Genomic DNA, 228,083 nt, shown 5'->3' with positions numbered 1-228,083 from the left:
ACCATCACCGGTACGATGGCGAGACCGTCGAGGCCGTCGGTCAGATTGACCGCATTGCCCGCGCCGACCATGACGAAGGCGGCGAACGGAATGAAGAAGATGCCGAGATTGAGGACGAACTGCTTCAGGAAGGGGAAGGTCAGCGACGAGGAGAAAGGCTCCTGCCCCGCGCGCATGATGAACCACGCCGCGATCGCCGCGATCAGGAATTCGATGCCGAGCCGCGCCTTGCCGGAAAAGCCCTTGTCCGACTGCTTGGTGACCTTGAGATAATCGTCATAAAAGCCGATGGCGCCGAAGCCGACAGAAACCAGCAGCACCACCCAGACATAGACGCTGGCGAGATTGGCCCACAGGAAGGACGAGCCGAGAATGCCCGAGAGGATCATCAGGCCGCCCATCGTCGGCGTACCGGCCTTCTTGAAATGGGTTTGCGGCCCGTCGGCGCGGATCGGCTGTCCCCGCCCCTGCCGGATGCGCAGCGAGTTGATGATCATCGGACCGAACAGAAAGACCAGCAACGCCGAGGTGATCAACGCTCCACCGGTGCGGAACGTGATGTAGCGGAACACGTTGAACAGCGTCACGTGTTCGGAAAAGTAGGTCAGAAGCGTCAGCATGCGGATGCGGTCCCCTCGAAAAACAGCCTATTCGGCCGGCCCCAAAGGCTCGGCAGGCGGGTATTTGGCCATCAGCGCCCTAACGATTTTGGAGAACCCAATCCCCTTCGACGACTTGACCATGACGACATCGCCGGGACGGACCGCCTTTACCACCAGCGGCTGCAGTTCCTCGACGCTCTGCCTGTATTCGGTCTGAATTTCAACCGGCAAAGCGGAGGCGAGCACAGACATTTCCGGCCCGCCGATGAAAAGCGTATTGACGCCGGCACCTGAAATCGGCTCGGCGAGATCCTGGTGGAGCTTCGCCGCATGGTCTCCCAGTTCCAGCATATCGCCCAGAACCGCGATCCTGCGCCCACGCGCTCCCGGCTGCGCGGCATGGAGGAGCTCGAGTGCCGCCCGCATCGAGGCGGGATTGGCGTTGTAGCTCTCGTCGATCAGTGTGATGGCGCCATCGGGATGGTGCAACCTGTGGCGCGCGCCACGCCCCGCTTCCGGCCGCAGCGTGGCAAGCGCCATCGCCACCTTTGCCATATCGGCGCCCACAAGGTGCGCGGAGCCCAGAACCGCCAGCGCGTTCTGCACGATATGGCGTCCGGGCGCACCGATCTTGACGACCACTTCCTGGCCGGCCAGCCACGCTGTCATGCATGAGCAATCGGGCAGAAGCTTCGTCTCGCCCGCGCGGTAATCGGCGGCGGCATTCTCGCCGAAGGTGCGGATATGCTCGACACCCGCTTGCCGCGCCAGTTGCTCCAGAAGCTCGAAATGCGGATCGTCCCGGTTGATGAGCGCATAGCCGCCCGGCACGACCCCTTCGAATATCTCCGCCTTGGCCGTGGCGATCTCTTCCAGATCCTTGAAATAGCCGAGATGCGCGGGCGCGACCAGGGTGATGATGGCCACATGCGGGCGCACCATCTTGACCAGCGGACGGATTTCGTCCGCATGGTTCATGCCGATCTCGAATACGCCGTAATCGGTATCCGCCGGCATGCGCGCCAATGTCAGCGGCACGCCCCAGTGATTGTTGAAGGAGGCGGCGGAGGCATGCACCCTGCCCACCGCTGAAAGCACATGGCGCAGGGCCTCCTTGGTCGTCGTCTTGCCGACTGAACCGGTCACGGCGATGATCTGCGCCTCGCTGCGCGCCCGTGCCGCGATGCCGAGCCGCACAAGCCCCTCCAGTACGTCATCGACCACGATCATCGGCACCTTGAGCTTGCCGAGCGCGGGAAGCTTCGCCTCCGCCACCACGATCAGGCCGGCGCCGGCCGCCATGGCGGCGGTCGCGAAATCATGGCCGTCGAACTGCTCGCCCCTGATGGCGAAGAATGCCTCGCCCGGCTTGAGCGTGCGCGTATCGATGGAAATCCCGGTGATACCTTCCGGCAGCGTGCCGATGGGTCTGCCGCCCATCGCCTCCACCATATCGGACGACGTCCACAGCCAGCTCATTTCAGCCGATCCTTCAGCGCCTGGGCGACTTCGGCGTGATCGGAGAAGGGATGTGTCACATCGCCGACGGTCTGGCCCTCCTCATGTCCCTTGCCGGCGACGATAAGCGTATCGCCGGCTTTCATCATGTCGACCGCCGTGCGGATCGCCTGACGCCGGTCGCCGATCTCGATCGCACCGGGCGCTGCCGCCATGATCTCGGCGCGGATCGCCGCCGGCACTTCCGAGCGCGGATTGTCGTCGGTGACGATGACCACATCGGCAAGCCGCGTCGCGATCTCGCCCATCATCGGCCGCTTGCCCGTATCGCGGTCGCCTCCGCAGCCGAAGACGACGATGACCCGCCCCGTGGTGAACGGGCGCACCGAGGTCAGCACATTTTCCAGCGCATCCGGCTTATGTGCGTAGTCGACATAGGCCGGCGCCCCGTCCTCCGTCGCCCCGACAAGATCGAGACGGCCCGGCGCACCTCGCAACCGTTCGAGCGCGCGCATGGCCGCCGCCGCCGGAACGCCGGTCACCATGGCGAGCCCGGCCGAAACCAGCGCATTGGCCACCTGGAAATCGCCGGCGAGCGGCAGTGCGACCTCATAGATGTCGTCGCCGATCTTGACTTCCGCATGCTGGCGGAAACGTTCGTGCTCGACCCGCTTCAAGGCAATGAACGTGCCCTTGCGGCCGACGGTCAGAACCTCCCTGCCGGCCGCCTTCGCCACCTCGATCGCCCGTGGGGAAAACTCGTCGTCGGCAAAGATGATGGCGGGGGCGCCCTCGGGCAGGAGCGTATCGAACAGCCGCATCTTGGCCGCGAGATAATCATCGACCGTCGGATGATAATCCATATGGTCCCGGCCGAGATTGGTGAAGGCGCCGGCGGCGAGCTTCACACCGTCGAGACGCCGCTGGTCGAGACCGTGCGAGGATGCTTCCATCGCCGCATGGGTTACGCCCTCATCGGCAAGCTCGCGCAGCACCCGGTGCAGTTCCACCGGATCCGGCGTCGTCAGCGACCCATAATCGCTGCGCGTCGGCGAGAACACGCCCGTCGTACCGATATTGGCCGCGGGAAACCCCGCATCGGCCCAGATCTGCCGCGTGAAGGAGGCAACGGATGTCTTGCCGCTGGTACCGGTGACGGCGACCATGATCTCGGGCTGCTTTTCGTAAAAGGCGGCGGCGGCGAGCGCCAGCGTGCGGCGCGGATCCTCGACGCGGATGACCGGCACATCAGGCGTACCGATCTCGGCATCGCGGGCCGCGATGATGGCGACGGCCCCCTTGGAAACGGCATCGGCGGCAAATGCGCTGCCGTCGGTCTTCACGCCTTTCAGCGCCGCGAAGAGATAGCCATGCTTCGCCTTGCGCGAATCGGAGGTGAGTCCGGTGATGTCCAATTCTCCGGCAGCTGGATCGGCAAGACTGGCAAGATCGGCGATATCCTTCAACTTCATATAGAGTCCAGACGTTGTTTCACTTCAGGCTATCCGCGCCGGCACGGCTGAATTCATCTCGCCGACATCGAATCAGTCATTACTCTCGTATGAAACCAGCATGGGGGCCGTTTCTTGACCGAAATCTGGCTTAACCCCCAAAAATGATGCGGAACGACGGATAATATTGGCCACCATGGGCGCAGCGTTGAGACCCGCCGTGGCGCTGGCCTTGCCTTCCTCCGGCTTTGGCTCATCGATGATCGTAAGAACGATATAGGTCGGATCGTCCATCGGAAAAGCCGCCAGGAAGGCGTTGAACCGCACATCCTTGGAATAGCGGCCGTTGACGACCTTCTCCGCCGTGCCCGTCTTGCCGCCGACGCGGTAGCCCGGAACCGTGGCGCGCTTGCCCGAACCGCCCGGAGCGGTTGCGTTCAGACGGTAGAGATAGCGCATGTCCGCCGATACCTGGGGATGGATCACCTGCTTGGCGACCTCTGCCGCCTGCTCCTCGGTGCGCGGCAGGAAGGTCGGCTGGATGAGCTTGCCGCCATTCATCAACGCCGCGGCCCCTACCGCCGTCTGAAGCGGCGTGGTCATCATGCCGTGACCGAAGGCGATGGTCATGGAATGAACCTTCTTCCAGACACGCGGCTCCACCGGACGCGCCACCTCGGGCAGTTCGGTCTGCATGCGGTCGAGAAGACCTATTTTCTTCAGGAACGCGCGGTGGCCCTCTATTCCCACCGCATCGGCTTCGCGGCCGGAGCCGATATTGGAAGAATAGATGAAGACTTCTGGCAAGGTCAGCACGCGCCCCTTGCCATGGAAGTCACGGATGGTCTGGCGCCCGATGACCAGCGGACGCGACGCGTCGAGCTTCGACTGCAAGGTGAACTTGCCTGAATCGAGCGCCATGGCGGTGGTGAAGCTCTTGATCGTCGACCCCATCTCGTAGGTGCCCGCCGACATGCGGTTCAGGCGGTCCTTGTCGAGTGCGTGAACGGGATTGTTCGGGTCGAAATCGGGCACCGACGCCATCGCCATGACCTCGCCGGTCTTGACGTTGAGCACCACCGCACCCGCCGCGATGGCGCGATAGCGCTGCATGGCCTGGACGAGCTCATCCCGCACGACATGCTGCACGCGCAGGTCGATCGAAAGCCTGACCGGCTCCAGCCCCTGCTGGAAGGCAAGACCCGTCGACTGCAGATCGGTGAGCCCCTGCGAGTCGAGATATTTCTCCATTCCCGCAATGCCCTGATTGTCGATATTGACGAGGCCGAGAATGTGCGATGCGGTCGGGCCGCCGGGATAGAAGCGAGACTTTTCGGTGCGGAAGCCGACGCCGGGAATTCCGAGCGCCATGATCTGGCTCTGCTGGCGCGGCGTCAGCCCGCGCTTCATCCAGACGAAACCGGCGCCGCTCTTCAGCTTGCGATAGGTCTGCTCCCAGTCGAGATCCGGCAGGACCGTCGACAGGAGCTCGATCGTCTCGTCGGGGTCGATTATCCGCCTCGGCTCCGCGAAAAGTGATGCCGTCTTGATATCGGTCGCCAGCACTTCGCCATTGCGGTCGAGAATATCCGGCCGCGAGGCGAGATTCTGCACCGCCGGTCCCCGCGAGCCCGCATCCTCGTCGCTCTGCATGCCGTAATAGACGAGCCGCCCGCCGATGACGGCATAGATGCCCATGAAGCATGTCATCGCCATAATCACGCGATTGCGCGCGCGGCTTCCGCTCTTCTTGCGGGCGCCTTCGAAAGCGATATCGTTCTTGGCCGACGCGTTCGCGGCCGGCTCGACACTCGCGGCGCTGTCCCTGAATTTTCCGCGTCGGATCCAGTTTGCGCTCATTCTATCGTCCCTGCCCTACGCTGCCGGTCTTGATCTGGTCGGTCTTCTTGATGCTTGCCAGGAGTTCGTCGCTCGAGGAGATGATGTTCTCGATATCGTCGGCGGGCCGTTCCGGAATCTCGTCGATGCTGACGATCTGGTTGGCATCGATCGGCTTCAGATCGAGCTCGGACTGATAGATATCCACCAGCTTCTGCAGGCGGTTCGGCTGGGTGAGCAGGCTCCAGTCGGCCTTCAAAAGCGTGATCGTGTCCTTCTCGAAGTCGATCTTGCGCTGTAGCTTGGCGATCTCGGCCATCCGCTTTCCCGCGTCGTATTTGATCTTGTAGGTCACGGTCGCCGCCGCCAGCATGACGGTGATCAATATGATGTCGAAGGTACGCAGCACTGGCTAATCCCTCAAAGTGTATGTATCGGGCAGCTTCGGCAGCCCGAAAATGGTGAGATCGGCGGCAAGCGGCGGATTGCTTGTCCGGATAGCGGCGCGCAGCTTGGCCGAGCGCGCACGCGGATTGCGCTCCTCCTCTTCGCGGCTGGGGCCGACGACGCCCTTGCCGACAGGCGTGAAACTGGGTTGGCGCGCCTCTACCTCTGGCAGATGGCGCGAGCCGCCGCTGCCGCCCTGCCGGTCGGCGAAGAAACGCTTGACGATGCGGTCCTCCAGCGAATGGAAGGTGACCACTACCAGCCGGCCACCGGGTTTCAGCACGCGCTCGGCCGCAAACAGTGCCCGCGCCAATTCGCCCAGCTCGTCATTGACGAAGATGCGTAAGCCCTGGAAAACCCGTGTCGCCGGATGGATGCGGTCCTTCGGATGCCGCCCGACCAGCGCCTCGATCGCATTGGCGAGATCGCGGGTGCGCGTGAAGGGCTCGCTCGCCCGGCGCTTCTCGATCATCCGGGCGATGCGGCCCGCATGGCGCTCCTCGCCCAGGAAATTGAAGATGCGGGCGAGATCGCCCATCTTCAGCCGGTTGACCACATCGGCGGCGCTCACCCCCTCGCCCGACATGCGCATGTCGAGCGGTCCGTCCTTCTGGAAGGAGAAGCCGCGCTCGGCCTCGTCGACCTGCATGGAGGAAACGCCGATGTCGAGAACGATGCCGTCGGGCGTGCCCGGCATCAGCGTGTCGAGTTCGGAAAACCGCCCCTGAACGAGCGTGAGACGGCCTGGAAATTCCTGCTCCATGGCTCGGCCCGCCGCGATCGCGGTAGGATCGCGATCAATCGCCGTAACGGAAGCGCCGGCGTCGAGGATGCGCCTGGTATAGCCGCCCGCGCCGAACGTCCCGTCTATGATGTGCTTCCCTGCTTCAGGCTGTAGCGCCTCGATGACCTCGTCGAGAAGAACCGGAATGTGGCGGGCCGGTCCGCCATCGGCATGAGAACCATCTCCGCCGAGGCCCGCCATCATTCCGTCCCCCTTTGGGGCGGTGCGCCCGCCCCGTTTGCTGCCTGCTGCCCGGCCTGCCGCCGCTCGGCCAGCCTCTGCCGCACACGTGTGCGATGTTCCTCGAAATGCTCCGGCTGCCACATCTGGAAATGCGTATTCGCACCCGCAAACGTCACATCCGACGAAATGCCCGTATGCTCCCGGATGAAATCCGTCACCGTGATCCGTCCGTCCTGGTCGAGCTTCAGAAAAGCGCCGTCCGCATTCAGGTAGAAAGACATGTCGTCCGCCGTTTCCGCGAATGGGTCCTCGCTCTCCAGCCGACCGTCGTACCGGGTCAGGAAATCCGGCCCGCCGACGTCGAAGGCCGGCAGGTGCAGCGAGCGCAGCGCGTAAAGCTCCGTATGCCCGGCCTTCTGGATCAGCGAACGGAAATACGCGGGAACGGAGACCCGTCCTTTCGCATCGATCCTGTTCGTCACATGTCCCAGGAACCGGTCCACTACTCGCTACCGCCGTTTCCGCCACAAAGGGCCATTGCATTCTATCTCCCGCCACGCGCATCGAGGCCGCGTCAGACAGCACGCAAACGAACGGCATCCGGGCGGAGAGCCCAGCCTGACGACCCCGCAGGACCGCCCCTGACAATGTCGGGGAACACGGTATCGAACAAACGTTACTGACGTTACGAATGGATATCATGGGACATTATGGGCGTCAACGGGAGCAGGCTACACAAGACGGGAAGAAGGCCGATTCCGGGCGCATTTTCCCTTTCTCCAGATTTATCGAATATTAAGCTTAAGGAACCGTTAGCCGGTTATCGCCGCTGGCCACTCCAGTTCCGTGGAGCCCCCATTAACGCTCGACTCATCACGACCGCGTGCATGCCCTTGCCCCGCCCTTGACGAAGCATCCCGGCGCTCCTATTAAATGCAAATAATTTGCAATTGCATTTCAGGATTCGAACTGCATGCATCGTCCAGAACGCGCATTGCCGGAACGCGTCTCGATCGAGCGCCGTCCCGAGATGACACTCAACGGCTGGCGCCGCGAACGCGGCGAGGCGTCGCTTTCAGACGTCCACAGATCGATCGCTGTCAGCACGACCGGTCCGAGCTGGCGCAAGGCGCTTGCCTTCTTCGGCCCGGGCTATCTTGTCGCCGTCGGCTACATGGATCCCGGCAACTGGGCGACCTCGCTCGCCGGCGGTTCCCGCTTCGGCTATGCGCTCCTGGTCGTCGCCCTCCTGTCCAACATCATGGCGGTGATCCTGCAATCGCTCTGCGCCCGTCTCGGCATCGCCACCGGCCGCGACCTGGCGCAGGCCTGCCGCGACGCCTATCCCCGCGCGCTGGCGTGGCCGCTCTGGTTCCTGGCCGAGATCGCCATCTGCGCCACCGATCTTGCCGAGGTGATCGGCACGGCGATCGGCCTCAACCTGCTTTTCGGCGTTCCGCTTGAGATCGGCGTAGTCATCACCGCGCTCGACGTGTTCCTGATCCTCTATCTGCAGAACAAGGGCTTCCGCTGGGTCGAAGCACTGGTCATCACCCTCCTCGGCGTCATCGCGCTGTGTTTCCTCATCCAGATCATTATGGCCAAACCCGAGTGGGCCGCCCTCATCCGCGGCTTTGCGCCGACGACCGAGATCGTCACCAACCCGGATATGCTCTATCTCGCGCTCGGCATCATCGGCGCCACCGTCATGCCGCACAATCTCTACCTTCATTCGGGCATCGTGCAGACACGCGACTATGGCGAAACCCTGGAGGAGAAGCGCTCCGCCATCCGCTACGCGACGCTCGATTCCACCATCGCGCTCACCTTCGCCCTTGCCGTCAATGCCTCAATCCTGATCCTGGCCGCCGCCAGCTTCCACACCACCGGCCACACCAATGTCGAAGAGCTGAATGATGCCCATAACCTGCTCAGCCCGTTGCTCGGCTCGGCGATAGCGCCAAGCCTCTTCGCCATCGCGCTTCTGTGCTGCGGGCTGAACTCCACCGTGACCGCGACCATGGCCGGCCAGATCGTCATGGAAGGCTTTCTCGACATCCGGCTTGCACCATGGCTGAGACGGCTCATCACCCGCGTCGTCGCCATCGTGCCGGCCGCCGCCGTCACCATCGCCTATGGCGAGAGCGGCACGGCGAAACTCCTGATCCTGTCGCAGGTGGTCCTGAGCCTGCAACTGCCCTTCGCCGTCATCCCGCTGGTGATCTTCACCGCCAATCGCGCCAAGATGGGCAAGCTCGCAGCACCCCGCTGGCTCACTATACTCGCCGCCATCACCGCCGCGATCATCGTGGCGCTCAACTTCAAGCTGATCGCCGATTTCCTGATGGGGAATTAAAACAAGGGCTTGCGACGGTTTCCGGACTCAAAATAGGAACCGCTTCAGCTCCCGGCATTGACCGCCCGCCAGCGCCCGGGCGTCATGCCAAAGGCCTGCTTGAACTGTCGCGTCATATGGCTCTGGTCGGCAAAGCCGCTTGAAAATGCCGCATCGGCAAGCGACGCGCCTTCGCGCATCGACCGCTTGGCCTGATCGAGCCGGCGCATCGTCAGATAGCGATAGGGGCTGGTTCCCAATTGCTGACGGAAATGGCGCGCCAGCGAATAGCGGTCGAGCCCCGTGATCTCCTCCAATTGCCCCGATGCGACGGTCCGGCCGAAATTCTCGTTGAGAAAATGGCGCGCCCGCTCCACCGCCTTGACGCTGATAGCGGATTTTGACCGCTTCGCGGCTGACGGATCGCGCGCCAGGAGCGCGTCGGCGATCGCAACGACGATCTGGTCCATCTCCAGCCCTTCCAGCCCGTTGTCGAGCGCCTCGAACGCCGGGCGCAAGGCGGCGAGCAGCCGAAGATCGTCGGCAACCACGTCGCGCACGAAAGGCAGGCTTCCCGCCCGCTCCCCCAGCGCATCGCGGATCATGAAAGGTTCGATATAAAGCATCCGGTAGCGGAAACCCGTTTCGACACCGGAACGCCCGTTATGCACCTCGTCGGGATGGATGACGATCACCTTTCCCGCCGTGCTGTCCACCTTCGTCCCGCGATAATCGAAGGACTGCACGCCGGAGAGCGTATAGCCGATGGCATAGGTGTCGTGCCGGTGCGGATCATAGGCATGGCCTTCGAAGAAGGCTTCCAGCCGCTCCAGCCCCTCTTCCGGCGGCGCGAGCCGGATCCAGTCATGTGGCGATGGCGTGCACGATCGTTCAAGACCGCCCAGCGCTTCTGCGTCAATGATTGCACCCATGACTTCCGACATCACACACTTCGAAACCAAAATCGCCATCGTGGTCCGCGACGATCTCGCGACCTGGCAAAAACTCAACATCGCCAGCTTTCTCGCCGGCGGCATCGCCGGATCATATCCCGAACTGATCGGCGAGCGCTATGCCGATGCGTCGGGAAGGAGCTACGGCCCGCTCATCCGCCAGCCGATCCTGATCTTCGCCGCGACCAGCGACGACCTGCGAAAGGTCCTGGACCGCGCCACCAACCGCGGATTGCAGCCTTCGATCTACACGCGAGAGCTGTTCTCGACAGGCAACGACAGGGATAACCGCGCCGCGGTCGCCGCCGTTCCCACCGAATATCTCGATCTCGTAGGCATCGGGCTCCATGCCGACCGCAAGCTGGCCGACAAGATCGTCAAGGGCCTGTCGTTGCACCCATGAGGAAGGAAATCGTCATGCAGGACGCCGGTCGGCTCGCCGCCGAATTCGAAGCAATCGACAAATACTGGTCGCCGCGTGTCGTCGCGATGGCCAACGGTCAATACGTCAAGATCGCCAAGGTCATGGGCGATTTCGTCTGGCACAGCCATGCCGAAGAGGATGAATTCTTCCTCGTCTATCGCGGCACCTTCATCCTGCGCTATCGCGACGGCAGCCGGACGATCCTCGAACCAGGCGATTTTCATGTGGTCCCGCGCGGCGTCGAGCATTTCCCCTCGGCGCCGGAAGAGGCCTGGATCATCTTCGTCGAGCCGGCGCAGACCAGGCATACGGGCGATGCGGAAACGGAACGGACGAGATCGATCGAGGAACAGACGGCACATCTGCGGCGCGAGCCATCAGCACCAGAAGATGAAATGTCAGTTGGCCTGTAAGCCGGGTTCTGTATGGCCGGGCCTGCGCCCGACGCGGCAGCCATTCATCTGGGACGGATGTCGCCAACCGCCTCTTGCAACCTACCCGGACGGCTGATCCGGAAACAGATCGCCGGACTTTCGTCCGGCACGCCGTCCCTATTCGGTCTTGCTCCCGGTGGGGTTTACCGTGCCGTCGCCGTTGCCGGAGACGCGGTGGGCTCTTACCCCACCCTTTCACCCTTACCCCGTCATCCCTTGCGCCCGGTCCTGTGGCATGATCCCCAAAAGACGCGGCGCAACGGAAGACGGGGCGGTTTGCTTTCTGTGGCACTTTCCCTGGGGTCGCCCCCGCCGGGCATTACCCGGCACCGTGTTTCCATGGAGCCCGGACTTTCCTCACCTGCCGTCTTTCGACATATAACAGGCGCGGCTGCCCGGCCAACTGACACCTCGTGTATAAAGGTGCTTCGCACCCAAAACGCAACAAAAAAGCCGGATTTTCATCCGGCTTTTCTGAAATATCGCGATATTTCTCGCTTAGAACGAGCGCATATAGACCTTGACCCGGCTGCAATAGGCCGCGGAGATCGGGTTCATGCGGGTGGCGCCATGGCCGGCATTGTATTTCAGAATCGTGCCGCAGGTCGAACCGCCGCCGAGCTTGCGCGCCATGGCGAGATATTTCATGCCGTACTGCACATTGGTCGCGGGATCATAGAGACCCTTCGCCGAACCGGTGTAGCCGAGGCCCCGCGCCGTCGACAGCTTGAGCTGCATCAGGCCGATCTCGCCCGCCGCGCCCCGTGCATCGGCACGATAGCCGCTTTCGTGGCGGACCACCGCATGGGCCAGCGACGTCGGCACGCCATAGGTGGCGGCATAGCGGTTGATGATGCTGGCGTAAGGCGAGCCGCCCGCCCGCGAAGTCGTCACCTTGGCGGTAACCGCCTTCTTGGAAACCTTTTTCCTGGAAACGGTCTTGACCGTCTTCTTCTTGGTGGTCGCCTTCACGACCTTCTTCTTGGTCGTCGCCGCCTTCACCGCCTTTTTCTTGGCTGGCGTCGCCTTGCGAACCGTATGGCGCTTCTTCGCGACGGCTTTCGTCTCGGCCTTGGCAGCTTCCGCGGCTTTCTCCGCCGCAGCCTCTTTCTTAGCCTTTATGATTGCGGCAATGCTCGTTTTCTCCACTGCCGGAGCGCTGTAGGCCACATTCGAGCCAAGCAAACCCATTGCGCCGACGAGGGCGCACACAACACCAAATTTTTTACTCATACCCTAACCGTTTGATTCTGTTTCTTATAGGAGGCCGCCCCTTTAATGAGAAAACGCCGGCCCGGTCTTTGCCCCTATGCGAGACGGCGATCACAGCACCGCCTCAGGAAACATGAGCGTTGATCTGACGGCGAAATGCAGCCGAAGATTGGTCCAACAAATAACTTTATATTAACGATTGCAACAAAATACCCCGACTTCATAGAATCGCGACATAAAAAGTCATTATTTATTAATGATTTAGCTTACAGAAGCGGGAATCGTCGAAAGCAGGCGATGCAGTGTCTCGATCGTCGAAACATCGGCTACACCATCAACTTTTTGGGAGCGAAAATGTCGTTGAAAGCCTTTTATGGCCGCTTCCGTCTCCGTCCCGAACACACCGTCGATCGGCACCTGATAGCCGTAGATCGCCAGCATCGACTGCAGGGCTTCGACCGGCTGACCGCGATCGCCGAGGGAAAGAAAGCGCCCTCCCCGGATCGGCGCCGGCTCCACCCAATGGCCGATGCCGGCGCGGTAAAGCCGCTCCCACGGAAACTTTTCGCCCGGGTCGATCTTGCGCGACGGCGCGATATCCGAATGTGCCAGAACCCGCTCCGGGCGGATGGAGTGGCGCGCGCATATATCCCGGCAGAGGCCGATGACGGCCTCGATCTGCGCATCCGAATAATCCGGAAAGCCGCCTAGCGGCCCCTGGTTGATGATCTCAATGCCGATCGAGCAGGAATTGATGTCGGTCTCGCCCCGCCAGAAACTTTTCCCCGCGTGCCAGGCGCGCTCGCTCTCGGCAACCATCTGCACGATGCCGCCATTCTCATGCACCACGTAATGCGCCGAAACCTCGCTCTCCGGGCTTTCGAGCAGCCTTTCAGCCGCTTCACCGTTTTCCATGCCGGTATAATGCAGGATCAGGGTGGAAACCCCCTTGCCGTCCCTGCGTGGGCCGAAATTGGGTGAAGGGCGGACAGTCGCCCCCATATGGTCGGGAACGAAAACGCCGTCTTCGATCTCGCTCATGCGGCCTTCAATTCTCTCTCGATTTTTTCCCAGGCGACGTTGATCGCTGCGATACGGTCGTTGGCGATCGTCAGGAACTCGTTCGGCACGCCGCGCGCGGCCAGCCTGTCGGGGTGATTCTCGGTGGCAAGCTGGCGGTAGCGCCTGCGCGCCTCTTCGAAACTCGCTCCGCGCCTGAGCCCGAGAACGACATAAGGATCGGCATCGCCGAGATTGACATGCCGCGCGGCGATGGTCTGGAAATGCGCTTCATCGAAGCCGAATATTTCGCCGACCCGCGTCAGGAACGCCAGTTCCTTCTCGTGCACATAGTCGTCCGCCTTGGCGATATGGAACAGGCCGTCGAGTATATCTTCGAGGCATTTGCAGTTCGGATGTCCCGATCCGCAAAGCGAGGCCATCTGTGCCGCATAGCTTTCATATCCCGCTGTATCCTGCTTCGCCAGATTGTAGAGGCGGGCGACATGCGCACGTTCCGATTCCGGAATGGAGAATATCTGCTGGAACGCCCTGATCTCGTGATCGGTGACAACTCCGTCCGCCTTCGCCATCTTGGCCGAAAGCGCGATCATCGCGATGGAGAAGGAAACCCGCCGGCGGGTCTCGGGGTCCCCTTCAAATGTCGTGCGCACGGCCTCGACGACGCTCGTCAGAGCGGTCGATGCCACATTGGCCACGAAATCACCGACACGAACCCAGATCGACATGCTGGCCTTCTAACCCCAAACACAGGAAATGGCGAGAGGCCGAAGCAATCGCCGGAAAGCAAATCATAGAATAAAACAGGAAAAACGAGAAACCACTTTCCGCCCCGATCGAGGAAAAGAGCATGCATGAAACGAAACGGCCGGTTTGGATGCCGGCCGTGACGTTTCCAGTAATCCGGCGTGACTTGCGTCAGCCCGGCAATATTACTGTACGCCGAGCGCCTTCTGCGCTGCGGCAGCCGCCGCATTGCCGGCCTGCTGGATCAGAGCATCGCTCTGGCCAGCGGCTTTCGCTGCTGCTTCCGCTGCGGTACGGGCCTCGTTGACCGCTGCCGTCTTCTGCGCAGGCGACATCGAGCTCGCCATCTGTTCCAGGCTCTTGGTCACCTCGGCGGCGATCGATTCCGGCGTATTCGCTCCCGTCGCGGAAACCGCCGCCGTTGTCGCGCTCTGATCGGCCGCGTTGGTGACGGCCTGCTCGCTCTCGCTGCAACCAGCAAGAACAGTCATTGAAAGTGCTGCAATGGTGAAAATGAACTTCTTCATGAGATAACCCTTTCTGGGATAGGAACCGCATTGCAGCACAATCATTCATACAAAGGTTAAGAAAAATATGTTGTCATTACTTCTAATTTTTTGCGTTTTATAAGAATATCTGGAAGAAACGTCGCGAAATACGGATCGCTTTCAAAATGAACATATATGAACTTTTATAACGATCTGAAATATTACTGTTAAAGACAGAAACGGCCCGGCAAAGCCGGACCGTTTCCTCAGGGCCGGTTTGTAGAAACCGGCCGGTGCCGCATCTCCTGCGGGTGTTCTACTGATTAGGCGTCGTCGTGCCCGTATCCGGCGTCGTCCCAGGCTGGGCGGGAGCCGGTTCGGTAGCGGGCGGCGCCATGTTCTGTTCTGTATCGGGCTGCGTCGCCGGTGCCTGGTCAGGCGTAGCGCCGGTCGTCGTCTCGTCAGTATCGCTGCAAGCCGCCAGCCCCAGAACCGAAAGAGCGGCAATCGATGCGATCAGAAACTTTTTCATAGTCTTCTCCTTCATCATCAGATAACCCCGCCTGATGGGCGAAGCTACCATCCCAGCAAAAACGGGCGGCCTGATGAAAGGTTCTCTCAACTTCTCTTTCATGCCGTTACACACCTGCAACTGACCCCGACATTGACGAACCTGCTTCCGGCGGATACCCGAGTGATTCCGTTGAACGACTGGGAAAGCACAAGGAGCGGCCATGAACGGCAAATGGGATTTCTGGATCGATCGTGGCGGCACCTTCACCGATGTCATCGGACGCGATCCGGAGGGAAATCTCCATCCGCGCAAGCTGCTTTCCGAAAATCCCGAAGCCTATAAGGATGCCGCCATTCAGGGCATCCGCGATCTCCTCGGCGTCAAGGTGGGCGACCCTATCCCCGCCGGACTCATCGGTGAGGTGAAGATGGGCACGACCGTTGCCACAAATGCCCTTCTGGAGCGCAACGGCGACCGCACGCTTCTCGTCATCACCAAGGGTTTCCGCGATGCGCTGCGCATTGCCTATCAGGCGCGCCCCGACATCTTCGCCAAGGAGATCATCCTGCCGGAGCAGCTCTACGAGCGGGTGGTCGAGGTGGACGAACGCGTCCGCGCCGATGGCACCATCGAAGCCGCCCCTGACGAGGCGGCGGTGCGTGCCGCGCTGGAAGACGCGAAGAAGGACGGCATTGATGCCGTCGCCATCGTCTTCATGCATTCCTGGAACTATCCCGCCCATGAGAAAAGCATAGCGAGTATCGCCCGTGAGCTCGGTTTCGGCCAGGTTTCGGTCAGTCACGAGGTCTCGCCGCTAGCCAAGCTCGTCGGCCGCGGCGATACCACCGTGGTGGACGCCTATCTCTCACCGATCCTGCGGCGATATGTGGAGCGCGTGGCGGGAGAAATGGGAATTGCAGAGGGGGGTGAATCCCAATCTCCCCGCCTCTCCTTCATGATGTCGTCAGGCGGTCTCACCGCCGCCGATCTCTTCCAGGGCAAGGACGCCATTCTTTCCGGCCCCGCCGGCGGCGTGGTCGGCATGGTGGAGACCGCGAAGCTCGCCGGCTTCGACAAGGTGATTGGCTTCGACATGGGCGGCACTTCCACCGATGTCGCCCATTTCGACGGCGAATATGAGCGCGCCTTCGATACAGAAGTGGCCGGCGTTCGCATCCGCGCGCCGATGATGCGCATTCACACCGTCGCAGCAGGCGGCGGCTCGATTCTGCACTATGCGGCGGGGCGGTTCCAGGCGGGCCCCGATTCCGCCGGCGCCAATCCCGGTCCCGCCTGCTACCGGCGCGGCGGCCCCCTCGCCGTCACCGACGCCAACGTCATGCTCGGCAAGCTGCAGCCGGATTTTTTCCCCTCGATCTTCGGCCCCGGCCAGGACCAGCCGCTGGATACCAGAACGGTGAAGGACAAATTCGCCGCCCTTGCCCAGGAAATCGGCGGGCGCAGCCCGGAAGAGGTAGCGGAGGGCTTCGTCACCATCGCCGTCGAGAACATGGCCAACGCCATCAAGAAGATCTCGGTACAGCGCGGCTATGACGTGACGCGTTATCTCCTCAACTGCTTCGGCGGCGCAGGCGGCCAGCACGCCTGCCTTGTCGCCGATGCGCTCGGCATGAAAGCCGTGCTGATCCACCCCTTCTCCGGCCTGCTCTCGGCCTATGGCATCGGCCTGTCCTCGATCTTCGCCTCCCGCCAGCAGGCGCTGGTCAAACCCTTTGCCAAACAGACGCTCCCCGATATCGACGGGCTGATCGGACGCCTGTCTGAAACCGTGACGTCGGAAATTGCGACCCAGGGTGTGCCGGAAGGCGAAATCCGCCTGCGCCCGGTCCTGCATCTGCGCTATGACGGCACCGACACTGCTCTTTCCGTCGATTTCAGCGGTAATGATCTGGCGGCGGCCCGCGCCGCTTTCGAAAAGGCACACAAGGCGCAGTTCGGCTTCATCTATGACGACAAGGGTATCGTGGTGGAAGCCGTCGGCGTCGAGGGGCAGGACGCACGCTCGCGGGCCCATGAAGAGCTGGCGCAGGCGGTCGAAGACCATCGCCCGGCAGCCCATGAAACGCGGAAACTCTATTCCGGCGGCGCCTGGCATGATGCGGCGGTGCATCCCCGCGAGGGGCTTACCCCCGGCAATCGCATCAACGGTCCCGCCCTCATCATCGAAAGCCACCAGACCATCGTGGTCGAGCCCGGCTGGCAGGCGGAAATCACCGCGCTCGGCCATGTGCTGATGCGGCGTGTGGAGAAGAAGGCGCGCGCCGCCGCATTCGGCACCGAGGCCGATCCGGTCATGCTGGAGGTCTTCAACAATCTCTTCATGTCGATCGCCGAGCAGATGGGCGTGACGCTGCAGAACACCGCCTATTCCGTCAACATCAAGGAGCGTCTTGATTTCTCCTGCGCGGTCTTCGACCGCACCGGCGCATTGGTCGCCAACGCGCCGCACATGCCAGTGCATCTGGGCTCCATGGACCGCTCCGTCGAGACGATCATTCGCCTGAACGAGGGTGACATCCATCCAGGCGACGTCTTCGCCCTTAACGCGCCCTATAATGGCGGCACCCACCTGCCCGATATCACCGTGGTAACGCCTGTTTTTGACGAAAAGGGCGAAAATATCCTCTTCTGGGCCGCCTCGCGCGGGCACCATGCCGATGTCGGCGGCACCGCACCCGGCTCGATGACGCCGCTGGCAACCACCGTCGACGAGGAAGGCGTGCTGATCGACAATTTCCGCCTGGTCGAGCGCGGCCGCTTCCGGGAAAAGGAGCTGATCGCGCTTCTGACCGATCACCCCTATCCCGTGCGCAACGTCCACCAGAACGTCGCCGACCTGAAAGCCCAGATCGCCGCCAATGAGAAGGGCGTCGCGGAACTGAAGAAGATGGTGGCGCAGTTCGGCCTCGATGTGGTCGAGGCCTATATGGGCCATGTGCAGGACAATGCGGCGGAAAGCGTGCGCCGTGTCCTCGACCGCCTGCCGGAGAGTGCCAGCTGCGATTATGTCACCGATACCGGACAGACCATCCGCGTGCGTATAGGCGTCGATCGCAAGGCAAGGCGCGCCACAGTCGATTTCACCGGCACCTCGCCGGTGGAGAAGAACAACTTCAACGCGCCTGAGCCGGTGACGCGGGCAGCCGTCCTCTATGCGTTCCGCGTCATGGTCGAGGGCTCGATCCCGATGAATGCCGGCTGTCTTCGCCCGATCGACATCATCATTCCCGATGGTTCGATGCTGAAGCCCGCCTATCCCGCAGCAGTGGTGGCGGGCAATGTCGAGACGTCCCAGCATGTCACTAACGCCATCTTCCAGGCGCTGGGCGCCCTCGCCAATGCGCAAGGCACGATGAACAACCTGACCTTCGGCAATGAGCGCTACCAATATTACGAGACCATCTGCGCCGGCTCGCCCGCCGGCCATATGAATGATGGTCACGGCTTTGCCGGAACATCCGGCGTCCACACCCATATGACCAATTCTCGCCTCACCGACCCGGAAATCCTGGAGATGCGCTTCCCCGTCCTGCTCGAGGATTTCCATATCCGCGAAGGCTCCGGCGGCAATGGCCGCTTCAATGGCGGCGACGGCACGAGCCGCACCCTGCGCTTCCTGGAGCGCATGGACTGCGCCATCCTCTCGTCACACCGTCACCGCCCGCCGGAAGGACTGGAGGGCGGCGGGGCGGGCGAAAAGGGCCGCACCGAAGTCCGCCGCAAGGACGGTTCTGTCGAGACCCTAAGGGCATGCGATCAGACGATCATAGAAGCCGGCGAGGCCGTCATCGTGACAACGCCGACGCCGGGCGGCTATGGCAGGGCTTAGTATGTTGCCCCTCCCCTTGAAATCATTGAAAATGGAGTGATTTTCTGGGATAATGTCGCCAGTGCGTACGAACGCCCGTCGAGGAGTTCGAAACGTATCGCGCATAAGCTCCTCACGGGCATCCGGTTACGCATAACCGTAGCCTGAAGGAGATTTTCTCATGGCAACCACCAACGATATGGGCCGTATCGGGCTGATGCAGCACCGTAGCTGGGAAGATATGGCCATGATGGCTCTCGGGGCCATCATCTTCCTGTCGCCGTTCTTTTATCCGATGAGCGGCAACATAGCCATCGTCCTCAGCGCCATCATCACGGGCGCCGTCGTCATGACGGTCGGCATCATGGAGATGGTTTCGCTGCGCCGCTGGGAGGAGATGCTGGCATTCCTCGGCGGCGTGTGGATGGTCATTGCGCCCTACGCCTTGAACTATATGGGTCCGCTGCGGGTCTGGCATATCGCACTCGGCATTATCGTAGCACTCCTCGCCGCCTTCCAGATGTGGCAGGACCGTGACCGCCGGTTTGACGAATAGCCAGAACGCCAGCCGATCGAAATCCGCCACCGGAGCGCAAGCCCCGGTGGCTTTGCTTTTCCCGGAAAACCTTCCTGTCGGACGGAAGATGGGAACCATCGTCACGGGGCTGTTACATGCCGGTGATACGCGGGGGGCACGCCTTCCCAGAAAAGGATTCGCGCGCCATGCCCGCAATCAGGATCAAACAGACCAGCTCCGGCAACGAAAAGGTGAAACGCGCCATGCAGCGCAATTCACCCTTCTCGAAAGCGGGCATGTCCGAACGGCTCTTCGCCCATTTGTTCAAGGGGCTGGTCTATCCGCAAATATGGGAAGACCCGGAAGTCGACATGGAGGCCTTGCAGATCGGCCCCGGTCACCGCATCGTCACCATCGCATCGGGCGGCTGCAACGCGCTCTCTTATCTCACCGCCGATCCGGCGAGCGTCGAGGCGGTCGATTTGAACCCGGCGCATGTGGCGTTCAACCGGCTGAAACTCGCCGCCCTCGCCCATCTGCCCAGTTACGATGCTTTCTACCGCTTCTACGGCACCGCCGACGACAAGGCCAATCTCAAGGCCTATGAACGCTTCATCCGCCCACATCTCGACCCGCAAAGCCGCGCCTATTGGGAAAAGCGGATGCTCTCCGGCCGCCGCCGCATCTCCATCTTCTGGCGCGATCTCTATCGTCATGGCCTGCTCGGCGTGTTCATCGGCATGGGCCACCGCGTCGCTCGCCTCTATGGCATCGACCCGCGCGATATCCTGAAAGCCCGCACCATCGAGGAGCAGCGCACATTCTTCGATACCGCCCTCGCGCCCCTCTTCGACAAGCGCATGATCCGCTGGGCGACGGCGCGCAAATCCTCTCTCTTCGGCCTCGGCATCCCGCCGCAGCAATATGATGCGCTGGCGACCGCTGGCAATGGCGACATGGCCGCCGTCCTGCGCGGCCGGCTGGAAAAGCTCGCCTGCGGCTTTCCGCTCAACGAGAATTATTTCGCCTGGCAGGCTTTCGGCCGCGGCTATAGCGCAGATGCCGAAACTGGCCCGCTGCCGCCCTATCTCTCGCGCGTCAATTTCGAGAAAGTACGGGCGCGGGTCAGCCGCATGAGCGTCGTCAACGCCTCCTATACGGAATTCCTCGCCGCCAAGCCCGACGCCTCGGTCGACCGCTTCATTCTGCTCGACGCGCAGGACTGGATGAACGATACGCAGTTGAACGACGCCTGGCGCGAGATCACACGCACCGCCGCGCCCGGCGCGCGCGTCATCTTCCGCACCGCCGCCGAGCCGAGCCTGCTGCCCGGCCGCGTCGATCCCGCCATTCTCGACCGCTGGGAGTATCGCGAGGAGCAATCCCGCGCGCTGCATGCCCAAGACCGCTCCTCGATCTATGGCGGTTTCCATCTCTACTGCCTGAAAGACGCCTGACATGTTCGGCAAGGCGCAAAAGATCGACCATGGCAGCCTGATGGACCGGGTCTATCGCCATCAGCGCCATTTCTACGATGCAACGCGCAAATATTACCTGCTGGGCCGCGACCAGATGATCGCCAGCCTACGCGTCCCGCCCGGTGGCAGCGTGCTGGAGATCGGCTGCGGCACCGGGCGCAATCTCATCAAGACGATGAATCAGTTTCCAAGCGCGGAGCTCTACGGCATTGATATCTCGCGTGAAATGCTCGCCACGGCGCAAAAGGCGGCGGAACGCGCGGGCATCGCCAACCGGCTCCATCTCGCCTATGCCGATGCCGCCCGATTCGACCCAGAGGCGCTGTTCGGCCGGCAGGATTTCGACCGCATCTTCATCTCCTATGCCGTGTCGATGATCCCGCAATGGCAGGCCGTCATGCGCGAGGCTGTCGCCCATCTCGCCCCCGGCGGCGAACTGCATGTGGTCGATTTCGGCGATCAGAACGGTCTGCCGCGCTGGTTTCGCGCCACCCTCTACCAATGGCTGGAATGGTTCCACGTCACCCCGCGCAACGACCTCTTCACGGCAGCGGAGGCAATCGCCGCTGATGCGGGCGCAAAAGCTGACGCGCGCGTGCTCTATCGCGGTTTTGCCTGTATTTCCGTAATCAGGCGCAGCTGAACCCCTGTTTTCAACCTGAAATCGGTCATCCCCTAGTGACGAGCGCCAGCGGATCGCGTAACGCTTTATAAACCCTGTTTCGACTATGGCCTTAGTCATGAAGCGCACCGCCACCGTTCTCATGTCCCTGTTGCTGTCGGCTTGTACGTCAGTCGATTACAATTTCACCGAAGCGACGCGGACCATCCGGACGGAACGCAAGATGACGTTCTCCTACCCGGCCGTCCGCGCACCCAAATTCGATGACCGCAAGCCGCACGACTGGAACGGCAAGACGCCCTGGCATTATCCCGTCCATGGCACCGATGTCTCCAAATATCAGGGGACGGTGGACTGGAAGACCGCGCGCGACAGCGGCATCTCCTTCGTCTTCATCAAGGCGACGGAGGGCGGCGACCGGGTGGACGAGCGCTTTGCCGAGCATTGGGCCGGGGCGCGGACCGTGGGCATGCCGCGGGGCGCCTATCACTTCTATTATTTCTGCCGCCCGGCGATCGAGCAGGCGCAATGGTTCATCCGCAATGTGCCGCGCGAACCAGACGCGTTGCCGCCGGTCCTCGACATGGAATGGAACCCGCTTTCGCCCACCTGCAAGAAACGGCCGGACCCCGCCGTCGTCCGGCGCGAGATGAAGATATTCCTCGATGCGGTCGAACGCCATTATGGCAAGCGACCGATCATCTACACGACCATCGACTTCTTCGACGACAACGATCTGCGGCGCATGAAGGACAATCATCATTTCTGGCTGCGTTCAGTGGCGGGGCACCCGAACGAGAAATATGGCGAGCATCCCTGGACATTCTGGCAATATACCGGGACCGGCAGCGTGCCCGGCATCAAGGGCGATGCCGATATCAATGTCTTCGCCGGTAGTCCGGATGAATGGCGTGCCTGGGTCGAAGGCGGCAAAGGAACCCGGATGCTTGCCTCGCAATGATCCATTGGGTGATCCGCACCATGGGTTCGACGCATTTATTTTGATTTCGAGCCATTGCCGAGTGCCGCAGTCCAAGAATAGTCTCAATTGCGCGCTTCGTGCTCTGCCGAAAGCCAATCGCTCCCGAGAGAATTTGATAAATGAAGAAGACCGCCCTTCTGTTGGCAACATCGCTATTTGCCTCCACCGCGCTCGCAGCAGCGCAGCAGCCGTCCCCTGCCCCCGTCGGTGAAACCGCAGCGCCGAAACCGGCTTGCGGCGGTGACATGGAGGCTTGGTTCGACGGCGTCGTCAGGGAGGCTCGCGCTGCCGGCGTCACCGACAAGGGCATCAGCGAACTCTACAAGGCCTCTATCGATGATAAGGTCCTCGCACGCGACCGCGCACAGGGTGTCTTCAATCTGACCTTTGCCGATTTTTCCAAGCGGCTCATTTCCGAGGCTCGTCTGAAAAAAGGCCGTGAAAATCTGGTGAAATATGCCACCATTTTCAAAAAAGCCGAGGAAACTTACGGCGTTCCCGGTCCGGTCATCGCTGCTTTCTGGGGTCTTGAAACCGACTATGGCGCGATCCAGGGCGATTTCGACACGCTGAACGCCCTCATGACGCTCTCCTTCGATTGCCGCCGGCCGGAACTCTTCCGCCCGCAATTGATCGCGCTCCTGAAGCTCTTCGACCAGGGCGTCGTCGACGCCCGCACCACGGGCGCATGGGCCGGCGAGATCGGCCAGATGCAGGTGCTTCCGCTCGATTATCTCGAACGCGGCACGGACGGCGATGGCGACGGGCGCGTCGATCTCAAGAACAGCGTGCCCGATGCGGTGATGACGGCGGCGCGCATGCTGCAGGATCTCGGCTGGCAGAAGGGCCAGCCCTGGCTGGAGGAGGTGCGGCTGACGCGTGACCTTCCCTGGGAAGAGGCAAGCCGCACCAACCGCATGCCCCATTCCAGATGGGCCGCATGGGGCGTCGAGGGGCTGGACGGTCCGCTCGGCCCCGACGATGGCGATGCCTCGCTGCTCCTGCCGATGGGGCGCAAGGGACCGGCCTTCCTCTCCTATCGCAATTTCGATGTCTTCGTGGAATGGAACAAGTCCATCGTCTATGCGACGACCGCCGCCTATTTCGCCACCCGCCTTGCCGGCGCGCCGGCTTTTGAGATGGGCAATCCGGAGCTTGGCCTCACCACCGACCAGATGAAGGCATTGCAGACGAAGCTCGCCGCCCGCGGCTACGACATGGGCAAGATCGACGGCGTCTTCGGCCTCCTTACGCGCGACGCCGTGCGCAGCGAACAGCTCCGCCTCGGCATGCCGGCCGACGCTTGGCCGACGGTGGAGCTGTTGAATAAGCTGTGACTAAGCCACTCGCTTCTCCCCTCCGAAGAACGCGCCGATGATGTCAGCGACATTCCCCGGTGCGACGGGCGGGCTGAACAGGAAGCCCTGCAGCTCTCCGCAGCGCTCCGCCCGAAGCCTTTCAAGCTGAGCGGCGGTTTCCACCCCTTCCGCCGTCGTGTCGATGCCAAGGCTCGCGCCGAGCCCGATGATCGCACGCACGATCGCCAGCGATTCCCGGCTGTTGTCGATCTCGCGCACGAAAGAGCGGTCGATCTTCAACCGGTTGAACGGAAACTGCTTGAGATAATGCAGGCTCGAAAAGCCGGTGCCGAAATCATCGAGCGCGATGCGCACGCCGCGCTCGCGAAGCTGCCTGAGCAGCGCGAGATTGGCCGCGCTGTCATCGAGGAGCACGGATTCCGTGATCTCGATCTCCAGCCTGTCGGCAGCGAGCCCACTTGAACTCAACGCCTCCTCAATCGCCTCCAAAAGTCCGCCGCTGCGGAACTGGACGGGAGAGACGTTGACGGCGACCATCAGCGGATCAGGCCAGGAAACCGCCTGGGCGCAGGCCTCCCGCAGCATCCAGCATCCAAGCCGGTCCACCTGGCCGGTTTCCTCGGCAAGCGGGATGAATTCCGAGGGCGGCACCATGCCGCGGCTGGGGTGACGCCAGCGCATCAGCGCCTCGAAACCGCACAATTTGCCGGTTTGGACCGAAAGTATCGGCTGAAAATGCGCCTCGAACTGACTGGCGATGTCAGCATTGCGCAAATCCATCTCCAGCAGGCGGCGCTCGCTAACCTGCGCGTCCATCTCCGGCTCGAAAAAGCGGACCACGCCCTTGCTCGAACCCTTGGCCCGGTAGAGCGCAAGATCGGCGCATCGTAGGAGATCGTCGGCCTCGGTCGCGTCGATAGGGGCAACCGCGCCGCCGATGCTGGCGCCGATGCGGACCGGGCGGCTGTCCACACTGGTGATCGACGACAGCTCCTGGCCGATGCGCCGGGCAAGCACCTCGATCTGCTCGCGCGCCTCGAGGCCGGGCGCCAGGATGGCGAACTCGTCGCCGCCGAGCCGGGCGACGATATCGGCTTCGCGCACGCGTTTTTTCAGCCGCTTCGTCACCTCGATCAGCAGCGCATCGCCGGCGGCGTGTCCCAGCGTATCGTTGACCGCCTTGAAATCGTCGAGGTCTATCAGCAGCACGCCGAAAGCACGCCCGCCATCGGCAAGATTACAGGCCGCCCGTTCGATCTCGCGGGTAAAAACCGTCCGGTTGGCCGCGCCCGTTAAGGGATCGTGATGGGCGAGATAGGTGACATGGGCCTCGGCGCGCCGCCGCTCGGTGATATCCATAATGGTGGAAAGCGTGGCCGGCTGGCCATCGACCAGCACTTCGCTGGCATATTCGATGACGTCGAGGATCCGGCCGTCGGCAGTTCGATGGCGCAGGCTTGTTTCGGTTGAAGCCGCGTCTTTCTCATGCGGGTCCTCGGCAGGCCCGTCAGCTCGGATATCCGATACGCCGAGCTTGAGAAAAGCCTCGCGACCGTAGCCGTAAAGGCGCAGAGCCGCTTCATTGACGTTAAGGAAACCCTCCTCGCCCTGCGCACGCACATACATCGGCGCCGGATTGTCATCGAAGAGCGAGCGGAACAGCGTCACGCGGGATTTGAGATCCCGGATATCGGTCAGGGTCACGGCGAGGATGCCGTCGGCGGAATCGACACCGACCTGCAAGGCAAGCGGGTTTGCGTCGAGCTGATAGGCAAGCTCGAACGGCTCGATCGGCTCGCCGCGCGCCGCCCGCAGCAATCGTCTGGGCATGGTAGCGATCCCCATGCGCGCCAGCGCCTCGGAAAAAAGCGTGAACTGCAGCCGGTCCGGCTGCGAGCCGAGAAAGCGGGCTGCCGCATTGTTGACGCTCAGAATATGGAAATCACGCGGCAACCCATCCGCGCCCATGACAGGATTGAGCCCGAGAATGCCCTGCTGCGAGGCATTGATGAGCAGCTTTGGAAGATTGAGCTGCGCCTTGCGCGGGCGCATCAGCAAGAGGAAATACTCTCCCGTCCAGCGGCACGAAAGCGGGAAGGCGATGATCTCCAGGGTCGAAACCTTGTTTTCGATCAGCCAGCGGCAGAGCGTGAGGCTCGGCTCGGCGGTCAGCCGCGAGCGGTCGATGGCCGAATCGATGGCATGCCTGAAGCCAAAAGGCACGGCGCCAAGATCGGGCGCCTGCTCCTGGCCGAAGCGGAGGATCGAGCGAACCGCCTTGCCGGCGCGCAGCATTCTGGCGGCTTTGCCCGGCTTGCAATGAACCACCGCGATCTCGTCGGCGAAACGCCCCATATTGCCGAGCGTGAAATCCTCGTAGGAAGGCAGCGGCATATTGATGCGCGCTGCCTGCCAGCAATGCAGCATATAGCGTACATCGTCGAATTCGGTCGGGATATCGATCGCCTCTTCCGGCACGGTTTCAGGCGCACGCGGCGACGCGGTTTCGTTCCTGAATGCATGCATGACGGTTCCTCGTCCGGATATCCTGCTCGAAAGCAATGTCTTTGAAAGTCATGGGGAAGGATCATGGAACATGCCGACGGGCCCGGCTCGACGGAGCGGCATCATGCCTCGCGGGACATCAAGGTCCTCGCGCCGTTTCTGGATCGACTTTAAGCGGCCTATCCTTACGAAGAACTTAAACAGGCCGTCACGGAAGCGTCATATGACGCAAAGCCGTTATCCCGCCATTGTTTCCAGCGAAGCGAAGCTGTCGGGCTCCTCACCCTCGTCGAAGGGCGTCTCCACCTCGACGAACGTATCGGGATAAAACCCATTGAAGCGGGTGCGCAGCGCCATGGAATAGGCGCCGATATGGCCGATTTCGATCCAGTCGCCGGTATCCACCGTCTCCGGCAGCCAGAACGGCCGCGACAATATATCGACGGAATCGCATGTCGCGCCGCAGACGCGGAACGGCACGATCGACTTGGAATTGCCGTTGCGGTTCTTGATCGCCGGATCGGGGATGAAGCGGGCGGGCAGCGTGATCTTGCCCGTCCAGGAATCCGACAGCGACGCCCAGATGCCATCATTGATGTAGAGCCGCCTGCCCTTTCGCAACAATACGCGCACGATCAGCGAAAAGGCGCGCGCCACGATCACACGCCCCGGCTCCGCCACCAAAGGCAGGTCGGCAAAACCCCATTCCGCAATGTCGCCGCGCAGCCGCGACATCAATTGCCCGAGCGACGGCATCTCGACATGCTTGCGGCGCGGATCATGGCCATATTCGGCGGGAAAGCCGCCGCCGATATCGAGCCCCGCCAAGGGAACGCCGGCACGGTTGCGCACCCAGTCCGCCGAACGCAGCGCCCGCTCATAGGTATCAGGATCCTCGATCTGGCTGCCGACGTGAAAGCAGATGCCCACCTTGTAGCCGGTCCGGTGCAGCCGCTGCAGAAGTTCCACCGCATGGGCGGGAGCAGCGCCGAATTTTTTCGAGAGTTCGTAAGCCGCATGGCCTTTTGTCTGGATACGGACATAGATGGTGATTTGGCCCGGATCGATATCGAGCGCGCGGACGATGCGCGTCACCTTGGTGATCTCGTCCTCATGGTCGATCGCCAGCACGCGAATGCCATAGGTCTCGAGCGCCAGGCGAATGTCGGACTGCGCCTTGACCGGGTGCATGTAGAGCATCCGCGCATTGGGCGCGGTCTCGCGCACGGCTGCGAATTCCGCCGGCGAAGCGACATCGAACAGATCGATCCCGTTGTCGGCAAGGGTCTTGAGCACCATCGGCTCGCCATTGGTCTTCACCGCATAGGCGGTTTCGCCCGGAAACATGTCCATGAACCGGCGGGCGTCCTCCACCAACACCCGCGGATGGAAGCAGTAGACCGGATGATCCGGACGCGTCGAAAGGGCGACGTCCCGTGCGGTATCGAATCGTTGCATCGGACCTCCAAGCCGGTCTGGCGGCGGGAGCCTAACAAGGCTTGGCGACAGAAAAAAGCCATTACGGCGACTTGGGCCCAATTGAGGTTTAAAGCGAATCGTCCGATGCTCTGAAAATGGCAAAAATCTGATTTCCGCTCGCGCGGACGCTATGCTTCACGAAAAGTGAACGGGCGAGGTAAACGTTTTTTTTCAATCGTTTAGACCGATAGAGGGAAATATTTTCCTCATAAATGTCGCGATGCAGCACGAATTCCGCTTTTTTTGTGACCCGATTGAGCATAGATTCCCGGCCGTTAACCCAGCGCCATTTGGATGATCATCCGATTGTTGTATGAGCTATGGCGCTCGAAGGAGGCAGACCGATGGGACTTACACGTTCGCTTAATGTCCTGATGATCTGTGCAGCGTTCGCATTTGTCGGTGCGATGGTAATGGGCCTTCTTCCATAAGAAGGATCAGAAACTGCAGATAGGGGTCCTCAATCCCAGGGGAAGAACAAAAGGAAAAAGCCCGGCACAGCGTCCGGGCTTTTTCAATGCGGTCATTACGCGGCCGCTCCCGCCAGATCCGGGCTCACAGCCTTGGTCGGTTCGTTCTCCACCCCCTGCTTGTGCGGGCGGATGCCGATCAGATGGCAGATGGCGAAGGCAAGATCGGCGCGGTTCATCGTATAGAAATGGAAATCCTGCACGCCGCGCTCGACAAGGTCGAGCACCTGTTCAGCGGCCACCGCGGCGGCAACCAGCATATGCGTCTGCGGGTCGTTTTCCAGGCCATCGAAGCGCTCCGCCAGCCAGGCCGGGATATGCGTGCCCGCGCGTGAGCAGAAATTGGTCACCTGCTTGAAATTGTGGATGGGCAGCACGCCCGGCAGGATGGGGATATAGATGCCGGCCCGGCGCACGCGCTCGACATAGCGCTCATAAAGGTCGTTGTCGAAGAAGAACTGGGTGATCGCCCGCGTCGCGCCATTGTCGACCTTGCGCTTCAGCATGTCGATATCGGTGGCGAAATCCGGGCTTTCCGGGTGCTTTTCGGGATAGGCGGAGACGGAAATGTCGAAATCGGCGAAGGCCTTCAGGCCCGCAACCAGCTCGGCGGCGTTGAAATAACCGCCCGGCGTCGGCCGGTACTGATCGCCCACCCCGCCGGCCGGATCGCCGCGCAGCGCCACGAACCGCTTGATCCCCAGCGCCGAGAACTCGCGGATCACCGTGTCGACCTCTTCCTTCGTCGCATCGACGCAGGTCAGATGCGCGGCCGGCGTGACATCGGTCTCCTTCAGGATACGCGCCACCGTGCGGGCCGTGCGCTCGCGCGTCGAACCGCCCGCGCCATAGGTCACCGACACGAATTCGGGCTTCAGCGGCGCCAGCCGCGTCACCGTCTCCCAGAGCCGCTTTTCCATCTCCTCCGTCTTCGGCGGAAAGAATTCGAAGGAGACCCGCGTCGTCTGTCCGATATCAGGACGGCGGGAAAGACCGAAAACGCTCATCAAACACTCTCCGTCAAGTCTTGGGAGGAAGGGTCGGCAATGATCAGGCGCGGATCCTGTGCGAGCCATAATTTCACGGTCAGCCCGGCATCCCCGCCTTTCGATTCCAGCTTCTGGGTTTCATCGACGGCAAGGCCGGCTTCGGTCAGCCAGGCGCGCATCTGCTCGTCGCTGAAGCCGAGGCGCAGATGCGCGTGCTCCTCGCGCAGGAACTCCAGCGTATGCGGCGCAAAATCGACGATCAAGAGCCGCCCGCCGGGCCGCAGCGCCCGCGCCGCCTCGCGGATCGCCGCCTGCGGGTCCTCAAGGAAATGCAGCACCTGATGGATGGTGACGAGATCGAAGCTCTCCCGTTCCACCGGCAGGGCATAAACATCGCCCTGCCGCACTTGAGCATTGGTGATGCCGGCGCGGTCGAGATTGGCGCGGGCCACCGTCAGCATATCGCGATTGATATCGATGCCGACGCCGCGCACATAAAGCAGCGAGAACAGTTCGAGGAGGCGCCCCGTGCCGGTACCGACATCCAGCATCGACTGGAACGGCGTCTTGCCGACGATGCGCTTCAGCGCTGCTTCCACCGCGCTTTCGGAGACGTGCAGCAGGCGGATGCGGTCCCAACTGCGGGCATTGGTGCTGAAATAGGCCGTCGCCTTCTGCTGGCGCTGCGATTTGACCGCCGCCAGCCGTTCCAGGTCGCGCTCCAGAAGCGGATCGGCGTCATCCAGCCGGGCGATCAGCGCACGGGCGATCTCGCCGCTCGACCCCTCGTCGGAAAGCCGGAAATAAGCCCAGGACCCTTCCTGATAACGGTTGATGAGCCCCGCCTCGTAAAGCAGCTTGAGATGACGCGAAACGCGCGGCTGCGACTGGCCGAGAATGGAGGTGAGATCCGAAACCGTCAGATCGCCGCGCGACAGGAGCGCCAGAATGCGCAGCCGGCTGGATTCCGCCGCCGCTTTCAGCGTATCAACCATCGGGTCCAGATGAAGACTGCTGTTGTTCATAGCATGATCCCGTCTGAGGCAATGCCTCGAAAGATATAAAGATATGTTTATGTGAAAATGGGAAAGCATGCAAGCACAAACCGCCATGGGCGGGACCGAAGTGGAAAGGGAACGATGAAATGAGCGCCGGCACTGCACGTCAACGCGCTATCGGCAAGGCTTTGACGGCGCTCCTGCCGGCCGTGCCCTATTCGGATTCGGAGCCGATCCGCGCCGCAGCTCAAGCCCCGCATATGAAGACGCTGCCGCCATCCGTCGCCGTCTGGTTGGCGACGGTCGCACACATACGCCATGTCCATACCGATTACGACGCGCTGCGTGATGAAGGCTACGACAAGGATTCCGCCCGCTTCTTCGTGCTCGACGCGGTCAATGCCAAGCTGACGGAATGGCGGGCGACGAGATTGCTGGAGGCGGATGAGGAGGAAGGCGTGTAAAGTATCGCTCTGACCTTGAGCGAGGCGGAGTTGAATGATGGATAGAATTTTCATCATGGGGAACGGCGGAAGTGGCAAGACATGGCTGGCTCAAGAGCTAGCCCGCAGGCTACAATTCCCAGCGTACCACCTCGATGATTTTCACTGGCTGCCGAATTTTGTAGGGGAGCGTCCACGCGACGAGCGTGACCAATTGGTTGCCCGGGCTGCGAATGGCAACTCTTGGATCATGGAAGGCATCTACGGCTCAATCATTCAGCAAATGCTTCCGCGTGTGACAACCCTGATTTGGCTCGATATCTCCGACGAGGAGTGCATTTCTAATCTCCTGCAACGAGGCCAAACGAATGGCGGAACTGAAGAACAGTTCGAGGAGCTTCTGGAATACACGCGAGGCTACCGTCTTCGGAAAAACCATCTGAATTCATTCGATGCTCATAAGCGGTTTTTCGAGGCGTATCCGTCGCATAAGCTAAAGCTGTGCGGTCGACTGGACGTTGCGGCATTTCTGACATCAGTCGCGTTGCAAAATACAAAATAGGATCAACAGTCACTCACCCCCGATAAATCCACTGCTCCAAATCCACTGCTCGGGTATCTTGGCTTCCACCTTCTCGCCAGCCTTCACCGTGCCCGGCTTCTCGACCCAGGCGACAAGCCCGCGCAAACGTTTGGAGACGCGGACAAAATCCAGCGCCGTCCCCGCCACATCGGCGACGCCCGCATTCTCGGCGAGCGCGGTGCCGGCGATCTTGCAGGGCGCGTTCTGGCCATCCACCCGCAGCGTCACGCCGCCCTCGAAGAACAGGAGCGTGCGTGGCGGCAGCATGGAAAAGAGCGGAATGCCCTCGATATTCATATTGGCGCCGATCCACTCCGGCTTGACTTCGGCAATGCCGAGACCACCGGCGATAGCGGCCAGCTCATCGGGAGCGACGAGCGAAAGCTGGCGCTCGTTGCGCATCTCGGTGCCGCGCGGATACCATGGCTCGCGCCCGCCGGATTTGCGCGTCAGCCCCGCGTGGTAATCGCCGCGGATGCCCTCGAACGACAGTTCCAGCTCATCCGCCGCCCGCGTGCCGAAATGCCCATGCAGCGCATCGAACAGCCCGGCAACTCTGCCGCTGATCCGGCGGCCCGGCACGATTTCGGGCATTTTCCCGACATTGTCTTCAAGCTGCGATAAAAGATCGGTCACGGCACGCCCCCTGCTTCATTCCGCTGATATAAGCCAATCCGCCGGCGCGGACTATTGCGAATCGCTGATCAACCGCTGACAAATTCTGATGGGTTAGCCCTTCTGCGCCACCAGGAAGAAACGCGGGAAACGCAGGAGCGCCTTGCCGTCGCGCGCCAGCGGGTAATGCTCCGCAATGCGCGCGGTATAGATGGCGAGATACGCCTTCTGCTCCTCCTCGCTGAGCGGGTCGAGGAAGGGTCTGAGCCCGGTTCCCTTCACCCATTCGACGATTGCCTCGGCCCCGGCCAGCGGGTGATTGTAGATCGTGTGCCAGATATCGATGCTCCCCGCCACAGGCGACAACGCATCATAATAGGCGGAAACCGGCGGCAGCGGATCGCGTGCCTTGGCCCCGATACGCGTCGCCCAGTGGGGATCCCGCGCAACCTCCGTCATCATCCGGTGCGTCGGCTCGGCAAGATTGTCGGGCATCTGCACGGCCAGCACAGCGCCCGGCTTCAAGGCATCGAACAGCCGCTTGAGTTGCGCGACATGATCCGGCAGCCACTGGAAGACGGCATTCGAGAACAACAGATCGACATCGCCGTCCGGCGTCCACTCGGCCACATTGCCCAGTTCGAAGCGAAGCTTGGGTAGGCGCGCCCTCGCCTTCTCGATCATGTCGGGTGAGGTATCGAAACCCGATATCTCCGCCTCCGGCCAGCGCGCCGCCAGAAGCTCAGTCGAATTGCCCGGCCCGCAGCCGATATCGACTATTCTTTGCGGCGCGGCCAGCGGCACCTGCGCGACCAGATCGCGCGCCGGTCTGCTGCGCTCGTCCTCGAATTTCAGATATTGCGTCGCCGACCAGTCTTTCATATCCCGTCCCTACAACGTCCTTGATGATCTATCGATAAACTTCACGGCGGTTACCGATGCGCACCACGTAAACCGTGATTGCTTGATCGTCCATCCTGACGATCACACGATAGTCACCTACCCTATAATGCCAAAAGCCGGAGAGCGGACCTGCAAGCGCGTCGCCGATCGAGCGCGGGTTCTCGGAAGGTGCAACGTGTTGCTGAAGAAATTTCAAAATCCGTTGGCGATCAATGCTTGAGAGGCGACCGAGTTCCTTTTCGGCCTTGGCATCAAACCTGATCGTCCACACCAGTCACATCCTTGTCGATCTCCTCATATTTCTTCACCACGTCCTCAAGCGGGATCGTGGGCCCGTCTTCCTTGACGCGCTGCTCGGCGAGATAGAGATCTTCAAGGTCGTCGATATGTTCCAGAATAGCTTCGCGAGCGTAATAACTCTTCGTCCGGCCCGTCTTTCGGGCCAGTTCATCCAGACGCTTTTCGATTTCAGGTGGCAGCCGCAAAGCAAGCATGAAAAAGCTCCTTTGCTATACATGTATAGCAAAGGAGCCAATTTAACAATGATCGTAATGGATCAGCGCGTCAGCCGCTTGTACGTCACACGCTTCGGGTTGACGCTATCCGGCCCGAGGCGGCGGATCTTGTCGGCCTCGTATTCCTCGAAATTGCCCTCGAACCATTCCACATGGCTGTCGCCCTCGAAGGCGAGGATATGCGTGGCCAGACGGTCGAGGAACATGCGGTCGTGGCTGATGATGACGGCGCAGCCGGCGAAATTCTCAAGCGCATCTTCCAGCGCCGAAAGCGTTTCCGTGTCGAGATCGTTGGTCGGCTCGTCGAGCAGGATGACATTGCCGCCCGCTTTCAGCATCTTGGCGAGATGCACGCGGTTGCGCTGGCCGCCCGAGAGGTTGCCCACCTTCTGCTGCTGGTCGCCGCCCTTGAAGTTGAAGGCGCCGCAATAGGCGCGGCTGTTCATCTCATGCTTGCCAAGCTTGATGATGTCGTTGCCGCCGGAGATTTCCTCCCAGACCGTCTTGTTCGGGTCGAGATGGTCGCGGCTCTGGTCGACATAGCCGAGATGCACCGTCTCGCCGATGCGGATCGCGCCCGAATCCGGCTTCTCCTGGCCGGTAATCATCTTGAAAAGGGTCGACTTGCCGGCGCCGTTCGGCCCGATGACACCAACGATGCCGCCGGGCGGCAGCTTGAATTCGAGATCTTCGATCAGCACGCGATCGCCGAAGGCCTTGGTCAGTCCCTCAGCCTCGATCACCACCTGGCCGAGCCGCTCGCCCGCCGGGATGATGATCTGCGCCTCGCCCGGGCGGCGATCGTTCGCCGCCTTGACCAGTTCGTCATAGGCCTTGATGCGCGCCTTCGACTTCGCCTGCCGCGCCTTGGGGCTGGAGGCGATCCACTCGCGCTCGCGCTCCAGCGCCTTCTGGCGGGAGGCTTCCTCGCGCCCCTCCTGCTTCATGCGCTTGGCCTTGGCCTCCAGATAGGCCGAATAATTGCCCTCATAGGGAATGCCGCGGCCACGGTCGAGCTCGAGAATCCAGCCCGTCACATTGTCGAGGAAGTAGCGGTCGTGAGTGATGATCAGCACCGCCCCCGGATATTCCCGCAGATGCTTTTCGAGCCACGCCGTGGTTTCGGCATCGAGATGGTTGGTCGGCTCGTCGAGGAGAAGCAGGTCCGGCTGCGAAAGCAAGAGCTTGCACAGCGCCACGCGGCGCTTTTCGCCACCCGACAGCTTGGTGACGTCGGCATCGCCCGGAGGGCAGCGCAGCGCTTCCATCGCCATTTCGACTTGGCTGTCCAGATCCCAAAGGTTCTGTGCGTCGATGATGTCCTGGAGCTTGGCACCCTCCTCCGCCGTCTCGTCGGAATAGTTCATCATTAGTTCGTTATAGCGGTCGATGATCGCCTTCTTCTTGGCGACGCCCTCCATGACGTTGCCCAGCACGTCCTTTGAAGGATCGAGCTCCGGTTCCTGCGGCAGGTATCCGCAGGTCGCGCCATCGGCGAGCCAGGCTTCGCCGGTATATTCCTTGTCGATCCCCGCCATGATGCGCAGCACCGTCGACTTGCCGGCGCCGTTCGGGCCGAGAATGCCGATCTTGGCATCGGGATAGAAGGACAGGTGCAGGTTCTCGAGAATCTTCTTGTTGCCGTAAGCCTTGTTGAGGCCGGCCATGTGATAGATGAATTGGCGTGCCATTGCGCGCGTCGTCTCCACTCTTGGGGATTAGAGCATGATCCCGAAAGTTGCAGGCTTTCGGATGAGATCATGTGGCTGAATAAAGATTGCGCCGTATGTAGGCGAATTGGAACGCCGGGGCAATGATCGAGAAACGCCTGTCCCGAAAAGTGCGAAAACCGGGCGCGGATATTTCCGTCACCCGGTTTCCCCTCTGGTTCCGCTTGCGGAAGCACCTCTCTTCCATGGGCGGCATGTAAAGTGTTGAAGACAGTTTTCCCTCGGGTCAGCCCCCGAGCAACCCCGTCAAACCGGTCATGTCGTCGTTGAAAAGAACACCCGATAAAGCCCGCCAGCCCTGGAAATGTCGTCTTTCAACCAATTCCGACCGGCACTTTTGCGCAGCTTTTCGAAATTATCAAGGGGATTTCAAACAGTCTTGCAAAAATAAATTGCACAGATCAAAATTTAGGCAGGTAAGATCATTCCTGCATATGACAAAGTCATGACAGAACGCCAATTGACTATTGCATCGCCACGCAGTCAAGATCGCCGGCGTTCACTCGGGGGTAGCGGATTGCCTTTCCAGACAGCGGAAATTCTGGCCTCGCCTTCCGGCGCCATGCTTTGCCTGCGCCAGGCGCGGGCGCACGGCGTGCCGCGGGGCGTGGTGCAGATCAATCACGGGCTCGCCGAGCACGCCGCGCGCTATGCCCGCTTCGCGGAAAACCTCGCCCAGGCGGGCTTTCACGTTTATGCGCATGATCATCGCGGCCATGGTGAAACCAAAGCGGTGGATGCGCCGAAGGGCATGTTCTCTTCTCGCGGCGGAGCCGAGAAGGTGCTTGCCGATGTCGCCGCGGTCAACGCCCATATCCATGCGGCCCATCCCGGTCTGCCCGTCATCATCTTCGGCCATTCCATGGGCGCGCTGATCACGCTCGCTTATGTCCTGCGTCACCCTGAAACGGTCGATGCGGCGGCGATCTGGAACGCCAATTTTTCCGCCGGGGCCAGCGGCAGGCTTGCCCAGCTCATCCTGAGAGCCGAGCGGATGCTGCTCGGCTCGGATGTGCCGAGCCGCGTCCTGCCGAAGCTCACCTTCCGCCAATGGGCACGCCGCATCCCGGACAGACGGACGGACTTCGACTGGCTTTCCCGCGATCCGGCGGCGGTTGACGCCTATATCGCCGACCCCGCTTGCGGCTGGGACGCCTCGGTCGCCATGTGGATCGATGTTTTTGATTTCGTCTTTCGTGGCGCAAATAACAGGAATTTCGGCAAGGTCCCGCGCACCATGCCCTTTCATCTGGTCGGCGGAGAGAAAGACCCGGCAACCGACAATGGCAAGGCCGTGGCAGCGCTAGCGCATCGTATGAAAGCCATGGGTTTCAGCGATGTGACGAAGCGCATCTATCCGGAGACGCGGCACGAAAGCCTGAACGAGATCAACCGTGATGCCGTCACGCGGGATTTCATCGCCTGGCTCGACCGGATTGTCGAACAATCACCGCAAAATCGGCAATAAGAGTTTCCATTGAGAGATCAGGGAGTTTCCGTTGAAAAGCGCGCCGCAATATTTCCGTGGGAGAAATCGCCATCATGTCTGAGGCACCGCTTTCCGGCGTCCGAGTGATTGAGCTTGCGCGCGTGCTGGCAGGCCCGTGGGCCGGCCAGATCCTGGCCGATCTCGGCGCCGACGTCATCAAGGTCGAGAACCCCAATGGCGGCGACGAGACGCGCGGCTGGGGCCCGCCTTTCGTTACCGGGGCGGATGGCGAAAACCTCTCCGCCGCCTATTTTCACGCCTGCAACCGCGGCAAGCGTTCGATCACCGCCGATTTCACCACTGAAGAAGGCCGGGAAATCGTCCGCGCGCTCTGCCGTGACGCCGATGTGGTGATCGAGAATTTCAAGGTCGGTGGGTTGAAGAAATACGGCCTCGATTATGAAAGCCTGAACGCCGTCAACCCGCGCCTCGTCTACTGCTCGATCACCGGCTTCGGCCAGACCGGCCCCTATGCGAAGCAGGCGGGCTACGATTTCATCATCCAGGGCATGTCCGGCCTGATGTCCGTGACCGGGGAGCCGGACCGCGAGCCGCAGAAGGTCGGCCTCGCCGTCGCCGACATCTTCACCGGCCTTTATGCCGCGACCGCTATTCAAGCCGCGCTTATCCATGCCGGCCGCACCGGCGAAGGCCAGTGGATCGACATGGCACTCTTCGACGTGCAGTCCGCCGTCATGGCCAATCAGGCGATGAACTATCTCGTGAGCCACAAGAGCCCGAACCGCATGGGCAACGCCCATCCCAACATCGCACCCTATGAAGTCGTGCCGACCTCCGACGGGCATCTGATCCTCGCCGTCGGCAATGATGGCCAGTTCACCCGGCTCTGCGCCATTCTGGGCCTCGACGCCCTGCCCCCTGATCCCCGCTTCGCCACCAATCGCGCCCGGCTCGACAATCGCGCGGCCCTGACGGCAGCGGTCAGCGCGGAAACCTCGAAGCGCACGCGCGCCGACCTGCTCTATGCCTGCGTCGAGAACGGCGTGCCTGCCGGCCCGATCAACCGCATCGGCGAGATGTTCGCCGATCCGCAGATCGTCGCGCGCGGCCTGCGCCTCGATCTCGACGACGGCCATGGCAACACCATTCCTTCCGTGCGCACGCCGATCCTGATGTCGGCGAGCCCGCTCAGCTATGAGCGCCCCTCACCGCGTCTCGGCGAGCACACGGAGGAAATTCTAACGGAATTGACAAAGGGGAGGCAGTCATGAAGACGGGCGGCCAACTGATCGTCGAAGCGCTTGCCGCCAATGGCGTCGAGCGCCTGTTCTGCGTGCCGGGCGAAAGCTATCTCGCCGTGCTCGACGCTCTTCATGACGCCGATATCGGCGTCACCGTCTGCCGGGCGGAAGGCGGAGCCGCGATGATGGCCGAAACCTGGGGCAAGCTCACCGGCAAGCCCGGCATCTGCTTCGTCACGCGCGGCCCCGGCGCCACCAACGCTTCCCCCGGCATCCATATCGCCATGCAGGATTCCACGCCGATGATCCTCTTCATTGGCCAGGTGCAGCGCGATGCCCGCGAGCGCGAGGCGTTCCAGGAGGTCGAATATCGCCGCCATTTCGCCGATATGGCTAAATGGGTGGCCGAAATCGACGATCCTGCCCGCATTCCTGAATTCGTCACCCGCGCCTTCGCGGTGGCGACATCGGGCAGGCCCGGTCCGGTCGTGCTGGCGCTTCCCGAGGATATGCTTGTCGAGAAGGCCGAAGCCCCTGCCCCGCAGGCCTGGCAGCCGGTCGAAACCGCGCCGTCGCCGGCGGCGATAAGGAAGCTCGACATGCTTCTCGAAACCGCCAAGAAGCCTCTCATGATCCTCGGCGGCTCACGTTGGAATGCCGAGGCCGTCGATCGGATCACGCGCTTTGCCGAGCGATGGGAAATGCCTATCGGCTGCTCCTTCCGCCGGCAGATGCTGTTCGATCACCTCCACCCCAATTATGCCGGCGATGTCGGCATCGGCATCAACCCGGCGCTGGCCGAACGGGTGAAACAGGCCGATCTCCTGCTCCTCGTCGGCGGCCGCTTCGGTGAGATGCCCTCCTCCGGCTACACGCTGGTGGACACCCCCTATCCCAGGCAGACGCTGGTGCACGTCCATCCAGACCCGGAAGAGCTCGGCCGGGTCTACCGCCCGGCGCTTGCCATCAACGCCGCGCCCGATGCATTTGCGGAAGCGGTCGACGAGTTGACGCCGATCGGCCCGCTGCCATGGGCGGGCGAAGCAGCTGCCGCCCATGCCGCCTATCTCGAATGGTCGACACCGCCCGAAACCGGGCCGGGAGCGGTTGCCATGGGGCCGATCATGGCGTGGCTCGAGGCCAACCTGCCCGAAGATGCGGTCATGACCAACGGGGCCGGCAACTACGCCACATGGCTGCATCGCTTTCACCGCTTCCGCCGCTTCGGCACGCAGGCCGCGCCGACCTCCGGCTCGATGGGCTATGGCCTGCCCGCCGCTGTCGCCGCCAAGCAGCTATATCGCGACCGCATGGTCGTCTGCTTTGCAGGAGACGGCTGTTTCCTGATGAACGGGCAGGATTTCGCCACCGCCGTCCAGTACGACCTTCCGATCATCGTGCTCGTCATCAACAATGGCATGTATGGCACGATCCGGATGCACCAGGAGCGCGAATATCCCGGCCGCATTTCGGCAACAGGGCTCACCAACCCGGATTTCGCCGCCCTCGCCAGGGCCTATGGCGGCCATGGCGAAACGGTTGAAAAAACGGAAGATTTCGCGCCCGCCTTTGAACGTGCGAGAACAAGCGGCAAACCGGCGATCATCGAAATCAAGCTCGATCCCGAAGCGATCACACCGGCGAGGACGCTCACCGACATTCGCGAAAAACGCTAAAGGACACCGCGATATCACAAGTTCTCCGTGGCAATGTCGCCTTTTCGGTGCTATTCAGCCGCGCATTATTCAGCTGGGTGGAAATCTGTGCGCCCGCATGCCCGCTCCGAAGGATTTGGATAGTTGACTGATACGATGATCTCGGTGGTCATTCCCTGCCGGAACGAAGCCGACAATCTCGCATTCCTGCTCGATGAGGTGGACGCCGCCATGAAGGGCCGCGCCCATGAGGTCATCGTCGTCGACGACGGCTCCACCGATGCGACCGGCGATGTTCTGGCGAAAAGGATGCAATCCGGCCTGCCGCTGCGCCATATCCGCCACGACCGCTCTGCCGGACAGAGCGCCGCCGTGCGCTCCGGCGTCTTCGCGGCACAAGGCCAGATCGTCGTGACCATGGATGGCGACGGCCAGAACAATCCCGCCTATCTGCCGAAACTCGCGGATGCGCTCGCCGCCGCCGGGCCCTCCGTCGGGATTGCGGCCGGACAGCGGCTGAAACGCACCGACACCAAGCTCAAGCAGATATCATCGCGCCTTGCCAACAAGCTGCGCAGCGCGTTGCTGAAAGACGATACGCGCGATTCCGGCTGCGGGCTGAAGGCCGTGCATACGGAGCTCTTCCGGCAATTGCCGTTCTTCGACGGCTGGCATCGCTATCTGCCGGCGCTGGTGATCCGCGAGGGATACGGCGTCGTCCACGTCGATGTGATCGACCGTGAGCGGCGCCACGGCAAATCGAATTACGGCATATTGGATCGCGGAGCGCGTGGCATTCTCGATCTCTACGGCGTCTGGTGGCTGCGCCGCCGTCGCAAAGTCGTGCCGGGCGTAACGGAGATTACCCATGGCTGATTTGTTCGCTCAACTGGCGACCTGGTTTCACGATGTTTTCGTCAAGCAGCTCGACGCCTGGGTGATTTTGGGCTTCGTTGCCCAGATCTGCTTCAGCATGCGCTTCGTGGTGCAGTGGATCGCATCCGAGCGGGCAAGGCGCAGCGTCGTGCCCGTCGCCTTCTGGTTCTTCTCGCTCGGCGGCGGTACGATGCTTCTCGTCTACGCCATCCAGCGCGAGGACCCCGTCTTCATCGCCGGCCAGGGCATGGGCCTCTTCATCTATATCCGCAATCTCTGGCTGATCGCCAACGAGAAGAAGGCGGTTACGAAGGTCGACTAACGACAATTCAGCCATCGGGCTCACATAGCAACCGCGGCACCGTTGAGGCATGGATCCCAGTGACAAGCACTGGGAAGACGAGGTGGGGATGAACTGTAGGGGGGTGTTACCTTCTGGACACGGAGCAATCCAGATCGAACGCCCGCAGCCCTTTGAAAAACAATGAGAAACGCCGCCCTGTCCGCTAACGCCAGCGGAACGGCGCATGAAAATTAGCGGCAAAAACTGACGGCAAAGTGCGCAACCTTCTGGACAGATTCGCGCATTCTTCCCGCATTGTTCTGTCAAGCGCGTTGCCGCCGTCATAAAACGCCCGTACATTGCTCAGGTCCTTCCGGTTATGCGTCACCCGAGAAGGAGGGGGAGAGAGCCGACGCTGCTCGGGGCTGTCATATGGTCCCTTTTCATCAATGGGGGAAACAATGTTTGCGACTTCGACACTGCCGAACTTCTCACTGCGTGCCTTCATCGCCAATCGTCGCCGGAAACTGATAACCGCAGGAGCCGCGTTGCTTCTGAGTACCGGTGCCGCTTGGGCGGCGTGCACTAACCCGGCTTGCCGCGACATGTGCTTATCTATGGGCTATTCCGGCGGCACATGCATGGGACAGTACTGCATATGCAATTCATAGTCTGTGCGTGAAAGGAAGCTCCGCTGCCTCGGCGGCGGGGCTTTTCAGCATCGCCTGCCGGTCTTCCCGGCCGCGAGGTGTCGCCCGTGCCGGCCTGCCGGCACCGGCCGCAAAGAAGGGGGATCACCCGCGCCACGCCCATGGGCCGGCGCTTCAACATTTGGAGGGAAACCATGCTTGCAATGACCACACTGCCGAAACTTGCCGATGCCTTCAGGGCCACCTCGCTGCGCCGGAAATTGACTATCGCAGCGTTCGCGCTGCTGATGGGCGCGGGGCCGGTTGCTGCAGCCTGCAACCCGGTGACTTGCATCGCCACTTGCATCCAAAGAGGCTATTTAGACGGGACCTGCGGCGCTGACGGCGCTTGCCACTGCTTCTAGCCGTTAGCTGAAACCGAGCCCCGCTGTCACGGAGGGATACCATGCTTGCAATGACCACACTGCCGAAACTTGCCGATGCCTTCAGGGCCACTTCGCTGCGCCGGAAATTGACTATCGCAGCGTTCGCGCTGTTGATCGGCGCGGGGCCGGTTGCTGCAGCTTGCAACTCGGTGTCATGCGCATCCTACTGCATCGAAAATGGCTATTTGGGCGGGATCTGCGCAAACGGCACTTGTCACTGCATCTAGCGTCTCATTGAAACGAACCCCGCTGCCTTTGTGGCGGGGTTTCCTCGCATCTAGTTTTGCTGTCCAGAAGCTAATGCAAATTTGTCCAGAAGCTGTCGCCGCGCCACATCAAGAACCGTTTTGCAGGCAAAGAGGTTGAAGATTGTCGCTCAACAGCCAATCTTCCGTCATTCCAGTGCTTGTCACTGGAATCCATTCCTCAACCTCTCCACCGCAATAACGGTTCAGAATGCCCCCTCGCCCGCCGGCGATCCGCGGCGGGCTAAAGCCTGTTCAATGCTTCCGCTCGGGTCCCGGCCGCTCGGCTGAAGCTGCCCAAAGGTTGACGTCGGCATCCTGGGCAAATTTGTCGATCTCGCGCAGTTCTGCCTCGGTGAAATCAGGTTTTTCCAGCGCCTTGACGCAATCGGCTATCTGTTCGGGGCGGCTGGCTCCGATCAGGGCGGAGGTGACGCGCCCGCCGCGCAGCACCCAGGCGAGCGCCATCTGCGCCAGCGTCTGCCCGCGCCTGGCCGCGATATCGTTGAGCCCGCGAATACGCGCGATCGTCGCCTCGTTGATGAACTCGGTCCTCAGCGACTTGCCCTGTGCCGCACGGCTCTCCTCAGGAATTCCCTTGAGATATTTCGATGTCAGCATGCCCTGCGCCAGCGGTGTGAACGCGATGGAGCCGATGCCGAGTTCCTCGAGCGTGTCGACCAGACCATCCTCCTCGATCCAGCGATTGATCATGGAGTAGCTAGGCTGGTGGATCACGCAAGGCGTGCCGAGTTCCTCCAGAATCGCCATGGCCTCGCGCGTGCGCTTCGAATTGTAGGAGGAAATGCCGACATAGAGCGCCCGGCCCGAGCGCACGATGTGGTCGAGCGCCTGCATGGTCTCCTCCAGCGGCGTCTCCGGATCGAAGCGGTGCGAATAGAAGATGTCGACATAATCCAGCCCAAGCCGCTTCAGGCTCTGGTCGCAGCTTGCGATCAGATATTTGCGGCTGCCCCATTCGCCATGAGGGCCTGGCCACATGCGGTAACCCGCCTTCGACGAGATGATCAGCTCATCGCGAAGCCTGTGGAAATCCTCGCGCAGGATGCGGCCGAAGGCGATCTCTGCCGAACCCGGAGGCGGACCGTAATTGTTGGCGAGGTCGAAATGATTGATGCCGAGATCGAAAGCCGTGCGGCAGAGCGTCTGCTTCGTCGCATGCGGCGTATCATCGCCGAAATTGTGCCACAGGCCCAGCGAGATCGCCGGCAGATGCAGGCCGCTGCGTCCGCAGCGATTGTATTTCATCGTGTCGTATCGATCGGCACGCGGTTCCCATCCCATTTCAATTCCTTTCGCGTTTCCTCAAGCACGAAGAAAGCCGGCCGCATATTCCGGCTTTCCAGACATTCGCCAACCGGTCAGGCGAGCCATTTGTCATAGTCGGACACCAGGAGATGAAGCGGCGCCACATCCTCCTCGACCGTCGAGAAGCGGCCGATCTTCTCGCGGAAGATATTGTCCGTCAGATCATCGTTGACGGTGGATACCTCGCCGATCAGCACGTCGCCACCCTCGCCCCAGAATGCATGCCAGTTGCCCGGCAGCAGCGTGACGCTCTCGCCCGGCTTCAACTTCAGGAGCCCGCCCGCCTTCAGCGTGACAAGACGACCGTCGCTGGCGACCGTCACGTCGCTCTCTTCGTCCACGCTGCCGTCTGGCAGCGAATTGAAAAGCTCGAGCGTCAGCGTTGCGCCGCCGCGATTGATGATGTCCTCCGCCTTCACGATATGGCGATGCATCGGCGAAAGCTGGTCCTTGCGCGAGATCATGATCTTCTCGGCATAGAGCATGCCGGTGCCCTTCTTCAGGTCCTCGGCATTACCGTTGCGCGTGGTGAAGAGGAACAGCCCGAGATCGGCGAACTTGCCCTGGCCGTAATCGGTGATGTCCCAGCCGAGTCGCGCATCGCGGATCGCCGACGCGTCGCTTGTCGTGCGCGTCTTCATCTCCTCCGGCGACCAGTAGGCGAAAGGCGGCATCACATAGCCGAAGGAGCGGATGAAGGCGTCGCTTTCACGAATGATTTCGTTGATTTCTGAGCGTTGCATGAAGTTTTTCCTCCCATGCGGGAACCATAACGCGGGATACGGTGTGGTAGCCGTCTTCCCACCCCGATGACAATCCTAAAAGTGTGACGAATGCCACATTCCCTTATTCGTGAACCGTGTCGTCTTTGCGTGAAGCCGATGTCGTTTCTGCATGAGCGCGACGAACCGCCCGCTGGTTAGATCATGGCGTTCAGGTGCTGCCATTCTAGGGATGGCGATAATTGGGAAATCGGTGGGAAACCGATGCTGCCCCCGCAACGGTAATGGAGTTGGAACGCGGCGATAAGACCACTGGGCGTTAAGCCTGGGAAGGTGCCGCAATCATCCGCAAGGATCGCTCCGAAGCCCGGAAACCAGCCTGAAGGACAAATTCGACTGATCGCGGCGGGCGGTCAAGCGGAGTCCCGTGCACGTCACGTCCTCGACCGGGGCCGTGCGCCGTCCCTGGCCTCTTCTCCCCCTCGCCCGGTTACCAGATCCAACATTGGCTGAGCGAGGCAAGGCATGGACGTTCGTAGTGAAATGCTGGGATATCTGAAGGGGCGCAATGCCAATTTCAGCCTGGAGCAGAAGTTCTACACCGATCCCGATTATTTCAAGCTGGATCTGGAGCACATCTTCTATCGCGAATGGCTTTTCGTCGGCCATGATTGCGAATTGCCGAAGACCGGCAGCTATCTGACGGTGCAGATCGGCGCCTATCCCGTGGTGGTGGTGCGCGACGCGCAAGGCGGCATCCGCGCCTTCCACAATTCCTGCCGTCACCGCGGCTCGCGCATCTGTTCGGCCGAAAGGGGAACAGCGGCGAAACTCGTCTGCCCCTATCACCAGTGGACCTATGAGCTCGACGGCCGACTGCTCTTCGCTCGCCAGGTCGGCCCGGATTTCAACCCGGCCCAATACGGCCTGAAGCCGGTCCATTGCGAGAGCGTCGCCGGTTATATCTTCATCTGTATCGCGGAAGAGGCGCCGGATTTCGCGGCAACGCGCGCCACGATCGAGCCCTATCTTGCACCGCATCGCCTTGGCGAAACCAAGGTGGCCTATGAGAGCACCATCATTGAGAAGGGCAACTGGAAGCTGGTCTGGGAAAACAATCGCGAATGCTATCATTGCGCGGCCAACCATCCCGAGCTCTGCCGCACCTATCCCGAGGCGCCGACGGCATCAGGCGTGCAGGGGTTGATGGACGACCCCGAGATCACCGCCCTGTGGCGAAAATGCGAGGCGGTCGGCCTGCCCTCCACCTTCAGGATGGCGCCAGACGGGCAGTACCGCATCACCCGCGTGCCGCTCCTGCGCGACGCCGAGAGCTACACGCTTTCGGGAAAACGCGCGGTGAAGAAGCCTCTGAGCCCCAGCATCACCGAAAGCCATATCGGCACGATGCTCCTGTTCCACTACCCCTCGAGCTGGAACCACGTCCTCGGCGACCACGCGATCTCCTTCCGCGTGCTGCCGATCAGCGCCGATGAAACCCAGGTCACCACCAAATGGCTGGTCAACAAGGATGCCGTCGAGGGCGTCGACTACGACCTCCACGAACTGACCCATGTCTGGATCGAGACCAACGACCAGGATCGCCGCATCGTCGAGGAGAATGCCGTCGGCATCAAATCGCCCGTCTATCAGCCAGGCCCCTATTCGGTCGAGCATGAGGGCGGCGTGATGCAGTTTGTCGAGTGGTACGCGAATTTCATCACGCCCCGCCTGGAGGGCGAAGCTGTACCGCTCAGCCGGGTCGCATAGGCTAAAATCAAGGAAGACTGGTCATGAGTGTCATGCCGCCTCACACCGTAAGGCACCTCGACGAGATGCTGCCCTGGAACGACAAGCTGCAGATGCTCGAATGCATCGCCGCCGTCGAGGAGGCGCCAGATGTCATGACCTTCTCCTTCCGCACACCCGACCAGAACTGGTTCCGCTACGCGCCCGGCCAGTTCGTCACGCTGGAACTGCCGGTCTCGCCCGAACCGGCGATGCGCACCTACACCCTCTCCTCCACGCCATCACGCCCCTATTCGCTGGCGGTGACGGTCAAGGCGCAGCAAGGCTCTGTCGGTACGCGCTGGATGCTCGACCATTTGCGGCCGGGCATGCGGATCAGGGCTTACGGCCCGGCCGGGGATTTTTCCCTGGCGAGCCACCCGGACGGGAAATACCTCTTCATCTCGGCCGGTTCCGGCATCACGCCTATGATGTCGATGACCCGCTGGCTGCACGACTGCGCGCCCGCGACCGATATCGCCTTCATCAATTGCGCCCGCCGTCCTGATGAGATCATCTTTCATGACGAGCTGCGATTGCTCGCCGCCCGCATGGCGGCGCTGAAGCTTTCCTTCATCGCCGAACAATCCTCTCCGCGCCATGCCTGGAGCGGCTTGCATGGCAGGATCGACCGAACGAGGCTGGAACTGCTTGCGCCCGATTTCAACGACCGCACCGTCTTCTGCTGCGGGCCGGAACCCTTCATGCGCGCCGTGCGCGAGGCGCTGCAGGCGATGGGCTTCGACATGGCGCGCTACCACCAGGAAAGCTTCCAGCCGGCGGCCGAAACCGTGGTAACGCCAACCTCGCCCGCAGGCGACGATCCCGGCGCAATGCCGCAGACGGCCACCGTGCGGTTCACCCGGTCCGGCGTCGAGGTGGAATGCGGCCTTGACGACACCATTCTCCTGGCCGCCCGCAGCGCGGGACTGAAGATCCCGAGCGCCTGCGAGTTCGGCGTCTGCGGCACCTGCAAGGTCTTATGCGGCGGCGGCGAAACCGTGATGAACCACAATGGCGGCATCCGCGACGACGAGATCGGTGAAGGCTATATCCTCGCCTGTTGCACCCGCCCGGTGGGTCCGGTAGAGATCGATATCTGAGCCGAACACCATTCTGTCAGTTGACGAAACGGCATTTCTGACGCACCTCTTTCCGGAAAAAATTACCGGCAAGTTCGCGGTTCCAACCGCGCTTGTTTAAAAAATGAGACGGTTTTCCGGTTTTCTTCTGGAAATCGGAACCGCTCCGGAAACGCGTCGCAGGAGGTTCGAATGGCGGAAGAAGCATTGATCATCATCGATGTGCAGAATGATTTCTGCCCCGGTGGCGCGCTGGCCGTCGATGGCGGCGACGAGATCGTGCCGGAGCTGAACCGCCGCATCCAGACGTCCGAACACGTCATCCTGACGCAGGACTGGCATCCGACCGGCCATTCCAGCTTCGCCTCCACGCATCCCGGCAAGAGCCCGTTCGAAACGGTGGACATGCCCTATGGCGAGCAGAAGCTTTGGCCCGACCACTGCATCCAGGGAAGCCGCGGCGCCGATTTCCACCCCGCGCTGGAGTGGACCAGGGCGGAACTGGTGGTGCGCAAGGGCTTCCGCCCGTCGATCGACAGCTATTCGGCCTTCTTCGAGAACGATCACACGACCCCGACCGGGCTCGGCGGGTACTTGCGCGAGCGCGGCATCCGGCATCTGACCATGGCAGGACTTGCCACTGATTTCTGCGTTGCCTATTCGGCGCTCGACGCGGTTGAGCAGGGTTTTTCGGTCAAGGTGCTTCTCGAGGCCTGCCGCGGCATCGATCTCGCCGGGTCGATGGCGGAGATGACCGGCCGAATGCGGGAAGCAGGCGTCGTTCTCGCCTGAAAACGCACTAGTTCTCTCACACCGCCGGCGTCTGACGGCTTTCCAGCTTTCGCGAAACAACCGCTGATTGCGGAAATACCGTCGCCGCAGGCATCATGATTTCTCCCGTTTTCACGGGATTTTTTCCGGTTTGTTTACAATGACCACCACCATCGAAGCGCGTTTGCGCGGCATCGACACTTTCTGGCAGGAGGCGCGCATTATGCTGGCGCTCGCCTGGCCGATGATCCTGACCAATCTCGCCCAGACGGCGATGACGGCGACCGACGTCATGATGATGGGCTGGATCGGCCCGGATGCGCTCGCCGCGGGCGCGCTGGGCTCCAACCTCTATTACACGCCGATGTTCTTCGGCATGGGGCTGATCCTTGCCACCTCGCCCATCCTCGCCAAGGAATTGGGGGCGAACCGCCATTCCGTGCGCGAGATCAGGCGCACGGTGCGCCAGGGCCTGTGGGTGGCTCTCATCACCGCCGTGCCGCTCTGGCTCATGCTGTGGAATGCCGAAACGATCCTGCTCATGATGGGACAGAAGCCGGAACTCGCGCATCAGGCCGGCCGCTACATGCACACGCTGCAATGGAGCCTGCTGCCCTTCTACGGCTATATCGTCCTGCGCTCCTTCATCTCGGCCCTCGAGCGGCCGGGCTGGGCCATGATCGTGGTCGCCTTCGCCGTGCCGTTCAACGCGCTCGCCAACTGGTGCCTGATGTTCGGCAACCTCGGCTTTCCGGCGCTCGGCGTCGTCGGTTCGGGACTGGCCACCACGCTTTCCAACAGCCTGATGTTTTTGGGCCTCGTGATCGTCGTGCTGAGGGAAAGGCAGTTCCGCCGCTACCGGCTTTTCGGCCGGTTCTGGCGTTCCGACTGGCCGCGCTTCCGCCAGATCCTGCGGCTCGGCCTGCCGATTGCGGCGATCGTCGTCTTCGAGGTGTCGATCTTCAACGGCGCGGCCCTGCTGATGGGGCTGATCGACGCCTCGTCGCTCGCCGCTCACGCCATCGCCATCCAGATCTGCTCGCTGACATTCATGGTGCCGCTCGGCTTCGGCCAGGCGGCGACAATCCGCGTCGGCCGTTTCCTCGGCGCCCGCGACAGGGAGGGCATCCGCCGCGCCGGCTGGACCGCCTATGCGCTCGGCGTCGGCTTCATGACGCTGACGGCCATTGTGATGGTATCCGTGCCGCGTCTTCTCATCAGCGCCTTCATCGATCTGGATGATCCGAAAAATGCGGAGGTCGTCGTCCACGCCGTCACCTTCCTGGTCTTTGCCGCGCTTTTCCAGATCGCCGACGGCGCCCAGGCCGTCGGCAGCGGAATGCTGCGCGGCCTCCACGACACCACCATGCCGATGATCTATGCAGCGATCGGCTATTGGGGCGTCGGCGTGCCGCTCGGCACCTATCTGGCCTTCGGGATGGGATTTGACGGCGCGGGCATATGGACTGGCCTGTTCCTCGGCCTGGCTGTTGTGGCCGCACTCCTCCTCTGGCGCTGGCTCACCCGCGCCCGATGGGCTCCGGCGGAGGTGGCCTGAAACCGGCGCGGGCGGGTCCTACCGCCCGTGCGCACCCTCGTTTTCCTGCCATCCGGGATTGGCCTTGTTGTAGCGCAGCGACGAGACGAACGAGAAGAGGATCAGCCCCGCGCCAATCAGCCCCGTGATGACCTCGGGGATGTGCATCAAGGTCTGCGCGTACATGATCACGGCAAGCACCAGGATGGCATAGAAGGCGCCATGCTCGAGATAGCGGTATTGGCCGAGCGTCTGCTTGTCGACCAGCATGATCGTCAGCGAGCGGACATAGAAGGCGCCGATGCCGAGGCCAATGGCGATGACGAAAAGATTGGTGGAAAGCGCGAAGGCGCCGATCACGCCGTCGAAGGAGAAGCTGGCGTCGAGCACTTCGAGATAGATGAACGCGCCGAGACCGCCCTTGCGCACGGTCTCCATCTGCTCCTGCGTGGCGTCGAGCACTTCGCCCAGCCCTTCCACGGCGAGGAAGGTCAGAAGCCCGTAGATCGCCGCGGTCATGAAGACATCCGACTCCGCCTCCGGTAATCGCGCCGAGAAAAGCAGGATGAGGATCAGGACGATGCCGATTTCCACGCCCTGTATGGAGGCGAATTTCGACAGGCGGCTTTCCAGCGCCCTGATCCAGTGCACATCCTTCTCGACATCGAAGAAATATTTCATCCCGACCATCATGAGGAATGTGCCGCCGAAGGCCGCGATCCCCGTATGCGCCTCGCCGATGAGGCGCGCATATTCCGCCGGCTGGAAGACGGCAAGGCGCAGCGCCGAGATCGGATCGATCCAGGCGGCGATGGCGACGACGGCGAGCGGAAAAATGACCCGCATACCGAAGACGGCGATGATGATGCCCCAGGTGAGGAAGCGCCGCTGCCATCGGGGTGTCATGTCGCGCAGGATGCGCGCATTGACGATGGCATTGTCGAAGGAGAGCGAGATTTCCAGAATGCCGAGCACCAGGCAGATGAAGAAGACCGAAATGGCCCCCTGGACAGTGCCCGTCGTCGCATAACCAAGCCAGCCCCCAAGCGCCAGCCCGACGATCGTGAAGAGAAAGGCCCAGATGAAATAGCGAAAGATGGCCATGGTAATCCGCTGAAAAGAAATGACGATCCGCATCTGGCCGCCCGGGGATGCCCTCGGCCGGGCCGGCGGCAGCGCAAGCCCTCCCTCACGAAGCCGTCATCGATCTATTTAGAGGGGAAGCAGCGGCCGAACAAGAGAAAGCGGAGGATTTCCCGCGCCGCATCACTTGCAGCGCGCGGCCGCCCCTGCACATGGGCGACCTATTCGATCAATGCGCCCGCCAGCATGAGGAGCGCGCCGGCGGCGGTGAAGACGATGCCCGGCCAGTTCGCGGCGAGTCCGAGGAACCGCAGCCCGCGCCGCGGCGGCTCCAGCGTGCGCCCTGCCCTGGGCCCGACATGCGGATCGCTCAGCCGCCCGCGATCGATGGCTGCCTTCGCCAGGAACAGGATGCCGACGATGAAGAGCATGGCGCCGAGCCATGTGGTCATGACCATTGCTGCCTCCCCTGATGGGATGAAGGGCGGATGGATGGATATGATCAGAACGAGGGGAAGGAGGAAAGGTTCCTGGGTGGCTTAAGGCGACCTCTGGCAGGTCTCACGAATGGCTACTGGTCGCCATCGGGCAATCATTCTTCCACATCTGCCCTTGCCATGGCCTCGGGCAGGGAAAATGGTATACGGCCCCATTGCTTCTGCGTGAAGTGATTGATCCACAATCCCCGCACAAGAATTCCGATTTTCTCAAAAGGCCGCACGAGTTCCCTTCTCAACTTCGACCAGCCTTTGCGCTTGGGGATTGCAAGCTCGATCGTGGTTTTCAATGCGTTAGCCAGGGAACTACGCGAAATAAACTGATCCTGGACACACAAGCTCGGCACGACCTGGTAGACCGCCATGGCCTGAAATTTCCCATGTTGAGGATTGAAAAGGACATGGTCTATCGATGTCGTGATCGGCGTCGTTTCTGCGAGCAGACGTTTGGCGCATGCTTTTGAAAGAATATATCCACTGGCCCCGAGGTGTATGGAATACAGTCGGCGGACCCCATGGCCGTCGATTTCGACATGCGATTTCTTCGCGATCAGGGTTTTGCGGTTAAAACTTTCAAGTTTTACGATATCTGCATCTCTAGGAATCCAGTCATCGTTACCCAGAAACTGCCTGGAAACGGGCGAGAAATGGATGTCGTCTTCGAAAATCGCGCCATAATCGCCATCGCCGTTCGCGATACGATCCCAGCATTCACGATGACTTAGGAAACAGGCGATGCTTCCCGCTGACATGGATTGATTGGCACAGACGGTCTTCAGCAATTCCGGAGTAAGTATGGCTCCATCGATTGCCGGCACCCGTTCAAAAGCGATTCCGAGCGACGAGAAGGCATATGTCATCAGCTTCAACCGATCCTGCGATCGGTCGAGATTAATCAAATAAGATTTCATGAAATATGCTCCTTATGCTGCCCCCCAAAAAGCAAACGCCTCCTAAAATTTTCAGTTGGATGAAAAACCGCGGTTCCAGCCCGAATAAGCTTCCGTCGCAGCGTCAATCTTCATGACAGCATTGCTAAGCCATTGACGTTGTGATGAAATTTCGAAATGGTGGGCCCGGAGGGACTCGAACCCCCAACCAAGCGGTTATGAGCCGCCGGCTCTAACCAATTGAGCTACAGGCCCCACGCAACACTGCCCTAGCCTAAACATCTCGCTTTCACAAGCCTCCTGCCCTATTACGCACATATTCGCTTGGCAGCGATGCATCGTTGGGACATTTTTGAATCGGAGCTTTCTTCATGACTAAGGCAACACAGGCATTTTTCGGCCCTGCCCTTTTCGCCGCAGCCCTTCTCGGCGCTGCGTCGCTTCCCGCCAACGCTCAGGAGAATGACATGTCCAAGCCCGTGCCGCGCATCGTCGTCACCGGCGAAGGCGAGACGACCGCCGCGCCCGACATGGCCGTGCTGACGCTCAGCGTCTTGCGCGAGGCCGAGACCGCCCGCGACGCCATGACCGCCAACAACGAGGCCATGGGCAAGGTCCTCGCCGCCATGAAGGAGGCCGGTATCGAGGAGCGCGATCTCCAGACTTCCGGCGTCAACATCCAGCCGCGCTATGTCTATCCCGACGACAAGAACGGCCTGAAAGAGCCGAAGATCACCGGCTATACCGTCACCAACACGCTCACCGTGCGGGTGCGCGATCTCGACAAGGTCGGCGCCGTGCTCGACCAGTCGGTGTCGCTCGGCGTCAACCAGGGCGGGAACCTGAGTTTCGTCAACGACAATCCCGCCGCCGCCATCAACGAGGCGCGCAAGCGTGCCATGGCCGACGCCATCGCCAAGGCCAAGACGCTGACGGACGCAGCCGGCGTCGGCCTCGGCCGCGTCGTCGAGATCAGTGAGCAGTCCTTCCGCCCGCAACCCGTTCCCTTCGCCCGCAACAAGATGATGATGGCCGAGGCGCAGGCCGCCGATGCGGTGCCGGTCGCGGCCGGCGAGAACACCTATAATGTGACGGTCAACGTCACCTTCGAGCTGAAGCAGTAACAACCAGTAATCGGCCGAAATGAAAAGGGCGCCGCGAGGCGCCCTTTTTGCTTCTCTGGTTTTGCCTTTAGCGGAGAACCGGGCATCCCCGAGCGCGGGCGAAGAGCACGCTGCGCGGACGGCCATGCCGCCAGCCATTGACGCGCACCACATCACGGCGCACGACGACGCGCGGATTGCGGATGCCCATGCGGGCGGCCTTGCGCGCAGCCTGGTTCGGCGTGCAGGCGCGGCGGACGACCGGGCGATGATGGCGATGGCCGTAGCGGTGATCGACCTGCACCACATGGCCCTGGACGCCGGAGGTGACGGAAACGGCGGGCGCAAGCGGCGCGGCATTGGCCGATGCCCCGGCCGAGAACACGGCGGCAAGGCCGATCACGGCAGGCAGAACAATACGCTTCAAGGAAATGCGGGACATGGAATTACCTCCAATATTCAGTGGCGGCTGGCCATCCGTTTGCCAGCTCTGGTGTGTTGCTAACACGCAAAAGCTGAATAAACGGCCAACCCGCCATTCATCTGCTATTCATTCGGCGCGGAATTAAGGCGAGCGCTATCAGCCGGTTCCGGTCATGTGTTCGAGATAATCGTCATCGCATTCCATGTCGTGGTCGAAGGCCGTAACCTTGCCGCGCACCGAGATGCCGGCCTCATGCACCGTGTTGGGATCGCCTGACACCAGCGGGTGCCACCAATAGAGGTCCTGCCCCTCCGCCACGAGCCGGTAGGCGCAGGTCTTGGGTAGCCAGTCGGCCTCCTCGACGATCTCCGGCGTCAGGAACACGCAGTCCGGCACCTTTTTCCTGCGGTTGGGATAATCCGAGCATTGGCACGTATCCGCATCGAGCAGCGTGCAGGCGACGCTCGTCCAGTAGATTTCGTCCGTATCCTCGTCCTGCAATTTGTGCAGGCAGCACCGGCCGCAACCGTCGCAAAGGCTTTCCCATTCCCTGCGGTTGAGTTCTTCCAGCGTCTTCGTCTGCCAAAATGGTCGCTTCATCCGGGCGGGATACAGCGGCGGGGCCCGTTCGTCCAGTCACGATGCCATGCGGATGAACGGATGTTTCAGCGATTGGAGAGATTTGAACGGCCGGCACGGCAACGCCGCATCCCTGTCCGAAACGGAACAAAGTGCGGTCCCATTCGTTTGTCAGGCCTTGGCTCAACGAAAACAAGAACCGAAAAAGTCCAAGGAAAAACCCGATGAAACGTTCTGCCCTATTGCTCGCCTCGACCGCCATGCTGCTCGCCGGTCCCGCCGGCGCGGGAACGAATGCGTCGCTTCATCACCCGCAGTCCTACGATACGGGAAGCAATATCCTCCTGGCCCAGCAGGAAGGCGAATTGCCTGCCGCGGACGATCCGCAGGCGGAAGAACTGTTCAGACAACAGGGAAAGGAAGCCGAGGCGGCAAAGCGCGCCGCGCAGGAGGAGGCCGAACAGCAGTTGAAGGAGCAGCGCGCGGCGGAAAAGGACGCCAAGCGAGAAGCCGATAGGGCGGCGCAAGAAGCCGCCGAAACCCAGAAGCAAGTCGAGGAAGAGGCTCGGCGCCAAGCCGACCGTGAAGCCGCAAAACAGGTCGAGGAGGCCGAAAAGCGGGCGCAGGACGAAAAGGCCAAGCGCATCACCGAAGAAGAGCAGAGGAAGACGGAGTCTCAGCTTGAGAAGCGGGCGGAAAGAGCGAAGAAGGAAACGGACGCCGAAATCAGGGCAACCGAAAGAACCCAGGAGAAGGCGACCGAGCAGGCGAAGCGGCAGACCAGGGCTGCTCAGCGAGAGGCCGAGAAGGAAGCGGAGAAAGCCGCCGAACAGGCGAAGCGGCAGGCCGACAAGGCATTGAGACAGGAGCAGGAGGAACAACTCGCGCCGGCACCAGTTCCCGAACGCGCGCCCGCACAGAAGGCCCCGGAAGAGGCAACGCCTGAGCAACCAGCTCAGGAGGAACAGCCCCTGAACCGCAGGCAGGCCGCGCCTGACGAACCCGCCGCGCCCGAAAAGGCTACACCCATGGACGAGCAGGCCGCGCCTCCTCAGCCCTCCGATCAGGCGGAGCAGCCGGTCCCCAAATCCGACGATGGCATAACAGCTGAACAGCCACCAGCCCCGCCCCCTGCAACGGAGAAAGCCGCGCCGCAGCCCGAAAACGCCGCGCCCGCGCTGGACAGTGCCAAGGAGGCGGCGCCCGCCTCTCCGGAAGACGGTCAGCCCCTGCGGCGCCCGCAACCCCAGCCGGAAGGCGCACAGGAAGCCGCGCCCGCAGATCAGGCCGAGCAGCCTGCACCGCCGCCGGCGAATGATGCCGAGGCGCAGCGATTGGAAAACCCCATCCGCGTCGAATCGGTTCGCGCAGAGGAAGGCACGCGCGTCGAGCGCGCTCCGCGCTGGGAGCGGCCGAGGGATGTGCAGGTCCTGCAGCAGTCCGATGATCGCACGCTGGTCGAGATCAACAACAACATCTATGTCGAGAGCCCCGACCGGCCCCGCCTGTCGCGCGATGCGCGCGAGGTTTATTACGAGGACCTGCCGCGCCAGCGCGTCCGCGAAACCATCGTGCGGCCGAACGGTGTCCAGATCGTTACCATCCGCAACCGCTATGGCGATGTCATCCAGCGTTCGCGCATCATGCCGGACGGCAACGAAATATTGCTGAGCTACACGCCCGATGACCACCACGAGGAACGGATCGCCTGGCGCGATCCGGGAGAAGACCTGCCGCCGCTGCGGCTGGCCATTCCCGAGGAGGAGTACATATTCGACGATCCGGATGCGCCCGAGGACGAGGTCTATGCATTCCTCTCACAGCCGCCCGTCGAACGGGTGGAGCGGACCTATTCGATTGACGAGGTCAAGCGTTCGGCACGCCTCCGCGACAAGCTCCGCCGCATTGATCTCGATACAATCACCTTCGGCTTCGGCTCGGCCGAAATCGCCGAGGATCAGATCGCCCGTATGGAAAACGTCGCCAACGCCATGCTGGAGATCCTCAAGAAGAACCCGGCCGAAACCTTCCTCATCGAGGGCCACACCGATGCCGTCGGCTCAGACCGGGCCAATCTGGTGCTTTCCGACCGGCGCGCCGAGGCGGTTGCCGAAGCGCTCACCAATGTCTTCGAGATACCGCCGGAGAACATGTCCACCCAGGGCTATGGCGAGCGTTATCTGAAGATCAACACGCAAGGCCCCGAGCAGGAGAACCGCCGCGTCGCCATCCGCCGCATCACGCCGCTGGTCGCCCCAGTGGCGAGCAGGTGACGCCCGCCGGGGAGAAGCGCCATCGCGCCATCAGCCGAAGCTGGTCGGATAGACGGCGATGACCGTCTGCGCCGCGTCGAGACCATAGATCAGCGCGTAACGGTCAAGACAGGTGCAGGGATGGGAGATGCCGAACTCCATCACATCGCCCACCGCCACATCCGCCCCCTCTCCAAAGCTGACGAAGGCGTGCTGGTCGTTGAGCTTGGTGACTGCGGCGCCGGAAAGCGCGCCCAGCCTTTCCCCTCCCCGGTAAAGCGCCAGCGGACGTGGGAGTCCCTGGTCCATGGCCACGTCGCGCAGCCCCATGCCGCAGATCGCAAGCCCTGGCTCGGGCCGTGAAAGCACCTCCGCCCAGAGCCTCAGCACCGGACGGAAGCTCTCGGCCGCCGAAACCACGCTGCCGCCGATGGTGAAGCCCGAGCGGGCATCGAGGCCGGCGAGCCCCCGCTCGTATACGCCATGATCGTGGAAGAAGATCGCGCCGCTGCGCAGTACCAGCCTGGCATGCGCATCGTCTTTCAGGGCCAGCAGCAATGCCCCGACCACCAGGTCGAAATAGACCGAACCGCCGGCGGTGACGATCAGTGGCGTATCGGCCCCGACACGAGCCCGGACAGCGCGGTAGAAATCCGCTGTCAGTTTCATAAGATCGGCGATACGGGTTACGGTTTCGACGGGATCGGCCGTCGCCGCTGCCCCCTCATAGGCTGCGATGCCGGAAAGCCGGATCGCCGCATCCTTCACCGCAAGGACTGCATCAAGGACAGCCGTCGCCTGATCAAGCGACCGCGCGCCGCCACGCGCGGCACCAAGCTCGATGAGAATGCCGATCTCGGGCAGATCGCTGCGTCCCGCCCATGCCTGGGCCAGTCCAGTAACGATATCGGGCGAATCCGCAAAAATATGCAGTTCCGCATCAGGATAGGCGGTAAGCAATGACGCCAGCCGCCTGCCCGCCGCCGGACCGCCGATCTCATTGGCAAGGATCAGGCGCCGAAAGCCGGCTTTGAGCATGACTGACGCCTGCCGGATATCGGCAACCGTGACGCCCCAGGCGCCCGCCTCCAGCAACTGGCCAGCGAGTGCCGTCGACATCGGCGTCTTGGCATGCGGCGCGATCGCGATGCCGTGCTCACGGACATAGCGCATCATCAGGTCGGCATTCGCCGCGAAGGCGGCCCGGTCGAGCGAGATCAACGGCAGCGACATCCCCCCGTCATAAGGCTTCCATCCCTGGTGGCCGATCTCGGCGAGCGTCAGCGGCGCGTGGCCGGCGGGAAAGCCGCGGATGCGATCGTCGACGATCGCCGCCTCACCGGCAGTGGAAAGAGAAATGTCAGCCATGGTCCCGTCCTGTGCGCTCGGATTCTGCATTACATGTCCAATATAACAGACATAAGACTATTACTTTGGACAGACGGATACTATGCTGCATTTCCAGGCTGACAAGAGGCCGGTGAGATTTTTGGCTTTGTGTCCCATGGAAGGATTTCAATGGAAACGAGCCCTATCCTTCCCCCGTAGTAATAGCGGCATCGTTGAGGCATGGATTCCAGTGACAAGCACTGGAATGACGGGGTGGTGATGATTTCGCCCTTTCAGGAACCGTTCTATAAACGCAAAGGTTGAAGGCCGGGGGCCAACGGCCCAAACTCCCGTCATTCCAGTACTTGTCACTGGAATCCATGCCTCACCCTCTCCACCGTCTCGACGCTGCAGAATGGCACAGCATTAAGCGATCCCAAAACAGGAACCACTTCAATCGAATATCCGTTCGCCCTGTTCGTTGATGATCTGGCGTCCCTTGGAAAGGGAGACGTTGATCGCATCGTCGAGACTGGCGAACTTGTCGGCCCGGATGAACTTGTGCTCCTTCACCACGCCGTTCACCTCCTTGGTGATGACGCCGCAGGTCTGGTATTGCCCGCCTTCATTGTATGGCGTGGCGCGGATCAGGAAGCCATTGTGCTCGGCTTCCTTGCCGGCAGCGGCTTCCACCGCCGCTTCACCGGCTTTGCCGCCGCCACCGCCGAAGAGACGTTTCAAAAAGGACATATGCAACCTCGCTTTCGATTTTCCGGGAAACTAGCCGGTTCGGCAGGCACTGTCGAGGCGGTGCGCCTTCAGCCGAGCGAGGCGATGATCTCGCGATAGGCAGCTTCCGGGAATGCCTTGAGGGTACGCGTTCGCACATTGCCGGCCGAGCCGAGCTGTAGCGCAAACCGGGCCGCGACCGCATCGTCAGGCGCCTCGCAGATCGCCACCATGTCCCATTCGCCCATCGTCAGATAGAACGCCCTGATGGCGCCGCCCATCTCCTCGAGCTGCTTTTTTGCGGTATCCAGCCGGCGCGGCGATTCACGCAGGCTTTTCACACCCTGTTCCGTCCAGTTGATAAGCATGATGTAGGTCGTCACGGTACACCTCCTTGGTGCCCCGCCCCATGCTTCTCCAAGTATGATCCCGCCGCCGCACACAGGCAAGCAAAGCATCAATCAGAAAAGAAAAAGGGCGGCACGAGCCACCCTTTTCATCAATATCTGCGAGAGCCGATCAGCTGTCGAGGAACGAACGCAGCTTGCCTGTTCCTTAGCTATCCAGAAAGCTTCTCAGCTTTCTGGAACGGCTCGGATGCTTGAGCTTGCGCAGCGCCTTCGCCTCGATCTGGCGGATACGCTCGCGCGTCACCGAGAACTGCTGGCCGACTTCCTCGAGCGTGTGGTCGGTGTTCATGCCGATGCCGAAGCGCATGCGTAGCACGCGTTCCTCGCGCGGCGTCAGCGAAGCCAGCACCCGCGTCGTCGTATCGCGCAAGTTTGCCTGAATGGCCGCGTCGATTGGCAGAAGCGCGTTCTTGTCCTCGATGAAATCGCCGAGATGCGAATCCTCCTCGTCGCCCACAGGCGTTTCGAGCGAAATCGGCTCCTTGGCGATTTTCAGCACCTTGCGCACTTTTTCCAGCGGCATGGCGAGCTTTTCCGCCAGTTCCTCCGGCGTCGGCTCGCGACCGATCTCATGCAGCATCTGGCGCGAGGTGCGCACGATCTTGTTGATCGTCTCGATCATGTGCACCGGAATGCGGATGGTGCGGGCCTGATCGGCGATCGAGCGGGTGATCGCCTGCCGGATCCACCAGGTCGCATAGGTCGAGAACTTGTAGCCGCGGCGGTACTCGAACTTGTCCACCGCCTTCATCAGGCCGATATTGCCTTCCTGGATCAGATCCAGGAACTGCAGGCCTCGGTTCGTATACTTCTTGGCGATCGAGATGACGAGGCGCAGGTTTGCCTCCACCATCTCCTTCTTGGCGATGGCCGCTTCGCGCTCGCCCTTCTGCACCTGGTTGACGATGCGGCGGAACTCGCCGATCGAGATCGCCGTCTCCTGCGCCAGGTTCTGGATCTCGGTGCGCAGATTGCTGATCGCCTTGGCTTCGTTCTTGGAGAATTCCTTCCAGCCGCGCGTCGGTAGGGTGGAGACCTTTTCGATCCAGTTCGGATTGAGCTCGCTGCCCTGATATTCCTTAAGGAACTCCTCGCGGCGCACGCCATAGGATTCGGCCAGACGCAGAAGCTTGCCCTCGTTCTGCACAAGGCGCTTGTTGATGTCGTAAAGCTGTTCGACCAGCGCCTCGATGCGATTCTGGTTGAGCGAGAGCGACTTGACCGCCGAGATCAGCTGATCCTTCAGCTCCTTGTAGCGGCGCTCCTGGCTCGACGAAAGCGAGCCAGCATCGGCAAGGTGGCTTTCCACCTGCTGGTCCTGCAGCTTCCTCAGCTTCTTGTAGGTGTCGGCGATCAGGTCGAGCGTTTCCATGACCTGCGGACGCAGCTCGGCTTCCATCGCGGCCAGCGACAGATTGGCCTCGTCATCATCCTCGTCATCTTCCTCGATCGCGGTTTCGCCGCCGACATTGGTGATGTCGTCATCGTCGCGCGATGCGCGGCGCGGCTTTTCCTCGGCGCGTGGCTTCTCTTCCTCCACCCGCTCGATGACCGGCGCTTGCTTGGCTTCCGGGCCGGCATAGGTGGTTTCGAGGTCGATGATCTCGCGCAGCAGGATCTTCGAATCGTTCAGCTCGTCGCGCCAGATGATGATCGCCTGGAAGGTCAGCGGGCTTTCGCAAAGCCCGGCGATCATCGTCTCGCGGCCGGCCTCGATGCGCTTGGCGATCGCGATCTCGCCTTCGCGCGACAGAAGTTCCACCGAGCCCATCTCGCGCAGATACATGCGCACGGGATCGTCGGTGCGGTCCGTCGGCTCGCGCTTGGTCGTGGTCGCGACGGCATTACCGGTCGCCTCGACCAGCTCGCCGCCTTCCGCTTCCTCTTCACCGTCGCCCTCTTCGGCATCGGCGTCCTGCTCGTCGTCCTCAACGACATTGATGCCCATGTCGGAAAGCATCGCCATCGTGTCCTCGATCTGCTCGGACGTCACCTCCTCCGAAGGAAGGACGGCGTTGAGCTCGTCCGTCGTGACATAGCCGCGCTTCTTGGCGACTTTTATCATCTTCTTGACAGCGTCGTCAGAAAGGTCGAGAAGCGGCCCATCGGTTGCGCCTTCGCGCTCGACTTCAGCTTCTTCGTTTTCCTTTACCTTCGTTGCCATATATTTATCTCCAGGCGACCCGGTCGCTTTTCTTATAAGGGGTAGAGAGTGCGGACGGCTTCGCCAATCGGGCTTCGCACATCGTCATGATGATCAGCGGTAGCTGTTTCCTGTTAATAGCCGATTAACCCTGTTTTCGGCACCGCAGGATTTTCGTATCCAGGTGGCGAACCGCCTGCCTTCAGACAATTTTCGCGGGAAAAACCGCGGGGCCATTGCCGGTTTTCCATTTTACCCAATGATTAAATCGTCCTGATTCCGTCATTTCGGCCGCTCGTCAAGAGCGAGTCATCTGATTCGCTCCAAAAAAGCGAATCATTTTGTGCATTCACAGCGAATCAGAACCCGCCGACCGGACGTCCGGACGGGATTCCAAATCCCTCGATCAATGCTTCAGTTGCCTCCGCCTTGCGGATTTCGTTCTGGATATCGATGAGACGTCCGAAAACTTCGCCCGTTTCATCTTCCATAAGCGCGGCTTCCACCGCTCTGAGCTCTTTATGTAGAATTCTTGCGCGCTGATGCAAGTGAACCGCCTGCCGCAACGCTTCACGCGCATCCTCTTCCGCCGCTCTTTCCGTCGCCGTCCAGACGCGGGCACGTCGCACGATCGCTTCCAGCGTCTCGATCAGCTCGCCGTGGCCGGCCGCGCGCAACGCTTCGCGCATTTCCGTGCCGCTCTGCAGATGCGCTTCCGCCATCGCGTCCAGCATCGCCATATGCAGCCGGCGCAGCTGCGGATGTTCGGGGTCGAGCGCGGCCATCGCCTCGAAGTCCTCGTCGATCAGCCGCGGGTGATTGAGGAGGATGAGCAGGATAGCCGTCTCGCGTAATGGCGGCATGGATGGGGAGGAAGCGCTTTTGACGAGCGACGAGCGGGCGAGGCTTTCGGAAACGGCAAGCCGCCCGGCGGCCGCCCCTCTACCCCGCTGGCCATAGCCGCCCTGCCCGAAATTGCGGTTATTGCCCTGACGGTTGCCACCCTGCCGCGCCTGGCCGAAGAACTGCTGCGCCCGGTCCCGCATCTCCTGCGCATAATGGCGCCGCACATTCTCGTCGCCGATGCGCGCCGTTATCTCGCGCAGCCGCGCTTCGAGCTCCGCGCGCCGCTCAGGCGTATCGAACACGCCGCCCGACGTCTCACGTGCCCACAGCATGTCGGCAAGCGGCCGTGCATCCCTGAGCACCGCCTGAAAAGCTTGGCTCCCCTCCGCCTTAACGAGATCGTCGGGATCCTTGCCCTCCGGCAGAAGCGCGAAGCGCAGCGAGCGGCCGGGCTTCAAGCCTGGCAGCCCCAGATCGACAGCCCGGTGAGCGGCGCGGATGCCCGCCTGGTCGCCGTCGAAGCAGAGCACCGGCTCCGGGCTCATCCGCCACAGGAGTTCGAGCTGGTCCTCGGTCAGCGCCGTGCCGAGCGGCGCCACCACATGCGCAAATCCCGCCTGCGCCAAGGCAATGACATCCATATAGCCTTCGACGGCGATGACCGGCTTTGCCGGCTCGCCGCCCTGCGGCTGGCAGGCCTTGCGCGCACGCAGCGCATTATAAAGCATCCGTCCCTTGTGGAAGAGCTCGGTTTCCGGCGAGTTCAGATATTTGGCGGGCGCATCCGGCGACAGCGCCCGCCCGCCGAAGGCGACGACCCGCCCGCGCGTATCCTCGATCGGAAACATGACGCGGTCGCGGAAGCGATCATAGGAAACCGCGATGTCCTCGCCGTGATAGACGAGGCCGCAGGCCTCGATTTGCTCGCGCGTTGCGCCCTTGCCGGCCAGATATTCCTTGAGCGCGTTGCGGCTTTCCGGCGCATAGCCCAGGCGAAACGCCTGCTGCGTCGCCGACGACAGGCTCCGGTCGCGTAAGTAAGCGCGCGCTTTCGCCCCCGCCGCTGACTGCAATTGCTGCTCGAAGAACCGCGCCGCCATATCCATCACATCGTGCAGCGTCGCGCGCTCTGCCTCGCGCTTTTCCGCTTCCGGGTCGCGCGCCGGCATCGGCACGCCGGCCATGTCGGCCACGCGCTGCACGGCCTCGGGGAAACTCAAGCCCTCCAGTTCGGTGAGGAACTTGAAATGATCTCCCGTCACGCCACAGCCGAAGCAATGATAGCGCCCCTTGCGGTCCTCGCAGTGGAAGCTCGGCGTCCTCTCGCCATGGAACGGGCAGCACGCCCAGTAGTCGCCTTTCGACGCATTGGTCTTCTTGCGGTCGAAGGAAACGCGCGTTCCGATCAGCGTCGAGATCGGCACGCGGTCTCGTATCTCGTCGAGAAAGGAAGGCGGAAAACGCATTGTCAAATCGCTCTGGAGAACTTCTGGCCTCGGGGCCATCCTATATTATAGGCCAGACCGCGAGCACACACCAAACGATGAGTTCAGTTTATCCCCACGCGAAACTCGCCAGCTGCCGAACGGCCTATACCTGAAAAGGCCTGATTGCGACACCGACGGCGCGATCCCGCTACCCTCTGTCATCCATCCGTCATAAAATTGTCACATGACCAACAGGAAGTAAGGGAAATACCTCAAAATGCCTGCTGGCTGGTGGAAACTGCTTAGCCGGAACATATTTTATCCTGTTAAGTTACGTTAGTTTTTTCATGTTACGCTACGGTAGTTTGAATGCTCTTTCGGCTTCAATCCGTGGCGCTTACCCGAAGGACGTGATCTCGTGAACGGTTCTGTCGTCTTGCTGCATCTGGCCGGAGCGGTGGCCCTGCTCCTGTGGGCGACACGCATGGTGCGCACGGGGGTGGAACGGACTTATGGCGACCGGCTGCGTCGGCGCCTGCGCAGCGTGATGAAGCGGCCGGTGCTCGCCGTCGGCTTTGGCACGGCAATGGCCATCGCCCTGCAAAGCTCCACCGCCGTCACGCTTCTCGTCGGCTCTTTCGTCGGTTCCGGCTTCGTCAGCGGCATCGCCGGGCTGATGGCCGTTCGCGGTGCCGAGGTCGGCTCCGCGTTGGTCGTCAAGATCCTAAGCTATGACCTGACGCTTCTCGTGCCGCTCTGCATTCTCGCCGGCACCACCATCTTCATGACCACCGAGCGCCGCGACTGGCGTCAGAACGGCCGGATCCTGGTCGGCATCGGCCTTTTGATCCTCTCGCTCGAAATGACGAGCCAGGCGACCGAGCCGCTGCGCCACAGCCAGATATTGCCTGTCATCGTCGGCTATCTCTCCAGCGACCCCATTACCGCCTATCTGCTGGCGGCCCTCATCACCTGGCTGTTCCATTCCAGCATCGCCGGCGTCATCCTGCTCGTCAGCTTCGCCTCGCGCGGCCTCATCCAGCCGGAACTGGGCCTCGTCATGGTGCTGGGCGTCAATCTGGGCTCCTCGATCATCGCGCCGATCCTGACCCGCAACGCGCCGCCCGAAACCCGTGTCGTGCCGCTCGGCAATCTCATGATGCGCGGCGCTGGCTCGCTCGTCATCCTGACGCTGTTCCTGATTTTCCATCCGCCTGTGAGCCTACTCGGCAGCGATCCAGTCGACCAGATCGTCCACGCCCATATCCTGTTCAACCTTATCATCCTTTTGGCCGGCATCCCCCTTTCGGGATTGGTGCTGCGTGCCACCGAGGCGCTGGTCAATCTCAATGCGCCGAAAGCCCAGCCGCAGCAACCGCTGGCGACCGAAGAAGTCAGCGCCCTCGACCCGAGCGTTCTCGACACGCCGTCACAGGCGCTCGCCAATGCAACGCGCGAGGTGGTGCGAGTCTGTGAGACCGTGGAACTCATGCTGCGGCGGATCATGGATCTCTATGAGAAACCCGATCCGGTCCGCATCAAGGAGCTGGCAGCTCTCGACGATCTCGTCGACCGCCGCCACGCCGACATCAAGCTCTATCTCGCCCGCCTCGCCACCAGAAACCTCTCCGACTACGAGGCGTTGCGCACGCAGGAACTGCTCGGCGCCTGCGTCAAGCTGGAGCAGGTCGGCGACATCATCGTGCGCAACATGCTCGCCCATGCGCAGAAGAAGATGGACCGCAAGCTCGAATTCACCGACGAAGGCTGGCGCGAGCTCTCGCAATTCCACGCTCTCGTGCTCGCCAACGCCCATCTCGCCTTCAACGTGCTGATCTCGCGCGACGAGCACACCGCCCGTCAGCTCGTGCAGGAGAAGGACAGGCTGCGCGACATGGAGAAGGAAACCAGCCAGCAGCATTTCTCACGATTGCGCCAGGGCACCACGCGCAGCCTCGAGACGAGCACGATCCACCTCGACACGATCCGCGATTTGAAGCAGATCAATTCTCTCCTGGCCTCTATGGCCTATCCTGTCCTCGAGGAACAGGGCCTGCTCCGGGACACAAGGCTAAAAGTGGCGCAGAGCTGAGAGGGATTCGCTCCCGTAAATCGCGACTCATCCCCCCTCCCAAAACAAACGGCGGCTCATCTCCAAGCCGCCGTTGAATTCTTCCGAAATCTATAACCTGCCCTACTGAAGCAGTTCCTTGACGATGCCGCTCGCCTTGCTGAAGTCCATTTTGCCGGGGAAGCGTTCCTTCAGCGCATTCATGCATTTGCCCATATCGCGCAGGCCACCGGCGCCGACTTCCTCGACGACATGGGCGCACACTTTCTTCAAATCGGCTTCGCAAAGCTGCTCGGGCAGGAAGCTGCGGATGATCTCGATCTCCGCACGCTCGCCCTCGGCCAGCTCGATACGGTTGCCCTCTTCATAGATTCTGGCCGATTCCTCGCGCTGCTTGATCATTTTGACAAGAATGGCGCGCAACTCGTCGTCCGAAACCGGGTCCTTGCCCGCGGTGCGGTGCGCGATGTCGCGATCCTTCAACGCCGCCATGATAAGGCGAAGCGTCGAAATACGGCGTTTATCCTGTGCCTTTAGAGCGGTGGTCAGTGCCTGGGCGATCTCGTCGCGCAGCATGGGGGTATCTCCTAGTATGGTTACCGAACTTTAACGCTTCGTGAAATCGAAATCAATTGCTGCTTATAAGCAAACAATTGAATTTCCTCACGAAATTATTCGGTGGAACGTTTGTCGTTAACGATTGACCGAAGCGTCCGGTTTCTCTATTGTCCAAAGCCTAGCTGGACATTGTCATGGACACGCGGCGGCAGGCTTTCATTGGCCCGTCGCGTTTTGTCATGTCATATGGAATGAAGCTGACTTTCTTTCAAGTCCTGATTCACGAACCGATCTGGAGTGCCCGATGACCGCCCCCGCCAACAAGACAGCGCCGTGGACGACGACCAAACCGACCGCCCTGCTCATTCTCGCGGACGGCACGGTCATCGAGGGCAAGGGCGTCGGCGCCACCGGGGCCGTCGAGGCTGAAGTCTGCTTCAATACGGCGCTGACCGGCTATCAGGAAATCCTCACCGATCCCTCCTATGCCGGGCAGATCGTCACCTTCACCTTCCCGCATATCGGCAATGTCGGAACCAACAACGAGGATATCGAGGACTTGACGCCGGCCAACCGCGCCGGCGCCGTCGGCGCGGTGTTCAAGGCGGATGTCACCGACCCTTCAAACTATCGCGCGGCCACCCATCTCGACCAATGGCTGAAGAACCGCGGCGTCATTGCGCTTTCCGGTATCGACACCCGCGCGCTGACGGCGCTGATCCGCGAGACGGGAGCGCAGAATGCTGTCATCGCGCATGATCCTTCCGGCGAATTCGATCTTCCCGCGTTGAAGAAGCGCGCCGCCGCCTGGCACGGCCTGGAGAATCTCGACCTCGCCAAAGAGGTCACCTCCGGCCAGACCTCCGTCTGGACCGAGACGCCATGGGCCTGGAATACGGGCTATGCCACGGAGGAAACGCCGCGCTACCATATCGTCGCCATCGATTACGGGGTGAAACGCAACATCCTGCGCCTCCTCGCCGGGCTTGGCGCGAAGGTGACTGTGCTGCCTGCGACTGCGACGGCGGAGGATGTGCTGGCGCATAATCCCGACGGCATTTTCCTGTCGAACGGCCCTGGCGATCCGGCGGCCACCGGCGAATATGCCGTGCCCGCCATCAAGAAGCTGATCGAGACGGATATTCCGCTCTTTGGCATCTGCCTTGGCCACCAGATGCTGGCGCTGGCGCTTGGCGCCAAGACGCAGAAGATGCATCAGGGCCATCACGGCGCCAACCATCCGGTCAAGGATCACACCACCGGCAAGGTGGAAATCGTCTCGATGAACCACGGCTTCGCCGTCGATTCGGCCTCGCTGCCCAAGGGCGTCGACGAAACCCATATCTCGCTGTTCGACGGCTCCAATTGCGGCCTGCGCCTTGCCGGCAAGCCGGTCTTCTCGGTGCAGCACCATCCGGAAGCCTCGCCCGGCCCGCAGGATTCGCATTATCTCTTCCGTCGCTTCTTCAATCTCATTCGCGAGAAGAAGGGCGAGCCGGCGCTGCCGGAACGGTCGAAGGCAGCATAACGACCTGAAACATTGGAAACGAAAAAGCCGGCGTTACCCGCCGGCTTTTTTCATTAATGGCGCCTTCACCCGGAAGACAAAGACCAGAAGCCCCACGAAAACGAAGAGCGCCGCGGCGGCATAGGGCGCGCCGGCAAAGGTAACGGGCGTGCTCGGTCCGGTGAAAAAGCCGAACATCTGCGTGAAGATCAGCGGACCGATGATCGTCGTGAAGCTGGAAAGGCTGGTGAGCGCCCCCTGCAGTTCACCCTGCGCCGAGGGCGGCACTTTTGCGGCCGCGATGCTGCGCAGCGGCGGATCGGCCAGCCCTTCCAGCGCCGTCAGCAGGATCACCGCATAGACCATCCAGCCCTGCCATGCCGCCGCATAGCCGGAAAGACCGAGGGCACAGAAGGCAAGCCCGACCGCGGCCGTCTTCCATTCGCCCAGCACCGGCACGATACGCGGCAGGATCAGCCCCATGACGATGGCGCCCCCGATACCGAATATGCCGAGCGACAGGCCGATCTGGCCCTCGCTCCAGCCATAGCGATAGGTGCCGACGAAAGCCCAGACGGCCGGATAGACGGCATGGGCCAGCCAGTAGAGAAAAAAGACGAGCCCCACCCAGCCGATGCCGGGATAATTGCGCATCTGCTTCAGTGCGCCGAGTGGATTGGCGCGCGTCCATTCGAATTTCCGCCTGTGCTGGCTTCCCAGCGTTTCGGGCAGGAAGAGGAACGCAACGGCGAAATTGGCGAAGGCGAGCGCCGCCGCGCCATAGAAGGGCACGCGCGGGCCGAATTCGCCCAATATCCCGCCGAGCACCGGGCCGATGACGAAGCCCGTGCCGAAGGCAATGCCGATCAGTCCGAAATTGCGCGCGCGGTTCTCGTCATTGCTGACGTCGGCGATATAGGCGGAGGCCGTGGCGAAACTCGCGCCGCTGATGCCGGCGAGCACCCGACCGACGAACAACATCCAGTAGCTCGTCGCCAATGCGCAGATCAGATTGTCGATGGCGAAGGTGAGCACCGAGGCAAGCAGTAGCGGCCGGCGCCCGAAACGGTCGCTCAGGTTTCCGATCAGCGGCGCGAAAATGAACTGCATTGCCGCATAGACGAGCAGCAGCCAGCCGCCGTCGATTGCCGCCTCGCTGACGCTGGCACCGGTCAGTTCCTCCAGAAAGGCGGGCAGCACCGGCATGATGATGGCGATGCCGATGATATCCAGGAAGAGAATGACGAAGACGAGCGACAGCCCGCGCCGGACGAATTTGGGATCGATCATGGAAAACCCGCAAACGAAAACGCCCTCTGCAAACAACACGCGAGGAGACGAAGAGGCGAAATCCATATTTGAAAAATTCTGGCGAAACAATCCGAGAACACATCAATATTCATGATGAAAACGGTGCAGAAATTTGATTTTTCACTCGTTTTCCAAACAAAAAGGCGGCTGATGCCGCCTTTTCTTCATGCTTTGGAATGAACCGCGTCAGATATCCGCGTTGAACGTATCGCAGGATTCGAGCTTGCCGGAATTATAGCCGCGGGTGAACCAGTCTGCCCGCTGCGCCGAGGTGCCGTGATTGAAGGTTTCCGGCACCACATAACCCTGGGTGCGCTTCTGCAGCGTATCGTCGCCGATCTGGTGGGCGGCATTGATCGCCTCTTCGAGATCGCCCTGTTCGACGATGCCTTCCTGGTTCGTGTAATAGCCCCATATGCCGGCGAAGCAGTCCGCCTGCAGCTCGACGCGGACCGACATTGCGTTGGCTTGCGCTTCGCTCATCGACTGCCGCATCTGGTTGAAGCGCGGCAAGATGCCGAGCAGGTTCTGCACATGGTGGCCGACTTCATGCGCCAGCACATAGGCTTGGGCGAAATCGCCGGAGGCGCCGAAGCGGTTCGCGAGTTCGTTATAGAAGCTCAGATCGAGATAGACCTTGCGATCGCCGGGGCAGTAGAATGGGCCGGAGGCGGCACTGGCAAAGCCGCATGCCGACGGCACATGATCGTTGAACAGCACCAGGGTCGGCGGCGTATAGGTCGCGCCATTGGCCTTGAAGATGCCGCTCCACACATCCTCGGTTTCCGCCAGGATGGTTCTGACGAATTGCGTCATCTCGTCATTGCGCTGCTGGGTAGGCGCTCCCGATGTCTGGGTCTGCTGGACCGGCGCGATGTTGCCGGTCAGGAGAAGCTGCAGCGGATCAAGCCCGCAGGCCCGCAGCCCAAAGAACAGCACGACCAAAATAACGATGCCGGAAATGCCGCCGCTGCGCACCAATTGGAACACCGGGCCGATCAGTCCGCCCCCGCCGAGGCCCATCCCACCCTGGCCGAGACCGCCCTGCATACCGGTATTCTCGCCACGGAGATCTTCCACATTGTCACTTTGCCTGCGGCCCTGCCAGCGCATGATATCGGCACTCCTCGATGGCTGCTCTCGAAAGGATTAATGGCGCAAAAGGCGACCATTCACAACCAAGCTTAGCATATCCTAACAGAGGAAACCGTCACTGGCATGAACCAACGGCAAGTTCGGTGTCCTCTTTCTTAAAAGTGCGCGCCGGTTCCCCCGGCGGTGCCTGCGCGCTGAAATTGCCGGCGCCATCATCAACCCTGTTGATGACGATAGGAAAAAGGGGACAAAACCATGAAAAATCCTGATTTTGGGGGTTACGCCGCGACGATCCTTTGCCTATAAGGCCCGCTTAGCCTCATAGACGAACCTTGTTGCCAACCCGCCGGGATATTTCCGCGCGGGTTTTCCGGGGCAGCGCGCCGAACGACGGGATAAGACCATGCCGAAACGTACAGACATCAAATCGATCCTGATCATCGGCGCGGGACCGATCGTCATCGGCCAGGCCTGCGAGTTCGATTATTCCGGCACCCAGGCCTGCAAGGCGCTGAAGGATGAGGGCTACCGCATCATCCTGGTCAATTCCAACCCAGCGACGATCATGACCGATCCGGAATTGGCGGACGCCACCTATATCGAGCCGATCACGCCTGAGGTCGTCGCCAAGATCATCGCCAAGGAGCGGCCAGACGCGCTTCTGCCGACCATGGGCGGCCAAACCGCGCTCAATACCGCACTGTCCTTGAAGCGCATGGGCGTGCTCGACCGTTACAATGTCGAGATGATCGGCGCCAATGCCGCCGCGATCGACAAGGCCGAGGACCGTGCGCTCTTCCGCGAGGCGATGGCGAAAATCGGGCTGGAGACGCCGCGCTCGATGCTTGCCAATGCGACCGAGGTCAAGGAGAAGGACCGCCAAGCCCATGAGGAGCAGCGCCAGGCGCTGAAAGCGAAATATTCCGGCGCCGAGCTCGACGCGGCGCTCGACAAGCTGGAAACTGAATGGCAGCTCGGCGAAACCGACCGCAAGCAGCGCTACATGGCCCACGCCATGGGCATGGCCGGCCAGGCTTTGGATCACGTCGGCCTTCCCGCCATCATCCGTCCCTCCTTCACGCTCGGCGGCACGGGCGGCGGCATCGCCTATAACCGCTCGGAATTCTACGAAATCATCGAACGCGGCCTCGACGCCTCGCCGACCACCGAAGTGCTGATCGAGGAATCCGTGCTTGGCTGGAAGGAGTATGAGATGGAGGTCGTCCGCGACAAGGCGGACAACTGCATCATCATCTGCTCCATCGAGAATCTCGACCCGATGGGCGTCCATACCGGCGACTCGATCACCGTCGCCCCTGCCCTGACCTTGACGGACAAGGAATACCAGATCATGCGCAACGCCTCGATCGCGGTGCTGCGCGAGATCGGCGTCGAGACCGGCGGCTCCAACGTCCAGTTCGCCGTCAACCCGAAGGACGGCCGCCTGATCGTCATCGAGATGAACCCGCGCGTCTCGCGTTCCTCCGCGCTTGCCTCCAAGGCGACCGGCTTCCCCATCGCCAAGGTCGCGGCGAAGCTCGCCGTCGGCTATACGCTGGATGAACTCGAAAACGACATCACCGGCGGCGCGACGCCAGCCTCCTTCGAGCCGTCGATCGACTATGTCGTCACCAAGATCCCGCGTTTCGCCTTCGAGAAATTCCCCGGCGCCTCGCCTATCCTCACCACGGCCATGAAATCGGTCGGCGAGGTGATGGCCATCGGCCGCACCTTCCAGGAATCGCTGCAGAAGGCGCTGCGCGGGCTGGAAACCGGCCTCACCGGCCTTGACGAGATCGCCATTCCCGGCATCGAGGAAGGCGACGAGAAGAACGCCATCCGCGCCGCCATCGGCACCCCGACACCCGACCGGCTGCGCATGGTCGCCCAGGCGATCCGCATGGGCATGACACTTGAGCAGGTGCACGAGAGCTGCAAGATCGACCCCTGGTTCCTCGAGCAGATCGAGGGCATCATCAATATGGAAGCCCGCATCCGCGAGCACGGCCTGCCGCAGGATCAGGAAAATCTGCGCATGCTCAAGGGCATGGGCTTCTCCGATGCCCGCCTCGCCAGCCTCACCGGCCAAGACGCCGAAGATGTCGCCAAGCTGCGCGCAAAGCTGGATGTGCATCCGGTCTTCAAGCGCATCGACACCTGCGCCGCCGAATTCGCCTCCCCCACCGCCTATATGTATTCGACCTATGAGACGCCCTTCGCCGGCGACACGCGCTCGGAAGCGCAAGTCTCGGACCGGAAGAAGGTCGTCATCCTTGGCGGCGGCCCGAACCGCATTGGCCAGGGTATCGAGTTCGACTATTGCTGCTGCCATGCGGCCTTCGCGCTGGATGACGCGGGCTATGAGTCGATCATGATCAACTGCAACCCGGAGACGGTTTCGACCGACTACGACACCTCCGACCGGCTCTATTTCGAGCCGCTGACGGCGGAAGACGTGCTGGAGATCCTGCGCGCCGAGCAGGCGGCGGGCACGCTCCACGGCGTCATTGTGCAGTTCGGCGGCCAAACGCCGCTGAAGCTGGCCGATGCCCTGGAAAAGGCCGGCATCCCCATCCTCGGCACCTCGCCCGACGCGATCGACCTTGCCGAGGACCGCGACCGTTTCCAGAAGCTCCTGATGAAACTCGGCCTCAACCAGCCGAAGAACGGCATCGCCTATTCCGTCGAGCAGGCCCGGCTGATCGCAAGCGATCTCGGCTTCCCCCTGGTCGTTCGCCCGTCCTACGTGCTCGGCGGCCGCGCCATGCAGATCATCCATGACGAGCGGGGTCTGCAGAGCTATCTGCTCGACACCGTGCCCGAACTGGTGCCCGAGGATATCAAGGCGAAATATCCCAACGACAAGACCGGGCAGATCAACACGCTTCTGGGCAAGAACCCGCTGCTGTTCGACACCTATCTGACCGAAGCCATCGAGGTGGACGTCGACTGCCTCTGCGACGGCAAGGACACCTTCGTCTCCGGCATCATGGAGCATATCGAGGAAGCCGGCATCCATTCCGGCGATTCGGCCTGCTCCCTCCCCGTCCATTCGCTCTCCCGCGAGACAGTCGCCGAACTCGAACGCCAAACCGCCGCGCTCGCCAAGGCGCTCAATGTCGGCGGGTTGATGAACGTGCAATACGCCATCAAGAACGGCACGATCTATGTGCTGGAAGTAAACCCGCGCGCGTCGCGCACGGTGCCTTTCGTCGCCAAGACCATCGGCACGCCCATTGCAAAGGTGGCCGCGCGCATCATGGCCGGCGAGACGCTCAACGGCGCGCTGGGAGCCTATGGCGGCAAGCCGGATCAGGCGAGCCGCCCGCATATCGCGGTCAAGGAAGCCGTGTTCCCCTTCGCCCGCTTCCCCGGCGTCGATACGCTGCTCGGGCCGGAAATGCGCTCGACCGGCGAGGTCATGGGACTCGATTACGACTACGCCCTCGCCTTCGCCAAGGCACAGCTCGGAGCCGGTGTTGATCTCCCCCGCGATGGCACCCTGTTCGTCTCCGTCCGCGACGAGGACAAGGCGGGCATCCTGCCGGCGGTGAAGCGGTTGGCCCAAATCGGCTTCAAGGTGCTCGCCACCGGGGGAACCCAGCGCTTCCTCGCCGAAAACGGCGTGGAGGCCACCAAGATCAACAAGGTGCTGGAAGGCCGTCCGCATATCGAGGACGCCATCCGCAACCGCCAGGTCCACATCGTCTTCAACACCACCGACAGCGCCAAGGCGGTCTCTGATTCCAAATCCATCCGCCGCGCCACGCTGATGCAGAAGGTGCCCTACTACACCACGCTGGCCGGCGCGGAGGCCGTGGCGGAAGCCATTGCGGCGCTGAAGGCGGGGAGCCTTGAGGTGAGGCCGCTGCAGGATTATTTCAACTAAGATGTTTCGGACGGTGGCGCGGAAATGAGGTCATAATCATTTCCGCGGGCTGCTTGTAATCGGGGCCGTTGTGGCATAGAGTCGGCTCATCGATATTTCGGTCGAGTGACTTTGCGACCCGTGCGACCCGTTCGCGCTTCCTGACGATCTCCTCTCTATAATCTCGATTCACGGGCACGTATGAATACCTGTACGGGCTTATATTTTTACGACGTTAAAGGAGTTTCCCATGGCTACGGGAACAGTGAAGTGGTTCAACGGCACGAAGGGCTTCGGCTTCATTCAGCCTGATCAGGGCGGCGCGGACGTTTTCGTCCACATCTCCGCCGTCGAGCGCGCCGGTCTGCGCGGCCTCAACGAAGGCCAGAAGATCAACTACGAAATCGTGCAGGACCGCCGTTCGGGCAAGTCCTCTGCGGACAACCTCACGGTTGCCTGATTTTTTCGCTTCACTGCGATAGAACCAGAATGGAAAAGGCGGGGTTGAACCCGCCTTTTTCTATTTAACCTTGAAGTCCGTTTGAAAGCGGATCAGGCCAGCCTCATCCGTTTTCCGGCAGCCAGCCGATCGGCACATGCCCCGGATCGACGGCGACGCGGTCAAGCCAGGCGGAAACGGCGGGATAGCGCTTGAGATCGAAGCCGCCGCGATCCGCCTCATGCGTATAGGCATAAAGCGCGATATCGGCGACGCTGATCGCATCGCCCGCCAGAAAGGGCGTCTTCTGCAATTGCGCTTCCATCACGCCCAGCGCCTTCTCGCCGCCTGCAAGGGTCGCGTTGAGCTTTTCCGGCGTCGCCTCCTTCGCCCGTTCGGGATAAAGCATCAGCGCCCGCCGCACCGCGATATAAGGCTCGTGGCTATATTGCTCGAAGAACAGCCACTGATAGGCGAGCGCCCGCTCATAGGCATCCGCCGGCAGGAAGCGCGTGCCCTCGGCCAAATGCAGCAGGATGGCGTTGGATTCGGCAAGCAAGCGCCCATCATCCATTTCGAGCAGCGGCACCTTGCCGTTCGGGTTTTTGGCAAGATATTCCGGCCTGCGCGTCGAGCCATCGACCGAGGACATGGCCACATGGCGGAACGGCATTCCCAATTTTGCCATCAGAAGCCGTGGCTTGTAGCAATTTCCTGAATCAAGTTGCGAATAAAGGACGGGCATCGGTCGGTTCTCCGTTTCCCGCGAGTAATGCCGCGTCGATCTCCTGCCGTCCAATCAGTTTGGCTGAACTGTGGCTGAAGAATTGCTGATGTTTCGGCAATTTGCCGCAACACCCTGCGTCAAATCGCTCAGCTGTGAAAGCGTGAGGCAAAGCTTTCCTTGCGATTCGCGCCGCATTGCGACATAGGAAACCCGCAAACCGGACCGATGCCCGGCTCCCGGTCGCTCAAGCTGCCATTCAGGAGAACGAACCATGGCATTCCTCGCCGACGCCCTTTCCCGCGTAAAGCCTTCCGCAACGATAGCGGTCAGCCAGAAAGCACGCGAACTGAAGGCGAAAGGCAAGGACGTCATCGGCCTTGGCGCGGGCGAGCCGGATTTCGACACGCCGGATAATATCAAGAAGGCGGCGATTGCCGCCATCGAGCGCGGCGAGACGAAATACACGCCCGTCTCCGGCATCCCCGAACTGCGCCAAGCGATCTCCGCCAAGTTCAAGCGGGAGAACGGCCTTGATTACAAGCCGGAGCAGACCATCGTCGGCACCGGCGGAAAGCAAATCCTCTTCAACGCTTTCATGGCGACGCTCAACCCCGGCGACGAGGTGGTCATCCCCGCCCCCTATTGGGTGAGCTATCCCGAAATGGTGGCGATCTGCGGCGGCACCCCGGTATTCGTCAACACGACGATCGAGAACGATTTCAAGGTCCAGGCCAAGGATCTCGAGGCAGCCATCACGCCGAAGACGAAATGGCTGATCTTCAACTCCCCATCCAATCCCTCCGGCGCCGCCTACACCGAGGCGGAACTGAAGGCGCTGACGGATGTGCTTGTGCGCCATCCGCATGTCTGGATCCTCACCGACGACATGTATGAGCATCTGGTCTATGGCGATTTCGTCTTCACGACGCCGGCGCAGGTGGAGCCCTCGCTCTATGACCGCACGCTCACCATGAACGGCGTCTCCAAGGCCTATGCCATGACCGGCTGGCGCATCGGCTATGCCGGCGGTCCATTGCCGCTCATCAAGGCGATGGACATGATCCAGGGGCAGCAGACCTCCGGCGCCTGCTCCATCGCGCAATGGGCGGCGGTCGAGGCGCTGAACGGCCCGCAGGATTTCATCCCCCAGAACAAGAAGATCTTCCAGGGCCGCCGCGATCTGGTCGTCTCCATGCTCAATCAGGCCAAGGGCATCACCTGCCCAACGCCGGAGGGCGCTTTCTATGTCTATCCCTCCTGCGCCGGTCTGATCGGCAAGACGGCGCCGTCCGGCAAGGTCATCGAGACGGACGAGGATTTCGTCACCGAACTTCTGGAAGCGGAAGGCGTAGCGGTAGTGCACGGTTCTGCCTTCGGTCTCGGACCGAACTTCCGCATCTCCTACGCCACTTCGGAAGTGCTGCTGGAAGAGGCCTGCACGCGCATCCAGCGCTTCTGTGCTTCCCTGCGCTGAACCGGGACCGGATCAGGATCGAACAGAAGGGGCCGCAAGGCCCCTTTTCTTTTGGAGCGCACTGACGGGTTGCTGAAGGCAAAAAAAAGCCGGACATGCGTCCGGCTTTGAGTTGTGAAGGTGCCGTTTCCGGCGAAACCTCCAGAGGGGAACACTCAAGGATGCGCAATGGGAGGAGGAGACGCATCGTTGAGATGCCCCGGATATGCGCGCATCCCCCCTTTTATTCAAGTATACGAAATCGCATTGCAGCCATGCGCACAATGCATAGCGGAGAATTCGAAAAATTCTCCATGATTTCATGTAGTTGGGAAAACATCACGGAAACGTGAGCACTACTGCAGGTAAAATTCTTCGCTTGCAGCGCGTGTTCCGCCGCGCTTTTCCTGTCCTTCGACTGTGCAATGCAGCATGATTTTGGGCAAATCACTGCCGCGAGAAACGGCAGTCTGCTCGATTCGAAAGCGAAATCCCCCCGCCGTACCGGTCAGTACGACCAGGTGCGCGCTTTGGAAAACAGGAAATCGCGGAAGACATGCAGCTTGGCGGAGTTCTTCAGCGCTTCGGGATAGCAGAAGAACGTGTCGAACGAAGGGATCTCCTCCATGTCGGGAAGAAGCCGCACCAGGCCGGATTCCTTTTCGACCATATAGTCGGGCAGGACCGCGATGCCGACGCCACGCTGCACGGCGCGCTTGACCGAAAGGAGGTTGTTGACCTGCAAGGCAGGAATACGCGGGTTGCCATCGCTGCGGCCCGCCACTTCGAGCCAGTTGAGCCCAGTCAGATAGCTTGGCGCCGGCTCGCCGAAGGTGACGATGCGATGCTCGTCGAGCTCGTCCACCAAGGTCAGCTTGCCGTATTTGGCGATATAGCTGGCGGAAGCATAGACATGCATGTGCACCGTGAAGAGCCGGCGCTGGATCAAATCCGGCTGCTGCGGCTGGCGCAGGCGGATCGCGCAATCGGCGTGCCGCATGGTGAGGTCGAGCTCCTCATTGTCGAGGATCAGCTGCAGCCGGACATCCGGATAAAGCTCGATGAACTCCTGCACCCGCTCGATCAGCCAGCCCGAGCCGAGACCAACCGTCGTGGTCACCCGCAACCGGCCGGAAGGCTTCTCCCTGCTTTCGGCAAGCCTTGAGCGGACATTTTCCAGCTTCATCAGCACGTCATGCGCCGTGCGATAGAGCAACTCTCCCTGTTCGGTGAGGATCAGCCCGCGCGCATGGCGCTGGAACAGCGGCACACCGACATCCTGCTCCAGCGCGCTGACCTGACGTGAGATCGCCGACTGCGAGAGGTGCAATGTCTGCGCGGCATGAGTAAACGACCCCGCCTCCGCAGCGGCATGGAATATGCGCAGCTTGTCCCAATCGAGCGGTGCAACCAATTTTCCGTCCTTTTGCAATCAGAGAGGATATGTTGAAATTCAGGTTAGGGCCTGGCGAAAATGGTAGCTTTCGAGAACCGGAGCGGACCGTATTTCAGTACATGAGCACCGGAAGCGCAGAAAGACGCCATTTGCAGACCGCCCTCGCCTGAATTATCGCATACCCTATTCGGCCGCCTGACGTATCGGCTCCTGCGCAGCAAGCCAGCGCTCGGCTTCCAGCGCGGCCATGCATCCCATGCCGGCCGCCGTCACCGCCTGGCGGAACACGTCGTCGGTGACGTCGCCGGCGGCAAAGACGCCCGGAACATCCGTCGCCGTCGAATCCGGCGCCGTCCAGAGATAGCCGTTCGGCTTCTGCTTCAGCTTGCCCTCAAAGAGCGCGACCGACGGCGCATGGCCAATGGCGACGAATACGCCATCCGTCTCCAGTTCGCTGATCAGTCCGGTCTTGACGTTCTTCAGCCGCACGCCGGTGACCGTCGGCCCCATCGGCGGCTTTGCTTGCGTCCCGACGATCTCTTCAACGACGCTGTCCCAGACAACCCGGACATTCTCCTTCGAAAGCAGCCGATCCTGCAGGATCTTCTCGGCGCGGAAGGCATCGCGGCGATGGACCACCGTGACCGATTTCGCCAGATGCGAGAGATAGAGCGCCTCCTCGACCGCGGTATTGCCGCCGCCGACCACCACAACATCCTTGCCGCGATAGAAGAAGCCGTCGCAGGTGGCGCAAGCCGAGACACCGCCACCCATGAAGGTCTGCTCGCTCTCAATGCCCAGCCACTTGGCCTGGGCGCCGGTGGCGATGATCAGCGCGTCGCAGGTGTATTCCATGCCGGAATCGCCCTTGAGCCGAAACGGCCTGGTCGAAACATCGGCCTCGACAATGATGTCATGCACGATCTCCGTGCCGACATTCTCCGCCTGCTTGGCCATCTGCTCCATCATCCATGGGCCCTGCACCGGTTCGGCATAGCCCGGATAGTTCTCCACATCGGTGGTGATCATCAACTGCCCGCCCTGCTGCAATCCGGCTATGAGCACGGGCTTCAACATGGCCCGCGCCGCATAGATCGCTGCCGTATAGCCGGCAGGACCGGAACCGATGATGAGGACGGGCGCGTGGCGCTGTGACATGGCAAATCCCTAGCTTTGGCTGCGAGCGGCGGATCCAACGATCTCCGGCTCGGCGGCGTTCAATTGCGCAGCGACCGGGGTGCATGCGCCAGTTATCGCCAAGGTAATGTTTTGCATACCGGTTTTGCAAGGTTCGCAGCGCCTCACGAGTGGTTTAGCCACAGCTTGTCCCGGACTTGGAGCAATCGAGATCGGCCGGAGCTCCTGGCAAATATCGTGGGCGCTGCTCGCAATTCACTGCGAAAACAGCAACATCCCGTTGCGGCGAGGCAGGAATCGGATATTATTATTGCTGAAAAGCGCAATTTCCTTGCGCAATAAAGCTTCTGCCGGAGCCCTCTTTATGCCTATCAAGGCTGATCTCGACGATATCGACTGGAAAATCCTGCGCGAGTTGCAGAACAACGGGCGCATCACCAATGTCGAGTTGGCGGACCGTGTCGGCATCTCCGCGCCGCCTTGCCTGCGTCGGGTCCGCAAGCTCGAGGAGAGCGGCGTTATCCGGGGCTATCGCGCCATTTTGAACGGCTCAGCCCTTGGTCAGGACCTCGTCGCTTTCTGCTCTGTCGGCCTGCACCGCCAGGCGGACGCCGATCTCAAGGCTTTCGCCGAAAAGACCAAGCACTGGCCGCTGGTGCGCCGTGCATGGATGGTCTCGGGCGAATCGGATTTCCTGCTCCATTGCGTCGCCCGCGACATCAACACGTTCCAGACCTTCGTGATCGAGGAACTGACCGCGACTCCCAATGTCGATTCCGTGCGCACCGCCCTCACCATTCGTCCGGTCAAGGACGAAGCGCTGATGCTGATCTAACCCGCAAATCAGCCCCGAATTCCAGTCTCATAGAAGGCCATCCATCAACGTTTCCGCCATGGCTGCCGTGCAGAATAGATGGCTGACCGATGCTCTGATCAAGGCGTTGCGAATGGCGACCGATGCGCGGTAGAGCGGCCGCCTGATTTCCCGGTTGACGATCTCGGCCAGCGTCTTCGACTTGTTCTGCACCACCGTGCCGCCAAGCGTCCCCGAAATTTCACGGATGCAGATCGGACGGGCGGAAAGGACACGCACCTTATTGATCCAGCGCATCTGGGCCGTTGTATCCACGGGACGATCGAATTGCCGCGTCACATCGAGCAGAAGCGCGGCCGCCTCGCGCCCGATCAGCTGCATCTGCATGCCCAGGCCGGGCGAATGCGGCGCGATTATCGATATAGCGCCGGTTTCTTCAGCCACGACCGGTCCCTTTTCGCCACGCGCGGTGCAGGGAAAGCGGATCAGATCGCGGGGCTGGATCGTCTTCAGCGCGACCAGCAGAACCGGCGTGAACCATTGCGCATCGGGCTGCACATCATCCTCGACGACAAGCCCGGCATCAAGATCCTGATCGACGATTGCCTGCCATGCTCTTCGATGCGACAGAAAACAGGCGATCTCGGTCTGGCGCAGCCTGAAAGGATAGGCCGGACGGTGGAGCTTGCCACGATAGACGGCATCGACATCTCCTTCGGACAATGTCGCAGCGTCTACCGCATCGATGATCTCCGCCGGCAGGCTGAGTTCTTCAAGCAGCTTTTCGACCTGGGGCTTGCGTGCCTCGGCTCGTGCGAGATGGATGACAAAGGCTTTGGCTTTCATTTCCTACCATTGTTTCTGCCCCCTGAAGCGAACACCCGCTTATAAACATCCATGATCGCCGCCGCTTCTTTTTCGAGCGGGAAATTCTCCCGCACATGAGCGAGCGCATTGTTGCCATGGATTGCGGCAAGATCGGGATCGGTGAGATAGGGTCGGATCGCTTCCTTCAAGGCGGCGCCGTCGCCCGCCGGCACCACGACCCCGGTCTTTCCCGGTTCGATCATCTCGGCATAGGCCCCGGCGTCGCTCGCCACCACCGCGGCACGGGACGCCATTGCTTCCAGCGGGGTCAGGCCGAACCCTTCGTTGCGCGATGGCGCGACATAGAGCGAAAGCCGCCTGTACCAGACCTTGATATCCGGCACCTCGCCCAAAAAGAGAATGCGATCTTCAAGTCCGGCCACAACAATGCGCGCCTTGAGATCGTCCTCGAACCCCTTGTGCTCGGCCGTGGTGCGGCCGGTGATGATCGCCGTCCAGTCCGGATGGTCCGGCAGGAGCGCGATCATGGCATCGACGAAAAGATCCGTGCCTTTCTGGTGACGCACCCGGCCAAAGCAGCCGATAGCATATCGCCCCGGCAGGCCGGAGGCAGAGAAGTCGTCTTCCGGCATTTGCGGCGGATGAAACCGCTTCATATCGACGCCATGCATGATGACAGTGTGCGGCACTTCCAGATAGCTGCCGGAACGCGCGCTGGTGGCGATCACCGCATCCATGCGGCGGATCAGCCATTTGGTGAAAGGCTTGTGATTGCGCTGCGCGGCAGAGGTGAAGACGAGGCGGAGCGGCATGCGCAAAACATCGCGCATCAGCACGCCTGCCACCATCTCATTGTTGCGCCGCGCATGCCAGATGCGGACATCCCGCCCTTTCGGCCTCCGCCAGAAGCTAAAGAGGGACAACCAGCCGAGCCTTGGCAGGCCGTCCGGCAGGCCGGGTCCGAGGGTTGCTATCCCAAGGCCCAGCTGTCGCTGCAACGGGATAAGCTGCACGATGGTCGAGGTCACCCCAGAAAGCTGGCGCTTGAAATTGGGCGCGACGACCTCGACGTCGCTTATACGCTCCGACACGCCTGCCGCTTAAGAGTATCTAAGACCGACGATCTCATACGACCGCGAGCCGCCGGGGGCATTGACCTCGATCGTATCCCCCTCGCTCTTGCCGATCAGTGCCCGCGCGATCGGCGAAGAAATGGAGATGCGGCCCTGCTTCACATCGGCTTCCTGGTCGCCGACGATCTGGTAGACCTTTTCCTCTTCGGTGTCCTCGTCGACAACGGTCACCGTGGCGCCGAATTTGATCTTGTCGCCTGAAAGCTTGGAAATGTCGATGATCTCCGCGCGCGCTACGAAATCCTCCAGCTCGCCGATGCGGCCCTCGTTGAGGCTCTGCGCTTCCTTGGCGGCATGGTATTCCGCATTTTCAGAGAGGTCGCCATGCGCGCGTGCCTCGGCAATTGCATCGATGATGCGCGGCCGTTCCTCCTGTTGACGCCAGCGAAGCTCTTCCTTGAGCTTGTCGAAACCGCCTTGAGTCATCGGGAACTTTTCCATGCCCAGTCCTTTCCTCTGCCTATGCTGCGCCATTCAAGGGGCATTGAGACACAAAAAGAAAACGGCCCCCGGAGCAAAGCTTCGGAACCGTTCAAATCATTATCTTCGTAATATAGCACCGATCGCGGCGATTTCACGAAGAAAAAATCTATGCCTCTGGGGCAGCCTGGCCGAGCCGTTCACGCAGCATTGACTTGAAGCCCGCCTCCGCCCCGCTAGATTCAGGTCATGACGAACAGAACGACCGTTACCCTTGCAAGCCTCTTCGCCATCCTGTTTACAGGCCTCTCATCTGCCGGCGCGCAGGAGATCGCCACCGAAAAGGTAAGGATCAGGGCGGAGACGGTCGCAACGGGCCTCGCCTCCCCCTGGAGCCTCGCCTTTCTTCCCGATGGTGCACTGCTGGTCACCGAAAAGGCCGGAACCATGCGCATCGTCCGCAAAGGTGAGCTTTCCGAGCCCATATCAGGCGTGCCGAAGGTCTGGGACAGTGGCCAGGGCGGGTTGCTCGATGTCGCACTGGCGCCGGATTTCGAAAAAAGCGGCATCATCTATTTCACCTATTCCGAGCCCGGCAATGGCGGAGCAGGCACGGCGATCGCCAGTGCGCGCCTCGAGGAGGACGGCGAAACCGCACGTCTGCGCGATGTGAAAACGCTGTTCTCGACAAAGAAAAAGACATCGCGCGGCCAGCATTTCGGCTCGCGCATCGTCGTCGCGCCAGACGGCACGCTGTTCGTCACCTTCGGCGAGCGCGGCGATATGGACCGGGCGCAGGACCCGCAGGATCCAGCGGGATCGGTGCTGCGGATCAACGCCGACGGTTCGGTTCCCCGAGACAATCCATTCGCCGATGGCGGCAAGGCGCTGCCGCAGATCTGGTCGACCGGACACCGCAACCCGCAAGGCGCTGCATGGGATCCGCTCACCAATGCGCTTTGGATCACGGAGCACGGCCCGCGCGGCGGCGACGAGGTCAATCGCCCCGAAGCCGGTAAGAATTATGGCTGGCCGGAGATCGGCTATGGCCGCCACTATTCCGGCACCAGGATCGGCGTAGGTACGGCGGCCGAGGGTTATGAACAGCCGCTCTATTACTGGGATCCCTCAATCGCGCCCTCCGGCTTTGCTGTTTATAGCGGCGATATGTTCCCGGAATGGAAAGGTGATCTGCTGGCCGGCGCGCTGAAATATCAGATGCTGGTACGCCTCGACCGCGACGACAACGCCCGCATCGTCAGCGAGGAGCGGATGTTCCAGAACGAGTTCGGCCGCATCCGCGACGTGCGCGTCGCCCCCGACGGTTCGATCTATCTGCTGCCCGACAGCAGCAACGCACCGATCATTCGGCTATCGCGGGCCTGATCATTTCTTCAGCGGCCAGTTGGCGGGCCAGTTTGCCGGGCCGCCGCCGTCATTGCCGTCGCATTCACCCTTGCTGCGCGATTGCATCAGCACGAAGGTGATCCCGTCCTCGTCGCCTTCCTCCGCTTTCCATACATTGTAGACACCGCAATCGCCCAGCCCACGTCCCCTGAAGAAGGCCGTCAGCGTCCGGCTCGCCTGATCCCAGTCGATATTCCAGGCGGTAGCGGTCGTCGTCGGGCCCTTGTCGCCCATCACCGGCAATGCAACCGGCGTCACCCGCCCATCCTGCTCCTGATAGAATACATAGGGCTGGTTATAGGCGCCGCCGACCCCGCAGGGCAGGCCGAGCAAGGTGCGATCGCCGATCTTGGCCGCGAAGCCGCCCACCGCAGCGAACCGGTCGGCATCGACGCCGCCGCAGACCGTATCGTCGCCGGTGAAAACTGCCCGGATCGGCTCTGGTATCTTGTCGAAACTGTCGATGGCAGTAACTTCGGGTGCTGGCGCCGACGGCTTGTCGCCCTTCGCCTGCAGGGCGTCCACCGTCCCGACGCGTCCCTGCGTCTCATCCATGAAGATGAGCCCGCCGACAAAGCCGGCAAGCGAGAAATCGGCCTTCAACGATCCTTCCTTGGTCTGCAGACGCACCTCCGCCCTGCTCCCCGCCTTCAGCGCATCGATCAGCTTGGCCATATCTGTCTGGTCGGCATAACGATATTCACCCCCTTCGCTGTTCTGCTTGAAGGACGAGGCCGGGATATCCAGCACCTGCCTGCCGTCCACCGAAATGCTGACCGTCGAGCGCGGCGCCAGTTCCGCCGCGCCGAGCACCAGCACCGGCTGCGTTTCGGGGCCGGCAGCGCGCTCAATTGACAATGCGTAAAGCCCCTGCACCTTGTTCTGCCAGGAGGAAAGCGTACAGGTCTGGACAAAGCTGCAACTGACCGAAATATCGCGCACCTTCTTGTAGGTCGCAAAGGCCGGCAAAGCGGAGCCGGCCACCAGAGCCGCGGTGAGGAGCGCGACCGGCACAATGCGCATCAACCTGATTTCATTCGGGATCATTCGCCTCTCCTCGATTGTTTCTGCAGCTTCCGAGAGCTGCCCTACCCTCCCGGCACTTGCCTGCGCGATTCGCAATGGCTAAGGCTCGGGAGCAATTTAGCCTAAACAAGGTAACAGACGGTATTCCTTCACAAGGAATACCGCATCAAATGCTGTCCATGGAGTTCGAAATGCCGCGCACCCGCGCCAATCTGGTTCTTCTCCTTGCCGGTGCGATCTGGGGTCTCGGCTTCGTCGCGCAATCGACGGCGATGGCCAGCATCGGACCGCTGATCTTCATTGGCCTGCGTTTCGTCCTCGCAACGCTGACCGTGCTTCCCCTTGCCCTGCGGGAAGCGCGGCAGGCGCCGAAGGCACTCAAATCCTCCGACCATTTCGGCTTTTTGTTCATCGGTCTTCTGTTGTTCGCCGGCATCGCCGCGCAGCAGTTTGGCATGATGACCACATCCGTCACCAATGCCGGCTTCCTGACCGGGCTTTACGTGGTGATCGTGCCGATCGTCGGCATCATCCTGTTCCGCAATTGGCCACACCCGATCATCTGGCCCTGCGCGCTCGCCGCGCTCACCGGCATATGGCTGCTTTCCGGAGGAGCGCTCGATGCCCTGGCGCCGGGCGACTGGATGGTCATCCTCGGCGCCCTGTTCTGGGCGCTGCAGGTGCTCTTCATCACGCGCTATGCCAACCGCACCGGCAGGCCGCTCACCCTCTGTGCGGTTCAGTTCGCCTTCTGTGCAGTCCTGGGGCTTGCCATCGGGCTGGCGCAGGAAGGCATCGACTGGGCGGCCGTGCGCGCCGCAGCGCCGGAAATCCTCTTCACCGGCATCTTCTCCTCAGGCGTCGCCTTCACGCTGCAGGCCGTGGGCCAGCGCTACACGACGGCGCCACAGGCCGCGATCTTCCTGTCTTCGGAAGCGCTCTTCGCAGCCCTCTTCGGGGCCATCCTGCTTGGCGAGCGCCTGCCCTCCACCGGCCTTGCCGGCTGCGCCCTGATCTTCGCCGCCATGCTCGCCGTCGAACTCGTCCCGATGATGCGCGAGCGCCGCGTCTTGAAAATCAGGCCTTGAAGATCAGCGCCGCGCCGCAGGCGATCAGCGCGAAGCCGACCAGGTGCTGCCACGTCAACGGCTCCTTGAGATAGAACACCGAGAACGCCACGAAGACGGTCAGGGTGATGACCTCCTGGATCGTCTTCAACTGCGCCGTCGAATAGATCGCATGCCCCATCCGGTTGGCGGGAACGGCGAAGCAATATTCCACCAGCGCGATGCCCCAGCTGACGAGGATGACGGCAACCAGCGGCACCTTGGTGAATTTGAGATGCCCATACCAGGCGAATGTCATGAAGACGTTCGAGGCGACCAGCATCAGGATGGGTAGAATGGAGGGGGATAACAGCACCCGCATAGGCGTCCTGCGAGAAATGAGAAAACGGGCGCCATTGCACGATGAGCGGCGGCAAAAGCAAGGGGGAAAATCAGGAAGGGAGCATCCGCCGCGATGATTCCACGGCGCCGCCGCTTTTCGGTCACAGCCCTTAACGGCAGCGCTGACTCTTCCTTTACGCTTGCCGCCTATCGTCGATCCCGCCCGCCCCATCAATGTGATCATGCGCCGGCATTCGAGGCGCAAGATGGAAGTAACGGACATGAGTATCGCGTTGTCCCAATCCCGGCGCCTTGCCGCGCTTCTGGCCGTCTGCGCCGCCGCCTTCACCGCGTCCTGCTCGCGCGAGACGGTTCGCCGCCCCGAGGCCGATGTCGGCATGTCCCTTTCAGCGCCGGTCAACGAAGACCAGAGCTACGGTTTCCTGCCGCCGGTCGAGAACCCGGTCACCGCAGGCGAGAACATCTACACGCAATCCTCCGAGGAGACGGCCTGCCGGCAGCGGCTGAAACGGCTCGGCGTGGTCTTCTCCGAACTGCCGCCCATCAATGACGGTGGTTCATGCCGCATCGATAACCCCATTCTGGTGTCGGGCTTTGCGGGCGGTGCGATCGACTTCAAGCCCGCCGCCAAGCTCAACTGCGCCGTGACCGAAGCCTTCGCCCGCTGGGTCAAGGGAGACCTCGTGCCGTCGACGCGCTTCCGCTATTTCTCCGGCGTCGACACCATCTACAATGCCGGCGGCTATTCCTGCCGCACGATGAACCACCGGCGCGGCGCCAAGATGTCCGAGCATTCGCGCGGCAACGCGATCGACGTCACTCGGATCAAGCTCAACAACGGCAAGGCTGTGAAGGTGCACAAGCCAGGCTGGTTCTCCTTCCGCGAGCGTGGACTTCTCAACAGCGTCCGTGCCGATGCCTGCGATTATTTCACCACCGTGCTCGGACCGGGCTACAATCGCGAGCATAGCGATCATTTCCATTTCGATCTCATGCAGCGGCGCAACGGCTATCGCGCCTGCCGATAGGGATTCAAAAACAGCGCCTTGATCGGAAAAGCTGAATCAGGTCGTCAGCATATCGGTTGCCGGCGGCACCGGCGTCGGCTTGCCGTCCTTGTCCAAGGCGACCATGACGAATTCCGCGCTGGTCACGAGTTCCATCCTGAGGGTCAGGTAGCGCTGCGCCCAGGCCTCGACCTTCAACGTGATCGAGGTACGCCCGACGCGGACGATATCGGTATAGACACAGAGCGTATCGCCGATCTTCACCGGCTTGGCGAAGGACATCTCCTTCACGGCGGCGGTCACGACACGTCCCTGCGCCCGCTCCGCCGCGCGTATGCCGCAGGAGGAATCCATCTGCGCCATCACCCAGCCACCGAAAATATCGCCCGCCGCGTTGGCGTCGCGCGGCATCGCCTGGGTGCGCAGTGTCAGCATCCCCATGGGATTGGCCTCTTCCGTCATCGTCAGTCGTCCTTTCGCTGAAGCGGGCAATCAGAATCGCGCCCTTGACGGCCATGATGATGCAGGAGAGAACGGCTGAGAAGCGCTTAATCCTGGGCTTGAACCTCATTGGTGTATGCCAAAGGCCACACTGCGCCATCGGCATACATCTATCGGTGGATATCGGAATGATATCCGGTTGCGACACCGCGCGATTGCTGGTTTTGTGCTTGCACTCGCCCCAGCTGGGCGGCCGCAACGACAAAACTGACGACCGCAAGGCACCGGGACACCTGATGACGATTGCACGAATTTCGGCGCTTTTGCTGGCGATACTGCTGTTGGCGGGATGCGGAGGGCCGCGCGCGGTTCTGTGGCTGGGGCCGAGCAGCGACATCATGGTCGATACGGCAGCGAAGCCGGCGGCCGTGGTGCCGATCTATATCGCCACCAGCCGTCAACGCTCCGACAATCTGTCCCTGCCCTATAATGCCAAGCGCTCGCCGACGCTCAATTTCGCACGCGTCGATGTTGGCATTCCGCCCAACCACAAGAACGGTCTCGTCGAAAAAACCGGCTACAAGCCCAATCCCGCCAAGTATTTCGCCGCTGTCGCCTTCCAGCCTTACGATAACAGCAAGGTTTTCACCGAAAAGCTGAACGCGGCCTTGGCCGCCCGCCCGGCCGACGAGCAGGAAATCCTGATCTTCGTGCACGGCTACAACAATAATTTCGCCGACAGCACCTTCCGCGAGGCCCAGTTCATCCACGATTACGGCTTCAAATCGGTCGCCGTCCACTATGCCTGGCCCTCCGGCGGCTCTCTCGGGCTTTACGCCTATGACCGAGATAGCGCCAATTTCGCCCGCGACGGGCTTGCCAAGCTGCTGGAGATCGTCAGCCGGACGAAAGCGAAGCGCATCCTGCTGGTCGGCCATTCCATGGGCACGCTGGTGGTCATGGAGGCCCTGCGCACCCTCGCCATCTCCGGCAAGCGCACACCGCTCGACCGGCTGACCGGCGTCATGCTCGCGGCTCCCGATATCGATGTCGACGTGTTCAAGGAGCAGGTAAAGGATATCGGCAAACTGCCCCGTCCCTTCGCGGTCCTGGTTTCCAGGGAAGACAAGGCGCTCAACATCTCCGGGCGCATCACCGGCGGCCATCCCCGCGTCGGCGACGGCTCCAGCATCCAGATGCTGAGGGACAACGGCATCGCCGTGCTCGATCTGTCCGCGGTCGATGGCGGCAGTCATGACGTGTTCGCCAGTTCGCCGACCCTGATGACCCTCGTGCGCAGGGGCGGACTGACCGAGCGCACGCTGGAGGGCGAAGGCCCGACGCCGGGCGAGGCCATCCTTGCCGATGGCTCCTCTGTTATCCAGGGCGCGGCCTCGCTGGTGCTCTATCTTCCCGCACGCATTCTCACCGCCGCCACCGACCTGCCGCGTTGAACCTTTACTGGCTGACCGGAACATAAACCCCGCATTTGGCGTTATCATGTGCAGAGGGATGGATTGTCTGTAACATGGAGCATATCCATGAAATCACTCTTGAGAACCATCGTCCTGGCCACAGGTGTGTTTGCTGCCGGCTCAGCCCAGGCTGCAACCGCACTGGTCACCACGGATTTGAACGTGCGTAGCGGACCGGGAACGCGATATGCCGCCATCGGCACGCTTCCCAATGGCGCGCGGGTGGATGTCAGGGGCTGTACCGCTGGTTATGGCTGGTGCCATGTGTACTATGGCGGCCTGTCCGGCTGGGCGTCCTCACGCTATCTCGCGACCCGTCAGGGATCGGCGGGATATTCCGGAGATTTCAGCAACAGCGCCGCCGCAATCGGCATCCCGCTGATCGCCGGCGCCATTATCGGCTCCGCACTGAGCGACCGGCATTATTATCGCGATCGTGGATATTATCGTGACCGCTGGCATCGCCGGCATTGGCATCGTGATCGTTGGGATGGCCCACGTTGGCGCGACCGGCCAAGCTGGCGTGATCGCGGCGACTGGGATCGGCCGCGCTGGCGCAGCAGCAGGCGCATCATGCCGAATTGGGATGGCCCGCGCTAACCCGGACAAAGCAAATGTCCTCCTGACAACATACTGTCAGGAGACGCCGATACAGCATGAGAGGGCGCAGAGGTTTTCCCCGCCGCGCCCTTTTCATTTCTCCTGACTCTCTCCATATTGCGGCCATGGCATCATTACCGAAAAATTCATCCGCGCCGCGCTCGGGCGAATACGACCGTCCGGAGAGCGACGAGACGTTTGCGACCGACGGTTTTGGCGAAGCGCCCCAGGCCGGGCTGACAGGCACGCCCCTGTCCGGCTCGATCGCGGATTGGGCCGCCGAAATCGGCGCCGAAGCGGAGAAGGTAAAGGCGGGAAAGCCGAAGCAGCCTAAAAAGATACCGGAGCGCTCGACGGCCGCCGGCAAATCCGCGCGCGGCACCTCCATGGGTGGCGCGGCCTCCGCCAAGGAGCGCGCGGCGGCCGGCCTCAATCCGGTCGCCGGTCTCGACATTAGCCTGGAAGAGGCTGCGGGGCTTTCATCCTCCGGCGCGACCGCCACCGTCAAGGCGCTCGCCGACCTGATCGAATCCGGCAATCCGCTGTTCAAGAATGGCGAAATGTGGACGCCGCACCGCCCTGCCCGGCCGGAAAAGTCCGAAGGCGGCATTCCGATCCGCATGGAAACCGCCTTTCAGCCCTCCGGCGACCAGCCGACGGCGATCCGCGACCTCGTCTCCGGCATCGATGATGAAGACCAGACGCAGGTTCTCCTCGGCGTCACCGGCTCAGGCAAGACCTTCACCATGGCCAAGGTGATCGAGGAGACCCAGCGACCGGCGCTCATCCTCGCGCCGAACAAGACGCTCGCCGCCCAGCTTTATGGCGAGTTCAAGAGCTTCTTTCCCAACAATGCGGTCGAGTATTTCGTCTCCTATTACGATTACTACCAGCCGGAGGCCTACGTCCCGCGCTCCGACACCTATATCGAGAAGGAATCCTCGATCAACGAGCAGATCGACCGGATGCGCCACTCCGCCACCCGCGCTCTGCTCGAGCGCGACGACGTGATCATCGTCGCCTCTGTCTCCTGCATCTACGGTATCGGCTCGGTCGAGACCTATACCGCAATGACCTTCGAGATGAAGATCGGCGACCGGCTCGACCAGCGCCAGCTTCTGGCCGACCTCGTGGCCCAGCAATACAAGCGGCAAGACATTAATTTTGTGCGCGGCTCCTTCCGCGTGCGCGGCGATACGATCGAAATCTTCCCGGCCCACTTGGAGGACCGCGCCTGGCGCATCTCCCTCTTCGGCGACGAGATCGAGACGATCACCGAGTTCGATCCGCTGACCGGTCAGAAGACCGGCGATCTGAAATCGGTGAAGATCTACGCGAACTCGCACTATGTCACGCCGCGCCCGACGCTCAACCAGGCCATCAGATCGATCAAGGAAGAGCTGAAGCACCGGCTCGACGAACTGAACCGCGCCGGACGTCTGCTCGAAGCCCAGCGCCTCGAACAGCGCACCACATTCGACCTTGAGATGCTGGAGGCGACAGGTTCCTGCGCCGGCATCGAGAACTATTCGCGCTATCTGACCGGCCGCAAGCCAGGCGAGCCGCCGCCGACATTGTTCGAATACATTCCCGACAACGCACTGGTCTTCATCGACGAGAGCCACGTCACCATCCCGCAGATCGGCGGCATGTATCGCGGCGACTTCCGCCGCAAGGCGACGCTGGCCGAATACGGCTTCCGCCTACCCTCCTGCATGGATAACCGTCCGCTGCGCTTCGAGGAATGGGATGCGATGCGCCCGCAGACCGTCGCCGTCTCGGCGACCCCCGGCAAATGGGAGATGGAGCAGGCCGGCGGCGTCTTTGCCGAGCAGGTCATCCGTCCGACCGGCCTCATCGACCCGCCTGTCGAGGTGCGCTCGGCCAAGAGCCAGGTGGATGACGTGCTTGGCGAGATCCGCGAGACCACCGCCAAGGGCTATCGCACATTGGTCACCGTGCTGACCAAGCGCATGGCCGAGGATTTGACGGAATATCTGCACGAGCAGGGCATCCGCGTCCGCTACATGCACTCCGATATCGACACGCTGGAGCGCATCGAGATACTGCGCGACCTGCGCCTCGGCGCATTCGACGTGCTTGTTGGTATCAACCTGTTGCGTGAGGGCCTGGATATTCCCGAGTGCGGCTTCGTCGCCATCCTCGACGCCGACAAGGAAGGTTTCCTGCGCTCCGAGACTTCGCTCATCCAGACCATCGGCCGCGCCGCGCGCAATGTCGACGGCAAGGTCATCCTCTATGCCGACCAGATCACCGGCTCGATGGAACGCGCCATGGCGGAAACCTCCCGCCGGCGCGAGAAGCAGACCGAATACAATCTGGCCCACGGCATCACGCCGGAGAGCGTCAAGAAGAACATCGGCGACATTCTCAACTCGGTCTACGAGCGCGACCATGTGCGGGCCGATATTTCCGGTTTCGCCAAGGAGGGCGCGCTTGTCGGCAACAATCTCAAGGCGCACCTTGAACATCTCGAGAAGGAGATGCGCGACGCCGCCGCCGATCTCGACTTCGAACGCGCCGCCCGCCTACGCGACGAGATCAAGCGCCTGCGCGAGACGGAGCTTGCCATATCCGACGATCCCCTTGCCCGCGAGGTCGAGCTGGAAAGCCCGGTGACGGGCCGCACCAAGGGCCGGCACAATGCCGGACGCAAGGCGCATCGCACCGTCGACGACGGAAAGCCTTCGCTCTTCCGCAAGCCCGATCTCGACGAGATGGGCACCTCCGGCGACCACGCGGTACCGGCCGGAGAAAGCCGCTTCCGCAAGAATTCGCTCGATGAGATGACGGTGCGCCGCACCGAAGTCCCGGCGGGCGGCGAAGCGCCGATCAGGCGCGAGCGCGCCGGCATCGGCTCCTATGAGGATCCGGCGGAGGTATCCCGCAAGAAGCGGCGGCCCGGCAAGACCGGCCGGCCGGGGCGGTAGACACCGCCCGACGGGCTGAAAGTCCGCTATTTTAATCGGCAATCTGACCGACGAAGGAAGCAAGGCGATTATTGTTGCCTCGCTCCTGCGGAAACCATTACGGCAGTTGCCTTTTCCCGCATTGCGTCGTATTTCAATATTATTACAACCATAAGAATATAATTGTCCTTGGAAAAATACATGAATTTCATCAACGATCAGGAATTGGCGCTGCGCCTTAAAGACAATGCAGTTTCTTCGAAAGAAAAGTACCTATACTTTATTTTATTCATTTTTATTACAACCGTTTTATCAAGCCCAATTGTAACAACATATCTATACACAGGAAATATAAACAAGTTTGACTACATTATAGACTCAATAAATATAATATCCTTTATTATAGGATCAACATTATGCTATAAAACAAATAAATCAGGAGACGATAAAGATTTTATAGAAAGAATGATATGCATAAGCTTTCCCGTTCTTATAAAATCAATTGTTATATTACTTTTAGTATCTATGTTTTATTATACTACTATTCAGATTATCGGATGGCGTGAAAATATAGATGAAAGCGCTATTTACGATCTTCCTCCAGCAATTTTCATTATTCTATATTACTATTGGCGACTAAACGCCTCAATGAAAATAGCCGCAAATTAAGCAAGCGCCGCGTCTCATATCCTGTCGTCAGCTTCGAGCTCGACCCGGGGTTCTATGGCCAAGGACAGATGAAGCCGGCCTGCGCGATGGAATCCAGGCGCGGAGCACCACTATCAATCACGATGGCTCAGAATATTGACGAGCCTGCTGAAGGGATCGCGCACATAGAAGCGGCGCACGCCCCAGGGCTCGTCGGCGGGCCCGTATTCTATGGCAAATCCCGCCTCCTTCATGCGCAGCAGCGCGGCGTCGACATCATCGACCTCGATCGAAAGGTCCGGCACTGGCGTGCCGGAGCCGCCCTCCACGGCGAAGCTGACCTGAACGCTCGCCTGTTCGCGCGAGCCGTAGGTCATGATCCAGCCATGGTCCATCAGCACATCGAGGTCGAGCACACCCTGATAGAACCGCTTGGCAAGAGCGATATCAGGCGTAGCGATATTGGCGACGATGCGCTTGACCTTCATGCGTCCTCCCATCCTTCGACCACAATCTTACCCCGCGCCCTGCCGCTTTCAAGGATGGCATGGGCCTTCTTGAGATTTTCTGCGTTGATCGGCGACAGCACATCGGTCAGCGTCGACTTGATCCTGCCTTCGTCGACAAGCCGCGCCACCTCATCCAGAAGGCGGCCCTGGGCATCCATATCCGCTGTTTCGAACAGGGAGCGGGTGAACATCAGCTCCCAATGCACCGAAACGGACTTGCGCTTGAAGGGCACAATATTCAGCACGTCCGGATCATCGATCAGGCCGAACCGGCCCTGCGGCGCGATCAGCTCGACGATTTCGGCAAGATGGCGCAAGGTTTCCGTGGTGGAGAAGACAAAGGCCGGTTTGCCGATACCGAGCGCTTCCACTTGCGCCGCCAGCGGCTTGCTGTGGTCGATGATATGATGCGCACCGAGCTGCTTCACCCATTCCCGCGTCTCGGCGCGTGAAGCGGTGGCAATGACCGTCAGATCGGTCAATGCGCGAACGAGCTGGATCGCGATCGAGCCGACACCCCCTGCCCCGCCGATGATCAGGATGGCGTTGACCGTGCCCGGCACGGGCTTGCGCACATCCAGCCGGTCGAACAGCATCTCCCAGGCAGTGATCGAAGTCAGGGGCAGTGCCGCGGCTTCCATTTTGGAGAGCGAGGTCGGCTTGTGCCCGACAATGCGCTCATCCACCAGATGGAATTCGCTGTTCGCGCCGGGCCGCGTGAGCGAACCCGCATACCACACCTGGTCTCCAACCCTAAAATTCTTCACCGCATCGCCGGCTTCGACCACCGTGCCAACGGCATCCCAGCCCAACACCTTCCATTGGCCCGGCTCGGCCGAAACGGCGCTCCGTATCTTGTAGTCCACCGGATTAACAGAAACCGCCTCCACCTTGACCAAAAGGTCTCGTCCAATGGCATCAGGCTTTTTCAAGGTTACGTCCGACAGCGCATCGGCGCGGTCGAGGCTTCCGGCTTGCTCATAGGCAACTGCTTTCATCATGCTTGCTCCATTTGCTATGGAACCTATATGCAGCTACGATTGAAATCTGAAAATACGCACAAAAATCGCCCATAGTGCACCTTTTTGTACTTAGGCACCAAAGGATACCGACATGGCCAAGATCCGCCATTCCCGTCTCGACTGCCTTCCCGGCTGCTCTGTAGAGGCTGCGATCAGCCTCATCGACGGCAAATGGAAATGCGTCGTGCTGTTCCATCTTCTGGGTGGCACGATGCGCTTTAACGAAATCCGCCGCCAGATACCCGACGTCACCCAGCGCATGCTGACCAACCAGTTGCGCGAACTGGAGGAAGACGGGCTGATCGTGCGCAAGGTCTATGCCGAGGTGCCGCCGAAGGTGGAATACAGCCTCTCGCCACTGGGCCGCAGCATCGAGCCGATCCTGCTGGCGCTGAAGGAATGGGGCGATGCCAATATCAGCCGCTTCGGCAAGCCGACTGCGGCAGCCACTCCGCTTGGGGATGTCGCATAGCAACAAGCCTCAGAGCGCCTTTTCCAGCAATTCCTTCAACTGCTTCAGGTCCCGCTCAATCCATTCGGTGTCCCTGCGGAAGAGTTCATCGCCCATCTCTTCAATCCGGAACAGCGTGAAGATAACCTCGCTGCCCCCACCGTTGCGAATGACCCGAAGTGGAACGTAGACCTCGTTCCCGTCGCCGAGAAAGACCGTATGGTCGGCGACGCCGAATTCATTGGGCGGCGAAAAGTGGATCCGCACGCGGCCCGACGGCCCATCGGCGAGCCACTCTTCTCCGGATCTTTCCAGACCATTGGCGAGGCCGGAGGCCCATAGGGGAAAGTTCTCCGGCCGCGCCAGGAATGCGCTGACGTCGCGCCAGTCGCGTTCGATGGCAATGCTGATGTTGCGGGTTTCACGGGTGCTCATGGATACTCTCCTCTCCCCAAAACCCGCCCCATCATATCACCATTATCGGCAAGGACCTCTGCCGATGATGCTGTAGCCACCGCGTTCCGCCTCGCAGGAATTCGGGAACGTGCGAACGGAACCGCCGCGCCGCGCGCAGACAGGCGCGTATTCCCTTGTGCAGAACTCCGGCCGCTCCGGCCTTCCCGGACGCGGCGGGATGACAGGTCCCGGCCCACCGCCGGTCCAGTTGCCTTGGCCGCGGCGCCCACATTCGCCGCGATGCACGACCCGGTATCCTTCCGCACCGGCCTGGCAGGAATTGCCAAAGGTCTGGCGCCTGCCACCACGCTCGCCGCAGACCGGAGCATAGATCATCGGACACATTTGCGGCCCGTCCGGCCGAGGCCCTGCTGGCCCCCCGCCATTCTCGACGGCGACGCAGCCCGTCAGCAGCAGTGCCGCTGCAAGCGGACCCAGTCCAGGCATGTTCATATGGATGATTGTCATCAAACCCTCTCCTTGTTCTCGCCCTCGACCGCGTTCTCTTCCAGCGCGCGATTCCCATCCCCTAAACTATCGTAAAACAGCACGCCCGAATGGCAAGGCGGGGAGAAAGAAGCCGTTCACCACCATCCCATTGCCCGCTTCGCTTTTTGACCGGTCTATGCTTATTCTCTAGGCGATCATGGCTGCTGCGCGAGGACACGGCATTTGGGCAAGAGGGACGCCAGCTTTGGAACAGATGGCCGACCGGGATATCCGGGCCGGCTTTTCCGCCAAATCATTGTTATCACCTTTCTTGGCCTGACTTCTGGCCTGCCCCTGAATTCGACCGGCGCATTGGCGGAGCCGATGCCGGCATCGCCGCTGACCCCGGCGGAGGAAAAACCTGCCACTGCTGGAACAATGCCGCCGCCGCAACCGCCAGAAGAGAAACCGGAGGAGCCGCCGGCAAAAGCTCCGACCGTCGCACAGATTTGCTCGCTGATCGCCGCCAATGCCGACCAACACGGCCTGCCGCGCGATTTCTTCGCCCGTCTGATCTGGAAGGAAAGCCGTTTCGACTATCGGGCCGTCAGTCCCGTCGGAGCACAGGGCATCGCGCAGTTCATGCCCTACACCGCGAAGGAGCGCGGCCTTGCAGACCCGTTCGACGTCAAGCAGGCCATTCCGGCCTCGGCGGCCTTTCTCAAGGATCTGCGCGGTGTCTTCGGCAATTGGGGATTGGCGGCCGCCGCTTATAATGCCGGCGCCAGACGGGTTTCCTCATGGCTGAAATCGGGCGGTTTCCTGCCGCTCGAAACCGAACAATATGTGCTCGACATCACCGGCCATGCGGCGGATGATTTTGCCGCCGGAGCGAAACTGCAGCCGCGCCCGCTCGACGCCAAACTCCCCTTCGATCAGGCCTGTCGCCGGCTGCCCATCGTCAAGGCCGCGACCATTCCCATGGCGCGCATCAAGCCGAAGCCCTGGGGCGTCCAGGTGGCGGGCAATTTCCGCCGCACGGCCGCCGTCGCCCAGTGGGACCGCACGAAGCGCCAGTTCTCGTCCATCCTCAAGGGGCATCCTGCCGTGGTCAGCCGCATCCGCTCGCCGATGGGCCGGCAAGGCATCTATGCCGTCAGGGTCGGCGCCGACAGCCGTGCCGAGGCGGACCTCTTCTGCAGCAAATTGCGTGCAGCCGGCGGCGCCTGCATTGTCCTGAAAAACCGTTGACAACCCTTCTACGGAAATGAATTGGACTGTGAAATCCGGCGGCCAAGGCTTATGCTGGTTGCGGCCGAAATAAGGCGAAAAACGCCTGTTCCGCCAAAATTCGCTTGCCAAAATTCGCTTCATGGATCAGTCTCACCCCGTTCGGGCATTTTGCGAACAATGGAAGACTGGAAGAAACGGCGTGCCGGAACCGCTATAAGTCCCGGGCCGGGAATTTCCTGGCAATGATCGGCTCCTTCCCTGATTTCGAGAACTGCCTGCATGACCCTCCGCCGGGCGTGGTTCGCATGGCGGTTCTACTAAATCCACTCCCCCAGGGGAGTGGCGCCAAGGAAAAGGAACGGATCCCATGGCACAGACCGGTTTGGTCAAATTCTTCAACAGCGAAAAAGGCTTCGGCTTCATCAAGCCTGATAATGGCGGTCCGGACATCTTCGTCCATATCTCCGCCGTGCAGGCTTCCGGCCTCACGGGCCTTGCCGACAATCAGAAAGTTAGCTTCGACACCGAGCCGGATCGCCGCGGCAAGGGCCCGAAAGCTGTCAATATTTCGGTCGCCGACTGACACTTCGTTCCCGGTCGAACCGGAACGAACCCCGGCCACAAGCCGGGGTTTTTTGTTGCCTTGAAAGCATCGCCCCGGCATCGGAACTATTCTGTGGGAGCGGTTTGCCGGTCAGATTCCGGCCATAATAATACCGCGTTAACTGTTCAGCTTGCGTTCATGCGGCTTCGGATAAACCGCTACCATGGTTGGTATCTGAACATTGTCCAGCCGGGAATATTCATGCTTCTGAAGGAGGCACCAAATGAACCGCTTTGTTAAGGCAGCAATTCTGGCCACCGCATCGGTGGCAGCCGTGGTGGCACCGCTATCGATCACTACCGCATCGGCCGACGATTGGGGCCGCCGCGGCTGGCGTCATCATGGAGGCTGGGACCGCCCATATCATCGCCATCGCAATGATCATCGCGATGCATGGGCAGCCGGTGCTGTCGGTCTTGCGGCCGGCGCCCTGATCGGCAGCGCGCTGTCGCAGCCGCGCTATGTCGAACCGGGTCCTGTCATCTATCAGCCGGCTCCTCCGGCTTATTACCCACCCGCCCCGCGCCGCGTCGTCACCTACCAGCGCTATGGCGGCTATGAGCCATGGTCGCGCGAATGGTACCGCTACTGCTCCGACCGTTACCGCTCGTTCAACCCGCAGACGGGCACCTATCGCGGCTATGACGGCGCAGATCATTTCTGCACCGCCAACTGATCCATACGGATACGCATGATAAAAGCCGTCGGGTCCTCCGGCGGCTTTTTGTTTGGCGATCTGGACCCGCCCCTATCCCACCAGGAACGGATTGGTCCGCCGCTCCTCGCCGAAACGGCCGCCCGGCCCATGGCCGCAGATGAAACCGATATCGTCGCCAAGCGGCAAGAGCTTTTCCTTGATTGACCGGATGAGAGCCGCATGATCGCCGCCCGGCAGATCGGTGCGCCCGATCGAACCGTGGAACAGCACATCCCCCACATGGGCGAATTTCGCTTGCCCGTTGAAAAAGATGACATGCCCTGGCGCATGACCGGGACAATGCAGCACCTCGAATTGATGACCGCCGAAGGAAACCGTGTCCCCGTCCTGAAGCCAGCGGTCCGGCGCTACGTTGCGGAACCCGCCGCCAATGCCATATTGCGGCGCGACGATCTCGATGCTGTCGAGAAGGAACTTGTCTGCCTCGTGCGGGCCGATGATCTCGACGCCGAGCGCTTCCTTCAGATCGAGCGCGCCGCCTGCATGGTCGATATGACCGTGGGTGAGCCAGATCGCTTCGATCACGATCCCCTTGGAACGTATCGCCTCCAATATCTGGTCCACATCACCGCCCGGATCGACCACCACACCCTTCTTCTCCTCATCATCGAACAGGATCGTGCAATTCTGCTGGAACGGCGTAACGGGAACGATGATTGCCTTCAATTGGCCCATGGGCTGCCTCCGGTGGCGAAAAAGGTTTGTAGGTTTCTACGGGAAAGACGGTGTCGATCAAAGTCCGCTCTGCCCCTCAACCGGATATCTCAAAGAAAACGGGCGGTCAAAAGACCGCCCGTAAACTGTAAGGTATGGCAATTCCCTCTGTGACCGGCCGCACGGCGGCCGATCGATTCCCATCCCGGCATTCACGCATGACCTGATTGGAAAGGCCAGTGGGGGGGCCTATCCGATCCCGCCCATGCGGTTCAGCTCAAGCCTTGCTGGCAACCGAGTTCTTGATCAGGCCAACGATGGCGGTCAACACGAGGCCGCCGATGCCACCGCCGGCGATATGACCGACAACGCCGTTGAGTACGGAATCGAGACCGCCATTGCTCAAAAGCGGCAGAAGCTGGCTGAGCAAAACGCCGCCGATGCCGCCTGCCACTGTGTTTCCAGCCGTGCCGAGGCTGAGGTTCTTGGCCGCGCCGGCAATGTTGCCGCCGACAGCACCGGAAACCAGCTGAATGATGATGGGAAGAAGAGCTTCCATAATTGTCACCCCGTCAAAGTGTTTCTCGCCAAAGCAGAATCCTCCGGCAAGGTGATGTTGGACGGTTTACCGCTAAAGTCAAACAGGATCACCGATCAAAAAGAAAAATGCGGCGAAAACCGCCGCATTTCTTGTTTAAAACTTAACAGAGCATTTCCAGCAAAAGTGGAAACCGGTCTTACATCCGGAAATGCGTAATATTAGGAGTTTATTCCGCTGCTGCCCGTTTTGGCTGAACTTCAGCCATGTAATCGTGCATCAGATTTGTAACGATTTCACCGACAGTAAAGCGATGTGGTCCGATCTCAGCCACCGGGGTGACTTCTGCCGCGGTACCCGTAAGGAAGCACTGCTCGAAGCTATCCAGTTCTTCCGGCATGATGGCGCGCTCCACCACTTCATAGCCGCGGCGCTTCGCCAGATCGATGACCGTGCGGCGCGTAATGCCGTCGAGGAAGCAATCGGCTTTCGGCGTGTGGATGACGCCGTCCTTGACAAAGAAGATGTTGGCGCCGGTCGCCTCGGCCACCTGGCCGCGCCAGTCGAGCATCATCGCATCCGCATAGCCCTTGGCTTCCGCCGCATGCTTGGAGATCGTGCAGATCATGTAGAGACCGGCCGCCTTCGACTTCGACGGCGCAGTCCTCGGATCAGGACGGCGATATTCGGCGATATCGAGACGGATGCCCTTCAACTTCTGCGCCGGGTCGAAATAGCTCGGCCACTGCCAGATGGCTATGGCGACGTTGATGCGGTTGTTCTGGGCCGAAACCCCCATGGATTCGCTGCCGCGCCAGGCGATCGGGCGCACATAGGCGTCCTGGAAGCCCTGCTTGGCCAGGAGCTCGCGGCAAGCTTCGTTGATCTCCGCGACGGAATAGGGAATATCGAAGCCGAGAATACGAGCGGATTCGTGCAGGCGCTCGGTATGCTCGTTGAGCTTGAAGATTTCGCCGCCATAGGCGCGTTCGCCCTCGAACACGGCACTGGCATAGTGCAGACCATGGGTCAACACATGCACCTTCGCATCCGTCCAGCGAACGAATTCGCCATTCATCCAGATGTAACCCTCAAGCTGATCGAACGGAACGGATGCCATGTTAACCTCCAGGCGTTTTCATTCCCTGAGCATGATCGGGAAAAGCTGCAGGCTTTTCCGAGAAGATCATGCGGCTTAAAAATTTTCCGGGTCTTCTGCGATACCGTCCGTTCCCGGTTATACCGGACGGCAGACTATTGGGCAAAAATGATTATATACGCAATTCAGAGAGGGATTATGTCTTGAAGAGCCGTACTGACTTTATGTTTCATTCAAAATCTGACCAACAGCTTGGCAAAAATTATCAGCACCCCGAAAATAAGTCAACAAGGCTGACATATTTTTTCGTCATACCGGAGCCCGAAAAGTGAAGCGCACCAAGGATGCCCCCCTAATTACCAAGGCCCTCTCCAATGAGGACGCCCCCGATCTGAACATCATCGAGCTCCTGTTCTTTGCCTATCGGGACTTCACCGCCGATCCGGATCTGATCCTGGAGAAGATCGGCTTCGGGCGCGCGCACCACCGCGTTCTCTATTTCATCAACCGCAAGCCGGGCATGACGGTCGCCGAGCTTCTGGACGTGCTGAAGATCACCAAGCAAAGCCTCGCGCGTGTCCTCAAGCAGCTGATCGATACCGAGCATGTCGTGCAGGTGACGGGGCCGCGTGACCGTCGCCAGAGGGAACTTTACCCCACGGCCAAGGGGCGTGAGCTCGCACTTGCCCTCGCCCTGCCACAGTCCGGTCGTATCGCCCGGGCACTGGAGGAAAGCGGCCCCGAAAATCGTGCGGCGATCGAGCATTTCCTGAAAGCCATGGTCAACCCAGATCAGCGCGCGCAGATCGACAGTTTGCCCGCAGCAGGTTAGAATCAAGACAGGTGATAGTCATATGATGAAGAGAAGGGATGCCGATATGGTCATCGAGGAAAAACCGGTTTCTGACGACGCACCGCATCTTCTCGTTGTTGATGACGATACTCGCATCCGCAGCCTTCTGTCGCAATATCTGACCGGCAGCGGCTTCCGCGTGACCGTGGCGGCCAATGCCGCGGAAGCCCGGCGCAAGCTGGAGGGCATCGATTTCGATCTGCTGATCGTCGATATCATGATGCCCGGAGAAAGTGGCGTGTCGCTGACGAAATCGCTGCGCGAGCAGAAGGACGTGCCCATCCTGATGCTGACCGCCCTGTCGGAAACCGACAACCGGATCGACGGGCTGGAAGCCGGCGCCGACGATTACCTGCCGAAACCCTTCGACCCGCGCGAACTGATCCTGCGCATCAACAATATCCTGCGCCGCGGCGCGCCGCCGCAACAGCCGAAGATCGAGCAGGTAGTGTTCGGCCCCTACACCTTCTTCATTCCCCGCAAGGAGCTGAAGAAGGCGGGCGAGAACATCAAGCTGACGGATCGCGAGCAGGATATCATGGCCATCTTCGCGGCACGGGCGGGCGAGACGGTGCCGCGCCATGAACTGACAGGGCAGGAAGGCGAGGTAGGCGAGCGCACCATCGACGTGCAGATCAACCGGCTGCGCCGCAAGATCGAGCAGGATCCGGCCAATCCGGTCTGGCTTCAGACCGTGCGCGGCATCGGATACAAGCTCAGTATCGAATGACGTCACATAGAACCGCCGGAAATTCCTACGGCAAGCCCCGAATAGACTTGGCGTGTGACGTCAACCGGAGTCTTAATCTGAAAAGATGAAATCGCTCTGGACGCAATTCGCCAGATGGCTGGCGCGCAAGATGCCGAAGCGGCTTTATGCCCGCTCGCTGATCATCATCATCGCGCCGATGGTGCTGTTGCAGTCGGTCATCGCCTTCGTCTTCATGGAACGTCACTGGCAGATGGTGACCGAGCGGCTTTCGACCGCGGTCGTGCGGGATATCTCCGCCATCATCGATATCATCGAGACTTACCCGCAGGATCCCGGATATGAGAATATCGTCCGCATCGCCCAGCAGCGCCTGGCGCTCAACATCTCCATCCTGCCGCCGGATCCCCTGCCCCCACCCGGCCCCAAGCCGTTCTTCTCAATTCTCGACTATTTCCTGAGCGAGGAGATCACACGCCAGATCAACCGTCCGTTCTGGGTCGACACCGTCGGCGATTCCGATCTGATCGAGATCCGTATTCAGCTCGAGGACAAGGTGCTACGCGTCTTTGCCCGGCGCAGCCAGGCCTATGCCTCCAACACGCTGATTTTCCTGACATGGATGGTCGGAACCGCGCTGGTGCTGCTCACCATCGCCATTCTTTTCCTGCGCAATCAGATCAGGCCGATCCAGCAGCTCGCCCAGGCGGCCGAGGGCTTCGGCAAGGGACAGCCGATGCCGGAAGGCTTCCGCCCGCGCGGCGCCGAGGAAGTTCGCCGCGCCGGCCTGGCCTTCATCCAGATGCGCGAGCGCATCGAGCGCCAGATCGAGCAGCGCACGGCCATGCTGAGCGGCGTCAGCCACGATCTGCGCACCATATTAACCCGCTTCAAGCTGCAGCTGGCGCTCGCCGGCTCCAAGATCGACGCCGAGCCGCTCAACCAGGACATCGCCGACATGCAGACGATGCTCGAAGGCTATCTGGCCTTTGCCCGTGGCGAAGCGTCGGAGGAACAAGGTACGTTCGATCTCGTCCGTTTCTTCGCCAAGCTCGGCGAAGAGGCGAAGCTGCGCCAGCGCGATCTGACGTCAAGGATAGAAGGCGACCCCGTCGTCCAGGTCCGCCCCAATGCCTTCGCGCGCCTGATCAGCAACCTGGTCGCCAATGCCTTCCGTCATGCACAGACGGTCGAGGTGGCCGCGACCCACAGCGATAGCGGACTGACCATCACCATCGACGATGATGGCAGCGGCATTCCCGCCGAAAAACGCGAGGATGTGTTCAAGCCGTTCGTCCGGCTCGACGAGGCGCGCAATCAGGACGCAGGCGGCACCGGCCTCGGGCTCGCGATCGCCCGCGACATCGCCCGCAGCCATGGCGGCGACATCACGCTCCACGACAGCCCGCTGGGCGGCCTGCGTGCGATGATCAGGATACCGGCGTGAGTGAATGGTGAATGGTGAATGGTTGTACGTGGCGATACAGCCGAACAATAGCGAATCTTTCTATTCGCTATTCACTCAAAACAGCTTACCGCCGTTCGGGACCGGCTTGTCGACGGAAGCGAGCACGACGGCGCCTTCCTCGTCCGGCAGGCCGAGCGTCAGCACTTCCGACATGAACGGGCCGATCTGGCGCGGCGGAAAATTGACCACCGCCAGCACCTGACAGCCCACCAGCTGTTCGGGCGTATAGTGCTTGGTGATCTGGGCCGAAGACTTTTTGACCCCGATGGCCCCGCCGAAATCGATCTTCAGCTTGATCGCGGGCTTGCGCGCTTCCGGAAAGGACGCCGCCTCGATGATCGTGCCGCAGCGTATGTCCACTTTCTCGAAATCGTCCCAGCTGATCAAATCAGGCCCGCTCATTCCTCACCTCAAGCATGCCCAACCGTTTCGAACAGCACGCTGTCCAGCGCCTCGCGCGCCGAAATGCCGGACCACACGACGAACTGGAACGCCTGGAAATAGCATTCGCAGGCATCGAGCGCGCTCGCCAGGAGCACTTCCACCTGGCGGCTCGTCGGCTCCGCGCCGCCGGCGAGCAACAGCGACTGGCGGAACATGATCGCACCCTCCTGCTGCCAGAGGTCGAAATGTCCCATCAACAACTGTTCGTTGATGAGCGAGAGAAGCCGCAGCACCTCGTTGACGCGCGCCTCGCTCACCTTGATGTCGAACGCGCAAGCCAAGTGAAGCGCCTCGAAATCCTCCATCCACGAGAAGGAGACATGATAATCCGTCCACAACCCAGCCACCGACATGGCAATTTCATCATCGCCTGTACGCTCGAACGACCAGTCGTTTGAATTTGCGACCTGTTCGATCACATCCACCGGATGCGCATCGCGAGCGATTTCAAGCTCAAGAAGGCTCATGACCATTTCCTGTTCTGGAGCAGACCTTCATAAAAAGGTCATACTCGAAATCTTGGACCGAGCGCACCAAACGCCCGCCTGAAAGGACGCAAACACATACTGATACTGGAGAACGGCTGTAGGCACTTGAACCCGCTAAAACCCCTTGTGCCGTCACCGCATGACTCAGCTTCGAATCATGTAGTGTTTTCAGTCTATTGATGCTGAGTCAGAGCGCTAGCCCCTTTTCGGAAAAGAGGCGTGAAAGCATGTGGACAGAGCCTGCCGCGCGAAGCCGCGCGGCACCCGTAACCGACTCTAAGACAAGGGTTTTTGCCTGCTCGAGCCTGTTGATAAATTTTTTACGAATTATTTCTGGATTTCGTCGAAGCAGCGGACGATTTCGCGGTTTTGGGGGCGGATTGTCCCTCGAATTTCGCAAGACGCGCCTCGAGTGCTTCGATCCGCTCAATGAGCGCGCTGTTTTCAGTGCGCGCTCTGGCCGCCATTTCGCGCACAGCCTCGAAATCCTCGCGTTGCACGACATCCATGGAATTGAGGATCCGCTCCACCTGCGCCCGCATGGCAGTCTCCACCTCGCGCCGCACGCCCTGGGCCGCTCCAGCCGCGTCGGTCACAAGCTTGGCGAGTTCGTCGAGGACCCGGTTCGTTCCGCTGGTCATGGCAGTCACCTCTGTTGAGCGCTTTCTTTCAGATAAGCTTCCATAATATGCGATGCAAGCACCGGATTGAAATCGTAGTGAATTCGATAGGTTCTGACCCTACAGCGCCGTGCGTCCGTTAGGACGCACAAAGGACGCTGGACGTTATTGAATCTACGCATCAGGCTTTCTGAAAATCGATTCCGATTTTCAGGCCGATGCTGTAGGTCAGGGCACAATGCTTGACCGGCGCGGGATCGTCTTGCATGGTCCGCCCAATTCTCGGAGAACCCCATGATCGAGCCGCTTCTGCCGCTTTCCGCTCTCGCCTTTCCCGATATCGATCCGGTGATCTTCTCGATCGGTCCGCTGGCGGTGCACTGGTATGGCGTCGGCTATGTCGTGGGCATCCTGTTTGCCTGGTGGTACGGCAAGCGCCTTCTCTCCAGGCCACAGCTTTGGGCTGGCGACCAGCCGCCGATGAAGCCGGAAGCGCTGGATGATTTCGTGCTCTGGGCCGCCCTCGGCGTCGTACTGGGCGGGCGCATCGGCTACGTGCTCTTCTATAATTTCAGCTATTATCTCTCCAATCCGCTGGCAATTCCCGCCGTATGGGACGGCGGCATGTCGTTTCATGGCGGCATTCTCGGCACCACGCTCGCCATGTTCCTCTTCGCCCGCTCGCGCGGCATCGGTGTCTGGAGCATGTTTGACACGGTCGCGGCGGGCGTTCCCGTCGGGCTCGGGCTGGTACGCATCGCCAATTTCATCAATTCCGAATTGTGGGGCCGCGTCAGTGATGTTCCCTGGGCGGTCTATTTTCCGAATGGCGGACCGGTGCCACGCCATCCCAGCCAGTTATACGAAGCGGCGCTGGAAGGGCTCGTGCTTTTCGCCGTGCTGTGGCTGCTGACCCATAAGGGGCTGAAGCTCAAGATGCCGGGCTATATCAGCGGCACGTTCGTCGCCGGGTACGGCCTTTGCCGCATCATCGTCGAATTCTTCCGCGAACCGGACCCGCAACTCGGCTATCTCCTTGGCGGCTGGCTCACCATGGGCATGGTGCTTTCCCTGCCGATGGTGCTGATCGGCCTCTGGGCCGTGCTGCGGGCCAAGAGTGCCGCGCGCCACGCCTCCGCATGACGACAGCTCTGAAGCAGCGCCTCGTCAGGCAGATCGAAACGACGGGGCCGATCAGCGTCGCCGAATATATGGCGGCATGCCTCGGCGACCGAGAAGCGGGCTATTATACGACGCGCGAGCCTTTCGGGCGCGAAGGCGATTTCATCACCGCGCCGGAGGTGAGCCAGATGTTTGGCGAATTAATCGGCGTCTGGTGCGCTGGCGCTTGGGAGGCGCTCGGCAAGCCGAAGGATGCGGTGCTCTGCGAAATTGGTCCCGGACGCGGCACGCTGATGGCCGATATGCTGCGCACCCTCAGGCAGATTGCGCCGGATTTCCTGCGGTCCGCTCGCATCACCATGGTCGAGACCAGTCCGCGCTTGGCTGAAATCCAGCGGGAAAAGCTGAAAAACCAGCCCGTTTCCATCGAATGGCACCGGGAAATCGAAGATATTCCCGAAGGACCGCTGATCCTCGTCGCCAACGAGCTCTTCGACGCGTTGCCGATCCGCCAGTATGTCAAGGTAAACGGCTGCTTCGTCGAGCGCCTCGTCACGACCAGGAACGCAGAGCTATGCTTCACCGCGGGCGCCGGCTCCATCGATACGGCACTTCTGCCTGATGGCCACACGCGGGCACCGGAGGGCGCAATCTTCGAGGTCGCCCCCGCCCGCACCGCATTGATGCAGCGGATCGTCGAGCGCATCGCCGCCAGCCGCGGCGGCGCCCTCCTTATCGATTATGGCCATCTCGAAGCGGGCTTGGGCGACACGCTGCAGGCGATCTCGAAGCATGAATTCCAGGGCGTGTTCGAAAAACCCGGCGAAGCGGACCTCACCAGCCATGTCGATTTCGCGGCACTGGCTGCGACGGCACGCGCTTTTTCCTGCCGGACAGGCGCCATGACGCAAGGCGATTTCCTGATCGCCATGGGGCTGCTCAACCGTGCCGGACAGCTCGGAGCGGACAAGGACGAGGTCTTTCGCGAGCAGATAAGGAATGATGTCGAGCGCCTCGCCGGGCCCGACCAGATGGGCACGCTCTTCAAGGTGCTCTGTGTCGGCGATCGGCAGAGCCGCATCTTTCCGTTCGATCGTGAGTCGGAGTAGAATCACGCAAAAATGAGGGTAATATCTCTGTGTCCGCCTTGTGCGAACGCAAAGACCCGTCCACGGATTTCGTCAGAATCCAGCTTCCAAAATGGAGCGATTGACTTCCCTTCCCCCCTCCATCACCATCCCCTCGCCTTGAGGAGCCCTGCCCATGCTGACCATTGACCGCCCTGCCCCGATACGCTCGCCGCTGCTCGAAGCCGGACGCAGCCGGGGCATCGTGCATGGCTTCTTCACCCGTCAGGGCGGCGTTTCCGAAGGAATCTATCGCGGCCTCAATGTCGGCGCCGGCTCCAGGGACGAGCCGCAGAACGTCACCGAAAACCGCCGCAGGGTGGCCCAGAGCCTCGGCGTCAGGCCGGAACATCTGCTGACCGTGCATCAGGTGCACTCGCCCGATGTCGTGACCGTCACCGCCCCCTTCCCCGGCGAAAGGCCGAAGGCGGACGCCATGGTCACCAACACGCCCGGCATCGCGCTCGGCACACTCAGCGCCGATTGCGGGCCGGTCCTCTTCGCAGATCAGGAGGCCCGCGTCATCGGCTCGGCCCATGCGGGCTGGCGCGGCGCCATCTCAGGCATTCTCGAAAATACGGTTGAGGCGATGATCGCGCTCGGGGCGGACCGCTCCCGCATCGTCGCCGTGCTGGGACCGACGATCGGGCCGGAGAATTACGAGGTGGGGCCGGAATTCTTCGCTGAGTTCGTCGCGCGAGATGCCGATTATGAGCGATATTTCAGCCCATCCCGCCAGGAAAACTACAAAATGTTCGACCTGTGGAGCTTCATCATCGACAGGTTGGAGGCGTCGGGCGTGAAGACCGGCGCCCTCATGCAATGTACCTATGCCGACGAGGCACAATTCTTTTCCTATCGGCGCACCACCCACCGCGGCGAAGCGGATTACGGGCGCCAGATTTCAGCCATAGCCATCACAGAGTAGAGGGGGAGTAGACGAATGGCCCTTCATTTCGAGCCGGAAGAATATGCCGCACGCCACGACCGCCTGCTTATGAAAATGGCGGAGGAGAAGCTGGACGCGCTGCTCCTGTTTTCGCAGGAGAGCATGTATTGGCTGACCGGATACGACACGTTCGGCTTCTGCTTTTTCCAGTGCCTGGTCGTCAAGGCTGATGGTTCGATGGTGCTGATGACCCGCTCGGCGGATTTGCGGCAGGCGCGCCATACCTCCAATATCGAGAATATCGTCTTGTGGACCGACCGGGAGAACGCCAACCCGGCCATCGACCTGCGCAACATCTTGAACGAGATGGACCTGCTCGGCTGCCGCATCGGCATCGAGTACCAGACCCATGGGCTGACCGCCGCCAATGGCCGCAAGCTCGACGAGCAACTGACCACCTTCGCCAAATTGGCCGATGCCTCGGGGCTTGTCGACCGGCTGCGGCTTCTGAAAAGCCCGTCCGAAATAACCTTCGCCCGCAAGGCCGCCAGCTTGAGCGACGATGCGCTCGATGCCGCCTTGAAGATCACCAAGGCCGGCGCCAGCGAAGCCGATATCCTGGCGGCCATGATGAGCGCGAATTTCGAGGGTGATGGCGACTATCCCGCCAATGAATACATCATCGGTTCGGGCGCGGACGCCCTACTCTGCCGTTATAAATCCGGCCGCAGGAAGCTGACGAAGAATGATCAGCTCACGCTCGAATGGTCCGGCGTCTACCGGCATTATCATGCGCCGATGATGCGCACGATCCTGACCGGCAAGCCGAGCAAGCGCCATCTCGAGCTCTATGATGCGGCTCGCGAGGCACTGGAAGCCGTCGAAGCGGCGCTGACCCCCGCCTGTACCTTCGGCGATGTTTTCGATGCCCATGCCAAGGCCATGGAAGCCCACGACCTCACCCGGCACAGGCTCAACGCCTGCGGCTATTCGGTCGGCGCGCGCTTCACGCCGTCATGGATGGATCCGCAGATGTTCTATTCCGGAAACCCCGAACGCATCGAGCCGGATATGACGCTTTTCGCCCATATGATCATCATGGATTCCGACAGTGAAACCGCGATGACGCTGGGCCGCACCTATCTTACCACGAGCGGTGCCGCAGAGCCGCTTTCCCGCCATTCTCTCGACTTGATTGTCAAGTGAATCGAAATCCTTATAAATTGCCAATGGGATAGATCAGCGGGGGACCGCCGCAGCGTCTGGAGCAAGCAGCCGAAAATGAAAAAACGGATCACTTCGATTGTTCTGCTGTTCGTCGGAGCACTTGCCGGCTGCAACAGTACCGAGGCAACTCTGTCGGTGCCGAATGCCGGCGACGCAACAGCTGCCGCGGCGGCGACCGGTCAGACCGCGGGACAGCCCTCTTCCACTCAGCCGGGAGCGGCGGGGCAGACCGCCGGAACGTTGCGCCTCGACAAGCTTCAGATCGCCCCGATCGTCGGCGCCCCGGTCAGCGTCGTCACGCCGCTGTCGCGGCGCCTGGCCGCGGATGCGAAAGAAAAGGGCGTGACGCTCGCCGGCGCCAGCGAGACCGGACAGGCCTATGTCATGAAGGGCTATTTCTCGGCGCTCGCGGAAGGCAACCAGACCACGGTTCTCTATGTCTGGGATATTCTTGATCCCTCAGGCAACCGGCTGCATCGTATTCAGGGCCAGGAGAAGGTCGCAGGCAGCGCGCCGGATTCCTGGAGCGCCGTCCCCCCTTCGGCAATGGAGGCGATCGCGGATCGCACCATGCAGGAATACGCTAGCTGGCTTGCGGCAAACCGCGCATGAGCCAAATGATGCCCGCGCTGCCGACTTGCAGCAGGAAAGCCGCATAAACCTTTGGAATCAAGAAGGTAATGTTGCCCCTTCGTACCTGTTTCCGCTACGGCACCCTGAAAACTTTTCAGTGATTGTTAGCCACATATCGCGATTGCACGCTTGCATTCACCGAGAGTCGCGGTAAAAGGCCGCCATCCACAAGGCTCGACCAGCGCCAGGGGCAGATCAAGCATGAAACTTTTTGCGGGCAACTCCAATCGTGTCCTGGCTGAATCCGTCGCAAAATATCTGAACATCCCCTTGGGCAAGGCCAGCGTCCGTCGCTTTGCCGATCAGGAGATTTTTGTCGAGATTCAGGAAAATGTCCGTGGCGAGGATGTTTTCGTCCTTCAGTCCACGTCCTATCCGGCAAACGATCATCTGATGGAACTGCTCATCATGATCGATGCCTTCCGCCGATCCTCCGCCCGCCGCATCACCGCCGTCATGCCCTATTTCGGCTACGCCCGGCAGGACCGCAAAGCTGGCCCGCGCACACCGATTTCGGCCAAACTCGTGGCCAACCTCATCACCGAAGCGGGCGCCAACCGTGTTTTGACCCTCGATCTCCATGCCGGCCAGATCCAGGGTTTTTTTGATATCCCGACCGACAATCTTTATGCCGTTCCGGTCATCGCCCGCGATGTGAAAGCCCGCTACTCCACCGAAAACATCATGGTCGTCTCCCCTGATGTCGGCGGCGTGGTGCGCGCCCGTTCGCTGGCAAAGCGCATCGACGCGCTGCTCGCCATCGTCGACAAGCGTCGCGAACGCCCGGGCGAGTCCGAGGTCATGAACGTCATCGGCGACGTAACGGGCAAGGATTGCCTCTTGTTCGACGATATCGTCGATTCCGGCGGCACGCTCTGCAACGCCGCCGAGGCGCTGCTGGCCAAGGGCGCCAAGAGCGTCACCGCCTATATCACCCATGGCGTGCTTTCCGGCGGAGCCGTCGCCCGCATCACATCTTCCAAGCTGAAGGAGTTGGTCATCACCGATTCCATTCAGCCCACCGCCGCCATCATGGCCGCTCCCAATATCCGGGTGCTTTCGATTGCCGATCTGATCGGCGAGGCGATCTCGCGCACGGCCGCCGAGGAATCGGTCTCGAGCCTTTTTGATTAAGTGAGTAGGGAATAGTGAGATAGGGAAGGGCGACATTCACGACCTCGCTATTCCCTATTCACTATCTCACTGATTTTACTCCGCCGCCGTCCGTTCTTCCCCCATCTCATCCGGCGCATTGGGATCGCCCGGCGCGGTCTCGCAGCCGAGATCGGGAAAGGCGACGATGCGTTTTCCCGTGAAGTCGGTGCGCACCACCAGAAGCCCCCTCTCCTCGAAATAGGTAAGAAGCCGCCGCGCCCGGCTCACCGAATGCGTGCCATAGGCGCGCGCCAGCACCGGATCGGAAGGACAAGCAGCGCCCGTGACGGCAGCCTGCGCGACGATCAGGAACACGCCCTGAACGTCGTCCGTCAGGCTTTGGGAGAGATCGAGCGCCTGCTGCCAGGTCTTGCCGGCAGCCGTCTCGCCATCGAGATTGGTCTGCGCCAGCGCCAGCCTGCGCCGGAACGCCGGCAGCGCCAGGGGCTCTCCCGGCACGCGATGGATACGGCAGCGGACGAGAAAATCCTGATAAAGCACCGCGACGGAGCGGAATGAGGCTTCTGGATCGTCAATGATCTCGCGCATTACCTTGTCGATGAGGTTCTCCCGCTCGGCATCGGCGATGCCGGGGAAAAGCGGCTCGCTAGGAGCTTCCGGCTCCGGCTTCGCTTTGGTGAGCTGGGCGAGAATCTCGGCGGTCGGGCGCGACGGTGGCGCGACGGGCGCACGCTTCACCACAGGGCGGATTTCCTCAGGCGCTGGCGTGAAGATCAGCTCACGCGCATCCTCCGGCGTATCGGGCAGCGGCATCAGCTTGGGACTGCTCGACCTGGCCGAGGTTTCCACCGGACCGATCTTGATGGACAGCGGCCGCCGCGACAAGGCCGGGCCAAGCGCCACGAAATGGCCGCGCTGGAGATCGCGGAACATCTCCGCCTGCCGCCGCTCCATGCCGAGCAGGTCGGCGGCGCGCGCCATGTCGATATCAAGGAAGGTCCGGCCCATCAGGAAGTTGGAAGCTTCAGCGGCCACATTCTTGGCGAGCTTCGCCAGCCGCTGCGTGGCGATGACGCCGGCAAGGCCGCGCTTGCGGCCGCGGCACATCAGATTGGTCATCGCGCCGAGCGAGAGCTTCCGCGCCTCGTCCGATACTTCGCCGCCAACGGCGGGAGCGAAGAGTTGCGCCTCGTCGACGACCACCAGCATCGGATACCAGTAATCCCGGTCGGCGTCGAACATGCCACCGAGGAAGGCCGCAGCGCAGCGCATCTGCTGCTCGACATCGAGCCCTTCCAGGTTGAGGACGACCGAGACGCGGTGCTGCCGGATGCGCGCGGCGATCCGCGTCAGCTCCGCCTCGGTGCGCGCGGCATCCACGACCACATGGCCGAACGCATCCGAAAGCGTGACGAAATCGCCCTCCGGGTCGATGATGCACTGCTGCACCCAGGAGGCGCTCTGTTCCAGGAGCCGGCGAAGAAGATGCGATTTGCCCGAACCCGAATTGCCTTGGACCAGCAGGCGCGTTGCAAGCAATTCCTCCAGATCGAGCATGGCCGCGGTCCCGCCGGACGTGGCTCCCATGTCGATGCCGACCTTCATCCTGCCTCCTGAAATATCTGTTCGAAGATTGTGCCGCGGATAGCATGATCACACCGGCCCCACCATCCCATAGCATCCCAAATCCGCTGGCGCGCCTCCCTTGTGACAAAACCCACAATAACTACGCAAGACCGGCGACAAGCGGAAAATTCCCCGTGAACTTGCACATTTCCAGCCTTTCCGTTATAGAGCCGCCATCCGTGTAGACACCCTTGGAGGCAACACGGAATGAGGCGGCCTTTCGTTCGCGTGTCGGACGGTAAATCGGTCGCTTCATGTTTTTCTGCCCGGCTTGGCCGAAAAGGAAAACACTCCAGATTTAACCTCGAAAGGAAATGCCATGAGCGAACAATACGAGCTCAAGGCCGAGGCGCGCGAACGGGTCGGTAAGGGGTCCGCCCGGGAACTTCGGCGCAACGGTAAAGTGCCTGCCGTCATCTATGGTGACAAGCAGCCCCCCCTCTCCATCGCCTTGTCCTACAAGGAGATCTACTACAAGATCCACGGCGGTGGCTTCAAGACGACGGTCGCCACGATCGATGTCGACGGCAAGAAGATTCAGGTCCTGCCCAAGGACTATCAGCTTGATCCGGTTCGCGATTTCCCGATGCATGTCGATTTTCTGCGCGTGTCGGAGAAGTCGGTCGTTCAGGTGAACATCCCCGTTCACTTCATCAACGAGGAAGCGGCTCCCGGCATCAAGCGCGGCGGCGTTCTCAACATCGTTCGCCATGACATCGAGGCCAATGTGCCCGCCAACGCCATCCCCGATTTCATCGAAATCGACCTGACTGGCCATCAGCTTGGCGATTCCATCCATATTTCCGCGGTGAAGCTGCCGCAGGGTGTCACGCCGGTCATCCAGGACCGCGACTTCACCATCGCGACCATCGCAGCACCTGCCGGCCTCAAGTCCGAGGAAGAGGCAGCGACCGAAGAAGCTGCGACGGAAGAGAAGGAAGGCGAGTAATCGTCTTCTTGGCATTCGGGAGCCGTTTCCATGCTGCTCATCGCAGGACTTGGCAATCCGGGCTCCCGCTATGCGAAAAACCGGCACAATATCGGTTTCATGGCGGCGGATGAAATACACCGCCGCCATCGCTTTTCTCCCTGGCAAAAGAAATTCCAGGCGGAGATCGCCGACGGCACCATCGGCGGCGAAAAGGTACTTCTAATCAAACCGCAGACCTTCATGAACCTTTCCGGCCAGGCGGTCGGCGAGGCCATGCGTTTCTACAAGCTCTCATCCTCCGATCTCGTGGTCATCTATGACGAATTGGACCTGCCTGCCGGCAAAGTACGCGTCAAGACGGGCGGTGGAGCAGGCGGGCACAACGGCATCAAATCGATCGATGCACATTGCGGCAAGGATTACCGCCGCATTCGGCTCGGCATCGGCCATCCGGGTGTCAAGGAACTGGTGCACGGTCATGTGCTGGGCGATTTCGCCAAGGCCGACAGCGAATGGCTGGAGCCGCTTCTGGCGGCCATAGCGGACAATGCGGATTTGCTGGTCAAGGGCGACGATAACAGCTTCATGAACCGCGTGTCGCTGGCGATGGGCGGAGGTGATCCGCGCTCGAACGGGCGAAAGGACAAGGGCGCCGGGAAACCGGCCGGCGCTGCCAAGGGCCAGAGTCATATACGCCAGGCACGCCCCGCCAAACCGGCAGCCGATATCCCCGCCAGCGGCCCCATGGCCGATATGCTGAAGAAGCTCTTCGGCAAGAAGGATTGAGTTAGGCCGCGGCCGACACTATATTGAGGCAACACGAATTCCGTGTTTTCGTGAGGCTGTGAGATGAAGAATATCACCATTTCCATGGATGAGGAATTGGCGCAACGTATTCGCGTAGCGGCCGCAAAGGCTGGAAAAAGCGTCTCCCGCTACATGGCCGAAGCAGGCGAGGAAAAAATGCAGGCGGAAGGGACCAGTCGCCGGAGCCGGCAACTTGAAGCATTGGAAAAGATTTTAAGCGGTCCCCAATGGGATGTGACGGAGAACGATCGTATGCCCACCGCCGAGGAACGCAATGCCCGGCGTTAAGGTGTTCGTCGACACCAACGTCCTCCTCTACATCCATGATCGTAAAAATCCGGATAAGCGCGAACGGGCGCGGGCTTGGCTTGAGATTTTGGCGCTGCAAGATCGCGCTCAGATAAACCTGCAAGTCCTCAACGAACTCACTTACGTATTCCTCAGAAAGAAGTGGTTCGATAGCCCTACGATCGCATTTGCCATTGTCGACCAGTTTGCTGCCTTCGGCGACAGGCCATTGGATCAGGCAGATGTGGAGTGTGCCCGTACACTTCACATGAAAACCGCATATTCCTGGTGGGACTGCCTTCTCCTTGCCTCTGCCATCGAGTTGAAGTGCCGCTACTTCCTTTCCGAGGACCTGCATGACGGCCATGCAATTGAAGGCTTGACGATCGTCAATCCTTTCCTGCACAGAGCAGGCGACATTCTCCCTTTGTAAGACAAGGAACGGACAGCATGGGTTTCAAATGCGGCATCGTCGGCCTGCCGAACGTCGGCAAATCGACGCTTTTCAACGCGCTGACCAAGACGGCGGCGGCACAGGCCGCGAACTATCCCTTCTGCACGATCGAGCCGAATACCGGCGAGGTCGCCGTGCCTGATCCTCGGATGAAGGCGATCGCCGCGGTCGCCAAGTCGCAGAACATCATTCCGACCCGCATCTCCTTCGTCGATATCGCCGGCCTCGTGCGCGGCGCCTCCAAGGGCGAAGGCCTGGGCAACCAGTTCCTCGCCAATATCCGCGAGGTCGATGCCATCGTCCATGTGCTGCGCTGCTTCGAGGATGACGACATCACCCATGTCGAGGGCCGCATCGATCCGGTTTCCGATGCCGAGACGGTCGAGACGGAGCTCATGCTCGCCGATCTCGAAAGCCTCGAGCGCCGCATCGTGCAGATCCGCAAGCGCGCCACCGGCAAGGACAAGGAAGCGCTGACCATCCTGCCGATGATGGAAAAAGCGCTTGAGCTCCTGCAGAACGGCAAGCCGGTGCGCCTGCTGCTCAAAGGTATTTCGGCAGAAGACCTTGCCATCCTTCAGGGCCTCAACCTCCTGACCTCGCATCCCGTCCTCTATGTCTGCAACGTCGCGGAAAGCGACGCAGCGACCGGCAACGACCACACCAGGGCCGTCGAAAAGATGGCGAAGGAGCAAGGTGCGGAAACCGTCATCATTTCCGCGGCGATCGAGGCCGAAGTGGCGCAGCTTTCAGACGAGGAAGCCAAGGAGTATCTCGATGCCATGGGGCTTGAGGAACCCGGCCTCGACCGGCTGATCCGTGCCGGCTACAGGCTGCTCGATCTCATCACCTATTTCACCGCCGGCCCAAAGGAGACCCGCGCCTGGACGATTCCGCGCGGAACCAAGGCGCCGCAGGCGGCAGGTGTCATCCACACCGATTTCGAGCGCGGCTTCATCCGTGCGCAGACGATCGCCTATAATGATTACGTCACGCTCGGCGGCGAAGTGGCGGCCAAGGAGGCCGGCAAGGCCCGCGACGAAGGCAAGGAATATGTGGTGCAGGATGGCGACGTGATGCTGTTCAGGTTCAATACCTGATCCATCCCGGTTCAATCATTCCGGAGGAGGCGGAATATGGATATGAAGCTTCATCATTACGCCTATGAAGACTTTACCATAGGCTTGGAATTGCCTCTGGGACCGAAGGAGGTGACGGCGGAGGAGATCGTCGCCTTCGCCGGCGAATTCGACCCGCAGCCCTTCCATCTTGACGAGGCGGCGGGAAAGGCCAGCATCCTCGGCGGTCTCGCCGCCTCCGGTTGGCACACCATCTGCATGCTGATGCGCATGATGTGCGATGCCTATATCACCGGCTCCACCTCACAGGGCGCCCCCGGCGTCGATTTCGTCAAATGGAAGAAGCCCGTGCTGGCCGGCGATACGCTGAGCGGCAGGACCAGAGTCCTCGACCGCCGCGTCTCCCGATCGAAGCCCGATCTCGGCTTCGTCACAGTGCATCATGAATTGTTCAATCAGAATGGCGAAAGCGTCTGCGAAGCGCAGCACGTCGCCATGTTCCTGCTGCGCGATCCGCAAGGCTTGGTCAAGGAGGCGGCGCGATGAGCCTTCTGGAAGAACAGATCGGCGTCGAACAGACGCTCGGCAGCTATACCTTCAGCGCCGAAGACATCATCCGCTTCGCCACGCTCTATGATCCGCAGCCCTTCCACATCGATCCGGAAGCCGCGAAGAAGAGCAATTTCGGCGCGCTCTGCGCATCCGGCTGGCACACCACCGCCGTCTGGATGAAGCTTAACGTGCAATCGATGGCAGAAGCGCTGAAGATGGCGAAATCCCGCGGCGAGCCGTTGCCGGTCTTCGGCCCCTCCCCCGGCTTCGAGAACCTCAAATGGCCGAAGCCCGTCTATGCCGGCGACACGATCACCTACAAGCGCACCATCAAGGCGATCCGTCCCCTCGCCTCCCGCCCCGGCTGGTCGATGCTGAACATGCACTCCTCCGCCTTCAATCAAGACGGCATGAAAGTGATGGAGTTCGACAGCGCCGCGCTGGTGAAGGTGTAAGAAACCGCTGATTGATATTCTCTCAGTCTCGCGACGTTACTCTCCCCACCGGTCCTTCGGACCATCTCTCCTCCATGGCATGGGTCGAAGAAAGGGCGTCAAGCCTTTCCACTGCGTCCATCATCTCCGATTGCGGGAAGAGACGGCAGGTCTGCAAGACGAGTCGATCAAGCGACTATAGCGGTTCTTTATTTCGATGGAATCGCCATTCACCCCCCTCTGGCCTGCCGGCCATCTCCCCCACAAGGGGGGAGATTGGATATGCGTTCTTGCTTTCGCTAATTACCGACGTTGCGGAATTAAGCTCCGCCATCGATGTCAGCTAATCTCCCCTGGGGAGATGGCCGGCAGGCCAGACGGGGGTATTAGCACCAACGCTTCCGTCTAAAATTGAAAGTTCTAATTCCTCTCAATGATGACTGCACCGCACCACGAGAGAGCCAAAATCCCTTTCTTGCATACATACCAACTGTACGGTATGTATATTGACATGCCTAGGCCGACCAAACATCACCCTGAACGCGGCGGTGCCAGAACACGCCTTCTTGATGCCGCCGTCGATATGATCCGCGCGAAGGGCTTTGCCGCGACTTCGGTCGACGAGCTTTGCCAGACCGCCGCGGTGACCAAGGGCTCGTTCTTTCACCACTTCAAGAGCAAGGAGGAACTCGGGGTCGCAGCCGCACGCCATTGGGCCGAAACCACCAGCGCCTTCTTTGCCGTCGCCCCCTATCACGCGCATGACGATCCGCTCGATCGCGTGCTGGCCTATGTTGCCTTCCGCAAGTCGATCATCGTGGGCGAACTGGCCGAATTCACCTGTCTGGTGGGCACGATGGTGCAGGAGGTCTATGCGCAATCGCCCGCCATTCGCGATGCTTGTGGTGACAGTATCTTCGGCCATGCTTCCACCCTAGAAGCGGACATTGACGCCGCCATCAAGAACCGGGGCGTGAAGGGCGATTGGACGGCCGACAGCCTGGCCCGCCATACGCAGACGGTGATCCAGGGTGCTTTCGTGCTGGCAAAAGCCGCAAATAATCCCGCGCTGGCGCGCGAGAGCCTCGATCATCTCGACCGGTATATCCGTCTCCTCTTCGAGCGCCCAAACATGGAGCAAGTGACGCCATGAAGCAGACTACCCAACTCGCCTGCGCCTGCGGAAAATTTCATCTGGAGTTGGAGGCTGCGCCGATCATCGGCGCGGAATGCCATTGCAGCAGTTGCCGCGAGGCGGGCGCGAGACTGCAGACCCTCCCCACGGCCGGACCGGTTCTGCAGCAGAACGGGGGAACGCGCTTCGTTCTCTACCGCAAGGATCGCGTCCGTTTTCTGGATGGCGCTGAATGGCTCAAGGAGTTCCGCCTCAAGCCAGAGTCCAAAACCCGTCGCGTCATCGCCACATGCTGCAACACGCCCGTCTTTCTCGAATTCCAGGGTGGGCATTGGCTCAGCCTCTATGAGAGCCTATGGCCCGAAGGCACAACGCCTCCTCCCGCTCTACGAACGATGACGAGCGATATCCCGGCTGGTACGACGCTCAGTGACGATGTTCCGAACGCGAAGCACCACTCATTTTCGTTTTTTGCCAAGCTGCTGAGCGCATGGATCGCCATGGGGTTCCGAAGCCCCAAGGTCCAAATTAACGGAGCGATCGATGCCTGATCTCGGGAGAGCGGCCTGACAGATGGCTGGATAAACACGGCCCGGTCCAGGCACTGCCTCCTCAGTTCCCTTCGAATTCCACCAGCGTACGCACGGTTACGCCAAGCGCCTCAAGCTTCTTGCGGCCGCCGAGATCGGGCAGATCGATGATGAAGCAGGCGGCAACGACCTCCGCGCCCATCTGCAGGAGGAGCCTGGTCGCGCCCTCCGCCGTCCCGCCGGTGGCGATCAGATCGTCAACCAGGATGACCTTTTCACCCGGCACGATGGCATCGCGGTGCATCTCCATTTCGTCGACGCCATATTCGAGGCTATAGGCGATGCGCACCGTATCGTGCGGCAGCTTGCCCTTCTTGCGGATCGGCACGAAGCCGGCCGAGAGCTGATGCGCGATGGCGCCACCCAGGATGAAGCCCCGCGCCTCGATGCCCGCTACCTTGTCGACCTTGCCGCCCGCATAGGGATAGACCAGCTCGTCCACCGCCCGCCGGAAGGCGCGCGCATTGCCCAGAAGCGTCGTGATGTCGCGAAACATAATACCGGGCTTCGGATAATCTGGAATGGTCCGGATGGATTCTTTCAATGTTTCACGCAGCGCCGAATCCATGTGATTTCCTTTCGATCAAGGCCGATACTCGCAGGCATTCCTGCCAAAGAAAAGGGCGCCAGCGGCGCCCTTTTCTTTGGCAGATGGTCTCCGCGATCAATGCGCGACATTCGCCCAGACGCGGCGCTTGACCAGATAGACCAAACCGGCGAACAGGACGAGGAAGACCATGACGCGGAAACCGGTCCGCTTGCGGGCTTCCAGATGCGGCTCAGCCGCCCACATCAGGAATGCCGAGACGTCGCGCGAATACTGATCGAGCGTCTCCGGCGACCCGTCGTCATAGGTGACCTGGCCATCATCGATCGGCTTCGGCATGGCAAGCGACTTGCCCGCGATGAAATACGGGTTGTAGTGCGTGCCTTCCGGGATCTCCATGCCTTCCGGCGGGGTGTGATCATATCCGGTCAAAAGCGCATGGATATAGTCAGGGCCGGCTTCCGCATATTGCGTGAAGATGTCGAAGATGAAGGTCGGGAAGCCGCGTTCGACGGCACGAGCCTTGGCGATCAGCGAGAAATCGGGGGGAGCCGCGCCGCCGTTGGATGCCGCCGCCGCCGCGTCATTCGGGAATGGCGACGGGAAATAGTCGGTCGGAATGCCCTTGCGGGTGAACATCTCGCCATCAGCGTTCGGCCCGTCCTGAATATCGTATTCGGCGGCGAGGGCTTTAACCTGGTCTTCGGTGTAGCCAAGCTCTTCCAGCGAGCGGAAGGCCACAAGCTTCATCGAATGACAGCTGGAGCAGACCTCCTTGTAGACCTTCAGGCCGCGCTGCAGCTGGCCCTTGTCATAGGTTCCGAACGGACCGGCAAAGGACCAGCTTTCCTGATGCGGCTTTTCAATCGGAAAATGCGTCGGCTCCGCTTCGCTGTGTTGTTCCTGGGCAAGAGCGCCGCCGACGGTAAGCATGACGCCGAAGCCGAGCGTAGCAAGACCGGTGAGGATCGTTTTCATGGGACAGTCCTTAATATCTGGCAGTTCGCTCAGCCTTTGGTTTCCGGAGCGGCGGTCGCGCCGGCGGGCACGGCACCGCCTTTCGACTTGGCCAGCACCGCTTCGGTAATCGAGTTCGGCAACCGCTTCGGCGTCTCGATCAGTCCGAGAACCGGCATGATGACGAGGAAGAAAACGAAGTAGTAGAGGGTGGCCATCTGCGCCATGACGACATAGACGCCTTCCGCCGGACGCGAGCCGAGCCAGCCGAGCAGGATGGCATCGGCCACGAACAGCCAGAAGAAGAGCTTGTACCACGGACGATAGACCGCCGAACGCACCTTGGAAGTATCGAGCCAGGGAACCAGGAACAGGATCGCGATCGAGCCGAACATCGTCAGCACGCCGCCAAGCTTGGAATCGATCGGGCCGATATTGAAGGTGATGGCGCGCAGCATCGCGTAGAACGGCAGGAAATACCATTCGGGAACGATGTGGGCGGGCGTCTTCAGCGAATCAGCCGGAATGTAATTGTCCGGATGCCCGAGATAGTTGGGCATGTAGAAGATGAAATAGGCAAACAGGATGAAGAACAGCACCATGGCGAAGCCGTCTTTCACGGTCGCATAGGGCGTGAACGGCACCGTATCTGTCTTCGACTTGACCTCGATGCCGGTCGGGTTGGTCTGCCCGGTCACATGCAGGGCCCAGACGTGCAACACGACGACGCCCGCGATCATGAACGGCAGCAGATAGTGCAGCGAGAAGAAGCGGTTCAGCGTCGGGTTATCCACCGCGAAGCCGCCGAGCAGCAATTGCTGGATCGGGTCGCCGATGATCGGGAAGGCGGTGAAGAAGCCGGTGATGACGGTGGCGCCCCAGAACGACATCTGCCCCCACGGCAGCACGTAGCCCATGAACGCCGTCGCCATCATCAGGAGATAGATGATGACGCCGAGGATCCACAGCAGCTCACGCGGCGCCTTGTAGGAGCCGTAATAGAGGCCGCGAAAAATATGGATATAGACGGCGACGAAGAACATCGATGCGCCGTTGGCATGCATGTAGCGCAGAAGCCAGCCGGAATTCACGTCGCGCATGATCTTTTCAACCGAATCGAACGCGAGGCTCGTGGCTGATGCATAGTGCATGGCGAGAACCACGCCCGTCAGGATCTGCGAAACCAGCATGATCGCCAGGATGCCGCCGAACGTATAGGCATAGTTCAGATTGCGCGGGACCGGATAGGCGATGAAGGAATCATAGACGAGGCGCGGCAATGGCAGCCTTGCGTCAATCCATTTTTCGATGCCGGTGCTCGGCGTGTAGGTGGAATGTCCGCCACTCATATCGTGTCTCCCAATAACCCTTTAGCCGATCTTCACGTGCGTGTCGGAGAGGAATTCATACGGCGGAATAGCCATGTTCTCCGGCGCCGGACCGCTGCGGATGCGCCCGGCCGTATCGTAGGTCGAGCCATGGCAGGGGCAGAACCAGCCACCATACTCACCCGATTCGCCGAGGGGAATGCAGCCCAGATGCGTGCAGATGCCGATCATGATGAGCCAGTTTTCCTTGCCCTCGCCCGCTGAACGCTCGAGATCGGTAGCCGGTGCGTCGGACGCCAGGTTGGCGTTGCGCGCGACCGGGTCTTTCAGGGCGGAAAGGGCCGTGTTCTTGGCGTCGTCGACTTCCTTCGGCGTGCGATTGCGGATGAAGATCGGCTTGCCGCGCCATTTGACCGTCAGCGACATGCCTTCCGTCACGGAAGAAATATCCACTTCGATCGAAGCTGCCGCGAGCGTTGAAGCATCGGGGCGCATCTGGTCGATGAAAGGCCATGCGAGACTGGCCGCCCCGACGACACCCGCCATCCCGGTCGCTATATAGAGAAAATCACGCCGTGTCGGCTCAGCCGTGTCGTGTGCGCTCACGAGACCTATCCTTTCCAACTTTCATTTTTACAAGGTATTCCGCGTCCCCTCATTTTGAGATCGGCCCATGGCGAATGGGCCGGCGGAATCCCCCGGCATGTTGCGTGGTTTCTAGGCGTGATGTTGCGGCTTGTCCAGACGGCAGGGCGCCATTACGGCAGGATGTCGCAGGCTATGCACTGGAGAGAATGGTGAATGGTGAATAGCGAATGGCAAGCACCAAATTTCTATTCACTATTCACTATTTCACTATTCACTTCTCCCAATGAAGCCGCCGGACTGGCGTGCCCAAAGCCCGGCATAAATTCCGCCACGGGCAAGCAGCTCCTCATGGGTGCCTTCCTCGACGATGCGCCCCCGATCCATCACTACAAGACGGTCGAGCCGCGCGATGGTGGAGAGCCGGTGCGCAATGGCGATGACCGTCTTGCCTTCCATCAGGCTGTAGAGGTTCTCCTGTATCGCCGCTTCCACCTCCGAATCGAGCGCCGAGGTCGCCTCGTCCAAGATGAGGATCGGCGCATTCTTCAGGATCGCGCGCGCAATGGCGATGCGCTGCCGCTGCCCGCCTGATAGTTTCACCCCGCGTTCGCCAACAAAGGCGTCGAAGGCCTTGCGTCCCTTGAAATCCTCAAGCGACGCGATGAACTCGTCCGCCTCCGCCTGGCGCGCAGCGGCGAGCACTTCCTCCTCCGTCGCATCGTCGCGGGCAAGCAGGATATTGTCCTTCAGCGAGCGGTGCAGAAGCGCCGTCTCTTGGCTCACCACGGCGAAGGCCCTTCTCAATGATGCCTGCGTCACGTCGCGTATGTCCTGCCCATCGACCAGGATACGCCCCTTTTCAACATCGAAGAGCCGCAGGATCAGGTTGATCAGCGTCGTCTTGCCGGCGCCCGAATGACCCACCAGGCCGATGCGCTCGCCGCCCCTGATGGAAAGGCTGATATCGTCAAGCACCCCGCCTTCCTTGCCGTAATGGAACGTGACGTGCCGGACGTCGATCGCACCCTTGGTCACCTCAAGCGGCTTTGCCCCCGACCGGTCTTCCAGGCCGAGCGGTGCGGAGACGAGCCGCATCGAATTCTCGATCAGGCCGAGTTGCCGGAACATGCCGTTGAGCTGCATCATCAGCCGCCCGAGCAGCATGTTGAGGCGCAGCACCAGCCCGAGCGTGAACGACACCTGCCCCACCGTCACCACGCCCTTGGTCCAGAGATCGATGGCGAGTACCGCCACGGTCACGATCATCAGGCCGGAGAGCGCCGCCAGCGCCACGCGCACGCCGGTCAGCGAGCGGTAGAGCGGCAGGAGCGCGCCCAGATAGCGGTCGAATCCGTCGCGTAAGTAAGCTTCGTCCGCATCGGCCGTGTTGAGCTTGATCGTCTGGATATTGGAATAGCTGTCGACGATGCGCCCGTTGATCATCGAGCCTGCTTCGGCCGTTGCCTCCGCGCGCTTGCGGATCAGCGGCACATAGTGGCGCGCGATAAACGCGAATGCGATGATCCAAGCGATCACCGCCGCCGCCAGCCGCCAGTCGAGGCTGCCCACCAGCGCAAGCGTCGTGAAACTGTAGATCAGCATGAACCAGACCACCTGGATGAAGCTGATCATCAGGTCGCCCGCCGCCTGCCCCGCCTGCCAGACCTTGGTGGCGATGCGCCCGGCGAAATCGTTCTGGAAAAACGCGTAGGACTGGCGCAGCACGTAAGAATTGGCCTGCCAGCGGATCAGATTGTAGAAGCCGGGCGACAGCGTCTGATCGTCAAGCAGCGTATTCAGCGCCGTGACGACCAGACGGACGATGAGCACCGTCACCGCCATGAAGGCGAGTTCCGGCCCCGCCTCCGCCAGAAGACCTTGCCAGCTCTTGTCCGCCGCCTGGCTCAGAATATCGACCAGCCTGCCCATGAAATAGAACAGCCCCGCCTCCACCAGCGGCGCAAGCCCGCCAGCGATGAGGGCGAGCGCCAGCGGCCCCTTCGCCTGCCGGCCATAGTGCCAGAGGAAGCGAAGGGTCGTGTCTGGCGGACGCAAATTGTCCGTCTTGCGGAAGGGATCGATCCAGCGTTCGAAGACGCCGTATATCGCTTTCATTCGGTTCTACTCTTCTTATTCCGCCGCCATCTCCTCCGACACGCGGTCGTCGAAGCCGAGGAACCCACCGGACTGCCGCGCCCAAAGCCCGGCATAGATGCCGCCCCGCGCGATCAGCTCCTCATGTGTGCCCTCCTCGACGATTCGCCCCCGATCCATCACGATCAGGCGATCGAGCGCCGCAATGGTCGAAAGCCGATGTGCAATGGCGATGACGGTCTTGCCCTCCATCAGGCGATAGAGATTGTCCTGGATCGCCGCTTCCACTTCAGAATCGAGTGCCGAGGTCGCCTCGTCGAGGATGAGGATGGGAGCATCCTTCAGTATGACCCTGGCGATCGCGATGCGCTGGCGCTGCCCGCCGGAGAGTTTCACCCCGCGTTCGCCGACATGGGCATCGAAGCCCTTGCGGCCTTTCGGATCGGTCAGCGATTGGATGAAATCGCATGCCTCGGCGCGGTTCACCGCCTCCAGCATCATCGCCTCCGTCGCATCCGGACGGCCATAAAGGATATTGTCGCGTACCGAGCGATGCAGGAGCGATGTGTCCTGCGTAACCATGGCGATATTGGCGCGCAGCGATTCCTGCGTCACCTCCGCGATATCCTGGCCGTCGATCAGGATCCGGCCGGCTTCCACGTCGTAGAAGCGCAGCAACAGGCTGACCAGCGTCGACTTGCCAGCGCCGGACCGTCCGACCAGGCCGATCTTCTCGCCCGGACGGATCGTCAGCGCCAGATCGTCGATGACGCCCTTGCCCTTGCCGTAGTGGAAGCGGACATGATCGAAGACGATCCCGCCCTTCGAGACATGCAGGGCGGGCGCTCCCGGCATATCCGTGACCAGCTGCGGCTGCGCGATAGATGCCATGCCGTCCTGCACCGTGCCGATATTCTCGAACAGCGCCGACATTTCCCACATGATCCACTGCGACATGCCGTTCAAGCGCAGAACGAGGCCGATACTGACCGCCACCGCGCCGATAGTCACCGCCTCGCCCAGCCAAAGCCAGATGCCGATGCTGCCCACCGAAAAGAGCAGGATGCAGTTCAGCATATAGAGCGAGAAATAGAACTTCGTCACCAGCCGCATCTGGCGGTTGACCGTGTCCTGGAAGGTCAGGAGGCTCTCGCGGGCGTACTCCTCCTCCCGGTTGGAATGGGAGAAGAGCTTGACCGTCGCGATATTGGTGTAGCTGTCGACGATCCGCCCCGTCATGGTCGAGCGCGCGTCAGCCTGCTCCTCCGAAATGACGCGCATCTTCGGAATGAAGAAACGCAAGAGCCCGATATAGCCTACCACCCAGACGGCAAAAGGCATCATCAGCCTCCAGTCCGCCGAGGCTGCAATGATGAGCGTGCCGGTGAAATAGACCACGACGTAGTTGAGCACGTCGAGGAGCTTCATCACCGTCTCGCGCACCGCGAGCGCTGTCTGCATCAGCTTGGTCGAGACCCTGCCCGCGAACTCATCCTGGAAAAAGGCCATCGACTGGCGAATCAGATAGCGATGGATCATCCAGCGCACCCGCATCGGATAATTGCCAAGCAGCGTCTGGTGGATGACCAGCGAGTGGAACAGCACCACGGTCGGCAGAACCACCAGGACGACGCCGGCGATCAGCGCCAGCCGCGCGCCCTCATTGGCGAGGAACGTCTCCCGCGACTGGTTCGAAAGCCAGTCGACGATATTGCCGAGAAAGGCGAACAGCGACACTTCGAGAACCGCGATCGACGCGGCGCCAAGCGCCATCAACCCGATCCAGGGCCAGGCGCCTTTGGTGTAGTACATGCAGAACGCGACAAGGCCACGCGGTGGTTCGCGCAGCTCGATGTCGGGAAATGCATGCAGCCTTTGCTCAAACCAGCGGAACATTATGAAACCTCATATGCGGTTGCCTCATCACCCAGGCAAGGTTGCGCAGCGGGAGAGACAGGAAAAGAAACGGAAACCGATGGAAGCTGCCGGACGGGCGGCAATGTCTTAAGACACGAAAAACCAAGGGACATGACACAGACCTGCAAGCACGGGAAAACGGCTGCGGTACTGCGTCAGGACGGAGATACGAAATCTGGAGAAAGAACTACCGGATAAAACGATCGGGCGCAGAACCGCGGAACATGGAGGAAGGCATTGCTGCCTTCGGCCATGGGAGAAGTCTGGTCATGATGATCATGGACACCTCCATCGGTTCGTCTCGGGGTGCTTCTATAGACAATCCCGACACTTTTGGCGAGAGCCTTCGCGACAAAATGTCCACCCGCTCGCCCGAAACTGACAGCTATTGCCATTCGATGATGTGATGGCTACCCAGCATTCATGAATTTTCGCATTGCCCTCTACCAGCCGGATATTCCCGGCAACACCGGAACGATCCTGCGCATGGCCGCCTGCCTCGGCATCGGCGTGGATGTGATCGAGCCCGCCGGCTTCGACATCTCCGACAGGGCACTGCGTCGCGCCGGCATGGATTATCTCGAGCAGGCCGCCCTCACCCGCCATCTCGATTGGGCACATTTCGAAGAATGGCGAAAGAACGAGAACCGGCGGCTTGTGCTGTTCTCGACCAGGGCCGCCGAGCCCTACACCCGCTTCGCCTTCAAGCCCGGCGACATACTGCTGTTCGGGCGCGAATCGGCGGGCGTTCCCGACCACGTCCATGAACGCGCCGATGCCCGACTGCTGATTCCGATGGTGGAAAGCGCCCGCTCGCTCAACATCGCCCTGTCGGCGGCGATGGCGGCAGGTGAATGGTGAATGGTGAATGGTGAATGGTGAATGGTGAATGGTGAATGGTGAATGGTGAAACAGATAACAAAATCAGTCATCTGTTCATCAAAGCATATTTCTTTCTATTCACTGTTCACTATTTTTCCATTCACTAGTCCGCCGTCGGCAGCCGCCGCATGGTGAATTCGATCACGTCGTCGGGCCGCTCGCACCAACTCTCGATCTCGGTCCAGTAGGCGGCCTTTGGAAAGAGCGTGAACCATTCCCGTGCCTTTTCGCGGGCATCGTGGCGCGGCAGCGTGAATGTTTCGCGGATGAAGCCATCGCGCGGCAAGCGCTGCTTGCGGGCGCGGCCTGCCTCTAACTGCTTGCGCAAGCCGTTGAGCGGCGGACGGGGTAGATTGGCGGTCATCGTGAACCCTCGCAAAACCCTTCGCCGGTAAGGTAACGTGGATGCAACCAGAAAACGAGTCATTTCTTGGGGAGCAAGCCCCTCCGGTCCCGCTCGCCAGCTTTATCCCTTTGCCGCATATCCATAGTTTGCTACGAAACCCTAAAAAGGATAAAATTTCTTATGCAACGTCCTGATATTCCAACCACGCTTCCGCCCGAACTCGAGGAGAAAAAGGCCATCGCCAAGGCCTGGTTCGAGGAATTGCGCGACAGGATATGCGCGAGCCTGGAAAAGTTGGAGGACGAACTCGAAGGCCCGCTGTCCGACCGTGAGCCTGGGCGATTCGTCCAGACGCCCTGGCAGCGGGAAGAAGGCAATGGCGGCGGTGGCGTGATGTCGATCATGCATGGCCGTGTCTTCGAAAAGGTCGGCGTTCACACCTCGACGGTCTTCGGCGAATTCTCGCCCGAGTTCCGCAAGCAGATCCCCGGTGCGGAGGAGGACCCGCGCTTCTGGGCGTCGGGCATTTCGCTGATCGCTCATCCGCAGAATCCGAACGTCCCTGCCGTGCATATGAACACGCGCATGGTCGTCACCTCGCGCCAGTGGTTCGGCGGCGGGGCTGATCTGACGCCGGTTCTCGACCGCCGCCGCACCCAGGATGATCCCGACACCCAGGCCTTTCACAAGGCGCTGAAATTCGTCTGTGACAGGCACTCCAACGTTGCCGATTACGACAAGTTGAAAGCCTGGTGCGACGAATATTTCTTCCTGCCCCATCGCAACGAGCAGCGCGGCATCGGTGGCATTTTCTACGACTGGCTGCATTCCTCCGATGAGGCAGGCGGCTGGGACGCCGATTTCAATTTCACCCGCGATGTCGGGCGCGGCTTTTCGGTGATCTACCCGCACATCGTGCGGCAGAACTTCAATCTGGACTGGACCACCGACGACCGTCAGGAACAACTCGTCCGGCGCGGCCGCTATGTCGAGTTCAACCTGCTCTACGACCGCGGCACCATCTTCGGGCTGAAGACCGGCGGCAATGTCGACGCCATCCTGTCATCCATGCCGCCGACGGTGAAATGGCCCTGAGCCACTCAAGATAGAAGACAACCGGGTTCAGCCCTCCCCGGAAATCTCGCGCAGTTTGTCGAGCAGCGCCGCGCGGTCGAGCGAAAAGCCGGATTCGATCCAGAGGTCTTCGAGCGCCCGCTGCACGCGCCCAACCTCCGGCCCCTTTTTCACCCCGGCCGCGATGAGGTCGCCGCCCGAAAGCGGGAAACGCGGCGCCTCATAGGTTTCCGCCTGCTGCAGAAGGCGCGCATAACGCCCCGCGTCCATCATGGCCGTTGCATCGCCGCCCGCCGCCTCGACCCGAACTGCCGCAAGCGCCAGCCGCAAGCGGTCAAGAACGGCCTGTTTGCTGCCGCGATAGATCCGGCGGGCGAGTCCCAGATCGGACAGGTTCGGCTTTGGCGCTTCCGCTCGAGCCCATGCCTCGAGCCGTGCGCGCTCGGCATTCGACATCCTCATCCGCTCGCCTAGCTCCTCCATCCGCGCCGCATCGGGCGGGATCAGGCTTTCGAGCCTGAGCAGCGCATCCGGTTCCCAGTCCAGATCCTGTTCGGCGCGGACGAGGCCGTGAATGGCGTCGATGCCCCATTTCTCGCTTTCCGGCAGGATGATGTTCAGAACGCCGGTCTGCCGCATCCATAGAAGCGACCGCGAGGGATCGGGGGCGGAGAGAAGCTTCTTCAGCTCGTCCCATATCCGCTCCCTCGAAAGGCCCGTCAGCCCGTCTTTCAGACGCGTGCAGGCTTTCAGCCCCTGCGCTTCCGGCCGCCCGGATCCATACCAGGCGAAGAAGCGGAAGAAGCGCAGGATGCGCAGGAAATCTTCCCTGATGCGCGTTTCGGCATCACCGATGAAGCGCAGGGTCCGCGTTTCGATATCCCCGAGTCCACCGACATGGTCCACCACCGTGCCATCCGCCTTCGCATAGAGCGCATTGATGGTGAAGTCGCGGCGCTCGGCATCGACCTTCCAGTCGCGCCCGAAGGCGACTTTCGCCCGTCGACCGTCGGTATCAATGTCGGCGCGAAGCGTCGTCACCTCGAACGGGCGGCCAGCGGCCACGACGGTTATCGTTCCATGCTCAATGCCGGTCGGTACCGCCTTGAAGCCGCAGTCTGTCGCGCGACGCATTGTCTCCTCAGGCAGCGTCGTCGTCGCGATATCGATATCGCTGACCTCCTGGCCGAGCAGCGTGTTGCGGATCGCGCCGCCGACGATGCGCGCCTCCTCTCCGTCGCTCGAAAGCGCGTTGAGCAGCGATTGCAGATGCTTGTCGGCGAGCCAAGGCGCCCGTCCGGCTATGGAAACGACGTTGCTCAAGCGTAGAGCCTTTCATAAAGCGTGCGGATGATGCCCGCGGTCACGCCCCAGATGAAGCGGTCCTGATAGGGCATCGTATAATAGAACCTCTCGCGGCCTTCCCACACCCTGCTCTCGCTGCGGTGGTTGCGCGGGTCCATCAGGAAGGAAAGCGGCACCTCGAAGACATCCGCCACCTCGTCCGGATTGGGAACGACGTCAAAGGGCGGGCGAACCACAGCCAGCACCGGCGTGATGGAATAGCCGGTGGTCGTGAGATAGCGCGGCAGGCGGCCGAGAAGCTCCGTCCTGTCGCCTGTCAGGCCGATTTCCTCATGCGCCTCGCGCAGCGCCGCGTGTTCCGCCGTACCGTCCTCGGGATCGATGGCGCCGCCCGGAAAGGCGATCTGGCCCGAATGCTTGCGCAGCGATGCATTGCGCAAGGTCAGAAGCATCGTCGCCTCCGGGCCGCGATCGACGACGGGGACGAGCACCGCCGCGTCCCGCATCTTCGTCGCCGCGATCATCTGGTCGAGATCGGGATTGAGCAAATGGTCGCCGCGATCCTCGCTCACCCCGTGATGGCCGAGATCGGCGATGCGCCCCGCGAAATCTCGCGCCGAAAATGCATCGGCGTCGCCATGCCTGAATTCTCCCCGGACGAACTTCACGAGCGGAACGCCTCCAGCTGATCGGCGGGCATAATCGGAAAAACCGCGCCTTTTGAGCGCACCACAAACATGGAGCGCCCGTCGACCTCCACATCTTCGCCCAGCGCCACCAGATCGTACATGACGGGCCGTGACAGAAGGGCCTCCAGCCGGCCGCGTACCTTGAGGTATGGTTTCAATCCTTCATTCTCACGCGCGATCTCGAAGCGCAGCGGATGGTCCGGGCCGGCCTCCACCACGTCGCCGACATTGGTGCGGAAGGTCAGGATTTGGGCCGTCCCCGTACCGGACACACTCATCTCCACGCCCAAAAACGGCGCGTCCTCCACCCGGATGCCGACCTTTTCCACCGGCGTCACCAGATAGGTCCGCCCGTCCTCGTCCCTGCGCAGGATCGTCGAGAAAAGCCTGACGAGCGGTTTGCGGCCGATCGGCGTGCCCATATAGAACCAGGTGCCGTCGGCGCGGATCTCCATGTCGATATCACCGCAGAAATCGGGATTCCATTTCTCCACCGGCGGCAGGCCTTTGCCCTCCGGGTTCGCGCCGTCACTCCGGGCGCGGGCGATCAGGGCCTCCAGCCCCGGCATATCAGGTCCCTGCTTCGATGCGGAAACTACACTGCTTTTTCCCATGCGACTCGGTTATTCTCACATTGAAAATTAAGGATACGTCACGAAATAGTCACCGTTTCGCGGCTTGTCAGCATGTCATAGTGATTTAACTTGTCCATTAGGACCCTAGTTAAAGCATTAGAACCCGCTGCCACAGCGGCTAAGCCATTTGCGAGGAAGCCATGAGCGTTGTCAAAACAGCCGATCCCATCGATCCCAAGGCTCTGGTCGCTGAAGCCGAGCGCGCCCTGCAGGATATCTCGAAAATCCGGGACGCTGTCGGCACCGTCATCTTCGGGCAGGAGAGCGTCATCGAGCGCACGCTCGTAGCCCTTCTGGCGGGCGGCCATGCGCTTCTCGTCGGCGTTCCCGGCCTCGCCAAGACCAAGCTCGTGGAAACGCTCGGCACGGTGCTCGGCCTCGACGAGCGCCGCGTGCAGTTCACGCCCGACCTGATGCCCTCGGACATCATCGGCTCCGAGGTGATGGAACAGGACGCCGACGGACGCCGTTCCTTCCGCTATGTGAAGGGCCCGATCTTCGCACAGCTTCTGATGGCCGACGAGATCAACCGCGCCTCGCCCCGCACCCAGTCGGCGCTCCTGCAGGCGATGCAGGAATATCACGTGACGGTCGCTGGCGAGCGCCACGACTTGCCCTCGCCTTTCCATGTGCTGGCGACGCAGAACCCGCTGGAGCAGGAAGGAACCTATCCGCTCCCCGAGGCGCAGCTCGACCGTTTCCTCATGCAGATCGACATTCTCTATCCCGAGCTCGACGCGGAACGGCGCATCCTGCTGGAGACCACCGGCACTGCCGAAGCCAAGGCCCGCGGTGTCGTCACCGCGCTGCGGTTGAAGGAGATGCAGAACCTGATCCGCCGGATGCCGGTTTCGGAAAATGTCGTGGAAGCGATCCTCAAGCTGGTGCGTTCGGCCCGTCCGGGCACCGGCAGCGAGCACGCCGACCGCCACATCGCCTGGGGCCCCGGCCCGCGCGCCAGCCAGGCGATGACCCTCTGCGCCCGCGCCCGCGCGCTTTATGACGGCCGCCTCGCCCCCTCGGTGGACGATGTGAAGGCGCTGGCCGAGCCCGTCCTCCAGCACCGCATGGCCCTGACTTTCGCGGCCCGTGCCGACGGCATGAACGTCCGCGATGTCATCGCCAATCTCGTGAAGGCAGCCATTTGATGGCGGCGCTTGGGCAGCGTGTCGAGCCGGTCGCGACGACCGATGCGCTTGCCCGCGCCAGACAACGCGCAGCGCTGGTGCCCGATCTCCTGGTCGAGGCGCGCCGCGTGGTCAGCACCGTCATCACCGGCTGGCATGGCCGGCGCAGGCGCGGCATGGGCGAGAATTTCTGGCAATTCCGGCCCTATGTCGAAGGCGAGGCCCTGTCGCGCATCGACTGGCGGCGCTCGGCCCGTGACGATCATACCTATGTGCGCGACCGCGAATGGGAGGCCGCCCACACCGTCTGGCTGTGGACCGATCCTTCTGCCTCCATGCTCTATCAGTCCAATCTTGGCGAGGTTTCCAAGGAGTGGCGCGCGCTGGTCATCACCCTGGCGCTTGCCGAGCTTCTGTCGCGCAGCGGCGAGCGCATCGCCTATCCCGGCGTCATCGATCCCTTCGCCGCACGCAACGGCGCCGAAAGGCTCGCCTCGGCCCTCGTTCATTCCGCCGGCGTGCCCGCCCTGCCCGACATCGCCAACATCCGGCGCTTTTCCGATATCATCCTGGTCAGCGATTTCCTCCAGCCGGTCGAGGAGGTGCTGGAGCTTCTCGAACGCCTGGCCAAGCATGGCGTCCGCGCCCATCTGATCGAGATCACCGACCCGGCGGAAGAGGTCTTCCCCTATTCAGGCCGCACCGAATTCCGTGATCCCGAGACGGACGAAAGGATCACCGCGGGCCGCGCCGAGCTCTTTGCTCAGGATTACCGCAAGCTCTATCTCGCTCGCCGCGAGACGCTCGCAGCTTATTGCAAACGGCTCGGCTGGAGCTTCACCGTCAACCATACCGACCGCCCGGCTTCCGAGGCACTGGTGCGGGTGCATATGAACATGACCGCCGACATGGGCTATCAGGGAGGTGTGGCATGAACGCGCTTCCTCTCGCCTTCGGCGCACCCATGGTCCTCGCCGGGCTGATCGCCCTGCCGATCATCTGGTGGCTCCTGCGCATGACCCCGCCTCGCCCTCAGGAAGAGGTGTTCCCCCCGCTCCGCATCCTCGCCAATGTGCTGAAGAAGGAGGAAACGCCGAGCAAGAGCCCGTGGTGGATGACCCTTCTGCGCCTGGCTCTTGCCGCATTGGTGATCCTGGCGTTGGCCGAGCCCGTCTGGAACCCGCGTCCCGTCACGCTGGCCGGGGATCAGCCCGTCGCCATCGTCCTCGACAATGGCTGGGCCTCGGCTGAGGATTGGGACCAGAAGCACGACACGGCGGAACGGCTCATAAATGATGCGGAGGCGGCGGGCGCGCCGATCTACGTCATGGGCACGGCGGAGCGCACCAACGCCGAGATCGGGCCTTTCGACGCGACACGCGCGCTGGAAAGGCTTGAGGCGCTGAACCCCCGGCCGATCCCGGTCGACCGCCAACAGGCCTTCGAGCGCCTTGCCACCGCCATAACCGCCACGCCGGGCGCCCGTATCGCCTATCTCAACGATGGCGTCGAGACGGCGGATGACGCCACAGCTTTTGCACCGCTCGCGCAGAGCGGCGCGTCCTCCATGCTCTGGTACCGGCCCGATACCGCCAATCTCGCCGGCCTCGCCTCGGTCGAGAACGGGGCCGACGCGCTCGTCGTCCACGCCATTCGTCCGACCGATGCCAACCAGCCGCGCAGCGTCACCGTCGGCGCCTTCGACAACAAGGGCCGCCGCATCGCCGAGACAAGCCTTGCCTTCGGCCCGGGAAGCAGCACGGCGGAGGGGCGCATCGAGGCGCCGATCGAACTGCGCAATGATTTTTCCACCATCCGGGTCGACGGCTCCCGGCAGGCTGCCGCCACGCGTCTACTGGACGATAACGCCAAGCGGCGGCGCGTGGCGCTCATCTCCGGCGCCGAGGCCGATGCCGCCACCGCCCAGCCACTGCTGTCGCCGCTCTATTATATTTCCCGGGCGCTGCAGCCTTTCGCCGATCTGCTGCAACCGCGCACGGCCGACCTCGCCATATCGATACCCGAGCTTCTCGACCAGAAGCCCTCCGTCGTGGTGATGGCCGATATCGGCAAATTGCCGGAAGCGGCTGAACAGCGGCTTGCCGACTGGGTGTCCAAGGGCGGAACGCTCATCCGCTTTGCGGGCCCCAGGCTTGCCGGCGCCGGCGACGACGACACCTTGCTGCCGGTCACGCTCAGGCGCGGCGAACGCTCGCTCGGCGGAACGCTTTCCTGGACCGAGCCGCAGCCGCTTGCCGCCTTCCCGGCGAACGGCCCGTTTGCCGGCCTCCCCACCCCGCAGGAAGTCTCCGTCAAGCGCCAGGTGCTGGCCGATCCATCGCCCGATCTCTTCGAGAAAAGCTGGGCCAACCTCGCCGATGGAACGCCGCTCGTCACGGGCGAAACACGCGACCGTGGCCGCGTCGTGCTTTTCCACATCGCTCCCGATGCCACCTGGTCCAACCTGCCGATCAGCGGTACTTTCGTCGAGATGCTGCGCCGCATCGTCGTCCTGTCGCGCAATCTCGGCGGCACCGAAGAAAACGGCACGGCCAGCGTCTCGCTTCCGCCCTATCTCATGCTGGCGGCGGATGGCTCGATGATCCCGCCGACGCCGGAAACCAAACCGCTTACCGTGGGCGGCGGCGCCACGCCTGAGGTGAGCTACGACAATCCGCCCGGTTTCTACGGCTCCGAGGATGCGCTCTATGCACTGAACCTCCTGGGACCCCGATCGGAACTGACGCCGCTGGTCCAGCCCTCGCTCTCCTTCCCCGTCACGGCGACCGCCTATGCCGCCGATGAATCGATCCGGCTGCGCGGGCCGCTCTTCGCCGCCGCGGCAATCCTGCTCGCGCTCGACACGCTGCTCGTGCTCTGGCTCGGCGGCCATTTCCGCCCGCGCAGGGGAAGCCGGCCGCAAGGGGGCCGCAAGGCTGCCGCGATGGGCGCGGTGGTATTGCTGCTGCTGCCGGGTGGATGGCTTTTGTCAGCCTCCCCGCTCGCCGGCGGCCAGGCATTCGCGCAGACCTCCAGCCCGACACCCGCACAGTCTGCACAATCGCCGGAAACCAGCGACAACACCATCCATGACGACAGCCGGCCTGGCGATCAAGCGATGATCGATGCGGTTTCCGTTACCCACCTCGCCTATATCATCACCGGCGACAAGGCGGTCGACGACATCAGCAGGGCCGGCCTGCAGGGGCTCACGCAATTCCTGATCGAGAAGACGGCGCTGGAGCCGGGCGAGCCGATCGGCCTCGATCCCGCCCGCGACGATCTCTCCTTCTATCCGCTGATCTATTGGCCGGTCGACCCCAACGCCGCCATGCCGAGCGAGGCCGCGATCGCCAAGGTCGACGCCTATATGCAGCAGGGCGGCACCGTCCTCTTCGACACGCGTGACGAAATGGCCGCCGGCGCCGGACTCGACGGCGCCACCACGCCCGCCGGCCAGCGCCTGCGCGCCATTCTCGACGGCATGAACGTGCCGCCGCTCGAACCCGTGCCGAGCGATCATGTCCTGAGCAAATCCTTCTACATCATGCCGGATTTTCCGGGCCGTTTCCGCGGCAGCCCGCTGTGGGTGGAAGCCTCGCTCAACAGCGAGAGCCGCGAGGACCGCCCGGTGCGCACCGGCGACGGCGTTAGCCCCATTCTCATCACCGCCAATGATTTCGCCGGCGCCTGGGCGGTCGACCAGCGGGGTGCGCCGCTGCTGCCGACCGTGCCGAACGATCCCATGCAGCGAGCCTATGCGATGCGCGGCGGCGTCAACATCATGATGTACATGCTGACCGGCAACTATAAGTCCGATCAGGTTCACGTTCCCGTTCTGCTCGAACGGCTTGGGAATTAGGCCGATGTATATGTCGCTCAATTTTCAGCCGCTCTTCTCATGGCCCTGGCTTGCCGCGCTTCTCGTGCCGCTGGCGCTGCTCGTCATCGCCGGGTTGTTCTTCCGCCAGCGCGGCAGCGTCATCCGCCTGGCTGCGCTCCTGGCTCTCGCCCTCGCCCTTTTCAATCCGATCCTGATCGACGAGGAGCGCGAGCCGCTGAAAAGCGTCGTCGCCGTCGTCGTCGACCGCAGCCAGAGCCAGGATATCGGAGACAGGCGCGCCGATACCGACGCGGCCGTCAGGCAGGTCGAGCAGGAACTTGGAAAGCTGCCGCAATTCGACGTGCGCGTGGTCGAGGCGGGCCGCCCGGCAGACGATGACGACGGCACATCTACAAAGCTCTTCCAGGCATTGAACGGCGCCTTCCGCGATGTGCCGCCCTCGCGTATCGGCGGCGCGGTCATGGTGACGGACGGCCAGATCCACGATATCCCGGAAAACGCCGCCGCATTGGGCTTCAATGCCCCCGTGCACGGGCTGATCACCGGAACGCCGGAGGAATTCGATCGCCGCATCCGCTTCGTGCATGCACCGCGCTTCGGCATCACCGGCAAGCCGCAGCAGCTTGTCTATACCGTCACCGACGAGGGCGAGAATGCGCCCACCGACGGAACGGCGCGGGTGCGCGTCATCGTCAATGGCGATGTGGTGAGCGAGGAAAACGCGGTCATCGGCGCCGAGACGCCGGTGGAGGTCAATCTGCCGAGGGCCGGCACCAATATCGTCGAGATCAGGACGGATACCATCCCCGGCGAAGTCACGGAAACCAACAATCGCGCCGTGGCGACGATTGACGGCATCCGCGACAATCTCCGCGTGCTGTTGGTTTCGGGCGAGCCGCACAATGGCGAGCGCACCTGGCGCAATCTTCTCAAATCCGACGCCTCGGTCGATCTCGTCCATTTCACCATTCTGCGCCCGCCGGAAAAGCAGGACGGCACGCCGATCAACGAATTGTCGCTGATCGCCTTTCCGACGCGCGAGCTGTTCGTCGAGAAGATCGAGGATTTCGACCTGATCATCTTCGACCGCTACCAGCATCGCGACGTGCTGCCGCTACTCTATTACGATTACATCGCCCAATATGTCGAAAATGGCGGCGCGCTGTTGATCGCCGCCGGCTCCGAATATGCCGGCAATCAGTCGATCGCGCGCACGCCGCTGCTCAGCGCCCTGCCGGCGCTGCCGACCGGTGAAATCACCGAGAAGGCCTTCTATCCGCGCCTCAGCGATATGGGCAAGCGCCATCCCGTGACGCGCGGGCTGGAAGGCGGCGCCCAGGAACCGCCGCAATGGAGCCGTTGGTTCCGCATCATCGATATCGACCAGCCGCAGGGCCAGGTGATCATGAACGGCGCCGACAACCGGCCGCTCCTGGTGCTCAACCGTGTGGGCGAAGGCCGCGTCGGCATGTTCCTCTCCGATCAGGGCTGGCTCTGGGCCCGCGGCTTCGAGGGCGGCGGCCCCTATGCCGCGCTCTACCGCCGCATCGCCCATTGGCTGATGAAGGAACCGGAGCTGGAGGAAGAAGCGCTGACCGCCAGCGGTAGCGGCCGCACATTGCAGATCCGCCGCCAAACCATGGGCGACAATCCCGGCGACGCCCGTGTCATCACGCCGTCGGGCAACACGGTCGAGGTGCCATTGACGAGAAGCGAGCCCGGCATCTTCAGCGGCACGCTGCAGACCGATGAAATCGGTCTTTTCCAGGTTGCGAATGGCGATCTGAACACGCTTGCCCATGTCGGGCCGGTGGATGCGCCGGAATTCACCGACAGCATCTCGACCACCGCCAAGCTGGAACCGCTGGCAACCGAGACCGGCGGCAGCGTGCGGCGACTGCGGACGGAAGCCGGCCAGTCGAGCATTGAGGTTCCCGGCATCATCGCCGTGCGCAACACGGCGGCAGCGAGCGGCAATAGCTGGATCGGCTTGCGTGAAACCGGCGACACGGCATTGAAGAGCGTCAACCGCCTGCCGCTCTTTTCCGGCTTCCTCGGCCTCGCCGCCATGCTTCTGGTGCTGGGCTCGATGTGGTATCGCGAGGGGCGGTAACTCCGCCTCTCCTCATGCTCTATCCGCGTGCCGCACCAGACCTGAAACATTCTCCAGCGCGCGTGGCGTGAACTCGCAGGCGAGCAGCCGGTTGGGATCGACGGAGGCCGGCATCAGGATTCGGCCTGGCTCCACCTTGCGAAAGCCGAAAGGCCCGTAATAGGGCTCGTCGCCGACGAGCACCACCAGCCTGTGACCGGCGAGCCTTGCCGCCTCCATCGCCATGCGCATCAGCGCGCGGCCGATGCCCCGGTTCTTCCATTCCGGTCGCACGGCCAGCGGCCCGAGCAGCAGCGCCGGCGTTGCCCCGATCCTGACATGCGTCATGCGCACCGAGCCAATGACGATGCCGCCCTGCAGGGCCACGAAGGAGAGCGAGCGGTCGTGCGGTCCTCCCTCGCGGATCCGATAGGCGGCGCGCGTGAAACGGCCCGGCCCGAAGGCTTCCCGGTTGATGGCTTCGATTTCAAGGTCGTGCGCGGGATCTTCCTGCGCGTAGGTCAGTTCGAGTTGCAGCATGGCAAAGACGGTCGCAAATTGAGAAATCGGAACGCCGCAATGGGCGCAGACAGGCATCGGCAGCGCCCAAGGCGCTGGTCCGGTTTCATCGTCGGATGAAAGGCAATCCCGTCAAAACATTTCTCCCGAAATACGGCCACGCCGCATGATCAGGCGGCTCCTATCATCAAAATGACCCGGCGTAAACGAAATTAATCGCGGATGGTTGCGCGGCGGTTACGCACCGTTCAACCATCCGGTAGCTGCCAAGCGCTCTCCGCTCCCCTATATTGGGGACGGTAAAGGAGATATTTCATGGGACTTCTGGTTGACGGCGTCTGGCATGACCAATGGTACGATACATCGGATAGCGGCGGGCGCTTCGTGCGTTCCAAATCCCAATTCCGCAACTGGGTGACGGCGGATGGCAGCGCCGGCCCGAGCGGCGAAGACGGTTTCAAGGCGGAACCGGGTCGCTATCATCTCTATGTCTCCTATGCCTGCCCCTGGGCGCATCGCACATTGATCTTCCGCGTCCTGAAGAAGCTCGAGGACGCGATCTCCGTCTCGGTGGTCGACCACTACATGGGCGAGGAAGGCTGGACGCTCTACGGGAGAGACGGCGGAACCGGCGACCATCTCTACGGCGCCCAGCGGCTCCATGAGATTTATACCCGCGCCGATCCGAAATATTCGGGCCGGGTCACCGTCCCCGTCCTCTGGGACAAGCAGCGCCAGACCATCGTCTCGAACGAATCCGCGGAGATCATCCGCATGCTGAATTCGGCTTTCAATGAGTTCGGCGATGCCTCGCTGGATTTCTATCCCGAAGAGTTGCGCACCGAAATCGATGAACTCAACGATTTCGTTTATCCCAATATCAACAATGGCGTTTACCGCGCCGGCTTCGCGACGACGCAGGAGGCTTATGAGGAGGCCTTCAACCAGTTGTTCAGCGCACTCGATCAGATCGAAGAACGGCTCTCGCGCCAGCGCTATCTCGCCGGCGACCGGCTGACCGAAGCCGACTGGCGGCTCTTCACCACACTTCTGCGCTTCGACCCGGTCTATGTCGGCCATTTCAAATGCAACCGGCAGCGGATCGCCGATTACCCGAACCTTTCCAACTATCTGCGCGATCTCTACCAGGTCCCTGATGTCGCCGGCACGGTCAACATGCACCACATCAAGGCGCATTATTACGGCAGCCACAAAACCATCAACCCGACCGGAATCATTCCTCTCGGCCCGGAGATCGACTATGGAGCGCCGCACGACCGGAACCGGTTTGCCGCCAAAGCCGCGTGAGGCGCCCACCGCCACATTCTGCAACCGTTGCATTTTTGTTACAGGGTTTTTCGAAGATGGGCCCGGTCCATCCGTAAGCCTTCCTGCTTGATCCAGATCAAACGGCTCTCTCTCCGGCGGCGCGATGTTGCGCTGCATCATCCACAGGGATCAAGGAGAGAAGATCATGATGAAAGAGCGTAAGAGCGTGGCGCGGGGGTTCGTGGCGGCCGCCGCCCTCTTCCTCGCGGGACATCAGGCCGCCGCGGCCGATATTGCAGTAGCCCCCGAGGCGCCCGTGGCGGAAGCGCCTGCCACATTGAGCCCATGGCAGTTCCGTCTGCGCGCGCTCGGCGTTATCACCAACGACAAGGGCAGCGTCGACCAGATCCCCGGCTCCGACCTCTCCTATTCGGACTCGGTCGTCCCCGAACTCGACATCACCTATTACTTCACCGACAATCTGGCCGCCGAACTCATTCTCGGCACCACCAAGGCCAACATCGATGGCGACGGAACGATCGGCGGGCTCGGCAAGATCGGCGAGGTCTGGGTGCTGCCGCCGACGCTGACGCTGCAATATCATTTCACCAATTTCGGCGCTTTCAAGCCCTATGTCGGCGCGGGCGTCAACTACACCATCTTCTACAATCAGGACGGCACCGGCGCGCTGCGGGACCTCGACGTCAAGAACACCTTCGGCGCTGCCCTGCAGGTCGGCTTCGACTACATGATCGACGAGCATTGGGGCCTCAACTTCGATGTGAAGAAGATCTTCCTCAAGCCAAACTTCGACGCCACATTGGCCGACGGCACGAGGATTTCCGGTGAAGCCAAGCTCGATCCCTGGCTGATCGGCGCGGGTGTGACGTATCGGTTCTGAGAACGTCGATGCTGTGCCCCCCTCTGCCCGGCAGGGCAGAGGGGGGTGATTTCATTGAATCAATCTCGCAACAATCCCGCCCAACCGATTCAATCGACTCACTATTTCACCACAGCTCCGACGGCGTTTCGCCTTCAAGTATCTCCTTAAGACGCCGCCGTGTCGATTTGGTCGTCCCCTCGGGCAGATCGGCGATGGGGAAGAAGCCCGCCTCCGCTATCTCGCGATCGGCAAGGCGCGGCGCGGTCTGCCGGAAGCGGCGGCAGACGTAGAGCGCCACATGATCGCGCTTTGAGGCATGGGCGTTCTTGTAGAGCGCGAAGAGTTCGGGCGGTCCGGTCAGCTCGATATTGCCTTCCTCGCGCAATTCCTTGGCCAACGCCTCCGCGAAGGTCTCCCCCGTCTCCACGCCGCCACCCGGCAATTGCCAGCCCGGCACATAGGTGTGGCGGATGAGAAAGACCGTGCCTGCCGTCTCGTCCAGCACCAGCGCGCGCACACCGAGCGTCATCGGACGGCGGAACAGGAAATAGCTGTGGAACACCCAGTGCCGCAGTCTCAAACTGATATCTGCCATGGACGACTGGCCCCTCGCTTTTCAGGCTTCGATGCAGCCCGGCACTGGATTTGAAACCAGCACTATTCTAAACCGGTCTGCATGTTTCACTTGGCGCATATTTCCGACATACACCTTTCTCCGCTGCCGGGCATCACCTATCGGGAACTCGCGTCCAAGCGCATCACCGGCTACATAAACTGGCGGCGCAACCGCCAGGGCGTAATGACCAGCGGCGCGCTCGAAGCGCTCATCGCCGACATGCAGGCGCAGGCGCCGGATCATATCGCCATCACCGGCGATCTCGTCAATCTGGCGCTCGATCTGGAAGTGAAGGCGGCGCGGCTCTGGCTCGAAACCCTGGGCGATCCTGCCGACGTCTCTGTTGTTCCCGGCAATCATGACGCCTATGTGCCGGGCGCACTCGACAATGCCTGCCGCATATGGGAGCCATGGATGCGGGGGGACGGCGTCGACAATGCCGGCCATCGGGTGGAGTTTCCCTATCTGCGCGTGCGCGACGGCGTGGCGCTGATCGGCGTTTCCTCGGCGCGCGCCACCGCCCCATTCATGGCCAGCGGCGATTTCGGCCGCGGTCAGGCCAAGCGCCTCGCCCAGATGCTGGACGAAACAGCCGGACGCGGCCTTTTCCGCGTCGTCATGATTCATCATCCGCCGGTTCGCGGCGCGGCCCCCGCCCACAAGCGGCTTTACGGCATCGGTCGCTTCCAGAAGATCATCAGGAAGCACGGCGCCGAACTTATCCTGCACGGGCATACGCATCTCGCGACGCGCTATGAGATTGACGGCCCCTCCTGGAAGGTACCGGTGATCTGCGTACCTTCCGCCAGCCAGAGTTTCGGCGAAAGGCGCCCTGCCGCGCGCTTCAACCTCTTCACCATTGGAAAGGCGGACGGGAAATGGACCTGCCGCTGGATCGAACGCGGCGTCATCGGCTCCGACAAGCAGATCGCCACGATTGCCGAGCATGAGCTTGACGTGGCGCACGACCTTCAGTCCTCAACGGGTTCTTAGAATAAGCAGGAGGCGGACGTCCTCTACACCAACCTCACCGATATGCCACCATCCACGAGCAGCGGGCTTCCCGTCATGAAGCTCGACCGGTCAGACAGGAGGAAAAGGGCCGCCTGCGCTATCTCTTGCGGCTCCGCCATCCGCTTGATCGGATGCAGGTTGGCAATGAAATCCAGAACTTCCGGATTTCCCTCTCCGCCGGCCGGCGTGATCGTCCCGCCCGGCAAGAGCGCATTGACGCGCACACCATCAGCGGCGTGATCAGAGGCCAGCGACTGCATCAGGCCGATCAGTCCGGCCTTGGACGCCGCATAGGCTCCCATTCCCGGCATTCCGCCATTGCTGAACCCGACGAAGGAAGATGTGAACACGATCGATCCCCTTCCCAGCTTCTTCATCACCGGTATCTGCGCCTTGGCGGCGAGAAAAGCACTCGTCAGATTGACCGAAATGACATCGTTCCAATTGTCGAGCGCCATATCCGCGACCGGCTGCATCTCCCCAACAATACCGGCATTGTTGAACGCGCCGTCCAGCCCGCCGAATTCCTTTACGGCGAGGTCGACAAGCGTATCCGCATAACCCTCGTCTCTCACGTCGCCGGCGAGAAATACGGCCCTACCCGAGCCACCGCCACGATTGATTTGCCCGGCAAGTGCTTCCAGCTCCGCCGACCGCCGTGCGCCGAGGACCAGATTGGCGCCTTCGGCCGCGAACAGCAAAGCCGCCGCTGCACCGATCCCGCTGCTTGCCCCGGTTATGATGATCGACTTGTTTTGCAGTTCCATGAATTTGATCTCCTGTCATGTTGGGACAGGAGGTCTAGCGGCCGGGCAATGAGCCCAGCTATCCGTTTCTTGCTTTGATATCGATGAGCGGCGAAACCGCCTCAGATTACCACGCTGAAGCGATCCTGTAGCACGACGAGCAGGACACCACAGGCGGCAAGAGCGCCGATCAGGAACCAGACCAACCCCGACACGAAGCCGGCCCACCGGCTCTGCCTGGGCGGCTCGGCCAGCGCCGCCGCCTGGACGGAGACCGGTGCGGACGTCTCCTCATCCTCCTTCGCAGATGCACCGGCAACGGTCGTCCCTATCCGCAGGTCGACGAGATCGCCTTCGAGGAGACGCTCCCGCTCGACCATGCGCTCCGCGATATAGGCGGTCACCGCATCGGAAACGGGCTTGATTTCGGTCGATTCGGCCACGACGATGCGTCCGAGACGCGTATCGCGGACGAAGCGATAGGTGCGGCGGTCCCGCCCCATCATCACATGCGCGGTGGCATCGATCCAAAGCCGCGGCTGCAGGCCGGTCGAAAGGGCGAAATCCCATTGCGGATCGTCGGAGGGAACCTCGTCGAACACCGGCTGGAGATCCTGCGCCAGGAGCTCCAGCCTAGCCCGGTCGGCCTCCTTCATGTCGACCACGACATCGCCACGATCGGCGGCGGCGATCTTCGCCGTGCGCACGGCTTCCGAAAGCCGGCGTGTGGTGGCTCCGGCTGAACTGATCTTCTCGCTCGTCTCGTTCATGGCATGTCCCGAGTTGCTCTTGGTTAACAGGACATTAACCTAGAGAAGGGAGTAAGGGAACAAGTGAGTAAGGAACATACCCCTACTCCCTTACTGCCCTACACTCGGTTCGCCGCCGCCACGATCGCCTCGAGCGAGGCGGTGACGATATTGTCGTTGATGCCGACGCCGAAGATTTTCCCGCCGGGATGGGCGATCTCCATGTAGCAGACGGCGGAGGCGTCGGAGCCCTGCCGCAACGAGTGCTCGGAATAATCGACCACCGAGAGCTTGATGCCGAGATAATGCGACAGCGCATCGACGAAGCCGTCGATCGGCCCGGTTCCATTGCCTTCGATCCGCTTCGTCTTGCCATTGTCGGTGATCTCGGCCGACATGATCCGCCGGCCCTTCCGCTCGGGGTCGGGATAGGTGTGGTGATCGACGAATTTCAGCCGCGCACCAGGCTGCTCCACATAGATTTTCTGGAACTCGTCATGAATGCGCTTCGACGGCAGCTCCTTGCCTTCCTCATCCGTGATTTGCTGGATCACGTCGCGGAATTCCACCTGCAGATTGCGCGGCAGGTTGAGCCCGTAATCGGCCTGCAGGATATAGGCGAGGCCGCCCTTGCCGGACTGCGAGTTGATGCGGATGATCGCCTCGTAGGAACGCCCCACATCCTGCGGGTCGATCGGCAGGTAAGGCACCTCCCATTGCGGCTTGTTGGCCTGGCGGATCGCCTTCATGCCCTTGTTGATCGCATCCTGGTGCGAGCCGGAGAAAGCGGTATAGACGAGTTCGCCCACATAGGGATGCCGCTCGGGGATGCGCAGCTGGTTCGAATATTCGTAAACCTCCTTCATCCGATTGATGTCGGAGCAATCGAGTTCTGGATCGACCCCTTGCGTGAACATATTGAGCGCCAGCGTCACCACGTCAACATTGCCGGTGCGCTCGCCATTGCCGAAAAGCGTGCCCTCCACCCGGTCGGCGCCAGCCATCAGGCCGAGTTCCGTCGCGGCGATGCCGGTGCCACGGTCATTATGCGGATGCAGCGAGATGATCAGATTCTCGCGATTATCCAGATTGCGGCACATCCATTCGATCTGGTCGGCATAGATATTCGGCGTCGCCATTTCGACCGTCGATGGCAGGTTGATGATCAGCTTGTTCTCGGCCGTCGGCTTCACGATCTCGGTGACGGCGTTGCAGATCTCGAGCGCCACGTCCAGTTCCGTGCCCGTGAAACTCTCCGGCGAATATTCGAAGCGGAAACCGCCACCCGCCTTCGCCGCCATGTCGGTGATCATCTTGGCGGCGTCGGTGGCGATCTGCTTGATGCCGGCGACATCCTTGGCGAACACCACGCGGCGCTGCAACTCGCTGGTGGAATTGTAGAAATGGATGATGGGGCGATGCGCGCCTTCCAGCGCCTCGAAGGTGCGGGTGATCAGCTCAGGCCGGCATTGCACCAGCACCTGCAGCGAGACGTCGTGGGGCACGCCCCCCTCCTCCACGCACCAGCGGGCGAAGTCGAAATCGGTCTGCGAGGCCGAGGGAAAGCCGATCTCGATCTCCTTGAAGCCCATTTCCAGCAGAAGCTGGAACATGCGCGCCTTGCGATCATGCCCCATCGGGTCGATCAGCGCCTGATTGCCGTCGCGCAAATCCACCGAACACCAGATCGGCGCCTTCTCGATACGCGTGCTGGGCCAGGTCCGGTCGGGAAGATCGACCAACGGATAAGGCTGATACTTGGTGCCGGCGATAGGCATGCCCTTGGCAAAGGCGAAAGGGGCTTTGGTCTCGTTCATGGCTAGTCTCGTTTCTTCAGGTCATAAACCATACCGGCAGCATATGACCGGATGGCGACGGCATTAATCTCGTACAATTGGGTTGAAAGACAAAGGAGCATCGGCCTGGCGACCATTCGACCGCCGGACGCTCCTCTCAATGAGCCCGACGGTCGCCGATAAGGCCGAGAAGAAGCGAGAGTGGAAGCGCGCAAGCCTTCGCGCCCGCGGATACGGAGCGAACGAAGGAGGATATGACCGGGCGCGTGTTCATGGAGGCAATTGATAGCCGAGACACTGGCGGGACGCAAGAGTTATGACATTCGACCCGAAAAGGCATCCAGAGCCACAAACTCACCGGAAAAACGGCCCGCGACATTCCCCTCATAGTCGAGCACGGCGGCTATTTCTATCCGCGCCCTGCCCTTCCGCCTGAGCATTTCGACGAAACGGCCCCAGTTCGCGCCGGCTGCAAGCTGCGAGCGGGCACTGAAGGTTCCGCTGATCGGGGCGTCATACCGCATCGTGTTGCTCTGGATGACGATGCGGCTCACAATCCCCTCCCGCACGAGACGGATGTGGACGAGCGACCATGCGGCCAGGATCGCAAGCGCCGAAGCGCTTCCGCCGAAAACCGTTTCGCGATGATTGATATTGGGCGAAAGCGGTGCTTTGAGAACAACACTCTCATCGTGCAGCGCAACGACCGCCACCTGCATCGCCATCGAAAGCGGAATATGTTCGTGAAGGTAAAGCTGCAGCTCGCTTTCGGTCATGGGGTCACGCAAAAGGCACCGCCGCCGTGCCGCGCGGCAGTTTCGCCTCGTCTTCCGGTTCGACGTGGATGATGACGCGGGCGCTGGGGATCACTGCCTTCAACGCATCCTCGATGCGGTCGCAGATGACATGGGCGTCGCCGACGCTCATCTCCGCCGCCACCACCATGTGGAACTCGATGAAGGTGGCGCGGCCGGCGACACGGGTTTTCAGGTCGTGCACCTCGATCGCCCCGCCCGCATTAGCTGAAATGATATCGCGGATGCGGATCGTCTCGTCGAGATCGACGCCGACATCCATCAGCCCCTGTACCGATGAATTGACGACGTGCCAGCCCTGCCAGAGGATATTGAGCGCCACGATGATGGCGAGCAGCGGGTCCAGCACATCCCAGCCGGTTAAGATGGCGGCGACGAGGCCGGCGAGCACGCCGATGGAGGTAATCACATCGGTCATGATATGGCGGCCGTCAGCGAGAAGTGCGGGCGATTTCTCGCGGGTTCCCGTCCGGATCAGCACCATCGCCCAAAGGGCGTTGATGATGCCCGCGGCGCCGTTGATGGCAAGGCCCATCCACGGCTCCTCCAATGTCCGCGGCGCACGGATCGCGCCCCATGCCTCGCGGAAGATCAGAAGCGCCGCCACGACGATCAGCACACCTTCCAGCACGGCGGAAAAATATTCCGCCTTGTGATGACCAAACGGGTGGTTCTGGTCGGCGGGCTTGTGGCTGACGCGGATCGCCCACCAGGCAGCGACCGCGGCAATGACATTGACGATCGATTCCAACGCGTCGGAATAGAGCGCAATGGAGCCGGTGACGGCAAAAGCCAGATATTTCAGCGCGAGAACGCCGAAAGCGACCGGGATCGACCAGGTGGAGAGAAGCTGGATCTTTTTCTTCGCGTCCATGGTCATCCCGATGGTGAGTAGTGAGATAGTGGGCAGTGAGATAGTGAAAAATACCATTCACTACCTCACTATTCCCTACTCACCATCTCACTACGCCGCCCTTTCCTTCGCCCGCCTCGGCAGATGCGCCACCACATTCTCGATCATGCGCATGCCGGCATCATGGCCGAGCGTCATAATCGATTCTGGATGGAACTGCACGGCTGCGATCGGCTCCTTTTTGTGCTCGAAAGCCATGATGACGCCATCCTCCGTCTCCGCCGTGATGGTGAAATCGTCAGGCAGGCGCACCGGATCGGCGAAGATCGAGTGATAGCGCCCGACAGTCACCTCCTTCGGCAGGCCGGAGAAAACAAGGCCCGGCTTCAGCACGCGGATGCGCGACGGCTTGCCGTGCATCGGCACATGCAATTGCCTGAGCGTACCGCCATAAGCCTCGGCGAGCGCCTGCAGCCCCAGGCAAACGCCGAAGATCGGCAGCTCGCGTTTGCGCGCCTTGGCGATGGTTCCCTTGCAGTCGAAATCCTCCGGCCGGCCAGGGCCCGGCGAAAGCACCACCAGATCCGGTTTCAGGCGGTCGAACAGTTCCTCCGCCACCGGCGAGCGCACCGTCGAGACGGTCGCCCCGGTCTGGCGGAAATAATTCGCCAGCGTGTGCACGAAGGAATCCTCGTGATCGACGAGCAGGATCGACAGCCCCTCACCGACGCGAGATGTCGCGCGCACCTCGCCGGAAGCGTTGGCCTTGTGCGCGTCCCGGATGGCCGAGAGCATGGCGGAAGCCTTCAGCTCTGTCTCCGCCTCTTCCTCTTCCGGCACGGAATCATAGAGCAGCGTCGCCCCTGCACGCACCTGCGCGATGCCGTCCTTGATGCGGATGGTCCTGAGTGTCAGGCCGGTGTTCATGTCGCCGTTGAAATGCACCATGCCGATCGCTCCGCCATACCAGGCGCGCGGGCTCTTCTCGTTTTCCTCGATGAAGCGCATCGCCCAGAGCTTCGGCGCGCCGGTCACCGTCACCGCCCAGGCGTGGCTCAGGAAACCGTCGAACGCGTCCATGCCCTCGCGTAAGCGGCCCTCGATATGATCGACGGTGTGGATGAGGCGCGAATACATCTCGATCTGCCGCCGCCCGATAACGCGGACCGAACCCGGCTCGCACACCCGGCTCTTGTCGTTGCGGTCGACATCCGAACACATGGTCAGCTCGGATTCGTCCTTCTTCGAATTGAGCAGTTTCAGGATCTGCTCCGAATCCGAAATCGCGTCGTCGCCGCGCTTGATCGTGCCTGATATCGGGCATGTCTCGATCCGCCGGCCATTGACCCGCACGAACATCTCCGGCGAGGCGCCGATGAGATATTCCCCCTCGCCCAGATTGATGAAGAAGGAATAGGGGGAAGGGTTGATCGCCTTCAAGCGGCGGGAGATCTCCGAAGGCTTGGTCTCGCAACGCTCGTAAAAGGTCTGGCCTGGCACCACCTCGAAAAGATCGCCGCGCTTGAAGCTCTCCTTGGCCTTCTCGACCAATTGCGCAAACTCGCCCGGATTGTGATCGCCGCGCGGCGGAATGCTGGCCGCCGGTTCGAACGGCTCGACCTTCGTGTCGCGCGGCAGCCCTTCCGTGGTAGACCCGCCATAGGAGAACTCATAACGGTCGAACCAGGCCTTGGCCGAATAGTGGTCGCAGACCAGGATCTCATCAGGCAGGTAAAGCACCAGGTCGCGCTGATTGTCCGGACGCTTCAATTTATATTCGATCGGGTCGAACTGGAACGCCAGATCATAGCCGAAAGCGCCATAGAGCCCGAGATTGGCATCCTCCTCGGAAAAGAACAGGCCGACAATGGCGCGCAGCGCCGTGAAGACCGAAGGCGCACGCGACCGCTCCTCTTCCGTGAAATGCCGTTGCGGCTCGGCGATCGCGAGCTCGATCAGCTTTTCTTCCGACCTCACCACCGTCACGTCGTCAAGGTTCTTGAGAACTTCGAGGATCGGACGCAGCATCACCACGCCGCGCGTGTTGAGCGCCTCGATCTTCATGCGGCGGCCGCTGGAGGTGACGATTACCGGCGGGTCGATGATCGCCGTATCCCAGCGCGTATAGCGCCCAGGATATTCGTAATTGGAGGAGAAGACCGCGCCGCGCCGCCCGTCCAGCGCGTCGATGCGAGCCTCGATCGCCCCGGCGTAAGCCGTCGGCACCCGCGTCCTTGTGATGGCGACCCCGCCTGATGTCACATAGTCATGCACTTCATTCTCGGCAGTCATTGCCATCGTCCTCAACTCCGTTGCGCTTGCCCTGGCGGCTTAAACGGACGGTCAAACAAAAAGGCCGCCCGGAAATTCCGTTGCGGCCCTGATCCCTTTGCGCGCGTGCAAAACGACTGCGTGGCCGCCTTAGCGGACCCACCACCAGCCATTCGTGATAATGCGCGCGTTGTTCATGGAGGTGATTGTTAGCGTCGAGTTGCATTTCTTGCAACTGCAAAATCATATGCAGCGGTCCAGCTACCATAGGGCTGCCCCGCCTCGACATCAAAGCATTGGAAGGCTGCACTGAAAAAAAGGAAAGTCCGGACCGTGTGGAGCGATCCGGACTTTCATTGTCCGTTTTGCGGACAACATCAGGTAGGGCATAAGCGGGGGGACCCTAAGCCTGATTTCGGTCGGATATCGAAATGCCCCATAACGACATCCGTATTTGCAATCATTAGGTGTTAAAATTCATCAAGTACGGCACTTATCTATCTCAGGTTGCATCGCAAATCAAGCAAAAAAAGCCCTGTTTCCGGAGGCTTTTCCACAGGATGGTTAATCTCCCTAGAAATTGCTGCCAGGTTTTTACAACTTATACGTGCTTTATCATTCACCCATGGCGATGAGGCTGGCATTGCCGCCGGCGGCCGCCGTATTGACCGAGACCACCTGCTCCAGCGCAAAGCGCGTCAAATAGGTCGGGCCGCCCGCCTTGGGTCCTGTGCCGGAAAGGCCGGAGCCGCCGAAAGGCTGCGTGCCGACCACCGCGCCGATCGTATTGCGGTTGACATAGATGTTGCCGACATCGAGTCGGTCCACCACCTTGGCGACCGTCGCTTCTATGCGCGTATGCAGACCGAAGGTCAGCCCGTAGCCGGTGGCGGCGATCGAATCGAGCACCCGGTCCAATTCCCTCGCCCTCCAGCGCACCACATGCAGGATGGGGCCGAACACCTCACGCGTCAGCGCCTCAGGCCGGTCGAGCTCCACGATATGCGGCGCGAAGAAAATGCCCTCCTCCGGCGCCGTGCCGGCGAAGCGGACCTTCTGCGTCTTCCGCATCTCCTCGATGTGCTCGGCCAGCATGGCACGCTGCGCCTCGTCGATAACAGGCCCGACATCAGTCGATGGCAGCGCCGGATCGTCCAGCACCAGCTCCTTGGCAGCACCCTCGATCATCTCCAGCATGGAATCTGCGATATCCTCCTGCAGATAGAGGATGCGCAGCGCCGAGCAGCGCTGCCCGGCCGAGCGGAAGGCCGACATAATAACATCGTCGGTCACCTGCTCGGCAAGCGCGGTGGCGTCGACGATCATCGCATTGAGACCGCCGGTCTCCGCGATCAGCGGCACGATCGGACCGTTCTTCGCGGCGAGCGTCCGGTTGATCGCCCAGGCGGTTTCGGTCGAGCCGGTGAAGGCGACGCCGCCGATGGCGGGATGCGCCGTCAGCGCTGCGCCGACCTTGCCGTCGCCCGGCACGTAGAGCACCGCATCCCTGGGCACACCCGCCTCATGCAGGAGCTTCACCGCTTCATAAGCGATGAGCGGCGTCTGTTCGGCCGGCTTGGCGATCACCGCATTGCCGGCGGCGAGCGCAGCCGTCACCTGGCCCAGGAAGATCGCCAGCGGGAAATTCCAGGGGCTGATGCAGACGAAGACGCCACGTCCGCGATGGCGCAGCCGGTCGTCCTCGCCCGTCGGGCCGGGCATCACCATGTCGTGGCCGAACTGGCGGCGCGCTTCCGCCGCGTAATAGCGGCAGAAATCCACCGCTTCGCGGATTTCGGCGATGCCGTCATCGAGCGTCTTGCCCCCCTCGCGCGTCAGCAAGTCCATCAGCCGGTCGCGGTTTTGCTCCAGCAGATCGCCGGCCCGCTCCAGCGCCGCCGCCCGATCCTCCACCGGGATACGCGACCACCCCGCAAAGCCCTTGCGCGCGATCTCGACCGCCCTGCCCGCCTCTTCGGCGCTCGCCGGGATAACCGTGCCGACTTGCCCCCCATCGACCGGCGACGCGACCGGCTCTGCCTTCCCCGAAACTTTCAATCCAGGAATGAGCGGCGCGGCGTCGACATTGCGGCGCGCAGCGGCGATGCCGGTCAGAAGACCGGCCAGTTCCTCGCGGTCGCCGAATTCGAGCCCGGACGAATTGCGCCGCTTGCCGTAGAGATCGCGCGGCAGTGGAATGGCGGGATGGCGGTAGCCCTTGCCGTCCTCCAGCTTCTGCGCCGGGCGCACCAGAAGGTCGGATATCGGCACGCTCTCGTCGCCCACCACCGAGACGAAGGAGGAATTGGCGCCATTCTCCAAAAGCCGCCGCACGAGATAGGCGAGCAGATCGCGATAGCCGCCGACAGGCGCATAGATGCGGCAGGCGATCTTCTCGCCCTTCTCGGTGATCTGCTTGTAGAGGCTCTCGCCCATGCCGTGCAGGCGCTGGAACTCGAAGCCGCTCTTGTCGGCGCCCGCCATCTCCAGGATGGTGGCCACCGTCAGCGCGTTATGCGTGGCGAATTGCGGGAAGATGCGCGGCCGCGCCGCCAGCATCCGCTTGGCGCAGGCGAGATAGGAGGCATCCGTCGCGGGCTTGCGGGTGAAGACGGGATAATCGGCAAGCCCCCGCTCCTGCGCCCGCTTCACCTCGGTGTCCCAATAGGCGCCCTTGACGAGGCGCACCATCATCCGCCGCCCGAAGCGGCCGGCCAGCGCATCGATATGCTCGATCACCTCCAGAGCCCGCTTCTGATAGGCCTGGATGGCAAGGCCGAAACCGTCCCAGCCGTCGAGCGAGGGATCGGCGAACACGTCATCGATCACGTCGAGCGAGAGCTCCAGCCGGTCCGCCTCCTCCGCGTCGATGGTGAAATTGAGATCATAGGCCTTCGCCTTCTGCGCCAGCGCCAGCACGTCGGGCACCAGCTCCTCCAGCACCTGCTCGCGATGCGTCGCGAGATACCGCGGATGCAGCGCCGAAAGCTTGACCGAAATCCCCATCCGGTCCGGCAAAGGCTTGTTGCCCGTCGCCTTGCCGATGGCGTCGATCGCATCGGCATAGGACTGGAAATAGCGCTTGGCGTCGGCGCGGGTGCGCGCGCCTTCGCCCAGCATGTCGAAGGAATGGCGATAGCCCTTGGCCTCGTTGGCGCGTGCGCGCTTCAGCGCCTCCCCGATCGTCTCGCCCAGCACGAAATGATGGCCGAGGAAGCGCATCGCCTGCTTGGTCGCGGTGCGCACCGTCGGCAGGCCGACACGCTTCACCAGCGAGGCGACGACGCCCTCCGGCGTCTCGCCCGGCTTGATCACCTTGGCGGAAAGGCCGAGCGCCCAGGCGGAGGCCGAGACGAACCAGGTGTCGCCATGCGCCTCGTGCTCGGACCAGTGCCCCTCCTTCAGCTTGTCCTCGATGAGCTTGTCCTGCGTCGCCGCGTCAGGCACGCGCAAAAGCGCCTCCGCCAGCACCATCAGCGCGAGACCTTCACGCGTCGAAAGCCCGTATTCGCGCAAGAAATCCTCCACCCCGCCGATGCCCTTCGCCTCCTTGCGGATCGTGGCGATATAGGCGCTCGCCCGCGCGTCGATGCGCCGGTTGGCTTCCGCATCGAAGCTGACGCTCTTCAACAGCGCGGCGACGAGCGCCTTGTCGTCGGGCGCGTAAGGGGCCGCGAACGGCGCAATCGCCGGCTTGGAGGAAGAAAGGGGTGCGGCCTGGACCGTCATGGGTGTGCTCCAGAAACAAAGGGAATAGAGCCGTTTTCCGGTTTCCACGAAGCAGGAAAGCGCCCTATGTGATTTCTCCCATATATTTCATTTTACATAGCTGTTCTCACCGATTAAAAGCGCCTTCATAGAGAAAATATCGAAATAAGAGGGGATTTTTAGGGGATGAAAGACCTGGACTCGATGGACCGCAAGATTCTGCGCGCTTTGCAGGACAATGGCAGGCTCACCAATACCGAGCTTGCCGACCACATCAATCTATCACAAACCGCGACCGCAGAGCGCGTAAAACGCCTGACCCGCGACGGCTATATCCTGGGTTATGCCGCGAAACTCTCGCCGAAGCTGCTCGACCGCTCGATGCTGGTCTTCGTCGAGATCAAGCTCGACCGCACGACGCCCGAGGTCTTCGACACCTTCGCCGAGGCGACGCGCAAGAACCCCGACGTGATGGAATGCCACATGGTGGCCGGCGGCTTCGACTATCTGGTCAAGGCCCGCGTCGCCGACATGGAACACTACCGCCGGTTTTTATCCGACGCTCTGCTGTCCCTGCCGGGGATACGCGAAACGCATACCTATGCCGTGATGGAGGAGGTGAAGGAAACGGCGAATATTCCGATTTGATTGGGGAGAGGATGGGGAAATAAAAAAGGGACGGCTGCCCCTCAGCCCTTATCCCTGGCCAGATGATACGCCACCAGCGCATTGGCATGGCCATGCCCCATCTTGTGCTCGGCCTTCAGCACGGAGACCATCTCCATGTGTTTCTTGCTCTTCATGCCTTCCAGAACCGCCAGCCAGTGGCTGATCGGCTGGCCATAGGTCTTCTCGATGGATGGAAAGTAGGAAGCGGGGCCTTTTACCTTGTTTTCTGCCGGCATCTGCGCTGTCTCCTGTCTCTGCCTGAATGGCGTCTATAAACATGCTGCCATCAAGGAACGATTGACAGGCATACGATCCGACAACGCGCGGATTATTTCAGCTACCCTCACGACATCAGCAGCGTCCATGCGATCCCCAAGCCTGCCGATAGCAGGAGCGTGGCGATAACCGACATTCTGAAACGGAAAATGGCGAGCGCCGCCAAGGCCGTCAGCGCGAGCGAGGGCCAGACGACCGAGCCGATGACAGGTGCATCCATCGACCATGCGCCCCATGAAATGCTCCGCACCTCGGCGAAGAGCACATGCAGTCCGAACCAGATCGCCAGATTGAGGATCACCCCCACCACCGCCGCCGTGATGGCCGACATGGCGCCTCCCAGCGCCGCATTGCCGCGCATCCTCTCGATGAATGGCGCGCCGAGGAAGATCCAGAGGAAGCTCGGCAGGAATGTCACCCAGGTCGTCAGGACGGCGGCGAGCGTTGCCGCCATCAGCGGATTGATCGTTCCGGCATCACGATAGCCGGCGAGGAAGCCGACGAACTGCGCAACCATGATCAGCGGGCCGGGCGTCGTCTCGGCCATGCCGAGCCCGTCCAGCATCTCGCCCGGCTGCAGCCAGCCGAAATGCTGGACCGCCTCCTGCGCCACATAGGCAAGGACGGCATAGGCGCCGCCGAAGGTGACGACGGCCATCTGGCTGAAGAAAACGCCGATCTTCGCAAAAACATTCGCAGGCCCGAGCGCCAGCAGGATAGCGATAACGGGGAGAAACCAGAGAGCGGCCAGAACGCCCGAGATTTTCATGGACCAGGCCAGGTTCGCCCGCGCGTGAACGGGAACATCCGCGCCGAGAACCGAGTCCCCGTCTTCCAGTATCTTGCCCGATCCCGCCTTGTGGCCGCCGCCCGCCTGGAAAGCGGCAAGCCCGGCCCGGCCGCCGAGATAGCCGATCACGCCGGTTGCGATGATGATGATTGGAAAGGGAATGTGCAGGAAGAAGATCGCGACGAACGCCGCGGCTGCGATGGCCATCATCACCCTGTTCTTCAGGGCGCGGCCGCCGATGCGGAAAACCGCCTGCAACACCACGGCCAGCACGGCGCATTTCAGCCCGAAGAACATGCCCTCAATGAAGGTGACATTGCCGAAAAGCACATAGACATAGCTGAGGGCGAGGATCGAAAGGAACCCCGGCAGGACGAACAGGACGCCAGCGATCACGCCGCCCAACGTCCTGTTGAGCAGCCAGCCGATATAGATGGCGAGCTGATGGGCTTCCGGTCCGGGCAGGAGCATGCAGTAGTTGAGCGCATGCAGGAACCGGTGTTCTCCGATCCACCGTTTCTCGTCCACCAGGATGCGGTGCATCACCGCGATCTGCCCCGCCGGGCCGCCGAAGCTGAGGGCGGCGACCCTGACCCAGACCCTGATCGCTTCCCGCAGGGGGACGATATCCGCCACCCCTCCCCCGCCGGCGCGCGACATACCCTTGGCAAGCCCGGCCACCGCTCTCATCCCTTCCTCGGGTTCGGCCAGTTGTGCGTCTCGTCGGTCGCATCGCGGCACCACCGGTAGAATGCGTCGTAGAGCGTCAGCCCGGCCTCCAGTTGCTGGAGATCGTCGTTGAACATGCGCGAGAGCCCAAGCGACGCGGCCAAAAGGCCGGGCGCTTCAGGTGCCAGCTCGGGCCGCGCCGTATCGGCCCCGCGCACGATCGCGGCGAGACGCTGGAGCGGCTCGGATTGAAGGGCGAATTCCTCCAGCATCACGTCGAAGGTGCAAAGCTCTCCGCGATGGCTCCAGAACACGTCCTCGATGTCGAACGGTGTCGCGTTGAAACGGTCGGCGACGGCGGGCCCCTCGCCGGCGGGAACGAACAGGAAGACGGCGAAGGGATCGATGAAGCGGCGGATGAGCCAGGGGCATGCGATCCGGTCGATCTTCGGGCGCGCACGCGTCACCCAGACCGTCCTCCCGCGCTGGTCGCGCGGCGGCAGTTTCCCGTCGGGAACAAGCATTCCCCCCGCCGCCCTCCAGGCCTCGAAGCCGCCTTCCAGCACCTCCGAGGGCATTCCCTCGTGGCGCAGATAGGCCGCGACGCCGTGGCTGAGCTTCTGCCCTTTCTGGCAGATCAGGATCGACGGCCCCGTCACCTCCGACCGCCACGCCTCCACCGCGCGATAGTCGCGCCGGATCGAGCCGGGAACGATCCGGGGATCGCTGGCGAAATCCTCGTCGATGCGCACGTCGATAAGCAATGGCGCGTTCGGCGTGCCGATGATGCGGTTCAGTTTGTCAGGGCTGATTTCGAGAAATGACGGCATAACGCGTCCCTCCGTTTGGCTCGGGTTCAAAGGACGCGATTCTTCAGCCGTGGCCTCGTGGGGCGATCGCTACCCCATAATGGGATTTTGCAAGAGCCGGGGCGGATGTCAATATCCCAGTCATATGTCACTGATGAACGCTAGTGGCGGGCTGCCAGATATCCTACCCCACGTCCCCCCAATCCATCCGCCTCGCCTTCCTATATCCCTCGCCATCCCGCTTGGTGACCAGCCTTTCCTCCACTTGCCGCTTCGGCAGGCACAGCTTCAACGCAATCCTGCCCGAACTCGCCTTCGGCGGCGCCAGCACGCGGGCCTGCGCCTTCGCGGCGGGGAAGCGCGCTGCCGCGAGGTAGATATATTTCTCGTCCTCCCACGGCACTTCCGCCCCCTTCGCCAGCCGGTGCAGGCGGGAGCGGGCGACGCGGCGGGAGAAGTGGCACCAATCGGGCTCAACAAGCGGGCATGGCGCGGCGTGGACGCAAGGGGCGACGAGATGCGCGCCCTGTTCGATAAGGCGCTTGCGCACCGCCATCATGCGCCGCCAGCCGGCGGGCGTGCCGGGCTCGACCACCACCAGCATGCCTTTCGCCGCCTGCCAGAGCCTTTCCACGAGCTTCAGCCCCTCCTCCGGCGATAGCTCGTCCAGCACATAGGCGAGCGTCACCAGATCGAATTGCCCTGCCTCGACCAAGTCTCGCGCCACATCGGCCGCCCGCCACTCCACTTGTTCCAGCCGCGAATAGCGGGAAAGCGCTTCGCCCACCGCGCGGATCGCAGGGCTTGCCTCCAGCATCAGCGCCTGTTCGAGCGACGGCCAGCAATCGCCAGCCGCCCAGAGCACCGTCCCCGGCCCCGCGCCGACATCGAGCAGGCTTTTCGGCGCGAAATCTGGGGTAAGCTCGGCGGCGTATCCCAAGCTCGCGCGCACCGCTGCATAGGTCGCCGGCAGGCGTGTCGCCAGATAAGCGCGCGCCGCGAGATCGCTTGAGAGATGCAAATGCCCGTCGCGCGTCTCCGCCCGATAGCGGCGCGAGAGAAGGTCGGCGGCGCGCCTCAAATCAGCAAGCGCGATGCCTTCCAGCGCCGCATCAACGGCGAGCCTCAGGGCTGTGGGGAGTTCCATGGGGTGTACATGTCCGGTTTGCGGTCTTGGATCATTTTTAGAGTAGTTCTTGTCTTGAGGAAATCGAGGAGATGTCCGAGCGCTGGTGGAGTGACGATGTTCCGGAGTGGATCCTCGGGTCAGGCCCGAGGATGACGAACTGGAAAGGTTTGCGCTTAGGTCCAACGTTGACGATTGGCGGAAAACATCCCTGCAATCGTCATCCTCGGGCCTGACCCGAGGATCCATTCCGGAACTGTCAAAACGGAAAACCGCTTGGCAGTTTCGGGGTAAATAGCAATTCCATCAAACGAGAACGGCCCTCAGCGTTCCAGCACCTGCCTTATATCCACCAGGTTCGACCGCACGCGCAGAATATGGAAACCCATGGTCGTCAAATGCGACGGGGTGAACCAGGCATCCTCGCGGCCATTGGAGACGATCGACGGCTGCATGTTGAGGGCGGCGCGCAATTGCTGCTCCATCGTGTTCCACAACCCGTCAAGATGCTTTTCGGCGAGGACACCCTTGAAATCCGAGTGGGCGGCGCGCAGCAGCCCGTAATAGGCATAGAGCTGGCCATAGGCGAACCAGAAGCGGTCGTCGGCGCGCGTGTCGAACCAGCCGGCATTATAGTTCTCCGCCCGGTCCTTCAGGATCGCCGAGGTGGAGCCGAGATCATTGGCGATGCGGTCGACATATTGGATGAGATTGTCGGCGCGCGCGTCGAACACCGCCTGGCAGGTCTCGAGCCGCGTGTTGAAAGCGCGCAGATCCTTGATCGCCGCGCGGTAGTAGCTCGGCGTCGGCGTCTTCGGGCCGAACGGGCTCAAACCGAAATACCAGCTGTCCTCGGCGAACTGCAGATTGCCGCGCGCCTTCTGCAAATCGGAATCGATCTGCGACGTGCCGCGCAGGCGGCCAAGCGAATCGACCAGCTCGATCGCCGTGCGCCGCACCGCGGCGTTGACCCCGCGCTGGAAGGACGCCTTGTTGTCGAGGAAGGGCGTGCGGTCCCAGGAAAGACCGAAGAAGCCGGCCTTGTAGAGCAGCATCGAGGAGATCCAGGCATTCTGGTTGACGTTGAAATCGGTAAGATCGGCGGTGACTTCCGCGATCGCCGAGGGCGCACAGGTCTTGCCGGCGGCCGGCGCTTGAGGTTGCGCCCGAGCGCTCTCGTTCGCCGTGCCGGGCACGGCGGTCGTATCCTCGGGTGGCGCCGGCTGCGGCGCGCCGCCCACCGGCTCGCCCGGCGTCTGCGCCTTTTCATAGGCGTATTTCGCGGGGTAGTCCGGGTTGAAATTGGTCCAGACCTGCGTCTGCCAAATGAAATAGACGTAAAGCGCGGCAAACCCCAGGACGAGGACGCCGATCACGCCCTTCCAGAGAAGGCCGAGCTCCAGGAAAAGCCGCCACAGCGCGCCGAGCGGCACGGCGATCAGCCGGCCGAGCGCCACCAGAAACCGCCCGATGAAGGAGACGACGCCCCGCAATGCCCTCAAAACCGTATCCACACCAATCCCCAACTGAATCGCCAATTGAGGCCACACCGGCGGCGGCCTCTTCCCCCTTCAAATAGAGTGCTTTTCGCCGTTCAACAACCGCGTGGCGAAATACCGGCATCCTGTTCGATCAGGTTTTTTGCCCTTCCGGGGTTGCGATCGGCGGGCCGATCCTTACGATCGCGGCTCCTTCGCCCCGAAACTGAAATCAATCATTTTTTCCGATTCCGCCTCACGCCTTCATCATCCCGTCTTCAATTGTCGCTAACGAGTGCATTTTCGCCGCGACGGTGCTTGAATGGCTGCCGCTTTGGTGCTTGGTTCATCAACGGAGACCGGAGAAAAATGAGCCCGGCAATGGAGAGCACCATGAAATCCCTTTCCCTCGCAATCGCGTCGTCCCTTTTCGCGTTCACATTATCCGCCACCGCCGTTCAGGCGGCAGAGCCGGAAAGCTGCTCGACGGTGCGCTTTTCCGATGTCGGCTGGACGGACATCACCGCCACCACGGCGGTCGCCACCGAGATCCTGAAGGGCCTTGGCTACAAGACCGACATCAAGGTCCTGTCGGTCCCGGTCACCTATGCCTCGCTTTCCAAGAAGGATATCGACGTCTTCCTCGGCTATTGGAAGCCGTCGATGAACGCCGATCTCCAGCCCTATCTCGATGACAAGAGCGTGGAGACGCTGCGCACCAATCTGACCGGCGCAAAATATACGCTCGCCGTGCCGAAATATACCTATGAGGCTGGCCTGAAGGATTTCAAGGATATCGCCAAGTTCAAGGACGAACTCGGCGGCAAGATCTATGGCATCGAGCCCGGCAATGACGGCAACCGCCTGATCCTCGACATGATCGAGAAGGACGCCTTCGGACTGAAGGATTTCCAGGTAGCCGAATCTTCCGAGCAGGGCATGCTCGCGCAGGTCGCCAAGGAGGTGAAGCGCGAGAAGCCGATCGTCTTCCTCGCCTGGGCGCCGCATCCCATGAACAAGAATTTCGAGATCGAATATCTCTCGGGCGGCGACGATTTCTTCGGCCCCGATTTCGGCGGCGCCACCGTCGGCACCAATGTGCGCGCCGGCTATGCCTCCGAATGCCCCAATGTCGGCAAGTTCCTGACCAATCTGGAATTCTCCCTCGATATCGAAAACGCGATCATGGGCAATATCCTCGATGATGGCGAAGAGCCCGCAAAAGCCGCCACCGACTGGCTGAAGGCCAACCCTGCCGTGCTCGACACATGGCTGGCCGGCGTCACCACGAAGGACGGTGGAGACGGCATGGCGGCCGTGAAGGCTTCGCTCGGTCTTTAAGATGAAAACGTCGGCGGGACAGCGCCCCGCTCTGCCCTGCCAGACACTTCTCCGCCCCTTATCGTCGTCATCCTCGGGCTTGACCCGAGGATCCACGGCAAAGGGGCGAAGACGGAGCTATCACCCGCGGCGGGATCATATAACATCTGTCGAAAATATTGATCGCATTCGCTTACTGGAATGCATTGATGCAATGACGAGGTTGATGCTTCCTAGTCGTGGATCCTCGGGTCAAGCCCGAGGATGACGATAATTGGGGGATGTCCGGCAGGACAGAGGGGGTGTTTGGCTGGAATTCGCCATAAAACGGATAATACAGGGGAACCAGAAATTTGAACTGGCTGACTGAATACAAGATCCCGGTCGGGCGTACTGCGAAGACCGTCGTCGACTGGCTGACGGAAAACCTCACATGGCTGTTCGACGGGCTCGCCGCCGTCATGCAGACATTGATCGACGGCCTGCTCCTCGCCCTCAACACCCCGCCACCCCTCGTGATGATCGCTATTTTCGCGGCGATCGCCTGGTTCCTGCAGCGCAAGATCTCCATCGTCGTCCTCACCATTCTCGGCTTCCTCTTCATCCTCAACCAGGGATATTGGGGCCAGACGATGGAGACGCTGACGCTGGTGCTCTCCTCTTGCGTGCTCTGCATGGCTCTCGGCGTACCGCTCGGCATTGCCGCCGCCCACCGCCCCAGGCTCTATGCCGCGATGCGCCCGGTGCTCGACCTGATGCAGACGCTGCCGACCTTCGTCTATCTGATCCCCGCCATCGTCTTCTTCGGCATCGGCATGGTGCCGGGGCTGCTGGCGACGGCGATCTTCGTCCTCCCCGCCCCCATCCGCCTCACCCATCTCGGCGTTTCCTCGACGCCGGAACATCTGATCGAGGCGGGTGAAGCCTTCGGCGCCTCGCCCCGCCAGCTCCTGTGGAAGATCGAGCTGCCCTATGCCATGCCGCAGATCCTGGCCGGGCTGACGCAGACCATCATGCTGTCGCTGTCGATGGTGGTCATCGCCGCGCTCGTCGGCGCAGACGGCCTCGGTGTGCCGGTCGTGCGCGCGCTGAACTCCGTCAACACGGCGCTGGGCTTCGAGGCCGGCCTCGTCATCGTCGTCGTCGCCATCGTGCTCGACCGCATGTTCCGCCCGGGCAAGGAGAAATAAGATGACGGCGATCACACTCGACAATGTCTGCATCATCTTCGGCAGGAAGACGGACAAGGCCCTGGGGCTCGCCGATCAGGGCGCGACGCGCTCGCAGATCCAGGCCGAGACCGGACATATTCTCGGCGTGCACAATTGCACGCTCGAGATAAAGGAAGGCGAAATCCTCGTCCTGATGGGGCTTTCCGGCTCGGGAAAATCGACGCTTTTGCGCGCCATCAACAGGCTCAACCCGATCACCCGCGGCCGGGTGGTCGTGCACAATGGCGAGCGCTCCATCGATGTCGGCAAGGCCGACCGGTCGGCGCTGCGCCACCTGCGCACCCATCTCGTCTCCATGGTGTTCCAGCAGTTCGGCCTCCTGCCCTGGCGCACGGTTGAGGAGAACGTCGGCTTCGGCCTCGAAATCTCGGGCCTGTCGAAAGAGGAGCGCAGCCGAGCGGTGCGCCAGCAGCTGGAGCTGGTGGGCCTCAAGGACTGGGCCTCGCGCAAGGTTGGCGAGCTCTCCGGCGGCATGCAGCAGCGCGTCGGCCTTGCCCGCGCCTTTGCCACGGGCGCGCCGATCCTGCTTATGGACGAGCCCTTCTCCGCCCTTGATCCGCTGATCCGCGCCCGCCTGCAGGACGAGCTTCTCGACCTGCAGACGAGGCTCAGGAAAACCATCGTCTTCGTCAGCCACGATCTCGATGAAGCCATGAAGATCGGCAACCGCATCGCCATCATGGAGGGCGGCCGCATCGTCCAGTGCGGGACGCCGCAGGAAATCCTGCTCCAGCCCGCAAATGACTATGTCCAGGATTTCGTCGCCAACATGAACCCGCTCGGCGTGCTGAGGGCCGATGACATCATGGCGCCGCCCGACCGCACCCCCGGCACCCGCCCCTTCGCCGCAACAGCCAGGCGCGAAACGCCGGTGCGCGAGATCATGCAGGCGGTGGCGAAGAATGGCGGCGATGTCGGCATCGTCGAGAAGGGCGCGATCATCGGCAAGGTGTCGGCAGACGATATCGTCCGCGGCCTCCTGCAGCATCAGCGGCAGGGATAGCTCCTATCTGGCCCGCTGAGCACCTCCCCCGCCTCTCTATCGTCATCCTCGGGGGCTTGACCCGAGGATCCATGGCAAAGAGGCGTAAGCGGTACTATCACCCGCCACAGGATCGTAAACCACAAGCCATAATATCGTTCGAGGAACGAATGCTATCTCCTGCTGGAATGCGCTGATGTAATGGGGCCGTCGGGACCCCTTTGCCGTGGATCCTCGGGTCGAGCCCGAGGATGACGTCCGGGAGGGACGGGAGATGGCCGGCAGGCCAGAGGCGGGTGAATTACAACCCCGCCGTCGCCCTCTCCCTCTGCCGTGCCGCCACCCGCGCGCGGATGGTCTCCACGTCTGCGCGCGGCGTCGCGGCGAACAGCGTTTTGGTATATTCATGCTGCGGGTCGGAGAACACCTTGTCACGGCTGCCGTGCTCCACCACCTCGCCGTAATACATCACCATCACCTCGTCGGCGATGTAGCGCACCACCGAAAGGTCGTGGCTGATGAAGACGTAGGTGAGGCCGAACTCGTCCTGCAGGTCGGCGAGAAGGTTCAGGACCTGCGCCTGCACCGAGAGATCAAGCGCCGAGACCGGCTCGTCGAGCACCAGGAGGCTCGGGCTCAGCATCAGCGCGCGGGCAATGGCGATGCGCTGCCGTTGGCCGCCCGAGAACATGTGCGGATAGCGGTTGAAATGCTCCGGCCCGAGGCCGACCTTGATCAGCATCTCCATCGCCAGATCGCGCCGCTCGGCGGCCGTCTTGTTGGTATTGAGCAGGAGCGGTTCGGCCAGCACGTCGCCGATCTTCTGGCGCGGGTTGAGCGAGCCATAGGGATTCTGGAAGACGATCTGCACCTTCTGGCGCATTTCCCGCGTCAGCCCGTCGCGCAGGATGTCGATCTTCATCCCGTCGATGAACAATTCACCGGAAGTCGGCGCGTCGATCAGCGTCAGGATGCGCGCCAGCGTGGACTTGCCGCAGCCAGACTCGCCGACGATGGCGAGCGTCTTGCCCTTTTCGACCGAGAAGCTGACGCCCTTGACGGCATGGACCGTCTTCGCCTTGCCGAACAGCCCGCCGCCGACATGATAATCGCGCACGATATTGCGTGCTTCGAGAACGGTTTGCGTCATTGTGCGGCTCCCGTTGCGGCTTCATCCAGCACGAAATCGGAGATGGTCGGCAGGCGGTCGCCCACCGCATTCTCCGGTAGGGCCGAGAGCAGCGCCCGCGTATAGGCGCTTTTAGGCGCCTCGAACAGCGAAAGCACGTCGGCTTCCTCCATCTTGCGGCCCCTGTACTGGACGATGACGCGGTCCGCCGTCTCGGCGACGACGCCCATATCGTGAGTGATCATGATCAGCGCCATGCCATGCTCCGCCTGGAGCCGCATGAGCAGGTCCAAAATCTGCTTCTGGATCGTCACGTCGAGCGCCGTCGTCGGCTCGTCGGCGATCAGGAGCTTCGGATTGCAGGCGATCGCCATGGCGATCATCACGCGCTGGCACTGGCCGCCTGACATCTGGTGCGGAAAGGCGCCGAGACGCGATTCCGCATCGCGGATGCCGACCGACTCGAGCAGCTCGATGGCGCGCCGCCGGCGCTGCTTGCCATTGAGGCCGAGATGCTGGCGCAGCACTTCCTCGATCTGAAAGCCGATCGTAAAGCACGGATTGAGGCTGGCGATCGGCTCCTGGAAGATCATCGACATGTCGCGGCCGACGATCGCGCGGCGCTGGCTGTCGCTGAGCGTCTGCATGTCGTTACCGTCGAACATCATCCGGTCGGCGGTAACTGTCGCGGTCTTGGGCAGAAGCCCCATCACCGCCAGCATGCCGACGGACTTGCCCGAGCCGGATTCGCCGACGATGGCCAGCACCTCACCCTTGTCCACCGTCAGGTCGATGCCGTCGACGGCCTTGAACGCCCCATAGGAGGTCTGGAAGGAGACCGTCAGGTTCTTGATTTCAAGCAGAGCCATATCGCGTCAGCTCCTTTTCAGCTTGGGGTCGAGCGCATCGCGCAGGCCGTCGCCGATCAGGTTGATCGCGAGAACGGTGATGAGGATCGCCAGACCCGGAAAGGTGACGACCCACCAGGCGCGCAGGATGAACTCCCGTGCCTCGGCGAGCATGGTGCCCCATTCCGGCGTCGGCGGCTGCGCGCCCATGCCGAGGAAGCCCAGCGCCGCAGCGTCGAGAATGGCGTTGGAGAAGGAGAGCGTCGCCTGCACGATCAGCGGCGCCAGGCAGTTGGGCAGGATCGTCTTGAACATCAGCCGCAGCCGGCTTGCCCCGGCGAGCCGCGCCGCGATGACATATTCCCGGTTCTTCTCGGCCAGCACCGCGGCGCGCGTCAGTCGCGCGAAATGCGGCTGCAGGATGACCGCGATGGCGATCATCGCATTGGTTAGCCCCGGCCCGAGGATGGCCACCAGCACCAGCGCCAGCACCAGCGACGGGAACGACAGGATGACGTCCATTACGCGCATGATCACCGTATCGACCCAGCCGCCGAAGAAGCCGGCGATGAGCCCCAGCGCGATGCCGGCGACAAGCGCGATGGAGACGACGACGAGACCGACGAACAGCGAGAACTGCGAGCCGTAGATGAGGCGCGAGAGGATATCGCGGCCGATGGCGTCGGTGCCGAGCAGGAACTCGGACCGCCCGCCCGCCTCCCAGGCCGGCGGCGTCAGAAGCGCGTCACGAAACTGCTGGGCGGGATCATGCGGTGCCAGAACTGGCGCAAAGATGGCGACGAGCACGAGGGCCGCGAAGACCCACAGCCCGATCACCGCACCGCGGTTTTCGCTGAAATAGAACCAGAAATCCGCCAGTGCCCGGCGGCGCATCGCACCGGAGGAAATCGGAGCGGGAAGCGTTGCGTTGCTCATGGGAACCTCAATTATGCCGGATACGCGGATTGATCAGACCGTAGAGCAGGTCGACGATCAGGTTGACGACCATGACCAGTATGGCGATCAGCAGCAGGCCGCCCTGCACCGCAGGATAGTCCCTGCGGAAGATGGAATCGATCATCCATTTGCCGATGCCGGGCCAGGAGAAGATCGTTTCCGTCAGGATCGCGCCGGCAATGAGCACGCCGATCTGCAGGCCGATGGTGGTGATGACGGGGATCATCGCATTGCGCAGGGCATGCAGGCCGACGACACGGCGCACCGGCAGGCCCTTGGCCCGCGCCGTGCGCACGTAATCCTCGCCCAGCACCTCCAGCATGGCGGAACGGGTCTGCCGCGCAATGACGGCAAGCGGGATCGTCGCCAACACGATGGTCGGCAGCGCCAGATGCGAGACGGCGGAGGCGAAGGCGCCCTTCTGACCCGACAACAGGCTGTCGATCAGCATGAAGCCGGTGACGGGCGGGAAGAAATAGAGAAGCGAAATGCGACCCGAAACGGGCGTCCACTGCAGAATGCCCGAGAACAGGATGATCAACAGCAGGCCCCACCAGAAGATCGGCATGGAATAGCCGACGAGCGCCGTTCCCATGGATATCTGGTCGAACCAGGAACCGCGCTTGACCGCGGCGAGCACGCCCGCCGGAATGCCGATGAGCGTCGCCAGGATGATCGCGCAAAGGCCGAGCTCGACGGTGGCGGGAAACAGCGTCAGGAACTCCGTCAGCACCGCCTTCTTGGTGATCAGCGATGTGCCGAAATCCCCATGCGCGAGCCGCCAGAGATAATCGAGATATTGTTGCCAGAGCGGACGATCGAAACCGAATTGCGCCATCAGCTGGGCGTGCCGTTCCGGGGCGATGCCCCGCTCGCCCGCCATCAAGAGGACCGGATCGCCCGGCAGCACCCGCACGAACCCGAAAGCCACGATCGTGATGCCGATGAAGGTCGGGACCAGATAGGCCAGTTTTCCGAAAATGAAACGCAGCATGTACAAAAACTCCAACCGGGCGCGGGACCTTTTCCGTCCTGCGCCCGGCCGCCATGTTGTCAGATATTATTCGGCGATATCGACGCCGTCGAAGCGATGGATACCGACCGGATCCATCTTGTAGCCGCTGACCTTGCTCGACATCGGCATGAAGACCGTGGAGTGCGCCAGCGTCGCCCAGGGCGCCTGCTCCTTGAAGATGACCTGCGCCTCTTCATAAAGCTTGGCGCGCTCTTCCTGATTGGAGGCGACCTTCGCCTTCTGGATCAGGTCTTCGAATGGCTGGTAGCACCACTGCGCGCGGTTGTTGTTGCCGACACCGGCGCAGCCGAGCAGAACGCCCAGGAAGTTGTCCGGATCGCCATTGTCACCCGTCCAGCCGAGGATGACGGAGCCGTCACGATCCTTGTCGGACGACTTCTTGAGATATTCGCCCCATTCCATCGAGACGATCTCGGCCTGCACGCCCACCTTGGCGAAATCCGACTGCATGAGCTCGGCAGTGCGGCGCGCGTTCGGCATGTAGGGTCGGCTCACCGGCATTGCCCAGAGCTTCATCTTGAGGTCCTTGACACCGGCTTCCTCAAGCATCTTCTTGGCCGCTTCCGGATCGTACGGATCGTCCTTGATCGCGTCGTTATAGCCCCACATCGTCGGCGGGATCGGGTTCTTGGCGACCTGGCCGGAGCCCTGGAACACGGCATCGATGATCGCCTGCTTGTTGATCGCCATGTTGAGCGCCTTGCGCACTTCAGGCTTGTCGTAGGGCGCCTTCAGCGTGTTGTAGGCGAAATAGGCGACGTTGAGGCCCGCCTGTTCGTCCACCTTCAGGTTCGAATCGGCCTTCAGCCCTTCGATATCGGCAGGCGCAGGATAGGACATGATGTGGCATTCACCAGCCTTCAGCTTCTGCGCGCGCACGGCCGGGTCGGTCGTGATTGCAAAGACGAGATCGTCGATCGGCTGCTTGCCGTTCCAGTAATCCGGATTTGCCTTGTAGCGGATGACCGCGTCCTTCTGGTAGGCAACGAAGGTGAAGGGGCCGGTGCCGACCGGCGCCTGGTTGAGATTGTCCATCTTGCCGTCGGCCTGCAGCTTGTCGGCATATTCCTTCGACAGGATCGAAGCGAAATCCATGGCCAGATCGGCCAGGAATGGTGCTTCCGGACGGCTGAGCACGAACGTGACCGTGTGATCGTCGACGCGCTTGATTTCCTTGATCAGCGTCGGGAATTCCATGCTGTCGAAATATTCGTAGGAAACGCCCGACGTGTAGGCATGCCACGGATCATCCTTCTTGGATTGGCGCTCGAAGGAGAAGATCACGTCGTCGGCGTTGAATTCACGCGTCGGCGTGAAGAAATCGGTGGTCTGGAACTTCACGCCCTTGCGCAGGTGGAAGGTATATTCGAGGCCGTCTTCCGAAACTTCCCAGGTTTCGGCAAGGCCCGGCTCGATCGTGGTCTCACCATGCTTGAACTCAACCAGACGGTTATAGGCCGTGCGCGACGAAGCATCGAACGTATCACCGCCGGTATAGGCCGCCGGATCGAAGCCTTCCGGCGAAGCCGGCGAGCAATAGACGAGTGTTTTGGCCGAAGCGCTTCCGGCCATCAGAACGGCGAGCGCCGTCGCGGCCAGCATTTTTTTGTAGAGTTTCATGATTCCGCCTCCAAGAGGTACTGTTGCCGCGGACACCCCTTGCCCGCAGCCTGCCTCATGGAAGCTCCTGACACGATTCATTGCAAGCCCATTTCTTGAAAGAAAGTAACATTTTTACAGTTGACGTAAGGGTAATCTGTGGAAAAAATTTCTAATAAACAGTTGGGAGGGAGAAAATTGCGATTCACCAAGGCCAAAATCCACGGTCGATTTACCCGTTCTGCCTCCCGCCGATGGGACTCACGCCGAGGCGGTTAATGTAAGAATCGCTGTGCGACCTTGCGCGAGAACAAATCGGCGGAACGGATTGGCCGACATTATGGATTTTTGAAACAGCGCCGCGGCGAACGCCCGTCAAGCACGAAAGGGGAAGAATGATGGCTTCATTGGTAAATGCCTCCGCCCATTACTGCGGGCGCGAAGTTTTCTTGACCGGGGATGTGAAGTTTTCTTGGAAAGCAACTTGTACACCCATGCCGCTTGTCTTATGAGATCGCACATTCTGCATCCTGCAGTTGATAGGTCTACGATGCCGGACAAAAACAAAACCATCCGCGAGACCGATACCGATGCCCGGAGTCTGGCAAAGACCTTGCTGCGCACCGCGCGCTATGGCGCGCTGGCGGTTCTCGATCCGCAGTCCGGCAGACCGCTGGCCAGCCGGGTGGCCGTGGCGACCGATACCGATGGCGCGCCCATCGTGCTCGTCTCCGCGCTTTCCTCCCACACACCGGCGCTTCTTGCCGATTGCCGCTCTTCGCTGCTCCTTGGCGAGCCCGGCAAGGGCGACCCCCTCGCCCATCCGCGCATCACGCTTCTCTGCAGCGCATATCAGGTGGGGCGGAGTGATCCCGATTATGAACGCCTGCGCCGCCGCTATCTGAACCGCCATCCGAAGGCGCGGCTCTATATCGATCTCGGCGATTTCACCTTTTTCCGATTCGAGATGGAGGGCGCCAGTCTCAATGGCGGCTTCGGCAAGGCTTTTGTGCTGACCGGCGAGGACCTGATATCGCACCATGGTTCCAACGCCGGTATAGCGGCCGCCGAGCAGCCCGCGCTCGACCACATGAACAGCGACCATCCCGATGCGATCGCCCTCTATGCCCGCCATTTTGCCAATGTCAGGGCGGGCAGCAAGATTTGGCGCATAAGCGGCATCGATGCGGAGGGTTTCGATCTCCTGTCGAATAATGATGATGCCCGCCGGGTATTTTTCGATATGCCGCTGGAGAATGCGGAGGACATTCACCGGGTGCTTGTGCAGATGGCGAAGCAGGCGCGCCGGCAAGTACCGGAATCCAACAAAACTCAATAAAGTGTGATTAAATTCTTGGGATAGGACGCATTAAGGACTTGCAACGAGAAATTCCATCGTTAGTTGTATAGCGCTTTTGCGACAATCGCCTTAACAAAGCAACGCTTCATGCAGTCATACGGGGGTAGGACGGCTATATGAAATCCGAGAGATATTTTGCGGATTTGATCGCAAACGCTGACCAGGCGGCAGGGTTTCTTTCCGCTTTGGCAAATAACAAGCGTTTGCTGATCTTGTGCGAATTGCTGAAGAAAGAAATGTCCGTGGGGCATCTGGCGAAGACGGTCAATCTGAGCCAGTCGGCGCTTTCGCAGCATCTGGCGAAATTGCGGGCGCTCAATCTGGTTTCGACCCGGCGTGACGCGCAGACGATCTATTATGTCGTGTCGTCGCACCATATCGAGCTGATGCTTGCAACGCTCGACAGCCTCTATATGGGTGCAAAATCCGCCAGCGATCAGATCAGGCAATGACGGATAAACGGGCGAAAGCCGGGATGAATTCAGGCTTTCGCCCGGAAGAACGCGTCCTCAAAATCGATAATGCCGATGATCCGCGCCTTGCGCCCTATCGCAATATCCGAGAAAGGGATCTCGTCGGGCGCAGCGAGCGCTTCATTGCCGAGGGCAAGGTAGTCCTCAATGTCCTGCTGTCCTCGGCCCGTTTCGAGGCGGAATCGCTGCTTGTCCTGGAAAGCCGATTGAACGGCCTCGAGCAGCAATTGCGCCTCTGCCCGCCGACGGTTCCCGTCTACTGCGTTTCGCAAGATATCATGGACGGCATCGCCGGCTTCCATGTCCATCGCGGCATATTGGCGATCGGCCGACGCAAGGCCGCCCCCTCCCCCGCCGAACTGCTTTCCGGCCTTCCCGACCGGGCGCTCGTCACCGTCCTCTGCGGCATCTCCAATCACGACAATGTCGGCTCGATCTTCCGCAACGCCGCCGCCTTCGAGGCCGATTGCGTGCTGATGGACGAGACCTGCTGCGATCCGCTTTATCGCAAGGCTATCCGCGTTTCCGTCGGCGCCACGCTGAAGGTCCCCTATGCTCGGCAAGGCACGATCGACGACATCATGGCGGCATTGGCGCGCGAAGGTTTCGAGACGCTGGCGCTGAGCCCCTCGGGCGCGCAGAGCATCTATGATGCTCCTTCCGCCCCGCGGCTGGCGCTCTTGTTCGGCACCGAAGGCGAAGGTCTGCCAAAAGCGCTGCTCGAGCGGCTGCGCACCGCCCGCATTCCGATGTCGGCCGATTTCGACAGCCTCAACGTCGCCACCGCGTCCGGCATAGCGCTCTCGCGCTTCAGCCGGTTTTCGTGATTTTAGAACGGCGCCTGTTTCGATAGGACCGCTCGATCTTCGGGCCGTTCCGTACAGCCGGACGCGGTGGGAAGGCGGGCACGCACCACACTGACGTCATCATCGGACTTGATCCGATGATCCATTCCGGAACGGCGATGCAGCGCCCGCATATCAGACAATGGATGTTATTTCGACGGTCCGGAATGGATATCCGGGTCGGGGCCCCAGTGTGACGCAATTGCGATGCTTTGATCTCGCCAAGCTCGCCATCACCTCGAGGCCGGTCACCGGAGCATAGAAACGCCGCTTCTGTTAAACACTGAAGCGCTCTAGCGTCACGTTCTGCTGCGGATGATTCGAACGATTAAGCCGCCGAGGCGCGCGAGGCCTGGCCGCTCAGCCGGCGCAGCATTTCCTCCGCCTGCGGAGCGCGTTCCGATCGGCCGATGAAGCCGCCGCCGAAGACGCGCGCTGCATTGCTGTCGTCGGAATAGAGCACACAGGCCTGCCCCGGCGCGATGCCGCTTTCGCCGTCGTTGAGTTCCACCCAGGTCTCGCCATTGGCGTGATGCAGCACCGCCGGACGCGGCGGGCGGGTGGAGCGGACCTTGGCGTAAACCTCGAAGCCGGTGGCCGGAATATCCCCAAGTGGGCCATCGCCCAGCCAGTTGACGTCGCGCAGAAACACCTTGTGCGTCTCCAGCGCCTCGCGCGGACCGACGATGACGCGAGCCTGCGCGGCGTCGAGATGCACGACATAGAGCGGCTCGCCGGTTGCAACGCCGATGCCGCGGCGCTGGCCGATCGTATAGTGGACGATACCGTCATGCGACCCAAGCACGCGCCCGTCTATATGCACGATCTCGCCGGGATTGGCCGCTTCCGGCTTCAACTTGGCGATGATGTCGGAATATTTGCCCTGGGGCACGAAGCAGATGTCCTGGCTGTCCTGCTTCTTGGCGACGGTCAGGCCCAACTCCTCGGCGATCGCCCTGACCTCACTTTTCGGCAGATGGCCGAGCGGGAAGCGGAGGTAATCGATCTGCTCCTGCGTGGTGGCGAAGAGGAAATAGCTCTGGTCGCGATCCGTATCGACCGGGCGGTAAAGAGAACGATGCGCGCCATTGGCGCGGCTGCGGATATAATGCCCGGTGGCCAGCGCCGCCGCGCCGAGGTCCTGCGCCGTCTGCAAGAGATCAGCGAACTTGACCGTCTGGTTGCAGGAAACGCACGGGATCGGTGTTTCGCCGCTGACATAGCTGTTGGCGAAGGGATCGATCACCGCCTCGCGGAAACGCGCCTCGTAATCGAGCACATAATGCGGGATGCCCAAGCTTTCCGAAACCCGCCGCGCATCCTCGATATCCTGGCCAGCGCAGCACGACCCGGCGCGGTGCACGGCTGCGCCATGATCATAGAGCTGCAGCGTCACGCCGACGACGTCATAGCCCTCGCGCTTCAGGATTCCGGCCACCACCGATGAATCGACTCCCCCCGACATGGCGACGACGACGCGGGTGTCCTCCGGCTTGCCCGGCAGATCAAGGCTGTTCAGTGTCATGAGCGGGTCCGGCTTATAGGGCAGATGCCCTGCTGTTTCTCGGGATCATACAATCTTCACGCGTCTGTCGGAGACGCACTTTTTATATAGGGCAAACCGCACGCCTTTGCCAAGATGCCGCATTCATTTGCGACATGCGGGCCCGCATTCCCGTCCGATCCATCGAAATAGAATAAAAAAAGATTAAGATACGAAGCACTATTCGTTACCAGAGCATTACCGCCTGCTTAGTCAAATTTTAAAGCTGTCGCACTATCGTGGCTTGCGATTAGGTCCTTGAGTGTTGTGTAGAGAGTACAATGACCGATCTGGTAAGACCACGTGTCAAATATGTTATCGGCCCCGATGGCAGCCCGCTGACCATTGCCGATCTTCCGCCCGCCAATACGCGGCGCTGGGTCATTCGCCGCAAGGCAGAGGTTGTCGCCGCCGTCCGCGGTGGCCTTCTCAGCCTTGAGGAGGCATGCCAGCGCTACACCTTGACGGTGGAGGAGTTTCTATCCTGGCAGTCCTCGATCGACGAGCATGGTCTCGCAGGTCTGCGGACGACCCGTATTCAGCAATATCGCCATTAAATATTGGTCATTTGCACTTCAATGATTACCGGATGGCCGGCCCTTGGGCTGGCCATTTTTGGTTTGGCGCTCCATAAAGCAGATCCCCGAGAAGTGAACGGAGTCCACCGTTGAACGATCAAATCGCAATCAGCAAGGAAGACACCGGCTCTGGCGGCCGCTATGTCGCGAAACTGGCCGGCCACGAGGCCGAGATGACCTTCTCGCGCGTCAATGCCGGCCTGATCATCGTCGATCATACGGCGGTGCCGGACGCATTGCGGGGAAAGGGTGTGGGCCAGGCGCTGGCGCTCCACGCGGTGGAGGATGCGCGCAAGGGCGGCTGGAAGATCATGCCGCTTTGCCCGTTCATGCGCGCCCAGTCACTGCGCCATGCCGATTGGGGCGACGTCGTCCAGCAGAGATAGGCCTGCCCGAAGATCGGCAAGCCTATTGATAAATCCGTTGTCTCACGGAGAACTGTTAGCCGATCATCGCGCGCCGGTCGGGCGCCGGGCGCTCCTCCGTATCACGGGCTTTCCCGTCTCGCTCCTCCAGCGCCTCCGCCTTGGCGAGCTCGGCTTCCGCTTCGGCAAGGGCCGCTTCGGCGGCTTCCTTCTGCGCCGTCAGATCCCGGATCGACACAAAGAGATTGTCGCGGCGCTGGCGCGCGGCCTTGGCGAAGGTCGGATAGGCGAAGTGCGACATATCGGTGATCCCGGCCTTCTTCTCCTCCGACTGGATCTGCGCATCGAGTTCGGCGGCCATGCGCTCGAATTCGCCCATCATCAGGTCGAGCTGGCCCAACTGCCGGCGTTTTTCCTTTACCTGGAACAGTTTAAGCCTCACGAGGCTCTCACGCGGTTTCATACGCAATACTCCTTGAACACCGGAAATCTTGGCTCAAGCGGGAGCGCGGCGCGTCCCCATTTCGAACCAGCCCTTATGTCCCGCATCAGAATCACGCTTCCAAAACGAAACACAAAATTAAAGATTCACCGGTTTGGTAACCTTTTTTTTACGAGCAGCATTAATCATACGCGTTAGGACTTAAGGCTCGGTAAATCCCCTGTGGCTTTTCTGCAACAAGGAAACATCGAGTCGGAAGAATCACTTAGACAGGATTCTTAATGTGGAAAATCAGACTTTCTGCATTGGATTTCATGAGATGAATCAGGGAAATACGGCAAATTTTTAATTAAGATCCAATTCCGCTTGCCAAGTGGAATCAGATTTTGTTAACCATTTGCTGGCAACCTTCATACAAAGGCAACGACTGTTCCGTGTGCTGCTTTGAGGGACCAGACCTGTTCGGCGGCGGAAAGGGGATTTGAAAAGATGCGCGTTCTTTTGATTGAAGACGACAGTGCGACAGCGCAGAGCATCGAGTTGATGCTCAAGTCGGAAAGCTTCAACGTTTACACGACGGACCTCGGCGAAGAGGGTGTCGATCTCGGCAAGCTTTATGATTACGACATCATCCTGCTCGACCTGAACTTGCCCGACATGTCCGGCTACGAGGTGCTGCGCACCCTGCGCCTGTCCAAGGTCAAGACGCCGATCCTCATCCTCTCCGGCATGGCCGGCATCGAGGACAAGGTTCGCGGTCTCGGCTTCGGCGCGGACGACTATATGACCAAGCCGTTCCACAAGGACGAGCTTGTCGCCCGCATCCATGCCATTGTCCGCCGCTCCAAGGGTCATGCCCAGTCGGTCATCACCACGGGCGATCTCATCGTCAATCTCGACGCCAAGACCGTCGAGGTCGCCGGCCAGCGCGTGCATCTGACCGGCAAGGAATACCAGATGCTGGAGCTGCTTTCCCTGCGCAAGGGCACGACGCTCACCAAGGAAATGTTCCTGAACCATCTCTATGGTGGCATGGACGAGCCCGAGCTCAAGATCATCGACGTCTTCATCTGCAAGCTGCGCAAAAAGCTCGACGCCGTCTCCGGAAACCAGAGCTATATCGAGACCGTCTGGGGCCGCGGCTATGTGCTGCGCGAGCCCGAAACCGACGATCTGCGCGAGATCGCCTGATCTACAGCATCGGCCTGAAAATCGGAATCGATTTTGGGAAAGCTTGGATAGCGTAGATTCAATAGCTTACAGCGTCCTAACGGACGCACGGCGCTGTAGCCGCAAACTGCATTCATGAAAGCCCCGCCTGTTGCGGGGCTTTTTGCTTTCAGGCGGCTTGGAAATAATCGGCGAACTGCGCCGTCAGATAAGGCCTGTCGAAAGGCTTGAGCATATAGCCGGATGCGCCGGCGCGCTTGGCGCGCATGATCTTGGTCAGGTCCACCTCGTTGAGGCAGAGCACGATCCTGGCGTCTTTGCCGCCCGGAAGCTCCCTTATCGCGCCGATGATCTCGAGCGTCGGCAGGTCGGGGAGATCGCTGTCGAGAAGAACGACATCGGGCATCTCGGCCATGCAATGCTCAATCGCCTGCGAGCCGTTCGCCACGTCGGCGATGGTCATTGCGCTGTCGGACAGGATCCGCCTGGCGACCTTTCTGATGACCGATGAATCGTCGATGATAAGACAGCGCGTCATTTTGTTTGCGTCCCCTCTGGTTCTTGAGACGCAAGCCTAACCGCCGCCCGTGAAAAAAGGCCCAAGCGGCAGGGTAAAGTTTTAGCTACCTGCCTTCAGACCCCTCACACCGCCGAAAAAACAATCTCCTCCGCCGTGGCGTGAATGGAGATGGTCATGCCCGCTTCCTGGGCCAGGAGCAGGGTGTAATAGGGCTGCACGGAATGCGCATCGACGGGCTCTTCCGGCGCCTTGCCGCTATGCAGCTCCAAGAATTTCGGCGGCACACGCAGCATCGGCCCCTTGGCCGTGACGGTAAAGCGCGGCTCGGTTTCCGCATTCTCGATGGCGATCGAAAGCGAGCCGCCGCGCGGGATCGCCGCATTGCCGATGAGGATCAGGTTGAGCAGCAGCTTCACCTTGTTCTTCGGCAACAGGACGCGGTTGCCGTTCCAGGAGAATTCGGCCTTCTCGCCCTTCATATATTCGGTCGCCACGTTCTGCGCGTCGCCGGTATCGATCTGGACGCCGGCCGATCCGGCCGCGCCGAAGGCGATGCGCGCGAACTGCAGCCTGGCGGACGCGTTGCGCGCGCTCGCCTTGATGAGGTTCATCGCATCCTCGTCCGCGCCGCCCTCCTCCAGGAGTTCGAGGCCATTGTTGATGGCGCCGACTGGCGAGATGATGTCATGGCAGATGCGGCTGCACAAAAGAGCGCCGAGATCGGCTGCGGAAAGGACGACGGGCAAGGGCATGGACATATCTCCGGACAGCAGGATCGCCTTCGACAGGCAATCGGAGGGGGCATGAATTTCACATTCCCGGGCCGAATCGCCCGGTTTTACCGGTACTCTGGATACACATGCCTTTCGCCGACGGCAAGAAAAGCCGATGGCGGCCGGCATGCCTCAGCCAACGTCCCAGTCATCGAATTGCCAAGATCGAACCATAAGGATTTGGCAAACAATTAGTCTTGTAATAACGATGATTCGGCAAAGCGGACGCAAGATCCGTATGCCCGTTCTCTTCAGGGTTCCAGCGTCAGACAGAGAAGCGAGCAGCCAGAAGGAAAAATAAATGGCCTCTCTATCCCTGTCCCCGTCCCGCCTGCGGCTAGCGGCGGGTTTTATCGCGTTGCTCATGGCAACGCTCGTGCTTGCCTCTCAGGCGCGCGCCAACGAAACCTATACGATGGAGGAGATCGTCGAATCCGGCCACCGGTTCTTCGGCTCCACCTCCGGCGGCATCGCCACCGCGATCGAGAAGATCTTCCAGAGCTACGGCCTGCCCAATGGCTACATATTGGGCGAGGAAGGCTCCGGCGCGTTCATCGGCGGCCTGACCTATGGCGAGGGCACGCTCTATACCAAGAACGCCGGCGACCATAAGACATTCTGGCAGGGCCCGTCGCTCGGCTGGGATTTCGGCGGCCAGGGCTCGCGCGTCATGATGCTCGTCTATAATCTCGACGATATCCAGAGCATGTACGGTCGCTATGCCGGCGTTTCCGGCTCGGCCTATCTCATCGCCGGTGTCGGCTTCAACGTGTTGAAACGCGAGAATATCCTGCTCGTTCCGGTGCGCACCGGCGTCGGCGCCCGCCTCGGCGTCAACATCGGCTATCTCAAGCTGACGGGCTCACCGACCTGGAATCCGTTCTGATCTACAGCATCGGTCTGAAAATCGGAATCGATTTTCAGAAAGCCTGGATAGCGTAGATTCAATAACTTACAGTGTCCTTTGTGCGTCCTAATAGACGCACGGCGCTGTAGAGATGAGCATGCTGGATTAGGAGCCGTGCTTGTGTCATTCTGTGGCACGGCTCCTTAAATCGCAGTTGTTTAGGGACAAAATCGTGCAGCTTTTCAACGCTCCCGAACGTCTTTCGGGCACCCGGCAGGGTGCGGGACGCCCGGGTGCGCGCAACAGTTTCTGGTCCCGGAAGTGATCGAGTCCGCCCTCTTCTTCATCCTCGGCTTTCTCAGCGCCGCCTTCCTTGCGGCGCTGGTCGCACCCTCCATCTGGCGGCGCGCCACCGTCCTGACGCGGCGGCGCGTCGAGACAGAGGTGCCGCTGACACTCAACGAAATCCAGGCCGACAAGGACAGCCTGCGTGCAGAGCACGCGATGGCGGTGCGCAAGCTCGAAATGCGCCTAAAGGCGCTCAATGAGAAACATGCCGGGCAGAAGATCGAGCTCGGCGCCAACCATGAAAAACTGAAGCGGCTCTCCGTGCTGGAACGCGAGCTGGACGCGTTGCGCCAGCGCCAGGACGAACGCGAGCGCGAGCTGGCGTCGACTTCCAGCACGCTTGCCGCCGCGGAACAGAGCCTCGAACGGCACAAGGGCGAGCTGGAGACGCTGCAGCTGCGTCATAGCGAACTTTCAAGCGATGCGGACACGCTGCGCATAGAGATCGCCGTGCGCGAAACCGAATTGGGAAGGCTGACCGGAGAACTGGACGATATGCGGCACGATCGCAAGAAAATCGATGCAACGCAGCGCGAATTGTCGGCGGAAGTGAAATCCACCCAGGCCGCCCTCGCAAGCGAGCGCAAGCGCAATGCGGCGCTGGAAAAGAAGCTGGAGCGGCTATTGGCAAATCTCACCGACGCGCGGGAGAAGCTGGAACGGCGCGAAAGCGACCTGGCGCGGCTGCGCAAGGGCGGAGCCACCTCCCCCGCACGGGAGAAGACCGAGACGAAAGCCGACCAGACTGCGGCAGACGACGCCCTGCGCGAACAGATGCAGGAACTCGCTGCCGAGGTCGTCGCCATGACCGCGGAGCGCGAAGGCTCGCAATCCCCCATCCGCAAGGCGCTGGAACAGGCGGAAACAAAGAGCGCCAAGGACGCGCCGGAAAGCCTCGCCGACCGCATCCGCAGCCTGAAGAAACCGGAGTAGTTGTTTCCTGGCTCCCTCTTCCAGACGGTGTTGCGAAGCACAACACGCCCCTTCGTCATCATCGGGCTTGACCCGATGATCCACTCCGGAACGGCAGAAGCGGCCACAACAGCTTCTCTCCCCAAAAACTTATCCCACAGTTCCCGCCCTGCCCTTATCCTTGCCCTCAGTTCTTCCCGCGGGAACGCGGCTCGCGACGGCGGGTCTCGCGGGGAAGGACCGGCGCTTCCGGTTGACCGCTGACGCAGTGGTGAACTGGGAGGCTTCGTCCAGGTTTCCCCTCACGGGAAGGGCCGAGACGGGACGTGGGTGAATGAAGCTCCCGCGACGATCCCTAGCTCTTCCCCAAGCGGAACGGACGGACATCGCCGACGGGCGGTCTTGCGGCCGCAATTGAATTTATAATGAGCGTTGGCAAGACCGCCCGTCTTCCCATTCCCGGTTCGGGGTATTCTTCTCAATGACCAGACGCGGCAAGCGGGCGTGGTGACACCCCCTTCTGGCCTGTCGGCGTTTCCGAAGGTAGCCACCCAAAGGCAGCAGATACCTACCCCTTCTTCCCATGGAATGCGCGGATGGCGTCGATGATGCTGTCCTGATCGTCCTTTGCCAGATAGGGATGCATCGGCAGGCTCAGGATGCGCTCCGGCAGCACCTCAGACACCGGCAGGCCGCCGGGGGCCACCGGATAATGCTTGTAGGCCGTCTGGAGGTGCAGCGGCTTGACATAATAGATGACCGAAGGAATGCCGGCGGCGGTCAGATGCGCCCTGAGGCCGTCGCGGTTCTCGCTCTCGATCGAATATTGCGCCCAGGCCGAACGGTAACCGGAAGGAATGTGGGGAACCTTCACCACATCCTTCAGCCCGTCGGCATAACGCTTCGCCACCGCCTGACGCGCTTCCATCTCGTCCTCGAGAATGGCGAGCTTCTCGATCAGGATCGCCGCCTGGATCGTGTCGAGGCGGGAATTCAAGCCGATGCGCACATTGTCATATTGCGTCTCGCCCTTGCCGTGGAACAGCACGGAGCGCAGCGTCTCGGCCAGTCCGCCGTCGTTGGTGAACATCGCGCCGCCATCGCCGTAGCAGCCGAGCGGCTTGGCCGGATAGAAGCTCGTCGCCGCGACATGACCGAAGGCGCCGCACATCATGTTGTCGCGCTTTCCGCCGATGGATTGCGCCGCGTCCTCGATGACGAATAGCCCCTCGCGCTCGGCAAGCGCCGCGATCTTGTTGTACTCGGCGGCAAGGCCGAACAGGTCGACCGGAATGATCGCCTTCGGCTGAAGACGCCCTTCCCTGCGAATTTCGGCAATCGCCGCCTCGAGCTGCGCGACATCCATGTTGTAGCTGTCGGGGTCGACGTCAACGAAGACCGGCTCCGCGCCGGCAAGCGCCACCACCTCGGCCGTTGCCGCGAAGGTGAAGCTCGGGCAGAAGACGGCGTCGCCCGGCCCGATGCCGCGCGCCATCAGCGGCATCAACAGCGCATCCGTGCCGTTCGCGCAGGCGATGACATGCTGGACGCCGACATAATCGGCAAGTTTCTTCTCGAATTCCGCGACTTCGGGGCCGAGAATATAGCGCCCGTCGGCCACTACCTTGGCGATCGCCGCGTTCAGCCGGTCTCCGATGCGCTCGCGTTGCGCCGCCAGATCGATGAATTGCATGTCTGCTCCAATGACGACTAGCATGATCCCGAAAAGTTGCGGACTTCTCGTATAAGGTCATGCGGCTAAAATGGATCCGCGGCCCAAGCTTGCGCGAATCCGGTGGGACTGTGTAACGCCTCATTCGGGCGGCTTCCATCGGGCCGCCGTTCAAAGTTTGATCGGGTATGTAACAACGCTTGAGACCGTTGTCACCGTATGCCGATCACATCCCTGTGTCGGGATTTTGGCGAAAATTCATCCCGGCCGCTTGCCATGGGTGACGGTGCCGGCGGTCAGGATGCGCAACACGTTGATCGCCTCCTCGCCATTGGTGCGTGGCGTCGCGCGGGTCTGGATGCATTCTATAAAATGCTGGCACTCGCGGGTGAGCGGCATACCCTCGCCCACCGGTATGTAGGTCGGCTCCTCGGCGGTGAACGCCCACTGCCCGTTGTCCTGCCAGACCGCATGGCGGTAGACGGCGAGCTTGCGCTCCCATTGCTCCACATCGTCGAATACGGCCATCGCCTTTGTGCCCACCACCGTCAGGCGGCGCTCGCGATAGGGATTGAGACGCGAGGCAAAGAGATGGCCGCGCAGATCGCCGGGAAATTTCAGGTGCAGATGCGCGAAATCGCTCAAATGGTCGAGAAGCGCGGCCCCCTCGCCACGGATCTCGATCGGTTCGCTGCCCGTCAGGGCCAGGATCATCGAGAGATCATGCGGCGCAAGGTCCCAGAGCGCGTCGTTCTCGGTGTGGAACTTGCCGAGGCCGAGACGATGCGAGTGGATGTAGCGCACCTCGCCGAGCTCGCCTGATTTGACGAGTTCCAGAAGCTTTTCAAAGGCAGGGTGAAAGCGCAGGACATGACCGACCATGAAGATGCGGCCATTGTCGCGCGCCGCCTTCACCTCAGCCTCCGCGTCGGCCACCGTCAGCGCGATCGGCTTTTCCACCAGCACGTCCTTGCCGTTGGTGACGGCGCGGGTCGCATATTCGGCGTGAAACTGCGGCGGCAGCGCCAGCACGATGGCATCCACGTCATCGCGGGTGAAAAGTTCCTCGACCGGGATATGGAGCACGCCGTGCTCCGCCGCGAAGCCCGCGGCACGGTCGGAATTCTGGTCCGAGACGGCGTAAAGCGCGCCAAGTCCCTTCAATGTACGGATATGATTGCTGCCCCAATAGCCGCAACCCAATACTGCAATACGCGGTGCCATCAACCAATGCCTTTGCCTTCGGCCACTCCCTTATCGACGCAAAAGGGCGAAGACAAGTCTCGGCAGTGATCAAGAACGCTTGACACGGCATTGTTCCCCACCTTATACCCGCGCCGTTCCCACGGAACAAAGCATCGCACGGGTCCTCCGACTGGAACCTGATCGACGCGATACGGGGGGCGGAGTAGCTCAGTAGGTTAGAGCAGAGGAATCATAATCCTTGTGTCGGGGGTTCGAATCCCTCCTCCGCTACCAGATAAATAGCTGATTTTTGCCAGATAAATCGACAAAAACTGCATTTTTCACTGCAATCCGATGCGTGTTTTTGCGATTTTTTCACGGGTTTTGCCGCAGCCTGCCTTCCAAGCTGTACTTCGAGGAGCCGATTCCTCCGATATCAGGAGAGGCCTGCACATGTACCGGATATTGTGGCTGGCATTGCTCGGCATCGCCGGATGCACCGCATCCCAGGAGAAATCCGTCGGGATGCCAAATCCGGCCTCGGTATATTGTGTCGATATTGGCGGCCGGCTGGAAATCCGTGAGGAGGCGCAGGGGCAGGCTGGCTATTGCCATCTGCCCGACGGGCGCGTGGTCGACGAATGGACGCTTTTCCGGTCGCGGAAGCCGGCAGGTTGAATCGCGGATATTCTCTCTCTGCCTGCTTCAGAGCTCCTCCCCAATCGTCGCCACATTGATCGGATAGCTGCTATCGTCATGGCATTGGGAATCGCACTCGGAATTGGCATCGGCGGCGCCGTTGGCGCGGTTATCAATAATATCCCGATCGGAATCGCCATAGGAATCGCGCTTGGCGCGGCGGTGGGATACGTCGTCCAGCGAAAATAGAACGACGAGCCGCGACGCTCCGGCTTTGGCCATGGCTTCTCCCCGCCCGGCTTGACAATGGCAGTGAAGCGTCCAAACTGAGGGCATGATCATTTTACGCGCCACATTCTTCCGGATTCGCCCGATCGCAGATTTGTAGCCCTGGGGCTCGGCATGCGCCCCGAGCTCCGGGGACGCAATTTCATCGCAGCTTCGCGCAGCCTCGTTTTCCCAGGCATTTCGCCCAGCATTCACAGCATTCGCACAGCGCCGCTTCGTGCCGCACGCACCCGCGCGCCATATCGAAGGAGACATCGGAAATCATGACCCAATCAAAGAAGAGCAGCCGCAAGCCCAGGATAATCGTCAGCGATATCGATCATAAGCGCCTCATCAATCTGGCCGCGGACGCGTACGACCGGTTCCCGGAGGCTGCGGAGGAACTGCAGATCGAGCTGGACCGGGCCAGGATTGTCCCGGCCGCATCCGTCCCGGCGGATGTCGTCCGGATGGGATCGACCGTGGCGTTTCGCTCGGACAGCGCCCAGCAAAGGCGCGTGACGCTGGTCTTCCCGGGCGAAGCGGACATTGCGCAGAACAGGATCTCGATCCTCACGCCGATCGGCGCCGCCCTCATCGGCCTTTCGACGGGCCAGTCGATCGCGTGGACGGCGCGCGACGGCCGCAAGCACGAATTGACGGTTGTCAGTGTCGAACAGCCCTCGCCGGTCACAGGCGCCATGGTCCCGGAAAGCAGCTAAGCCAGTCGGGCCCCGGTGCCTCTCGACGAAGCGCATCCAACGGCGCGACGCCTTCGAGAGAGCGGCTTGCCTAACGATTGAGCAGCACAGCCCGGAATTAACCTGAAGTTGACGATTGTGGCGTCCAATATGGCCAAAATAGGAGTTTTGGCCATATTGGCAGCCGTTTTTGCCTTATTGTCACTCGCGCTCGTGTTCGGCTGGTTCGGACGCCGCTCCATCGCCATGCTCTTTATCCTGCTGTGCCTCGTCGTCGCGGTGAAGGAGTTCCTCTGGGAGATCCACAGCGCCGAATATGGCTACCGCATGCCGTGGATCCAGACCCGACTGATCGACAGGGTACCGACGGAACGGCAGATCGTTTTCCATCATCCAATAAATGAAGCGCAGGGAGACCGGGCATGAGCCACAACACCGCGACCCATGGCGCGACGCATATCGGGCAGTCCGCTTCACAGCGGCTCCCCGTCACGCTCCATTACCTCTATCTGCTTGGAATGTTGGCCGTTATCGCCGCCATTCTGACGGCTGCGATGGTGATGCAATATGTCTGGGGCGAATTGCCCTGCCCGCTCTGCCTCCTGCAGCGCGTGGCGCTGCTCGGCGTCTGTTTCGGCATCATGCAGCAGTTCCGCAACGGCTTTTCCTACCAGAACACCGGCCTGAGCCTGCTTTTCACGATCTTCCTCCTGGTGGTGTCGGTGCGTCAGACGCTGCTCGATATCTATCCGCGCCCCGGCCATGAATATATCGGCACCGCCGTGTTCGGCCTGCACATGCCGGTCTGGTCAATCCTCATCGCGCTGGCCCTGCTCATCGCCTATGCGTTCAAGCTCATTCTATGGGGCGGCGCCGACTATCTGCGCAATGCGCGCATTGCCGATTATCCGGTGATCCGCACGCTGGCAACGCTGCTGAGCCTCTATGTGATCGCCATCGCGCTCATCAATTTCGGTTCGGTGGTGCTGCAGTGCGGCCTCGACGAGTGTCACACCTTCGGCTATGCGCTGCTCAACCGGCTTTGACATGGGATAGGCCGGCCGCGCATCTGTCAGGAGGTTTTTTCGGCTGCACTGCCCGATATCGGAGAAGTTGCGGAATTTAATCCTGATAATATCGCTCAGAAGGAATTCAAATTCCAATAATCTCGGTGATTAGAAAACCATTCGCGTTCCATTCCTGCTATGGTTTTGAGATTGTATGGGTTCCAAGCAAACATCCGGCCATTGGCCGGCAACCTCAGGACACACCACCATGAAATGGTTGAACTCGCTGCTCGTCGCCGGCGCCTTGCAGTTTCTGGCGCTCGCCCCCGTTCACGCCGCCGGCCTTGAGCAGATCAAATCCGCGGGCGTCTTCCGCGTCGGCACCGAAGGCACCTATCCGCCTTTCACCTATCATGACGAGTCGGGCAAGCTCGTCGGCTTCGATGTCGAGATCGGCGAAGAGGTCGCCAAGCGTCTCGGTGTGAAGGCCCAGTTCCTCGAAGGCCGCTGGGACGGGCTGATCGCCGGCCTCGATGCCGACCGCTACGACGCCGTCATCAACCAGGTCGGCATCACCGAGGAGCGCAAGAAGAAATACGACTTCTCAGATCCCTATATCGCTTCCAAGGCGGCGCTGATCGTGCGCGGCGACAATGACGAGATCAAGGGCTTCGCCGATCTGAAGGGCAAGAAGGCGGCACAGTCGCTGACCAGCAACTTCGGCAAGATGGCGCAGGCCAACGGCGCCGAGCTGGTGGGCACCGAAGGCTTCGACCAGTCGATCCAGCTGGTTCTCAACGGCCGTGCCGACGCCACCGTCAACGACAGCCTGTCCTTCCTCGATTTCAAGAAGCACAAGCCCGATGCCAATGTGAAGATCGCCGCCACCGAAGCCGATGCGGATTATTCCGGCATCATCATCCGCAAGAACGAGCCCGATCTTCTCGCGGCGATCAACGCGGCGCTGAAGGATATCAAGGCCGACGGCACCTACCAGAAGATCGCCGACAAATATTTCGGACAGGACGTTTCGGAATAAGCGTGATCCGCACATAAGGCCGACCGATCCAGACCGGATCGGCCGGCCATTATTTTGTGCATGATATTTTTACGAAAAACTGCAATTTTGCGGAGCATTGGAGGACATATCCTTGCCCCACTGGGTTCAGCTCATGCTGGATTCGCTCGGGCCGCTACTCTACGCGGCCCTGATGTTTTCAGCCCCTCTCACGCTCCTTTCCTTCGCTTTCGGGCTGACGCTTGGCCTGATTGTCGCGCTGATCCGCCTGTTCGCCCCCGCTCCGATCGTGGCGATCGCGCGCTTTTATGTCTGGATCATCCGCGGCACCCCGCTCCTGGTGCAGCTTTTCCTGATCTTCTACGGCCTGCCCAGCGTCGGCATCGTGCTCGACGCCTTTCCCGCGGCGCTCATTGGCTTCACACTCAATGTCGGCGCCTATACGTCGGAGATCATCCGCGCCGTCATCAGTTCGGTCCCCAAGGGTCAGTGGGAGGCCGCTTACTCCATCGGCATGAGCTGGTCGCAGGCCATGCGCCGCACCATCCTGCCGCAGGCCGCGCGCGTCGCGGTGCCGCCGCTCTCCAACACCTTCATCTCCCTGGTCAAGGATACCTCGCTGGCCGCCGCCATCACCGTGCCGGAACTTTTCCAGGCCGCGCAGCGTATTGTCGCCACGACCTATGAGCCCCTGATCCTCTATATCGAGGCGGCGCTCATCTATCTCGCGCTCAGTTCAATCCTGTCGCAGCTCCAGGTCAGGCTCGAACGCCGGCTCGGACGCTATGGCGGCTTCATCGAGGCCCGGTCATGATCGGCTTGGAAAATATCGAAAAGCAATTCGGCGACCTGACCGTCCTCAAGGGCGTGACGCTCACCATGGAGGAAGGCAGCGTCACCGCGCTGGTCGGCCCCTCCGGCGGCGGCAAGAGCACGCTGCTACGCTGCATCAACCTGCTTGAAATCCCTACCTCCGGAGCGGTGCGCATTGGCGAGGATCGGCTTGAGTTCCGGCCCGGTCAGCGGGTTCCCACAGCCGCAGTCCAGCGGCTGCGCCGTCAGACTGGCATGGTCTTCCAGAATTTCCAGCTTTTCCCGCACCGCACGGCGATCGAGAACGTCATGGAAGGGCTGACAACGGTGCTGAAATGGCCGGAGAACCGCGCCCGCGAACGCGCAATGTCGCTCCTGGAAAAGGTCGGCATGGCTCACAAGGCGGATGCCTGGCCGGCAACGCTCTCGGGCGGCCAGCAGCAGCGTGTCGCCATCGCCCGCGCGCTCGCCCCCTCGCCCCGCGTGCTCCTGTGCGACGAGCCGACTTCGGCGCTCGACCCGGAACTGGCGCAGGAGGTCGTTGACGTGCTGAGCGACCTCGCGCGCGAAGGCACCACCATGGTGATGGCGACCCACGATCTGCGTCTCGCTTCGACCATCGCCAGGGAGGCCGTATTCCTCGATGCAGGCGTGGTCGTGGAAAAAGGGCCGGCGCAGAAGCTCTTCTCCGATCCGGAACACGAGCGCACCAAGCGCTTCATCGCCACGCTGACGCATGAAATGGTGAGTGACGGCGAGGCCATCTGAAGACCTGCTGGCTATTCACCACGCGTTTCCTGATCGTCCAAGCGCCCGCATGAGGAACAAGCGGGGAAGAGAAGTGTTCGCTATTCTGATGTCGTGCCGAAATTTCGAGGCGCAGGATGGCATACAGAGTCACCTTCTTCATCGCCCTGTTCGCAACGGCCCTGGCGCTTGGCGGCGCCATGGCCCACCTGCTTGCGCTGCCCAACAAGATCGCCCTTCCCCGGGACGAATATTTCATCGCCCAACAAGCCTATCGCGGGTGGAACCGGCTCGCCTATCTTCTGCTTATTCAGCTGATCGCGATCGTGGCCGTGGCGATCATGTCGCGGCATGAGCCTTGGGTTTTGTGGCCCGCCGTCATTTCCGGGCTCTGCCTGCTCGGCGCCCAAGCCGTGTTCTGGGCCTATACCTATCCCGCCAATGTGGCGACCGAGAACTGGACCGCCATACCGGACAATTGGGAAACCCTGCGCGCGCGGTGGGAATATTCGCACGCAGCCGGCGCAGTGCTTCAGATTCTCTCCATGGGTTCCCTCATCGTCGCGGCTCTCGCTCGCATGCGCGCTTAGTGTTTGTCAGGACCAGCGTGAAGCGGCGTCCGTCTGGCCGTCATTCTCGGGCTTGTCCCGAGAATGACGGCGGGATGGTGGGCTACATCCCGCTCGCGTTTCAATTAAACCATGACAGGCTCCAGAGCACTGTGCTTTCCCGGCAACGCCTGCCACGATTTACCGCTTCCAACGTCAAATCAGGTGTCTCTTAAGGACACTATTAACCTTCATTTTTTATTGATTTCAGGAAGCCTATCGGGCGATTTCACATTTACGGGTTGCAGGTGTCATGCGTATCCAGAGAACAAATTTTCCAGTAAATCCAGCTGATTACGATGATAGTCCGGAAAACCGGGATCATCCGCAGATGACCGGACGCGGCCCGGCTGCACCCGAATCTCCCACCAATCCCGTACCCTACCACGCGCCCCGCAATCCGGCCCCCGTCTCCGCCTCCGTCACCACGGCCTACCAGCCTTTGCGCCAGACCCCGCTTCAGCCGGTCGCGCTGAAAACCACGTCCGCCGCCGTGGACGCGCTGCGCGCCGCCCATGCGCAAATGGCGGCCTCCAGCACGCAGCAGGCGCAGATGAGCGATACCGGCTATCCGCCGGTGTGGAAGCACGCCTTTTCACTGGCCGAAAACGTGCGCTTCACCCGCACGCCGGAAATCGAATTGACGAAATCGCGGGAGCCTCAGCCGGTCGCGGCGAACGAGACACGCCCCAACCATCCCGTTCAGCCGAAGCCGATGGTGCAGGTAACGCCCCCGCGCGGAACACCGGCCGCGGCAAACATACCGGTCGCGGCAGCGCCCGCTCCCCGCATCACGCCAGCTTCGTCGATTGCCAGTGAGCCGCCGGCTGCGAGTTCGCCTTCGCCGGCACCGCGGCCTGCTCCCGCAGCCGCCCGCCAGGACACGCCATTCGCCCATCTGTCCGACTTCGCCTACTGGGAATCGATCGACTTCAACGGCGAACAGCCCCCGGCTCCAGCCGTCCTCCCTGCCCGGCCAAAGCCGCAGATGACGCCCTCATCGATCACCAACCTGTTCCGCGTCGTGGAATGGAAGCAGGCCGGCGAGCCCGAAGCGGCAATGCCGGCCCCATCACCCATGGCCGCTCCTGCAACCCCGCCCGCTCCTGTAACCGCGCCTGCGCCGGTTACAGCAACAGCGCCGGTCACCGCGCCGGTCGCGCAAGCGGAAACCGGCAGCGCGAGTGTTCCAAGCACTCTGCAGGAGACCCGTGATACGACCGAGGACAGCCCGCGAAAGGCCATCCCCGTTGCGCCCATTGCCACGGTGCGCAAGGAGCAGTCCTTCGCCGCCGTCCGCATCGAGCTCAATACGTCAGGCCATGCGCATGGCTATGAAAAGCCGTCGGTCGAGCTCCTGCAGGAGCCGGTGGCGCAGGAAGGCGAGATCATCACGCAGGAGATGCTGGAGCGCAAGGCCGGGCTTCTCGAAAGCGTTCTCGAAGATTTCGGCGTCAAGGGCGAGATCATCCATGTGCGTCCCGGCCCGGTCGTTACCCTCTATGAGTTCGAGCCGGCGCCCGGCGTGAAATCCTCCCGCGTCATCGGCCTTGCTGATGATATCGCCCGCTCGATGTCGGCCCTCTCGGCCCGCGTCGCGGTGGTGCCGGGCCGCAACGTCATCGGCATCGAGCTGCCCAACACCACCCGCGAGACGGTCTATTTCCGCGAGATGATCACCTCGCAGGATTTCCAGCGCTCCGGCTACAAGCTGGCGCTCTGCCTGGGCAAGACCATCGGCGGCGAGCCGGTCGTAGCCGAACTCGCCAAGATGCCCCACCTGCTCGTCGCCGGCACCACCGGCTCGGGCAAGTCGGTCGCCATCAACACCATGATCCTGTCGCTCCTCTACCGGCTGAAGCCCGAGGAATGCCGCCTGATCATGGTCGATCCGAAGATGCTGGAGCTCTCGATCTATGACGGCATCCCGCATCTCCTGACACCCGTTGTCACCGACCCGAAGAAGGCCGTCATGGCATTGAAATGGGCGGTGCGCGAGATGGAGGACCGCTACCGCAAGATGTCGGCGGTCGGCGTGCGCAATATCGATGGCTTCAACAGCCGCGTCTCCACCGCGAGGCAGAAGGGCGAGGCGATCGTGCGCACCATCCAGACCGGTTTCGACAAGAACACCGGCGAAGCGCTCTACGAGCAGGAGGAGATGGACCTCGCGCCGATGCCCTATATCGTGATCATCGTCGACGAGATGGCAGATCTGATGATGGTCGCGGGCAAGGAGATCGAAGGCGCGATCCAGCGTCTCGCCCAGATGGCCCGTGCCGCCGGCATCCACCTGATCATGGCGACCCAGCGTCCCTCCGTCGATGTCATCACCGGCACGATCAAGGCGAACTTCCCGACCCGCATCTCCTTCCAGGTGACGTCGAAGATCGACAGCCGCACCATCCTCGGCGAACAGGGCGCGGAACAGCTGCTCGGCCAGGGCGACATGCTGCACATGGTCGGCGGAGGGCGCATCTCGCGCGTGCACGGCCCCTTCGTCTCCGACGAGGAGGTGGAGAAGGTCGTCACCCATCTGAAGGCGCAGGGCCACCCCGATTACTTGAACACCGTCACGGCGGATGAGGAGGAAGAAGCGCCTGAGCCGGAGGACAGCGCCGTGTTCGACAAGACCGCCATGGCTGCGGAGGATGGCGACGATGATCTCTACGCTCAGGCGGTCAAGGTGATCATGCGCGACAAGAAGTGCTCCACCTCCTACATCCAGCGCCGCCTCGGCATCGGCTATAACCGCGCCGCCTCGCTGGTGGAACGCATGGAGAAGGAAGGACTGGTCGGCCCGGCCAATCATGTGGGCAAGCGCGAGATTCTTTCGTCGTAAAAAACGCGACGGGAAAATTTCCCTTACATCGGCCCGAGGACCGGCTCCGGTTCCCGGGCCGTTTCTTTTCGCGCCCGGATACATGTCGAGATAACGCCCCCGGCGTTCGGCGAAGATGGGTGCCTTCTCCGGATCGGGCGTAAAACGCGCCCGGATGGCAGGCTTGCGGCAGATCGCTTCGATCGTGCCTGCCCCCGCCGCGACCATGCCGAGACGGGCAGCACCGAAGGCGGCACCGATCTCCGCCCCTTCAGGCAAATCGAGCGACAAGCCAAGAACGTCGGCCAAAAGCCCGTTCCAATAGGCACTGCGCGAGCCGCCGCCCACCAGCATGCAGGAGCGCGGCGCCGCATTCGCTGCCTTGAGCACATCGAGACCATCAGCGAGCGCAAACGCCACGCCTTCCAACACCGCATAGGCCAGCGCGCCGGCATCATGCTCGGCGCGAAGCCCGCTGAACCCGGCGGTGGCGTTGGGATCGTTGTGCGGCGTGCGCTCGCCGGTGAGATAGGGCAGGAAGACCGGTGCCGCCTCGCGCCGCCCCGGATCGGCGGCGAACTGCTTCGCTTTTTCGATGAGCCTGGCCACATCATGCTGATGGCCAGTAAGCGATGCGAGCCATGAAAGCGCCGAAGCCGCCGAAAGCGCCACCACCATGCCGTGCCAGCGCTGCGGCAGCGCATGACAGAAACCGTGCAGCGTCCGCTCCGGCAAGGAGACGAGCCGGTCGGTCGAGACGAACAGCACACCCGACGTGCCGAGCGACAGGAAACCGTCGCCCGGGCCGACGGCGCCGATACCAACGGCAGAGGATGCATTATCCCCGCCACCGCCAGCAATCGGGATTTTCCGCCCCCCGAGCCCCCAGGCCTTGGCCACTTCATCCGAGAGATAGGCCGAGACCTCCGCCCCCTCCACCAGATCCGGCATCTGCGCGCGCTTCATGGCGCAGGCGTCGAGGAGCACATCGTCCCAGCAGCGCTTTCCGACATCGAGCCACAGTGTGCCTGCCGAATCCGACATCTCCGACACATAATCGCCCGAGAGCCGATAGCGCAGGTAATCCTTTGGCAGGAGCACCTTGGCGGTTTTCTCGAAGACCTCCGGCTCGTGCCGCGCCACCCAGATGAGCTTCGGCGCGGTGAAGCCGGGCATGGTCGTGTTCGACGAGCGGACCATGAAATCCGGCACTCGCTCCAGCAGCTCCGCGCATTCGCGGCCGCAGCGCCCGTCATTCCACAGGATCGCCGGCCGCAGCACCCTGCCCTGGCCGTCGAGCAGGGTGGCGCTGTGCTGCTGGCCGGAAAGGCCGATGCCTTCCACCTGAGCGAAAGCCTCGGGCGCGAGATTCCGGACCCGCGTGACGGCCTTTTGCGCGGCCTGCCACCATTCCTCCGGATCCTGCTCCGACCACATCGGCCGCGGCCGCAAGACCTCGACCGGAGCCGATCCCTCGGCGATCAGCGCCTGATCCTCGTCGAGAAGCACGGCCTTTACGGAAGATGTACCGACATCGACACCGAGATAGGTCGCCATCAGATCGCAAGCCCCTGCTGATCGAAGAGATAGACATGCTCCGGCGCGACGCCTACCGCCAGATCTTCGTTCTTGGCGAGGGCAAGCCGTCCGGGCGCGACGATGGTCATGACAGGCCCTTCCACCGGCTGGGCATAGATCTGGCTGGCGCCACCGAGATATTCCGTGAAATCGGCCTTCAGCGTCAACACCGGATTGGCGGCGTGCACTTCCAGATGCTCGGGCCGCATCCCCACCGTCACGCTGTCACCGGCCTTCACCTGATGCGGGCGCTTGGTGGCAACCGTCAGCTCGCCGCCGGCAAAGGCAGGGCTCGAAACAGTCAATTGCCGCTCCGCCGCAGCACTTGCCTTGGCCGGCAGGAAATTCATCTTCGGCGAGCCGATGAAGCCGGCGACGAAGATATTGGCCGGATTGTCGTAAAGCTCGGTCGGCGTGCCGATCTGCTCCACCCGCCCCGCCCGCAGGACGACGATGCGGTCGGCCAGCGTCATCGCCTCGATCTGGTCATGCGTGACATAGACCATGGTGACGCCGAGCGCGCGGTGCAGCTTGGCGATCTCGACGCGCATCTGGGTGCGCAATTCCGCATCGAGATTGGAAAGCGGCTCGTCGAACAAGAAGAGCTTGGGATTGCGCACGATCGCCCGGCCGATCGCCACGCGCTGGCGCTGGCCGCCGGAGAGCTGGCGCGGCTTGCGCTGGAGGAGCGGCTCGATCTGCAGGATGCGCGCCGCCTCCGTCACCCGCTTCCTGATCTCCTCCTCGCCCGTCTTCACCATGCGCAGGCCGAAGGCGAGATTGTCGTAGACACTCATATGCGGATAGAGCGCATAGGACTGGAAGACCATCGCCACCTCGCGCCGCGCCGGCTCCACATGGGTGACAAGCTTCTCGTCGATGAAGACGTCGCCGGCGCTGATCTCCTCCAGCCCGGCGATCATGCGCAAGAGGGTCGACTTGCCGCAGCCGGACGGCCCGACGAAGACGACGAACTCGCCCTTTTCCGCCGCAAGGCTCACGCCCTCAACGGCAAAATGATCGCCGTAGCGCTTGACCACATTGTCGAGACGAAGAAATGACATATCAGATGGCTCCAGACGCTTTCGCCGGCGACAGGGCTTCAAGGGCCCGCCCGGCGATTTCTATCTCGTTTCTGGTTTTGAAGAGCGTGAGGTAGATGCGGTAGGCCGCATCGTGCACCTGCCGCCAGTAGGGATCGGGATCGAGCGCCTTTTGCTTCGGCGCCATCGCCTCCAGGCTGGCGAAGAGATCGGCATGGAAGCCGGCGGTGACTGCCGCGACCATCGCCGTGCCGAGCAGCACCGGCTCTTTCGTGTCGCTGAGGATCAGCCTTGCGCCGATCGCATCCCGGTAAAGACGGACGAGAAGCGGATTGTGCAGATGGCCGCCCGCCAGCGCCACGCTGTCGAACGCATAGCGGCCATTGGCGTTGAGATGCTCGAGGATATGCCGGGTCTGCAGCGCCAGCGCCCGCGCCGTGGCATAATAGGCCTCCAGAAAGGCGCGCTCGCCGGTTTCCGGGCCGATGCCGGTTAAAAGCGCCCGCACCCGCCCGTCGCCGAGCGGCGCGCGGTTGCCGAGCCAGTCCGGTACAATGTGCCGGTTGGCCGCGAAAGCTCCGCCCTCCTCGTCCAGCAGCTTCAGGATCCGCTCCGCGGTCCGAAGATGCAGTGCGCTCGATGCCTTGCCGGGGCTTGCCGGATGCTGGTTGAGCACGGCATCGAGCGCCGTGCCGGAAAGGCTCTGGCCGGCCTCATGCATCCAGTAGCCGGGGAAGATCGCATCCTTGAATGGCCCCCAGACGCCCGAGACATGGCGCTCATCGGGCGCAAAGGGCATGTAGCAGGTGGACGAGCCGCCGATCATCGGCAGGAGATTGTTCATCCGCGCGAGATAATCGCGCCCGAGAACGCCAAGCGCGCCTGCTTCCGCATCGATCAAGCCCACCGCCACGGGAATGCCGGCGAGGATGCCGAGCGCCGCGCCTGCGGATGCGCTCACCCTGCCATGCACCTCGCCGACTCTCCCTGGCTTGTCATTGAGACGGCCAAGCGAGATCAGATCGCCGATGCCGAGCGTCTCCAGCAGGTCCTGGCACCAGGGTTCCGCCTCGTCGGGCAGATAGGGCCATTTGCAGGCAAGACCGCAAACCGAATGTCGGTCCGTATCCGTCGCGCGGCGGGCGAGTTCATCGCAGAGGTCGCGCGCGCCCGTCACCCGTGCCCAGACCGCCGGGCGATGCCGCTTCAACCATAGCAGCTTCGGCAGATTGCTTTCCGGCGAAAGCGCCCCGCCGACATGCGCGAGGAAGCGGTGACCCGTCGCGTCGACCTCCGCCGCCTCGGCCTCGCCGCGATGGTCCATCCAGCAGATGACGTCGCCACCACCATCGAGCGGCGCGCCACCCTCCGCCTCGATATAGAGCGACGATGTGGCGTCGAAGGCGAGCCCGGCGATGGAGGACGCCAGTTCAGGGCGCTGCGCGAGGCAATCGGTCGAGGCGCGGCAGACGGCCTGCCAGATATCGTCCATCCGGTAGACGGCATGATGCTCCACCGGCGTCAGCAATTCGAACGATGCCGATGCGCAGGCGAGCAACTGCCCCTCCCGGTCGAAGAGGCCGGCGCGGGCGGAAAGCGTCCCGACATCGATCGCAAGCAGATGGCTCATCAATTCCTCATCCCGCACTCAATCCTTCAAAATGGCCTCGGCCACCTCTTCATCCGTGACCAGACGGTTGACATAGCCGGCCCTCAGCACCGCCCGGATGATCGGCACCTTGTGCATGCCCCCCGATGCGAGGACCGATGACGGGATGAGCTTCAGGTCCGAAGGTTGCATCGCCATTACCCGCTGGTTCAGCGGATGGTCGACCGGCTTGCCGTCCTCATCGAGGAAAACGCCGAGAATATCGCCGACGGCACCCGCCGCCTTCAAGGTTGGCAGGTTTTCCGTCACGATCTGGGTCTTGGCCAGTAGCGAATAGTTGGAGAGATCGCCGCAGGCGATCAGCGCCACCGCCGTCTTGCGGCCGCGCTCCATCGTCTCCGCGAGGCCGTAATGGGTGAGCAGCGTCGTGCGGCTTTCGCTCGACGGGCAATAGATCGGCGCGGCCACATAATAGCACTCCGCGCCCAGCATGCGGGCGAATTCGGTCGACACCTCGAAAGTGTTCGTGCCCGATCCGCGCGTCAGCCCGCCCATCAGCGCCGCAACCCATGCATTGGGCAGGCGTCGCGGCGTCAGATGCCGTCGTGCCGCCGAGAGCGTCTGGCCCCAGCCGATCCCGAAGCCCTGGCCGTCGACAAGCAGCGGATCGAGCATGGCGGCGGTAGCGCGGCCAAGGACGCGATGCAGATCTTCGAGATCGGGAACCGAGGGCACCACGGAGCAATCGACAAGGCCGAACCGCTCCTTCAGCTTCTCCTCCAGCACCACGCAATGGGTGAGCGGCATCTTGATATCGACGCTGACCAGCCCCTCGCTTCTCGCCTGCACGACGATCTTGTTCACCCGCAGCCGGGTGATGCGCAGCTTGTCTGCAATCTCCTGCTGGGTCAGGCCGCCGACATAATAATACCAGGCGACGCGCGCACGGATCTGCTCCGTTTCGCCTGATGCATTTGCCGGTGTTTCGGTGAAATCGTTCAATGGTCGCCTCGGGGGTTCTCTTGCGCAAAAGCCGGTTTGAGCATCGCAATCGAATGCTTTACCGCCTTGAGTATCGACAGATCGTCCCGCTCGAAAGGATAAAACACCTCCAGGAAGACAGGCCTGTCGGCAAGGCCGCACCGCCGCTGCAGACCCGCCGCCTCAGCCGGATCGACCGCACCGCTTTCTGTAAAATCCCAGTGCCGGTCATACTGGAAATCGGTCTGCTGCAGATGGACCATGCCGATATCAGGTGCCAGCGTCTCGAACCATTCGTCCATCCCCGCGCGATAGCGCCCGTAAAGCGGCTCGAAGGTCGCATGCCCCCAGTCCACGCAATATTTCCACGGCACGGGTGACCCCGCGAGATCGGCGGCCATGCGCCGGGCCTGCGCCACCGTCCACGGCCATTCGCGGCGCATCGGCGTCGGCTCGACATAAAGTTCGGTGATGCCGCACGCCTTCGCGGCCTGCGACAGCCGCCCCATGCGGGCGATGAGATCATCGTAATCCGCCGGCGGGATGCTGTCGGGCTCCACCCCGTCGAGCCTCGAGGCGACGGCGCCCAGCGGCCCACCGACCCGCCCAATCCCAGCGCTTGCCGCGAAGCGATAGGCCTTCCTCATCCATTCTTCCGCGACATCACGAACCCGGGGATCGGGATGAAGAAGCTGGTTGAACGTATAATGCGCCAGGCCAATGAAAGCGCTGTGGACTCTGATGCCGTACTGATCGGCAGCAGCGCGGATATCCCTCGCGCAATCGGCAAGGACATCCTCGGGCCAGGTCGGATCGACGAGATCGAACGAGAGCTGAACCAGATCGAGACCCAGTTGCTCGCGCACGATCGGCGCCCAGAGATCGGGCGTCACCCACCGCTTCACGCAGAAGGAGAGATTGATGCCGAGTGGAATGGCCGTCATTTGGTCGCCCCCATGGTCAGCCCGCGGACCATATGCCGGGAGACGAGCAGCGCGAAGATCGTCACCGGCAGCACGATCAGCGTGCCCGTCGCCATGATCTTGCCCCAGGGCAGCTCATAGCCGGACATGAAGCTCGTCGCCATGACGGGCGCGGTCTGGACGCTGCGGCGCGTCAGCACCAGCGCGTAGAGCAGCTCGTTCCATGAGAAGATGAAGCTGAAGATCGCCGAGACCGCGATGCCCGGCAGTCCCAGCGGCACATAGATCTTGCGGAAGATGGTGAACTGGTCCGCGCCGTCGAGACGCGCCGCCTGCTCGATCTCGCTGGGAATGGAGCGGAACTGGTCGGTGCAGATCCACACCACGATCGGCAGGTTGAAGGTGAGATAGATCAGGACCAGCACGAGATAGGTATCGAGCATCCTGAGCTGCACCGCCAGGAGATAGACCGGCAGGGCGAGCACGATCGGGCTGATCATGCGGTTCGAGATGAACCAGAACCACAGATCCGACTTGCCGCGGAACTCGAAGCGGGCGAGCGCATAGGCCGCCGGTGCGCCGAGCAGCACGGAGAGCGCCGTCGTCAGCGTGGCGACAATCAATGAATTGACGATAGCGCCGAAAACTTTCTCATCCGCGAAGATATCGGCGTAATTGGCAAGCGTCGGCGTGAAGAACCAGACCGGCGGCGAAGCCAGGATATCGGCCTGATCCTTGAAGCTGGAAGAAACCATCCAGTAGAAGGGAAAGAGCGTGAAGCAGAGGACGAGGATCAGCCCCGCCCCGTGCGAAATCCGGCCAAGCGTGGTGGACATCACTCGATCTCCTTGTAGATCAGCCTGATATAGAGGCGGCTCAATATGATCGTCATGATCAGGAGCAGGATCGCCTGGGCCGAAGCTGTGCCCATGTCGAAGACGCGGAAGCCGACGCGCTGGATATAGATCGAGACGAGATCGGTGGCCGCGCCCGGCCCGCCGCGCGTCATGACGAACACCATGTCGAAAAGCTTCAGGATATCGGCCGAGCGCAGGATCAGCATCGCGGTGAGGCCAGGAAGCAGATAAGGCAATTGCACGTGGCGGAGCAGCGCCACCTTCGAGCTCGTCTCAAGCCGCGCCGCCTCCTCGATCTCGACCGGCACCATGGAGAGCCCCGCGAGGAAGATCAGCGCGCAGAACGGCGTCCACTGCCAGATATCCATGACCGCGATGGCGATGAACGCCCCGGTCGGCGAGCCCAGCCAGTCCATGCCGCCGATGCCGATGGCGTTGAGGAACTGGTTGGCGACACCGAAATCGCGGTTGAAGATCAGCCGCCCGATCAGCCCGACCACGGCATATGTCGTCGCCAGCGGCACAACCAGCGAGACACGGGCGAGCGACCTCAGCATCCCGAGCCCCGGCCGATGCAGAAGCAGCGCGATGCAGATGCCGAAGAGGAGCTGGAAAGGCAGAACGGTCACGAAGAACCGCGCCGTCAGCCCGAGCGATTGCCAGAAGGTCTGGTCGGAAAGGACATTGGCGTAGTTCTCGAACCCGATGAAGGGAAAGCCTTCGCGTGGGCGGGTGATGTTGTAGCGCCGGAAGGAGGTGACGAGCGCCGAGAGCATCGGATAAATACCGATGGCGAGCAAGGCGAACACGGCAGGCGCCAGAAACCAGAACGGTGTCCAGCGCCCATATCCCGGATTGAGTCTCGTCTCTGTCCGCTCCACGAACTCTCCTCCCTTCCGCATCAGGCTCCAGCCATTATTCCAGATTGGTATGATTGGCGCGCATCGCCTCGGGCGAGATCCCAAGCCGGTCCCGCAGCTTGAGCACCATCACCTCGAAGAGGATGTACTGCGCGCCCTCATAGAGCGAGCCCATGGGCAGGACAGAGACGCTCGTTCCGCGATCGTCAGCCATCGTCTGGGCCGGAATGGTGAGCACATGATCGGCACGCTTCGCCGCCTCGCCATTCGGCTGCGCGGTCACGACGAGCGTTTCCGCGCCAGCGGCCTTCGCCTCCCCCATCAGTCCCAGAACGGTCGAGAAGCTCCCCGGACCGGCGGAGACGACCAACAGGTCCCCCTCGCCCACCGGCGGCGTAGTCATGTCGCCGACGACAGCAGCCTTGAGGCCCAGATGATGGAGCCGCATGGCAAGGCCCTTGATCTGCAATCCCTCGCGGCCAACCCCATAGAGCGCGATCCGCTTGGCACCGGCGATAACCGCAACCGCCGCGTCCACCGCCTGCTCATCGATGCGCCCGAAGACCGCGCCCAGCTCGGCAAGCGCCTGATCGTATGGTGTCAAGATCTCCTCCTCCCCAGGACAAACCTCATGAGAAAGACCGGGCAGGTGGACCATCGCCCACCCGCCGCGTGTCAGTATCGTCGATATCCTGGCTTACTGCAGCAATTCCCGCTTGCCGTCGTAATAGCCTTCCTTGCCCAGGATATCCTCCATGCGGGTGCCGATCTCCTTCGCCCCGCCCTCGACCGAGACCTCGCCGAGCATCATCTTGGTTCCCCATTCGGCGATGACTTCCGAGATGGCCGGCCAGGCGGGGAAGCGCGGACGGAACTCCGGAACGCCCTTCTGCCAGGAGGCGACCATCGGCTCGACGAATTTGTACTTTGCCTTGATGTCCGCTTCCTCGTAGATCGACGTGCGGCCGGATACGCCGCCCGCCTCCACATAGGGACGCGCGATCTCTTCCGAGGTCGCCCACTGGATGAAGAGCCAGGACGCCTTCTTCAGATCGTCGGACGCCTGTTCGGCAACGGCGAGCGAGAAGCCGCCGAGCGCAGGCAGGCGTCCCGCCGGACCGGCCGGTTCCGGCGCCACGGCAAGGCAATCGCCAAGCTTGGAGGTCGCCGGATCGGTCAGCGTGCCGTAGAAGGCCGACCATTCGGTGATCATCGACACCTGCCCCTGCGCCAGCGCATTGACGGCTTCCGCATGGTCGAAGCTGACTATGCCCGGAGGCATGAACTTCATCAGGTCCTGACGGAACTGCAGCCCCTTCTGGCTGCCTTCGCTCAAGAGGTTCGACTTGAACTCCTCGTTGAGGAGCGAGCCGCCGAACGGCCAGAGCACCCGCATGAAGCTGTCCGCCGATTGCGTTTCGCCGCGCCGCGACTGCAGCGCGAAGGCATAGCGGTTGTTGCCCGCATCCGTCAGCTTCGGCGCATAGTCGTTCAGCAACTCGTCCCAGGTCTCCGGCGGCTTGTCGAAGCCTGCTTCCTTGAGCTGGCAGGAATTATAGAACAACAGCCCCGAATAATTGTCGAAAGGCAGGCCATAAGTCTTGCCGCCCCATGAGCCGAACGCCTCCAGCAGCAGCGGGAAGAAGCCATCCAGCTTGAGATTGGGATCGGTGATGGACGAATCGGACGTGAATTCGTCGATCGGCGCTATCCAGCCGTTTTCGGCAAATTCGCCGATCCAGACGAGATCGACCAGCGCGATGGTCAGATCGCCGTTCGAGGTGAAGTTGAGCACCTGCTTTTCACGGCTGTTCTCATAGGGCACGATCTCGTAATTGACCTTGATCCCCGTCTTCTTCTCGAATTCCGGCAAGAGCTCGATGATCGCGCGATAGCCCGGGCGGTCCAGGAAGATCACATTGATCTCGCTGCCCTCATAGGGCTTGGCGGCGGTTTCGAGCCAGTCCTCGGCTAGGGCCGTCGACGGCAGCGACGCCGCGCCGGCCATGAGCGCCAGGGCGCTCAATGATGAATACAGAAATTTCCTCACGTCATCCTCCCTGTTTTGGTAATCCATTCGGATAGATCAGGCTCTTGATGTAGCCCGGCGCATTGTCCGCATGGTTGCGGAACGTGTCGGGCGCCTCGTCCAGGCCGACCTGGTGCGTCACCATCGACGCCACATCGACCTTTCCTCCAGCGACGAGTTCGATGGCGCGCGGATAGACCTCCCCCATCCGGCGCGCGAATTTGATTTTCAGACCGCGCCGCCGAGCCTCGGCGGCGGGCAATGTGTAGGTATCTCCGTCAGGAATGCCGACCAGGACGATACGCCCACCGATCTTTGTGGCAAGGACGGCATCGCGGAAGCCGAGCGGCGAATTCGTCGCCTCTATGACCAGCGGCGCCCCCTCGCGCTTCGTCCATTCGCGGATGTCCTCCACCGCTTCTCCGGTTCGCGAAGCGCCCATCCGCGCCGCCATCGCCTGCCGGTGCTCTTGCGGATCGACGGCCAGTATCTCGCCCGCGCCGGCCGCCTTCAGAACCTGCAGGATGAGAAGACCGATCGGGCCGCAGCCGATCAGCGCCACCTGCTCCAGAAGCCGAGGCTTGGCCAGATCGACGGCATGGATCGCCACCCCGAGCGGCTCGAGCATCACCGCTTCCAGCGGGCTGAACTGCTGCGGCAGCGGCACGATCTGGGATTTCGGCACCCAGATGCGCTCCGTCATCGCCCCGTTGAAAGGCGGCGCGCCGATGAACTCAACATTCGGACAGAGATTGGCATGGCCTCGCTCGCAGAACTCGCAATGGCCGCAGGCCTTGTTCGGATCGACAGCCACAAGCGCCCCGCGGGCAAGCCCCAGCTCGTCCAGATCCTCGCAGAGATAGCCGCCAAATTCATGCCCCGGCACGAAAGGCTCCTTCACCACGGCCGAGCCGATGCCACCATCCTTGAAATAATGGAGATCCGAGCCGCAGAGCCCGACCGCGCCGACATCAATGAGCACTTCGCCCGGCCCGCCCTCGCGAAGATTGAACGGGGCGACATAGGCGTCGTGGGCTCCACGAATGAAAAGGGCTCGGCTCATCTGGCTTCCGGAAACGGCGTTTGGAAAATGGATTTCCATCACACGATACAAATGTAAATTTTCTTTTTCAAGTGTAAGTCGACGCCGAGTTTCAGGAAAACGAACATGCGGATGCCGCTTTCGGCGGAGAAAAACGTGTTCTGGAGTTTGTCGGAACTGGCTTGAAACAGCGTCTCTCTCACCGTCATTCTCGGGCTTGTCCCGAGAATGACGACGGGATTACGTGGTTTCTCTTATCTACGTTTCAGTTGAGTTCTGGCGGGCTCTAAGCCGCAGGAAAGATCGGTTGGGAGCAAAGCAGGCGCTTGCAATTCGATAACCATTCAGAGCTTCCGCCGCACAGCCGCCATTGCCGACAGGCACCGTCCGCTCCATATATTTTTCATTTGGAGACAGAATCATGTCGATGAAATCCTTGGCCATGGCTGCCATAATCGGCTTTGCAGGCCTGTCGCTGTCAGGCTGCGTGTCCGAAACCGGATATTACGAGGGATATTCCGGCCCCGGCCGTTATTATGATCCCTATTACGACCGCAGCTATTACGGCGGTGGAATATCCTACGACCGCTACTATTATCGTGACCGGTATCGTGACCGGGACCGTTATCGCCGCCACCGGGATCGTGATCGCGATCGTCCCGATTATAACCGCCCAGACCGCCCCGATCGCCCTATCTACCGCAGCGACCGGCCGCAACGACAGGTCACCAACAAGAGTGGCCGGCCGATCCGACTGGAGGTCCAGACAGAGGGCGGCAACCGCCGTGTAATCATTCCGGGCGCCGGCGATTAGGCTCGGTTAAGCGCTGCGAAAGCGCAAGACACCTACAGCGCCGTGCGTCCGTCAGGACGCACAAAGGACGCACAAAGGACGCTGTAAATTATTGAATCTACGCCTCGGGCTTTCTGAAAATCGATTCCGATTTTCAGGCCGATGCTGTAGGGTCAGGACCTGACGCCTTTGGCGTAAGCGGTTACTCATTTTGCCTGATGCGAGGCCGAGTTCCCCACGGCCTCCGTTCGCGATATTCTGCAGCTCCTGACCCGCACGGAAGGTCGAGGCGCGCATAAAAACAATCAATTGGAGCGCTTTCCGGAATCAAAAGCGGGAACGCCTTCAAGAGGGGAACGACAATGCCGCATATAGCTCAGCTCTTCTTCAAGACCGCGATCATCTTTCTGATAATCGGCATCGCCATGGGCCTGCAGATGGCGATCTCCGGAAACCACAACGTCATCGGCGCTCATGCCCACGCAAACCTTCTGGGATGGGTGACCATGGCCATCTTCGGCGTTTACTACGCGCTCAACCCGCGAAAAGCCGAGAAGCGTATCGCGATGCTTCAATATGGGATTTATACATCGGGCGTCATCATCATGGTCCCATCGCTTTACATGATGCTGCTCGGCAATCCGGCCATGGAACCCGTCGTCGCCATCGCATCGCTGATCACCTTCGCCGGCGTTCTCCTGTTCGCCGTGATCGTTTTCTCGGGCAAGGAAACGGCTGTCGCCCCGACTGCGCCGGCGTTGAACTAGGGCGCAGGCCTGGCTCGTCGAAAACGATCCTGTGATTGGTCCTCGGTCCTGACGTGGACTAAACTGACATTGCTGCGGGAACACAAACCCGCTCCGGCGATTTGGTCCGTATGTGCATCCAGGCATCCCGAGACCACTCCCGGGCTATAAACGAGGTATCCGAGCCATGTCAGAACCCACGGCAGCCAGATCCGGAACATTCGAAATCGGCGGAGACATCAGGGTCAATCGTCTCGGCTTCGGCGCCATGCGCGTTACCGGCCGGGGTATCTGGGGCGAACCGGAAGACAGGGCGGAAGCGATCCGCACGCTGAAGCGCCTGCCCGAGCTCGACGTGAATTTCATCGATACCGCCGATTCCTACGGACCCGACATTTCCGAAGAGCTGATCCGTGAGGCCCTTCATCCCTATGGCGATATCCTCGTCGCGACGAAAGGCGGGCTGACCCGCACGGGACCGGACCGGTGGATCCCGCTCGGCCGGCCGGAATATCTCATCCAGCAGGCCCATAAGAGCCTTCGCAATCTCGGCGTGGACCAGATCGGCCTATGGCAGCTCCACCGCATCGACCCGAAGACGCCGCGCGACGAGCAGTTCGACGCGGTCAAATCGCTCCTCGACGACGGCATCATCCGCCATGCGGGCCTGAGCGAGGTTTCCGTCGCCGACATCGAGGCGGCGTCCAGCGTCTTCAAGGTGGCGACGGTGCAGAACCGCTACAATCTCGTCGACCGCACCAGTGAGGACGTGCTCGATTATTGCGAAAAGCATGATATCGGCTTCATCCCCTGGTATCCGCTCGCGGCCGGCGATCTCGCCAAACCCAACTCACTCCTGGATACGATCGCCAAACGCCACCGCATGGCGCCGAGCCAGGTGGCGCTTGCATGGGTGTTGAAGCGCAGCCCGGTCATGCTGCCCATCCCCGGCACATCGAAGGTCGCTCATCTCGAAGAGAACGTCGCCGCCGCCGGCATCGAGCTTTCGGACGAGGATTTCGAGGCCCTCGACCGCGAAGGCAAGGCCCAGTTCAGGGGCTGACGGCAAAGCAGCGGCTTCGAATATTTTCGATTATGCGCTGGATTAAACCGACCACCGCGGTGTTCTCGGCAACAGGACATGTTGCGGGAAGGACACCTAGTCATGTTGCACGGATCATTGCTGTCCGGCGCGGTCGCCATGCTGCTTCTATCGGGCGCGGCCTGGGCCGATACTTTAGCCGATGTCGCCGGCCGCTACGCCATCGCACCGTCATCGGCCATCAGCTTTTCTGTCGGCCAGGTCGGCGGCGGCGGGATTTCGGGAAAATTCCCGAAATTCTCAGGCACGATCGAGCTTGACCCCGGCAATATCGGGCGCTCGCGCGTCACATTCACGCTCGCTCCCGGCAGCGTGACGACAGGCGAGGCGCGCGTCGAGAAATTCCTCCGCTCCGATGCGGTTTTCGATGCGGCGGCCTATCCCTCCATCACATTCCGCTCTATCCGCGTCACCCAGCTGGATTCCAGCACCGCCGCCATCGACGGCATTCTCGCCGCACGCGGCAAATCGCGCCAGGAAAGGTTCACGGCGACGCTCGTCAAATATGACGGCCGCAACGTGACCTTTCATGTGGTCGGCGACGTGCTGCGCTCCCCTTACGGCATGGATGTCGGCACGCCGATCTATTCCAACGTCGTCAAATTCGACATGATCGTGCAGGGCCGGAAATTCTAGATCCCGAAAAAACTGGCGCCGGTCGGGAATAACTCCGCGCGAACATTGTTGTACCATTTGCGGGGATCGCAAAACTCTGTCTGCCAACCCAATCGAGGAGACGTCGATGTCCATTCGTTCCATATTGTTCGCCACTGCAGCTCTCGCGCTCGCAGTCCCATTCGCACATGCCGACGATTATGCCGGCGGCGCGATCAAATCGATGAAAATGGGCGGGGAAGAGATGCTGACCGACGCCAAGGGAATGACCCTCTACACCTTCGACAAGGACACGGAGGGCATGTCCAACTGCTATGATCAATGCGCCGCCAAATGGCCGCCGCTCACGGCCGCCGAAGGCGCATCGGCAGATGGTGACTATACGCTCGTCGAGCGCAAGGACGGCACCAAGCAGTGGGCCTATGAAGGCAAGCCGCTCTATCTCTGGGAGAACGACAAGAAGCCCGGTGACATGACCGGCGAGGGTGTCGGCGGCGTCTGGCACGTCGCGAAAGAGTAGCAGCCCATGTCGCAGTTCCTGGACGAGATCGAAACATGCGTGCCGGCGCTCAGGCGCTATGCGCGGGGGCTGACGCATGATGCTGATATAGCCGACGATCTTGTTCAGGACTGCCTCGAGCGAGCGATTCGCAAGAGCGGGCTCTGGCGCCCTTCGGGACCGTTGAAGGCCTGGCTGTTCAGGATCCTCCTGAATATATACCGCAACGATCTGAGGCGACGGCGTCGCACGCCCGATCCCCTTCCCTTCGACATGCTGCCGAGCGAGCCGCAGGGACTTGCCGCCCAGCCGGGCCGTCTGGCTCTCGCCGAAACCGCACGGGCGATGCAGACGCTTCCCTCCGAACAGCGCGAGGCGCTGCTTCTCGTCGTCATCGAAGGTCTGAGCTATGCCGACGCCGCGTCGGTGCTCGGCATTCCGGTCGGCACGCTCATGTCGCGCCTGGGACGGGCGCGCGCGACGCTGCGGCAACTGACCGAAACGGGAGCACCACGATTGAGGACCGTGAAATGAGCCGCGACAGGAAAATCATGACCGAAGACGCGCTCCACGCCTATGTCGATGGCGTTCTGGACGATTATGATCGCGCCGCCGTCGAGGAGCATCTGGTCAATAATCCGGCGGATGCCGAAACAGTCGCAAGTTGGTCCCGCCAGAACGAGGTGCTGCGGTCGCTCTATGGCCATGTCGCAGACGCGCCGGCGCCGGCGCATCTCGATGTCTATCGCATAGCGGATAATCGCAACGTCTTATCCGGCAACTGGCGGCGCATGGCGGCCGCCGGCATTCTGCTTTTCGCCCTGGGCGCCGCCGGCGGCTGGTTCGGCCACAATCTGGCGGGCTCGACGCAATTGGCGACAATGCCGCTCGTCAATGAGGCGGTGGCGGCGCACAACCTCTATACCCGCGAAGTCATCCACCCCGTTGAGGTGAAGGCCGACCAGCGCGATCATCTCGCCGCCTGGCTGTCGAAGCGCCTCGACCGCCCGCTCGACATCCCCGACCTTCGGGCGCTCGGCTTCGATCTGGTCGGCGGCAGGCTGCTTCCCGCCGGCGGGAGACCCGCCGCCCAGTTCATGTATGAGGACAAGACCGGCCGCCGCGTGACCCTCTATATCGTGCCGACGCAGAAAGGAGCTGAATCATCGTTCCGTTACGCCACCTTCGACGGGCTGGAATCCTTCTTCTGGCGGGACGAGACGATCAGCTGCGCACTCGTCGGCAGCCTGCCGCGTGAAGAACTGCGAGAGATCGCGACACGGGCTTACAAGGAACTCGGTTGAAAGCACCAGGTCAATGTGGCGAAACACGGATGAATCCTATGGCTGGGTCACCATTCTGTTTCACTGGGCGATCGCCATCCTTTTTCTCTGCCAGATTCCGCTCGGCTATCTGACGCAGGCGACCGAAAACAGGCCCGCCCTGCAGTTCGAGCTTTATCAATGGCACAAGTCCATCGGCTTTCTGGTTCTCGCCCTTGCCGTGCCGCGCCTCATATGGGTGCTGCTGACGGTCAAGCCGCGCCCGTTGCCGAAAACGACGCGGCTTGAAGCGATCGCCGCTAGAACCGCTCACCTTGTCCTGTTGCTGCTCACCGTGCTGGTGCCGCTGGCCGGCTGGGCCGTCGCTTCCGCATCGCCGCTGCGCATCCCGAGCTATGTCTTCAACCTCGTCGTCATCCCCCCGCTGCCGTTCACGCCGTCGGAGCGGCAGGAGATATTCTGGTCGAATGTCCATGCGGTGCTTGCCTATGGCGGCGGCATGATCGCGCTTGTCCATATTCTCGCAGCGCTCCGCCATCACATCCTTCTCAGGGATGCCACGCTCATCCGCATGCTGCGTCCGCATCGCGACTGATCCTCTGCTCTCGGCGAACTCACGAAGAGTTCATGCCGCAAGCATTCGATGCCATTCATTTACGCCAATACCGACACAATCTGCCAATATTTTCCCATATGTATTATAATCCCTGTTGCCGGCCCGAACAGGCAACCGATCATTCAGGAGTTGGAAAGATGAATGATGTGACACTCTCCGAACTGGATGCAAAACTCGACGAATTGACAAGGAAGCTGAGGAGCTTCGCCAGCTTGCAGGCAAGCGGCAGCCTTACCTCGACGCAGACCCTGGAATTCGCCGAGATCGACGAGAGAGCCAGGCAACTTCAGGCGAAGCTCCGCGCCAAGCTCGACAATGCCCATGGCGTCGACTGGGAACTCCTCAAGCTCGAATTGCAGAAAGACCTTTTACTTCTCACCAACAGCTTCCGAGGCTGGGCGGAGCATTTGGACAAGCGGTTCAACAACGCGCATTGACCAATCCTGGGTGGGCGGATGGCTACGGAAATTTCATCAGAAAACCGGTCCATTTGGCTTGGATAATGAAATAACTGTCTCCCCGCCTTCCCTGGCGCACGGCACTCCGCTATTTCTGGCTGATTGTTTCAAACTCGCAGGTGCAGCGCCGTGTCCTATCAGCCCAATTCCACCGAAGCCCGAGACATCGCCTATCAGCTTCACTCCTATACCAACGCCCGCAAGCTCGAGGCCGAAGGATCGCTCGTCATCGAGCGCGGCGAAGGCATCTATGTCTTCGACAACAACGGCAAGCGCTATATCGAGGGGATGGCGGGGCTGTGGAGCGTCGCTGTCGGTTTCGGCGAAAAGCGCCTGATCGAGGCCGCAACGCGGCAGATGGCCAAGCTGCCCTATTACCACACCTTCACGCAGAAGACGCATGGGCCCTCCGTCGACCTGGCGGAGAAGCTCATCGCCATGGCGCCCGTGCCGATGTCGAAGGCCTATTTCACCAGTTCCGGCTCGGAAGCGAATGATACGGTTGTGAAGCTCGTCCGCTACCGCTCCAACGCGCTCGGCCAGCCCGAGAAGAAGAAGATCATATCGCGTTTCAAGGGCTATCACGGCGTGACGCTCGCAAGCGCCAGCCTGACCGGCCTTCCCAACAATCACCGCTCCTTCGATCTGCCGATGCCAGGCATTCTGCACACCACATGCCCGCATCACCGGGCGGGCGCCGTTCCGGGCGAAAGCGAACTCGAGTTCTCCAAACGCTGCGCCAAGGATCTCGAAGATCTGATCCTGAGCGAAGGGCCGGAAACCATCGCCGCCTTCATCGGCGAGCCGGTGATGGGCGCCGGCGGCGTGATCGTGCCGCCCACCGGTTATTGGCAGGCCATCCAGGCCGTACTCAAGAAATACGACATCCTGCTGATCGCCGACGAGGTTATCTGCGGCTTCGGCCGCACGGGCGAGATGTTCGGCTCGACGAAATACGGGATCGAGCCCGACATCATGACGCTGTCGAAGCAGCTCTCCTCCTCCTATCTGCCGATCTCGGCCGTGCTCATCAATGATCGCGTCTACCAGCCAATCGCCGAAGAATCCGCCAATATCGGCACTTTCGGCCATGGCTACACCGCCAGCGGCCATCCCGTGGCCGCCGCCGTCGCGCTCGAAAACCTCGCCATCATCGAGGAACGCGACCTCGTCGGGAACGCCCACCGACTGAGCCCGCGCTTTCTGGCGCGGCTGCGCGCGCTGGAAGCCCATCCGCTCGCCGTGGAGGCCCGCGGCGTCGGCCTGATCGGCGCGCTGGAGGTCTATCACGCCGCCTTCGCCGACGAGCCGGGCGTTCTCGGCGCGATGATCAACCGCGCCATGCACGAGCGCGGCCTGATCGGACGCAATATGGGCGACGCCATGGCCTTCTGCCCGCCACTCGTCATCACGCAAGCACAGATCGACGAGATGTTCGACATTGCCGAGGCATCGCTCGATGCGGTTCATCAGGTGATCGACAAGGGCGGGGCGGGCTGACACGCCCGCTTCTCGCCGCTCACACCACCGGAGGATTGAGCCTGGCGAAGCCCTCCTGTCGCCGGTACGGAAAATAAGGATAAGGCGCGGTAACGGCGCTCGCCTTGTCGAGCCTCGCGACCTGTTCCGGCGTCAACGACCAGCCGACGGCGCCGAGGTTCTGGCGCAACTGCTCCTCATTGCGCGCGCCGATGATGACGGATGAGACCGTGGGGCGCTGCAAGAGCCAGTTGAGCGCGATCTGCGGCACCGTCTTGCCGGTTTCCCCGGCGATCTCGTCCAGCACGTCTATGATTCCATAGAGCCTTTCGTCATCGACCGGCGGGCCATATTCGGCCGTCTGGTGCAGGCGGCTCTGCTCGGGCAGCGGCTGGCCGCGGCGGATCTTGCCGGTGAGCCTGCCCCAGCCGAGCGGGCTCCACACCAGCGCACCAACGCCCTGGTCGCGGCCGAGCGGCATCAGCCCCCATTCATAGTCGCGACCGACCAGCGAATAATAGACCTGGTGCGCGACATAGCGCGTAAGCCCATGCCTTTCCTGCGCGGACAGCGACTTCACCAGCTCCCAGCCCGCGAAATTGGAGACGCCGACATAACGAAGCTTCCCGGCGCGAACGAGATCGTCGAGCGCCGATACCACCTCCTCGACCGGCGTTCCCGCATCAAAGGCGTGCAGTTGCAGGAGATCGATATAGTCCGTACCGAGCCGGCGCAGCGCGTCCTCGACAGCCTTGATCAGCCTTGGCCGCGAGGTGCCCGCATCATTGGGCCCCTCGCCCATCGGCAGGCCGGTCTTGGTCGAGATGATCACCTGATCGCGCCGGCCTTTGATCGCTGCACCGAGCACCTCCTCCGAGGCCCCGTTCGAATAGACGTCGGCGGTATCGAACAAATTGACGCCCGCTTCCAGGCAGATATTGATCAGCCGCCGCGCCTCATCAACGTCCGTATTGCCCCAGGCGCCGAAAAGCGGCCCCTGCCCGCCGAACGTCCCCGCGCCGAAGCTTAAGACGGGAACCTTGAGGCCGGATGCACCAAGATGTCTGTATTCCATGATTGTTTCTCACTGATAATATTGATCGAAGTGAATGTTCAGGCGTTGCCGGCAGTCGCACAGGCGAGCGCCGGCCTTTGATCGAGGCGAATGCTCAAAAGCGCGACGGCAAGGCCGGCAAGCGTGATGAGCGCGGCAACGAGCGGGATCGAGCCCAGACCAGGTCCGTGGTCAATCACTGCCCCTCCCACCCAGGCGCCGAGCGCATTGCCGAGATTGAAGGCGGCGATGTTGAAGCTCGAAGCGAGGCTCTGCCCCGCGCCTTCCGCTTTCGACAAGACCCACATCTGCAACGGCGCGACCGTGGCGAAGGCGGCCGCACCCAGCAGGCCGACAAATGCAACGGCCGCGAACCTGTCGTGCAGCGCAAAGGTCATGAGGCCGAGCACGCCGGCAAGCGTGACGAGCGTGCCGATGACGGTCTTCACCAGATGCCGGTCGGCGAGCTTGCCGCCGATGAGATTGCCGACGATCAATCCACCGCCGAAGACGAGCAGGATCGGCGAAACCGCGCCTTCGGCAAAGCCCGTGATCTGCGTCAGCGCCGGGGCGATATAGGTGAAGACCGCGAAGACGCCGGCATAGCCGAGCACCGTCGTCAGAAGGCCGAGCAGCACCGGCCGCCGCCCCATTGCCTTCAAATCGGCGCGCCAGTCGCCGGCCTCAGCCGCGGCCTTGTCCTTCGGCACGAGCAGCGCGATAACGGCAAGCGCGATGGCGCCGACCAGCGCCACGGCCCAGAACGTTGAGCGCCAACCGAATTGCTGGCCGAGCCAGGTGCCAAAGGGAACGCCGAGAATATTGGCGACCGTCAGGCCGGTGAACATGATGGCGATGGCCGAGGCCCGCTTGTCGGGCGCGACGAGGCTGGTGGCGACCACCGATCCCACGCCGAAGAAAGTGCCGTGGGCAAAGGCGGTGAGCACCCGCGCCGCCATCAGGAACCCGTAGTCCGGCGCGAGCGCACAGGCCGCATTTCCGATGGTGAAGATTACCATCAGGCCGATGAGCACGGCCTTGCGCGGCCAGCGGCCGGTCATGGCGGTGAGGACCGGCGCACCGGCGACGACGCCGAGCGCATAACCGGAGATCAGAAGGCCCGCCATGGCGATCGAGACGCCGAGATCGGTGCTGACCTCCAGCAACAGGCCCATGATGACGAATTCCGTGACGCCGATGCCGAAGGCGCCGGCGGTCAGGGCATAGAGAGCAAAGGGCATAGCATGCCGCCTCTTCATGATTGATTGCAGTTAGCCGGAATATGGACGCACGCCGCATGATGATGTAGAGAGCGCACAGGAATATCATTTGTGAAATGAGTTCATCATGAGTCGCATCGACGTCAATCGCTTCGGCGAGATGGAAGTCTTCGTAAGGGTGGTTGAAATGGGCGGCTTCTCCGCCGCCGCGCGCGCCTGCCGGATGACGCCCTCGGCGGTGAGCAAGCTGATCGGCCGGCTGGAAGCGCGCCTCGGCACACGGCTCGTCAACCGCTCGACGCGCAAGCTCCAGCTCACCCCGGAGGGCTGCGCCTTCTATGAGCGCAGCACACGCATCCTTGCCGATCTCGACGAGGCGGAACGCAATGCCTCATCCGGCGAAAAACCCGCCGGCCGCATCCGCCTCAACACCAACGCCTCCTTCGCGACCCATATCCTGGCGCCGCTTCTTCCCGAGTTTCTGGCGAAATATCCCGATATCACACTCGATATCGTGCAGACGGATGCTGTCATAGACCTTCTGGAAGAGCGAACCGACGTCGCGATACGCGCCGGCCCGTTGAAAAGCTCCAGCCTCATCGCCCGCAAGCTCGGCGCGACGCGCATGACGATCGTTGCCTCGCCCGGCTTTCTCGAGCGCTTCGGAAAGCCGAAGACGATTGCCGAGCTTGAAAAGCACAATCGCCTCGGCTTCTGTTATGCCAGAATCCGCGAAGGCTGGCCGTTCGTTCATGAGGGCGAGGTCATCACGCTTCCCGTCACCGGCAATGTCCAGGTCAGCGACGGCGAAGCCATGCGGCAGCTGGCGATTGCCGGCGTCGGCCTTGCCCGGCTCGCCGCTTTCACCGTCCGCGAGGATATCGAAGCCGGACGCCTCGTACCCGTCATGGAAAATTGCAACCCCGGCGATCTGGAGGAAGTGCACGCCGTCTATCTCGGCCAGGGCGGCCCCTTGCCGGCCCGCGTGCGCGCGCTCCTCGATTTCCTGGCCGAACGCGCACGGGTAACATAAGACGGATTAATCCGAATCCTGCGCCTCGGTACCCGCGGCCCGGCTCCGGAACAAGCCCCAGCGCCGCGGGCGGGATGAAACGCTCAGATTGGCTTTGCCGTTGATCTCCTCCGGTTCGATGACATGGGCCAGGATCGAGTCTTCCGGCGGATAGGAAAGCGTATCGGTCATCCCCTGCTTCTCCGCCACGGAGAAATCCGGGAATGGCAGCTTCTGCTCCGTCCGCCACGCGACCACGCGCTCTTCCGCTTCCTTGCGTTTTTCCTCGTCGATGGGGAGATCTTCGCTCCTGTATTCGACCGCGGACGGGAATGCGAACTGCACGCCCGCATCGTCCATGATCTTGATGATGCGCAGGAGAATATCCTCGCGTATGGCAAGAAATTCGGAATGATCCGACGTCTTGATATAGGTGAATATCTCGACGTCGAGCGAATATTCCCCAAAGCTGACAAAGCGCACGCGGCAGGGATCTTCGACGACGCGGGGATGGGCAATGAGCAGCTCGCGTAACTGCGCGAGCACATAGCGCAACTGATCGGCGGTTGTTTCATAGCGCAATTGCAGCGTGGTAATGAACCGGATGCGGTCGCGTCGTGCGTAATTCTCGATCTGCATATTGGCGAATTCCGAGTTCGGCACGGAGATCAGGGTGCGGTCCAGCGAGCGCACACGCGTGGACCGCATGCCGATATGCTCGACCGTGCCGAGCATATCGCCGAATTTGCAGAAATCGCCGACGCTGACCGGCCGGTCGGCGTAGAGCGTGAGACCGGAGAGAAAGTTCTGCAAGGTCGGCTGCGCGGCGAGCGCGACCGCCAGACCGCCGATGCCGAGACCAGCCAGCACATGCTGGTAGGGAATGGAGAACACTTCGGCCAGAAGAAGGAAGGCGATGATGATAACCGCGACGCGGGCAACGCCCGTAAGCAGCGAGATCAAAGTCTCATGATAGCCCGGGATCACCCAACGCGCGCGATAGCTGTCGGCTATCGTGCCTATGAGATGCCAGAGGATAGGCACGGCGCCCACCAGGACCGCCATCCAGGCAAGGGCCTTGACCGGCGTGGCGACGAGATCGGGCAGGCCCAGGAGACGCAGCGCGACAAGCAGGAACAGGCCAAGCACGATGGCCCGCACCGCCCAATCGAGCACCCGAAAGATCGGCGTCGGCTGGTCTGACCGCTCGGCCGAACCCCGGCTTGAAAAAGCGGAGATGACGGTATTGACGAGAAACCCGCAAATGATGCCGAGCAGCCCGAAAAGGCCGAGCAGCAGCCATTGCCAGCGATCGACCGGACCGGCGCGCTTGAGCAGGTCCGGACTGAGCGAACGGGCGAGCGCACGCGCCTTGAAATATGGGTCGTCCGCTGCGAAGGCCGCGAATTCCGGGGCAACCGGCATGTCCTCCACAGCGGCATAAAGCGAGCGGATATGGTGGAGTGTCTCCGGCGTGAACTGCCAGATCACCCCATTATCGGTCTGGACCGGACCGACGACGATGTTTCCCGCCGGATGCTGGAAAAAGACGAAGGGCGTCTTGCTCTTTGGATCGTCCGGGATCTCCTGCCAATAGACATAGCCGATCCGGTCGATCACCTTCTTCAGATACCGGGCGAGCAGCGGCGCCTCATCGTTACGGACGGCGGCGCTGAAATCCTGCATGTTGAGCGTGGTGTCGGAAGGCTCGTCGCTGCCGCTGACGAAGCCGCTGAGCAGCATCTTGAAGGTATCGCGCGGCGTCCTGAGCTTTTCAGGCTCGGTTACCGCATCCGCCGGCTCGCCGCGCGCATTGGAAAGTTCCGCGTGCTTGGCGCGCAGCGCGGCAAGCGGCGGCCCCACAACAAACCACTGGTCGCCCTTGCGCCGGAACGCGGCATCGAACGTCACATTGGTGTCGAACTGATGAAGCGTCGCGGTAGCTTCGTCACCCTGGATCTGCCCATGCGGAAGGCTCCAGAGGCGGAAGGTCAGCTTGTCGATGACCGCGTAGAGCTCATGCACATAGTCGGCAATGTTGAGACCGCCGCGATCGGCCTCGCTGACGTCGACGAGACTGGCGGCCTTGGCCACCAGCGCCATGCCGCCGCCCGCGCTGCGCGAGACATTGTCGGCACCACTTTCGTTCATCGCCTGCAGGAACGAGCGCATGGCGGTCATCGGGCTCGACTGGTCGATCTGCACGCTCTGATACTGCGCCGCATCCACCCGAACGCCTGTCCACCATTCCGCAGCGGCATATTCGAAGCGTCCCATGAAGCTCGTGCCATCGGGCGACTGGACGAAGAGGATTTCGCCCTGGCGGTTGCCCTCTATCCAGCGGCCGATCAACTGCCGGCCGACGGCCTTGGCCTCGATGCGACCGTTATAGAGCGAATAGCGTCCGACCACTTCCGCGCCTGTCTGCTCGAATTCGACCTGCGCGCCGCCGCCGGTCCATTTCGTATCCCACACGCCCGCCCAGTTGGCCGTGGCCTGCGACTGGACTTCCGATGCGGAAATGACCAGACCGAAAAGTGAAAGCGCCAGTAGAAGGACGGTGGAACGCCACGCCTGCGGTAGTAATTCGCCCAGAACCCTCATCATACGCATCAAAGTCCCCTCGAGATCTCTAAGCTGTGTGGACAGCTATACTGTCCGCACCGCAGGCGCTGCCGCATGAAATCGACAGTCCGATCATAAAGTTTGATCGTACAACAGGCATGGAATCATCGTCCCGCGAACGACCGCCGCCGCACTGATCTTAGCGCAGCTTCCGCATATTTCTACAGGGATAATATAACTTACCTAACCAGAAGTATCTCTAGCCAGGAGAGAGGGGAAATTGTTGCGAGATTCTATCCCGCCACCGTCGACGCACGTTCTTCCGCGCTCCGCTCCGGCTCCTTGACGCGGAACCACGCGACGTAGAGCGCGGGAAGGAAGAGCAGCGTGATCGCCGTGCCGGCGATGATGCCGCCCATCATGGCATAGGCCATCGGCCCCCAGAACACTTCGCGCGCGATCGGGATCAGCGCAAGGCTCGCCGCCGCAGCTGTCAGCGCGATCGGCCGCATGCGGTGCTGGGTGGCCTCGATCACCGCATCCCAGGGGTGCACCCCTTCCTTGATCAGATCCTCCACCTGCACGATGAGGATCACCGAATTGCGGATCAGGATGCCGATCAGCGCCAGGACGCCGAGAATGGCGACGAAGCCGAGCGGCGCACCGCTCGGCACCAGCGCTGCCACGACACCGATCAGCCCCAGCGGCGCCACGGCCACTACCAGGAAAAGCCGTTGGAAGCTCTGCAGCTGAATCATCAGGATCGTCGCCATCACGAACAGCATCAGCGGCACGACGGCGATGATCGGCCCCTGGCTCTTGCCGCTTTCCTCCACCGTACCCGCCGTCTCGATGGAATAGCCGGCGGGCAGCTTGTCGGCGAAGGTGCGGATATCGGGCGCGAGTTCCTCGACGATCGTCATCGGCATCACCCCGTCATTGATGCCGGCCGCCACCGTAATGGTCGGCATGCGGTCGCGCCGCCAGACGACCGGCTGCTCCAGCTCGTAACGGAAATTGGTGATCGCCGCGAGCGGTACGGATTCGCCGGCGGCGGTCGCGATCTGGAGATTGCGCAGGGTCTCTATCGAACCCCTCTCCTTCGCATCCGCCCGCGCAATCACATTGATCAGATAGGTCGCGTCGCGCACCTGTGTGATGGTGGCGCCTCCCACCACGCTGTTGAGCGTCGTGGCGATCGCCTTGGATGTGATGCCGAGCTGGCGGGCCTTGTCCTGCATCACATCGACCTTGACCATGCGGGCCGGCTCGTTCCAGTCATAGGTGACGATGCCGAGATGCGGATTGGCGCTCATGATCCCCGCCAGCTCCTGCGAAAAGCCGCGCAGGGCCTGTATATCGGGGCCGCTGATGCGGTATTGCACCGGCCGTCCGACCGGAGGCCCGAGTTCCAGGAACTTCACATAGGTGTCCGTGCCGACGAAATCCTGCCTCAGCACCTTCTCGAATGCCGCCTTCAGCCGGTTGCGCGCCTCGATATTCCTGGTGACGATGATCATCTGGCCGAAATAAGGATTGGCCGGCTGAACGTCGAAGGTGAGCACGAAGCGCACCGCCCCCTGACCGATATAGGTGCTCCAGTGCTCGATATCGGGATTACCCGCGAGCATCGTCTTCTCGAAACGTTCCATCTGCGCCTTCGTCTCTTCGATCGAGCTACTCTCCGGCAGTTTCCAGTCGATGACGAGCTCCGGCCTGTCGGAGGACGGAAAGAACTGCTGCTCGATGAAGCGTAGCCCGAAGACGGAGAGCGCAAAGGCGAGCACCGTCGCGATGATGGTCAGCCAGTGATGGCGCACCGCCAGGCGCAGCACGCGCGAAAACGCCAGGAAGAAGCGACGCGGCTTTTCCTCATGATGGCGCATCCTCGCCGGCAGGAACGTCACGCCGAGCAAAGGTGCGAAAAGGACCGCCACGATCCAGGATACGATCAGCGACACGGCGATGACGACGAAGAGGGTGAAGGTGTATTCGCCCGCCTGGCTGTTGTTGAGGCCAATCGGCATGAAGCCGGCGATCGTCACCAGCGTTCCCGTCAGCATGGGGAACGCCGTGTGGGTGTAGACATAGGTCGCGGCTTTATTGAGGGGATCGCCCATCTCGAGCCGCGCTACCATCATCTCCACGGCGATCATCGCATCGTCTACCAGAAGCCCCAGCGCGATGATGAGCGCGCCGAGCGAAACGCGCTGCAGCGAGATATCGAGATAGCTCATCGTGAGGAATGTGATGGCGAGCACCAGCGGGATGGAAAGCGACACCACGAAGCCCGCCCGGAACCCCAGGCTGATGAAGCTCACGGCAAGCACGATGGCGACGGCCTCGAACAGGGCGCGGGTGAAGCCGGAGACCGCTTCCTCGACGACGACAGGCTGATCCGCCACCAGATGCACGCCGACACCAACAGGCAGTTCCGCCACCACCTTGTCCATCATCTCCTTCAGCGCTTCGCCGAATTCCAGGAGATTGCCGTTCGGCTTCATGCCGATGGCGAGACCGATCGCATCCTGGCCGTTGACGCGGAAGATCGACGTCGGCGGATCGACATAGCCGCGGGTGATGTTCGCGACATCCGTTAGCCGGAAGAAGCGGTTGTTCACCCTCAAGTTTACGGCGCGCAGGCTGTTTTCAGAGGTGAACTGGCCGTTCACCCGCACGCTCACCCGTTCCGGTCCTGCTTCGATGACGCCCGATGGCGTGATGGCGTTCTGGTCCTGAAGGCTCTGCATGACGGCCTGCTCGTCGAGGCCGAGCGCGGCGAGCTGCCTTGTCGAGAACTCCAGATAGATGGCCTCATCCTGAGCGCCGACGAGATCCACCTTGCCGGCATTGGGAACAGTCAGGATTTTCGTGCGGACATCTTCGACATAATCGCGCAATTGGCGCTGCGTCAGCCCATCGGCGGTGAAGGCATAGATATTGCCATAGACATCGCCGAAGCGATCGTTGAAGAACGGCCCGAAGACGCTTTCCGGAAAAGACGTCCTGATATCGTTCAGCATGTTGCGCACACGCACCCACGTCGCTTCGACATCGCGTCCCCTGGTCGTGGCCTTCAGATTGACGAAGACGATCGTCTTGCCGGCCGTCGTGACGCTGCGGGTGAAATCGAGATTGTCGAGTTCTTCCAGCTTCTTCTCGATGCGATCGGTGACCTGATTGATCGTTTCCTCGACCGAGGCGCCCGGCCAATTGGCCTGCACCAGCATGGTCTTGATGGTGAAGGCCGGATCTTCCTCACGCCCGAGATCAATATAGGAAAACACGCCGGCAATCAGGAACACCAGCATGAAATACCAGACGAGCGAGCGATGGTTCAAAGCCCAGTCGGAGAGATTGAAGCCTTTCAACGCTCTGCTCCTTCCTGAAATTTGACCTTCTGCCCCTCTTCGAGGCTATGGACGCCCGCCGTCACCACGTAGGTGCCGTCCGCGATATTGCCGGCGGTGAAGCTATGCGCATTGCGCGCCACGATATTCACCTCCTGCGTGCCGACCGTCTGCGTGGCGGGATCGACGACCCACACCGATGTCTTGCCGTTCTCTTCCAGAAGCGCCGAAATCGGCAGCACTACCGAAGGCTGCGTCGGCACCTGTCGCGTCGCCGTGATCGTCGCACCCAGCCGGAAGGCGGATTGTGGATCATCCAGCGTGATGCGGACACGCCTGGTTCGCGTCGCGGCATCCGATTGCGGTGCGATCTCGCGAACCTGCCCGCTCGCCCGGATGGCAGGCGCCGATTGCAGCACGACATCGAAGGGCATGCCGACCGAGATATCACCGATCATGCTGTCGGGAATATCGACCACCGCTTCCCGGATATCGGATCGCGCGATCGTCATCACGGTCTGTCCGGCGGCGACCACCTGTCCCACTTGGGCTGCGACCTGCGACACCACGCCGTCGAAATCCGACCGCAACTGCGCATAGCCGCGCTGGTCCTCGGCCTTGCTCAGCGCAGCCTGCGCCTTTTCAACACCGGCGCTCGCGGCATCCCTTCCCTGCAGGGCGGCGTCATAGATGGCTTCGGATATGTTGCCCTGATCGAGAAGCGCGCGCTGACGCTCCTCGCTTGCCGAGGCGTTGGCGAACTGCGCCTCCGCGCTTGCCAGATCGGCGCGCGCCGCCTGAACGGCGAGGTCGAGCGCGGTCGGATCGATGGCTGCTACCGTCTCGCCCTTCTTCACGAGGTCGCCGACATCGACCTCCCGGCTGACGATGCGCCCGAGCACGCGGAAAGCGAGGCTCGTGCTGTAGCGCGGCTCGACCGTTCCGACGAACCCGTAGGTGCGCTGCTCCTGCGGCTCCGCCTTCATGTAAAGCACCGGGCGAACGGGTTCGGTCCGTTGCTCATGCTGCTCGCTGCAGCCGGCGACAGAAAGCAATGCGGTGAGTCCCAAGGCAGCAATTATTTTAACGGAATCGCTAGGCGCCCCCCTCTGGCCTGCCGCCCAGAGGGGGGCGTTGTCCCGCCAGCATTTCCACTTGAATGTGAAATGCTCTAAAGACCTCACCGCCCCACCTCCTCGACGATATCGACCACCTCGCCGGGGCGCAGCAATTGCGCGCCCTTGGTGACCACCCGCTGTCCTTCATCGAGCCCGCTCGCGATGACGACGCGCTCGCGCTCATAGGAGAGCACCTTCACCGGGGTGAGCGCGACCACATCCGTATCCCCTTCGACCAGCCAGACCGCGGGCCGCCCCCCGTCCGAGGTGAGTGCGCTCCACGGCAGGATCGCGGCGCGTTGCGGCTGCATCCGCATGGAGCCTGTCACCGTCGCACCGAGCGTCATCTGCGGCGGCGTGTCGGCGATGCTGACCTTGACGCGAACCGTGCCGGTGGCCGGATCGACCACGGGTGAGATTTCGCGCACCCGTCCCTCTGCCTTGACCTGCGGATTGGAAAGAAGCGCAATCGCCATGACGACGGGATCGGTCTTGGCATTGGCGACCAGCGTTTCCTGAACGTCGAAGACGGCGTCGCGTGGTCCGTCCTCGGCGATGGTAAAGGCCGTCTCCGTCGGCTGTACGACCTGGCCCACCTCGATATTGCGCGCCGTTATGATCCCCGAAACGCCGGCCCGTAACTGCGTGAATGTAAGCTGGTCCTGCGCATTGGCGAGCTGGCTTTCCGCCACGGTCAGGGCGCTCTGCGCTGTGCGCTGCGCTTCCTGTGCCTCGTCATACTGCCGGCGCGTGGTGAAGCCCTGGGCAAGAAGCGTCTTCTGGCGATCGAATGTGGAGGATGCCTGCACGAGCTGCGATTTCGCCGCATCGAGCGAGGCTTGCGCCGTGCGGACATTGACCTGCTGCTCCGCGGGATCGAGCCGCGCCAGCACTTCTCTAGGCGTTACATGCTGCCCGACATCGGCGTTGCGCTCGGTGACCTGACCGCCAACACGGAAGGAGAGATTGGTGAGAGTACGCGCGGCAATGGCCCCGGTCAGTGTGATTTCAGGTGCGAATTCGGAATATCTGACGGTTTCGACGGCAACCGCGGCGCTGTCCTCGCCTTGTGCCGTTTCAGCATGCCGGTCGCAGGCGGACACCGAGAGCGCAACGATTGCAATACCGGCAAATCGCCGCCAGCCGACCGCCGGATGCCGCCGCCATGTATCGCCGCCTCTCTCCCTATCTGCCATTCCGGGCCCCCGAACCTCTTCCCAAGCGGAAGTGATATGTCATCTATAACATTATGCAACCGCAACTAATTGTCCTAGGCAGTTCACCTCGCCATCCTTAACAAACACCCATACAACAACAGCCGATTGCCGAGAGCCGGGTCTTCTGCTGGGCAGCTTTATCCGCTCCGGTTTGAGACCAGGGCCGACAAGGCGTCCGGCAAGATGCGTCCGGAGCTTGATTCCGGCGCCGCAATCCGCCATGCGGATGCAAATAACGGAATGCCGAAAGGGCGGGAAAAGATGACGACGATCAACGAAATCGCAGATCTCAAGGAACGCGCGCGGCGCCGCGTTCCCAAGATGTTTTTCGATTATGCCGATTCAGGCGCGTGGACGGAAAGCACCTACCGCGCCAATGAGGAGGATTTCAGAAAGATCAAGCTGCGCCAGCGCGTCCTCGTCGATATGACCGACCGATCGCTGGAGACGACGATGATCGGCCAGAAGGTTGCGATGCCGGTAGCGCTCGCGCCGACGGGCTTGACCGGGATGCAGCACGCCGATGGCGAGATGCTGGCGGCGCAGGCCGCGGAGGAATTCGGCGTTCCCTTCACGCTTTCGACGATGAGCATCTGCTCCATCGAGGATATCGCATCCGTGACAAAAAAGCCGTTCTGGTTCCAGCTCTATGTCATGCGCGACCGAGATTTCGTCATCAATCTGATCGACCGCGCCAAGGCCGCCGGATGCTCGGCCCTCGTGCTCACCCTCGACCTGCAGATCCTCGGCCAGCGCCACAAGGACATCCGCAACGGCCTCTCCGCCCCGCCGAAATTCACGCCCAAGCACATCTGGCAGATGGCGACGCGGCCCGGCTGGTGCCTTGGCATGCTGGGCACGCAGCGCCGCACCTTCCGCAACATCGTCGGGCACGCGAAGGGCGTTGGCGACCTCTCCTCGCTTTCCGTCTGGACCGCCGAGCAATTCGACCCCCGGCTCAACTGGAGCGATGTCGAATGGATCAAGCAGCGCTGGGGCGGGCCGCTGATCCTCAAGGGCATTCTGGATGTGGAAGACGCGAAGATGGCGGCGCGATCGGGCGCCGACGCAATCATCGTCTCCAACCATGGCGGACGACAGCTCGATGGCGCTCCATCCTCGATCTCGGTCCTGCCCAGGATCGTCGACGCGGTCGGCGACAGGATAGAGGTGCACATGGATGGCGGCATCCGCTCCGGCCAGGACGTGCTGAAGGCGCTGGCGCTCGGTGCCAAGGGCACCTATATTGGCCGCCCCTTCCTCTATGGCCTCGGCGCGATGGGCAAGGCGGGCGTCACCCTCGCCCTGGAGATCATCCGCAAGGAGCTCGACACCACCATGGCGCTTTGCGGCAAGCGCCGCGCCGTCGATATCGGGCGGGACGTGCTTTATCGTGAGGAATAGAAAGGCAGCGCCGGCCTATCCTCAAAACGTCGGCGGCGTACAGGCGCTGACGATCTCGCACGGAACCGGGCCGATGCAGCGGAAGCGATGCGGCCGCCGGCTCTCGAAATAATAGGCGTCGCCAGGTCCGAGGATGCGGCGCTCACTTCCCACCGTCACCTCGATGCGCCCGCTGATCACCACACCGCCCTCCTCGCCTTCATGCACCAGCGGCACCCTCCCCGTATCGGCGCCCGGTTCGTAGCGCTCCTTCAATATCTGCAGCGAGCGGGCGAAGAGATTGTCGCCCACCTGCAGGTATGAGATCTTGCCCTTGCCGATCTCGACAAGCTCCTCAGCCTGATAGAAGGCCTTCAATGGCGCATCCGGCTCGATCGCGAAGAATTCCGACAGGCCGATGGGGATGCCGTCGAGAATGCGCTTCAATGCGCCGACCGAAGGATTGGTCTGATTGGATTCGATCAGCGAGATGGTGGAGTTGGTCACACCGGCCCGTTTTGCCAGCTCGCGCTGCGAGAGATTGTGCCGCATGCGGACATAACGCAGCCTGCCGCCGATATCGATGCTCATGATGCAAGCACTCCGGTGTTTATTATGTTCGATATACGGTAAATCACACTCTCAGACTAAGCAATATCAATCGTTTACGGACCTATAGAAAAGGACTTGTTGCCCTATGCGGAGCGTGCCCTTCTTCGTTGGAAAAGGGAGTTCCGCCATGCTGACCAAAGCCAACACGCCAAGCCTTGAAAATTACTGGATGCCGTTCACCGCCAACCGGCAGTTCAAGGCGGCGCCCCGCCTCCTCGCCGGGGCCGAGGGCATGTATTACACCGATGTCGACGGCGGTAAGGTCTTGGACGGAACCGCGGGCCTATGGTGCGTCAATGCCGGCCACGGCCGCCGGCGCATCGCCGAGGCCGTTGAACGCCAGCTCACGGTGATGGATTACGCCCCCTCCTTCCAGATGGGGCATCCGGTTGTCTTCGACTTCGCCGAAAAACTCGCGGCACGCGCGCCGGGCGGCCCGGACGCCAAGCTCGACCGGATATTCTTCACCGGTTCGGGTTCGGAATCTGTCGATACGGCCCTGAAGATCGCCATCGCCTACCAGCGCGCCATCGGCCAGGGAACGCGCACCCGCGTCATCGGCCGCGAACGCGGCTATCACGGCGTCGGCTTCGGCGGCATCTCCGTCGGCGGCCTCGTCAACAACCGCCGCGTCTTCCCGACGCTTCCCGGCACGGACCATCTGCGCCACACCCATGACCCGGAGCGCAACAGCTTCGTCAAGGGCCTGCCCGCCCATGGCGCTGAGCTCGCCGACGATCTGGAGCGGCTTGTCGGGCTGCATGGCGCGGAAACCATCGCCGCCGTCATCGTTGAGCCCGTGGCAGGTTCCACCGGCGTGCTGCTGCCGCCCAAGGGCTATCTCGAACGGCTGCGCGCCATCGCCGACAAGCACGGCATTCTCCTGATCTTCGACGAGGTCATCACCGGTTTCGGCCGCCTCGGCACGCCGTTTGCCGTCGATTATTTCGGCGTCGTCCCCGATCTCGTCACCACCGCCAAGGGGCTCACCAATGGCTCGATCCCGATGGGCGCCGTCTTCGCCAGCCGCAAGGTGCACGATGCGCTGATGCAGGGACCGGAAGGCCAGATCGAGCTCTTCCACGGCTACACCTATTCCGGCCATCCGGCGGCCTGCGCGGCGGGCCTGGCGACGCTGGAAATCTACGAGGAGGAAGGGCTTCTTACCCGTGGCGCGGAGCTCGCCACCCATTGGCAGGATGCGATGCACGGACTGAAGGGCCTGCCGCACGTCATCGACATCCGCACGATCGGCCTCGTGGTCGGCATCGAACTCACCTCGCGCGAGGGAGCGGTCGGCGCACGCGCTTATGAGATCTTCACCGATCTCTTCAAGAAGGGCCTGCTCATCCGCGTCACCGGCGATACCATCGCCCTGTCGCCGCCGCTGATCGTGGAGCGCGAGCAGATCGACACGATGGCCTCAATGCTTAGCGACAGCATCAAGCAGGTGGCTTGATGTAAGCTTTCTGGTGAGCGTTGGCCCTTCTATTGATATGAAGGGTTTTCGCACATGATGCCGAAACCGCGAAGCGGCTTTCCGTTTGGACCGTTCCGGAATGGATTCTCGGGTCAAGCCCGAGGTCCATTCCGGAACATCGCCGCCTCACCGGCGGTCAGACACTAAAGCCATTGCCTCAAAGCGGTCCTGAATCCACAAAGTACAAACCACTTCCAACAGCTTGAAAAGACTCACCCCTGTGCCGGTGTGAACCGGGCGACGAGGGCGTGATTGTCGCCGGAATAGGTCAGCCGCACATGGGTGATCGGCTGGCCGGCATTCCAGGTCCGCCGCTCGATGACGAGGCAAGGCGACGCTTCCCGAATGGCCAGCGCATCCGCCGTCTCCCTGTCAGCGGCGACAGCGCGGATGCTGTGCTCGGCATTGCTCCAGGGCACGCGGTCGAGAAGCCAGGGACCGGGTGCCACCGCGCGGAAATCTTCGCCATCCGCCTCCGGCACGGCGCTGAGATTGATGATGCGCTCCTCCAGACAGAAGGGGCGCGGCCCGGCGAAATGCCGGCAGGAGAGATCGAGCAGCGAAACGTCCGCCGCCACATCCAGACGCTTGCGGTCCGAAGCGACGGCCTTGCGTTTTCTCGCCTTCACCAGCTCGTAGCGATAGGGAAGCCCGAGTTGCTTCACCTCCTCCCGGATATCGTGGATTTCCAGGATAGCGGCCTGCGACTGCGGATGGGCGACGAAACTGCCGGAACGCCGCTTGCGCTCGATCAGCCCCGCCTTAGCGAGTTGCGTCAGCGCCTTGTTCACCGTCATCCGGGAACAGCCATATTGCTCCGTCAGCTCATGCTCGAAGGGAATGCGATAGCCGGGCGGCCAGGCCCCGGAAAGGATGTTCGCTTCGATATCGCCGAGGATGCGCTGGTGCAGCGAGGCCGGCTGGGTCTCGCTTCCTTCCGGAGTGCTCCATTCATTGGAATTCTGCGCCATTCATCCTATCCGCTCGAATCGATGCTTGAGTGGCAATCCCGAATAAACTGCACGTATGAGGGCGAAAATACAAATACTGCCGCCTGTCGGTCATCTCTGAAGAAGCTCTCTCAGCACGGCGTCAAATGCATGTGCCGAATGGTTGTGCAAATGATGCCGCCCGCCTTCCACCTGCTTTACGCCGCGCACCCAGACGCTGTCGACGTGAGCGCGAGCGGCAAAGATCCAGCCGTCGAGGATCGCGTCGTCCCTGGCGCCGGCGAGCCGTTCCGTATCGAGCGAAACCAGATCCGCCGCCTGCCCCACGGCAATGCCCTCGCCCGAAACGCCAAGGGCTGCGCTGCCGCCGGCAAACGCGCCGTCAAAAAGGGCGCGGCCTGTCGAACCCTCAGCCACGGCCATGACGTTGCGGGCGCGGTGGAAAAGACGCTGCGAATATTCGAGCTGCCGCAGCTCATCCCCAATGCTGATCAGCACGTTGGAATCCGAACCGATGCCAAAGCGGCCGCCATGCGCGGTGAAGAGCGGCGCCTGGAAGGTGCCGTCGCCGAGATTGGCTTCCGTCACCGGGCAGAGGCCGGCGATCGCCCCGCTCGCCGCCATCCGGCGCGTCTCCTCATCCTTCATGTGGGTGGCGTGGATCAGGCACCAGCGGCCGTCGACATCCATATTGTCGAGAAGCCATTCGACCGGGGGCAGGCCCGACCAAGCGATGCAGTCCTCGACTTCCTTCACCTGCTCGGCAATGTGGATATGCACCGGCGCCTGCGGCAGCAGCCCAGTGACTTCGGCGAGTTCGCCCGGTGTCACCGCGCGCAGGCTGTGCGGCGCAACGCCGAGGACCGCCCCGTCGAGCCCCGCCAACAGCGGCGCGCAACCGTCGATCAGGCGCGCGAAGCTGTCGAGATCGTTGATGAAGCGCCTTTGCCCCTCATTCGGCGCAGCGCCGCCGAAGGTCGAATGGGCATAGAAGACCGGCAGCAGCGTCAGCCCGATCCCGCTCTGCCCGGCGGCGGAGACGATGCGCGCCGCCATTTCCGCGATGTCGCCGTAGGGGCTGCCGTCCCGGTCGTGATGCAGATAATGGAACTCGCCGACGCGGGTGAAGCCCGCCTCCAGCATCTCGACATAGAGCTGCAGGGCGACGGCTTCCACCTGCTCCGGCGTCATGGAGAGCGCGAAACGGTACATCACGTCGCGCCAGCTCCAGAAACTGTCCGCCGACGGGCCGCGCCGTTCGGCCAAACCGGCCATGCCATATTGAAAGGCGTGGCTGTGCAGGTTGGGCATCCCCGGCAGAACGGCCGCATGGCGCTCGTCCCCTGGCCGCGCCTCCACATCCGTCTCGACCGAGGCAATCAGACCATCGGTGAATGAAATGCGCACGTCATGCGCCCAACCGCCGGGCAGTAGCGCGCACTCCGCATGAATGGCGACCTCTCTTCCACCGGCGTTGACCATGTCGTTTCCCGCATCATTTACTGTCACAGCACTCTCCTTCGAATGGCCGCTCTGCGTCCGGCCACTTGCGATCATTCGAAATATGTATATACATTATCGCCAAACAGGGGAAGCAGGAAACCATCATGGCGGAAAGCACCGATCACCGTAAAGACCGGCTCTGGCGCAATGCGCGTCTGGCCACGCTCAGCGAAAACCTCCCCGGGCTCGGCACCGTGGAGAAGGGTGCGGTGGCCGTCCGGGACGGGCGCATCGCCTATGCCGGACCGGAGGCGGACCTCCCTTCCTCGCTTGCAGCGCTTGAGCAGATCGATTGCGAAGGCCGCTGGATCACCCCCGGCCTGATCGACTGCCATACCCATCTCGTCTACGCCGGAAATCGCGCGCACGAATTCGAGATGCGGCTTGCCGGCGCAACCTACGAGGAAGTGGCGAAGGCGGGCGGCGGCATCGTCTCCTCGGTCAAGGCGTTGCGGGCCGCCAGCGAAGAGGATTTGCTGTGCGAAACCCTGCCCCGGCTCGACACGCTGATTGCCGAAGGCGCCACCACGGTCGAAGTCAAGTCCGGTTACGGGCTCGATCTGGAAAATGAACGCAAATCATTGAAGGTCGCAAGGCAGCTCGCAAACGAACGGTCCGTAACCGTGCGTACGACCTTTCTTGGCGCACATGCCCTTCCGCCCGAGGCAAACGGCGATAAGCAGGCTTACATCGACCGTGTAGCAGGCGAAATGCTGCCGGTTATCGCCGCGGAAGGGCTCGCCGACGCCGTCGACGGATTCTGTGAAGGCATCGCCTTCTCGCCGGAGCAGATCGCCCAGGTCTTCCGCGCGGCGCAGAAACATGACCTGCCGGTCAAGCTCCACGCCGACCAACTGTCGAACCTGCATGGGGCGAAACTGGCAGCCGAATTCGACGCGCTCTCCGTCGATCATATGGAGTATACCGACGAAGCCGGCATCATCGCGATGGCCAAGGCCGGCACCGTGGCGGTGCTGCTGCCCGGTGCGTTCTACTTCATCCGCGAGAAGCAATTGCCGCCAGTTGAGGAACTGCGGAAACACGGCGTCAAGGTCGCCATCGCCACCGACAGCAATCCCGGCACCTCGCCACTGACTTCGCTGCTTCTCACCATGAATATGAGCGCAACGCTGTTCCGCCTGACGGTAGATGAATGCATCGCCGGAGTGACCCGCGAGGCCGCGCGTGCCATCGGCATTCTTAGTGAGACGGGCACGCTCGAAGTCGGAAAATGGGCCGATCTCGCCATTTGGGACATCGAGCGGCCGGCGGAACTCGTCTATCGCATGGGGTTCAATCCCTTGCACCGGCGCGTATGGAGGGGCAGATGACCCCGATTATGCTTGAACCCGGCTCCGTACCGCTGCGTACGCTTGAAGCCATCTACTGGACTGGGGCAGAGGCGCGGATCGACCCGTCATTCCATCCGGCGATCGAAAAGGCCTCGGCCCGCATCACCGAAATCGCGGGGGGCGACCAGCCGGTCTATGGCGTCAACACCGGCTTCGGCAAGCTGGCGAGCATCCGCATTAATACCGCCGATGTCGCCACCCTCCAGCGCAACCTGATCCTGTCGCATTGCTGCGGCGTCGGCGCGCCTTTCCCGGAGGAGATCGTCCGCCTCATCATGGCGCTGAAGCTGATCTCGCTCGGGCGCGGCGCTTCCGGCGTGCGGCTGGAGATCATCCGGCTCATCGAGGACATGCTGGAAAAGGGCGTTATCCCCGTTATCCCGGAGAAAGGCTCCGTCGGCGCATCGGGCGATCTAGCACCGCTGGCCCATATGGCCGCCGCGATGATCGGCGAAGGCGAAGCATTTTATCAGGGTGAGCGGCTCGCCGCCCGCGAAGCGCTGTCGAGGGCCGGGCTGAAACCCGTGGTGCTTGCCGCCAAGGAAGGGCTCGCCCTCATCAACGGCACGCAGGTTTCCACCGCGCTCGCCTTTGCCGGCTTGTTCCGCGCGCATCGCGCCGCGCAGAGCGCCCTGATTACCGGCGCGCTTTCCACCGACGCCGCGATGGGCTCCTCCGCGCCTTTCCACCCGGAAATCCATACGCTGCGCGGCCATAAGGGGCAGATCGATACGGCTTATGCGCTGCGCACCCTCCTCGAAGGTTCCGAAATCCGAGCGAGCCATCTGGAAGGCGACGAGCGCGTGCAGGACCCCTACTGCATCCGCTGCCAGCCGCAGGTCGACGGCGCATGTCTCGATCTCTTGCGCATGGCCGC

219 protein-coding genes, 2 tRNA genes, 1 other RNA gene, 2 pseudogenes and 1 riboswitch (2 of these 225 cut by a window edge) are annotated in these 228,083 nt (G+C 61.7%); of the genes and pseudogenes, 107 read left to right on the top strand and 117 right to left on the bottom strand.

Features of this window, described 5'->3' with window-relative positions; genetic code table 11:
* The 7 genes from mraY to mraZ form a co-directional block, all read right to left on the bottom strand.
* On the bottom strand, nt 1-620 hold the 5' portion of the coding sequence (gene mraY, locus ATN84_RS14815) for a phospho-N-acetylmuramoyl-pentapeptide-transferase (protein WP_068882404.1). It extends 463 nt beyond the left edge of the window; only the first 620 of its 1,083 coding nucleotides appear in the window; the start codon lies at nt 618-620; its stop codon lies beyond the left edge, outside the window.
* Nucleotides 621-647: 27 nt separating this feature from the next.
* Nucleotides 648-2,081, bottom strand: coding sequence for a UDP-N-acetylmuramoylalanyl-D-glutamyl-2,6-diaminopimelate--D-alanyl-D-alanine ligase (locus ATN84_RS14810; protein ID WP_068882402.1), 1,434 nt, complete (start codon nt 2,079-2,081; stop codon nt 648-650).
* Nucleotides 2,078-3,532 carry a UDP-N-acetylmuramoyl-L-alanyl-D-glutamate--2,6-diaminopimelate ligase gene (locus ATN84_RS14805; RefSeq protein ID WP_068882401.1) on the bottom strand — a complete coding sequence of 485 codons (1,455 nt, stop codon included), beginning with the start codon at nt 3,530-3,532 and terminating at the stop codon, nt 2,078-2,080. Before ATN84_RS14805 ends, ATN84_RS14810 begins: the two co-directional genes overlap by 4 nt.
* A gap of 72 nt (nt 3,533-3,604) precedes the next feature.
* Nucleotides 3,605-5,371 carry a peptidoglycan D,D-transpeptidase FtsI family protein gene (locus ATN84_RS14800; RefSeq protein WP_082766301.1) on the bottom strand — a complete coding sequence of 589 codons (1,767 nt, stop codon included), beginning with the start codon at nt 5,369-5,371 and terminating at the stop codon, nt 3,605-3,607.
* Between the two features lies 1 nt (nt 5,372).
* Complete coding sequence (gene ftsL, locus ATN84_RS14795) at nt 5,373-5,759, bottom strand: cell division protein FtsL (protein WP_068882400.1); 387 nt, start codon at nt 5,757-5,759, stop codon at nt 5,373-5,375.
* A 3-nt stretch (nt 5,760-5,762) separates the two neighbouring features.
* On the bottom strand, nt 5,763-6,785 hold the full coding sequence (gene rsmH, locus ATN84_RS14790; RefSeq protein ID WP_201026378.1) for a 16S rRNA (cytosine(1402)-N(4))-methyltransferase RsmH: 1,023 nt from the start codon (nt 6,783-6,785) through the stop codon (nt 5,763-5,765).
* Nucleotides 6,782-7,267 (bottom strand): division/cell wall cluster transcriptional repressor MraZ, encoded by a 486-nt coding sequence (gene mraZ, locus ATN84_RS14785; RefSeq protein ID WP_068882399.1) that lies wholly within the window; start codon nt 7,265-7,267, stop codon nt 6,782-6,784. Before mraZ ends, rsmH begins: the two co-directional genes overlap by 4 nt.
* 527 nt (nt 7,268-7,794) lie before the next feature.
* On the opposite strand from mraZ, the gene ATN84_RS14780 reads away from it, so the two are divergent.
* On the top strand, nt 7,795-9,120 hold the full coding sequence (locus ATN84_RS14780; protein ID WP_068882685.1) for an Nramp family divalent metal transporter: 1,326 nt from the start codon (nt 7,795-7,797) through the stop codon (nt 9,118-9,120).
* A gap of 44 nt (nt 9,121-9,164) precedes the next feature.
* Here the strand turns inward: ATN84_RS14780 and ATN84_RS14775 are convergent, their stop codons facing one another.
* Nucleotides 9,165-10,031: an AraC family transcriptional regulator gene (locus ATN84_RS14775; RefSeq protein ID WP_201026377.1), complete on the bottom strand. Its 867-nt coding sequence runs from the start codon at nt 10,029-10,031 to the stop codon at nt 9,165-9,167.
* Between ATN84_RS14775 and ATN84_RS14770 the strand changes: the two genes are divergently transcribed.
* Both ATN84_RS14770 and ATN84_RS14765 read left to right on the top strand, forming a co-directional pair.
* Nucleotides 10,030-10,455, top strand: coding sequence for a DUF2000 domain-containing protein (locus ATN84_RS14770; RefSeq protein ID WP_068882398.1), 426 nt, complete (start codon nt 10,030-10,032; stop codon nt 10,453-10,455). The genes ATN84_RS14775 and ATN84_RS14770 overlap by 2 nt on opposite strands.
* Nucleotides 10,452-10,730, top strand: a pseudogene (locus tag ATN84_RS14765) (cupin domain-containing protein); the annotation flags it as partial. The gene ATN84_RS14770 and the pseudogene ATN84_RS14765, both read left to right, overlap by 4 nt.
* Nucleotides 10,731-10,870: 140 nt before the next feature.
* Here the strand turns inward: ATN84_RS14765 and rnpB are convergent.
* From rnpB to ATN84_RS14735, 6 genes are all read right to left on the bottom strand, one after another.
* Nucleotides 10,871-11,317, bottom strand: an RNA gene (rnpB, locus tag ATN84_RS14760) — RNase P RNA component class A.
* A gap of 91 nt (nt 11,318-11,408) precedes the next feature.
* Nucleotides 11,409-12,143, bottom strand: a complete 735-nt coding sequence (locus tag ATN84_RS14755; RefSeq protein ID WP_068882396.1) for a lytic transglycosylase domain-containing protein — start codon at nt 12,141-12,143, stop codon at nt 11,409-11,411.
* Between the two features lie 240 nt (nt 12,144-12,383).
* Entirely contained in the window at nt 12,384-13,163 is a 780-nt protein-coding gene (locus ATN84_RS14750; RefSeq protein WP_068882394.1) for a peptidoglycan recognition protein family protein, read from the bottom strand.
* Complete coding sequence (locus ATN84_RS14745) at nt 13,160-13,870, bottom strand: J domain-containing protein (protein WP_068882392.1); 711 nt, start codon at nt 13,868-13,870, stop codon at nt 13,160-13,162. Before ATN84_RS14745 ends, ATN84_RS14750 begins: the two co-directional genes overlap by 4 nt.
* Before the next feature lie 204 nt (nt 13,871-14,074).
* Nucleotides 14,075-14,416 carry a hypothetical protein gene (locus ATN84_RS14740; protein ID WP_153020253.1) on the bottom strand — a complete coding sequence of 114 codons (342 nt, stop codon included), beginning with the start codon at nt 14,414-14,416 and terminating at the stop codon, nt 14,075-14,077.
* Between the two features lie 277 nt (nt 14,417-14,693).
* Nucleotides 14,694-14,909: a hypothetical protein gene (locus ATN84_RS14735; RefSeq protein ID WP_068882683.1), complete on the bottom strand. Its 216-nt coding sequence runs from the start codon at nt 14,907-14,909 to the stop codon at nt 14,694-14,696.
* Nucleotides 14,910-15,111: 202 nt separating this feature from the next.
* Here ATN84_RS14735 and ATN84_RS14730 point away from each other — a divergent pair, with 202 nt between their 5' ends.
* The 6 genes from ATN84_RS14730 (at nt 15,112) to ATN84_RS14705 (ending at nt 23,656) form a co-directional block, all read left to right on the top strand.
* Complete coding sequence (locus tag ATN84_RS14730; protein ID WP_068882389.1) at nt 15,112-18,741, top strand: hydantoinase B/oxoprolinase family protein; 3,630 nt, start codon at nt 15,112-15,114, stop codon at nt 18,739-18,741.
* Between the two features lie 160 nt (nt 18,742-18,901).
* Nucleotides 18,902-19,276, top strand: coding sequence for an SPW repeat domain-containing protein (locus ATN84_RS14725; protein ID WP_068882388.1), 375 nt, complete (start codon nt 18,902-18,904; stop codon nt 19,274-19,276).
* Between the two features lie 224 nt (nt 19,277-19,500).
* Nucleotides 19,501-20,694, top strand: a complete 1,194-nt coding sequence (locus tag ATN84_RS14720; RefSeq protein WP_425287413.1) for a BtaA family protein — start codon at nt 19,501-19,503, stop codon at nt 20,692-20,694.
* Nucleotide 20,695: 1 nt separating this feature from the next.
* A complete protein-coding gene (locus tag ATN84_RS14715; protein WP_068882386.1) occupies nt 20,696-21,358 on the top strand; it encodes a class I SAM-dependent methyltransferase in 663 nt (220 codons plus the stop codon).
* Nucleotides 21,359-21,455: 97 nt separating this feature from the next.
* On the top strand, nt 21,456-22,298 hold the full coding sequence (locus ATN84_RS14710) for a glycoside hydrolase family 25 protein (RefSeq protein WP_153020252.1): 843 nt from the start codon (nt 21,456-21,458) through the stop codon (nt 22,296-22,298).
* 140 nt (nt 22,299-22,438) lie between these two features.
* Nucleotides 22,439-23,656 (top strand): lytic murein transglycosylase, encoded by a 1,218-nt coding sequence (locus ATN84_RS14705; RefSeq protein WP_068882382.1) that lies wholly within the window; start codon nt 22,439-22,441, stop codon nt 23,654-23,656.
* On the opposite strand, the gene ATN84_RS14700 is transcribed toward ATN84_RS14705, so the two are convergent.
* The 4 genes from ATN84_RS14700 to ATN84_RS14680 form a co-directional block, all read right to left on the bottom strand.
* Nucleotides 23,657-26,164, bottom strand: a complete 2,508-nt coding sequence (locus ATN84_RS14700) for a putative bifunctional diguanylate cyclase/phosphodiesterase (RefSeq protein ID WP_068882380.1) — start codon at nt 26,162-26,164, stop codon at nt 23,657-23,659.
* A 216-nt stretch (nt 26,165-26,380) separates the two neighbouring features.
* Entirely contained in the window at nt 26,381-27,601 is a 1,221-nt protein-coding gene (locus ATN84_RS14695; protein WP_068882378.1) for an alanine racemase, read from the bottom strand.
* A 547-nt stretch (nt 27,602-28,148) separates the two neighbouring features.
* Nucleotides 28,149-29,099: a methylenetetrahydrofolate reductase [NAD(P)H] gene (gene metF, locus ATN84_RS14685; protein ID WP_068882374.1), complete on the bottom strand. Its 951-nt coding sequence runs from the start codon at nt 29,097-29,099 to the stop codon at nt 28,149-28,151.
* Nucleotides 29,099-30,106: an ArsR/SmtB family transcription factor gene (locus ATN84_RS14680; protein ID WP_068882372.1), complete on the bottom strand. Its 1,008-nt coding sequence runs from the start codon at nt 30,104-30,106 to the stop codon at nt 29,099-29,101. Before ATN84_RS14680 ends, metF begins: the two co-directional genes overlap by 1 nt.
* 119 nt (nt 30,107-30,225) lie before the next feature.
* Between ATN84_RS14680 and ATN84_RS14675 the strand changes: the two genes are divergently transcribed.
* The gene (locus ATN84_RS14675) at nt 30,226-30,543 is read left to right on the top strand and encodes a DUF2293 domain-containing protein (RefSeq protein ID WP_068882370.1); all 318 of its coding nucleotides are present in this window, start codon (nt 30,226-30,228) and stop codon (nt 30,541-30,543) included.
* 34 nt (nt 30,544-30,577) lie between these two features.
* Nucleotides 30,578-31,084, top strand: coding sequence for an AAA family ATPase (locus ATN84_RS14670; protein ID WP_068882368.1), 507 nt, complete (start codon nt 30,578-30,580; stop codon nt 31,082-31,084).
* A 9-nt stretch (nt 31,085-31,093) separates the two neighbouring features.
* On the opposite strand, the gene ATN84_RS14665 is transcribed toward ATN84_RS14670, so the two are convergent.
* The 5 genes from ATN84_RS14665 to ettA form a co-directional block, all read right to left on the bottom strand.
* Nucleotides 31,094-31,741 (bottom strand): MOSC domain-containing protein, encoded by a 648-nt coding sequence (locus ATN84_RS14665; RefSeq protein ID WP_425287406.1) that lies wholly within the window; start codon nt 31,739-31,741, stop codon nt 31,094-31,096.
* 93 nt (nt 31,742-31,834) lie between these two features.
* Entirely contained in the window at nt 31,835-32,602 is a 768-nt protein-coding gene (tam, locus tag ATN84_RS14660) for a trans-aconitate 2-methyltransferase (RefSeq protein WP_068882367.1), read from the bottom strand.
* Nucleotides 32,603-32,630: 28 nt separating this feature from the next.
* Complete coding sequence (locus ATN84_RS14655) at nt 32,631-32,894, bottom strand: type II toxin-antitoxin system RelE family toxin (protein WP_244491095.1); 264 nt, start codon at nt 32,892-32,894, stop codon at nt 32,631-32,633.
* Entirely contained in the window at nt 32,875-33,117 is a 243-nt protein-coding gene (gene relB, locus ATN84_RS14650) for a type II toxin-antitoxin system RelB family antitoxin (RefSeq protein ID WP_068882363.1), read from the bottom strand. The genes ATN84_RS14655 and relB overlap by 20 nt, the downstream gene beginning before the upstream one ends.
* Nucleotides 33,118-33,179: 62 nt before the next feature.
* The gene (gene ettA, locus ATN84_RS14645) at nt 33,180-34,829 is read right to left on the bottom strand and encodes an energy-dependent translational throttle protein EttA (protein ID WP_068882361.1); all 1,650 of its coding nucleotides are present in this window, start codon (nt 34,827-34,829) and stop codon (nt 33,180-33,182) included.
* Nucleotides 34,830-35,385: 556 nt separating this feature from the next.
* Between ettA and ATN84_RS14640 the strand changes: the two genes are divergently transcribed.
* The 5 genes from ATN84_RS14640 to ATN84_RS14620 all read left to right on the top strand — a co-directional run bounded on the left by ATN84_RS14640 (nt 35,386) and on the right by ATN84_RS14620 (nt 40,412).
* Entirely contained in the window at nt 35,386-36,336 is a 951-nt protein-coding gene (locus ATN84_RS14640; RefSeq protein ID WP_082766299.1) for an alpha/beta fold hydrolase, read from the top strand.
* 74 nt (nt 36,337-36,410) lie between these two features.
* On the top strand, nt 36,411-37,589 hold the full coding sequence (locus ATN84_RS14635) for a CaiB/BaiF CoA transferase family protein (protein WP_068882357.1): 1,179 nt from the start codon (nt 36,411-36,413) through the stop codon (nt 37,587-37,589).
* Nucleotides 37,586-39,235, top strand: coding sequence for a thiamine pyrophosphate-binding protein (locus tag ATN84_RS14630; protein ID WP_068882355.1), 1,650 nt, complete (start codon nt 37,586-37,588; stop codon nt 39,233-39,235). The genes ATN84_RS14635 and ATN84_RS14630 overlap by 4 nt, the downstream gene beginning before the upstream one ends.
* A 135-nt stretch (nt 39,236-39,370) precedes the next feature.
* Nucleotides 39,371-40,090 (top strand): glycosyltransferase family 2 protein, encoded by a 720-nt coding sequence (locus tag ATN84_RS14625; RefSeq protein ID WP_068882354.1) that lies wholly within the window; start codon nt 39,371-39,373, stop codon nt 40,088-40,090.
* Nucleotides 40,083-40,412, top strand: coding sequence for a lipid-A-disaccharide synthase N-terminal domain-containing protein (locus ATN84_RS14620; RefSeq protein WP_068882352.1), 330 nt, complete (start codon nt 40,083-40,085; stop codon nt 40,410-40,412). Before ATN84_RS14625 ends, ATN84_RS14620 begins: the two co-directional genes overlap by 8 nt.
* 184 nt (nt 40,413-40,596) lie before the next feature.
* Here ATN84_RS14620 and ATN84_RS26935 read toward each other — a convergent pair whose 3' ends face one another.
* Nucleotides 40,597-40,881: a hypothetical protein gene (locus ATN84_RS26935; RefSeq protein WP_153020250.1), complete on the bottom strand. Its 285-nt coding sequence runs from the start codon at nt 40,879-40,881 to the stop codon at nt 40,597-40,599.
* A 336-nt stretch (nt 40,882-41,217) separates the two neighbouring features.
* On the opposite strand from ATN84_RS26935, the gene ATN84_RS14615 reads away from it, so the two are divergent.
* Nucleotides 41,218-41,427: a hypothetical protein gene (locus tag ATN84_RS14615; protein WP_153020249.1), complete on the top strand. Its 210-nt coding sequence runs from the start codon at nt 41,218-41,220 to the stop codon at nt 41,425-41,427.
* 41 nt (nt 41,428-41,468) lie between these two features.
* Nucleotides 41,469-41,675 carry a hypothetical protein gene (locus ATN84_RS14610; RefSeq protein ID WP_068882350.1) on the top strand — a complete coding sequence of 69 codons (207 nt, stop codon included), beginning with the start codon at nt 41,469-41,471 and terminating at the stop codon, nt 41,673-41,675.
* Nucleotides 41,676-41,948: 273 nt separating this feature from the next.
* Here ATN84_RS14610 and mgrA read toward each other — a convergent pair whose 3' ends face one another.
* Nucleotides 41,949-42,998 carry an L-glyceraldehyde 3-phosphate reductase gene (mgrA, locus tag ATN84_RS14605; RefSeq protein ID WP_068882349.1) on the bottom strand — a complete coding sequence of 350 codons (1,050 nt, stop codon included), beginning with the start codon at nt 42,996-42,998 and terminating at the stop codon, nt 41,949-41,951.
* A gap of 77 nt (nt 42,999-43,075) precedes the next feature.
* Nucleotides 43,076-43,765 carry a D-lyxose/D-mannose family sugar isomerase gene (locus ATN84_RS14600; RefSeq protein WP_068882348.1) on the bottom strand — a complete coding sequence of 230 codons (690 nt, stop codon included), beginning with the start codon at nt 43,763-43,765 and terminating at the stop codon, nt 43,076-43,078.
* Between the two features lie 175 nt (nt 43,766-43,940).
* A riboswitch (cobalamin riboswitch) is annotated at nt 43,941-44,141 on the top strand.
* Nucleotides 44,142-44,269: 128 nt separating this feature from the next.
* Here ATN84_RS14600 and ATN84_RS14595 point away from each other — a divergent pair.
* The 4 genes from ATN84_RS14595 to ATN84_RS14580 all read left to right on the top strand — a co-directional run bounded on the left by ATN84_RS14595 (nt 44,270) and on the right by ATN84_RS14580 (nt 48,943).
* The gene (locus tag ATN84_RS14595; protein ID WP_068882347.1) at nt 44,270-45,514 is read left to right on the top strand and encodes an aromatic ring-hydroxylating oxygenase subunit alpha; all 1,245 of its coding nucleotides are present in this window, start codon (nt 44,270-44,272) and stop codon (nt 45,512-45,514) included.
* Between the two features lie 32 nt (nt 45,515-45,546).
* Nucleotides 45,547-46,635 carry an FAD-binding oxidoreductase gene (locus ATN84_RS14590; protein WP_068882680.1) on the top strand — a complete coding sequence of 363 codons (1,089 nt, stop codon included), beginning with the start codon at nt 45,547-45,549 and terminating at the stop codon, nt 46,633-46,635.
* Nucleotides 46,636-46,806: 171 nt separating this feature from the next.
* Nucleotides 46,807-47,406 carry a bifunctional nicotinamidase/pyrazinamidase gene (gene pncA, locus ATN84_RS14585; RefSeq protein ID WP_068882346.1) on the top strand — a complete coding sequence of 200 codons (600 nt, stop codon included), beginning with the start codon at nt 46,807-46,809 and terminating at the stop codon, nt 47,404-47,406.
* 139 nt (nt 47,407-47,545) lie between these two features.
* On the top strand, nt 47,546-48,943 hold the full coding sequence (locus tag ATN84_RS14580) for an MATE family efflux transporter (protein WP_068882345.1): 1,398 nt from the start codon (nt 47,546-47,548) through the stop codon (nt 48,941-48,943).
* A gap of 18 nt (nt 48,944-48,961) precedes the next feature.
* Here the strand turns inward: ATN84_RS14580 and ATN84_RS14575 are convergent, their stop codons facing one another.
* The 4 genes from ATN84_RS14575 to ATN84_RS14560 form a co-directional block, all read right to left on the bottom strand.
* Nucleotides 48,962-50,026, bottom strand: a complete 1,065-nt coding sequence (locus ATN84_RS14575; RefSeq protein WP_068882679.1) for a DUF475 domain-containing protein — start codon at nt 50,024-50,026, stop codon at nt 48,962-48,964.
* A gap of 200 nt (nt 50,027-50,226) precedes the next feature.
* A complete protein-coding gene (locus ATN84_RS14570; protein WP_244491094.1) occupies nt 50,227-50,463 on the bottom strand; it encodes a hypothetical protein in 237 nt (78 codons plus the stop codon).
* Between the two features lie 134 nt (nt 50,464-50,597).
* Nucleotides 50,598-51,413 (bottom strand): glycosyltransferase family 25 protein, encoded by an 816-nt coding sequence (locus tag ATN84_RS14565; RefSeq protein WP_068882344.1) that lies wholly within the window; start codon nt 51,411-51,413, stop codon nt 50,598-50,600.
* 157 nt (nt 51,414-51,570) lie between these two features.
* Nucleotides 51,571-51,647: transfer RNA gene (locus ATN84_RS14560), tRNA-Ile, on the bottom strand.
* Between the two features lie 116 nt (nt 51,648-51,763).
* Between ATN84_RS14560 and ATN84_RS14555 the strand changes: the two genes are divergently transcribed.
* Nucleotides 51,764-52,516: an SIMPL domain-containing protein gene (locus tag ATN84_RS14555; RefSeq protein ID WP_068882343.1), complete on the top strand. Its 753-nt coding sequence runs from the start codon at nt 51,764-51,766 to the stop codon at nt 52,514-52,516.
* A 67-nt stretch (nt 52,517-52,583) separates the two neighbouring features.
* On the opposite strand, the gene ATN84_RS14550 is transcribed toward ATN84_RS14555, so the two are convergent.
* Both ATN84_RS14550 and ATN84_RS14545 read right to left on the bottom strand, forming a co-directional pair.
* Nucleotides 52,584-52,937 (bottom strand): hypothetical protein, encoded by a 354-nt coding sequence (locus ATN84_RS14550; RefSeq protein ID WP_068882342.1) that lies wholly within the window; start codon nt 52,935-52,937, stop codon nt 52,584-52,586.
* 138 nt (nt 52,938-53,075) lie between these two features.
* The gene (locus ATN84_RS14545; protein WP_068882341.1) at nt 53,076-53,519 is read right to left on the bottom strand and encodes a YcgN family cysteine cluster protein; all 444 of its coding nucleotides are present in this window, start codon (nt 53,517-53,519) and stop codon (nt 53,076-53,078) included.
* A gap of 203 nt (nt 53,520-53,722) precedes the next feature.
* Between ATN84_RS14545 and ATN84_RS14540 the strand changes: the two genes are divergently transcribed.
* Nucleotides 53,723-55,771 carry an OmpA family protein gene (locus ATN84_RS14540; RefSeq protein ID WP_244491093.1) on the top strand — a complete coding sequence of 683 codons (2,049 nt, stop codon included), beginning with the start codon at nt 53,723-53,725 and terminating at the stop codon, nt 55,769-55,771.
* Nucleotides 55,772-55,801: 30 nt separating this feature from the next.
* On the opposite strand, the gene ATN84_RS14535 is transcribed toward ATN84_RS14540, so the two are convergent.
* The 5 genes from ATN84_RS14535 to dnaG all read right to left on the bottom strand — a co-directional run bounded on the left by ATN84_RS14535 (nt 55,802) and on the right by dnaG (nt 62,673).
* Nucleotides 55,802-57,118: an alanine racemase gene (locus tag ATN84_RS14535; protein WP_068882676.1), complete on the bottom strand. Its 1,317-nt coding sequence runs from the start codon at nt 57,116-57,118 to the stop codon at nt 55,802-55,804.
* A gap of 414 nt (nt 57,119-57,532) precedes the next feature.
* Nucleotides 57,533-57,829: an HlyU family transcriptional regulator gene (locus ATN84_RS14530; RefSeq protein WP_068882340.1), complete on the bottom strand. Its 297-nt coding sequence runs from the start codon at nt 57,827-57,829 to the stop codon at nt 57,533-57,535.
* Between the two features lie 68 nt (nt 57,830-57,897).
* Nucleotides 57,898-58,191, bottom strand: coding sequence for a GYD domain-containing protein (locus ATN84_RS14525; protein WP_068882339.1), 294 nt, complete (start codon nt 58,189-58,191; stop codon nt 57,898-57,900).
* Nucleotides 58,192-58,363: 172 nt separating this feature from the next.
* Complete coding sequence (gene rpoD / locus ATN84_RS14520) at nt 58,364-60,382, bottom strand: RNA polymerase sigma factor RpoD (protein WP_068882338.1); 2,019 nt, start codon at nt 60,380-60,382, stop codon at nt 58,364-58,366.
* Nucleotides 60,383-60,720: 338 nt separating this feature from the next.
* Nucleotides 60,721-62,673, bottom strand: coding sequence for a DNA primase (gene dnaG / locus ATN84_RS14515; protein WP_068882337.1), 1,953 nt, complete (start codon nt 62,671-62,673; stop codon nt 60,721-60,723).
* A 379-nt stretch (nt 62,674-63,052) separates the two neighbouring features.
* Here dnaG and ATN84_RS14510 point away from each other — a divergent pair, with 379 nt between their 5' ends.
* Nucleotides 63,053-64,726 carry a Na/Pi cotransporter family protein gene (locus tag ATN84_RS14510; protein ID WP_068882336.1) on the top strand — a complete coding sequence of 558 codons (1,674 nt, stop codon included), beginning with the start codon at nt 63,053-63,055 and terminating at the stop codon, nt 64,724-64,726.
* A gap of 102 nt (nt 64,727-64,828) precedes the next feature.
* Here ATN84_RS14510 and ATN84_RS14505 read toward each other — a convergent pair whose 3' ends face one another.
* Nucleotides 64,829-65,281, bottom strand: coding sequence for a GatB/YqeY domain-containing protein (locus ATN84_RS14505; RefSeq protein WP_068882335.1), 453 nt, complete (start codon nt 65,279-65,281; stop codon nt 64,829-64,831).
* Between the two features lie 286 nt (nt 65,282-65,567).
* Here ATN84_RS14505 and carA point away from each other — a divergent pair, with 286 nt between their 5' ends.
* Nucleotides 65,568-66,791 carry a glutamine-hydrolyzing carbamoyl-phosphate synthase small subunit gene (gene carA, locus ATN84_RS14500; RefSeq protein WP_068882334.1) on the top strand — a complete coding sequence of 408 codons (1,224 nt, stop codon included), beginning with the start codon at nt 65,568-65,570 and terminating at the stop codon, nt 66,789-66,791.
* A gap of 33 nt (nt 66,792-66,824) precedes the next feature.
* Here carA and ATN84_RS14495 read toward each other — a convergent pair whose 3' ends face one another.
* Nucleotides 66,825-68,060 carry a TCR/Tet family MFS transporter gene (locus ATN84_RS14495; RefSeq protein ID WP_068882333.1) on the bottom strand — a complete coding sequence of 412 codons (1,236 nt, stop codon included), beginning with the start codon at nt 68,058-68,060 and terminating at the stop codon, nt 66,825-66,827.
* Between the two features lie 207 nt (nt 68,061-68,267).
* Nucleotides 68,268-69,194 carry a KPN_02809 family neutral zinc metallopeptidase gene (gene ypfJ, locus ATN84_RS14490; RefSeq protein ID WP_068882332.1) on the bottom strand — a complete coding sequence of 309 codons (927 nt, stop codon included), beginning with the start codon at nt 69,192-69,194 and terminating at the stop codon, nt 68,268-68,270.
* A gap of 385 nt (nt 69,195-69,579) precedes the next feature.
* Here ypfJ and carB point away from each other — a divergent pair, with 385 nt between their 5' ends.
* Nucleotides 69,580-73,065, top strand: coding sequence for a carbamoyl-phosphate synthase large subunit (gene carB, locus ATN84_RS14485; protein ID WP_068882331.1), 3,486 nt, complete (start codon nt 69,580-69,582; stop codon nt 73,063-73,065).
* Nucleotides 73,066-73,294: 229 nt separating this feature from the next.
* On the top strand, nt 73,295-73,504 hold the full coding sequence (locus tag ATN84_RS14480) for a cold-shock protein (protein ID WP_068882330.1): 210 nt from the start codon (nt 73,295-73,297) through the stop codon (nt 73,502-73,504).
* Nucleotides 73,505-73,607: 103 nt separating this feature from the next.
* Here ATN84_RS14480 and ATN84_RS14475 read toward each other — a convergent pair whose 3' ends face one another.
* A complete protein-coding gene (locus ATN84_RS14475; RefSeq protein ID WP_068882329.1) occupies nt 73,608-74,228 on the bottom strand; it encodes a glutathione S-transferase family protein in 621 nt (206 codons plus the stop codon).
* 253 nt (nt 74,229-74,481) lie between these two features.
* Between ATN84_RS14475 and ATN84_RS14470 the strand changes: the two genes are divergently transcribed.
* Nucleotides 74,482-75,684 (top strand): pyridoxal phosphate-dependent aminotransferase, encoded by a 1,203-nt coding sequence (locus ATN84_RS14470; RefSeq protein WP_068882328.1) that lies wholly within the window; start codon nt 74,482-74,484, stop codon nt 75,682-75,684.
* A gap of 487 nt (nt 75,685-76,171) precedes the next feature.
* Here ATN84_RS14470 and ATN84_RS14465 read toward each other — a convergent pair whose 3' ends face one another.
* A complete protein-coding gene (locus tag ATN84_RS14465; protein WP_068882327.1) occupies nt 76,172-77,077 on the bottom strand; it encodes a LysR family transcriptional regulator in 906 nt (301 codons plus the stop codon).
* Nucleotides 77,078-77,242: 165 nt separating this feature from the next.
* Nucleotides 77,243-78,217: a thioredoxin-disulfide reductase gene (trxB, locus tag ATN84_RS14460; RefSeq protein ID WP_068882326.1), complete on the bottom strand. Its 975-nt coding sequence runs from the start codon at nt 78,215-78,217 to the stop codon at nt 77,243-77,245.
* Nucleotides 78,218-78,560: 343 nt separating this feature from the next.
* On the opposite strand from trxB, the gene ATN84_RS14455 reads away from it, so the two are divergent.
* A complete protein-coding gene (locus ATN84_RS14455) occupies nt 78,561-79,031 on the top strand; it encodes an Lrp/AsnC family transcriptional regulator (protein ID WP_068882325.1) in 471 nt (156 codons plus the stop codon).
* Nucleotides 79,032-79,058: 27 nt separating this feature from the next.
* Here the strand turns inward: ATN84_RS14455 and ATN84_RS14450 are convergent, their stop codons facing one another.
* From ATN84_RS14450 to greA, 3 genes are read right to left on the bottom strand one after another with little or no spacing between them, the layout of a single operon-like run.
* Nucleotides 79,059-79,856, bottom strand: a complete 798-nt coding sequence (locus tag ATN84_RS14450) for a glycosyltransferase family 25 protein (RefSeq protein WP_082766298.1) — start codon at nt 79,854-79,856, stop codon at nt 79,059-79,061.
* Nucleotides 79,853-80,917, bottom strand: a complete 1,065-nt coding sequence (locus ATN84_RS14445; protein ID WP_068882675.1) for a glycosyltransferase family 4 protein — start codon at nt 80,915-80,917, stop codon at nt 79,853-79,855. The genes ATN84_RS14450 and ATN84_RS14445 overlap by 4 nt, the downstream gene beginning before the upstream one ends.
* 21 nt (nt 80,918-80,938) lie before the next feature.
* Nucleotides 80,939-81,412 carry a transcription elongation factor GreA gene (greA, locus tag ATN84_RS14440; protein ID WP_068882324.1) on the bottom strand — a complete coding sequence of 158 codons (474 nt, stop codon included), beginning with the start codon at nt 81,410-81,412 and terminating at the stop codon, nt 80,939-80,941.
* A 228-nt stretch (nt 81,413-81,640) separates the two neighbouring features.
* On the opposite strand from greA, the gene ATN84_RS14435 reads away from it, so the two are divergent.
* Nucleotides 81,641-82,777, top strand: coding sequence for a PQQ-dependent sugar dehydrogenase (locus ATN84_RS14435; RefSeq protein ID WP_068882323.1), 1,137 nt, complete (start codon nt 81,641-81,643; stop codon nt 82,775-82,777).
* Here the strand turns inward: ATN84_RS14435 and ATN84_RS14430 are convergent, their stop codons facing one another.
* Complete coding sequence (locus tag ATN84_RS14430) at nt 82,778-83,845, bottom strand: DUF1176 domain-containing protein (RefSeq protein WP_244491091.1); 1,068 nt, start codon at nt 83,843-83,845, stop codon at nt 82,778-82,780. It lies immediately after the preceding gene.
* A 170-nt stretch (nt 83,846-84,015) separates the two neighbouring features.
* Between ATN84_RS14430 and ATN84_RS14425 the strand changes: the two genes are divergently transcribed.
* Nucleotides 84,016-84,912, top strand: coding sequence for a DMT family transporter (locus ATN84_RS14425; protein ID WP_068882673.1), 897 nt, complete (start codon nt 84,016-84,018; stop codon nt 84,910-84,912).
* Here the strand turns inward: ATN84_RS14425 and ATN84_RS14420 are convergent.
* Nucleotides 84,902-85,252, bottom strand: coding sequence for a DMT family protein (locus ATN84_RS14420; protein WP_068882322.1), 351 nt, complete (start codon nt 85,250-85,252; stop codon nt 84,902-84,904). The genes ATN84_RS14425 and ATN84_RS14420 overlap by 11 nt on opposite strands.
* A 241-nt stretch (nt 85,253-85,493) precedes the next feature.
* Here ATN84_RS14420 and ATN84_RS14415 point away from each other — a divergent pair, with 241 nt between their 5' ends.
* A complete protein-coding gene (locus ATN84_RS14415) occupies nt 85,494-86,261 on the top strand; it encodes an extensin family protein (RefSeq protein ID WP_082766324.1) in 768 nt (255 codons plus the stop codon).
* A gap of 36 nt (nt 86,262-86,297) precedes the next feature.
* Here ATN84_RS14415 and ATN84_RS14410 read toward each other — a convergent pair whose 3' ends face one another.
* The gene (locus ATN84_RS14410) at nt 86,298-86,702 is read right to left on the bottom strand and encodes an acyl-CoA thioesterase (RefSeq protein WP_068882321.1); all 405 of its coding nucleotides are present in this window, start codon (nt 86,700-86,702) and stop codon (nt 86,298-86,300) included.
* 275 nt (nt 86,703-86,977) lie between these two features.
* Here ATN84_RS14410 and ATN84_RS14405 point away from each other — a divergent pair, with 275 nt between their 5' ends.
* The 4 genes from ATN84_RS14405 to ATN84_RS14390 all read left to right on the top strand — a co-directional run bounded on the left by ATN84_RS14405 (nt 86,978) and on the right by ATN84_RS14390 (nt 92,355).
* Complete coding sequence (locus ATN84_RS14405; RefSeq protein WP_068882671.1) at nt 86,978-88,135, top strand: alpha/beta hydrolase; 1,158 nt, start codon at nt 86,978-86,980, stop codon at nt 88,133-88,135.
* A gap of 87 nt (nt 88,136-88,222) precedes the next feature.
* Complete coding sequence (locus ATN84_RS14400; RefSeq protein ID WP_068882320.1) at nt 88,223-88,756, top strand: SH3 domain-containing protein; 534 nt, start codon at nt 88,223-88,225, stop codon at nt 88,754-88,756.
* Between the two features lie 125 nt (nt 88,757-88,881).
* Nucleotides 88,882-91,707, top strand: a complete 2,826-nt coding sequence (uvrB, locus tag ATN84_RS14395; RefSeq protein ID WP_082766297.1) for an excinuclease ABC subunit UvrB — start codon at nt 88,882-88,884, stop codon at nt 91,705-91,707.
* Between the two features lie 180 nt (nt 91,708-91,887).
* Nucleotides 91,888-92,355 carry a hypothetical protein gene (locus ATN84_RS14390; RefSeq protein WP_068882319.1) on the top strand — a complete coding sequence of 156 codons (468 nt, stop codon included), beginning with the start codon at nt 91,888-91,890 and terminating at the stop codon, nt 92,353-92,355.
* A gap of 113 nt (nt 92,356-92,468) precedes the next feature.
* Here ATN84_RS14390 and ATN84_RS14385 read toward each other — a convergent pair whose 3' ends face one another.
* On the bottom strand, nt 92,469-92,822 hold the full coding sequence (locus tag ATN84_RS14385) for a VOC family protein (protein WP_068882318.1): 354 nt from the start codon (nt 92,820-92,822) through the stop codon (nt 92,469-92,471).
* Entirely contained in the window at nt 92,819-93,841 is a 1,023-nt protein-coding gene (locus ATN84_RS14380; protein WP_068882669.1) for a zinc-binding alcohol dehydrogenase family protein, read from the bottom strand. Before ATN84_RS14380 ends, ATN84_RS14385 begins: the two co-directional genes overlap by 4 nt.
* A gap of 115 nt (nt 93,842-93,956) precedes the next feature.
* Between ATN84_RS14380 and ATN84_RS14375 the strand changes: the two genes are divergently transcribed.
* Nucleotides 93,957-94,337, top strand: coding sequence for a winged helix-turn-helix transcriptional regulator (locus ATN84_RS14375; protein ID WP_068882317.1), 381 nt, complete (start codon nt 93,957-93,959; stop codon nt 94,335-94,337).
* A 9-nt stretch (nt 94,338-94,346) separates the two neighbouring features.
* Here ATN84_RS14375 and ATN84_RS14370 read toward each other — a convergent pair whose 3' ends face one another.
* Nucleotides 94,347-94,751: a polyketide cyclase gene (locus ATN84_RS14370; protein ID WP_068882316.1), complete on the bottom strand. Its 405-nt coding sequence runs from the start codon at nt 94,749-94,751 to the stop codon at nt 94,347-94,349.
* A 42-nt stretch (nt 94,752-94,793) separates the two neighbouring features.
* Nucleotides 94,794-95,240 (bottom strand): Kazal-type serine protease inhibitor family protein, encoded by a 447-nt coding sequence (locus ATN84_RS14365; protein ID WP_201026374.1) that lies wholly within the window; start codon nt 95,238-95,240, stop codon nt 94,794-94,796.
* Between the two features lie 399 nt (nt 95,241-95,639).
* On the opposite strand from ATN84_RS14365, the gene ATN84_RS14360 reads away from it, so the two are divergent.
* The 3 genes from ATN84_RS14360 to ATN84_RS14350 all read left to right on the top strand — a co-directional run bounded on the left by ATN84_RS14360 (nt 95,640) and on the right by ATN84_RS14350 (nt 97,714).
* Nucleotides 95,640-96,452, top strand: coding sequence for an SPOR domain-containing protein (locus tag ATN84_RS14360; RefSeq protein ID WP_244491105.1), 813 nt, complete (start codon nt 95,640-95,642; stop codon nt 96,450-96,452).
* Nucleotides 96,453-96,801: 349 nt separating this feature from the next.
* A complete protein-coding gene (locus ATN84_RS14355) occupies nt 96,802-97,017 on the top strand; it encodes a cold-shock protein (protein ID WP_068882315.1) in 216 nt (71 codons plus the stop codon).
* 244 nt (nt 97,018-97,261) lie between these two features.
* Nucleotides 97,262-97,714, top strand: a complete 453-nt coding sequence (locus ATN84_RS14350) for a BA14K family protein (RefSeq protein WP_068882314.1) — start codon at nt 97,262-97,264, stop codon at nt 97,712-97,714.
* Between the two features lie 72 nt (nt 97,715-97,786).
* Here ATN84_RS14350 and ATN84_RS14345 read toward each other — a convergent pair whose 3' ends face one another.
* The 3 genes from ATN84_RS14345 to ATN84_RS14335 form a co-directional block, all read right to left on the bottom strand.
* Complete coding sequence (locus tag ATN84_RS14345) at nt 97,787-98,431, bottom strand: MBL fold metallo-hydrolase (protein WP_068882313.1); 645 nt, start codon at nt 98,429-98,431, stop codon at nt 97,787-97,789.
* A 256-nt stretch (nt 98,432-98,687) separates the two neighbouring features.
* Entirely contained in the window at nt 98,688-98,969 is a 282-nt protein-coding gene (locus ATN84_RS14340; protein ID WP_068882312.1) for a hypothetical protein, read from the bottom strand.
* Between the two features lie 208 nt (nt 98,970-99,177).
* Nucleotides 99,178-100,068: a branched-chain amino acid aminotransferase gene (locus ATN84_RS14335; RefSeq protein WP_068882311.1), complete on the bottom strand. Its 891-nt coding sequence runs from the start codon at nt 100,066-100,068 to the stop codon at nt 99,178-99,180.
* Nucleotides 100,069-100,375: 307 nt separating this feature from the next.
* Between ATN84_RS14335 and ATN84_RS14330 the strand changes: the two genes are divergently transcribed.
* The 3 genes from ATN84_RS14330 (at nt 100,376) to ATN84_RS14320 (ending at nt 103,056) form a co-directional block, all read left to right on the top strand.
* Complete coding sequence (locus ATN84_RS14330; RefSeq protein ID WP_068882310.1) at nt 100,376-100,879, top strand: MarR family winged helix-turn-helix transcriptional regulator; 504 nt, start codon at nt 100,376-100,378, stop codon at nt 100,877-100,879.
* 46 nt (nt 100,880-100,925) lie between these two features.
* Nucleotides 100,926-101,630 (top strand): response regulator, encoded by a 705-nt coding sequence (locus ATN84_RS14325; protein ID WP_068882666.1) that lies wholly within the window; start codon nt 100,926-100,928, stop codon nt 101,628-101,630.
* A gap of 85 nt (nt 101,631-101,715) precedes the next feature.
* Complete coding sequence (locus ATN84_RS14320) at nt 101,716-103,056, top strand: ATP-binding protein (RefSeq protein ID WP_068882309.1); 1,341 nt, start codon at nt 101,716-101,718, stop codon at nt 103,054-103,056.
* Between the two features lie 75 nt (nt 103,057-103,131).
* On the opposite strand, the gene ATN84_RS14315 is transcribed toward ATN84_RS14320, so the two are convergent.
* The 3 genes from ATN84_RS14315 to ATN84_RS14305 all read right to left on the bottom strand — a co-directional run bounded on the left by ATN84_RS14315 (nt 103,132) and on the right by ATN84_RS14305 (nt 104,650).
* Nucleotides 103,132-103,479 carry a tRNA-binding protein gene (locus tag ATN84_RS14315; RefSeq protein WP_068882308.1) on the bottom strand — a complete coding sequence of 116 codons (348 nt, stop codon included), beginning with the start codon at nt 103,477-103,479 and terminating at the stop codon, nt 103,132-103,134.
* An 8-nt stretch (nt 103,480-103,487) separates the two neighbouring features.
* Nucleotides 103,488-103,988, bottom strand: a complete 501-nt coding sequence (locus ATN84_RS14310; RefSeq protein ID WP_068882307.1) for a type III secretion system chaperone family protein — start codon at nt 103,986-103,988, stop codon at nt 103,488-103,490.
* A gap of 341 nt (nt 103,989-104,329) precedes the next feature.
* Nucleotides 104,330-104,650 (bottom strand): accessory factor UbiK family protein, encoded by a 321-nt coding sequence (locus ATN84_RS14305; protein WP_068882306.1) that lies wholly within the window; start codon nt 104,648-104,650, stop codon nt 104,330-104,332.
* Between the two features lie 273 nt (nt 104,651-104,923).
* Between ATN84_RS14305 and lgt the strand changes: the two genes are divergently transcribed.
* From lgt to ATN84_RS14275, 6 genes are all read left to right on the top strand, one after another.
* Nucleotides 104,924-105,772 (top strand): prolipoprotein diacylglyceryl transferase, encoded by an 849-nt coding sequence (lgt, locus tag ATN84_RS14300; RefSeq protein ID WP_068882305.1) that lies wholly within the window; start codon nt 104,924-104,926, stop codon nt 105,770-105,772.
* Entirely contained in the window at nt 105,769-106,860 is a 1,092-nt protein-coding gene (locus ATN84_RS14295) for a class I SAM-dependent methyltransferase (RefSeq protein WP_068882304.1), read from the top strand. Before lgt ends, ATN84_RS14295 begins: the two co-directional genes overlap by 4 nt.
* Before the next feature lie 154 nt (nt 106,861-107,014).
* On the top strand, nt 107,015-107,806 hold the full coding sequence (pgeF, locus tag ATN84_RS14290; RefSeq protein ID WP_068882303.1) for a peptidoglycan editing factor PgeF: 792 nt from the start codon (nt 107,015-107,017) through the stop codon (nt 107,804-107,806).
* Between the two features lie 15 nt (nt 107,807-107,821).
* The gene (locus ATN84_RS14285) at nt 107,822-108,973 is read left to right on the top strand and encodes a M24 family metallopeptidase (RefSeq protein WP_068882302.1); all 1,152 of its coding nucleotides are present in this window, start codon (nt 107,822-107,824) and stop codon (nt 108,971-108,973) included.
* A 75-nt stretch (nt 108,974-109,048) separates the two neighbouring features.
* Nucleotides 109,049-109,606: a hypothetical protein gene (locus tag ATN84_RS14280; protein WP_068882301.1), complete on the top strand. Its 558-nt coding sequence runs from the start codon at nt 109,049-109,051 to the stop codon at nt 109,604-109,606.
* A 222-nt stretch (nt 109,607-109,828) separates the two neighbouring features.
* Nucleotides 109,829-110,761, top strand: coding sequence for a ribose-phosphate pyrophosphokinase (locus tag ATN84_RS14275; protein WP_068882300.1), 933 nt, complete (start codon nt 109,829-109,831; stop codon nt 110,759-110,761).
* Nucleotides 110,762-110,836: 75 nt separating this feature from the next.
* On the opposite strand, the gene ATN84_RS14270 is transcribed toward ATN84_RS14275, so the two are convergent.
* Both ATN84_RS14270 and ATN84_RS27285 read right to left on the bottom strand, forming a co-directional pair.
* On the bottom strand, nt 110,837-112,348 hold the full coding sequence (locus tag ATN84_RS14270) for a helicase HerA domain-containing protein (protein ID WP_068882299.1): 1,512 nt from the start codon (nt 112,346-112,348) through the stop codon (nt 110,837-110,839).
* Between the two features lie 121 nt (nt 112,349-112,469).
* Nucleotides 112,470-112,625, bottom strand: coding sequence for a hypothetical protein (locus ATN84_RS27285; protein ID WP_161939579.1), 156 nt, complete (start codon nt 112,623-112,625; stop codon nt 112,470-112,472).
* Nucleotides 112,626-112,688: 63 nt separating this feature from the next.
* On the opposite strand from ATN84_RS27285, the gene ATN84_RS14265 reads away from it, so the two are divergent.
* The 9 genes from ATN84_RS14265 (at nt 112,689) to ATN84_RS14225 (ending at nt 118,600) form a co-directional block, all read left to right on the top strand.
* Complete coding sequence (locus ATN84_RS14265) at nt 112,689-113,318, top strand: 50S ribosomal protein L25/general stress protein Ctc (protein WP_068882298.1); 630 nt, start codon at nt 112,689-112,691, stop codon at nt 113,316-113,318.
* A gap of 30 nt (nt 113,319-113,348) precedes the next feature.
* Nucleotides 113,349-114,086: an aminoacyl-tRNA hydrolase gene (gene pth / locus ATN84_RS14260; RefSeq protein WP_068882297.1), complete on the top strand. Its 738-nt coding sequence runs from the start codon at nt 113,349-113,351 to the stop codon at nt 114,084-114,086.
* A gap of 63 nt (nt 114,087-114,149) precedes the next feature.
* A complete protein-coding gene (locus ATN84_RS14255; RefSeq protein WP_068882296.1) occupies nt 114,150-114,395 on the top strand; it encodes a hypothetical protein in 246 nt (81 codons plus the stop codon).
* Complete coding sequence (locus ATN84_RS14250) at nt 114,382-114,828, top strand: PIN domain-containing protein (protein WP_068882295.1); 447 nt, start codon at nt 114,382-114,384, stop codon at nt 114,826-114,828. The genes ATN84_RS14255 and ATN84_RS14250 overlap by 14 nt, the downstream gene beginning before the upstream one ends.
* Nucleotides 114,829-114,845: 17 nt before the next feature.
* On the top strand, nt 114,846-115,949 hold the full coding sequence (gene ychF, locus ATN84_RS14245; RefSeq protein ID WP_068882294.1) for a redox-regulated ATPase YchF: 1,104 nt from the start codon (nt 114,846-114,848) through the stop codon (nt 115,947-115,949).
* A gap of 36 nt (nt 115,950-115,985) precedes the next feature.
* Nucleotides 115,986-116,474 carry a MaoC family dehydratase gene (locus ATN84_RS14240; RefSeq protein ID WP_068882293.1) on the top strand — a complete coding sequence of 163 codons (489 nt, stop codon included), beginning with the start codon at nt 115,986-115,988 and terminating at the stop codon, nt 116,472-116,474.
* Nucleotides 116,471-116,935: a MaoC family dehydratase gene (locus tag ATN84_RS14235; RefSeq protein ID WP_068882292.1), complete on the top strand. Its 465-nt coding sequence runs from the start codon at nt 116,471-116,473 to the stop codon at nt 116,933-116,935. Before ATN84_RS14240 ends, ATN84_RS14235 begins: the two co-directional genes overlap by 4 nt.
* A 490-nt stretch (nt 116,936-117,425) precedes the next feature.
* The gene (locus tag ATN84_RS14230; RefSeq protein WP_068882665.1) at nt 117,426-118,067 is read left to right on the top strand and encodes a TetR/AcrR family transcriptional regulator; all 642 of its coding nucleotides are present in this window, start codon (nt 117,426-117,428) and stop codon (nt 118,065-118,067) included.
* Nucleotides 118,064-118,600, top strand: a complete 537-nt coding sequence (locus ATN84_RS14225; RefSeq protein WP_068882291.1) for a GFA family protein — start codon at nt 118,064-118,066, stop codon at nt 118,598-118,600. The genes ATN84_RS14230 and ATN84_RS14225 overlap by 4 nt, the downstream gene beginning before the upstream one ends.
* A gap of 61 nt (nt 118,601-118,661) precedes the next feature.
* Here ATN84_RS14225 and ATN84_RS14220 read toward each other — a convergent pair whose 3' ends face one another.
* The 6 genes from ATN84_RS14220 to ATN84_RS14195 form a co-directional block, all read right to left on the bottom strand.
* Complete coding sequence (locus ATN84_RS14220; protein ID WP_068882290.1) at nt 118,662-119,207, bottom strand: adenine phosphoribosyltransferase; 546 nt, start codon at nt 119,205-119,207, stop codon at nt 118,662-118,664.
* Nucleotides 119,208-119,303: 96 nt separating this feature from the next.
* On the bottom strand, nt 119,304-120,164 hold the full coding sequence (locus ATN84_RS14215; protein ID WP_068882289.1) for a cytochrome c1: 861 nt from the start codon (nt 120,162-120,164) through the stop codon (nt 119,304-119,306).
* Nucleotides 120,165-120,193: 29 nt separating this feature from the next.
* Nucleotides 120,194-121,492: a cytochrome b gene (locus ATN84_RS14210; RefSeq protein ID WP_068882288.1), complete on the bottom strand. Its 1,299-nt coding sequence runs from the start codon at nt 121,490-121,492 to the stop codon at nt 120,194-120,196.
* Nucleotides 121,493-121,513: 21 nt separating this feature from the next.
* Nucleotides 121,514-122,077, bottom strand: a complete 564-nt coding sequence (petA, locus tag ATN84_RS14205) for a ubiquinol-cytochrome c reductase iron-sulfur subunit (RefSeq protein ID WP_068882287.1) — start codon at nt 122,075-122,077, stop codon at nt 121,514-121,516.
* 249 nt (nt 122,078-122,326) lie between these two features.
* Complete coding sequence (locus ATN84_RS14200) at nt 122,327-124,174, bottom strand: ABC transporter ATP-binding protein (RefSeq protein WP_068882286.1); 1,848 nt, start codon at nt 124,172-124,174, stop codon at nt 122,327-122,329.
* Nucleotides 124,175-124,189: 15 nt separating this feature from the next.
* Entirely contained in the window at nt 124,190-126,049 is a 1,860-nt protein-coding gene (locus ATN84_RS14195) for an ABC transporter ATP-binding protein (RefSeq protein WP_068882285.1), read from the bottom strand.
* Between the two features lie 290 nt (nt 126,050-126,339).
* Here ATN84_RS14195 and ATN84_RS27280 point away from each other — a divergent pair, with 290 nt between their 5' ends.
* Nucleotides 126,340-126,477 (top strand): hypothetical protein, encoded by a 138-nt coding sequence (locus tag ATN84_RS27280; protein ID WP_161939578.1) that lies wholly within the window; start codon nt 126,340-126,342, stop codon nt 126,475-126,477.
* Between the two features lie 16 nt (nt 126,478-126,493).
* Nucleotides 126,494-126,931 carry a tRNA (cytidine(34)-2'-O)-methyltransferase gene (locus ATN84_RS14185; protein WP_068882283.1) on the top strand — a complete coding sequence of 146 codons (438 nt, stop codon included), beginning with the start codon at nt 126,494-126,496 and terminating at the stop codon, nt 126,929-126,931.
* Nucleotides 126,932-127,055: 124 nt separating this feature from the next.
* Here the strand turns inward: ATN84_RS14185 and ATN84_RS14180 are convergent, their stop codons facing one another.
* The gene (locus ATN84_RS14180; RefSeq protein ID WP_068882282.1) at nt 127,056-127,316 is read right to left on the bottom strand and encodes a hypothetical protein; all 261 of its coding nucleotides are present in this window, start codon (nt 127,314-127,316) and stop codon (nt 127,056-127,058) included.
* 162 nt (nt 127,317-127,478) lie between these two features.
* On the opposite strand from ATN84_RS14180, the gene hemF reads away from it, so the two are divergent.
* Nucleotides 127,479-128,393: an oxygen-dependent coproporphyrinogen oxidase gene (gene hemF / locus ATN84_RS14175; protein ID WP_068882281.1), complete on the top strand. Its 915-nt coding sequence runs from the start codon at nt 127,479-127,481 to the stop codon at nt 128,391-128,393.
* Nucleotides 128,394-128,420: 27 nt separating this feature from the next.
* On the opposite strand, the gene ATN84_RS14170 is transcribed toward hemF, so the two are convergent.
* The 3 genes from ATN84_RS14170 to ATN84_RS14160 form a co-directional block, all read right to left on the bottom strand.
* Complete coding sequence (locus ATN84_RS14170) at nt 128,421-129,695, bottom strand: CCA tRNA nucleotidyltransferase (RefSeq protein ID WP_068882280.1); 1,275 nt, start codon at nt 129,693-129,695, stop codon at nt 128,421-128,423.
* Entirely contained in the window at nt 129,692-130,201 is a 510-nt protein-coding gene (locus ATN84_RS14165; RefSeq protein WP_153020265.1) for a CoA pyrophosphatase, read from the bottom strand. Before ATN84_RS14165 ends, ATN84_RS14170 begins: the two co-directional genes overlap by 4 nt.
* A gap of 140 nt (nt 130,202-130,341) precedes the next feature.
* Nucleotides 130,342-130,980, bottom strand: coding sequence for a DUF1285 domain-containing protein (locus ATN84_RS14160; protein ID WP_068882278.1), 639 nt, complete (start codon nt 130,978-130,980; stop codon nt 130,342-130,344).
* Nucleotides 130,981-131,141: 161 nt separating this feature from the next.
* Between ATN84_RS14160 and ATN84_RS14155 the strand changes: the two genes are divergently transcribed.
* The 4 genes from ATN84_RS14155 to ATN84_RS14140 are packed head-to-tail and all read left to right on the top strand — an operon-like array spanning nt 131,142 to nt 138,085.
* A complete protein-coding gene (locus ATN84_RS14155) occupies nt 131,142-132,149 on the top strand; it encodes an AAA family ATPase (RefSeq protein ID WP_068882277.1) in 1,008 nt (335 codons plus the stop codon).
* Nucleotides 132,149-133,063 (top strand): DUF58 domain-containing protein, encoded by a 915-nt coding sequence (locus tag ATN84_RS14150; protein WP_068882276.1) that lies wholly within the window; start codon nt 132,149-132,151, stop codon nt 133,061-133,063. Before ATN84_RS14155 ends, ATN84_RS14150 begins: the two co-directional genes overlap by 1 nt.
* Entirely contained in the window at nt 133,060-135,990 is a 2,931-nt protein-coding gene (locus ATN84_RS14145) for a DUF4159 domain-containing protein (RefSeq protein WP_068882275.1), read from the top strand. Before ATN84_RS14150 ends, ATN84_RS14145 begins: the two co-directional genes overlap by 4 nt.
* 4 nt (nt 135,991-135,994) lie before the next feature.
* Nucleotides 135,995-138,085, top strand: coding sequence for a hypothetical protein (locus ATN84_RS14140; protein WP_425287405.1), 2,091 nt, complete (start codon nt 135,995-135,997; stop codon nt 138,083-138,085).
* A gap of 12 nt (nt 138,086-138,097) precedes the next feature.
* Here the strand turns inward: ATN84_RS14140 and ATN84_RS14135 are convergent, their stop codons facing one another.
* Nucleotides 138,098-138,604: a GNAT family N-acetyltransferase gene (locus ATN84_RS14135; protein ID WP_068882663.1), complete on the bottom strand. Its 507-nt coding sequence runs from the start codon at nt 138,602-138,604 to the stop codon at nt 138,098-138,100.
* Nucleotides 138,605-138,898: 294 nt separating this feature from the next.
* Between ATN84_RS14135 and ATN84_RS14130 the strand changes: the two genes are divergently transcribed.
* Nucleotides 138,899-139,891, top strand: a complete 993-nt coding sequence (locus ATN84_RS14130) for a glutathione S-transferase family protein (RefSeq protein WP_068882274.1) — start codon at nt 138,899-138,901, stop codon at nt 139,889-139,891.
* Between the two features lie 166 nt (nt 139,892-140,057).
* Entirely contained in the window at nt 140,058-140,753 is a 696-nt protein-coding gene (locus ATN84_RS14125; protein ID WP_068882273.1) for an OmpW/AlkL family protein, read from the top strand.
* Between the two features lie 106 nt (nt 140,754-140,859).
* On the opposite strand, the gene ATN84_RS14120 is transcribed toward ATN84_RS14125, so the two are convergent.
* Nucleotides 140,860-141,315: an NUDIX domain-containing protein gene (locus tag ATN84_RS14120; protein WP_068882662.1), complete on the bottom strand. Its 456-nt coding sequence runs from the start codon at nt 141,313-141,315 to the stop codon at nt 140,860-140,862.
* Nucleotides 141,316-141,411: 96 nt separating this feature from the next.
* On the opposite strand from ATN84_RS14120, the gene ATN84_RS14115 reads away from it, so the two are divergent.
* Nucleotides 141,412-142,344 carry a metallophosphoesterase family protein gene (locus ATN84_RS14115; RefSeq protein ID WP_068882272.1) on the top strand — a complete coding sequence of 311 codons (933 nt, stop codon included), beginning with the start codon at nt 141,412-141,414 and terminating at the stop codon, nt 142,342-142,344.
* 23 nt (nt 142,345-142,367) lie between these two features.
* Here the strand turns inward: ATN84_RS14115 and ATN84_RS14110 are convergent, their stop codons facing one another.
* The 8 genes from ATN84_RS14110 to putA all read right to left on the bottom strand — a co-directional run bounded on the left by ATN84_RS14110 (nt 142,368) and on the right by putA (nt 153,324).
* Nucleotides 142,368-143,132, bottom strand: a complete 765-nt coding sequence (locus tag ATN84_RS14110; protein ID WP_068882271.1) for an SDR family oxidoreductase — start codon at nt 143,130-143,132, stop codon at nt 142,368-142,370.
* Nucleotides 143,133-143,233: 101 nt separating this feature from the next.
* Nucleotides 143,234-143,881 carry a hypothetical protein gene (locus ATN84_RS14105; RefSeq protein ID WP_068882270.1) on the bottom strand — a complete coding sequence of 216 codons (648 nt, stop codon included), beginning with the start codon at nt 143,879-143,881 and terminating at the stop codon, nt 143,234-143,236.
* A 98-nt stretch (nt 143,882-143,979) separates the two neighbouring features.
* On the bottom strand, nt 143,980-145,677 hold the full coding sequence (gene leuA, locus ATN84_RS14100) for a 2-isopropylmalate synthase (protein WP_068882269.1): 1,698 nt from the start codon (nt 145,675-145,677) through the stop codon (nt 143,980-143,982).
* A 293-nt stretch (nt 145,678-145,970) separates the two neighbouring features.
* On the bottom strand, nt 145,971-146,432 hold the full coding sequence (locus ATN84_RS14095; protein ID WP_068882268.1) for a YiiD C-terminal domain-containing protein: 462 nt from the start codon (nt 146,430-146,432) through the stop codon (nt 145,971-145,973).
* Nucleotides 146,433-146,436: 4 nt separating this feature from the next.
* Nucleotides 146,437-147,345, bottom strand: coding sequence for a cation diffusion facilitator family transporter (locus ATN84_RS14090; protein WP_068882267.1), 909 nt, complete (start codon nt 147,343-147,345; stop codon nt 146,437-146,439).
* Nucleotides 147,346-147,435: 90 nt separating this feature from the next.
* Nucleotides 147,436-149,622, bottom strand: a complete 2,187-nt coding sequence (locus ATN84_RS14085; protein ID WP_082766296.1) for an anthranilate synthase — start codon at nt 149,620-149,622, stop codon at nt 147,436-147,438.
* The gene (locus ATN84_RS26925) at nt 149,600-149,842 is read right to left on the bottom strand and encodes a hypothetical protein (RefSeq protein WP_153020246.1); all 243 of its coding nucleotides are present in this window, start codon (nt 149,840-149,842) and stop codon (nt 149,600-149,602) included. Before ATN84_RS26925 ends, ATN84_RS14085 begins: the two co-directional genes overlap by 23 nt.
* A gap of 368 nt (nt 149,843-150,210) precedes the next feature.
* Nucleotides 150,211-153,324 (bottom strand): bifunctional proline dehydrogenase/L-glutamate gamma-semialdehyde dehydrogenase PutA, encoded by a 3,114-nt coding sequence (putA, locus tag ATN84_RS14080; protein ID WP_068882265.1) that lies wholly within the window; start codon nt 153,322-153,324, stop codon nt 150,211-150,213.
* 165 nt (nt 153,325-153,489) lie between these two features.
* Here putA and ATN84_RS14075 point away from each other — a divergent pair, with 165 nt between their 5' ends.
* Nucleotides 153,490-153,951 (top strand): Lrp/AsnC ligand binding domain-containing protein, encoded by a 462-nt coding sequence (locus tag ATN84_RS14075; RefSeq protein ID WP_068882264.1) that lies wholly within the window; start codon nt 153,490-153,492, stop codon nt 153,949-153,951.
* 41 nt (nt 153,952-153,992) lie between these two features.
* Here ATN84_RS14075 and ATN84_RS14070 read toward each other — a convergent pair whose 3' ends face one another.
* The 5 genes from ATN84_RS14070 to ATN84_RS14050 all read right to left on the bottom strand — a co-directional run bounded on the left by ATN84_RS14070 (nt 153,993) and on the right by ATN84_RS14050 (nt 159,144).
* Nucleotides 153,993-154,208, bottom strand: coding sequence for a DUF4287 domain-containing protein (locus ATN84_RS14070; RefSeq protein WP_068882263.1), 216 nt, complete (start codon nt 154,206-154,208; stop codon nt 153,993-153,995).
* Nucleotides 154,209-154,315: 107 nt separating this feature from the next.
* On the bottom strand, nt 154,316-155,698 hold the full coding sequence (chrA, locus tag ATN84_RS14065) for a chromate efflux transporter (protein ID WP_068882661.1): 1,383 nt from the start codon (nt 155,696-155,698) through the stop codon (nt 154,316-154,318).
* A 26-nt stretch (nt 155,699-155,724) separates the two neighbouring features.
* Nucleotides 155,725-156,537 carry a chromate resistance protein ChrB domain-containing protein gene (locus tag ATN84_RS14060; RefSeq protein WP_068882262.1) on the bottom strand — a complete coding sequence of 271 codons (813 nt, stop codon included), beginning with the start codon at nt 156,535-156,537 and terminating at the stop codon, nt 155,725-155,727.
* Between the two features lie 163 nt (nt 156,538-156,700).
* The gene (locus ATN84_RS14055) at nt 156,701-157,663 is read right to left on the bottom strand and encodes a small ribosomal subunit Rsm22 family protein (RefSeq protein ID WP_068882261.1); all 963 of its coding nucleotides are present in this window, start codon (nt 157,661-157,663) and stop codon (nt 156,701-156,703) included.
* 302 nt (nt 157,664-157,965) lie between these two features.
* The gene (locus ATN84_RS14050; RefSeq protein ID WP_068882260.1) at nt 157,966-159,144 is read right to left on the bottom strand and encodes a DUF2333 family protein; all 1,179 of its coding nucleotides are present in this window, start codon (nt 159,142-159,144) and stop codon (nt 157,966-157,968) included.
* Between the two features lie 357 nt (nt 159,145-159,501).
* Here ATN84_RS14050 and ATN84_RS14045 point away from each other — a divergent pair, with 357 nt between their 5' ends.
* From ATN84_RS14045 to choV, 3 genes are all read left to right on the top strand, one after another.
* Nucleotides 159,502-160,461 (top strand): choline ABC transporter substrate-binding protein, encoded by a 960-nt coding sequence (locus ATN84_RS14045; RefSeq protein ID WP_425287412.1) that lies wholly within the window; start codon nt 159,502-159,504, stop codon nt 160,459-160,461.
* A 332-nt stretch (nt 160,462-160,793) separates the two neighbouring features.
* Nucleotides 160,794-161,630, top strand: coding sequence for a choline ABC transporter permease subunit (gene choW / locus ATN84_RS14040; RefSeq protein ID WP_068882259.1), 837 nt, complete (start codon nt 160,794-160,796; stop codon nt 161,628-161,630).
* A gap of 1 nt (nt 161,631) precedes the next feature.
* A complete protein-coding gene (choV, locus tag ATN84_RS14035) occupies nt 161,632-162,675 on the top strand; it encodes a choline ABC transporter ATP-binding protein (RefSeq protein ID WP_068882258.1) in 1,044 nt (347 codons plus the stop codon).
* Nucleotides 162,676-162,955: 280 nt separating this feature from the next.
* On the opposite strand, the gene ATN84_RS14030 is transcribed toward choV, so the two are convergent.
* The 5 genes from ATN84_RS14030 to ATN84_RS14010 form a co-directional block, all read right to left on the bottom strand.
* Nucleotides 162,956-163,804, bottom strand: coding sequence for an ABC transporter ATP-binding protein (locus ATN84_RS14030; protein WP_068882257.1), 849 nt, complete (start codon nt 163,802-163,804; stop codon nt 162,956-162,958).
* Nucleotides 163,801-164,652: an ABC transporter ATP-binding protein gene (locus ATN84_RS14025; protein ID WP_082766293.1), complete on the bottom strand. Its 852-nt coding sequence runs from the start codon at nt 164,650-164,652 to the stop codon at nt 163,801-163,803. The genes ATN84_RS14030 and ATN84_RS14025 overlap by 4 nt, the downstream gene beginning before the upstream one ends.
* A gap of 6 nt (nt 164,653-164,658) precedes the next feature.
* A complete protein-coding gene (locus ATN84_RS14020; protein ID WP_068882256.1) occupies nt 164,659-165,567 on the bottom strand; it encodes an ABC transporter permease subunit in 909 nt (302 codons plus the stop codon).
* Nucleotides 165,568-165,574: 7 nt separating this feature from the next.
* Nucleotides 165,575-166,582, bottom strand: coding sequence for an ABC transporter permease subunit (locus ATN84_RS14015; protein ID WP_068882255.1), 1,008 nt, complete (start codon nt 166,580-166,582; stop codon nt 165,575-165,577).
* A 66-nt stretch (nt 166,583-166,648) separates the two neighbouring features.
* Nucleotides 166,649-168,244, bottom strand: a complete 1,596-nt coding sequence (locus ATN84_RS14010; protein ID WP_068882254.1) for an ABC transporter substrate-binding protein — start codon at nt 168,242-168,244, stop codon at nt 166,649-166,651.
* Between the two features lie 529 nt (nt 168,245-168,773).
* Here ATN84_RS14010 and ATN84_RS14005 point away from each other — a divergent pair.
* The 3 genes from ATN84_RS14005 (at nt 168,774) to ATN84_RS13995 (ending at nt 170,883) form a co-directional block, all read left to right on the top strand.
* A complete protein-coding gene (locus ATN84_RS14005; RefSeq protein ID WP_068882253.1) occupies nt 168,774-169,562 on the top strand; it encodes a HugZ family pyridoxamine 5'-phosphate oxidase in 789 nt (262 codons plus the stop codon).
* A 137-nt stretch (nt 169,563-169,699) separates the two neighbouring features.
* Complete coding sequence (locus ATN84_RS14000) at nt 169,700-170,035, top strand: ArsR/SmtB family transcription factor (RefSeq protein ID WP_068882252.1); 336 nt, start codon at nt 169,700-169,702, stop codon at nt 170,033-170,035.
* A gap of 23 nt (nt 170,036-170,058) precedes the next feature.
* Nucleotides 170,059-170,883: a TrmH family RNA methyltransferase gene (locus ATN84_RS13995; RefSeq protein ID WP_068882251.1), complete on the top strand. Its 825-nt coding sequence runs from the start codon at nt 170,059-170,061 to the stop codon at nt 170,881-170,883.
* Between the two features lie 346 nt (nt 170,884-171,229).
* On the opposite strand, the gene mnmA is transcribed toward ATN84_RS13995, so the two are convergent.
* Entirely contained in the window at nt 171,230-172,426 is a 1,197-nt protein-coding gene (gene mnmA, locus ATN84_RS13990) for a tRNA 2-thiouridine(34) synthase MnmA (RefSeq protein ID WP_201026373.1), read from the bottom strand.
* A 299-nt stretch (nt 172,427-172,725) separates the two neighbouring features.
* Between mnmA and sciP the strand changes: the two genes are divergently transcribed.
* Both sciP and ATN84_RS13980 read left to right on the top strand, forming a co-directional pair.
* Nucleotides 172,726-173,001, top strand: a complete 276-nt coding sequence (gene sciP, locus ATN84_RS13985) for a CtrA inhibitor SciP (protein WP_068882250.1) — start codon at nt 172,726-172,728, stop codon at nt 172,999-173,001.
* Nucleotides 173,002-173,111: 110 nt separating this feature from the next.
* Nucleotides 173,112-173,408, top strand: a complete 297-nt coding sequence (locus tag ATN84_RS13980; protein WP_425287404.1) for a GNAT family N-acetyltransferase — start codon at nt 173,112-173,114, stop codon at nt 173,406-173,408.
* A gap of 55 nt (nt 173,409-173,463) precedes the next feature.
* Here the strand turns inward: ATN84_RS13980 and ATN84_RS13975 are convergent, their stop codons facing one another.
* A complete protein-coding gene (locus ATN84_RS13975) occupies nt 173,464-173,850 on the bottom strand; it encodes a flagellar export protein FliJ (protein ID WP_068882249.1) in 387 nt (128 codons plus the stop codon).
* Nucleotides 173,851-174,318: 468 nt separating this feature from the next.
* On the opposite strand from ATN84_RS13975, the gene ctrA reads away from it, so the two are divergent.
* On the top strand, nt 174,319-175,020 hold the full coding sequence (gene ctrA, locus ATN84_RS13970) for a response regulator transcription factor CtrA (protein ID WP_068882248.1): 702 nt from the start codon (nt 174,319-174,321) through the stop codon (nt 175,018-175,020).
* Between the two features lie 148 nt (nt 175,021-175,168).
* Here the strand turns inward: ctrA and ATN84_RS13965 are convergent, their stop codons facing one another.
* Both ATN84_RS13965 and chpT read right to left on the bottom strand, forming a co-directional pair.
* Complete coding sequence (locus ATN84_RS13965) at nt 175,169-175,537, bottom strand: response regulator (RefSeq protein WP_068882247.1); 369 nt, start codon at nt 175,535-175,537, stop codon at nt 175,169-175,171.
* Between the two features lie 104 nt (nt 175,538-175,641).
* Nucleotides 175,642-176,271 carry a histidine phosphotransferase ChpT gene (gene chpT, locus ATN84_RS13960; RefSeq protein ID WP_068882246.1) on the bottom strand — a complete coding sequence of 210 codons (630 nt, stop codon included), beginning with the start codon at nt 176,269-176,271 and terminating at the stop codon, nt 175,642-175,644.
* A 322-nt stretch (nt 176,272-176,593) separates the two neighbouring features.
* On the opposite strand from chpT, the gene ATN84_RS13955 reads away from it, so the two are divergent.
* Entirely contained in the window at nt 176,594-177,178 is a 585-nt protein-coding gene (locus ATN84_RS13955) for a DUF1134 domain-containing protein (RefSeq protein ID WP_068882245.1), read from the top strand.
* Between the two features lie 282 nt (nt 177,179-177,460).
* The gene (locus ATN84_RS13950) at nt 177,461-178,420 is read left to right on the top strand and encodes a hypothetical protein (protein WP_068882244.1); all 960 of its coding nucleotides are present in this window, start codon (nt 177,461-177,463) and stop codon (nt 178,418-178,420) included.
* A gap of 547 nt (nt 178,421-178,967) precedes the next feature.
* Here the strand turns inward: ATN84_RS13950 and ATN84_RS13945 are convergent.
* Both ATN84_RS13945 and ATN84_RS13940 read right to left on the bottom strand, forming a co-directional pair.
* Nucleotides 178,968-180,092: a DegT/DnrJ/EryC1/StrS family aminotransferase gene (locus ATN84_RS13945; protein ID WP_068882243.1), complete on the bottom strand. Its 1,125-nt coding sequence runs from the start codon at nt 180,090-180,092 to the stop codon at nt 178,968-178,970.
* Between the two features lie 237 nt (nt 180,093-180,329).
* The gene (locus ATN84_RS13940) at nt 180,330-181,295 is read right to left on the bottom strand and encodes a Gfo/Idh/MocA family protein (RefSeq protein ID WP_068882242.1); all 966 of its coding nucleotides are present in this window, start codon (nt 181,293-181,295) and stop codon (nt 180,330-180,332) included.
* 178 nt (nt 181,296-181,473) lie between these two features.
* Between ATN84_RS13940 and ATN84_RS13935 the strand changes: the two genes are divergently transcribed.
* From ATN84_RS13935 to ATN84_RS13885, 11 genes are all read left to right on the top strand, one after another.
* Nucleotides 181,474-181,550 (top strand) — tRNA-Met (locus tag ATN84_RS13935).
* A 159-nt stretch (nt 181,551-181,709) separates the two neighbouring features.
* Nucleotides 181,710-181,934, top strand: a complete 225-nt coding sequence (locus tag ATN84_RS13930) for a putative hemolysin (RefSeq protein ID WP_068882241.1) — start codon at nt 181,710-181,712, stop codon at nt 181,932-181,934.
* 78 nt (nt 181,935-182,012) lie between these two features.
* Nucleotides 182,013-182,144 (top strand): glycine zipper domain-containing protein, encoded by a 132-nt coding sequence (locus ATN84_RS28220; protein WP_483140690.1) that lies wholly within the window; start codon nt 182,013-182,015, stop codon nt 182,142-182,144.
* Nucleotides 182,145-182,446: 302 nt separating this feature from the next.
* On the top strand, nt 182,447-182,884 hold the full coding sequence (gene rnk, locus ATN84_RS13920; protein WP_068882239.1) for a nucleoside diphosphate kinase regulator: 438 nt from the start codon (nt 182,447-182,449) through the stop codon (nt 182,882-182,884).
* A gap of 156 nt (nt 182,885-183,040) precedes the next feature.
* Entirely contained in the window at nt 183,041-183,289 is a 249-nt protein-coding gene (locus tag ATN84_RS27490; protein WP_201026387.1) for a hypothetical protein, read from the top strand.
* Nucleotides 183,286-183,909, top strand: coding sequence for a disulfide bond formation protein B (locus ATN84_RS13910; RefSeq protein WP_068882237.1), 624 nt, complete (start codon nt 183,286-183,288; stop codon nt 183,907-183,909). Before ATN84_RS27490 ends, ATN84_RS13910 begins: the two co-directional genes overlap by 4 nt.
* A 229-nt stretch (nt 183,910-184,138) precedes the next feature.
* Nucleotides 184,139-184,909, top strand: a complete 771-nt coding sequence (locus ATN84_RS13905; protein ID WP_068882657.1) for an amino acid ABC transporter substrate-binding protein — start codon at nt 184,139-184,141, stop codon at nt 184,907-184,909.
* 112 nt (nt 184,910-185,021) lie between these two features.
* Nucleotides 185,022-185,702, top strand: a complete 681-nt coding sequence (locus tag ATN84_RS13900; protein ID WP_068882236.1) for an amino acid ABC transporter permease — start codon at nt 185,022-185,024, stop codon at nt 185,700-185,702.
* Nucleotides 185,699-186,469 (top strand): amino acid ABC transporter ATP-binding protein, encoded by a 771-nt coding sequence (locus tag ATN84_RS13895; protein ID WP_068882235.1) that lies wholly within the window; start codon nt 185,699-185,701, stop codon nt 186,467-186,469. Before ATN84_RS13900 ends, ATN84_RS13895 begins: the two co-directional genes overlap by 4 nt.
* Nucleotides 186,470-186,585: 116 nt before the next feature.
* Nucleotides 186,586-187,038 (top strand): hypothetical protein, encoded by a 453-nt coding sequence (locus ATN84_RS13890; RefSeq protein WP_068882234.1) that lies wholly within the window; start codon nt 186,586-186,588, stop codon nt 187,036-187,038.
* Nucleotides 187,039-187,579: 541 nt separating this feature from the next.
* Entirely contained in the window at nt 187,580-189,898 is a 2,319-nt protein-coding gene (locus tag ATN84_RS13885; protein WP_244491104.1) for a DNA translocase FtsK, read from the top strand.
* Between the two features lie 138 nt (nt 189,899-190,036).
* On the opposite strand, the pseudogene xylB reads toward ATN84_RS13885, so the two are convergent.
* The 11 genes and pseudogenes from xylB to ATN84_RS26920 form a co-directional block, all read right to left on the bottom strand.
* Nucleotides 190,037-191,434: pseudogene (gene xylB / locus ATN84_RS26205) on the bottom strand (xylulokinase); the annotation flags it as partial.
* Nucleotides 191,434-192,519 carry an ABC transporter ATP-binding protein gene (locus tag ATN84_RS13870; RefSeq protein WP_068882230.1) on the bottom strand — a complete coding sequence of 362 codons (1,086 nt, stop codon included), beginning with the start codon at nt 192,517-192,519 and terminating at the stop codon, nt 191,434-191,436. The gene ATN84_RS13870 and the pseudogene xylB, both read right to left, overlap by 1 nt.
* A 1-nt stretch (nt 192,520) precedes the next feature.
* On the bottom strand, nt 192,521-194,128 hold the full coding sequence (locus ATN84_RS13865) for an FGGY-family carbohydrate kinase (protein WP_068882229.1): 1,608 nt from the start codon (nt 194,126-194,128) through the stop codon (nt 192,521-192,523).
* An 18-nt stretch (nt 194,129-194,146) separates the two neighbouring features.
* Nucleotides 194,147-195,109, bottom strand: coding sequence for a sugar-binding transcriptional regulator (locus ATN84_RS13860; RefSeq protein ID WP_068882228.1), 963 nt, complete (start codon nt 195,107-195,109; stop codon nt 194,147-194,149).
* A complete protein-coding gene (locus ATN84_RS13855; protein ID WP_068882227.1) occupies nt 195,106-196,032 on the bottom strand; it encodes a sugar phosphate isomerase/epimerase family protein in 927 nt (308 codons plus the stop codon). The genes ATN84_RS13860 and ATN84_RS13855 overlap by 4 nt, the downstream gene beginning before the upstream one ends.
* Entirely contained in the window at nt 196,029-196,847 is an 819-nt protein-coding gene (locus ATN84_RS13850; protein ID WP_068882226.1) for a carbohydrate ABC transporter permease, read from the bottom strand. The genes ATN84_RS13855 and ATN84_RS13850 overlap by 4 nt, the downstream gene beginning before the upstream one ends.
* Entirely contained in the window at nt 196,847-197,749 is a 903-nt protein-coding gene (locus ATN84_RS13845; RefSeq protein ID WP_244491089.1) for a carbohydrate ABC transporter permease, read from the bottom strand. The genes ATN84_RS13850 and ATN84_RS13845 overlap by 1 nt, the downstream gene beginning before the upstream one ends.
* 34 nt (nt 197,750-197,783) lie before the next feature.
* Complete coding sequence (locus ATN84_RS13840) at nt 197,784-198,332, bottom strand: SIS domain-containing protein (RefSeq protein ID WP_425287403.1); 549 nt, start codon at nt 198,330-198,332, stop codon at nt 197,784-197,786.
* A 93-nt stretch (nt 198,333-198,425) separates the two neighbouring features.
* On the bottom strand, nt 198,426-199,778 hold the full coding sequence (locus ATN84_RS13835; protein ID WP_244491088.1) for an ABC transporter substrate-binding protein: 1,353 nt from the start codon (nt 199,776-199,778) through the stop codon (nt 198,426-198,428).
* A gap of 1 nt (nt 199,779) precedes the next feature.
* A complete protein-coding gene (locus tag ATN84_RS13830) occupies nt 199,780-200,820 on the bottom strand; it encodes a zinc-dependent alcohol dehydrogenase (RefSeq protein ID WP_068882655.1) in 1,041 nt (346 codons plus the stop codon).
* Nucleotides 200,821-201,057: 237 nt separating this feature from the next.
* The gene (locus ATN84_RS26920) at nt 201,058-201,252 is read right to left on the bottom strand and encodes a hypothetical protein (protein ID WP_153020244.1); all 195 of its coding nucleotides are present in this window, start codon (nt 201,250-201,252) and stop codon (nt 201,058-201,060) included.
* Here ATN84_RS26920 and ATN84_RS13825 point away from each other — a divergent pair.
* From ATN84_RS13825 to ATN84_RS13780, 10 genes are all read left to right on the top strand, one after another.
* Complete coding sequence (locus tag ATN84_RS13825; RefSeq protein ID WP_153020243.1) at nt 201,242-201,613, top strand: hypothetical protein; 372 nt, start codon at nt 201,242-201,244, stop codon at nt 201,611-201,613. The genes ATN84_RS26920 and ATN84_RS13825 overlap by 11 nt on opposite strands.
* A gap of 341 nt (nt 201,614-201,954) precedes the next feature.
* A complete protein-coding gene (locus ATN84_RS13820) occupies nt 201,955-202,359 on the top strand; it encodes a hypothetical protein (RefSeq protein WP_068882223.1) in 405 nt (134 codons plus the stop codon).
* 166 nt (nt 202,360-202,525) lie between these two features.
* Nucleotides 202,526-203,401, top strand: a complete 876-nt coding sequence (locus ATN84_RS13815) for an aldo/keto reductase (RefSeq protein WP_068882222.1) — start codon at nt 202,526-202,528, stop codon at nt 203,399-203,401.
* A gap of 102 nt (nt 203,402-203,503) precedes the next feature.
* Nucleotides 203,504-204,076, top strand: coding sequence for a YceI family protein (locus tag ATN84_RS13810; RefSeq protein WP_153020242.1), 573 nt, complete (start codon nt 203,504-203,506; stop codon nt 204,074-204,076).
* Nucleotides 204,077-204,188: 112 nt separating this feature from the next.
* Nucleotides 204,189-204,575 (top strand): COG4315 family predicted lipoprotein, encoded by a 387-nt coding sequence (locus tag ATN84_RS13805; RefSeq protein WP_068882654.1) that lies wholly within the window; start codon nt 204,189-204,191, stop codon nt 204,573-204,575.
* 6 nt (nt 204,576-204,581) lie between these two features.
* Nucleotides 204,582-205,088 (top strand): sigma-70 family RNA polymerase sigma factor, encoded by a 507-nt coding sequence (locus tag ATN84_RS13800; protein WP_068882220.1) that lies wholly within the window; start codon nt 204,582-204,584, stop codon nt 205,086-205,088.
* Nucleotides 205,089-205,105: 17 nt separating this feature from the next.
* Nucleotides 205,106-205,858: an anti-sigma factor family protein gene (locus ATN84_RS13795; RefSeq protein WP_244491087.1), complete on the top strand. Its 753-nt coding sequence runs from the start codon at nt 205,106-205,108 to the stop codon at nt 205,856-205,858.
* A gap of 13 nt (nt 205,859-205,871) precedes the next feature.
* On the top strand, nt 205,872-206,432 hold the full coding sequence (locus ATN84_RS13790) for a cytochrome b (RefSeq protein ID WP_068882218.1): 561 nt from the start codon (nt 205,872-205,874) through the stop codon (nt 206,430-206,432).
* Between the two features lie 158 nt (nt 206,433-206,590).
* Nucleotides 206,591-206,890: a hypothetical protein gene (locus ATN84_RS26200; RefSeq protein WP_082766289.1), complete on the top strand. Its 300-nt coding sequence runs from the start codon at nt 206,591-206,593 to the stop codon at nt 206,888-206,890.
* 150 nt (nt 206,891-207,040) lie between these two features.
* Complete coding sequence (locus ATN84_RS13780) at nt 207,041-208,411, top strand: aspartate aminotransferase family protein (protein ID WP_068882217.1); 1,371 nt, start codon at nt 207,041-207,043, stop codon at nt 208,409-208,411.
* A gap of 19 nt (nt 208,412-208,430) precedes the next feature.
* Here the strand turns inward: ATN84_RS13780 and ATN84_RS13775 are convergent, their stop codons facing one another.
* Entirely contained in the window at nt 208,431-209,465 is a 1,035-nt protein-coding gene (locus ATN84_RS13775) for an aldo/keto reductase (protein ID WP_068882216.1), read from the bottom strand.
* A gap of 38 nt (nt 209,466-209,503) precedes the next feature.
* The gene (locus tag ATN84_RS13770) at nt 209,504-210,685 is read right to left on the bottom strand and encodes an MFS transporter (RefSeq protein ID WP_068882215.1); all 1,182 of its coding nucleotides are present in this window, start codon (nt 210,683-210,685) and stop codon (nt 209,504-209,506) included.
* Between the two features lie 106 nt (nt 210,686-210,791).
* Between ATN84_RS13770 and ATN84_RS13765 the strand changes: the two genes are divergently transcribed.
* Complete coding sequence (locus tag ATN84_RS13765; RefSeq protein ID WP_068882214.1) at nt 210,792-211,697, top strand: LysR family transcriptional regulator; 906 nt, start codon at nt 210,792-210,794, stop codon at nt 211,695-211,697.
* A gap of 6 nt (nt 211,698-211,703) precedes the next feature.
* On the opposite strand, the gene ATN84_RS13760 is transcribed toward ATN84_RS13765, so the two are convergent.
* The 4 genes from ATN84_RS13760 to ATN84_RS13745 form a co-directional block, all read right to left on the bottom strand.
* Nucleotides 211,704-214,289: a mechanosensitive ion channel family protein gene (locus ATN84_RS13760; RefSeq protein ID WP_068882213.1), complete on the bottom strand. Its 2,586-nt coding sequence runs from the start codon at nt 214,287-214,289 to the stop codon at nt 211,704-211,706.
* Between the two features lie 245 nt (nt 214,290-214,534).
* Entirely contained in the window at nt 214,535-217,612 is a 3,078-nt protein-coding gene (locus tag ATN84_RS13755) for an efflux RND transporter permease subunit (RefSeq protein WP_068882212.1), read from the bottom strand.
* Nucleotides 217,609-218,673: an efflux RND transporter periplasmic adaptor subunit gene (locus ATN84_RS13750; RefSeq protein ID WP_068882652.1), complete on the bottom strand. Its 1,065-nt coding sequence runs from the start codon at nt 218,671-218,673 to the stop codon at nt 217,609-217,611. The genes ATN84_RS13755 and ATN84_RS13750 overlap by 4 nt, the downstream gene beginning before the upstream one ends.
* 98 nt (nt 218,674-218,771) lie before the next feature.
* Entirely contained in the window at nt 218,772-219,905 is a 1,134-nt protein-coding gene (locus tag ATN84_RS13745) for an efflux RND transporter periplasmic adaptor subunit (protein WP_082766287.1), read from the bottom strand.
* A 282-nt stretch (nt 219,906-220,187) separates the two neighbouring features.
* On the opposite strand from ATN84_RS13745, the gene ATN84_RS13740 reads away from it, so the two are divergent.
* Nucleotides 220,188-221,330, top strand: coding sequence for an alpha-hydroxy acid oxidase (locus ATN84_RS13740; protein WP_068882650.1), 1,143 nt, complete (start codon nt 220,188-220,190; stop codon nt 221,328-221,330).
* Between the two features lie 21 nt (nt 221,331-221,351).
* Here ATN84_RS13740 and ATN84_RS13735 read toward each other — a convergent pair whose 3' ends face one another.
* A complete protein-coding gene (locus ATN84_RS13735; RefSeq protein ID WP_068882211.1) occupies nt 221,352-221,900 on the bottom strand; it encodes a cupin domain-containing protein in 549 nt (182 codons plus the stop codon).
* A 148-nt stretch (nt 221,901-222,048) separates the two neighbouring features.
* On the opposite strand from ATN84_RS13735, the gene aptA reads away from it, so the two are divergent.
* Nucleotides 222,049-223,380, top strand: coding sequence for an omega-aminotransferase AptA (aptA, locus tag ATN84_RS13730; RefSeq protein WP_068882210.1), 1,332 nt, complete (start codon nt 222,049-222,051; stop codon nt 223,378-223,380).
* A 233-nt stretch (nt 223,381-223,613) separates the two neighbouring features.
* On the opposite strand, the gene hutC is transcribed toward aptA, so the two are convergent.
* Nucleotides 223,614-224,372, bottom strand: coding sequence for a histidine utilization transcriptional repressor HutC (hutC, locus tag ATN84_RS13725; RefSeq protein ID WP_068882209.1), 759 nt, complete (start codon nt 224,370-224,372; stop codon nt 223,614-223,616).
* Between the two features lie 90 nt (nt 224,373-224,462).
* Nucleotides 224,463-225,833, bottom strand: a complete 1,371-nt coding sequence (locus ATN84_RS13720) for a formimidoylglutamate deiminase (protein WP_068882208.1) — start codon at nt 225,831-225,833, stop codon at nt 224,463-224,465.
* Between the two features lie 125 nt (nt 225,834-225,958).
* On the opposite strand from ATN84_RS13720, the gene hutI reads away from it, so the two are divergent.
* Together hutI and hutH are read left to right on the top strand one after the other, a co-directional pair.
* Complete coding sequence (gene hutI, locus ATN84_RS13715; protein WP_153020240.1) at nt 225,959-227,185, top strand: imidazolonepropionase; 1,227 nt, start codon at nt 225,959-225,961, stop codon at nt 227,183-227,185.
* Nucleotides 227,182-228,083, top strand: partial view of a histidine ammonia-lyase gene (gene hutH / locus ATN84_RS13710; protein ID WP_068882207.1) — the 5' portion only. It continues 637 nt past the right edge of the window; the window shows 902 of its 1,539 coding nt (coding positions 1-902); it begins with the start codon at nt 227,182-227,184; its stop codon lies beyond the right edge, outside the window. Before hutI ends, hutH begins: the two co-directional genes overlap by 4 nt.

The sequence above is a fragment of the Paramesorhizobium deserti genome (assembly GCF_001558695.1).
In the GTDB taxonomy this organism is placed as follows: Bacteria; Pseudomonadota; Alphaproteobacteria; order Rhizobiales; family Rhizobiaceae; genus Paramesorhizobium; species Paramesorhizobium deserti.
This window is presented reverse-complemented; position numbering and strand designations above follow the sequence as displayed.

Coding starts and splice junctions, on each gene's coding strand:
- ATN84_RS14810 (WP_068882402.1), bottom strand. CDS start 2,081: ATGAGCTGGCTGTGGACGTCGTCCGATATGGTGGAGGCGATGGGCGGC.
- ATN84_RS14805 (WP_068882401.1), bottom strand. CDS start 3,532: ATGAAGTTGAAGGATATCGCCGATCTTGCCAGTCTTGCCGATCCAGCT.
- ATN84_RS14800 (WP_082766301.1), bottom strand. CDS start 5,371: ATGAGCGCAAACTGGATCCGACGCGGAAAATTCAGGGACAGCGCCGCG.
- rsmH (WP_201026378.1), bottom strand. CDS start 6,785: ATGATGGCGGGCCTCGGCGGAGATGGTTCTCATGCCGATGGCGGACCG.
- ATN84_RS14780 (WP_068882685.1), top strand. CDS start 7,795: ATGACACTCAACGGCTGGCGCCGCGAACGCGGCGAGGCGTCGCTTTCA.
- ATN84_RS14770 (WP_068882398.1), top strand. CDS start 10,030: ATGACTTCCGACATCACACACTTCGAAACCAAAATCGCCATCGTGGTC.
- ATN84_RS14775 (WP_201026377.1), bottom strand. CDS start 10,031: ATGGGTGCAATCATTGACGCAGAAGCGCTGGGCGGTCTTGAACGATCG.
- ATN84_RS14755 (WP_068882396.1), bottom strand. CDS start 12,143: ATGAGTAAAAAATTTGGTGTTGTGTGCGCCCTCGTCGGCGCAATGGGT.
- ATN84_RS14750 (WP_068882394.1), bottom strand. CDS start 13,163: ATGAGCGAGATCGAAGACGGCGTTTTCGTTCCCGACCATATGGGGGCG.
- ATN84_RS14745 (WP_068882392.1), bottom strand. CDS start 13,870: ATGTCGATCTGGGTTCGTGTCGGTGATTTCGTGGCCAATGTGGCATCG.
- ATN84_RS14740 (WP_153020253.1), bottom strand. CDS start 14,416: ATGAAGAAGTTCATTTTCACCATTGCAGCACTTTCAATGACTGTTCTT.
- ATN84_RS14735 (WP_068882683.1), bottom strand. CDS start 14,909: ATGAAAAAGTTTCTGATCGCATCGATTGCCGCTCTTTCGGTTCTGGGG.
- ATN84_RS14730 (WP_068882389.1), top strand. CDS start 15,112: ATGAACGGCAAATGGGATTTCTGGATCGATCGTGGCGGCACCTTCACC.
- ATN84_RS14725 (WP_068882388.1), top strand. CDS start 18,902: ATGGCAACCACCAACGATATGGGCCGTATCGGGCTGATGCAGCACCGT.
- ATN84_RS14720 (WP_425287413.1), top strand. CDS start 19,501: ATGCAGCGCAATTCACCCTTCTCGAAAGCGGGCATGTCCGAACGGCTC.
- ATN84_RS14715 (WP_068882386.1), top strand. CDS start 20,696: ATGTTCGGCAAGGCGCAAAAGATCGACCATGGCAGCCTGATGGACCGG.
- ATN84_RS14710 (WP_153020252.1), top strand. CDS start 21,456: ATGAAGCGCACCGCCACCGTTCTCATGTCCCTGTTGCTGTCGGCTTGT.
- ATN84_RS14705 (WP_068882382.1), top strand. CDS start 22,439: ATGAAGAAGACCGCCCTTCTGTTGGCAACATCGCTATTTGCCTCCACC.
- ATN84_RS14700 (WP_068882380.1), bottom strand. CDS start 26,164: ATGCATGCATTCAGGAACGAAACCGCGTCGCCGCGTGCGCCTGAAACC.
- ATN84_RS14695 (WP_068882378.1), bottom strand. CDS start 27,601: ATGCAACGATTCGATACCGCACGGGACGTCGCCCTTTCGACGCGTCCG.
- metF (WP_068882374.1), bottom strand. CDS start 29,099: ATGAGCGTTTTCGGTCTTTCCCGCCGTCCTGATATCGGACAGACGACG.
- ATN84_RS14680 (WP_068882372.1), bottom strand. CDS start 30,106: ATGAACAACAGCAGTCTTCATCTGGACCCGATGGTTGATACGCTGAAA.
- ATN84_RS14675 (WP_068882370.1), top strand. CDS start 30,226: ATGAGCGCCGGCACTGCACGTCAACGCGCTATCGGCAAGGCTTTGACG.
- ATN84_RS14670 (WP_068882368.1), top strand. CDS start 30,578: ATGATGGATAGAATTTTCATCATGGGGAACGGCGGAAGTGGCAAGACA.
- tam (WP_068882367.1), bottom strand. CDS start 32,602: ATGAAAGACTGGTCGGCGACGCAATATCTGAAATTCGAGGACGAGCGC.
- relB (WP_068882363.1), bottom strand. CDS start 33,117: ATGCTTGCTTTGCGGCTGCCACCTGAAATCGAAAAGCGTCTGGATGAA.
- ettA (WP_068882361.1), bottom strand. CDS start 34,829: ATGGCACGCCAATTCATCTATCACATGGCCGGCCTCAACAAGGCTTAC.
- ATN84_RS14635 (WP_068882357.1), top strand. CDS start 36,411: ATGTCTGAGGCACCGCTTTCCGGCGTCCGAGTGATTGAGCTTGCGCGC.
- ATN84_RS14630 (WP_068882355.1), top strand. CDS start 37,586: ATGAAGACGGGCGGCCAACTGATCGTCGAAGCGCTTGCCGCCAATGGC.
- ATN84_RS14625 (WP_068882354.1), top strand. CDS start 39,371: ATGATCTCGGTGGTCATTCCCTGCCGGAACGAAGCCGACAATCTCGCA.
- ATN84_RS14620 (WP_068882352.1), top strand. CDS start 40,083: ATGGCTGATTTGTTCGCTCAACTGGCGACCTGGTTTCACGATGTTTTC.
- ATN84_RS26935 (WP_153020250.1), bottom strand. CDS start 40,881: ATGAAGGCACGCAGTGAGAAGTTCGGCAGTGTCGAAGTCGCAAACATT.
- ATN84_RS14615 (WP_153020249.1), top strand. CDS start 41,218: ATGCTTGCAATGACCACACTGCCGAAACTTGCCGATGCCTTCAGGGCC.
- ATN84_RS14610 (WP_068882350.1), top strand. CDS start 41,469: ATGCTTGCAATGACCACACTGCCGAAACTTGCCGATGCCTTCAGGGCC.
- mgrA (WP_068882349.1), bottom strand. CDS start 42,998: ATGGGATGGGAACCGCGTGCCGATCGATACGACACGATGAAATACAAT.
- ATN84_RS14600 (WP_068882348.1), bottom strand. CDS start 43,765: ATGCAACGCTCAGAAATCAACGAAATCATTCGTGAAAGCGACGCCTTC.
- ATN84_RS14595 (WP_068882347.1), top strand. CDS start 44,270: ATGGACGTTCGTAGTGAAATGCTGGGATATCTGAAGGGGCGCAATGCC.
- ATN84_RS14590 (WP_068882680.1), top strand. CDS start 45,547: ATGCCGCCTCACACCGTAAGGCACCTCGACGAGATGCTGCCCTGGAAC.
- pncA (WP_068882346.1), top strand. CDS start 46,807: ATGGCGGAAGAAGCATTGATCATCATCGATGTGCAGAATGATTTCTGC.
- ATN84_RS14580 (WP_068882345.1), top strand. CDS start 47,546: ATGACCACCACCATCGAAGCGCGTTTGCGCGGCATCGACACTTTCTGG.
- ATN84_RS14575 (WP_068882679.1), bottom strand. CDS start 50,026: ATGGCCATCTTTCGCTATTTCATCTGGGCCTTTCTCTTCACGATCGTC.
- ATN84_RS14570 (WP_244491094.1), bottom strand. CDS start 50,463: ATGGTCATGACCACATGGCTCGGCGCCATGCTCTTCATCGTCGGCATC.
- ATN84_RS14565 (WP_068882344.1), bottom strand. CDS start 51,413: ATGAAATCTTATTTGATTAATCTCGACCGATCGCAGGATCGGTTGAAG.
- ATN84_RS14555 (WP_068882343.1), top strand. CDS start 51,764: ATGACTAAGGCAACACAGGCATTTTTCGGCCCTGCCCTTTTCGCCGCA.
- ATN84_RS14550 (WP_068882342.1), bottom strand. CDS start 52,937: ATGTCCCGCATTTCCTTGAAGCGTATTGTTCTGCCTGCCGTGATCGGC.
- ATN84_RS14545 (WP_068882341.1), bottom strand. CDS start 53,519: ATGAAGCGACCATTTTGGCAGACGAAGACGCTGGAAGAACTCAACCGC.
- ATN84_RS14540 (WP_244491093.1), top strand. CDS start 53,723: ATGAAACGTTCTGCCCTATTGCTCGCCTCGACCGCCATGCTGCTCGCC.
- ATN84_RS14535 (WP_068882676.1), bottom strand. CDS start 57,118: ATGGCTGACATTTCTCTTTCCACTGCCGGTGAGGCGGCGATCGTCGAC.
- ATN84_RS14530 (WP_068882340.1), bottom strand. CDS start 57,829: ATGTCCTTTTTGAAACGTCTCTTCGGCGGTGGCGGCGGCAAAGCCGGT.
- rpoD (WP_068882338.1), bottom strand. CDS start 60,382: ATGGCAACGAAGGTAAAGGAAAACGAAGAAGCTGAAGTCGAGCGCGAA.
- dnaG (WP_068882337.1), bottom strand. CDS start 62,673: ATGCGTTTTCCGCCTTCCTTTCTCGACGAGATACGAGACCGCGTGCCG.
- ATN84_RS14505 (WP_068882335.1), bottom strand. CDS start 65,281: ATGCTGCGCGACGAGATCGCCCAGGCACTGACCACCGCTCTAAAGGCA.
- carA (WP_068882334.1), top strand. CDS start 65,568: ATGACCGCCCCCGCCAACAAGACAGCGCCGTGGACGACGACCAAACCG.
- ATN84_RS14495 (WP_068882333.1), bottom strand. CDS start 68,060: ATGATCGATCCCAAATTCGTCCGGCGCGGGCTGTCGCTCGTCTTCGTC.
- ypfJ (WP_068882332.1), bottom strand. CDS start 69,194: ATGCGCTGGCAGGGCCGCAGGCAAAGTGACAATGTGGAAGATCTCCGT.
- carB (WP_068882331.1), top strand. CDS start 69,580: ATGCCGAAACGTACAGACATCAAATCGATCCTGATCATCGGCGCGGGA.
- ATN84_RS14480 (WP_068882330.1), top strand. CDS start 73,295: ATGGCTACGGGAACAGTGAAGTGGTTCAACGGCACGAAGGGCTTCGGC.
- ATN84_RS14475 (WP_068882329.1), bottom strand. CDS start 74,228: ATGCCCGTCCTTTATTCGCAACTTGATTCAGGAAATTGCTACAAGCCA.
- ATN84_RS14470 (WP_068882328.1), top strand. CDS start 74,482: ATGGCATTCCTCGCCGACGCCCTTTCCCGCGTAAAGCCTTCCGCAACG.
- trxB (WP_068882326.1), bottom strand. CDS start 78,217: ATGTCACAGCGCCACGCGCCCGTCCTCATCATCGGTTCCGGTCCTGCC.
- ATN84_RS14455 (WP_068882325.1), top strand. CDS start 78,561: ATGCCTATCAAGGCTGATCTCGACGATATCGACTGGAAAATCCTGCGC.
- ATN84_RS14450 (WP_082766298.1), bottom strand. CDS start 79,856: ATGAAAGCCAAAGCCTTTGTCATCCATCTCGCACGAGCCGAGGCACGC.
- greA (WP_068882324.1), bottom strand. CDS start 81,412: ATGGAAAAGTTCCCGATGACTCAAGGCGGTTTCGACAAGCTCAAGGAA.
- ATN84_RS14435 (WP_068882323.1), top strand. CDS start 81,641: ATGACGAACAGAACGACCGTTACCCTTGCAAGCCTCTTCGCCATCCTG.
- ATN84_RS14430 (WP_244491091.1), bottom strand. CDS start 83,845: ATGATCCCGAATGAAATCAGGTTGATGCGCATTGTGCCGGTCGCGCTC.
- ATN84_RS14425 (WP_068882673.1), top strand. CDS start 84,016: ATGCCGCGCACCCGCGCCAATCTGGTTCTTCTCCTTGCCGGTGCGATC.
- ATN84_RS14420 (WP_068882322.1), bottom strand. CDS start 85,252: ATGCGGGTGCTGTTATCCCCCTCCATTCTACCCATCCTGATGCTGGTC.
- ATN84_RS14415 (WP_082766324.1), top strand. CDS start 85,494: ATGAGTATCGCGTTGTCCCAATCCCGGCGCCTTGCCGCGCTTCTGGCC.
- ATN84_RS14410 (WP_068882321.1), bottom strand. CDS start 86,702: ATGACGGAAGAGGCCAATCCCATGGGGATGCTGACACTGCGCACCCAG.
- ATN84_RS14405 (WP_068882671.1), top strand. CDS start 86,978: ATGACGATTGCACGAATTTCGGCGCTTTTGCTGGCGATACTGCTGTTG.
- ATN84_RS14400 (WP_068882320.1), top strand. CDS start 88,223: ATGAAATCACTCTTGAGAACCATCGTCCTGGCCACAGGTGTGTTTGCT.
- uvrB (WP_082766297.1), top strand. CDS start 88,882: ATGGCATCATTACCGAAAAATTCATCCGCGCCGCGCTCGGGCGAATAC.
- ATN84_RS14390 (WP_068882319.1), top strand. CDS start 91,888: ATGAATTTCATCAACGATCAGGAATTGGCGCTGCGCCTTAAAGACAAT.
- ATN84_RS14385 (WP_068882318.1), bottom strand. CDS start 92,822: ATGAAGGTCAAGCGCATCGTCGCCAATATCGCTACGCCTGATATCGCT.
- ATN84_RS14380 (WP_068882669.1), bottom strand. CDS start 93,841: ATGAAAGCAGTTGCCTATGAGCAAGCCGGAAGCCTCGACCGCGCCGAT.
- ATN84_RS14375 (WP_068882317.1), top strand. CDS start 93,957: ATGGCCAAGATCCGCCATTCCCGTCTCGACTGCCTTCCCGGCTGCTCT.
- ATN84_RS14370 (WP_068882316.1), bottom strand. CDS start 94,751: ATGAGCACCCGTGAAACCCGCAACATCAGCATTGCCATCGAACGCGAC.
- ATN84_RS14365 (WP_201026374.1), bottom strand. CDS start 95,240: ATGACAATCATCCATATGAACATGCCTGGACTGGGTCCGCTTGCAGCG.
- ATN84_RS14360 (WP_244491105.1), top strand. CDS start 95,640: ATGCCGCCGCCGCAACCGCCAGAAGAGAAACCGGAGGAGCCGCCGGCA.
- ATN84_RS14355 (WP_068882315.1), top strand. CDS start 96,802: ATGGCACAGACCGGTTTGGTCAAATTCTTCAACAGCGAAAAAGGCTTC.
- ATN84_RS14350 (WP_068882314.1), top strand. CDS start 97,262: ATGAACCGCTTTGTTAAGGCAGCAATTCTGGCCACCGCATCGGTGGCA.
- ATN84_RS14345 (WP_068882313.1), bottom strand. CDS start 98,431: ATGGGCCAATTGAAGGCAATCATCGTTCCCGTTACGCCGTTCCAGCAG.
- ATN84_RS14340 (WP_068882312.1), bottom strand. CDS start 98,969: ATGGAAGCTCTTCTTCCCATCATCATTCAGCTGGTTTCCGGTGCTGTC.
- ATN84_RS14335 (WP_068882311.1), bottom strand. CDS start 100,068: ATGGCATCCGTTCCGTTCGATCAGCTTGAGGGTTACATCTGGATGAAT.
- ATN84_RS14325 (WP_068882666.1), top strand. CDS start 100,926: ATGGTCATCGAGGAAAAACCGGTTTCTGACGACGCACCGCATCTTCTC.
- ATN84_RS14320 (WP_068882309.1), top strand. CDS start 101,716: ATGAAATCGCTCTGGACGCAATTCGCCAGATGGCTGGCGCGCAAGATG.
- ATN84_RS14315 (WP_068882308.1), bottom strand. CDS start 103,479: ATGAGCGGGCCTGATTTGATCAGCTGGGACGATTTCGAGAAAGTGGAC.
- ATN84_RS14310 (WP_068882307.1), bottom strand. CDS start 103,988: ATGAGCCTTCTTGAGCTTGAAATCGCTCGCGATGCGCATCCGGTGGAT.
- ATN84_RS14305 (WP_068882306.1), bottom strand. CDS start 104,650: ATGACCAGCGGAACGAACCGGGTCCTCGACGAACTCGCCAAGCTTGTG.
- lgt (WP_068882305.1), top strand. CDS start 104,924: ATGATCGAGCCGCTTCTGCCGCTTTCCGCTCTCGCCTTTCCCGATATC.
- ATN84_RS14295 (WP_068882304.1), top strand. CDS start 105,769: ATGACGACAGCTCTGAAGCAGCGCCTCGTCAGGCAGATCGAAACGACG.
- pgeF (WP_068882303.1), top strand. CDS start 107,015: ATGCTGACCATTGACCGCCCTGCCCCGATACGCTCGCCGCTGCTCGAA.
- ATN84_RS14285 (WP_068882302.1), top strand. CDS start 107,822: ATGGCCCTTCATTTCGAGCCGGAAGAATATGCCGCACGCCACGACCGC.
- ATN84_RS14280 (WP_068882301.1), top strand. CDS start 109,049: ATGAAAAAACGGATCACTTCGATTGTTCTGCTGTTCGTCGGAGCACTT.
- ATN84_RS14275 (WP_068882300.1), top strand. CDS start 109,829: ATGAAACTTTTTGCGGGCAACTCCAATCGTGTCCTGGCTGAATCCGTC.
- ATN84_RS14270 (WP_068882299.1), bottom strand. CDS start 112,348: ATGAAGGTCGGCATCGACATGGGAGCCACGTCCGGCGGGACCGCGGCC.
- ATN84_RS27285 (WP_161939579.1), bottom strand. CDS start 112,625: ATGAAGCGACCGATTTACCGTCCGACACGCGAACGAAAGGCCGCCTCA.
- ATN84_RS14265 (WP_068882298.1), top strand. CDS start 112,689: ATGAGCGAACAATACGAGCTCAAGGCCGAGGCGCGCGAACGGGTCGGT.
- pth (WP_068882297.1), top strand. CDS start 113,349: ATGCTGCTCATCGCAGGACTTGGCAATCCGGGCTCCCGCTATGCGAAA.
- ATN84_RS14255 (WP_068882296.1), top strand. CDS start 114,150: ATGAAGAATATCACCATTTCCATGGATGAGGAATTGGCGCAACGTATT.
- ATN84_RS14250 (WP_068882295.1), top strand. CDS start 114,382: ATGCCCGGCGTTAAGGTGTTCGTCGACACCAACGTCCTCCTCTACATC.
- ychF (WP_068882294.1), top strand. CDS start 114,846: ATGGGTTTCAAATGCGGCATCGTCGGCCTGCCGAACGTCGGCAAATCG.
- ATN84_RS14240 (WP_068882293.1), top strand. CDS start 115,986: ATGGATATGAAGCTTCATCATTACGCCTATGAAGACTTTACCATAGGC.
- ATN84_RS14235 (WP_068882292.1), top strand. CDS start 116,471: ATGAGCCTTCTGGAAGAACAGATCGGCGTCGAACAGACGCTCGGCAGC.
- ATN84_RS14230 (WP_068882665.1), top strand. CDS start 117,426: ATGCCTAGGCCGACCAAACATCACCCTGAACGCGGCGGTGCCAGAACA.
- ATN84_RS14225 (WP_068882291.1), top strand. CDS start 118,064: ATGAAGCAGACTACCCAACTCGCCTGCGCCTGCGGAAAATTTCATCTG.
- ATN84_RS14220 (WP_068882290.1), bottom strand. CDS start 119,207: ATGGATTCGGCGCTGCGTGAAACATTGAAAGAATCCATCCGGACCATT.
- ATN84_RS14215 (WP_068882289.1), bottom strand. CDS start 120,164: ATGAAAACGATCCTCACCGGTCTTGCTACGCTCGGCTTCGGCGTCATG.
- ATN84_RS14210 (WP_068882288.1), bottom strand. CDS start 121,492: ATGAGTGGCGGACATTCCACCTACACGCCGAGCACCGGCATCGAAAAA.
- ATN84_RS14200 (WP_068882286.1), bottom strand. CDS start 124,174: ATGAAAGCGATATACGGCGTCTTCGAACGCTGGATCGATCCCTTCCGC.
- ATN84_RS14195 (WP_068882285.1), bottom strand. CDS start 126,049: ATGTTCCGCTGGTTTGAGCAAAGGCTGCATGCATTTCCCGACATCGAG.
- ATN84_RS27280 (WP_161939578.1), top strand. CDS start 126,340: ATGATGATCATGGACACCTCCATCGGTTCGTCTCGGGGTGCTTCTATA.
- ATN84_RS14185 (WP_068882283.1), top strand. CDS start 126,494: ATGAATTTTCGCATTGCCCTCTACCAGCCGGATATTCCCGGCAACACC.
- ATN84_RS14180 (WP_068882282.1), bottom strand. CDS start 127,316: ATGACCGCCAATCTACCCCGTCCGCCGCTCAACGGCTTGCGCAAGCAG.
- hemF (WP_068882281.1), top strand. CDS start 127,479: ATGCAACGTCCTGATATTCCAACCACGCTTCCGCCCGAACTCGAGGAG.
- ATN84_RS14165 (WP_153020265.1), bottom strand. CDS start 130,201: ATGATCGCGGCGACGAAGATGCGGGACGCGGCGGTGCTCGTCCCCGTC.
- ATN84_RS14160 (WP_068882278.1), bottom strand. CDS start 130,980: ATGGGAAAAAGCAGTGTAGTTTCCGCATCGAAGCAGGGACCTGATATG.
- ATN84_RS14155 (WP_068882277.1), top strand. CDS start 131,142: ATGAGCGTTGTCAAAACAGCCGATCCCATCGATCCCAAGGCTCTGGTC.
- ATN84_RS14150 (WP_068882276.1), top strand. CDS start 132,149: ATGGCGGCGCTTGGGCAGCGTGTCGAGCCGGTCGCGACGACCGATGCG.
- ATN84_RS14145 (WP_068882275.1), top strand. CDS start 133,060: ATGAACGCGCTTCCTCTCGCCTTCGGCGCACCCATGGTCCTCGCCGGG.
- ATN84_RS14140 (WP_425287405.1), top strand. CDS start 135,995: ATGTATATGTCGCTCAATTTTCAGCCGCTCTTCTCATGGCCCTGGCTT.
- ATN84_RS14135 (WP_068882663.1), bottom strand. CDS start 138,604: ATGCTGCAACTCGAACTGACCTACGCGCAGGAAGATCCCGCGCACGAC.
- ATN84_RS14130 (WP_068882274.1), top strand. CDS start 138,899: ATGGGACTTCTGGTTGACGGCGTCTGGCATGACCAATGGTACGATACA.
- ATN84_RS14125 (WP_068882273.1), top strand. CDS start 140,058: ATGATGAAAGAGCGTAAGAGCGTGGCGCGGGGGTTCGTGGCGGCCGCC.
- ATN84_RS14115 (WP_068882272.1), top strand. CDS start 141,412: ATGTTTCACTTGGCGCATATTTCCGACATACACCTTTCTCCGCTGCCG.
- ATN84_RS14110 (WP_068882271.1), bottom strand. CDS start 143,132: ATGGAACTGCAAAACAAGTCGATCATCATAACCGGGGCAAGCAGCGGG.
- ATN84_RS14105 (WP_068882270.1), bottom strand. CDS start 143,881: ATGAACGAGACGAGCGAGAAGATCAGTTCAGCCGGAGCCACCACACGC.
- leuA (WP_068882269.1), bottom strand. CDS start 145,677: ATGAACGAGACCAAAGCCCCTTTCGCCTTTGCCAAGGGCATGCCTATC.
- ATN84_RS14095 (WP_068882268.1), bottom strand. CDS start 146,432: ATGACCGAAAGCGAGCTGCAGCTTTACCTTCACGAACATATTCCGCTT.
- ATN84_RS14090 (WP_068882267.1), bottom strand. CDS start 147,345: ATGGACGCGAAGAAAAAGATCCAGCTTCTCTCCACCTGGTCGATCCCG.
- ATN84_RS14085 (WP_082766296.1), bottom strand. CDS start 149,622: ATGGCAATGACTGCCGAGAATGAAGTGCATGACTATGTGACATCAGGC.
- ATN84_RS26925 (WP_153020246.1), bottom strand. CDS start 149,842: ATGATTTTGCAGTTGCAAGAAATGCAACTCGACGCTAACAATCACCTC.
- putA (WP_068882265.1), bottom strand. CDS start 153,324: ATGACGGTCCAGGCCGCACCCCTTTCTTCCTCCAAGCCGGCGATTGCG.
- ATN84_RS14075 (WP_068882264.1), top strand. CDS start 153,490: ATGAAAGACCTGGACTCGATGGACCGCAAGATTCTGCGCGCTTTGCAG.
- ATN84_RS14070 (WP_068882263.1), bottom strand. CDS start 154,208: ATGCCGGCAGAAAACAAGGTAAAAGGCCCCGCTTCCTACTTTCCATCC.
- chrA (WP_068882661.1), bottom strand. CDS start 155,698: ATGTCGCGCGCCGGCGGGGGAGGGGTGGCGGATATCGTCCCCCTGCGG.
- ATN84_RS14060 (WP_068882262.1), bottom strand. CDS start 156,537: ATGCCGTCATTTCTCGAAATCAGCCCTGACAAACTGAACCGCATCATC.
- ATN84_RS14055 (WP_068882261.1), bottom strand. CDS start 157,663: ATGGAACTCCCCACAGCCCTGAGGCTCGCCGTTGATGCGGCGCTGGAA.
- ATN84_RS14045 (WP_425287412.1), top strand. CDS start 159,502: ATGGAGAGCACCATGAAATCCCTTTCCCTCGCAATCGCGTCGTCCCTT.
- choV (WP_068882258.1), top strand. CDS start 161,632: ATGACGGCGATCACACTCGACAATGTCTGCATCATCTTCGGCAGGAAG.
- ATN84_RS14030 (WP_068882257.1), bottom strand. CDS start 163,804: ATGACGCAAACCGTTCTCGAAGCACGCAATATCGTGCGCGATTATCAT.
- ATN84_RS14025 (WP_082766293.1), bottom strand. CDS start 164,652: ATGGCTCTGCTTGAAATCAAGAACCTGACGGTCTCCTTCCAGACCTCC.
- ATN84_RS14020 (WP_068882256.1), bottom strand. CDS start 165,567: ATGAGCAACGCAACGCTTCCCGCTCCGATTTCCTCCGGTGCGATGCGC.
- ATN84_RS14015 (WP_068882255.1), bottom strand. CDS start 166,582: ATGCTGCGTTTCATTTTCGGAAAACTGGCCTATCTGGTCCCGACCTTC.
- ATN84_RS14010 (WP_068882254.1), bottom strand. CDS start 168,244: ATGAAACTCTACAAAAAAATGCTGGCCGCGACGGCGCTCGCCGTTCTG.
- ATN84_RS14005 (WP_068882253.1), top strand. CDS start 168,774: ATGCCGGACAAAAACAAAACCATCCGCGAGACCGATACCGATGCCCGG.
- ATN84_RS14000 (WP_068882252.1), top strand. CDS start 169,700: ATGAAATCCGAGAGATATTTTGCGGATTTGATCGCAAACGCTGACCAG.
- ATN84_RS13995 (WP_068882251.1), top strand. CDS start 170,059: ATGAATTCAGGCTTTCGCCCGGAAGAACGCGTCCTCAAAATCGATAAT.
- mnmA (WP_201026373.1), bottom strand. CDS start 172,426: ATGACACTGAACAGCCTTGATCTGCCGGGCAAGCCGGAGGACACCCGC.
- sciP (WP_068882250.1), top strand. CDS start 172,726: ATGACCGATCTGGTAAGACCACGTGTCAAATATGTTATCGGCCCCGAT.
- ATN84_RS13975 (WP_068882249.1), bottom strand. CDS start 173,850: ATGAAACCGCGTGAGAGCCTCGTGAGGCTTAAACTGTTCCAGGTAAAG.
- ctrA (WP_068882248.1), top strand. CDS start 174,319: ATGCGCGTTCTTTTGATTGAAGACGACAGTGCGACAGCGCAGAGCATC.
- ATN84_RS13965 (WP_068882247.1), bottom strand. CDS start 175,537: ATGACGCGCTGTCTTATCATCGACGATTCATCGGTCATCAGAAAGGTC.
- chpT (WP_068882246.1), bottom strand. CDS start 176,271: ATGCCCTTGCCCGTCGTCCTTTCCGCAGCCGATCTCGGCGCTCTTTTG.
- ATN84_RS13955 (WP_068882245.1), top strand. CDS start 176,594: ATGGCCTCTCTATCCCTGTCCCCGTCCCGCCTGCGGCTAGCGGCGGGT.
- ATN84_RS13945 (WP_068882243.1), bottom strand. CDS start 180,092: ATGCAATTCATCGATCTGGCGGCGCAACGCGAGCGCATCGGAGACCGG.
- ATN84_RS13940 (WP_068882242.1), bottom strand. CDS start 181,295: ATGGCACCGCGTATTGCAGTATTGGGTTGCGGCTATTGGGGCAGCAAT.
- ATN84_RS13930 (WP_068882241.1), top strand. CDS start 181,710: ATGTACCGGATATTGTGGCTGGCATTGCTCGGCATCGCCGGATGCACC.
- ATN84_RS28220 (WP_483140690.1), top strand. CDS start 182,013: ATGGCATTGGGAATCGCACTCGGAATTGGCATCGGCGGCGCCGTTGGC.
- rnk (WP_068882239.1), top strand. CDS start 182,447: ATGACCCAATCAAAGAAGAGCAGCCGCAAGCCCAGGATAATCGTCAGC.
- ATN84_RS13910 (WP_068882237.1), top strand. CDS start 183,286: ATGAGCCACAACACCGCGACCCATGGCGCGACGCATATCGGGCAGTCC.
- ATN84_RS13905 (WP_068882657.1), top strand. CDS start 184,139: ATGAAATGGTTGAACTCGCTGCTCGTCGCCGGCGCCTTGCAGTTTCTG.
- ATN84_RS13895 (WP_068882235.1), top strand. CDS start 185,699: ATGATCGGCTTGGAAAATATCGAAAAGCAATTCGGCGACCTGACCGTC.
- ATN84_RS13890 (WP_068882234.1), top strand. CDS start 186,586: ATGGCATACAGAGTCACCTTCTTCATCGCCCTGTTCGCAACGGCCCTG.
- ATN84_RS13885 (WP_244491104.1), top strand. CDS start 187,580: ATGGCGGCCTCCAGCACGCAGCAGGCGCAGATGAGCGATACCGGCTAT.
- ATN84_RS13870 (WP_068882230.1), bottom strand. CDS start 192,519: ATGTCATTTCTTCGTCTCGACAATGTGGTCAAGCGCTACGGCGATCAT.
- ATN84_RS13865 (WP_068882229.1), bottom strand. CDS start 194,128: ATGAGCCATCTGCTTGCGATCGATGTCGGGACGCTTTCCGCCCGCGCC.
- ATN84_RS13855 (WP_068882227.1), bottom strand. CDS start 196,032: ATGACGGCCATTCCACTCGGCATCAATCTCTCCTTCTGCGTGAAGCGG.
- ATN84_RS13850 (WP_068882226.1), bottom strand. CDS start 196,847: ATGTCCACCACGCTTGGCCGGATTTCGCACGGGGCGGGGCTGATCCTC.
- ATN84_RS13830 (WP_068882655.1), bottom strand. CDS start 200,820: ATGAGCCGAGCCCTTTTCATTCGTGGAGCCCACGACGCCTATGTCGCC.
- ATN84_RS13825 (WP_153020243.1), top strand. CDS start 201,242: ATGGCTGCCATAATCGGCTTTGCAGGCCTGTCGCTGTCAGGCTGCGTG.
- ATN84_RS26920 (WP_153020244.1), bottom strand. CDS start 201,252: ATGGCAGCCATGGCCAAGGATTTCATCGACATGATTCTGTCTCCAAAT.
- ATN84_RS13820 (WP_068882223.1), top strand. CDS start 201,955: ATGCCGCATATAGCTCAGCTCTTCTTCAAGACCGCGATCATCTTTCTG.
- ATN84_RS13815 (WP_068882222.1), top strand. CDS start 202,526: ATGTCAGAACCCACGGCAGCCAGATCCGGAACATTCGAAATCGGCGGA.
- ATN84_RS13810 (WP_153020242.1), top strand. CDS start 203,504: ATGTTGCACGGATCATTGCTGTCCGGCGCGGTCGCCATGCTGCTTCTA.
- ATN84_RS13800 (WP_068882220.1), top strand. CDS start 204,582: ATGTCGCAGTTCCTGGACGAGATCGAAACATGCGTGCCGGCGCTCAGG.
- ATN84_RS13795 (WP_244491087.1), top strand. CDS start 205,106: ATGACCGAAGACGCGCTCCACGCCTATGTCGATGGCGTTCTGGACGAT.
- ATN84_RS13790 (WP_068882218.1), top strand. CDS start 205,872: ATGTGGCGAAACACGGATGAATCCTATGGCTGGGTCACCATTCTGTTT.
- ATN84_RS26200 (WP_082766289.1), top strand. CDS start 206,591: ATGAATGATGTGACACTCTCCGAACTGGATGCAAAACTCGACGAATTG.
- ATN84_RS13775 (WP_068882216.1), bottom strand. CDS start 209,465: ATGGAATACAGACATCTTGGTGCATCCGGCCTCAAGGTTCCCGTCTTA.
- ATN84_RS13770 (WP_068882215.1), bottom strand. CDS start 210,685: ATGCCCTTTGCTCTCTATGCCCTGACCGCCGGCGCCTTCGGCATCGGC.
- ATN84_RS13765 (WP_068882214.1), top strand. CDS start 210,792: ATGAGTCGCATCGACGTCAATCGCTTCGGCGAGATGGAAGTCTTCGTA.
- ATN84_RS13760 (WP_068882213.1), bottom strand. CDS start 214,289: ATGCGTATGATGAGGGTTCTGGGCGAATTACTACCGCAGGCGTGGCGT.
- ATN84_RS13745 (WP_082766287.1), bottom strand. CDS start 219,905: ATGGCAGATAGGGAGAGAGGCGGCGATACATGGCGGCGGCATCCGGCG.
- ATN84_RS13740 (WP_068882650.1), top strand. CDS start 220,188: ATGACGACGATCAACGAAATCGCAGATCTCAAGGAACGCGCGCGGCGC.
- ATN84_RS13735 (WP_068882211.1), bottom strand. CDS start 221,900: ATGAGCATCGATATCGGCGGCAGGCTGCGTTATGTCCGCATGCGGCAC.
- aptA (WP_068882210.1), top strand. CDS start 222,049: ATGCTGACCAAAGCCAACACGCCAAGCCTTGAAAATTACTGGATGCCG.
- hutC (WP_068882209.1), bottom strand. CDS start 224,372: ATGGCGCAGAATTCCAATGAATGGAGCACTCCGGAAGGAAGCGAGACC.
- ATN84_RS13720 (WP_068882208.1), bottom strand. CDS start 225,833: ATGGTCAACGCCGGTGGAAGAGAGGTCGCCATTCATGCGGAGTGCGCG.
- hutI (WP_153020240.1), top strand. CDS start 225,959: ATGGCGGAAAGCACCGATCACCGTAAAGACCGGCTCTGGCGCAATGCG.